Below are 186,506 nucleotides of genomic sequence, written 5' to 3' on the forward strand. Positions count from 1 at the left end.
GTTAGCTAAATCCTGTATAAACTGATGCAGCTCCTCTAATGTAAATTGACCTTGGTAGGCATGGATTTCATCTAATAGCTTCATCGTGGTCTCTATCTTCCCCTTTGTCCGTGGTCGTCCTGCGATACACGCTCTTACTTTAAAGCCAAAGTCTTTTGCGAACTGTTCAAATTTTGCATTCACTTTCCCTGGAGAATGTTCTGTTCTTGCTTCATCCATCACTGTTCTCATATTATCCGTAAGGAGTTCCGCAGGTACACCACCAAATGCTTCAAAAGCTTCCGTTAAAAAGGAAAATAGAGTGCTTTGAGATTTAGATATACTCATATGAAAGGTGCGTATTCTTGAGGTAGAAAGAATGAGTGCAGCTACATTTATCTCGACCTGCTCACCATCTTTTGTCTCATAAAGAATNTTTATGAAATAAGTACTTGTCCGTTTCTTTGCTGCTGTGATCCCTATCGCTGTTGCCAAGTGGGTTTTCCCCACTCCACTTGGCCCTAAGAAAACAATATTCTCATTCCTTTCTATAAACCGAAGGGTTAGAAAATCTAGAATCTGCTGCTGATTTACGGACGTTTGAAAGGTAAAATCAAAATCCTTTATTTCCTTTAAGTGCGGAAAACCTGCGACCTTTACCATTGACTGAATCATATTCTGCTCTCGTACATCGATTTCATAATTAGTGAGCTTGATTAACGTATCAATAAGCGATAGTTGATTCTGTACNGGATTATCAAAAGGGATCTTGCCATAAATGTCTGGAATGTAGGCCAAACGAAGAGACTTGCACTTACTTCTGAGATCGAAAGTCATGACATAGCCTCCTTAGTTCCGGCCAAATTATCATATTTGGACCATTCCACATCAAAAGGATTGGCTTGTGTTCCAAGCTTTTCTTCCTCTATTAGTTCATAAAAATTCAAGTTAATTCCCTTCATATCATGTGTAACAAGCAGAGCTGCCAAAGCCTTCAGACGTTCCTGACGAATGGACAAATTATCCACCATTAAGTAATTTCGAATCCTTCCTGGTAAATATTCATGATAACGCGAGTAGGGAAGTGCTCGGGGTTTCTGAATCCATCCCTTTACAATGGACTGCCAAGGCAAGGCCTTTCTTTTATTCATGTAAGGACGAAAGTCCTCGAGCAGAATTTCGCCATCTGGTGTTACCACTTTAAAGGAGTCCCAAGTGCATTGAATATATAGAATGCCATAGTTTGCTGCTTTAGGGACATGTACCAAAGTCTGATCAAGCCTTATTTCATTATACTTATTCACCTTAACCTGTTCTTCTTTGAAAACGGGATAATCTTGCTCAGGGAGGGCCAAAAGATGCTTGGACTCTTCCTCCCATAAATCTATTATTCTGACCTGTTTTTCATAATGAACGCGATCCCTGTCTTCTGCTAATCTCTTTTCCAGTTTCGATGTGAGATCATCAAAGTCTTTCATAACGGGGGCCTTGCTAAAGAAGTTGTAGCGGATATATCCCACCTTATTTTCAACATTCCCTTTTTCATGGCCGCTTCTGGGATTACACACTTGAACATCAAACCCATAATGGTTTTGAAATTGTATAAATGCATCTGTCAGTTGCGCCTCTTCCACCTTTGAACGGGTCTTCTTCACTGCCGGAGTCAAATTATCGATTCGGATTTTAAGAGGTACTCCTCCGGATTGACGAAAGAGCTCTTTTAATCCATGAAGGAAGCATTCTTGATTTTCTGACGGCAAAGGTACGGAAAATCCAGCATTGCTGTGAGGGTAGGACATCACCAAAGCTCTGATATCAACAAGCTCTCCATCTTGTACAGCCTCCATCACGCCGAAGTCAACTTGGGCTTCAGCTGGAGGATGAGTCAGCCTTTCAAAGCCCCGATCCTTTTCATCCTGATGGGTATTCTCCCAATCTTCGATAAAGTAACAGACTGTTCTATAGGACCCTTTGAACCCGTGATTTTGTAATTCCTCAAACAACTGTTTCTTAGTCCTACGGGACTTTTTCTTTAGTTTGGAATCCTCCGATAACCAATCAGTAACCATCTCCCCCCATTGACCTTCATACATCATTCCTTTCCTTTCTCGTATTTTTGATGCAGGTAGTTGATCTCCATCTGCGTATTTTTTGGCTGTTCGCCAGTTGATTTTTAGTGTCTGTTTTATTTTGTTTACTGATAATCCTTTTTCGTTTCGTAATTTCTTGATACAATTAATATCGGACATTGTTAGCATCCCTTCTAAACCTCCACTAAATTGATTCGACACCAATTACAGTAGAGGGAAATTTGGGGACTGGCAAGTCCTTTTTTTATGCCACTAAATAAAGTGCAGGACTCTGCAGTTTCTCCTTGCAAAGTTCTGCACTTTTATTTTGCAATAAACACCTCATGACTAGTATGTAAAATTGAAGCAAGGTTGTACATATTAATTCAAGCGTTAGTGTACATATTTAAAATAGCATTTCTATTTAGTTTGACTCAATGGTTCTTTACCTCTATCCCTATAAATCCTCTGTGCCTGCCGGCAAAGACTTTTGAGCCGAACTTGTACAATGCTGCATACTGGAAATTTAATATTATGTCTTTTATCTTTCCGAACAGCGCGGTGTTTTTTCAACTGGTTAGGCCGCCTTGGTATAGCAGCCGTTTTAGTTTTTTCTATTGTAGGTTTACTAAACAAAGGATTAAGGTACTCCATCCCTTCCCCCACTTCCCAGTTTTTTTTGATTACTTCATGGTCATTTTTCCACTTTTCCAGGTCTTACTAGATATATAGTGAGAATGGACAAGTTTAGAACCTACTTTTGAATACTTTTATTTTTTATCGTCAATACTCTTAATGAAAATTTATTTAAGGGGTGAGATCCATGCTGAAGAAAAAACAAAATGAAAAACAGCTAGTAAATAAAATTCAAAAAGCAACCAAGGATGCAAAGAAGGCTGGAGTTAAACTTGTTAGTGTTAAGATTAAATAGATTTATGACTAATATCCAGTACACATAAAAAAGACTCCTACTTGGTAAAGTAAAACAAGGAATGGAGTCTTTTTACTGTTATATTATAATTATAAGAATTTTCTCTTTTCTGGTACAAAAGATCAAGTTTAATATGTCCTTAAATTAGCAAATTATACATTTTTTAATGAGACTTTCAAATTCATTGTATCATGTTCAGCTAACCATCCGTTTCTCAAAGGCTTATTAAGCGAAGGATAAATTATATCTTTAGGATAGGTCCAAACAAACAATTTTTTGTATTTCCTTCATAATGTCGTCCCCTCTTCGTATGTAGCTTTACACTTGGTTTTTATTTTTGGTAACATTTTGACCAAGTACAATTTATGTTAATCGATGAGAGCCGTTTCGTTCATTATGAATATAGGGTAATTATCAACATCATTATTTAACAAAGATTATGAAAAATTAAATGCCCCTCTCATTTGAGAAGGGCATTTAATTTAATCTTCCCATACATCCTCCATAAGCGCTTCAATTTCTTTCCGGAGCTTCTTAGTTTCTTCCTTGAGTATTTTTACTTCGCTTCCAATAATGCTAACCACATCACCGGCAGAAGCACTTTTGGGGAAGATGTCTTTCGGAAAATCCTTTGTTTCCCCACCAGTTTCCACGACAACCATATTACCCTCAATCCGATCTATAATACCCTTCATAAAACCACCTCTATTTTGGAGTAAAAGCAGTCTGTGTTTTATAGGATTTTCCTTTATATGATGCTGATACATCCACCTTTACAGTAAATCCTTTTGCTGCTCGGCCTATTTTTACAGGTAGCTTTTTACCCACAGATCCTGAATATGTTGTATTTTTACTCTTATAACGAAACACGGCTTTATATTTTGTTCCGCTAGGTAATCCTTTAACAGTTAGATTAATAGTGGAGTATTGCTTAGGAGTTCTATTATCTAAACTAGCTGTTAATTTATAGGTTGCAGAAGTAGGTGCAGTAACTGTACCAGGAATGGCAGGTTTAGTATTAAATGCTAAGTTAGTTCCATTAGTTGATGCAATAATAGTACCTTGTTTATCCGTTCTAAAAACATTTACTTTACTTGATTTCAGTCGGTTTAACACATCAGAAGTTGGATGTCCGTAACTGTTTTTACCAACGCTAAGTACAGCATATTTAGGCTTTATGGTTTTTAAGAAAGCGGAGCTGGTAGACGTTTTCGCTCCATGATGGCCAATTTTAATCACATCAGCCGTTAATACTTGTTTTGATTTAATCATGTCATTTTCAGATGTAGTTTCTGCATCACCAGTAAATAAGAAAGCCTTTTTACCATAAGTTAAGCGTAAAACGGCACTCCAATTATTCAAATCACTATTACTATAGCTTCTAACTGAACCAACAAAATTAGCTGTAACACCTTTTAAAGGTATAGAAACACCTTTTGTTGCTGTTTTATTTTTTACACCTTCGTTTTTAACAGCAGTAAGGAAATCTTTATAAACCTGTGTAGTATGGCTAACTTTTGGAGCATAAACAGATTTAATTTTAAATGATTTAAGAATTTCATCCAATCCACCCATATGATCTGCGTCTGGATGAGTGGCAATCATAACCTCAATATCATTTACTTTTTGTTTTTTCAGATAAGCAACTACATCGTTTCCATCTCGGTTGCCGGCGTCAATTAGTATGTCATCTCCATTTGCTGTTTTTATGTAGATAGCATCACCTTGCCCAACATTAATAAAATGGACTTTTAATTCATTGGTTGCTGCAGCAGGCGTAATTGATACCGATGCCAATAATAACAATGAGATTAGTAAAGATTTAAGTATTTTCATTATTGCGCCTCCTATAGGTAATTTTACACAGGTATCCGAGATATTACTACCTTTTCAGGTAAAAGGTTCCTTTGAAATAGGTATTTCCCCTAATAATGATAGATGCAAATCAGTTCATTTTTGTTCAAACGTTATAAAGCTACATTTAGAGAATCTTCCCTGCTCTTTCTAAATATGTCTTTTCACAGGGAATACTTGCTGTTTATACAGCTTTTTCATACTATTGTAGTTGTAGAGTTTTAACCAAAAATTTGACCTGGAACATGATCATGTTCAAAAGCATACAGAAAGGAGCGCCCTCATGACGGAAACACCGACGGATGAAATGATAGAAAAACTCGTTTCTACCATATTGGGAGTCCTGGATGAAAAAGAGCTCACCCCTATCCTAAGAAAATATACGGAGGCGTCTCTTGAATCCTTGATCCCGTTTCTTTATGAAACTTATTATGAAGATAAAGATGAAAAAGAAGCCTATGCGGGCATAAAACGGAATTCATTTTTAAGGACTAAAAGGAGATGGGCTCGGACAGCCATTAGAAATCTAGAGAAACCATCGGCTCCTTATAAAGAACTAAAAGGAAAAGAAACATTTCTAAAAAATTACATTCAACAATTTGGGTTGGAACAATTTCGCATTGAATTCAATATGGATTCTTTAGAACAATACATGGAAAAGGCTAAAGAAGAGCTACTGGAGTGGGCAGAAAGCGAAGAAATGCCGACTTTCACTTATCCCTTTATACATGAGAAGACGAAAAAGCAAAGGAACAACGCAATCCAGATAGACTTGGCAATGATGATTGGCGATTTATTGATAAAGAATAAACTGTTTCTCAAACCGACTGTTTATCAATCGCCAAACTTCGCCATCACAACATCTTTTTTCGGCATTTCTCCTAGAGGAAAACTAGCGATTGACTCCAAGAATGTAAGTTTGAATGAGCCCGGTTCCGATCCCGGAAAGACTTATCATCCCACCATTCAGAGAAGCCGTTTTGCAACCAATTCAAACATCAGCTTGCTTGTTAGCAGTGATTTTGTCAATGACCTCAATAAAAAGGTCCCAGACTTGGACAACAAGGATTTTGAACTTTTCCTCGATGTACTGATGTTTCGAGATGCAAGCTTTCAAACGACAAGACGTATTCAGTTTCCTCTAAAAGAGCTTGTTAAGCGGGTGTATGATAGTGACAATGCAAAGAATTATCAAGCTACCATCGAACGGATATTAAAACTCGCAAACTACCGAGTAACAGAAGCAAATGAGCGTGGAGAGTATTTTGTTAAAGGGCTTTTCTCTTCCGTCCGGATTCAGGAAGACTCCAAAAGTGATAGTGGAGAACGGCTTGTAACCGCCTTTGTATCCGAGGATGTATATGATGACTTTTTACGGCAGCAGGTTGTTAACATATACAGTGATAAAGTAATGGAATTAAAAGGTCGTTTTTCTTACCACCTTGTTTTCGTTCTGCAGAAAGAGCGAATTATGGCCCACCAGATGAAAGAAACCAATCCGGTTAGACGAAGTTGGCTTGACTTCCGTTACGCCATTCGTTTTAATAAACGAACCAAAAAGGAAAATCTTGAAGAGTTTGAAAGAGCCTTGGATGAGATTAAAGAAAGAGAATTCGTCATCCAAGATTACTACCGTTCCGGTGAATATTTCTTTTTTACTTTTTATCCACTATCGGAATTGGAATTGAATGATTTTTCACTACATGAAAAAGTTATAGAATAAAAAAAGAGAGGGAAATTTCTCCTTGTTTCAATATCAGAAGCAGGGTCAAATGACGATATTCTAAGGGATTTTTATACTAGGTTAGGTAGTCAAAATTACATCGTAAATCCTCACCCGCAAACAAGCCCCGAGGAACTTATAAAAGTTAACTCAAAAGAGTGTTCCTTTTATTAGTTCCTCGGGGCTACACTTATTAACGAATTTTTTCATCTTACATTTAATCAAATCATCCTGTTGTAACAGCGAGTAATGTGTGGGTTAATTTTTTTAAGTTAACTTTTGCTTTACCATTACCCATCAAAGAAATTTCCTTACATCTAATAAAAATCTTGTAGACCTGATCTCTTGTAAATGTCAACACAAAAGTTGACCATGTCGCTCATGCAAAAGTTGACCACCCTCTTGTTATTTCGAATAGGTTTCTTTAAGACGATAACTTTCTCCGTTCATGGGAATAATGTGGGCCTTATGGGTCACTCGATCCAACAAGGCGGCGGTCATCTGTTCATCATGAAAAACTTCTACCCACCGGCTAAACTCCCGATTGCTTGTGATAATCATACTTCCTCTTTCATAACGAGAAGAAAAAAATTGAAACAATAATTCAGCTGCTCGTTGATGATAGGGGATATAGCCAAGTTCATCGATAATCGTGACATCTGCGGCCAACCATTGTTTCTCCAGTTGGAGGAGCCTTTTTTCGTCTTGGGCTTCCATTAGTTCATTCGATAGGCGGGCGGCTGTATAATACTTGACATTATAGCCTTGATTAATCGCCTCTTCGCCCAAAGCTATAGATAAATGGGACTTTCCAGTCCCCGAATTCCCAATAAAAATGACATTCCTTTTCTGCTGAATATATTCGCCTTGAAAGATGTCCAGAATGCGCCTTTTGGGCACATGTGGGGCCTCCTCAAATCGGAATGAGAGGAGGTCTTTATGTACCGGGAATTGCGCCTTTTTTCTGGCAGACTCTTTCTTCTTGATTTCCCGTTCAGCTACTTCAATCGACAATAGATGAAATAGAAATTCTTCATATGTGATTTGTTGCTCATTTGCTTCTCGTAAAAAAGCATCAACCTGGTCACGTATTGTCGGTAATCTTAGCCTTTTTAAATATTCATCCATTTGAAAACGGTGTGTATTCAGTGTATAAACCTTCCTTTCTGTAATAATTGATCATACGGGCTAAATGTGGGGGCCTTGACAGCGACAGCCTGTTCCATTTCATATTTGATTGGTGCTGGTTTAGCTGCTTCTGGCTGTGTCATAAGGTAAAGATAATGCTTTACGTTATCAGCTGTGAATAACTGTTCTTTTACACAACTTTCAACAGCCCGTTCTACCATCTCTATTAAGAATTCCCTATGAAGCTTCAATAGTTTAATAAACTCTTTTCCATGGCCATATCTTGAAAGGGTCCTCTTATAAAATTCTTGGTAAATTGGGGGAAGTTTTGCTCTTCTGACTGGGCGCGCATGCTGTATAGCCCTTGGTTTTCTCTCCAGTTCATCCAAATAATGATCCACTTCAAATACTTCTTGGAGTCTTTCATATGACCGTTCATGTTTGGCAACACAACTTCCGTCCAGCCATACCTCTACATAATCTACATATGCATATATGAGTGCTTCTTTTCTTCCGGCATATCTTGTTGGTACAGAATAGCTATTTGTTTCAAAATTCACAAGGGACAAGCTGTTAACACCAGCTTTTACCTTTCTTGCGCAGGGATGTGTACCGATAATTGGCAAAAGATATTCTTTCTCCTGCAGGAATCGATCCCCGACTCTTTCTTTCGTTTTTGGTACAAAGGTGTCCTCATAGGCATCGCATTGTTCCATTAAGTATTGATTTAGTTCCTGAATCTCACTTACCCGTGGAACAGGAACTAAAAATTGAGCTCGGGCTGTTTGAACCAGTTTCTCCACTTGTCCCTTTTCATTTCCTTTTGCCGGCGCACAAAATTGAGCATCAAAGAGGTAGTGTGATCGAAACTGAATGAAGGCTTCTTGTTCTTCGCGCTTGGTGCCTTCTAACACTTTCTTTACCGCTGTTTTCATATTGTCATAGACAATCGTTTTCGGCACACCACCGAAATAATCAAAGGCATCTGCGTGCCCCTGAAATAAAGCCTCCTGGCGCTGATGCGGAAACACTTTTACAAATATCTTTCGGCTATACAGAAGCCTCATACAGAAAAGCATTACTTTTCTTTCAATACCATTCAGAATGATGATGACTTCTCCCCAATCAAATTGGGCGAATTCACCAGGATCAAATTCCAACGGAATAGAGGAATTAGGGGCTTCCTTGAGCTGCTTGTATTGGCGTACGAAACGGCGGACAGTGGATTCTCCACCTTTAAAACCGTATTCTTTCTCCAAGCGTCTGAAGATTTGAGCAGCTGTATGACGCTGTTTTACTGGGGCTGTTTCGTCATCCATTAACCATTGGATAATGGTTGATTTAACGGGATCGATGACCGGATTGGCAGCTGGCTTTGAGCGTTGATAGGTTGGAATTTCATTCTGTTGTAATGCCTTGCGAATGGTTTGCCTTGATAGTTTGAGATCTTTTGATAATTGCCGAATAGATCGACCTTCTTTAAAGTGCAATTTTCTGATAAGCTCTATATTAGCCATCTTTAACATCCTTTTTTCCTCCCAAATCATGAAGTTCTCGACAAACTCTATGATAAGGGATTTGGTGTTAAGGGTGGTCAACTTTTTGATTAGCGAATTGTACTTTAGTGGTCAACTTTTATTTTAGCGTTTACACTTAGAGGGAGGTGTGTCCTGATGACCGATTTAAAGGCCATTTGTAAAACACTCCACCTTGCCCATATTATCGAAGAGTTTGAGGAAGTCCCTTTTGAAAGCAAAGAACAATTTTTACGTGATGTTCTATCAATTGAAGTCAATTCCAGACAAACCACCAAAATCGCTAGACTAATAAAAAAGGCTAAATTTAGAGAGCTTAAATGGCTTAGGGATTATGAATGGTCCGACCAGCTGCACTTGCCGGCGACTACCTCGAAAGAGGGAATCTGTGATCTTCGTTTTATAAAGGAAAAACAGAATCTACTACTTATGGGGACGCCAGGCACAGGAAAAACGCATCTAGGAACGGCTTTAGGTGTTAAGGCATGTGAACAGGGCTTTGAGGTCCGTTTCTTTAGGGTGGCTGATTTGGTGGGGCAATTAGAGGAAGCGATGAAAGAAGGTACCTTACAAAGATTAAAACGGCAGATTGAGAAGTGCGATTTGCTTATACTGGATGAATTGGGATATGTCCCTTTTCAAAAGCAAGGGTCGGAATTATTGTTTCACATTATTGCAGACTGTTACGAGCACAAGAGTGTGATTGTAACCTCAAATTTGGAATTTGGTCAGTGGAATCGGGTTTTTGGGGATAACCGTCTAACTTCAGCCCTTGTGGACAGATTGGTGCACCATGCACATGTCATCGCGTTCACAGGGGAAAGCTACCGATTGAAAAATGCCCTTTCCACCGTTAAAGCGAATGATGGGATTTAATGTGAAAAGTAAACTGCAAGCCTATGTAATTTTCGCTGCACTTTTCTGCACTTTTTGCTTGCAAAAAACATTCTTGCTCCTAATCGTTCGAATATCATCTCCGATGGCATAATTATAGGCTGCCTTTGATGCTTTTGGGTCGATGTTATTAACAGGATCAGCCTTTGTCATTCTTGTGTGCAAATATAAATCAAGTAGTTAGGTGCGGTAGTTTTTATATCTTTGTGACAGAACTAAACTAGTGCGTCTGCTTACCAACCTGTACTCTTAATTCAAACATGAACATTTATCTACCGCTGAAAATAAAGAACCTCGAAAGTCTTAAACTTATCGAGGCTCTAAAGTAACAAATCGGTACATTTACCTAGGATTTAGTCCAACGTCTAAAATATATTCATATAAATTTTCATACTTTGTTTCTTCAATTTTATTAATTTCATGGTCATAGAACATAACCCTTGAACCACAAACCCCTTTTTCAAGCGTAAACCCATAATAATCACCAGTTTCAATATCAGAAACAGCTAAAAAGGAATGTGTTTCTATAAGTCCTATTTGACTATTTAAGTTGACAATAAACCAATCACCAAGTTCATTTACTGAAAATATATTGGTAAGAGCGAAATAGCCACCCCCAAATTCTTTTACAAAGCATTTATATTCCTCGGGTAGGGAAAGAGATAATGCTTTTTCAACTTTCTCAATTTGACTATCATTACCTTTAGGTTCTGACTCCAATCCAAACCATATCGGTCTTTTGTTTCTGGTTTCATTAACAATTTCAAGAAAAATATTATAGTCCATTCCGTTCAACTCCAAAAAAGATTATTTATCGTAAATCCATTCAGGTAATATATCATCGGCACCTTGTTCCCTTGCTCTATACCACCAATGCAACTGTCTATCTGATTGACGCATTACAGGAGTAACACCTTGATTATATTTATTCTGGTGAAGCGCTGAATTATTTCTATGTTGCGAAGGAATTATCTCATGCTTTGCTCCACCTGGCATTTGTCCTCCATGATGTAAATCTGGTTTATTAAGTCCTCTTGGTGAATGCCCCAATAAACCTTGCTTTAAATCATTAATTGTCCATGGACCTTCAATTTGTACAGGAGCATCACCTGCATCATACCCTTTACCTGTTTGCAGGTTAGGAGTTTCAACATTACCCGTACCCTATGTTGTAATCTTAAAATCTATAAATAAAAAAACAACCTATCTAAAACTTTATTAAACTATTTCTTTCTCTTTTATTATCGGTAATTCATAGGCTATTTTATGCTTCATCATGCCATAAACAATGTTCACAAGCCTTCTCATTATGCACACCAATGCTTGTCCCTTTGTTTTACCTTCTTTTAGTTTTCGTTGGTAGTAAGCATGAAACACTGGGTTCCGTGGCAGTTTACTTCCTTTTGCTACTTGCACTTGTTGGACTGCGAGGTTGTAAAATAAAGCGTGCAGCGCCCGATTTCCCTGTTTGCTTTTTTGTTCCTTTCCTTTCCCACCAGACCCAAAGTAAACAGGCGCAATCCCCGCAAATCGTGCTAATTTGTTGGCATTAGGAAAACGTCTTACATCACCTACCTCCGCAATTAAAGCAGAAGCTGTTACGAGGTCAATGCCTGGCATGGAGTCTAGTTGAAAGTCTAGTAAGCTCATTAACTCTTTTAATTCTCTTTCCACCTTGCCTATTTCCTGCTTTCCAAACAAAATGTGGCGCACAATGCTTTCTACCACTATTACTAGCTTCAATATTTCATTCGCTTTTTTCACCGAACAAGTATTATGGCTCACTTCTAATAAGAAGGTGGTCAATTGTTTTATACTCACACCTTCCAAACAAGACGGTGATGGGTATCGTTCCCAAAATGCTAAAGCTGTTTTCCCATCCACCTCGGAGAAAAACTTCTTATAGCTAGGGTAATGGTGACTCAATTGAATATGCAGTTGATTCTTCAAAGCACCTTGCGCCTTCACCAATGCATTTCTTCTAGTGACCAATTGTTGTATCGACCAATATAAATCATGTGGTTTAGCGTCATGCAATTGGCTAAGTTGTCTTACCAATATTCTAGCCACACATTCCGCATCCCAGCTATCACTTTTTTGTACGGTCACATGGCTTTTTCGTTCAGCATAAGAAAGAGCTGGGTTAACCTCTTTTACAACTTGTCCATGGTCCGTTAGATATTGTGCCAGTGCTCGACCGTAACCGCCCACATCTTCTAAACCAAATACAGGTGTCAACCCTTCTTCTGTCAGTTTATCAATATCTAGTAAAAATGTTGAGAAAGCGGACGGTTTATTTTCAAACTTTATTTCTTCTAGTTTTTCCTGCCAACAATTAATAATCACTGCCACATGGTGCTGTTTATGTAAGTCTACACCCACATAAACATGTTTCTGCTTTTCATGCATGGCTCATCCTCCTATTCAGTTGTCAATGATTGAATGAAAATGCCGGCAACCTTAGTTCGAGCGTTCACCTTCTGGTGCGCATTGGTACGAAAGCCTATCCATTTTCATCGTTACATAGTAATTTATAAGAAAATGAGTCCTTTTTTTAAGTAACCTATTAAATTATTGCTTCATGTTTCCCTTTTGCTTGTATTTTTCCATATTTATATATCCCTTGATAAAAACTCTCTCTGTCTAAAATTCTTTTCACTTGTACTTTCGTAAATGCTTTCCCTTGCGTAGTTTGATAGCCTTCTTTATTCAATGCTTCTGCCAACCTAGACAATGACCATTTCTTATATTTTTGTTTAAGTTGAAATAATCTTTTTACTACTTCTGCATGCCCGTTATGTATTTTTAGTTCTTTTTCACCCTTTTGTTTGGTATAGCTGTTTATGGCATCATAAAAATGTAGGTTATGGCATTTAATTTGTGCAGGCCCCGAGGGGACTGCACAAATTAAAAAAAGCCACTTGTCAACATTCCAAAATACACATACACTTCCTGTTGGGTACAAAACGTGCAGGAGGTATTAAGGAGATGTTGGCTGTGGCCGAGATTAAGTATATCAGACATGAAGTTAACAATAAAGGTTGCGGATATGCAAATGTAGCTAAAAGAATGGGGAAAGATCCAAGGACAATTAAGAAGTATGCGAACTTGGAAGATTTCAACGAAAAGCCTAAAAAGAAACAGACAAGAACAGCACCTGTATTAGATCCAGTGAAAGCCATACTAGATGAATGGATTAGGGAGGATCTGAAAAAGAAAAAGAAGTTTCGTAAAACAGCCAAGAGAATGTGGGAACTATTGAAAGATCATCATGGATTTAAAGGATCCGACCGAACGGTCAGGGATTATGTTTCCACAAGAAAAAAAGACTTCCTTAACGAGACGGATGAGGCTGCTCTTCCACTCAAATCCATTCCAGGAACCGCCCAAGTGGATTTTGGTGAAGCTCCATTTATCTATGGAGGAGAAGAAATTGTATTACCGTTCCTAGTAATGTCCTTCCCTTCCAGTAACGGCTTTTATTTTCAGGCTTTCCCATCCCAAAATAAGGAGTGTTTCCTTGAGGGGATGAAAAGAGTATTTCACCATATGGGTGGAGTACCCAAGGCTATTAGGTTTGATAACCTTACTCCTGCCGTTAAGAAAGTTTTGCCAAATGGTGAAAGGCAACTAACGGACGAGTTCCAGAACTTCGTCCTTCACTACGGTTTCGAGTGTGAATTCTGCAATCCTAATAGTGGAAATGAAAAGGGCCATGTGGAAGCAATGGTCAAGTATATCAGAAATAATTTCCTCCTCCCAGGACTTCATGTCATCAACCTGGACGAGCTAAATAAGGAATTATGGGCTATGGCAGAGAAAGACCGTGATAGGAAGCATTACCAGAAGGAGAAGATGATTTCAGAACTCTTTGAAGAGGATAAGTCCGCCTTCCTCACATTACCGTCTAAAGAGTACGAGTGTGTCAGGTATGAAACCCTGAAAGCTGATAAGTATGGGTATATCAAGTTGGATCTTAATCTGTACTCCACTTCTCCCCGATATGCGCAAAGCAAGGTACTGGTGAAAATTTCATATGACAAGGTGGATATCTTGAATGATAATCACCAGCTTGTCGTCCGTCATTCCCGGCTTTATGGCCAGTATAGAAAGTCCATGAAATGGCAGCCTTATCTGAACTTGATGGCCAAACGGCCTACGGCACTTAAATATACAGGATTTTATGATCAACTTCCGGAAGAATGGAAGAACTATTTTGAAGCATGTACAGTGGCAGAAAAGCCGGAGGCACTGAAACTATTATCAACGATCTTAAAGGACCATGATTTCGTCATGATTACTAAAGCACTGGTCATGGCCTCTGAACGTGGGCATCCCTCCGTGGATGCGATTAAACAAGTATTCTATCAACTTATTAATGGACGAGGAATCCGAAGTGACATAAAGCCGAGGTCGTCTTTGCCTCAACTACCAGATGCGACACGAGGGCTAGGACATTATGACAGGCTCCATAAAGGAGTGGAATCATAATGAACGACCTAATTAAGTCTTATGCAAAACGACTGAAGTTGAGCTGGATCAAGGAGCATTTTGATGAAGTGGAAGCTACAAGTAATCAAGAATATCTACTTAAGCTTTTTGAAGCTGAAATCCAGCAGCGTGAGGAGCGCAGGATGAATCTCCTTTTAACACAAGCTACACTCCCAAAAGTGAAAGGAAAGCCGTTTGATTGGGGTGAAGTCCAGGTTCCAGCAGGATTGACAAAGGAATCCCTATTAAATGGAGAGTTCATGGAAAGACAAGAGAATGCGATATTTTACGGAGGGGTAGGTGTTGGAAAGACCTATCTAGCGACCTTAATTGGTTTGAATGCCATACATAGGTTTGGTAAAACAGTTAAGTTCTACACAGTGGCAGGGTTAGTAAACCGGCTTCTAGAAGCAAATGAAAAGGGTACTTTGCCGAAATTGTTCAAGCAAATAGAAAAGCTGGATTTATTAATCCTTGATGAACTGGGGTATATTCCACTGCACAAGCAAGGTGGAGAACTATTATTCCAAATTATTTCAATGTGTTATGAGTCCAAGAGTATTATTATTACGACCAATCTTCAGTTCGGTCAGTGGAACCACGTCTTTGGAGATCCAATATTAACGGAAGCAGTCATTGACCGACTGATCCATCACTCTCATCTGGTGGTATTTAATGGCGATAGTCATCGCTATAAGGAGTCATTATTACAAAATTAGAAAACGGTTGGCAGGTGGCTACATTTTTAACTGCCGTTTCATACATTTTTTGCTTGCCAAATACATTCCTTCATCTCTAAGAATATGTATCAATTTAAAACCCTGTTCTTCACAGTATGCTCTAATTTCTTCTTCTTGATATTTCAAGCTATATCCATCTCTTCCCTACACTTGAGTTGAGACTCGTATATACCCAACAACGTTCAACTTTTCACCCTCCCGTTACATAAATTGTAATTTTTGTAACGCTTTTTAAACGAATAGCGAGTATTATACGACCGTCTCTAGGAAGTATACAACCCAATTTTTGTCTGCCGTGTTTCGAAACTAGTAACCTTCTTATGTAACCTACCTTTTATCGCCACGAGCTTTGTCATTGTCGTTAGTTTGTTAGCCAATCCATGTCATAACTACCCCTACCTTATAAAATTTCATCTCGCCTAATTATCGTACTTTTCTTACTATCCAAGTATTAAAACGATACTCCATGATGGTACTACCTTCATGAGCTATGAATTTCAGTAAAGCAACATTCATGTTATCCCAAGCATAAATGTCTCATTAAAAAACGAAAAACACCTGTTACCTAATAGGCAATCAAGCGCTTTATGGTTAGCTATATAAAATACTTCATTAGATTAAAATGCCATCTCGCATAATTATATGGAAATTCTTTATATACAAAATATCAATAGAGATAGGGGGAGGTGACTAACCTCCGTCCCTCTCACACCACCGTACGTACGGTTCCGTATACGGCGGTTCCAGTTATGTCTGACGCTGTATGTCATATCTTGCAGAAATACTTTTTAGCCCTAGGGAAAGCCAGTAGGCTTTCCCTAGGGTTCTATGAAGAATTGGGCTCTTGGATATTCTCCAATAGGCTTTCCTCGTATTTCCCCATTCGTAAGCTTTTCCTCTTGGTACACCCAGTTCGATGAGTTTCCTGACTTTGGTTCGAGGAAGTTTCCATTCCTTCCACCTAATCATTCGCAGTCTTCGATTTAGCCAGCCTTCTAGGCTAACAATTACTGACCGGGTATCAGCCAGGTGGTAATAATTGACCCACCCTACTAGATATTCATTTAGGATATGAATCCTTGTCTCCATAGAGATTGAACTTCGCCTGCTGGTCAATTTCCTTGCTTTATCCTTAAACCGTTTAATTGCTTGAGGTGATATTCTTACCTTCGGTTTTAGGTTGCTTGTGAAACTGAAGCCGAGAAATTTTCTCTTCCACGGTCGGTCTACGGCACTTTTCTCCTTGTTCACCTTCAGCTTAAGCTTCCCCTCTATAAAATGAGTCATTGCTCTCATTACTCTTTCTCCAGCCCTTTTGGATTTCACATAGATGTTGCAATCATCCGCATACCTGACAAACCTGTGTCCTCTGCGCTCTAATTCCTTATCCAGTTCATCCAGGACTATATTGGACAGGAGGGGGCTTAATGGTCCTCCTTGCGGAGTGCCTTCCTGGTTCGGACTGAGAAGTCCGCCTTCCATAACACCCGCGGTTAGGAATCGTCGAATCAAACGGAGTAAGGATTTATCCTCTATTCTCCCGGCTAATTTACTCATTAACCTGTCGTGGTTAACCTTATCGAAGAACTTTTCGAGGTCAATGTCTACCACCCATCTATATCCTTCTTCCATGTAGCTTTGCGCTAGTTTGACTGCCTGGTGCGCCCGCCTGTTCGGCCGGAACCCAAAACTACTTTCAGAAAAGCCTGGGTCGTACATTCTGGTAAGCACCTGGGTTATTGCCTGTTGAATGAAACGGTCCGTCACGGTCGGGATTCCTAATTTCCTTTTCCCTTTGCCGTCTGGTTTCGGGATTTCGACTCGACGGACGGGGGAAGGGACATAGGTTCCCTCGGCAAGGGATTTGCGCAGTTCGCTCCAGTTATCCACGATATGTGCGCGCAGAGCGGTGACGGGCATTCCGTCCACTCCATGCTTTCCCTTGTTCTTTTCTACTCTTTTAATCGCATGAAGTAGATTTTCCCGTGACAGGATTCGTTCCATTAACATTGATATAACCTCCTGCGTAAATAGGGTTTCTGTTTGTGTTCTTCCATTCTCCACCCTGTCCTATTGACCCCCATGGATTCACCATTTCTTTCAATAGACAGGTTTCTCTGTTTTCTGTTTCATTGAATGGCAAGATTCGCCTAGCCCCTATTTTCCATAACTGGTTCAGCCCTTCCTTATCCTCTTAAGCGGACAAGTACTATGGCTTCTGCTGACGCCTGCCGTTCAACCTACCCTCACGGATAGGCTTACCGCATGAGTACGGCATTCCGACAGGTTCTCCCCGGGTAAGAGTACAGACTTTCCTTCCACGTCTCCGCCTCATTTACTCTGTGGCACCTTCGGCAGTAAGGGTTTTGTCTTGTTAAGCAGACTCACCCAATGCCACCTAGCCTTATATGAGGTTCGTGTTCCTCGGAGCGGAAGTTTGCCGCCGACTTCCTTCAGATATAAGGGTCACCCCTTACACCCTTGTCTTGAGCTACAGCTACTACTGCCTTCACTGTTCAGGACTTTCACCTTAGAGCCTGCACCCATGCCGGGCACACTTATACAAACTCTTGATGGTACAACCATCAAGAGTTTTTGATTTTCAGCAATCTCATTTATAATTTCTTTCTATTTATCTATCTTAATAATCTTCTTCCCATGCTTTTTTTGCATCCAACAACCTTTGTGATAAAAACTCATAAAAATCCTTTGCTGTATTGTAGTCATCAAGTCCCCCTGGTCTATTCCACGCTATTACCGGGCACTCATTATTCTCCATTTCACTGATATATAGACAATAAGCATATTCTCCAGCATCTTCAATAACTACTAAATCCTTGTCCATGCCTAAATCTCTATATCTCTTTGTATTAACAACAACAGGAGCTCTATTTGACTTAGCCACTCCTAAAATATCAACTCCAAATAACCCACCAGAACCATAGGTAGTTAAAAACCACTTATAACTTTCTGGTAATTCCACCCCTAGCTCATTTTGGATTGAATTAATTTGACTTTCATCTACTCCACCTGTAAAGTCATCTGATTCCTTATGTTCATTAATAAAGTTTATTAATTCCTCTTTATCCAATCAAGGTTCCTCCTTTTACAATTCACTTTTATCTATTTGCTTAGCTCTCCATCTCCAATATTTACTTCTAAAGTTGTCATATTGCTTTTTTAATACAGGGTCATTTCTAAAGCTCCCACCATTCTCCACCAAACCATGCAAAATTTTATTATATTCATCATGCATACTTGCAGGAATTTCTACCATTGATCCTGGCTCTCTTTGGATTAAATGATGAAGCTCTATAACCGTTCCATCTTTCCAAATTGGTGCTCTTCCTTTTTTCATTAATTGAAAATTTGTCATGCCAGTATCAGGATCGATTCTCTTATAATCGATATCAATTCTTTGAAAAACCCGTCTGCTAATATCTCTTTCTTCTCCATTAACCTTTGTTGTTCCAGTATATTCAACAGATTTATAGTTTTTATACTCTTTACCCTTACCACTCCCCTCATCCCGATCCACAACCTTCGCAAACTGCGAAAACTGGTCATTGATGATTTTGGTTTTGAGGCCGTAGGTGGTGATGTTGTTGAAGCCGGTGGAGACGACTTGCTTTTCGATGCCGACTGGGATCTTCAAGCCTCCAAGGGCACGGCCGACTTGGGCTAGTTCACTTCTGCCTCTGGAAAGAGCACCTTGGACAAACTTGTTGCTGAACGGTGCCTTTACGGCTTTGGTGAATTGGCTGGCGGCACTGCTGATTTGAACTGAGACACGGTTTTTGAATCCCGAAAATGCTTTGTTTCCGCCGATGAGATTATCTATATTTGCTTTTATATTACCAGAAAAGCCCTTTGTTTTTGAAGCGGGAACCTTGCCGGCGACCTTCGCGACCTTTCCGAGTTTCCCGACAACCCCCGCGACAGGGATAAATGATGGCGCTGCAGCACCTGCCAGGTAGGCAATGCCTTCTTTTTCATAGGTGTCGGAGAACGATTGACCAATGGACTCTAGCACACCGAGCGGATCGTCGAGGGCACTCGCAGCGGCATTTGCATATTTATTAATCGTCGTATTTGCTTCTTTTTTCAGGAAATCAGGTTCTATTGGATCTGGGATTTGGGAAGAAGCCGCAATGACAATGCCATCTTTGGCTAGGACAAGGATGCCGCCGACGAGACCAGCCAGCCCTTTGAATAATCCACCAAAAAATCCGGATATATCATCCCAAGTATCTTCCCATGCATCTCCCATGCATTCCCAAAAGGTTGTATACTTATTTTTCACGCTTTGAGCTTTATGGCTAAAAGATTCGTCTGTTTCTTCAAATCGAACGACCTTCGTTTCATGGATGCGATGCAATTCATCGACTTTTCCATCAAGTCGCGCCTTTGTGGCCATCACCTTTGAGCGGATGCCATCCATCTTCCATTTATTGCTTCTGCTCTTTTCCTTTTCTTCATCGGTTAAGCCTACACTAAAAGATAGAGACGAAGCAAAAATAGCCGCTTCTATTTGTTTTATATTGGTCCAAATGGAGAGTTCAATATGTTTAATGTTAGCGGCAATATCATTCCGGTCTACCCGCATCATCGCATTTCTTGACAGTGGGGCAATATGGGCAGTTGTCCGCTGCACGTAGTTTTCAAACAGGTTGGTGAGATCCTTCACCTGCTTGCGATAGTGCTTGATATCCCGCTTGATTTTTCGCACCTGGTCTTCCCATGCCTCGATACTTTCCCCCTCGTTCAGGGAAATGAAAGCATTGATTTTTTCAAGGGAGGCTTCCATCTTGTCCAGCGCGTTTTTATAAGTGTGAAGCTGTTCGATAATGTTGTCGAGAATGCCATAATTGATCTGCAGGTCGCGCTTCATTTCGCTCCCCCCTTGATTTTACTGCTGATTTGCTCATCTGTTTCCTTCATCTGCTTGACGAGCATGACGCCGGCATCATGGATCGCGTCTAGGTGCTCGAGCAGCTTCGTGCTGCTGTCGTCGTTCATATTATCAAGCAGATCATCCACTGCATCGACGAAGTCAGAATGAAAGCTTTTCAGCTGACTCCGTGTTCCTGAGCGGAAATTGGTTGTATAGCTCTTGAAATCTGAAATGGCATGATCCAGCGAACGCAATGCCGACTCTAGTTCACTAAGATTCAATTTAATTTGTTTGCCCGCCAACTTTGCCTACACCCCTTTGCTTCCCTGCTTCTTATTCAAACTACCTTCACTTAAAATGCACTGCCATTATTTCCCCAATTAAATCATTGATTTCATTGGCCATTTCTCCTATGACCTCCCGCATCTCTTCCTTTGCATCGGCATTCTCAAAATCCATTTCTCTGTAATTTTCCCAGATGGACTCTCGGATGTCCTTCAGTTGTCCAATAATATTGTTCCTGGTCTTTTGACAGACATGGTAACTATAATACGCCATCAATGCTCACCCGCTTCCACTTTGGTTTTTTCCTCGGAATCGGAATGTTCGTCTTGTTTCGCTTGGAGCTTCGCCATGTCTTCCTGCGAGAACTCGATGGACTTCAAGCCTCTGTCCACGATCATTTCTTTTTTCATCAGCAGTTCAAAGGATGTTTCCATTTCGTCTCGGTAGCCTTCATGGATGACGCTGCGGATTAGCGGGCTGGTGAAATGGATAACCCGGTCCTTCTTCATTTCGCCAAGCGGGTATATTACCCCGGCGTATGGAAAATAAGAACGATAGCCTTTTGGGGCGACGCAGCGGGCAGTGATAACCACCTTCACCGCTGATTCACTGGACGGATCTGGCTGGAAGTAGCGCGGATCGAGTTCGACTACGGAACCAAGAGGCAAAAAGGGCCGCATGATTTCCGTGCAGCTTGCCAAATAATCGGCGAACAGCTCGCGCTCGAGTGCAAACTCTTTGCCAAGGAAGGAAACGGAATGCAGTCCAGCACCGCTCCGGTAAAAAATATCGACATTCTGGCTGAACAGCTCAAGACTTTCCATGTCTTGGCGGAACGCTTCGAGCAGATTTTCAAAAACGTTCCAATCATCAAGGAACATGCCGGTGAACTCCTTGATCACCGGCCAGTACTCCAAAGGCACCTCTTTATCAGATTGATATAAAATACTATGGACCCTTTCCATCGCCATTGCTTTTAGTTGTTGTTGATGCTTTTCGCTCATCTTTATCCCCACTCTTTTCCTATAAATATAGCTGTCTGCCTAATAAATTGTTAGTTCATTCCAGTTTATTTTACGAAGCTACGGGACTAGTATTCAAGTATGTCAGGGTAATATTGGGAAAAATGAGAAAAAGGACCCAAACATGGATCCTTTTTTTGCGCTTTCTAGGCTATTTTGTTCATATAATAGGAATCAGTATTTAAAGGTTGCAATCGACTCTTTCAGCTCTTCCGCCATTTTTGAAAGTTCGTTGGCAGCGGAAGTGATTTCCTCCATCGAAGTTGCTTCCAATTTCCTCCTTGAAAGGAACCAGAACATCCTTCGTCAAACCGCCTTCACTGATCTTCACAGCATTATACTTAAGCATTACATTCGGCTTCATGATGAAAGGATGATGAAAAAGACAAGCACTCCGCCAAAAAAATGCAGATGAAATGACCCTCATTGTCTTTTTAAGAATAGGACGGGCTTCTCCAGCAGCGCAGTACTACCATGCTTTGTTGGCATCATTTTTACTAATAAATTAGCTTAGAGTGATTAAAACAAAATCACGGTTGATTCTTACACAAATAATTTGTCCACGTCGGAAAGACCCGACAGAAACTTTGCTTACCCCAAAATAAAGAAAAACCCTTGATAAACAAGGGTTAATCATTCGTTATCCAATACTGCCTTCCATCTCGAACTTGATTAAGCGGTTCATTTCGACTGCGTATTCCATAGGCAGTTCTTTTGTAAATGGCTCGATGAAGCCCATGACGATCATTTCAGTAGCTTCTTCTTCGGAGATGCCGCGGCTCATCAAGTAGAATAGCTGTTCTTCCGAAACCTTGGACACCTTCGCTTCGTGCTCGAGGGAAATGTTATCGTTCAGGATTTCGTTGTATGGAATCGTATCGGAAGTCGATTTGTTATCCATGATAAGCGTATCGCACTCGATGTTTGCCCGAGCCCCGTCCGCCTTGCGACCAAAGTGGACAATACCACGGTATGTGACTTTACCGCCTTGCTTAGAGATTGACTTCGAGACGATTGTTGATGAAGTGTTTGGAGCAAGGTGAATCATTTTTGCCCCGGCATCCTGGTGCTGTCCTTTACCTGCAAGTGCGATGGAAAGGGTCATGCCCCTTGCGCCTTCGCCTTTTAGAATGACAGCAGGGTATTTCATCGTCAGCTTAGAGCCGATATTGCCATCGATCCATTCCATTGTCGCGTTCGCTTCGCAAACTGCGCGCTTCGTAACAAGATTATATACATTGTTCGCCCAGTTTTGAATCGTTGTGTAGCGGCAATACGCATCCTTCTTGATGATGATTTCTACAACCGCACTGTGCAGCGAGTTAGTCGTATACACAGGAGCAGTACATCCTTCAACATAATGGACATGCGCGCCTTCATCAACGATGATCAGCGTACGCTCGAACTGTCCCATATTTTCCGAGTTGATACGGAAATATGCCTGTAACGGAGTATCCACTTTTACGCCTTTAGGAACGTAGATGAAAGATCCGCCAGACCACACAGCAGAGTTAAGCGCCGCGAATTTATTGTCAGTTGGAGGGATTACTTTTGCCCAGTGCTCGCGGAAAATATCTTCGTTCTCTCTTAGCGCTGAATCGGTATCTTTGAATACGATTCCGAGCGCTTCAAGATCTTCCTTCATGTTATGATAAACAACTTCTGACTCATACTGTGCGGAAACACCTGCAAGATATTTCTGCTCAGCTTCCGGAATACCGAGCTTATCAAAAGTACGTTTAATTTCTTCCGGTACTTCATCCCAAGATTTCTCTGACTTCTCGGAAGGCTTAACATAATAAGTGATTTCATCAAAGTTCAGAGAAGCAAGGTCACCGCCCCATTGAGGCATTGGCATATTATAAAAATGCTCCAACGACTTCAGTCGGAAATCAAGCATCCATTGCGGCTCTTCCTTCATCTTTGAAATCTCTTCTACAATTTCACGTGTCAAACCGCGTTTTGAACGGAAAATCGATACATCTTTATCGGAAAATCCGTATTTATAATCACCGATCTCTGGCATCTTTTTAGCCATCGTCGAATTCCTCCATTTCTGCGAAAAGAACCCATTATCAAGGGCGCTATTTCGTTACTGTCCGAAACATTACTCTTCGGACTCTTCCTCCTTCAAGCCCTTCTCCATGGCTTTCCAAGCAAGGGTAGCGCATTTAATCCGTGCAGGAAACTTTGCAACACCTTGAAGCGCTTCGATATCGCCTAGGTCTATATCTTCCTCGTCGTAGTCATTCCCTAGCATCATACTAGAAAAAATATCAGCAAGCTTTAATGCCTCTTCAATTTTTTTCCCTTTGACAGCTTGGGTCATCATCGAAGCAGAGGACATCGATATCGAGCAGCCTTCCCCTTCGAACCGCGCATCTGTCACCACTTCGCCTTCCACATTCATGGTAAGCTGAATTCGGTCGCCGCAAGTAGGATTGTTCATATTGATTGTCAAGCTGCCGTCTTCAAGAACTCCTTTGTTGCGCGGGTTCTTGTAATGATCCATGATCACCTGACGGTACAATGTATCCAAATGATTAGAAGACATCGCTGAAATACTCCTTTGTTTTGACAAGGCCCTCTACCAGCCTGTCAATGTCTGCTTCTGTATTATAGAGATAGAAGCTCGCACGTGCTGTTGCAGAAGCATTCAACACTTTCATCAGCGGCTGGGCACAATGATGTCCTGCCCTTACAGCAATTCCCTCTGCATCAAGAACAGTTGCGGCATCATGCGGATGGACATCGCCGAGATTGAAAGTCACAAGGCCCGCCCTTTTTGCCGGATCCTGCGGTCCATATATAGTCATACCTTCAATTCCCGACATTCTTTCAAGCGCATATGCTACAAGCTTGTGCTCGTGAGCTTCGATGTTATCGAGTCCTATTTCATCAAGAAAGTCGATTGCTGCACCAAGTCCAATGGCACCGGCGATAATTGGTGTTCCTGCTTCGAATTTCCACGGAAGCTCTTTCCACGTAGAATCCTGCAAACCAACAAAGTCAATCATTTCTCCGCCGAACTCAATCGGTTCCATTTTCTCCAAAAAGCTTTTCTTTCCGTATAATACCCCAATTCCAGTCGGACCGCACATTTTATGACCAGAAAAAGCAAAGAAATCACAATCCAAATCCTGGACATCAATTTTCATATGCGGAGCACTCTGAGCACCATCTACTACCATGACTGCTCCATTTTCATGAGCGATGCGGGCAATTTCTTTGATTGGATTCATCACGCCAAGCACATTGGATACTTGCATGATGGAAACAACCTTCGTTTTTGGTGTTACCGTTTTCCTGACATCATCAAGCGAAATGGTTCCGTCCTCTTGCAGCGGAACATACTTCAGCACGGCGCCAGTAGCTTTTGCAGCCTGCTGCCAAGGAATGATATTGCTGTGGTGCTCCATGTAAGAGATCACAATTTCATCGTCTTCGGACAGATTGGCAAGCGCATAGCTGACAGCAACAGTATTTATTGCCGTTGTTGTTCCTCTTGTAAAAATAATTTCCTGCATGGACTTTGCATTGATGAATTTTCGGACTTTTTCCCTTGCTCCTTCATATCCATCGGTAGCCCTTGTGCCAAGCGTATGAACACCTCTATGAACATTGGAGTTATACTCTCTATAATAACGATCAAGTGCTTCAATTACCTGGATAGGCTTTTGTGATGTTGCAGCACTATCCAGATAAACAAGCGGGTTGCCGTTCACTTCCTGATCCAGAATAGGAAACTGCTTACGGATGTTGAGGATATCCATTACTTAACTTTCCTTTCAATAACCTCGACCAATTGCTTTTTAACTCCCTCAACCGGAAGTGCATTTACAACTGGTGCGAGGAAGCCGTGAATGACAAGCCTCTCCGCTTCTTCCTGAGAGATGCCGCGGCTCATTAAATAGTAAAGCTGGTTAGGATCCACACGGCCAACTGAAGCAGCGTGGCCTGCAGTAACATCATCTTCATCAATCAAAAGGATTGGATTTGCGTCGCCGCGCGCTTTTTCACTTAGCATCAAAACGCGTGATTCCTGCTCTGCATTGGATTTCGATGCTCCATGCTCTATCTTTCCGATACCATTAAAGATAGTCGTTGCACTTTCTTTCACAACGCCATGCTTCAGAATATAACCTTCAGAGTGCTTTCCAAAATGAGTGATCTTAGTCGTAAAGTTCTGCACTTGATCGCCATGTCCGACAACAACTATTTTTGTATCTCCGTATGAGCCGTCGCCTTCAAGGATTGTAACATTCTCTGAAATGGTGTTTCCATCGTTCATCTGGCCGAGTGCCCACTCAATTTTAGCATCCCGTCCGGCAATACCTTTACGGTTCACATAGACAGTTGTGCCTTTTGCAAGATTATCAACAGCGCCATATTGAATCTTTGAGTTTGTGCCGGCAATGACCTCAGATACAATATTCACCTGGCTGTTTGCATTGTCAACAGTAGAAATATAGTTTTCCACATAAACAACGCTGCTGTTATCCTCTGTCGCTACAATAACATGGTTGAACAAATTTGCTTCCGCATCGTCATGAAGAAAAATCGTTTGGACCGGCTCCTCGACAATTACGTTCTTCGGTACATAAAGAAATACTCCGCCATTAACAAAGGCAGCATGCAGCGCTGCAAGCTTATTTTCATCTGCTTTAACAGCTTTTTGCATGAAGTATTTTTCAAGCAAATCGCTGTGCTCTCTTGCAGCTGTATATATATCGGTAAAAATGACGCCTTTTTCCTGAAGCTCCGCAGAGACTTGCAAGTAAGCAGGCTTATTGTTCCGTTGGATATAAAGGCTGTTAGTTTTCTCAGCGCTCAAAAGAGATTGAACCTCTTCTGGAAGCTGATCAAGGCTTTCAAATGTTTCACTTGCAACTACAAGCTTGCTGAAATTTGTAAAGTTCCATTTATCAATCTTTGTTTTATCCGGTCTTGGCATTGGAAGCGTATCAGCTTTTTCAAGCGATTGTACGCGGAGTTTTGTCAGCCATTCCGGTTCGCCCATCTCCTTGGAGAAGGAAGTGATGTATTCCTGGTCAAACGGCAGTTTCGTTTCCGTAGTCATCTTGATCCTCCTAACGCTTACGCTTCTTGCCCTACTGTTTCGTCTTCGATTCCAAGTTCTTGTTTAATCCAGTCATAGCCTTCCGCTTCGAGACGCTGTGCAAGCTCTGGTCCGCCAGACTTGACAACGCGTCCCTGCATCATAACATGGACATGATCTGGTGTGATGTAGTTTAGCAGGCGCTGATAGTGTGTGATAATCAAGCAGCCAAACTCTTCTCCACGCATTTCATTGATACCTTTAGATACAACTTTCAGTGCATCGATATCAAGACCTGAGTCAATTTCATCAAGGATGGCGATTTTTGGCTCAATCATCATCAATTGAAGGATTTCGTTGCGTTTCTTTTCTCCACCCGAGAAACCTTCATTGAGATAGCGCTGTGCCATATCTTGGTCCATTTCAAGGAATTCCATTTTCTCATCCATTTTACGGATGAACTTCATTAGGGAAATTTCCTTGCCTTCTTCGCGTCTGCTATTAATAGCGGAACGAAGGAAATCTGCATTTGTAACACCGTTAATCTCGCTAGGGTACTGCATTCCAAGAAATAGACCTGCACGTGCTCTTTCGTCTACTTCCATTTCTAATACGTTTTCTCCGTCTAGCGTAATGGAACCTTTTGTCACGACATACTTCGGATGCCCCATGATTGCAGAAGAAAGCGTTGATTTTCCTGTTCCATTCGGCCCCATGATGGCATGAAATTCGCCGCCTTTGATTTCAAGGTTAACGCCTTTCAATATTTCCTTGCCTTCAATCTCAACGTGAAGGTCCTTAATTGATAATACAGATCCAGCCATATTCATTCCCTCCGTTATTAAAAAAAGAAATTATCCCTGAAAAAATGGGAAATGTTCTATTCTCATTCTATTCTCATTACAATCTTATAACAAATGAAAAGTGTTCGCAACTGTTTAAAATGAGAGTTGAAAAGAATCGTGATTTTGTCGCAGAGTGACTTTGCTAACTCTTCCTATTAATAAAAAGAAGAAACCAGTGCTTTCACACTGGTTTATCTATCTTATCCTAATCACGAATGGAGCTTACGGTCTATATCTGCCACCATTCGTTGGCTTTGAATGTAATCCCTCTCGCGTCTTCTTTCCACTCTCATCCTGGCCTCGTGCTTCTGACAGTATACTTCATAGCAAATACCGTGAGCTCCATGCATGGCCTTTTCCATTTCCGCTGTATAGTTCAGCTGTAACGGACTAATAGTGAATCATCCCTTCATGGTTACGCTTTTGTAGCGCGTTTTTTATGACTTCTTTATGTTAACACTTTTTCTATACCCTCTACAAAACCATAAAAACAGCCAATAATTGGCTATGAAGGGATGAAGCTTCATGTGTGCTTTAAAACCATTGCCGTTCGCCATAATCTGCGTTATTCTTCCCGTTTCCTGCTTTAGTGAGTTCCTTTTAAGTCGCTGACAGCCTCTTGGATTAGCGTAACCGCCTGGCTCATTGCCGCTCCGCCTCCTAGGGCAGCCGCAACTCCGACTGTTTCTAAAATTTGCTCTTCCGATGCGCCGTTATCAAGGCATCCTTTCACATGATAAATGATACAATATTCATCCTGCGCATGAAGAGAAATTCCAAGCGCAATCAGATGCTTGTCTCTAATGCTGACGCTCCCTTCCTTGAAGCACGCCTCGGTAAAAGCATTATAATGACGAGCAATTTCCGGCATTTTCGCTGTAAATAATCCAAGTCCTTGCTTATAGTCATGTAAAGCGCCTTCGGTACCATTATCATAATCGAATTCCTGTCCCATTCTTTACCCACTCCAATCATTGGTTCATTAAGAATAGTATGCTCGAACGGAAGGAGGAATATTACTAAGCCCATCGAAAAAGCCCTTAAGGATAGGCGTTGGATTTTATTGGAGCGGTTGATTTCCACTCCAGGATACTTATTAAATCATTAAATTGGACTTAACTATTCAACGTCCAAATTCCTATCCTCGATTTATGGTCAACATAAAAAGAACTATTAAAAACTGCTAGGAATACAATGAGGAAAAAGAGGACAAAAAAAGGTTCAATTCCAAAATACGGAATTGAACCGACTTATCATTTTAAGCATTAAAGAAAATTTAATAACCGGCAGATTCTAGAGTAGTCCCTTCTTTCTATTATTCAGAAACAGGAACAACTGCACCTTCATACTTTTCTAAAATGAAATCTTGAATTTCCTTTGAATGCAGCACTTCGATCAACGCTTTTATTTCCTTACGATCTTTGTCTCCTTTTCTGACGGCTACAATATTAACGTATGGAGAATCTTTTTCCTCGATTGCGATTGAATCCTTCAGCGGATTCAATTTTGCATCAATTGCATAGTTGGAGTTGATCAGCACTGCGTCGCCTTCACCATTATTGAAGATTTGCGGCAGCAACGGCGCTTCATATTCTGTATCGAACTTCAGGTTCTTCGGATTATCTTTGATATCTTTTATTGTTGCTTTTGTCTTGTCCACGCCGTCTTTCAGCGTGATTAGTTTTTCCTTCTCTAACAGGCTGAGCATCCTGCCATGGTCCGCCACAGAACTGCTCATAATGATGTGTCCGCCTTTCGGAAGATCGCTTAGTTTTTTATACTTTTTAGAATAGATTCCGATTGGTTCAATATGGATTCCACCAGCGATTTCAAAATCATACTTATGCTCTGCCATTTGCTGTTTGAGGTATGGGATATGCTGAAAATAGTTAGCATCCAATTTCTCTGATTTTAACGCCTGGTTTGGAACAACATAATCTTGAAACTTTTCGATTTGCAGCTCAATTCCTTTTTTCTCGAGCAGCGGCTTTGCTTCTTCAAGAATTTCCGCATGAGGCACATTTGATGCACCGACAACAAGTTTCTTGCTGTCTTTGTTATCTTCGCCTTTAGATCCACAAGCAGCAAGTGCAAGTGTTAATGCAATCGTCAATACAATACCAAACCATTTCTTCATCAATAACTCCCCTTTAACGTTTGTCTAGTTTTGTTGTGATATAGTCTCCAATAAACTGAATAGTAAAGACAATAATCAATATGATAATGGTTGCCACAAGAGTCACGTCACCCTGGCTGCGCTGGAATCCTTCAAGGTATGCAAGGTTTCCAAGACCCCCAGCCCCAATGACACCAGCCATTGCTGTATAGCTGACTAGCGCAATTGCTGTAACCGTAATGCCTGAAACAAGTGCAGGCATAGACTCTGGCAGCAGCACTTTCCAAATGATCGTTGGTGTTTTTGCTCCCATTGACTTAGCCGCTTCAATCACACCTTTGTCTATTTCCCTAAGCCCGATTTCTACCATTCTGGCATAGAACGGAGCAGCACCAATGATTAGCGCAGGCAACGCTGCATTCTCGCCAATCATCGTATCCATAATCAGCATCGTAAACGGAATAAGTAGAACAATGAGAATAATGAAAGGAATAGACCTGAAAATATTAACAAAAGCGCTTATAATAAAATTGATCGGCTTATTTTCCCATATATTTCCTTTAGCAGTAAGAAAAAGTAGCAGACCAAGCACGGTACCTAGGATAAAGGTTGCTACAACCGAGATAGCACTCATATAAAGCGTTTCAAGGGTAGCTTCCCACATTTCTTCCCAGACGACATTTGGTATTAATTCAGCCATGACTGATCACCTCCACTCCAACTTCTTGCTCTTTGATGAAGGTGAGAGCATTTGTTACATCCGGTTCTTCTCCATCAAGATGAATAAAAAGTGTTCCATAGGAACCGTTCTGCGTTTGAGATATTTTTCCCTGCAGGATATTTACCGTTAATGGAAACTTCCTGATCAGATTTGTAATCAACGGCTGTTCTGCACCTTCCCCGACAAACGTCAGCTGAATTACCTGACCTCTCGGGTAGTTTGCAAGCAAGTGGCCGATCGTTTCTTTTGTCTCTTCCGGCTCGGTCACCTGTTGAACAAATCTTTTGGTAACAGGCTTTTCCGGATTTTTGAAGACATGGAGCACAGGGCCTCTTTCCACAATCGCTCCGCCTTCCATAACAGCAACCCGATGACAAATTTTCCTAATAACATGCATTTCATGCGTGATCAACACTATTGTCAAACGTAATCTCTCATTAATATCAACAAGGAGATCGAGGATTGAGTCCGTTGTTTGAGGATCAAGTGCTGATGTAGCTTCATCACAAAGCAATACTTTCGGGTTATTTGCCAAGGCTCTTGCAATGCCGACCCTTTGTTTTTGACCGCCGCTGAGCTGAGAAGGATAAGCACCTTCTCGTCCATCAAGACCGACAAGGCTGATCAATTCTTTTACCCTTGAATCTCTCTCCTTCTTTGGAACTCCGGCTATCTCTAACGGAAAAGCAATGTTATCGGCAACCGTTCTAGACCATAGCAGGTTAAAATGCTGGAAAATCATCGATATTTCTTGCCTGGCTTTCCGAAGTTCTGCTCCCTTGATTCGAGAAACTTCCCTTCCTGCGACCGTGATACTTCCTTCTGTTGGTATCTCTAAGCCGTTCAGCATCCGGATGAGCGTGCTTTTACCAGCACCACTATATCCAATGACACCGAATATTTCTCCTTCTTTTATCTCAAGGTCGACTCTGTCAACTGCTTTAACTTCTCCTTGTCTGGAAGAATATACTTTCCTGACATTCTTTATTGATATCAAAAGATTCACCCTCTCTTGTTCCGCTATCTTCGCAAAATGATTCTTTTGTAAAATAATAAAGCCTTTCTGCATATGAGCAGAAAGGCATAAATCCAAGAAACCTTTCTCTCATCTTTCAAAGCAATCGCTTTGTGTGAATTGGCACCATTTCAATAAGTGAAAGCTTATTGACGGTTGCCGGGCTTCATCGGGCACATCCCTCCACCTCTCTTGATAAGAGCAATCTATTCGGCTGTTCATTTTTAACGTTGTGCGGTTAATTACGAGAGTGATTTTATCATGCTTGGAAAAGCAGTGTCAAGAAGAAATGTCGGTTGCGGCACTTCCAGTTTCCACCGCTTTCTCGATTGCCTGCGCTAGGTCTTCCAACAAATCTTCGATATTTTCAATTCCAACCGAGAGCCTGATTAAGTCTTCAGGTACACCTGCTGATGCGAGCCCTTCTTTATCCAGCTGCTGGTGAGTCGTGCTGGCAGGGTGAATAATCAGGCTTTTAGCATCCCCCACATTAGCCACATGGGACCAGAGCTTAACAGAGTCAATCAGCACTGCCCCAGCTTCTCTGCCGCCCTTAATACCGAAAACAACTACAGCGCCTGCTCCCCTTGGCAAGTACTTTTCTGCCAAACTGTGGTCAGGATGATTTTCAAGACCTGGGTGCGACACCCATGAGACAGCAGGATGTTCTTCAAGAAACGACGTCAGCTTCTTTGTATTGGAAATATGTTCTTTCATACGGACATGCAGAGTTTCAAGTCCAAGGGTGAATTGAAAAGCATTTTGCGGACTTAGTGATGCCCCGATATCTCTCAAAAGCTGAACGCGAGCTTTAACAATATAAGCAGCAGCGCCAATCGCTTCGCTGTAGACGATATCATGATAGCTGGAATCAGGCGTTGTGAATCCAGGGAACTTTGGTGAGTTCCACTCGAATATTCCGCCGTCAACAATGATTCCGCCAAGAGTGGTGCCATTTCCAAGCAGCCACTTGGTAGCAGAGTGAATCACAATATCAGCTCCATGCTCAATAGGACGGCAAAGGTAAGGAGTTGCAAAGGTATTATCGACAATGAGCGGGACTCCTGATTCATGGGCAATGTCTGCTACCTTTTCAATATCGAGCACCCTGAGGCTTGGATTGCCAATCGTTTCCGCATAGACTGCTTTTGTTTTTTCCGTTATCGCCTTCCGGAAGTTCTCAGGATCGGTCGGATCGACTAACTTTACCTTCACACCATACTTCGGAAGGGTTACGGCGAATAAATTATACGTTCCTCCATAGAGGTTGGAAGCTGCAACGATTTCATCACCTGCATGAGCGATATTTAAAATCGCTAGCGTAATTGCTGCCATTCCGCTCGATACTGCTAGTGCTCCCACACCTCCCTCTAAGAGGGCAACCCTCTCTTCAAAAACGGATACTGTCGGGTTGTGTATCCGGCTATAGATGTATCCTGGTTCCTCCAATGCGAACAGCTTTGCAGCATGGTCTGTACTCTTGAATTCATATGCATTGCTAGCATAAATAGGAACTGCCCTGGCGCCTGTTGCCAGATCAGGAGCTAGCCCCCCATGCACCCCTAATGTCTCAATCCTCAATTGTCTTTGTTCTGCCATGTCATCATCTCTTCCCAAAGTTTTTTTAGTCTCCTGCAGGAAGAAGAAATGAAAAAACCCTCTTCCTAAGAAGAGGGTGGTTCGTCATCTCTCCTTATCTTCCAGAGCGCGCTTGCTCTGATGGAATTAGCACCGTGTTAGCTAACCGGTTGCCGGGCTTCGCAGGGCCATGTCCCTCCGCCTCTCTTGATAAGAATATTCAGTTTTTAAGTTAAGAGAATCATATCATGATGGATAAGGTCAGTCAAATAATATTTTTCACTTTTCTCATAACTTGGTTAAAAACAGTATCGACTCTGCGAGAAGGTAGGAACGCAATTTCCCACTCGCTTCAAGAAGCTGCCAAAACGGCTTCCATCCTTTAAAGCTTTTCGACAATTACTTCAGCTCACAGCATTTTATGACTTTTCCCGGGAAATAATGTCTTAATTTCACTCTTTTACGCTACCAAAAATTTTTTTCACTTCTTCATACAAGTAAGGGACTGATTGAAAAGCGTATATCTTCTCTTCAAGGTTTCCGTTTTTCAGAAGGATCAAGCATGGTACACTTTCAATGCCGAACTGTTTCGCCAGTTCGTGGGTAAAATTCAGATCCGTTTTTCCGGATGGAATTTCAGGGAACATTGTAACTGTTATATCCAGCATGTTTCCCGCTACCCGGCATGTTCCACAAAGAGGAGTGTAAAAGTAAAGAATCCCGTCACTCCGGGATTGAAGCAAATCAAGGATTTTTTCTTTTGACCATTCTTCCATTTCGTTCATCCTTTTTCCAGGAACTGTGTATGCACATCAATATTCGCGCCGAGAAGGACTGTTGCTAGATGCTTCTCTGGGGCAGTTGCTACTTCCCTGTACATCCTGTCGATATACAAGTGGTTTGCTTCAGGAAATTCCCGCTTGAATTGTTTGCGAAGCTTTTCCCCTGATTCATCTGCGTCAACAAGAATATATACATCTTTATCGAACAGATTTTCAATTAGTTCATCGAGCTTTGAAACGCCAATTGTTCCATTAGTGCAAATAATTTCTACAGGCTCCTTTAAGATGACTTGAACCTTTTTCCGATCGGAGGATCCCTCCACAATTAGCACTTTTTCTAGTTCGTCCATCATTTTTACCACCGCCAGAATTGTCATACTAACAATATACTTTGTCGCTGTTTTTTTGTTTGTGCTGTTAACACTGTTGTTAACTCTATTGTTACTTTTTTCAAAGAATTTTGCAAAGATAATGTTCGACTTTCAGTATAGAAAAAAAGCGGGGAAATCCCGCTTTTAACACCAGCCACCTTCGTCACAGTCTGTGTACCTAGGCTGTGGTGATGACGGCACGGAAATACGCTGGTAAACCTTTTCACCATTCATTTCAAAATGGTTCTGCAGAGAAATGCCCGGTTGCGCAGGAAAAGGAATCTCTCCGACCTTTTCCTTTTCTAAATAAAGCACAATACGGCCACTTTCAAGCTTTCCAATCAATCTATCCGTCACATCCAGCTTTGTTCGCTCTAACGTCATCTTTAACACCCTTCTCCTTGTTGGATTGTTGGATGTAGTTTGCCCAATATCCTTAAAGAGAATTGACGACAAAATTAGGAAGCCATCCTATAAGGGGTTTCTCCTCTTTATTAAAATTTTTCGAAAAAAAAGCGCATCTGGAACCGATGATACATCCAATTTTTCTCCTGCTGAATACTGCTCTCCTTCGGATTTCTACGGTATAGCCAAAATCTAAACGGCAAACAATTTTTTCTTAACGCAATCGAAAATCCCCTATCGCCACATACAAAAGAAAAGACCGCAAACAAACTCAAATGCTGTTTGTCTGCAGTCTAAGGCGCTTCTCTTTATTCTTTTGTCATTTCGTCATATTGCTCTGCTGTCATCAGCTTGTCCAACTCACTTGCATCAGACAGTTCAATCACTACCATCCATGCTTTTTCGTATGGAGATTCATTCACGTATTCCGGATTATCGCCTAGATCTTCGTTTACTTCAACAACTGTACCGGAGACTGGAGCGTATAACTCGGATACAGTCTTAACAGATTCTACACTTCCGAATGGCTCGTCCGCCGTGACAGTATCGCCAACTTCTGGAAGCTCAACGAATACGATGTCTCCCAGCTCAGATTGTGCAAATTCAGTAATACCTACGCGTACTTTTTCCCCTTCTGTCTTGACCCATTCGTGTTCCTCGGAATAACGTAACTCTGCTGGTGTACTCATCAAAAAATCCCTCCACTTTTAGTTTAATCCATCCTTGAATGGAATGTTCCCCTGTTTAAGATAACCACGCTTTAACATAGTCTTCTTCCTTGAAACCTACTGTCACTTTTTGGCCGTCTGTTAATATCGGACGCTTAATCAGCATCCCATCGGAAGCTAAAATATCAAGAAGCTCCGATTCAGAGGCGGTTTTAACCTTATCCTTCATTCCAAGCTCACGGTATTTCTGCCCGCTTGTATTGAAGAATTTTTTCAGTTCAAGGCCGCTTTTATGATACAGATCCTCAAGCTCGGATCTCGAAGGCGGACTTTCCACAATATGTACTTCATTGTAAGCTATTTCATTTGCATCGAGCCACTTTTTTGCATTGCGGCATGTACCACACTTCGGATACCAATAGAATGTCAATCCCATACAATCACCACCCTGAACACCCTTTTTTATGGTCATTCCCTATAACGGATATTATCACACTCCGTCATTATAATTCTAACATTCCGCGTGCAGATTTTTCAAAGTCTTTTTCAATCCCGGATACTCCGTCTGACTTACCTGTTCTAATGAGAAATCAATAAAGAGGCATTTTTAGACAATTGCTGTTGAATGCCTCTTTATTAAGCGTTACCGATCCTTCTATTAAACGATGAACCTTTCGCTTTCGATTAACTTGTCTGCTGCTTCACGCTTTTTCGCGATAACGTTCACCGGCGTAAAGCGAGTGAATTTCCGGAGAGCGGAAGTCAGCATCCTTAATGTATCACCTTGCTCTGTTGCAACAAGCGTTTCTTTTGCGTCTTTTTCGATATCGCCAAATGCTTCTTGGCAGAAAATTTGAGTATACAATAGTTTTTGTTTATTCTTTTCAAGTCCAGTTTTTTGGATTGCTTTCTCTGTCCGCAGCACGACAGATTCCATGGCGTAGGCATTTGAAACCATGTCGGCGATATTCACAAGGATTTCCTGTTCCTTGTCAAGCGCCTTGCCGAATTTCTGCGCCGCTAAGCCGGTTGCAAGGAGGGCGATTTTCTTAGCATTTTTCACAAGATATTTCTCTTGTGCTAGCGGCTCATCTCCTGGCTCTTCTGGCATCATCATCAAGAGCTCTTCTTGCAGCGCCTGCGCTTTTTGGAAAAGCGGCAGTTCGTTCTTCAACGCTTTTCTCAAATAAGTGCCTGACACAAGGAGACGGTTGATTTCGTTCGTTCCTTCAAAAATTCGATTGATTCGGGAATCACGGTAAGCCCGCTCGATTTCATACTCTTGCATGAATCCATATCCACCATGAAGCTGGACGCCTTCATCCACAACATGATCGAGTACTTCGGTTGCGAAGAATTTATTTAAGGAACATTCAATCGCATACTCCGCAATGGAGTCGGCAACAGCTTTTCCGTTGTTTACCTCTTCCTCGCTAAGCCTGTTCATTCTTTCCTCAAACATTCCAACAGTCCTATAGACAGAGCTTTCAGAAGCATAAATTTTCGAAGCCATTGTTCCAAGTTTTTCTTTTGTCAAGTTGAACTGAGAAATTGGAGTCTCGAATTGCTGTCGCTGGTTGGCATATTTTACTGTAAGGCCAAATGCATGCTTTGCTCCTCCGACAACGCCAACTCCCAGTTTATAGCGGCCAATATTTAAAATATTGAAAGCGATGACATGCCCTTTTCCAGCGACACCAAGAAGGTTTGCGACAGGAACTTCAGCGTCTTCGAGAATCAGCGTTCTTGTGGAGGAACTCTTTATTCCCATTTTCTTTTCTTCTGCACCTGTGAAGACTCCTGGGAAATCGCGTTCCACGATAAAAGCAGAGAACTGTTGTCCGTCTATTTTTGCGTAGACAACAAACACATCTGCAAATCCAGCGTTCGTAATCCATTGCTTTTCACCGTTCAGGATATAGTGAGTCCCTTCTTTGTTAAGCTTGGCAGTCGTCTTGGCGCCGAGAGCGTCTGATCCGGATCCAGGCTCTGTCAATGCATATGCTGCAAGCTTTTCCCCTGTAGCAAGCAGTGGAAGATACTTTTGCTTTTGATCTTCGTTTCCGAAAAGTACGATTGGCAGAGACCCGATACCAACATGCGCTCCATGGGTGATGCCAAAGCCGCCTGCTTTAGACATTTTTTCCGCAATCAATGCGGAACTGATTTTGTCTAAGCTTAGGCCACCGTATTGCTCAGGCACATCAGCTCTAAGCAGTCCCAATTCTCCAGCTTTTTTCAATAGCTTGACGGAACGTTGGAATTCATGATTTTCAAGGTGTTCGATTTCTGGGAGAACTTCATTCTCCACAAAGTTTTCCGCTGTTTTAGCGATCATCTTTTGCTCATCACTATAATCCTCCGGTGTAAAAATCGCATCGCATGCTACATCTTCTATAATAAAACTGCCGCCCTTCACAAGCTTATCTGTCTGATTTGCCATTATCTCTTCCTCCCTATCATTATCGTAAGCTCTCATTTATAGAAGTTCGAATACGCCGGCTGCTCCCATCCCTCCGCCAATGCACATTGTCACGATTCCAAATTGCTCGTTCCTTCGTTTCATTTCATGGATAAGGGAAAGCGTAAGCTTAGTTCCTGTACAGCCAAGCGGATGACCAAGCGCGATTGCTCCGCCATTTACATTTACTTTTTCTTCATCGAGCCCTAGTTCACGAATAACTTGAATCGATTGGGAGGCAAAAGCCTCGTTTAGTTCGATCAACCCAATATCAGAAAGTTCTAGGCCGGCGAGCTTCAGTGCTTTAGGGATGGCAACAACTGGACCAACTCCCATGATTTCAGGCGGCACCCCGCCGAGCGCGAACGAGCGAAACTTTGCCAAAGGCTTGAAGCCAAGGGAATCTGCCTTTTCCCTATCCATAACCATCACCGCGGCTGCCCCGTCGCTAGTCTGTGAAGAGTTTCCTGCTGTGACTGTTCCTGTTGCAGAAAACGCCGGGCGCAGCTTTGACAATACCTCGACAGTCGTTCCAGGACGAACACCTTCATCCTGGAAAAATACTTCTGTTTGTTCAAAAGGTTTGTTATCCTTCCCAACAAGAGTTCTGCTAACTTCCACACTAACAATCTCGTCTGTAAATTTCCCTTCAGCAATTGCTTTGGCAGCACGCTGGTGGCTCCTTACAGCGAAAGCATCCTGATCTTCACGGGAAATCCCGTATTTCTTTGCGACTTCCTCCGCTGTATGCCCCATCCCCATATAGTACTGGGGAGCTGTTTCTGCAAGCTTTGCATTTGGTCGTACGACATGACCCATCATTGGCACCATACTCATGGATTCAGCTCCACCTGCGATGATAGTATCACTGTGTCCAATCATGATTCTTTCCGCTGCATAAGCAATGGTCTGGAGCCCAGAAGAACAATATCTGTTCACAGTAACTGCTGGTACTTCATAAGAAATTCCTGCAAGCGCTCCGATATTGCGAGCCATGTTGAGACCCTGTTCCGCTTCCGGCATTGCACAGCCAATAATCAGATCATCAATATTCCCTTCGTAACCTCCTGCCCGCTTCAAGGTCTCCTTTACAGCGACTGCCCCAAGGTCATCCGGGCGGACAGTCGCCAGCGATCCTTTCTTTGCTTTTCCCACCGGCGTTCTAGCACCTGCAACGATCACCGCATCTCTCATCTTTATTCCCTCACTTCCAATGTTTATCTTTTATTCAAGAGCAGTCCAGATTCTAGCATCAGTTGCGCAGCGGCTTCCCGTTCAAGAGCATATGCTGCATCCGCTGCTGCGATTTCGGCTCTGCTACAAGGCTCAGGAATGCTTCCCTTTCCAGGTTAAGCAAATATTCTTCGTCTACAAGCGTGCCGTATGGTACCTTCCCACCGCTAATAACATACGCTAGCTTGCGGGCAATTTTCAGATCATACTCGGAAATGTACCCCGAAAGATGCATCGTTTGCGCAGCAAGGAGAAGCGTGGCATACCCTGGTTCACCTGTTACCGGAATTTTTTTCTTCATTGGAGCAGCATACCCTTTTTCATAAAGGGTGAGTACTGCCTGCTTCGCATCGTAAATTAAATGGTCGCCGTTCACACTGATTCCATCGGCTTTCGCTAGAAAGTTATTCTCTCTCGCCTCTTCTCCTGATGTAGATACCTTCGCCATTGCAATCGTCTCAAACACTTTGATCGCAACCTTTTGCAAATCAAATTCCACTCCATTTGGCATTCCTGCAAGGTGTCTAGTGTATAATTCCTTGTTGCCACCGCCACCGGGAATCAATCCGACACCAGCTTCTACAAGACCCATATACGTTTCCATTGATGCCTGGATATGCGCTGCAGGCAGACAAACTTCCGCTCCTCCGCCAAGCGTCATGCCGAACGGTGCAGCCACTACAGGTTTGGGACAATATTTAAGCTTCATCATCGCCTGCTGGAAGTGGCGGACTACAAGGTCAATTTCAAAAATATTATCGTCTTGCGCTTCCATCAGAATCATCGCAAGGTTTGCGCCTACACAGAAGTTTTTTCCTTGGTTGCCGATTATGAGACCTTTAAAATTCTTCTCCACTTCCTCAACAGCAAAGTTGATCATCTGAGTGATATCCATTCCAATCGCATTGTTTTGGGAATGGAATTCGAGAAGGGCAACACCATCACCGAGGTCAATCAGGCTTGCACCGCTATTCTTCTTGATAACGCCGTGCTTCTTTTTCCATTGTTTTAAGTCGATATTCTTCGGGTTATTCTCAATCGGTGTATAAGAACCTTCGTGATAAAAAGATTGCTCCTCGTTATTTTCTTGGTAAAAAGAAGGGAACCCGTCTTCCAGCATGTCTTTCACCCAATCTGGAACTGTTATCCCTTCTTTTTCCATCCTCCGAACCGATTTCTCCACTCCAATGGCATCCCACAATTCGAATGGCCCCATGTCCCAGCTGAAGCCCCACTTCATTGCTCTATCAATGCTTTCGATATCGTCGGCAATCATTCCAAGCAAACTAGCGGAATAGGTCAGGAGCGGATGGAATATATTCCAAAGTAGTTCGCCCGCACGGTCGTTTGCATAAACAATTGTTTTCAGCATGTTGGCTGTCCCTTTTTCCTGCTTGCTTGCTTCAACGGATGGAGCCTTCAATTTTTTGCGCGGAACATATTCGAGTGTTCTGGGGTCAAGCTCGAGGATTTCCTTTTCTTTCTTCAAGAAAAAGCCTTGTCCCGACTTGCTTCCAAGCCAGCCTTTTTCCAGCATCGCCTTCATGAATGCAGGTACTTGGAAAACCTCTTTCTCGGTACCTTCTACTTGCTCGAATACATTGTTGGCAACATGGGCGAATGTATCAAGCCCAACTATATCAAGGGTTCGGAAAGTTGCGCTCTTTGGACGGCCGATCAGCGGACCGGTGATGGAATCGACTTCTCCGATGCTATATCCACCCTTCAGCATTTCCCTTACAGTGACCAACAGGCCGTATGTACCAATCCTGTTGCCGATAAAGTTTGGTGTATCCTTTGCTTCAACGACACCTTTCCCAAGACGGTCTTCCCCAAATACTTTCATGAAAGAAAGCACTTCGGGATTCGTATCTTTCGTAGGGATGACCTCCAGGAGTTTAAGGTAGCGCGGCGGATTAAAGAAGTGTGTCCCTAGGAAATGCTTGCGGAAATCTTCTGATCTGCCTTCTGCCATGCTATTAACGGATATTCCTGAAGTATTTGAGCTGACAATACTGCCAATTTTCCGGTGCTTGTCAACGCTTTCAAAAACTTTCTTTTTCACTTCAAGGTTTTCAACTACAACTTCGATGATCCAATCGGCTTCTCCTAACATGCTGATATCATCTTCAAGATTTCCTGCTTGGATCAACGAAAGATTTTTCTTCGATGTGAGCGGTGCAGGCTTTTGTTTCAAGATCCTGGCAATTGCTCCTTCAGCAAAGCGATTGCGAACTTTTTTATCGTGCAGTGAAAGGCCTTTTGCACTTTCTTCCTCTGTCAACTCGCGTGGTACGATGTCCAATAGCATTGTCGGAATACCTATGTTTGCTAAGTGAGCAGCAATTCCTGATCCCATGACTCCAGATCCCAATACAGCGGCTCTTTGAATTTGACGCATATTCTCTCCCCCTTGACCTTCATCTTTGAATGAATACTCATTCATTTTTACACTAAAAAAATATATGCACGTATGGAATGTGTTTAATACTAATACTATAAAATATTTAGAAATTTCATGCAATAATTTTGAACAGAAGTTTTTAAATTTTTAGAAATTTATTCCCACTGATGTTTTGGGCAACATAAAATTGGAGGTGATAGAAATGGCAAGGATGAAGAAAGACCCATCAAAACGAGGTGTAAGCGCAGCAAGCGTGAAAGGGAATGCAGGCCCCTCCGACAATCAGCCGGACATTAATAAAGTCAACAGCCAAAACAGTCAATATAAAAAGTAAAAAAAGAGAGAAGTCTGAGCACCTCTACCATATTCAGTGGAGGTGCATCAGTCCCATTCCGATATATTTAAAACAGCAACGGGAATCAAAAACACTAAAAAACTTCAAAAAATGATTACAACTCTCCATTTCTCACAGGAAAACGAATTATAATGACAAGAGTTTGGGTCCCAAAATAGAATCTCGTTGCTAGACATGAGTTTTCTGCCTCCATTTTTTAACTTCAAAACAAAAAGCCAGGAACACCGCCCTAGCTTTCACTCTATTTCTTGAACATTCCTTTTAGCACAAATGCAACGTTTGCCGGGCGCTCTGCCAATCGGCGCATAAAGTAACCATACCAGTCTGTTCCATACGGCACGTACACGCGCATCGTGTAGCCCTCTTGTACCAATTCCTTTTGACGTTCAGGCATTATTCCAAACAGCATTTGGAATTCGAACTGACTATTCGGGATATTATGCTGTTTAACCAGTTGTTTCGTATAGTTAATAATCGCATCATCATGGCTCGCTACAGCTGTGTAGTTTCCATTAAGAAGATGCATTTTAATAATTTTTTTCAGGTTCTCGTCTACATCTTTCTTTTCAGGGAATGCTACTTCCGGAGATTCCTTATAAGCCCCTTTTACAAGACGAAGGTTCGGTGAATAGGCATTCAGATCGGCAATATCCTTTTCCGTACGGTAAAGATATGCCTGAATCACGGTTCCGATATTGTCGTACTCGGACCTTAGCAGCTTAAAAATTTCGATTGTCTTGGCGCATCGTGAATAATCTTCCATATCGATTGTAACGAAAACGCCATTATCCTTTGCTGCCTCAAGAATGCGACGCATGTTTCTCATTACAAGCTCGTCTGAAATATCTAGTCCCATGGAAGTCATTTTTAAGCTGAGCTGGGATTTCAATTTTTCCCGGCCTATCGCCTTGATTGCTTCAATAGACTGGTCAGCCATTTCATTCGCTTCTGCTTCATTATCAACAAACTCACCCAGGTAGTCGATTGTCACAACAAGACCTTTTGAATTGAGTTCCTTGATAACCCTTACTGCCTGTTCGATCGTCTCCCCTGCCACAAATCGTCCAGCGCCGAATTTTAGACCATATTTTTTAGCAAGCTTCGTAAGTGACCTGTTTTTCGACAGGAATAGGAAAAAGTCTTTCATTAATTTCTCCATAATTGTATTTCTCCCCCTTGAAAACGATTACATAGTGTTAATTATTTTTTCTCTCTTTTATGTAAATTCAGGCTTTATGATTATTTTATCACTTTTCAGTTTTTTTGAATATTATTTTTGTAGAAAAATGTCCATATTGTCGAATTTGGTTTTGAATAGTCTCTGGAGTTCGTGGAAACCTAGAAAAGACAAAGTATATGAGGAGGGAAAAAATGCAGCAGCAAAACATGAACAATGAAGGACAAATGATCATGCAGCAGCCGCCAAAAGTCATTTCAGTCAAAGATTCTCTATATTTGACTGACATGCTGTCTTGGAATCTTTTGGCGATGAAAAAAGCACATTTTTTTGCAGGACAATGTCAGGATTCCGATATTCAGCTTGAATTGGAAAGATGCGGAGAAATGCATCAGCGCCATTATGAAAGAATTCTCTCGCATTTAGGAAGCGGGAGCAGCCAAAATCAAGCAGGAATGCAGTAGAGGAGGAAGCAAAATATGCCCCAGAATCAACAAAAGATTCAAAACCCTGAAACAAAGGTAGAAAAGAATCCGCAAATGAATGACCGCGACTTCATTAACGACGTGCTTACAACGGAAAAGTATATGACAGGCGCCTATTCGACAACGCTCAATGAGCTAAGCCATGATAGCTTATACCAGGACATCACATCCATCTTTAATGAAACCCAGGATGCCCAGCGCAGCCTTTATAATCTAATGTTCAAAAAAGGCTGGTACAGCATTGAAGCAGCTGATGGCCAAAAGCTCCAGCAGTCCCACCAGCAATTCCAAGGATACACATCACAGTTTCCCTATGACGGCCGACTTCAATAATAAAAAAAAGGAAAGAGCAGAGGAACTTCTCCCCTGCTCTTCCTTTTTATGCCCCTTTTGAGAACATGTATTTTTTATGGTGATAGCGTATCGAAAAGATGAGCCCCATTGCCAGCATTCCTCCCATAAGCGAACTTCCTCCGTAGCTGATGAAAGGAAGCGGTATACCTGTGATTGGTAAAAGTCCAATTGTCATCCCGACATTCTGGAACACATGGAAAGTAATCATGCTAATAATGCCTACACAAATATAAGTATAATAGTCATTCTTTGCTTGAATCGCAATTTTCGTAATATGGTAAATCAATAGAAAGAACAAACTGATGACGACACTCGCCCCGACAAAGCCAAATTCCTCACCAATGACACTGAAAATAAAGTCGGTGTGACCTTCTGGGATAACTACTTCCCGACCGAACAGGCCTTTTCCGGAAGTCTGTCCAGAGCCAATGGCAAGCAGTGACTTCACCAGTTGAAAGCCAGTGCTGCTTTGGTTATTCCAAGGATCAATCCATGAATATATCCGGTTTAACTTGTACTGTTCGACGCCGACATATTTTTCAAGAATATCCGGCCTTGCGATAACGAGATAGAATATTCCTGAAACGAGGGCAGCACCCGAACCGAAAATAGGAAGCAGTATTTTCCACGATATCCCTGCAATGAAAATCATCCCAAGCATGATCGAAATGATTACAAGTGATGTCCCAAGGTCTTCCTTAATAACAAGCAGGAGCGGCAGCCCTGTGACAAACCCAATCTTAATCAGAAGCCAAAAATCGGACCGGATAGTCTTTAGTGGGTTTTTTTGATGGTGTTCAAGTATAACTCTTGCAAGTGCAAGAATGATGAACACTTTTGTGAACTCTGATGGCTGAAGGGAAAAGCCTGGCAACCTGAACCACGCCTTTGCTCCATTTATTCTCGGGGCAATGCTTTCGGGCGCAATAATCAATAATGCCAGCAAAAAGACGCCGAAAGCGTATGCGTACCATGTCAATCTTTTCAGTTGATCAGAGTCAAGCCTGATGACAAATGCAATGATCCCGCAGCCTATCGCATAATAGATTACTTGTCTTAAAGCGAAATTTCCGCTGTACTGGCCCTGTGCGCTATAGATGGTGATACAGCTTGTCAAAAACATTAAAAACAATATGAGAACAAGGCCGTAATCGACCCTTGATGAGTTATTTTTATAAGAAGTCATGGATATTCCCCTTTTAATAAAGAAACCTGTACAATAATCCATTATATTTTTTTTTTCAATAAATCACAACTTCTTCCCCTCTAATTGGTGATTATTTCATCGAAGCAGGTCTGACTTCAAGTTTGTCTCATAAAATAAGAAATGACAATCATCATATAACTTGTTAAAATCCAAATTGCACCAAAATATCACTAAAAGGGTAGTGTTAATATGCTGACAAAAATAGAAGCCTTCATTCTTGGAATTATTCAAGGACTGACGGAATTCCTCCCGATCAGCAGTACAGGGCACCTTTATCTCGGCAGAAACCTGTTCGGGCTTCAGGAAGCCGGCTTGCTGCTTGATACAATGCTCCATGTAGGGACATTATTAGCAGTGCTCGTGTTCTATAAACACGAATTCATTCGACTCTTGAAAAACCCCTTTGGAAAACTAACCTTTCTGCTGGTCATCGGGACGCTTCCAGCAGTAGCAGCTGGCCTCCTTTTCAAGGACTTCTTTGATGAGATATCGAAAACTGGTGCAACGATTGGCTGGGAGTTCCTAATCACAGGTACGTTCCTTTGGTTTGCCGACTCGATTAAAAATGGCCGAAAAAAAATGGATGACATTACATACGGAGATGCATTGTTCATCGGGACCTTCCAGGCAGCCGCGATAATGCCTGCAATTTCGCGATCGGGAATGACGATTGTAGCTGCGCTTTGGAGAAGACTGGACAGGGAAACTGCAGCATATTTCTCCTTCCTTTTATCCACGCCAGCCATCGTGGGAGCAATTGTGCTTCAATTGAAAGACCTTTTTGAAGGAGGGTCAGAAACGATTTCTCTGTCTGCACTCCTTGTTGGCATCATATCCTCTGCCTTCTTCGGCTATATTGCCGTCAAGTGGATGATTGGTTACTTAAAGAATCACTCGCTGAAGCCTTTCGCCATTTATGTATGGATTCTCGGGATTGCAGTCCTAGCCTTTCAATTTGCAGGGAAATTTTAACGGAGGTAAATAAAGGAAAAATATATAGGAAAGCCGGTCTAATTCCATGTTTGGAATTAGACCGGCTTTTTAACGTCCTAAGAATTTAACAGCTGTTTCCGCCTCGCAAAACAATGCTGTCATGCTTCTCTTCATACTCGAGAACGAGTCCTTTCGTTTCTTCCAGAATGGCACTATCTATTGCCACATGAATTTCGTTGACCACCGATACATGATCCTCTTCTTCCGGCCCATCCAGAGCCAGTCCAATCTGTGGACCGCCTCAGCCAAAGCCTGCAAAATACAATCTTATTCCTTCGGCGTTCTGTTGCTGAAGGATATCTTGCAGAATATCTCTTGCTCTATCCGTGATATCCATCCTCTCTTCCTTTCCTCATTTTTTTCTAGTTTACCACGAAGAACTGCCAGAAATACAGCATACTGCATAGAGTATTACTTTTTGTCAAAAATGTGAACTTCGTATTGCTTAACACAACAAAACATAATGAAAAATGATGAAAATCATAGAAAAGCGAAGGGATTTCCTTTATTTTAGATAAGTACTCATTAAGAAAAGGGGTTGAAATGCTTGCAAAAATCCGCCTATACGCCGGATGAAATCGCCTCATTGTTCAAAATTGCGAAAAATACAGTCTATGAACTAATCAAAAGAGGAGAACTTCAGGCATTCAAGGTTGGGAATAAAATGAGAATTTCGCAAGAGGAAGTAGAACGCTATATGGCTGCAATGCGGACTGCTCCGGCCAAAAAAGCCCGATCACATAGCAACCTTCCTTCTCTAGCATTTACCCTTCAGCTTGCCGGCAGCCACGATTTCCTTGTGGAAAAGCTTGTGAGCTACGTTGCGGAAGAAAATGCGTGCATCACTTTAAGCCCTTCCTATATTGGAAGCCTTGAAGGACTGATGATGCTTTATCGCGGTGCTGCCGATATTGCTGCGGTCCACCTGCTTGATCCAAGTTCACAGGAGTACAATCTCCCCTTCATCCGACAGTTGTTCATCCACGAGAAAATTACTGTCATCAGGCTGGCTTCAAGGAAACAAGGATTAATCGTTCCAAAGGTGAATCGAAAGAACATTGTTAATTTCCATGATCTTACTCGAAACAATGTGACGTTTGTAAACCGACAAAAAGGTTCAGGAACAAGATTTCTTTTTGACTCTTTCCTTTCCACGTCCGGCATCTCACCTAAGGAGATACGCGGGTATGGCAAGGAGGAGTGGAACCATCTGTCTGCAGCTTCCCATATATGCTCAGGGCAGGCTGATGTTACATTTGGCGCCTCCTTTGCTGCAAGCAGACTAGATCTTGGCTTCATTCCAATGGCGACAGAGCAATTTGACCTTGTATTCCGCTGGACTAGCGAGAATGAAACGGCACTAATGCACCTTTTAGACCTCTTGCAGGTTACCACCTTCAAGGAGCATGCCCTTGCATGCGATGGATACGATGCAGCGAAGCTTGGCGAAATTATTTATCAATCTTTTTAATTGGAGGAAATTATTCGATGAAGAAACTATGGAGCTTACTGCTTATCATTTCTGTCATACTCTCCGCCTGCTCCGGTGGAAGCACAGGCATTAAAAAAGAAGAGAACAATGCTGCAAAAATAGAAAAATCCGATCTCATCCTTGCGACAACAACAAGTACCCAGGATAGCGGGCTACTAGATGTATTAATACCGCAATTTGAAAAGAAGCATCCTTTTAACGTTAAGACAATCGCTGTCGGAACTGGACAAGCACTAGAAATGGGAACAAAAGGAGAAGCGGACGTCCTTCTTGTGCACGCTCCTGAAGCTGAAAAGAAAATCGTCGAAAGCGGCGACGCAGTCAACCGCCAAAAAGTGATGTACAATGATTTTATTATCGTCGGACCTAAGAAGGACCCAGCAGGCATTCAAGATTTACAAGCAAAAGCAGCTTTCCAAAAGCTTGTTGAGTCCAATGCTCCATTTGTTTCTCGCGGAGATGATTCTGGAACGCATAAAAAAGAGCTAGAACTTTGGAAAAGCAGCGGCCTTGATGTTAAGCAGAAGAAAAATTATCTCTCAACAGGACAAGGTATGGGAGGCACCCTTCAGGTTGCTGCAGAGAAGGAAGGCTACACACTTACAGATAGGGCAACTTTCCTTGCCCAGCAAGATAGTCTCGGCGATTTGACCATCCTATCAGAGGGTGACGAGAGCCTATTGAACATTTATCATGTCATGCAGGTGAACCCAGACCAGCATAAAAAAGTGAATAGTGACGGAGCAAAAGCGTTTGTTTACTTCATGACAGACAAAGAAACGAAAGTAACAATTTCTCAATTTGGCAAGGACAAGTACGGACAGGCGCTTTTCTTCCTGTTTGAAAAATAAACGAAAGAGCCTGGTGGATGATGGATTTACTATTAGATGGTCTGGAAAAAGCACTGAAAATGATTTTGGAATGGGACCCGGAAATAATAGAAATTACGTTCAGAACACTAAAGGTCTGTACCACTGCCATTCTTGTTAGCACGCTTCTTGGTGTGCCTGCAGGAGTCTTTCTTGGTTTAGCACATTTCCCTGGGCGAAAATTTCTTTTAACGCTTGTCAACATCGGAATGGGACTTCCGCCCGTTGTCGCAGGTTTGTGGATTACCATTTTTCTCTGGCGTTCGGGGCCATTAGGCGACTTGTCCCTCCTGTATACTCCAACTGCCATCATTCTTGCACAAATCCTTGTATCTTTTCCAATCATCGCAGGGCTTACAGCTTCTGCCTTTGGACAGATAGATGAAAAGCTGGTTTTGCAGTTACGGGCGCTTGGAGCGACAAAAGTTCAGTTATTGATGATCCTGATGAAAGACGCTAGGCTTGCACTGCTTGCAGCTATCATCGCTGGTTTCGGCAGAGTGATCGCAGAGGTTGGGGCAGCAATGATGGTCGGAGGCAATATTAGCGGGGAAACAAGAATACTCACAACAACGATTGTAATGGAAGTATCAAAAGGAAATTTCGATACCGCTTTGGCTCTCTCTTTTATCCTGATGACGCTTGCATTTCTTGTCACATTCTGCCTCACCTATCTTCAGCAGCGAAGGAGGAGACCATGATTACCTTAAAAGACGTTCTTGTCCGAAAAAATGGAAAGCCAGTTCTGCGAGTGTCTGAATTTACGCTTGCTCAAGGAAAAATATGCGGAATCATGGGACGAAACGGAGCGGGCAAAAGTACGCTTTTAAAAACGATGGCACTCTTGGAGCGCCCTGCACAGGGAAGCATTACCTTTATGGAGGAACCAATCAAAGAGTCCAGCCTTTTGAAAATCCGCAGGCAGTTTTCTGTTGCCTTACAGCAAACATGTCTCCTTGATGGCAGCGTCTTTTACAATGTTTCCCTCGGTTTAAGGCTTCGAAAAGTATCAAAAAAAGAACTGAAAGAAAAAACGATGTACTGGCTCGAAATGTTTCACATCTCCCATCTCGCAAAGAAAAATGCGCTCCTGCTTTCCGGCGGAGAAGCACAGCGCGTGAACCTCGCAAGGGCGATGGTGATCGAACCAAAGCTTCTCTTCCTGGATGAACCATTTTCCTCCCTTGATTTTCCGACGAAATCAAGGCTGACGAAGGAACTGAAGGACATTCTTAACAAAACGAAAACGACTGCGATGCTTATAAGCCACGACTACATGGAAATCAAATATATGACTGACTGCCTTGCCATTCTCGATAGCGGTGAAATAATTCAATTCGGAGAAACGGCAGATGTGCTGAACAGTCCAAACAAGGCCGCCTCCGCTTTTCTTGGAGAATGGAATTAACTATAAATAGAGGACATCCCAAAAGGTGAATTATTTCACCTTTTGAGACGTCCTCTATATTTATGTTTAGAATTTAAATGTAAACTGATTTTAAAATAAGTTGACATAAAATCAAATTTTCTATTATTCTGTACATATAACTATTCGATTAAACAAGGAGACAACGCCTATGAAGAAGAAATTCATTACATTAGACTTAACGCTTGCAGCAATGTTCGTGGCATTGATGGCAATTGGGGCAAACATCACATCTTTCGCGCCATTCATGAAAATAGGAGAGGTGCCTATTACCTTGCAAACTTTCTTTGCAGTCCTTGCCGGATTGATTCTCGGACCCCGCTTGGGAGCAGTAGCAATGACTGTTTATGCCTTTGTCGGTCTTGCCGGAATGCCTGTCTTCGCCCGATTTGGCTCAGGACTTTCCACCATCGTATCACCAACTTTCGGATTTATTCTATCCTTCATTTTAACAGCCTTTATTGCAGGTATAATAGTTGAAAAACATCGTTCTTTCTCTTCGTTTATTATCGCGTCCCTCGCAGGGCTTGCAGCCAACTATCTTTTCGGGACAAACTGGATGTATTTTGCAATGAAAACTTGGGCGGGAGCACCGGATGTTTTCAGCTATGGTATCGCTTGGGGTTGGATGGCATTTCCACTCGTGAAGGATATCATCATTTGTGTTTTTGCCGGAGTGTTTGCACACCGCCTCGAAAAGTCCTTACTTTCTAAGGGAAGCTTCAAACATTTAAAGAGAACAGTATAATAGATGGACCGGCTGCTGTGTGAGCGTGCCGGTCTTTTCATTTTTTTCAAAGTCATTTTTTGAACTCTTCGCTGGTTGATTTGCACGGCTAACAAAGGGAATATGACATCCACCACAAATATCTATTACATTCGCAAATATTTTTACAATCATCATTTCAGCCCCTTTTTTATCGTGGAATACCAATTAACATTTGTAATAAGGTTCCTGCTATGTTACCTTCTAATATGGAAACAGAAGTTCCAATCCATAGTATAAGTTTTGGTAATTTAATATATAGGTTGACAATTTGACTGAATATTATTATTCTTTTAATTAGTTAATCTCAATACTGAAAATCAATGAAGAGAACAATGCCCTTATGAAAGCTGATCCCCAGAGAACCGGTAATTGCTGAAAGCCGGTGTTCAGTGCATAGAGGCTATCATCTCCGAGATGCCGGGCAGAATAACAGTAAGCCTTGGCCGGAATTTCCTCCGTTAGCGGGAACACGTATGATGGTACGTTGATGAGCACTGCGCACCGCGCGGTATCAGGGTAAAACGAAATCATTCTCGTCCCGTAAAAGGGGGGCGGGTTTTTTGTTGCCTTAAGGCTTGCAGAGTAATCCTGCTAAAATAACCCCTCATTGACCATCTGCCTTCATCATTATTTTACTTTGGGAAGGAGTCTTTATTAGAAAGATGGAAAATTACAGAAAGAAAGACACATTATTTATTGGGCTTATGCTATTCGCTTTGTTTTTTGGAGCAGGTAACCTGATCTTTCCTCCGTTTCTCGGAATCATGGCAGGCGATAATTTCTGGCCAGCTATAATCGGGTTTGTCTTAACAGGTGTTGGATTGCCGCTTATCACGGTTGTCGCTATTGCAGGAGTGAAAGATGGCGTCCAAGAAATGGGGCAGAGAGTCCATCCCGTTTTCGCCATTGTTTTTACAGTAATGGTTTATCTGGCAATCGGACCATTTTTTGGTATACCACGTGGAGCGAACGTTGCATATGAGATGTCGCTAAAGCCATTGCTTGGGCAATCTGATGGTCCGCTCTACCTATGGGCATTCTCGTTTGTCTTCTTTGCCCTTGTCTTTTGGGTTTGCCTAAACCCTTCCAAGCTTGTAGACAGAATTGGTACAGTGTTGACGCCAATCATGCTGATCGCAATTGCGCTTCTCGTCATTGTCAGTCTGTTTAAGCTTGGCAGTGGTACTGGCGAAATTGCCGAAAAATTCGCATCATCTCCAGTCACCACAGGTTTCCTTGAAGGATACTTAACAATGGATACAATCGCCGCACTAGCATTTGGGATTATTGTCATCACAGCCATCAAGCAAAAACAAGTGACGGATAGGAAAATCATTACTCGACTAACACTTAAAGCTGGCTTGATTGCAGGTTTAGGATTAACACTTGTATACGTATCACTTGGTCTGCTTGGAACGAAGATGGCAGGTGCAGGTACCTTTGAAAACGGCGGACAGCTCCTTACAGTAGCTGCTAAAACAGTGTTCGGCTATCCTGGCATGATTCTTCTGGGCATTATCGTAACACTTGCATGTTTCACTACATGTGTTGGACTTGTTTCCGCAACAGCACAGTATTTTGCTACTATAATGCCAAAAGTTCCTTATAAAACTTTTACAACGATCGTTACGCTTGTTAGCTTCTTGTTTGCCAACCTAGGACTTACACAGATTATTTCGATCTCTGTTCCAGTGCTCGTAACAATCTATCCTGTCACGATTGTCCTGATTGTCCTTTCCCTGCTGCATCCGTTGTTTGGCGGGGGGCGTTCCGTGTATGTGGGGGCTATCTTCCTGGCACTCTTAATCAGCATCGCTGATGGCCTGAAGGCAATGGGAATCCGAATTCATGAACTTGAATCTCTTCTCGGAAATCTTCCACTTTATGCTGAAGGGATGGGCTGGCTCGTTCCGGCACTTATTGGTGCCATTGTCGGCTTTGTCGCAGACAAACTTATCTTCTCTAGACTCGAAAGGCGCCAGCCAGCTGCTGACAATTAAAGAATATTTACACAAAAAAGACTGCGGATTTCCGGAGTCTTTTTTCATTGAAATAGCCCATTGGATAAGGGTTTCACGCACCCATTTAATGGGTATAATTTGACTCTGTTTTACATAAAAAGAAAATTTCCACTTATTTTTCTAGAATAGTAGTAGTATAATATAACTTATATTTTAAAGGAGGATACTTTATGACAGACAACATGAAAGAGAAGATTGTGCAAAGTGTTCCCCAGAGAGGCTTTTTCGGCCATCCTAAGGGACTCTTTACACTGTTTTTCACAGAGTTTTGGGAACGTTTCTCTTATTACGGAATGAGGGCAATCCTCATCTATTATATGTATTATGAATTATCCCAAGGCGGTCTCGGACTTGATGAAACAGTCGCAAACTCCATTTTTGCTATATATGGCTCCCTTGTCTATATGTCCGGAATCATCGGCGGCTGGGTTGCCGACAGGCTGCTCGGAACGTCACGGACAGTGTTCTACGGCGGGGTCTTCATTATGCTCGGCCACATTGTTCTCGCTATGCCTGCAGGCCTTACTGCATTGTTCTTTTCTATGGGCTTGATCGTCATCGGTACCGGTCTCCTTAAACCGAATATTTCTGCCATTGTTGGTGATATGTATAGCCCAGAAGACCAACGCCGCGACTCAGGGTTCAGCATTTATTATATGGGTATCAACATGGGGTCATTTCTTGCACCGTTAATTGTCGGAACAATCGGGCAAAAGTATAATTTCCATCTTGGATTCGGCATAGCTGCAATCGGAATGCTGCTTGGACTTATCGTCTTCATTCTGACAAAGAAGAAAAACCTTGGACTTGCAGGCACTTATGTACCAAATCCACTGCCAAAAGAAGATCGTAAAAAAGCGTTTGGCAGAATTGGCGCTGTTATCCTTATTGTTGGAATTCTCGGAGCTGTATCAATTTACACAGGAATTTTAACCATTAATAGGTTCATCCTACTCGTCAGTATCCTTGGGATTGTCATTCCAGTCCTTTATTTCATATTCATGTATCGCAGCCCAAAAACAAACGATACAGAACGTTCCAGACTGATTGCCTATATCCCACTTTTTATCGCCGCAATGATGTTCTGGGCTATTCAAGAGCAAGGTTCTAACATACTTGCAACCTATGCGGACAAGCGTACCCAGTTGAATTTTGCTGGTTTTGAAATCGCACCGTCTCTATTCCAGTCATTGAATCCACTTTTCATCATTATGTTTGCACCAGTTTTTGCATGGCTTTGGACTAAGCTTGGCAGCCGCCAGCCTTCCACACCTAAGAAATTTGCAGCTGGTTTGATTTTTGCAGGGCTTTCCTTCATTGTGATGATGATTCCTGCGTATGTAAACGGAACAGAAACACTTGTTAACCCACTATGGCTAGTATTGAGCTTCTTCCTGGTCGTTATGGGGGAACTCCTTCTGTCACCAGTAGGCTTGTCTGCAACTACTAAACTGGCACCTGCTGCATTCTCCGCACAGACAATGAGTCTATGGTTCCTGACAAGTGCTTCCGCTCAGGCAATCAACGCGCAAGTAGTTCGATTCTATACGAAAGACACAGAAATCTTTTACTTTGGAATCATCGGTGGAATATCCATTTTACTAGGATTCCTGCTCTTCGCCCTGTCACCTAAAATTCAAAAGCTGATGAAGGGTGTCAACTAAATACGGAATTCAACCAAACCGCCAGCACCCTATTATAAGGGCTGGCGGTTTTTTGTGTAAAGAAACCCATCACCGGTGTTCTTAATGTCTCCCTTTCGAAAGACCGTGTTTCCCCTATACCAAATATGTTTAAGTGGTATAAAAGACCCTCATAATCTCACTAAATTAATCCAAATGATCCATTACAGCAATATTTATTACCATGATATAGTAATTGAGGATATCATAGTAAAATAGTGGCGGATCAATTGACGGTTTTTTTAAGATCTCTCAAGTGAAAGGTTTGAGAAAATTGAACACGTTGAATACAACTGGTGTATTATTCATCATTATCTTTTTGATTTTATTTTTTTCGTCTTCATTGGACAACATGAATGTTTACTTAGGATTCACCATTTCTTTAATACTTGGGATTGGTAGTTTACTAATTGGCTTACTATCAAAGAAGAGAAAAGGTCCTAGTTCTCTGTATATCATTTTCATTGTTTTCGGCATTTTAACAATTGCTTTTACAATCTTTGTGTACTTACTTCCCGAAGCAGGATATCCACCGCTTATTCAATTTTTTATTAGTAATCACTAAAGGCTAAAACATATACCGGTATGAATTGTTTTTTGATTGGAGCCGGTACCAAAATTGGCGCAACAATCGGAAGTGTGGGTGGACCAATAGGGATAGTGGCTGGAGGAGCAATTGGAGGTTTAATTGGGGCTGTAATAAGCACAAAAGCAGGAGATAAAATTAAAGACATTGGAGGATCCATCGGGAAGAAGATTGGAAACACCGGAAGTAAGATTAAAAACTCTATAAGCAAATGGTTTAAATAACAAATAATTTTTATTTACAGGAGAAGGAATAATTAATGGAATCCATACTGTCAACTTTTGAAATTATTATAATAATGCTGATGGGCACACAAGCAGTTTATAGCTTTTCGCTATTTCTTTTAGGCGATTTTTATCTAAAATATTATGAATATGGTACATTCTCTCCGCCTGAAAACGCAATTCAAAAAATGGTTAATATTGGGATGGATCTCCTTATGGGGGTTGCAATTTATTTTTATAAAAAACAACAAAAATATTCTTGGCCAATCCGAAAATTGCTTCAATTAATCACCCCTTTTGTTATGAGTATTGTTTTCTTCGTTATCTTCCAGCTTACTTCAATGTTTCTTCGGATGGTCTTTCTTTAAATTTGTTTGTATCTCTTTGTGTATTTCCTAATGCATGGAGAGGAATCGCGGAGTCTTCCTTTCTGCAAAAGCAGATAAATTTAAAGATATTGAAGGATCCATAGGGAACAAAGTTGGAAAATCTATTTGTAAGTGGTTTAAGTATATTTTTTTGCAGGAGAATTAATTAAAAATGGAATCAATACTATCAACTTTTGAAGTAATTCTAATGACACTGATGGGCACACAAGCAGTTTTCAGCTTTACTCTATTCCTATTAGGAGATTTTCATCTAAAATATTATGAATATGGTACATTCTCTCCACCTGAAAACACAATTCAAAAAGTAATTAATATTTGTATGAATCTCTTTATGGGAGTTGCAGTCTATTTTTATAAAAAACAACAAAAATATTCTTGGCCAATCCGTAAATTGCTTCAATTAATAACCTTTTTTACTATGGGTATTGCTTTTATGATCATCTATCATTATATTTCAAAGTTCCTTCGAATAGTCCTTCTTTAAATTAGTTTGTATCTTTGTGGATTTCCTTATGTAAGTAGTGTAATCACGGAGTCTTCTTTTCTGCATTAGCATAGAAAACTGCAATACCAATGGTCTTAATGCCTCCCTGCTGAAAGGCTTCATTCCCACTATACTAAAGTTGATTAAATAGTATAAAGGACCCCTTAATTCCCACCAAATTAATCCAAATGGTCCATTACAGCATGATTAATTACCATGATATAGTAATTAAAGGTGATTTTACTCGTATGTTGTAGAGAATGTTCCATATAAAAAGTATGATCTTTCAATCAAGAGGTGATTAATGTGGATTCAATTGCAAATTGTAATGCTTTAATTAACAAATATAAAGAGCAGCTTAGAGAACTGGAAAGGTGCAGGGGACGTTTGTATGGAATACTAACAGATTTAGAGATTCAAAGAAATCTAATTAGTAAACCTGAACTATCCTCTAATACTTGGAGTGGTCTAAAAGCCCATAAGTTTGATGATAAGCGAAGGGAACGTTTGATAAATAGTTATGATGATTTAATTAATGACCAATTTTTCTATGTTTTAGAAACTATTGATCGAGAAATGACAAGAATAAATGGTGAAATCACTATGGTTACACAACAAAAAAGTTCCTTAGAAAAAGAATTAAAACAACGAAAATGAGGGATTTCTTATGATAAAACTGAATTACAATAAAGTTGAAGAAATACTCACTAATATACAAACGGCTTCAAGTGAGTTAAAGCTAAAATTACCAGCGGCTAATAGTGGCAATAGCAATTTAATTACCATTTCACGTATTAATAATTTAAATACACAAATCAATAACATAATGGAAAGATATAAAAAACTTGTTTCTCAAAATGTTAATGATACAAGATTAGCGTTAGATAAATTGCGAGAAGCTGACAAGGAGCTTGCAGCTAAAATTGCAAAATCTTTGAGTTAGGAGGGAGTAATTTGAAAACTATAGATTCGGGAGAAGTCCGTGGGCATTTCAAGATAGTTAAAGAAAAAATTAAGACTGAGGTTACTAAAACAGAAGAGCTCCAAAAAAGCATCAGTGCTTTAAATAGTTCAAGAGCTATCTTTATGGGAAAAACCGCTGATTCCATTTTTTCATTTTATCAAGAGTGCCATTTACCTTTTCTACAATATTTCAAAAGCTTTTCCGATGACTATTTACAGACTATGGAAAATATTAAAGATGCCCTGGAATACGTCGAGGATGAAAAGGAAAGCCACTGCTATATTGATCAATCATTTTTAGAGAATAACATAAAGCCTCCTCTAAAAAAAATAAAAGAATACACTATAGATTCAGTCTCTGAAGCAAATAATTACATCAACTCAGTGGATTTTGTACGCTGCCATATTCGTTGGCAGTGTTTTTTGTTGTTTTAGGAAAAAATTGTGGCGGTACAATTTTAGAAAATCATGCGACAATAGATTAATGTTAATCATTCCCTGGCGGGAGGAGGGGCAAAAAGGGCACGAAGAGACAGCGTTCCTTCAGCCTAATTTAGCCAAAACCATGACTAGGATAAAGTATCTTGGTAGAACAATCAGAGAATATTTAAGATATTATCAGGATGTACCACCTCCTTGCGATGAGAACTGTCCTGATTGTAATAGAAAATTATATAAGCATGGCCGGTACTATCGTATGGTTATCACAGGGAAAAAGGCAAGAAGGATTCCGATCTACCGATGGTATTGTTCTGCTTGTGGAAAGACTTTTTCATTATTGCCAGATTTTCTCTTCCGCTACCAAATCCATAGTGGGCAACTTTTACAAAGAGCCTGGCTTTTGCGGTATGTAAAAGGTCGAAGCTATTCTTTTATTCAAACGTACTTCTCGCAAAATGTTTTAGGGGGAGTAAGCTACAAAACTGTTAAACGATGGGATCGGCTTTGGAAGGGCCCGCTCAAGTCTCTTGTCCAATTCCTTCTTTCTTCAACAGTTGAAATTAAGCCATTTGCATTTGAATTTCAAAAAATTAAGCACTTAACAGTGGAACAACTTCTATTATTCCTTCTCCCGTTGGCATGGGAAATTTCTCATCCTACCACCCCCTATCCTTCCTGTGGTTACTTCCAATGGATAAATCAGTTAAGAGAAAAAATATAAACCACTCCATCCTTTATTCCCCATCCCACTCTCCGCCTACTTTCTTTCCGAATCCTGTTTCTCCCCCCTTCGGGGTATAATCCTCCTAAAATATGTATTTAAAACGAACGTTCCCACAGAATTTGGGCTCTCCCTTTTCATTGGTTCCTGTTATTTAATGAAACTTGTAGAAGTTGATTAAAAAGAGGGAGAGTTTTATATGGACGAAAAGCTTAGAAATGACATTGCCTTATACCGCTTTGGTTTGATCGCTGAAATTGTCACCAGAGAGCTCCCAAAAGGAGAACAAGCACAACGGCTTCGTAGCATCGCAGAGGCTGAACATATGAATCCATATGGAGAGATGCAAAAGGTCGGCATCCGTACGCTGGAAAGGTATCTGCAGCTTTATCGCAAGGGAGGGTTTGAGGCATTGAAGCCGGTGAAACGAGGCGGATATGCACCAAGGTCTATCTCAAAAGAGATACTGGAAAAGGCCATTCAATTGAAAAAGGAACGCCCAGAGAGATCGATCGAACAAATTATCCGCATGATGGAGTTGGCAGCCATTATGCCAAGGGGAAGCATATCCGAAAGCACCCTCTCCAAACAGTTTAGGAAAGCAGGTATAACGAAAAAACGGCTACAACAAACACCTGTAGGCAACCAGTTTCGCCGCTTTGAATTTCCGTATCGCAATGCCTGTTGGCAAGGGGATGTCCAACATACTTTGTATCTTCCGGATCCCAAGGATTCAAATAAGAAGCGAGTGGCCAAGTTGTTTGCATTCATTGACGATTATAGCCGATTCATTGTGCATGGGCAGTTTTACTTTGACGAAAAAGGTGCGCAACTGGAAGACTGCTTCTTTAAAGCCATCTTAACTAATGGAAAGCCTGAACAAATCTATGTGGATAACGGATCCATTTATCGCGCAAAGGCGTTGGAGACAACCTGCGCAAAGCTCGGGATAAAACTGTCCCACTCTACTCCAAGACGTCCACAAGGGCGCGGGAAAATTGAGCGTTTTTTCCGATTCGTAGATACGTCCTTCAAGCCTGAGGCTTATGATCTGATCGAATCAGGAAGGATTCAATCCATTGAACAATTAAATCGGTATTTCCACATTTGGAAAGAATCCATTTATCATGAAAGAACACATGGGGAAACGAAGCAAGCGCCGAAACACCGCTGGGAAGAGTGTGAGCAACCTACGGTCTCCATCTCCTTTCAGGAACTAAAGAACGCCTTCTTTTGGGAAGAAGAGCGAAAAGTGGACAAGACAGGCTGCATCTCTTTTCAGGGAAATAAATACGAAGTGGATTCCCGATTGGTCGGTGAAATGATTACTCTCCGTTTCGATCCTAATGACCTGGAATCAATCGAAGTATGGTTTGACGGACAACAGTTTGAAAATGCAATTCCTTTAAAACTTGCCCGTCCAAGACATGAAAAGGTAGCTTCTGAAACCTCAAATAGAGCTGAAGAAGAATCTGGCCTCAACTTTTTGGATTTAACAGAACCCGACCATGAAAAGAAACAAAAGGAAAAGCGAGGGTCATTAAGCTATCAAACTCTTATAGGGGGAAAAGAAGAATGATTGCAAAACATTTTGGATGGAAGCACACTCCATTTCAAAAGGACATTCCTACTAGACACTTATTCATGGCAAAACAATATAAAGAGCTGCAGGCACGGCTGACATTTATGATTCAGCAGCGTTCATTCGGTCTGATTACCGGGGAAGTCGGCGCTGGAAAATCAACCGCCATCAGGTCACTGAAAGAACGATTGGAAGCAAATCAGCATGTTTTTCTTTATTTATCTGACTCAGCTTTAAAACCCCGCGATTTTTATCGAGAAATGCTTCTCCAGGTAGGAATAGAACCCAAATTTCTGGCGAGTGATCTCAAACGACAATTTAAAACAGCCCTCCTAGACATCTATGAAAACAAAAAGAAAACGCCCGTCGTAGTGATTGACGAAGCGCATTTATTGTCATCATCGATGTTACAGGAAATCAGATTCCTAACAAATTTTCAAATTGATTCCCTGTCACCTTTGGCCCTTATTTTGGTTGGACAGCCCGAATTAAGGGACAAGCTCCGTCTAAGAAGCCTGGAAGCCATTTCTCAAAGGATCAATACCCGCTTCCACCTTGATGGGATGAGTTTCGAAGAAATGATAGAATACATCAAACATCAATTGGAGGTGGCAGGAGAAAGCCGCCAGGTTTTCACGGATTCATCATTAAAATTAATCTTTAAGGAAACTCGAGGCATTCCGCGCTTAACGAACCGTTTATGTACGGAATGCCTGTTAGACGCAGTTTCCAGGAAGCAGGAACTGGTAGACGAAAACTCGGTAGAGCGAGTCATAGATGACTACCGGTTTTAGGACCTGAAAAGGTCCTTTTTCTGTTTAGAGAATAATATAAATTTGAAATGAATTCAATGGAACTTTAAACCATATAATGCCAACGAATTTGACTTAACTAAAAAGGAAACGAAAGTGACGGTGGCGAAAATAGTCTGTTGCCGTCATTGTCGTTTCCGAAATAAACGCCATTAAAAATGGCTCTTAACAGGATTTCACATGGCTACCAAAGTTAGAAGAAGAAGGTTTTGTCAACACAGTAGACAATGCAGAAAAATACGTTGATGAGACAATAGAAGCTCTAGTAAATTTTGATAATGCACAAGCAAAAGAAGTAGAATTCCTTGAAAATAAACTAGAATTGCTTAATAATTATATGGATAAGTTGGAATCCATGTTCGGCAAAGGAAGCTCCGCCATTTCAAATTACAATGGTAAAAAGTTAAAGCAATCCGATGCCTATAAAAATTTAAAAGATACACTTAAAGCAGATAAATCATTTGATATTGCCAATACTATTGGTGAGCCTTTCGATTTCACTAATGGGAGAATTATGCAATACGGAGACTTCGCTCTCATTAGCTTCCATGGAGCTCGTACATATTGGGCAGCTCGTAAAGCAAAGGGAATGAAAATAACTTATCATGGAGGTGAGCCAACACTTTGGAAAAAGTATAAAGGCGAGTATAAATTCTCCGTTGGTGCACCGGAGGCTTGGACTGCAAAAGGAGGACATAGTGCAGAACTCGCCACAAAGTTTCGCGAAAAGTTGAAGTCTACCAGATTTATTGATAAACCATTTAAAAAGTTGTACTCCACCTATAATGACGCAGGGAGTTATATAAAACATCAATTCGGCTTTCCAAAAAATCAAAGTAACTATATTGACGGTAAAAAGTTTAAAGCTGACTATATAAATAAAGTCAAATTCGGTACAAAAGAAGTGGTTGAAACAGCAGCAAAAGCTAAAGGATTTACTAAAGTTGCAGAGCGTGTTCCAGGAGTAGGAAACACTATTACTGTAGTTGCTAATCTTACCGAATTTGTTAAACCAGAGAATAAAAATAAATCCAAATATGAAAAATTCGGTAGGTTTTTAGCTGGTACTGCTACAGATTTTGCCTTAATTGGAGCTGGCACGAAAATTGGAGCCACAATAGGAAGTGTTGGAGGGCCAATAGGTATAGTGATTGGAGGAGCAGCAGGCGGTTTAATTGGAGCTGGAATAAGTACTTTCGGAGGAGATAAAATTAAAGACTTTGGAGGATCCATAGGGAAGAAAGTTGGAAAATCTATTAGTAAGTGGTTTAAATAAATATTTTTCTCACAGGAGAACTGATTAAAAATGGAATCAATACTGTCAACTTTTGAATTTATCCTAATGATATTGATGGGGATACAAGCAATCTTTAGCTTTTTACTATTCCTTTTAGGTGACTTTTACCTTAATTGGTATGAAACAGGTGTGGTAAAACCTCCTGAAAGCTGGTTGGATAAAGTCTTTAATTTAATTATGGATTCAACAATGATAATAGCAATCTATTTTTATAAAAAACAACAAAAATACCCTTGGCCAATCCGAAAATTGCTTCAATTAATCACCCCTTTTATTATGAGTATTGCTTTTATTTTTATCTACCACTATATCTCAAAGTTCCTTCGGATGCTCTTTCTTTAAATTTACTTGTATTAAGTTAGGGAAAAATACAGAATAAAGGTGATTATAATGAACTTTTTAATGACTTGTACCACTGAGGAACTTGCACTGTTTGTATCTCTTTGTGGGTTTCCAGGAGAAGGTAGAGGGATTGCGGAGTCTTCTTTTGGGAGAAAAAGCGGGAAAGAATGGGATGCAATTATTGAGACAACGATTCATCAGTTGATGGTGAAGGATTTATGGGATGAGGAAAAAGCGGAAAACGATGAGGTTCCGTTTCCAGAAGATTTGCAAAAGTTTATTATTCAATTCACAAAATCTAATTGGATAGTCCGGTGTTCTGACTTCCCTCGAGAAAGCGTGCTAATGATCCATCACTTAGAAGGCGAAGAGTGGACTGCTCAAATTATTCATAAAGATATCGTCCATGAATTCTACCTCTTAAAAACTAGTGAAATTCCTTCCTTTATTCAAGAGTATTACTCCTTCCCTATATTTGAAGGAGAAACGAAAGAATTCTTCTTAACAGAAAAAGGCTTTAATGTCCTAAGTGATCAAAATAAGCTACATAAAGTTAGAAAAATGAGCAATTTTACAGCTGAAGAAGAGGAAGCTTTTAATTATTTTATGGAAGATTTAGGACAATATAATTGGTCTCTATTTAATATAGCGTTTTTCCATATTCCTAATCTGGAATCAGATCCATATATGCAAAACATCTTCTTCTTCCTCCCTTCTAACAAAGGTATGTGGCTTGTCGAGTATAGCGATGACACGGAGAAATCTGTTCGTGTCCGGCTTGAGCCTTTTTCTGAGTGGAAAGCTACTATTGAAGGAGTACAAACAGTAGCGGAACAAGTTACTAGTTAAGTGGATAAAATCAATAAAAAAACGCACCTAGCCGGGTGCGTTTTTTGTTGTTCTACTCTACATCATATCCTTGATCGTCAATTGTTTCTTTCACTTTTTCTACTGTTACTTGTTCAGGGTTGTAGTCTACAGTTACTTTTCCGCCTTCGAGATCTACTTTAACGGTTTGGACGCCTACAAGTTCACCTACGCTGCTTTCTACTGCTTTAACACAATGTCCGCATGACATTCCTTTTACATTGAGTGTTACTGTTTCCATTGATAATGCCTCCCTTGTTTATTTTTTCATGAGTTTTTGGATCGTGACGAGGAGCTCATCGATGGCTTCCCTGTCACCTTCTTCAATCCGCTCGACGATACACGTTTTCATGTGGCCTTCGAGCAGAAGCTTCGCCACGCTGTTGAGGGCAGCTTGGGTTGCGGAGATCTGTGTAATGACGTCATCGCAGTAAGTATCTTTTTCGATTAAGCCTTTGATTCCGCGAATCTGCCCTTCAATCCTGTTCAGCCTTGTCACAAGGTTTTTCTTTGTGCTTTCTGAGTGATGGCTTTTCCTTCCCGGCGTAGGATTACAATGGCTCTCGCATTCTGTATCCTTCGCCGTCTTCTCTATTTCAGGAACTTCCACGCTCCACCCCTCCCTTTTCCACTATTTTAATATACCCCTGTATCGTATGCAAAGACACTTCATTTAACGGTTTAGTTTGACGCGCTGCAGGCGAAGGGCATTGAGAACGACGGAGACAGAACTGAAGGCCATCGCAGCACCGGCAAGCCATGGCGCCAAAAATCCTAGTGCCGCAATTGGGATGCCTAAGGTGTTATAGGCGAATGCCCAGAAAAGATTCTGCCTAATATTGCGGATCGTTTTCCTGCTCATGAGGATGCTGTCAGCAATGCTGTTGAGGTCGCCGCGCATGAGCGTAATATCCGCTGCTTCCATCGCGACGTCTGTGCCCGTACCGATTGCCATGCCAATATCTGCAACAGCAAGTGCGGGTGCGTCGTTGATTCCATCGCCAACCATTGCGACCTTTTTCCCTTGAGACTGAAGCTTTTTGATTTCCTCGGCCTTACCTTCTGGGAGTACCTCAGCTATCGCATAGTCAATACCAGTCTCGGCGGCGATGCTGTTTGCGGTTCGCTTGTTGTCACCAGTGATCATGATGACCTCAAGCCCCATCTCTTTTAACCGCCGAATTGCTGAAGCTGAAGTTTCTTTCACTGTATCCGCTACCGCGACCATACCAGCATAAACACCGTCCACCGCTGCGAGCATTGCTGTTTTCCCGTTATCCTCAAGCTGCTCCATTTGCTGCAGTACCGAATCAATGGCAATTCCTTCTGCAAGCATCATTTTCCTTGTGCCGACAAGCACGGAATGCCCTTCCACCGAAGCCTTAATTCCGTATCCGGGCACTGCCGTGAAATTTTCCGGCTCAGTCAGTTCCACACCTTTATCCTTTACACCTGCAACAATCGCCTGTGCAAGCGGGTGCTCCGATTGCCTTTCCGCAGAACCTACTAAACGAAGGAATTCTTTTTCGTCCAATCCGGATGGCAGGATATGTGTCAACACTGGCTTCCCGTTTGTCACAGTGCCTGTTTTGTCGAGCACAATCGTATCGATTTCATGCGTCAGCTCAAGATGCTCTCCGCCTTTAAAAAGAATGCCATATTCAGCAGCACGGCCGGAGCCCGCCATGATCGAGGTTGGCGTTGCCAGCCCTAACGCACAAGGACAGGCAATAACAAGCACCGCAATCATTTTCTCTAGAGCTTCTGGGAAGTCTCCAGGACTCGCAACAAAATACCAAATCAGGAAGGTGACTGCAGCAATACCAACAACGATTGGAACGAATACTCCAGAAATTTTATCCGCGAGGCGTTGAATCGGTGCTTTCGAGCCCTGTGCGTCCTCCACTACTTTGATAATTTGTGCTAGCGCCGTTTCCTTTCCGACCTTTGTCGCCTCTACTTTTAAAAATCCGTTCTTGTTTACTGTTGCACCAATGACCGTATCGCCAGCCGCTTTGTCCACCGGTAAGCTCTCACCTGTCAGCATCGATTCATCGAGAGCAGATTGCCCCTCGATGACAATACCGTCAACCGGCACTTTTTCACCCGGCTTGATATAAAGGACATCTCCCACTGCCACTTCCTCGAGGGGAATAGTCATTTCCTCGCCATCCCGCAGCACTGTCGCTGTCTTCGCCTGGAGGCCCATCAGTTTTTTGATCGCTTCTGATGACCTTCCTTTCGCTCTTGCTTCAAACAGTTTTCCAAGCAGAATCAATGTGATAAGAACCGCGCTTGTTTCAAAATAAAGCTCTGTCATATGCGCATGCTCGCCGATGCTTACGACCGAAAGATACAAACTGTAAAAATAGGCTGCAGAAGTTCCAAGCGCGACTAGCACATCCATGTTAGCGCTGCCGTTTTTTAATGCCTTGTAGGCACCAACGTAAAACTGCCTTCCAATGATGAATTGAACAGGTGTCGCCAATGCAAGCTGAAACCATGGGTTCATGAAAATCTCTGGGACGTAGATAAAACCAGTGAATGAAAAGTGGCCAGCCATTGCCCAAAGAAGCGGCAGGGAAAGCAGCAGTGAGGCAAAAAATTTAGTTTTCTGCTTTTCAATCTCCTGCTCTCTGTGGTCCTTTTCCCCTTCTCCACTTTCTCGTTTCACTTTAGCGCTATATCCTAACTTCTCGATTTTTGCGATGATGTCCGAAACTCCAAGCTGTGAAGGATTATACTCAACGCTAGCTGTTTCGAGCGCAAGATTGACGGTCGCCTTTTTTACCCCATCAAGCTTATTAAGGCTTTTTTCAATTCTTGCCGAACAGGCGGCACAGGTCATCCCCGTTATCTCCAGCTCCGCTTTTTCCGTTAGAACGCCGTAGCCAAGGTCAATGATTTTCTTTTCAAAATCAGTACTTCTTGCCTTGTCAGGATTATACTGAACGGTTGCATTTTCGAGCGCCAGGTTAACGGAAGCATCTTCGACTCCCTCTAGCTTTTTCAAACTTTTCTCGATTCTTGCTGAACAGGCTGCACACGTCATGCCTGTTATCGGAAGCTGCACTTCCTTGATTGCCCGTACCTTTTCCCCGGAAGCCATAAAAATTCACTCCTTTTTGTCTGTTATTTTTAATATTATACTATACCCCAGTACAGTATATGTCAATCAGATTCAATCGCGATTATTTTTTGGATATCATGGGGAATACTGGGGTATAGGGAAAGTAATCTACTTACTAGGAGGTACGATATGAAGGCAGTTACGTATCAGGGTGCAAGAGATATTCAAGTTAAAAATGTGGAAGCTCCTAAGATTGAAAAAAACGATGATATCATTGTCCGCATTACCTCCACAGCAATATGCGGTTCAGATCTCCACATCTATCTTGGCTCAATGCCTACCCGCCCAGGATTTGTCATTGGCCATGAGCCGATGGGAATCGTCGAAGAAGTCGGACCGGAAGTGACAAAAGTGAAAAAAGGTGACAGGATTGTCCTTCCTTTCAATGTATCGTGCGGCAAGTGTTTTTACTGCCAACACGAAATGGAAAGCCAATGTGATAACTCGAATCCAAATTCTCTAAAAGATACTGGCGGATACTTAGGCTATACGGAGCAATACGGAAATTATCCTGGAGGACAAGCGGAGTATCTGCGCGTTCCTTATGGCAATTTCATGCCTTTCGTCATTCCTGAATCGTGCGAGCTAGAAGACGAAGCGCTCTTGTTCATGTCAGATGTGCTGCCGACAGCCTACTGGAGTGTGGAAAACTCAGGATTGAAACCAGGCGATACCGCCATTATCCTTGGCTCTGGTCCCGTTGGATTGATCGCGCAAAAATTCGCATGGATGAAGGGTGCAAAGCGTGTCATTGCGGTCGATAATCTTGACTACCGATTGAAGCACGCGAAAAAGATGAACAATGCGGAAATATATAATTTTGAAAACCATAGCGATCCAGGTAAATACTTAAGAGAAGTGACCCATGGTGGCGCGGACGTTGTCATCGACTGCGTCGGTATGGACGGAGAAAAATCAGCTGCGGAAAAGGTCGGACAAAAGCTGAAACTGCAAGGCGGAACGTTGAGCGCCATCCAAATTGCGAAAGATGCTGTGCGAAAGTTTGGCACCATTCAGCTAACTGGTGTGTATGGCTCTATTTATAATATGTTCCCTCTCGGTAATATCTTTGAACGAAACATCACCTTGAAAACAGGACAGGCACCTGTCATTCATTACATGCCAAAGCTGTTCGAAATGATTACATCAGGGGACATTGATCCAACCGAGATTATCACCCATAAAGTACCGCTCGGGCAGGCAAGCGAAGCATATAAAATATTCAACGACCATGAAGACGATGTGATTAAGGTGGTTTTGAAGCCTTAATACGCCGAATCTGGTATGCGTGCTCCTATAAAGTACTAAAGCACCTTTCATCGTTACAGAGAAAATCAAAGAAGAAGGGACAGTTCTAAATAGAGGACTGTCCCTTTTATCGACTAATATCGACGCTAAACTTATATCGATCTGCCCGGTACACAGATTTTGCTAGTTCGATTGGTGTTCCATCCTTCAGCTTTGACGTCCGCTCAATCAACAGAACAGGCGATCCTTCCGGGATTTGCAGGTAGTCTGCTTCCATGTCATTCGCGGTCGATGCTTCAATCGTCTGACGCGCACTGCCAATTGGTGAAGAAAGGTGCTCATCGATATAAAGATAAATCGATTGCGTTGCAGCCTCCTCCGTCAACCCTTGAAGGAGTTTGGCCGGAAGATAGGTTGTCTCATACGCCATAGGAGTACCTTCAGCCATGCGGACACGTTTGATTTCAAACACTTCGTCATGCACTATCATTTCAAGCTGCGATGCAATATAAAGATTAGCAGGCACTTTCTGAAAATCAACCACTTCGCTCCATGTGCGCACCCCTCTTCCTTGCATATCCTCCGTAAAGCTCGTTAACCCTAAAAGCTGTTTTTCGATTTTCCGCTCTGCAACAAAGGTGCCTTTTCCCTGTTGCCTGTAGAGCATTCCGTTCTGGACGAGGTTGCTGATTGCCTGCCTTACCGTCATTCTGCTGATGCCATGCAGCTCGGAATATTCCCGCTCGGAGGGCAGCGCATCACCTGGCTGCAGTTCATTATTTTCCATTTGCTTCTTAATTAATTCTTCTAGCTGATAATAAATCGGAACTGGAGAGGATTTATCTATCACGCCATTCCCTCCTCTATCACACCTACCATTGCTTCTTCATCTGCAATAATCGTTACATTAGGATGCAGTTGAAGTACAGAAGCAGGGAAATCCTCCGTTACTTTCCCTAGGAGTAACCTTTTGACCGCTTCGCTCTTGGCTCCTCCGGAAGCAAGGAGCAGTATTTCCCGGCTTTTCATTATGGAAGCAATCCCCATAGTGATTGCCTGAGTCGGAACTTCCTCCATTGAGCTGAAAAATCTTGCATTCGCTTCACGCGTTGACGGAGCAAGGTCGATAATATGCGTCCTGCTCCCAAAAGGAGTCCCAGGCTCATTGAATCCAATATGTCCATTGCTCCCGATTCCAAGAAGCTGCAAATCAATGCCGCCTAATTTTTCAATCAGATTTTCGTACCGTTTGCATTCTTGCTGCAAGCTTCCTGTCAAGCCATGAGGAACGTGGGTTTGTTCTATCCTTATATCAATGCTGTTGAATAGCGCTTCATTCATATAATGCCGATAGCTGTTAGGATCTTCTGGAGAAAGGCCAATATACTCATCAAGGTTAACGGTTGATACACCCTTATAGGAAGTCCCGTTCACCTTATGATCCTCAATCAGTTCCTTGTAAGTCCCTGTCGGTGTTCCCCCTGTAGCAAGCCCCAATGTTATATGGGGATTTTTTTTCAATTTTTTCAGTATGAAATTAGCTGCTTCCCTGCTCATATCCTCGTAGTTTTTCACTTTTACGATATTCATTCAGAACCCTCCCTGCAAAAAGCTAATCTTCCTCTGCAATACGTTCTTGATACTGCCATATCGCTGTCCAAAATGACAATATCGGCATCTTTTCCAGCCTTTAGGCTCCCTTTTCGGTCAAACACATCAAGCTGTCTTGCAGGGTTTTCTGCGCTCATTTTTACCGCATCCTCCATGGAACAGCCTGTGAATTTTATGATGTTTCTAAATGCAGCATCAAGCGTCAAGACACTTCCCGCCAGTGTTCCTTCCTCCAAGAGAGCTTTACCATCTGCAACAAACACCTTTTGCCCTCCAAGCTCGTATTCCCCATCCGGCAGGAACTTCGCCCGCATGGCATCAGAAATAAGAATCATTCTATCTGAAGTGATTTGCCGATATGATACTTTGACCATTTCCGGAATAACATGAATACCGTCACAAATGAGCTCAACCTTCAGCCCTTCCTGTAAATAGGCGGCTCCGACAACGCCAGGCTCTCTGTGATGCAGCCCACGCATCTGGTTGAAAAGGTGGGTAACATGAGACACACCAGCATCGACCGCTTCTCTCACTCCTTTAAAAGTTGCATCAGAATGCCCAACGGATGCGATAATGCCCTTCTCTTTTAAAAAGCGGACAAGCTCCTCGCCGCCAGGCTGTTCTGGGGCAATTGTAACAAGGCGGATTGTATTTCGTGACTCCTCGATCCATTTCTTGAATAAATGAAGATCAGGATCTATGATATGTTCGAGAGGCTGTGCCCCCGCCTTACCCGGGTTGATAAACGGCCCTTCAAGGTGGATTCCTAAAACCTCGGCATCACCATATTGCTGTTTTTCCCTAATATAATTCCCCGACACATTCAACGCTTTAGATAAAGATTCTATGCTTTGAGTAATGGTCGTCGCAAGAAAGCTTGTTGTTCCTTCCTGCGGCAAGCTGGAAGCAATATTTTTCATTGCCTCATCACAGCTGTCCATCGTATCTGCGCCATTGGCCCCGTGAATGTGAAGGTCAATAAATCCAGGAATTACTTTCGAGCCCTCAGGAAGTACCTCTACGAGAGAATATGCAGATTGCGGAAAATCTACAAGCTTGTCCATTGGTCCGACAGCAGCGATTTTGCCATCCTTAATAAAAATAAAACCTTTATCGAAAGTTTGGTCTTCAGCATAAATTTCTGCATTTTTCAGCAGTATTGTACTGGAGTTATCCATTACGTCCACTCCTTTGATTTTTCTCCCACTATTATAACATGCAGTTGTCTATACCACTAGACATCTATTTTAATTTTTCTTGTATATACTCCTATAATTTGTACAAAATCAGTTAAATAACATGAATTGATTTTTATTACATTCCACAAAAATCTTGCCAGTCCACCCTCTACCATGTTATAGTTGCAAAGCGATGAGCTGAGTTGTGTAAGTCGACGGACACTCCTTTTTGGAAATGCACGATGTGGCGTGCAGTCCGTCGCCTCAATACGCGAAAGACACCTTCCTCGGAAGGTGTCTTTTTTATGTTTAGGGACCACATGAAGATGCCCCTCCGTTCGTTATATATGCTTTTCCTACGCATACCTTTTGAAGAGCCGCCAGTCGAGTCAGCTAATAAATATACCGGAGAGAAACGATGTTGAATATTACAGGTTCCACTTTGTTGCAACAAGTGTTGTTGAGGTATAATAGATGGTGTCATATCAGCGACACTTTTGCCTTTTTCTAGAAAAGTGTTGAACATCTCCTTTTTTCATATTAATATTTTTCTGTAGATAAACTTGAAAGAGAGTGGACATAATGGGTCGTAAATGGAACAATATCAAGGATAAGAAAGCTTCAAAAGACGCGAACACTAGCCGAATTTACGCCAAGTTTGGGCGCGAAATTTATGTGGCTGCAAAACAAGGCGAGCCAGATCCCGAACTGAATCAGAATTTGCGCGTCGTGCTAGAGCGTGCCAAGACATACAATGTGCCTAGAGCAATCATTGATCGCGCAATTGAAAAAGCGAAGGGCGGAGCGGAAGAACTTTACGATGAGCTGCGCTATGAAGGCTTCGGGCCAAACGGATCGATGGTCATTGTGGATGCACTCACAAACAACGTGAACCGCACTGCCTCCGACGTACGCGCAGCATTCGGCAAGAATGGCGGAAACATGGGTGTGAGCGGCTCTGTTGCCTACATGTTTGATGCTACTGCCGTATTCGGCATTGAAGGAAAAACAGCGGATGAGGTTCTCGAATTGCTGATGGGAGCGGATGTAGACGTTCGCGACATCATTGAAGAAGATGAGTCCGTTATCGTATATGCCGAGCCTGATCAATTCCATGCGGTACAGGAAGCATTCAAGAATGCCGGAATTACCGATTTTACTGTTGCCGAATTGACCATGCTTGCACAGAACGATGTCGAGCTCCCAGAAGAAGCAAAAGCGAAGTTTGAAAAATTGATCGACGCCCTCGAGGACCTTGAAGACGTGCGCCAGGTTTACCACAACGTAGACCTCGGAGAATAAATAAAAAAAGCGGCACACTGCAATTGCAGTGTGCCGTTTTTTATGGAATACATTATAAAAAGCTGGCATCGACAATACCGCTAGTATCATTCCTAAAAAAATTGTTCCGATGTTCCTAAGTCAAATAAAAATGAACCATTACCAAGAGAAAATTTACTCCTACTCGGGCAAGCATCATCCTCATGACAAGCACCATCCCATTCATATAGTATGGCCTTCCATCGTTACAAAACCACTATACAACACAAATGTAAAGCTGATATTAAGTGCGAGTGAAGGAGCAGCAAACTTTTGCTTAGTTTGTGAAGAGATGCTGATTCCTGTTGATAACTTCCAGCCGGCCCACTCCATGAGGACGTTTAATTGATTTCTGGCTGAAGTTGGTTGATAACCTAGCGGAGAGCACCCGCAATATCCTGTCCCAACGCTGTTTGGTTGATTTCTAACTGAAGTTGGTTGATTTCTTGAGTAGTTTGGTTGATTTTCTGGACAAGTTGGTTGATAACTCTTCAGGTGTGAGCGATTTTTCCGAAATCCTGGTTGATAACCTAGCGGAGGGCACCCTCCCGATCCCTCCACAATGCCGTTTGGTTGATTTCTACCTGAAGTTGGTTGATTTCTGGAGTAGTTTGGTTGATTTTCTGGACAAGTTGGTTGATAACTCTTCAGGCATGAGCGATTTTTCCGAAAACCTGGTTGATAACCTTGTGTAGATCACCCGCAATATGCTGTCACAACGCCGTTTGGTTTATTTCTATCTGAAGTTGGTTGATTTCTAGAGTGGTTTGGTTGATTTTCTGAACAAGTTGGTTGATAACTCTACCAGCGTGAGCGATTTTTCCCGCAAACTTGTTGATAACCCACCCCAAATTCAACCATTAGCCCATTTAGTTGAACTCTATATAAGTTTGTTAATAACTCTCACAGCGTGAGCAATCTCATCAAATAACATTGTTGATTTTCTCCTCCAAAACACCATTCCTTACGAGCTCCCAAGAAAAATTCACACTCCGTTCAACTTTTCCCGCAACACTAGGGAGGAACAAAGCTGCTATAAAAAGAAATATTGATAAAAAGCCGAAAGGAGCATACCCAAATTGATTGTAAAAGAACGAGAAATCCCATTAAGGCTTCGAAAACTTGAATCTCTAGGCAGATGTCTCCATCGATCCCATCCTGCCAGGCAGCCAATTTTAGAAGAGTATAAACGAAGAAAGTCAGGCTATAGAGGAGAATTGGCTTTCGATAGATACCTAGATACATATCTCAGTGAGGATTATTATGTTTTGCGAAACCTTCGCCTTCCTGTACGGGACTCTTTTTTTCAAATTGACACCCTCATTCTTTCTCCCGCCTTCCTACTCATCGCCGAAATCAAAAATCATAGCGGAAGTATCACCTTAGACTCAAAATTCAATCAAATGACCCACACTTTTCAAGAGAACGAAACGGTTATTTTCAATGATCCTTTACTCCAAGCAAAGCTCCAGGCATCCCTGCTCGACGATTGGTTAGAAAACCACGCTAAACTATCCATTCCTATCGATTACCTTGTTGTATTCACCAATCCTTCCGTCCATATTGATACTCCTACACCTGCTTATTACTACAAAGTCTGCAGGATGAATTCTTTTCTCGAAAAACTAGCCTCCGTAAAAAAACACTTCCCAAAACCCATCGTCACGCCAAAAGAGTTAAAACGGTTAGCAAAACTCCTGACTAAAAACCATAATCCTGAAGACAACATTAACATCCTTGAAGATTTTAATTTAACAAGAGCCGACATTCATACTGGCGTGCAATGCCCTGCATGCAGTAATTTTACGGTAAAAAGAGTCTCCGGGTATTGGCGTTGCAGCAGCTGTCTAAAAAAATCCAGGGAAGCTCACATTCAGGCGATTGACGATTATTTTCTCCTCATTGATTGCAGCATCTCAAATAGGACACTGTGCGACATCCTTTGCCTCTCCCCTTCCACTGCGCGAAGACTTATCACTACCCTCCATCTTCACGCAGTGGGGAGCTATCGTGGAAGACATTATACCAAATAGTAAAAAGCCAAAACGTATTCCAACGTCCCGGTCCTACAGTCTTCCAATGTCAACACGATGCGGCATTCTTCTCGCCTTTTTCCAGCTGTTCGAAAACCTCGCTGATATCTGCAAGCTTCACTGTGTGCACCAACGTTTTCACCTTGCTTCCGCCGCGAAGTCCCGCGCTTCTTAGAGATCCTTGCAAGTACAGACAATGGATCCGAAAGCTTTCCTTCCGTGTTGCTGACACATAATGAGTCAGCTCTCATAAATGGATAGACCATGATATTAATTGTGTTATTACTATAAATATAGGAAAATCCATTTGCCACTAACAATACCAGTTATGAGTCAGCTTCTATAAATGGATAGACCATGATATTAATTGTGTTTTTACTATAAATATAGGAATATCCACGCAAAAAAAGCAGGCCAACTGTGTAGCACAGCAGGCCTGCTTCCATTTTATTGGGCTCCTTTTTTCAGCATAGACAGCAGGAGAGACGTTTGGGCAGTCATACTTTGTTTTGCCGCTTTTGAAACGTTCCCTGGCTTAACGTGCATTTCAACCTTGAATTTTTCTAAGAAGTTGATCGCAATCCTTGTGTTCCCTTTACTATATTGATGTTCAGCCTGATGAAGGGTGTTAGTCAGCTTGGATGCGACAGGACCGCTTACTTCACCAGACTTCTTATAGTTTTCAAGAGAATGATCAAGACCGGCCAACACGTCATTCACCGATTTGAAAATTCCTGTCCCTTCATCAAAGTAGTACGTTTTTCCTTCGATGATGACAAAGCCTGTTGCCATTACACCTTTCTCTGGATGGAAGTAGTAGGAGTTCCCTTCAATTTCCGTCCAGCCTTCCGCTCTAGCTCCGTCAAAAGCAGGGTTGAGATAGTATTTTTTACCGTCAAGCTCAAGCCAGCCGAATTGCCTTACACCAGCATCGCTGTAGTAATACCACTCACCATTATGTTCTACCCAGCCGGTATATTGAGGAGGCTCTTCGCCTGTCAGAATTCTTCCTTCAACCTTAGGTGAAACAGGACTGTTTTTGCTGAGGTAGGAAGAAATCACTTCATAATCTACAACGTAGAGTTCCTTGATCCGCCCTTCATCCTTGGCTTTTTTGAAGACGGAGAATCCATCGCCACCATCTGCGACAAATGCGTTTGTTGCAACATGATAATGCTTAGCTTGATCAATCGGCGCATAGCCATCTTCCGTTTTCACTTCCACTTTCCACACCCGGTTGTATGCAGGTTTGGATGGGTCATAGCTGAACTTTAATCCTGATACGTGCATGAACTTACCTTGAGCACGTTCTACTTCACTCACGCTATGTTCAAGCGCCTGCCAAATTTCTTCTCCTGTCAAATCAAGAGTAACAAGTTGGTTTGCAAAAGGCATGACTGTCAGCACTTGGCCGAGTGAGACATCGCCTGCTGGAATTGAAGCACGGATGCCGCCGCCGTTTTGCATCCCAATCTTCGTCGGCACCGATTCATTCGCTTTTTCGACCATTGCATCTGCAATCATGTTTCCAAGATTTGTTTCCTTCGTCCTAATATCGCCGCGCTCGCCGTTCAGGAAAACATTGCTATTACCGACAACCTTGCTCTTCAATTCATCAAGCGGTGCTTTCAACTCATTGATGCGAGCTTTTGCAGCAGGATCTTCAGCGAATTTAGAGAGATCAAGAAGTTTGCCGTCCGAGAGAGTGACAACACCCTCTTCGTTGAAAGTCACGTCAACAACTCCCAAGTACTTCAGATACTCGTTTGCTTGGACGATTACTGTCGGTTCCGCTTTTTCCACTAGAACCGGCTTCTCGAGCTTTGTATGCGTATGCCCGCCGACAATGATGTCAATACCATCTACTTGTCCTGCGAGCTCTTTATCGCTACTATAACCGAGATGGGAGAGCGCAACAATCTTATCGACACCTTGTTCTTCCAATTTTCTTACTGTCTCTTTCGCCTTGTCCGCTGCATTTTCAAAAACAATATCTTTTGAAGGGCTTGCAAGGAAGGTAGTGTCTTCCGTCGTCAATCCGAAGATACCTACTTTTTCCCCATCAATGTTTTTCACAACAGCAGGGTAAACTTTCCCGCCTTCCGCACTCTCAGCAATCGTTTTATCAAAAAGTGGTCCCAGTACAGGGTCCTTGGTGATATTAACGTTTGCACTCACCATCGGGAACTTCATCTTGCTGATAAAATTGGATAGCACTTGGGAATCCTTATCGAATTCATGGTTTCCGAACGTCATTGCGTCATAGCCAAGACCGTTCAAAAACTCAAGATCAGCCATGCCTTCGTATTGATTGAAGTAAAGCGTTCCGGAGAACACATCTCCTGCATCGAGCAGCAGCGAGTTTGGCTTAGCTGCTCTCGTCTCATTGACTGCTGTCACAAGTTTAGGATATTGCTCTACGTTCGCATGGCTGTCATTTGTGTGCATGACAGAAAGCGTAAACGGCCCTTCATTAAAATCAAGCTGTGCGAGTACAGGGTCATGATCACTGACGCGTCCATGAGCCTCCATGAACGGAGAGTTGATATGAACGATATCTACTTCCGCTTTTTCAGAAAGGTTCTTTGAAACTAGCAGGTGGTCAAGTACTTGGGAGTTGCCCTGATAGTTATAAGTGAATCTTTCAGGAACAGGGACTTTTTCCACAAGATTATCAAGATCATCACCTTTCAGTGCATGTAGCGGGTTGGAAAACTCAAAGTCATTCAAGTCACCAAGAACGACGATATTCGCTTCCTCATTTTTCCGCAGGACATCATCGACGAATCCGTTCACTGTTTTCGCGATTTCCATGCGCTGTGCTTCACTGCCAAGCAGCGGCGGCTGGTTTTTGCCAAAAATCGGCTGATCGCCACCCTTAGAGTTGAAATGGTTAGCGATAACGATGACTTCTTCGCCGTTGAATTCAAACTCTGCTGCAAGCGGCTTGCGGCTGCTTGAAAAAGCTGGGTTTGAAGGCTCAATTCGTCCAGGATTCAATGTCAGTGAGCCGTTTTCATAGCCTACCGCCTGTGTCGCAGTACCTTTCATTCCATCTGCAAGCTTTACGCGCTCAGGATTATAAATAAACCCAACGCGGATATTGCCATTTGGGGCACCGCCATCTTTGTTGTTTTCCGGAGCGATATCAGTCCAATCATATGCGGGACCGCCATTCGCCTTAATCGCCTCAACTAAAGCTTCATAGTTTTTCGATGCATCTGTTTCACCTGTTCCTGTGCCGTTGTTATCCTGGACTTCGACGAGGCCGAGGATATCCGGAGCGTTCAGGTTATTCACAATCGACTCCGCAATCTTATTCGTTTTCTCTGCATTTGCAGCTGTATAGTTCTCCATATTGTACGTTGCGACTGTCAGCTTGTCGGTATTTTTTTTAACGGTTGTTACTTCCCGCTTGTAGCTGCTTTCAGACAATGGCGGAAGAGCTGCCTCATCTGTCAGCACCTTAAAGTTTTGAAAAGAATAGCTTAGAACACCGGTCACAGTACCTTCAAAAACATCGCCTGTTTTAGCAACAAAGTCTCTGTTGCCAAAAAGAAGATGCAATCGTTCAGGATTGAAATTATCCTTCGTGATGGAAATTCCGCCCGGAGTTGTATAAGGTTTCCCTGCTTCGCGCCCAGTAATGACAGGCACTTCTCCATACTTCTGCGGGCCAACTGCTGTTGGATTCTCAACTCCAACCCGCATTCCTTCAAGGCTTTCGTAAAAATCAATAGCATCCTGTTCCGGATCGAATTGGGAGAACTGGTCGTTATCAATTACTGAAGACGGCGGGTTGACATCCTTTCCAATCACTACAGGCTTTGGAAGAGGAAGCCCTGTCTCCAATATAGTGACAGCACCGTTTTGCGCATTGATTTCCGTCACAGCAAGGTCTGTCTTTAATTTATCGCTGTAACCATCGAGTACCCACTCTTTCACCTGGCCGGTTACCGTTACCTTGTCACCAGCTTTCAAGTTATGCGCCGGCTTGTACACAAGAATGCCTTCAGACGTTTTAGGATTCTCATCAGGTGTTACGCTTTGCATATAAAAATTGTTTGCATCCTGCGTCCTTGTAACAATTCCCTCGACATCCTTCACGTTCTGGCCTTCGTAAGGGGATGCGTGGTTTTGCCCTTGGATATCATGGATTTTCAGACCTTCCGTCCCTGCCGGCGGCGGAGTCTCGCGATCATTGCTTCCATCTCCGAAGCTTACCGCTGTCGGCGTCTTGAGACCCGGTACACCAAAATAAGCTGTCAGTGTACCAGTCACAGTAACGACTATACCAATGTTGGACGGGTTGGTCTTCAGGCCAAATTGAGACCGGAAAGAGGACGGAAGCTGGACAGGGAGAATTTTAGACTTGTCCCTTTCATCAGGGCTATCCGCGATTGCAAAATTCGTATCTTCATTGAATGGTTGCGAGAATTTGTAAGTAGGTCCGCTAGTCGTATAGGCAACGATATAGCCTTTTACCGTCGCATTCCCATTATTGTTGGCAATTGCCTGCGCTACCGTAATCGGCTCCGCTGCCGCAGCGGACGGTGTGAACGGAAGGAAACAATTCATCAAAACCACCAGGATTGCTGCTACAATAAAAATCGGATTCTTCCTAGGATTCACTCTCTTCTCCTCCTATGTAATAGTATAGGTTTTAAGGCACGATCTCATTTCCGAATCATCTGTTACAATAGACCTAGAAAACCCAGGACTTAAGAAACATAATAACGAATAGAATTACGGAGATTTGTTCTTTTTAAAGAACGTTCGACCAACAAACTTCCAAGGATTCTTGTATCCAACCCCCTCCTTCAAAAATCGTTGCTATTTGACAAAAAAGCTTACAACTCCATTTTAAGTTATTTAGAAAAATCATTCTACTAATTTACAAATTTATTAGACTACTTTCATAAAGATTGACCACTCCATTGCAGTATTGTCGTCTAATGGTGGGTAATCTCCTAGAAATTGTTTTCCTCCCCTCTTTACCAAACATCCGTTCTTGCTTTATCATATAGAAAAAAGGATTGTCCATTGGAAAGACAAAAAAGCCGCCGCTCCTGCTTACGGATGCGGCAGCCCTGCTTATACAACAGCAGCTCCTTCTTTTTGGAACCATTGAATTTTCTCTCTTAATCTAACGACTTCTCCAACAATAATGATGGCAGGATGAGTAATGCCGGACTGCTGCACTTCTTCCTCAATTGTGGAAAGAACTCCTGTCACAACCTGCTGTTTTTCCATTGTCCCCCACTGAATTACCGCTGCAGGCGTAGCGGCATTTTTTCCATGTCCAATGAGTTCCTTGCATATATACGAGAGATTTGAAATCCCCATATAAAATGCGATTGTGTCACTTCCTTTTGCTAATGAATCCCATTGAATCCCATCCATGCCTCTTTCCTTTTTGCCATGGCCTGTGACAATCGTAAAGGTTGTCGCATGATCTCGATGCGTTACAGGTATGCCTGCATATGCCGGCGCCGCAATGCCAGATGTGACACCTGGAACGATTTCAAATGGAATTCCATGCGCTGCAAGCACCTCTGCTTCTTCCCCTCCCCTGCCAAAAACACATGGGTCTCCGCCTTTTAACCGGGTAACCGTTTTACCGGATAATGCTTTCTCAACAAGAAGGTCATGAATTTCCTCCTGAATTAAAGCGTGACGCCCTGGGAGCTTGCCGACATAGACAAGCTCCGCACCTTCCTTCGCATAGCCGAGAAGTTCTGTATTAATTAGCCTATCATAGGCGATTACATCCGCGCGTTTGATGCAATCCAATCCGTAGACGGTGATTAGTCTGATGTCGCCGGGCCCGGCACCAACAAGATAAACAGTCCCTTTTTCCATTAATCGTTCATGCTCCTTCCATTGAGCAATCTTTCAAAAAGCAAATCTCTCTCTCTCATCATTCCATCCTTTGTCAGCGAGTAAAACCGCTCATCCAATAGAATCGACAACTTTGTTTTCCTTGAATCTGAGTCACGCTCAATCTCAAGGATTTTCCGTCTTGCTTCATACAAAAACTCGACGTATGCTCCATAGGCCTCCTCATACATCGTTCCCAGTTCCCGAATGATTTTTTTCGAAAGACTAGGGCTAGCTCCTGATGTCGATACAGCAAGTTGGAGTCGTCCCCTATTTAACACTGAGGGCACGATGAAATCACCCGCTTTCGCTTCGCCACTCATGCATAAGAGCTGATCCTTCCGGCACGCACTTAATACTTTTCTGTTTACTTCCATGCTATCCGTACAGGCAAACACTAGAAAAGCATGTACTATATCCTCACCTGAAAATGTCTTCTGATGCCAACAAATCTTCCCGGCCTTTGACCATTCCTTAATCACAGTCGTTGCTTCCGGACTGATGACGAGAATCTTTGCGCCCGCCTCTAACAGCCAGGAAATTTTTCTTTCCGCGACTTGCCCTCCGCCGACCACCGCAACATTTCGTTCTTGGAGGTTTAACATTACCGGATAGTACATGAAAACTCCTTGCACTTAGAAATCCAATTATCCACTGACTCCAAGCATGATCCAAAGTGAAAATGTATGTAGCCTGCAACGAGGTTCGCTTTCATAAAACCATCTGATTTCGAACCGCGCCTCCCTGAAGCGGTGTAGGCAGGGGAAGGGAGGGCATCACTATGAAAATTCGAGTAGTGAAACTCATGCCCTCTTGCTGTAACACCTTCTGGTAAAAGGAAGTTCCCCGGCTCGCCCTTGATTTCCCTGTATCCTAGTGCTGCAAGCTTTTTACCCATCACAATTTTCCCAGGAATAATGCCAGCCATTTGATAAACAGCGCCGTCTGTCGTTTCAATCGAGTCCGTTAAATACATGAATCCTCCGCACTCCGCAAGCGTCGGGAGACCTTTTTCAACCGCTTCCTTCACCGACTGCAATACTTTTCTATCCCCGCTCAGCTCTCTTGCGAACTCCTCGGGAAAGCCGCCGCCAAGATAGAGCCCTTCCACATCTACAGGAACCGCCTCGCCTGCCAGCGGTGAAAAATAAACCAATTCAGCACCTCTACTCTCGAGCAGTTCGAGGTTCTCCTGATAATAAAAATTGAAAGCGGCGTCTTTTGCAACCGCAATTCTGACAGAAGGGGAAACGTTTTTTTCAAAATGCCGCATCTTTTCAACAATGAGATCAGGTGCAGTACCAGCAATCTCAATAAGTTTATCCAGATCAATACATTCCTCGGCAAGATTCCCAAGACGCTCAAAAAATGGATCAAGTTCGCCGCGTTCAATGGAAGGAATGAGACCCAGATGCCGTTCCGGTATTTCTATTCCTTTTTCCCTTGCGAAATAGCCGAGAACAGGAATATCACACTCTTGCTCGATTGCAGCTTTCACTATTCGATAATGTCCTGTACTTCCCACATTGTTCGCTATCACTCCAGCAACACGAACTTCTGTATCGAATGTTTGGAAACCCTTCACGATCGCTGCCGCACTTCTTGCCATGCTTGCACAATTAACTACAAGGATGACAGGCGATCCTGTAATCATGCTAATATGCGCAGTGCTCCCTTCATTGGAAAGCGGGTCTTTTCCATCGTAGAAGCCCATTACACCTTCAATGATTGAAATATCCGCTCCGCAACTTCCATGTACGAATGTTCTTTTGACCATTTGCTCTGAGAGCATCCAACTATCCAGATTTCGAGATATTCTGCCTGTTACCGCTGTGTGATAGGATGGATCAATATAGTCAGGGCCGCATTTGAATCCCTGAATAATAAGCCCCCTTTTCTTCAGTGCAGACATAAGTCCCAACGTGAGTGTCGTCTTTCCGACCCCGCTGCCCGTTCCTGCAATAACTAGTCTTTTCCGCATTGCCTTCACTCCATATTTTCCGGCAAGCCATCCTTTGCCAAAGCAACAGATATTGTGACATTGCCAGATTTCTTTTTCACAACTGCAAGACTCTTTGCCCTGCTGTACAACAATGCTGCGGGCTCGCTTACACCGTGTGCACCAGTATATTTAAATACCGTTTTAGACGGCTGCTCTATCTTGACGCTGTTCAGTTCTGCAGGAGTATAGCAATGAAAGGCCCATCCATGCTTTGAAACAACCTCCAGCAATCCTTGCTCATCTTTTTTCAAATCGATAGTTGCCACCGCTTTTACACTTTTAAGAGAAAACTGCAGTTCTTCCAGCGTTTCTTCAATGACCGATATTATTTCTTCTGCCTCTGTCCCCCTGTTGCAGCCTATGCCTAACACGATGACTTTTGGCCTGTACAACACTCCGTTTTCAAGGATGCGTTCCTCCTCAAGCGTGAGTTTCCTATGCGTGACAACTAAGGCAGCGTCAGGCTTAGCAGCAATAGCGTCGGCAATGCTATCATATTTTTTTATGTTGCTTGGCAGGGGCCTATCATGGTGCCACCACTCTTTCTCCCCCGACTCCTGGATAAAAGCAACCTGTTCCTCATTGACGACAGATGCGCTAACAGGAGTCAGCTTTTCAGCGGATTCCCACACCCAGCCAAAACGTTTGCCCAACAAATCTACTGGGATCGTTTTTTGCACATCGGAAGCTGTCGTGATGACGGGATGGGCACCAATTAGCGAGGCCACTTCAACAGCAAGTTCATTCGCTCCGCCTAGGTGTCCTGATAGAACACTGATGGCATATTGCCCTTTATCATCAAGGACAACAATACCTGGATCCGTTTTTTTATCTTTTAAGATTGGCGCAATCATCCTGACTACCGCACCAAGGGAAATAATCAGGATGATTCCCCTGTAGGAACGAAATAGAGCAGGGAGAAGGTGGCGAACACTGCCGCTGAACATCGTAATTCCTTTTCCCGCTTCATCCCCCTGTTCGAATTTTTCCATATAATATACATCGCTGCCTGAAAAAACCCGATGAAGCTTTCGTGCAAGCACCGTCCCATGCTTCGTAATGGCAACGATCGCATAGTCTTCTCGAACGTTGATTTTCGGCTGTATCCATTCTTCAAGAAAAAGCTTCATTTTGGTGCTCCTCTTCTAAAGCCATGGGTGAATTCCTTATCGTAAAGCTTAGACCGGTAATTCTTTTCGTAAATCTGTTCATCGAGTGCCCACCCTGCAAGGATCATTGCTTGTTTTCTGATTCCATTCTTTCGCATATCCTCATCCAGGTTTTTAAGAGTGCTGCGGACGACCTTCTGATCCGGCCATGTCGCTTTATACACTACTGCCACTGGTGTTTCCTCACTCCAGCCTGCATTGAGAAATTCACGGACTACCTTTTTCGTAAGGGTTGCACTTAAAAACAAGGCAACAGTACAGCCATGACTCGCCAGGTCTTTCAGCTTCTCCCCATCCGGTACTGGTGTCCGGCCTTCCGCTCTTGTCAGGATGACAGTCTGGGTCAGGTCAGGAACTGTCAGCTCCGCTCCAACCGCAGCAGCAGATGCAAATACCGAGCTGACTCCTGGAATGATTTCGACTTCCACTCCCGCTTCTCTCAGCAGTGCAATTTGTTCCAGAATCGCTCCATACACTGCTGGATCGCCAGTATGGACTCGGACAACCTTTTTTCCTTCATGGCATCTGGCAGCCATTAATTCCACCATCTCTTCTAGATGCATTCCAGCAGTCTTTACAATTTCCGCTCCACTTTTCGCTTCTGCTATCAATTCATCGCTTACAAGTGAATCTGCATAAAGTACCACTTCTGCTTCTTGCAGCCGCTTAAGGCCTCGTACGGTAATCAGATCCGGGGCACCTGGTCCTGCTCCAATAATCGTTACTTTCATCATTTTCTCACCACCATTAACGTGAGATATTCCAGCTCTGCGCGGTCCAATTCTTCGAGCTTCCAAATAACTTCTTCACCTGACGTTACTTTTGTAACAACAGAAGCTTTTTCGGACAAACCTAACTCCCGGAGAACCTTGAGCATCATATCCATTACCTTGGCTACTTTAATGAATACAACACAGTCATTATCCATAAGCACCTTTTTCATTTTTTCATAATCATCCTGTGCCGGAATGATGGCAACGTGATCATCACCTTCAGCAAGAGGAATTCCAAGTCTGGACGCTGCTCCATTTACGGAAGAAATACCTGGGATTGTTACAATCGGCACTTCCGGATGAAGCTCCTGCATCAGCTTCATCATATGTATGAAAGTGCTGTATAGCATTGGATCCCCCTCCGTGACGAAAGCGACATCTTTGCCTTCCTTCAGCTTCTGCCATACTGCTTCGACCGTTGCTAGCCATTCCCGCTCAAGGATTGCCTCGTCTTTCGTCATGGGAAAAACGAGGCCGAGCATTTCTTTTTCCGTCTGGTTTATGTAAACATCAATGATTTGCTGTGCATAGCTCTTACTGCCCTTCCGCTTTTTGGGATATGCAATCACCGGAGACTCTTTCAGCATGCGGAATGCTTTCACGGTAATCAACTCCGGATCCCCTGGTCCCACACCAAGCCCGAACAATGTTCCTGTCATCTACTGTTTCTCCTTTCGTCTTGCGGCGATAATATAGACCGGATTCAACGCTTCAAATCTTGTAAGTTTCAAAATCGGCTTACTGCGCGATATTTGGGCAAGCGTAACTGAAACTTGGAATCCATTCTTCTTCAAAGCTTCCATCGCAGCTGACAGAGATTCTACCGTTACAACATTCAGTACTATTCTTCCGTCAGGTTTTAATCTCCTACAGCAGACTTCCAATATTTCTTCCATACCACCTGCCGTCCCGCCGATAAAAATCGCGTCCGGGTCCGGAAAATCCGTTAAGCCTTCAGGGGCCTTGCCATGAATTACTGTTAAATCAGCCCGGAACTTCTTCATATTCTCGAGACAGTTTTCAATATCTTTCTCATTTTTCTCAATCGCATAAACGGCGCCTTCTTTCGCGAGCTTTGCAGCCTCAATCGCAACAGAGCCTGTGCATGTACCGATATCCCAAACAATGCTATCGATTTGAATTCCAAGCTCACCTATACAAAGATTTCTGATTTCCTTTTTGGTAATCAGCCCTTTATCAGGCTTTCGTTGGGAGAATTCCTCGTCCTCGATTCCGCTCGACCATACCGGGGCTTTTCCCGTCTTTTTCAGAATAACGATATTGAGCGGCGAAAAATCAGTGCTCTCCATTTCATCCAAGCTATACCAGCCTGTCCGCTCCGCTTCTCCCCCGAGATTTTCCGCAACAAATGCCTTGTACTCCGTCATATCAAACGCCTTCAAGTAGGTTGCCAGTCTTTGAGGGCTATTTTTGCTATCTGTAAGGACCGCCACTTTTTGACGGCCGTCTATCCGCTGGGCAAGTCCTTTCATGCTGCGCCCGTGGATACTGGTAAAGTAAGCATCGTGCCATGATTCCTTCACTCTTGCAAAGGCTAGTTGAATAGAGCTTATATAAGGATAGATTTCAAGATTTAATTTATTGGCTAAAAAACCCCCAATTCCATAGAACAAAGGGTCTCCAGAAGCAAGTACCACTATTCTCTTATCTTCTTTCTCCAGTCTTTCCGCAAGCTTCATCACACCGCTCTTGATGATGACTTTTTCTCCTTGATAATCCGGAAAGCAGGCAAGCTGTCTTTCGCCGCCAACTAAAACGTCGCTCTCTGCAATCATTTTTTCATACAGAGGAAGAAGGTCAGCTCTTCCTGACTCGCCTATTCCAATCATTTTCACAGCTTGTTTCATCGTATTCCGCCTTTCCAAGCAATGTTCCCTTCAGAGTATACAAGCTTGTCTCTATTGCAATCCCCCCGTTTACTTCCTGCATTCCTGAACGGCAGCAGCTTTCACATAGCTTTTCAAAAAAAGCGGGGAACATCGCCATTATTTCCCCGACCTGTGAAGCAGTATTCGCCTGCCGGATTTCTTCGGCTGTACTACTTGAACAGCCTGCCGACAGCGCGATTTCCGCAAGAAACTCGAAGTCGACAGGAGCGCTTTTCGAGTGGACCATCATGACGCCTTGGGCAAACTTTGAAAACTTCCCCATCATTCCAACTGCTGACACTTTTTTCATCCCTGCCCGCTTGCACTGTTTCAATGTGAACCCTACAAAGTCCCCCATTTCGATGAACGCCTCTTCTTTCAGGGAGGGGTATTGGAGCATCGCATATTTTTCGCTCCTCCCGCCAGTTGTGATGACTACATGTTCACAGCCTGCCAGCTTTGCTACGTTAATGGCCGAGACAATGCTAGCTTTGTACGCAGAGGTGGAAAACGGAATGACAGTCCCTCTTGTCCCGAGGATGGATATTCCGCCAAGAATGCCAAGACGGCCATTTAAGGTCTTTTTTGCAATTTCCTCACCGTCCGGTACAGAAATGATAATCTTAATTCCTTTTTCGATTTGAAACTGCTTGAGGACCCCGTCTGCTGCGTCCATAATCATTTTTCTCGGGACAGGGTTAATCGCAGCTTCTCCGACAGCTACTGGCAGACCAGGTTTCGTCACACGCCCTACCCCAATTCCGCCGTCCAAAGTAATTCCTTCCTCTCCGTTCCAGAATACCTCTGAACAGATTAAGGCCTTGTGTGTTGCATCAGGGTCATCCCCTGCATCCTTTATCGTTCCTGCTTTTGCACTGTTCTCGCCAACAATGCACTCCTCCATGGAAAAAGTGGCGAAGGAACCGACAGGCAATAATATGGTAGCTTCAAGCTGCTCCTCCCTTGTAATCAAAGCAGTCAGCGCAGCTTTAGTCGCTGCAGCAGCACAAGCGCCAGTCGTAAATCCAGGCCTTAGTTTTTTATCCGTTTTAGCCGACATGATGTACTCACTTCCGGTCTGCCAATAATGAAATAGCGTTAAGAGCAGCAACTGTTACTGTGCTTCCGCCTTTCCTTCCGACATTCGTAATAAAAGGGATATCAAGCTTTGCAAGCTCCTCTTTCGATTCAGGCGCCGAGACGAATCCGACTGGAAGTCCGATGACAAGCGCAGGGTTCGCTTCTCCTTCCTTAATTAGGCGAATGAGCTCGAGCAGGGCAGTCGGAGCATTTCCAATTGCAAAAATACCGCCGTTAGCCTCTCGGATCGCTTTGCGCATGGAAATAATGGCTCTTGTTGTCTCCAGGCGCTTTGCTTCTTGCACGACGTCACTATCCGAAATATACACGCGGATATCTCCGCCGTATTTTTCAATTCTTTGCTTGCTGATGCCAACCTGGACCATCTGAACATCCGCAATGACTGGCTTGCCGCTCTGGATTGCACGAATTCCAGCTGATACAGCATCAGGGTGGAAAATCATGCTCTTTCCAAGTTCAAAATCAGCAGATGCGTGGATCACGCGGCGGACAACAGGGTATTGTTCTTCCGTAAATCCGTGCTCTCCCACTTCTTCATCGATCATTTCAAAGCTTTTCGTTTCGATCATTTCCGGATGAACCGTGACTGGTTTAAATTCCGTTTTAAAGTCCAATGCCTTTCCTCCTTTTATCAATAGAAACTGTATTTTTCAAGTGAGTGATGACTTCCCTGAAACTAGAGTACTTTAAGCCATAATCAATATTGGGCCGCTTGATAAGGATAGTTTCAATTCCAAGCTCCCTTGCTGCTTCCAATTTTTCACGAACAGATCCTTGCTTACCGCTTTCCTTTGTGACCATTGTTGTAACGCCATATTGCTGATAAAGCGCTTTGTCGAATTCCTTAGAGAATGGGCCTTGGATCATGACAATATCCTTTTGTGGAAAGCCAAGACTTGCACATTTTTCAAGATTATCCATTCGGGGAAGCATCCGGGCAATTACTCGGACACCTTCCACACCTAGAAGCTTCTTGCTGAAAATCTCAAGTGTCTTGCTTCCGGTTGTCAGCATGATGACTCCCTTCCTCTGATACGCAGCATCGGCTGCCTCCTCATAGGAAGTAACGACCGTCAGCCTTTCATCCGCGAAGCTCTCAGACTCTCGCTCGTAACGTATATAAGGGATGTTGCACAGTGTTGCAGCTTCCATTGCATTCTTGCTGGCCATTTCAGCAAAAGGGTGACTTGCATCAACGATTGCCTTAAATCCTTTGTCTGAAATAAGTTCCACGAATCCATTGCTGTCATGCCTTCCTGCAATGGTGGAAAGACCATGCTTCCTTAACTCTTCAGCAGCATTTTCCGTTACTACTGTTGCTACTAAGTCGTATCCCGTCTGCTTGATTTCAATTGCCAGCGCCCTTGCATCACTCGTACCGGCAAGGAAAAGAATCATGCTTTTCCCGCCTCCTCTGGAATTGCCGTTTCATGAATGTGAGACTCATGATGGTCATGATGATGATGGTGATCATGATGGTGATCATGATGATGGTGATGATCGATATGATCCATCGCCATGATTCTGAACTGGCATGTGTCACAATTCATTTTCACTTCTCCCTGCAGAGCCTCCTCTATCCTGTCGGCAATGATGGTTTGCAGCCGTTCATGGAACCCGAAATATCCTGCAAGCTTAAAATGATGGTCCGGGTACTTTTGCTGCAGTTCTTCGACCATTCTCTCTAATCGCTTTATTAGGATTCCTGTAAAAAGGAAATAAGGAAGGATGACGATGTTTTTCGCACCCAATTTGATGCAGCGTTCTATCCCTTCATCAACAAGCGGGCTGGTGACCCCCATGAATGCGGGCTCAACCAGCTTGTAATCCGTCTTTTCCCAGAAAAGGCGGGAGATTTTGTATAACTCACTGTTCGCATCAGGATCGCTTCCGCCCCTTCCCAAAAACAAAACAGCGGTATCATTGCCTTGTTTTTCGGGGTTTTCCCCGATTTCTCTAATACGAGAAAGACAAATTTCAATGGTTTCTTCATGAATGCCGATCGGTCTTCCGTATGTAAAGTTGATATACGGATATCGCTCCTTCCCTTCATCAATGGCAGCAGGGATATGGATTTTGGAGTGCCCAGCAGGAAGAAGCATGATTGGAATCACATAAATATGGTTAGCTCCTTTTGCCGCGCATGTTTCAATCCCTTGGATGATTGTCGGTGATTCGAATTCCAAAAAGCATGTTTCAATCAGAATATCTTTCTTGATATGTTGTTTTAAATCTTCAATAAATCTTCTAACCTGATTATTTCCTTCCGGATCACGACTTCCATGGCCAACAAGCAATATTGCTTTCTTCATCATTACCTCCATTGATTATTCTCCACAAGGCGCAGGCTCAAGCTGTATGACTGGTGCATAGTCACGGTGCTGAAAGCCATAAACTTCCCCTGCCCTTTTGAAATATTTATAGAAGCGCTCATTTGGGTGTGCATTTTGTTTGTATTCGTCTACAATTTTTGCAATCATGTCGACCACCTCATCTGGCTCTATTCCTTCCGCAACTGGCTGTCCTGAATGAGCTGTCCTGCCAACCGTTTTTGCACCAAGGAAAAGATCGAATTTTCCTTTGCGAAATACAAGTCCGATATCCTCGTGTACAGCACCATAACATGCCATACCGCAGCCATTGAACCCGATTTTCAGTTCCTTTGGCACTGCCATTCCAGAGATGCGTTCTTGAATTCCCTCGGCATAAGGAATAGCATCTTTCTTATCACCATCGCAAAAATCGCAAGCCTTTAACTGGACAACATCTCCCACAGGATGAAGAAGAAGGCCCGCTTCAAGAAGAAGTCTTGTCGTCTCGTTCATATCTACGCCCGGAAGCTTCACAAGCAAATGATGATGCGGAGTATATTCAATCGTTCCCGTTTCCCCGGCAAGCTCTGCTAACAAAAGCAGCTGTTGAGGTGTAAACTTCTTTTCGGCAACCCCAGGGCTGACTGCTAATTCAAAAACCATTTCCATACCGGGTGGCTGGATTCTTTCGGCAGTCTTTTTCCCATCAATTGCTGCAATTGCCTCCATTGCCAACTGCTGCAGGCTGTTATCAACCTTTTCCTTTTTCCCTTCGTGCAGCGCCCATGGCTCGTTTTCAGGACGAAGACGTTCATGAGGACGCAGTCTTTGCTGCTCTTGACCCAACGTATATTTCCGTTGGTATCCCCTCGGAGTGATCATGATGTCACCGTGCAGGAATGTAGAAGAGTTTCCGATAATGACTGTTGTCAGCATGCCGATTTCATGTTCCAGCATTTTTTCAAGTGTTGTAATGACGACTTTTTCACTATTGCGATAGGCGCTTTTTACAAGTCCTACTGGAGTTTCGGAGTCCCGATATTGAAGCAATATTCTTTGAGCCTCGGCGATTTGCCTTGTCCTTCTGCCGCTTTTCGGGTTATAGAGCGCAATGACAAAATCCGCCTCCCCCGCAGCTTCCAGTCTCTTTTCAATAAGTGGCCAAGGTGTCAAATGATCACTAAGGCTTATCGTGCACGCATCGTGCATAACAGGGGCTCCCAGCAGCGAGGCGCATGATTGGATGGCAGAGATTCCTGGAATGACTTCCACTTCTACTCCTTCGTTCGATCTCCACCCTTTCTCCGCAAGAACTTCGTATATAAGGCCAGCCATGCCGTAAACCCCCGCATCACCGCTGGAAATAACCGCTACCTTTCTTCCCTGCTCCGCATAGCGGACTGCTGCCTGCGCTCTCGTTACTTCCTCTGACATCCCGGTGCTCACAACTTTCTGATCTGTCATCAGTTCTCTTATCAAGTCAACATAAGTTTTGTAGCCGATGATGGTATCGCTTTCCTTGATTGCATCCTTTGCCCTTTTAGTAATGTGTTCAGCGCTTCCTGGTCCAAAGCCAACGATAAGCAATTTGCCTGCCAATTAAATTCCTCCTCCTACCAGCTCGGCAATCATGGCCGAACCGAGTATGATACTGTATAAACCGGTAACAGATCCTAAAGCAATAAATATTTGCCGCTTAAGCCTTGACTTCATGAAACCCCAGGAAATAAGAAACGTCATAAGAATAGTCGATATCAGAAGACCAACAACAAACAATACCAACTGCGCAGTTGCAGCTGCAATGCTGTCGAAGCCGCCAGCACTTGTAATCGCAGCAATCTGTGTTGGGCTTTCGACACCGATGCCGTGGATTACTCCAATGAGAAAAGCACCGATGATGCCAATCTTAAGTGGAGAAATCTTCTTCCTCCCCGAAAAACCAAATCTTTTCGCAATGCTTGTCAGTCCATCGTACATCATCGTGAATCGGCCTTTTGGTTCAAAGCTGTTCCGATTTTTGAAGATAGAATAAATAATGAAGCCTCCCAGGAGTAACAGTGTAATCGCGACAAGCATTTCGATAGAGTTTTGAGCGCCTTTCGGCAGCCTCGCCCCTACAAATAGCGTGAGAAGCCCAATGAGGAACACGATCAATCCGTGACCCAGCGCATACATGATACCAAGAGAAATTTGCCTGCTTTTATTCCCCTCGCTTCCAACCATATCTGCAATAGCTGCCACATGGTCACTGTCCATTCCATGCCGCGCTCCAATAAGAATAGCCAAAAAGGCGAATGACAATATTTCCATGTTTTTAGCACCCTGCCTTTACTGGTTTGTTTTTCCCCTGCTCCGACTCGCCGCTTACCTTGATAAAAGAATCTCCTTCAAATGCATATAGGACAGACTCAGGCAGCAGTTCCGCTTCTTCATGAATGCTCTGGACAAGCTTTCTGCCAAGCTCTGGTGACATCGCCTTGTACCAATTTCCTTCAGGGTATTGGATAACAATGCAGGCATCCTTGCAACGTCCATTGCACCTTGTCCTTGTCGTATGTACGGATGGATCAAGCTGAAGCTTGCTTATTTCATCACGAATTGCTGCCGTTACTTCCTCTCCTCCTTTTCTCATACAGCTCGAACCATTGCAGATGAGAATATGGCTCTTTGTGTCGGATAGATTCCAAGTCGTCATGTTTCCCTCTCCTTTTTAAAAAAATAAAAAGCGCTCCCAACCGATGGATGGAAGCGTTAAAAAAGGACAACTCTCCGGCAATTAAAAAACGCCAAAAAAATTGTACTTCTGCTGCCTATGACCCGTAGGAGTGAAGAAGAATAGCATTGGCAGGTCTCCTGACTTAGGTTCATTGCATTGCTGCGTCTTCCCGGAATATCCAGTGACATGCTGCAGCAAAACTCCCCTTTACAGTGGCGGGACCATGCCGGATTTTCACCGGACTTCCCTTTTAAGCGCAGCAAATGATTGCTGCACACCTATGCTATGGTAATATTCTCTTTTAAAAAACGAAGAAGCCCTGACCTTCATTAGGCCAGGGCATGACAGTTCATTCCAGCGGAATCACCGCAGAGCGTACTATCATCCTTCCCTCCGAAGAAATGAAAGAAATTGTTTAAAAGCAGGTCTCCTGGCTTTTGCTTCGTCCTACTATTGCCCCCTTACCGGTATGTTCGGCGAGTATTTCGGCAATTTCGTCAGCAATTACAGTAGCGGGGGCTGCACCGGAGTTTAACCGGTTTCCCTATTATCCCGGTATTCTATCAACCGGGCACTCTTAAACTCTTATTTACTTATTATCATTTAACTGAAAAATCCTAATTTATACAAGTATTGATTTTATCAATATTGTATGTTATCAAAATATAGCTGAAAATGTCGATTGACAGGGAATTTCCCAATCACTGGTCTGCTCGGTCTGCGGGAAACGTTACGTACACCTTTGCTTCTTTTCCAAGTGGTGTTCTACCCTTTGTTGTCCCTTATTTGAGATGAATAGAATTTTTGCATAAAAAAGGGACTATTTGAGAATTTTTCATAAAAGCATTTGTTCACAATCTTTTTTCCTTGGCATAATTGTAGCCACCCTCGTACAAACTAACCTTTCCAGATTCAATCCAGTATATTTTCTGGAATAACTTATTGAGAAAATAGCGATCATGGGAAACCGCTAGAATAGTGCCATTATAATCATCGAGCGCTTCCTCCAGCACTTCCCTTGATTCAATGTCAAGGTGGTTCGTCGGCTCATCGAGTATCAGCACATTGATATCCTGGTACATCAGCTGAGCTAACCGCAGCCTCATCCGCTCTCCCCCGCTCAGCTTGGAGACCTTCCGATAGACAGTATGGCCATAAAATAAGAATCTTGCGAGGATCTGCCTTGCCTCTCCTTCTGTCACGATTACTTCATTGCGAAAAGCTTCTATTACTGTTTCATGTTCCTCTTGTGAAAAAAGATGCTGTGACAAATAGCCAATCTTCACATTGCTCCCTACTTTTACTTCTCCGCTATCTGGCTGTAATTGGCGAAGGATCATCTTCAGCAAAGTGGATTTTCCCGTGCCATTCTCCCCAACGATTGCTGCACGCTGCTGGAAAGTCAAATGGAGATGAACATTTTGAAACAGCTGCTTTCCCTCAAATTTTTTCGATACATCTTTCAGAAAAATGACGTCTCTTCCGCTTCGATCGGAGGCAGACATCTCGAGGTTCATTTTCTTTCGGTTCAATGCTGGACGATTCAATTTTTCCATTCTCTCCAATGCTCTTTCCATATTCCTAGCGCGCTTATGGAGCCCCTCATTTGGAGGGTTCGCTCTGTTAGCCCATTCCCTCAAACGCTTGATAGCTTCTTTCATTTTCTTTATCTTCTTTTGCTGCTCTTCGTAGGCGTGAAACTCCCTCAACAGTCGTTCTTCCTTCTCCTTCACAAATCCCGAGTAGTTGGTGTTATAACAATGACATTCGCCATCCTCCAAATCAATGATTCTTGTTGCTACTTCATCGAGAAAATAACGGTCATGCGAAATGACAATGACGGTCCCGGGGTATTCCTTCAGAAAGCCCCCCAGCCATTCGACTGCCAGTAAGTCTAAATGGTTCGTCGGCTCATCCAACAGCAAAAAATCGGGATTTTTTAAAAGGTTTAATGCTAAGCATATCTTTGTCTTTTCGCCGCCGCTCAATATGGAGAACTGTTTTGCCAATAAATCTTCAATGTTCAAGCCTTTCGCAATTTTTTTGATATTCGCTTCCGTTTCATATCCGCCATTATAAATAAAAAACTCTTGGAGACTTCCGTATTCATCCATTAACTTCTGAAGCCTTTCTTCATTCTTTTCCAAGCCCATCTCGGCTTCCAGCTTTCTCATTTTATCTTCCACTTGCTGGAGCTCGGTGAAAGCTGTTTTCAGTACGTCGTTTGCCGTTAAAGCATCATTAAAATTTGGGATTTGCGCCAGATATCCTATTTTGCAATTCTTCTTCCAGGAAATTTGTCCGCCATCTGGTGCTTCTTCTCCTGCCAATAATCGAAGAAGCGTCGTCTTGCCGCTGCCATTCCGGCCAACGAGGCCAACGCGCTCTTTCTCCATAATTTCAAATGATATATTTTCAAAAATAATGCTTCCGCCATACATCTTTTTTAGCGAGTTTACACTGCATGCAATCATGTCTAGTCCTCCTTAAAATATAAAAAAGCCAAAGGGAATACAGCACTCCCTTTGGCTTTTGATACTAACGGATGGCATAAAAAAAGAAGAGCATGAAAAGCTCCTCTTCACCGTCCATATATATTGTGGGTAAGAGATGTTTTCACCGTTTTAGATTTGCTATGAAGTTGTTAAAAAAGGGCACACGTATCCCGTTAACAACTGCAACAGCAAATTTCGCACGGCAAAAATACAGAAAATCATTCCAATAGCCGCACGCTAAAACAGGTTGATGAAACATCCTTCCCACCTCCGTTCTTCAATAGATTACTTTATATTTTATAGAACCCTGCTTTATTTTTCAAGTATTTTGAATGTTTATATCATTTCTCTGAAGTCAATGCTCATCCACACCACCTATAATTTCCTCTTTATCTTATAAATTAGTTCTATAACAAATTCACTTCTTCACAATTTATAATAAGGATGGCGCCAGACACTACACTATGATAAAGGCAGGTCTAACGGCATGAATCAATTTGGAACAGTATCAAGCACGAAAAAGGCTGCGAGCATCGCTCTTGCACTGACATTATTGGTACCAGGACTCGCCGGCTGCAATTCGGCAACTGCGTCTAAGAAACAGGAACCGGAAAAAGTGGAGAAGGTGGCAACGAAAACAGCCGCGGCAACGGAGAATAAAGCTTTGCCTAATGTGAAGATACTTGCAACTGGTGGAACGATTGCCGGGGCAGCGAAGTCTGAGTCTGAAACAACAGGCTACAAAGCGGGTGTCGTCGGAGTAGATCAGCTTGTGGAAGCTGTTCCCGAACTAAAGGACCTTGCTAATATAAGTGGAGAACAAGTATGTAAGATTGACAGTTCTGCCATGACAAATGAGATTCTGTTGAAGCTAGCGAAGGAAGTGGACAAGCAGCTTAAAGATCCAGGTGTTGATGGAATTGTCATTACTCACGGTACTGATACGCTTGAAGAAACAGCCTATTTCCTAAATCTAGTCATTAAAAGTGAAAAGCCTGTCGTAGTAGTTGGCTCGATGAGACCATCAACTGCTCTAAGCGCGGACGGTCCATTGAACCTATATAACGCTGTCGCAATTGCGGCCAGCAAGGAGTCCAAAGGGAAAGGCGTTCTCGTAGCATTAAATGATAAAATTGGATCGGCCCGCGATACAACAAAAACCAATACAACGAGGGTTGATACATTTGGCTCACAGGACTTTGGCTATCTCGGCCTTGTCCAAGGCGGAAAGCCATACTTCTATAATCTATCCGCAAGAAAACACACTACCAATACAGAGTTTAATGTAAACGACATAAAAGAACTGCCGCGCGTGGACATTGTCTATGCGCATGGAAACGACAGCAGATCCATGGTCGATGCTGCAGTAGAGGCAGGAGCGAAAGCAATCATCCATGCTGGTACTGGCAACGGAAGCGTCTATCCTGAAACTCTTGAAGGGCTAATCGATGCCCAGAAAAAAGGCATTGTGATTGTCCGCGATTCGAAGGTTGGCAGCGGGATGGTCACGCACGAAGACATCGATGACAAGAACCACTTCGTCTCTTCTGACACGCTGAATCCTGTCAAAGCAAGAGTGCTAACGATGATCGCCCTATCCAAAACAAGCGACCCAGCTAAGATTCAGGAAATGTTCAACCAATACTAAAATAAAATGCTAGGGCAAAAGTATTTGCCCTGGCATTTTCATTTTAAAAACTGTGAAACTAGCTGTCACTTAAAAGCTTACAGCCCAAGCTCCAAACTGAAATAGCTTATACTTTTTATTAAAATGTATCCTTTTACACTACTTTTCTCATCTTCCATAGAAAATACAAAACGGGAGAAATTAATATCGCAGAAGCAGCAATACCTCCGTTAACCGAGGTATAAAGTGCAATCATTCCTACAAGAGGGCCTCCCGCAACCTGCCCAAACGCATCCAGCTGCCCAAACATTGAAAGTGCAGTAGCCCTACCTTGTGATTGTAACCGCTCATTTGTCATCACGCTCACCAAAGGATAATTAACTGTCCGAAGCGAGGCAATTGTCCAATATAATAATACTGCTATCATGAAGTTATCAGTATATGCGAAAATCAGCATCGCAACGGATAACATACCATTTAGCACGAATAAAATGGTTGCAAAGCCTGTTTTCACATACACTTCCACAACTTTCAGCATAGCTAAATTTAATAGAAATGCGACCGCATAAAAAGCTCCAAACCAGTAAACGGTGTCTTCCTCCGCCAAGCTGTAGCCTTCAATGAAATGTGCTCCCCATAACCGATCGAAACCTTCACTAGCAAGCCCCCATAATAATGTGATAACTGCAATTCCAACCAGTACTGAATTCCCTTTTATTTGAGATAAGCCACCCTTAATTGCCAGCGACATCTGCTGAAGATTAGAAGTATCTTCACGAGCAATAGTGACGAATTTCGTTTCAGGCATAGTCCAATGTGTAAGAATTGCTAATACCACTAAAAATCCGCCAGCAATTATAATCGTCCATTGTACTGAAAAAATCGCAGCTATAAGCACACTGACAATAATTCCGGTAAATCTGCCTAGCGAATTATATTGTGCCCCTTTAAGGAATACTTGGTCTAGTTCTTTATTCTCTAGCTCGTCCGCAACCCATGCCTGTTCTGCACCACTTATAAATGTCCACCCTATTCCCCACAGGGCTGCAGCGGCAGCGATTGCCCAAAAATCCGGAACAATCCCTTCTAATAAATGAGCCGCTCCTAAAACAAATGTACCGATGACCAATGACTTTTTTCTCCCAAAATAGTCGGCCACCAATCCTGTTGGCGTTTCAAATATTAATATCGAGAGTTCCATAATGGTCCCAACCAAAACAAGCTGTAAAGGATTTAGCCCTGCCTGAGAAACGTAATAAATTGCATTCAGAGTGAACACCATTTGGATGATGAACTCACGTGAACTAGTTATACCATAGTATAGATTTTTAATACTCAATTCATTGCCCTCCGATTTTTTTAGAGATTCCAATGCGGAACTCAAACCGGAGAATAAGTTTTTATCACTAGATTGCCAACATACCCTCCGATTTGGTTGTGAAAGCAATTGTTGTGACTGTCATATTCATCTCTCCTTTTTTCTTATTAAGTTTATTATAATCTATATTTTTGAATTATCCCATTATTATGGATATTATCAGGGTTTCATTTTGCAAAAGAAAGACTATCAAAAAAATCGAGAAAAGGAGATATGTTTGCTCCTTTTAAATGAACAAGGGATATTTTCATATTCCAGTGAAATCCAGGGCGGAGCGAAATCGCAGAAAGCTCCCCGCTCTCAAGTTCCTTTTTCACACAGTGTTTCGGCAAAAAGCTGATGCCAACTCCGTTCTTTACAAATGCCTTCGCCGCTTCCATGCTATCCACTTCCATTGCAATCATCGGCTCAACAAACTCGGATTGAAATAACTTCTTTATAACAAGCAAATCCATGGAATCATATCCAAAGTAAATAATAGGATAGCGAGCGGCTTCTCTTATGGTCACCGTTCTTCCTGAAAGAGGGTGACCGGATGAGACCACTGGTACAATAGGGTCCTCTTTCAAGAGATGACACTCTATTTCGGGATGAGCGATAGAGCGTATAATAGCAAAATCCACTTCCTTATTCAGCAACTTGTTTAGTATGTCTTTGGAATGTCCCGTCTTCATTTGGATGTGGACTTTCGGAAATTCACGAATAAACTTGGGGAAGAATTCTGGCACTAAACAGGTGGCAATGGAAGTAGCGCATCCTATCCTGACAGTCTGATGCTCCATTGCCGGCTGCTCCATCCTTGATTTCGCTTCTTGAAAGGAAAGCAGGATATTTTGTGCATACGGCAAGAACTCCTTCCCCTTTTCCGTCAAGGTAATCGACTTTCCTTCCCGATAGAACAGCTTTGTATTCATTTGAGTCTCCAGTGTATGGATCCGTGCCGTCACGGACGGCTGTGTCAGAAACAAAGCCTCCGCCGCTTTATTAAAGCTCCCGAAATGGACAGCATATACAAACGCCTCCAGGTTGTGCAGATTCATCCCGCACCCCTCACTCTCCTTCAATATCACTCCTAATTTTAGACTACTGCTGAAGACTTGCCCTCGTTCTTTTTTCCTAATGTAAAACTAAAAATTGTTCCCATTGAACCTGAGTCGCAGCAACAGTCTATCGAAAGCGACTTTGAAAGATCCTTAACAACCTTCATTCCTAAACCAGGATACTCTCTTCCAGGGTCAAACCCTTTCCCATCATCTCTCAAGACAATCGCACCATTTGTGATCGTAATTTCCATAGAACTGGATGCCGAATGTCTCAATGTGTTTTGAAGAATGTTATCAAACAGCCTCTGGAGCCAAAGACTGCTGCTTAACCAAATCATTTTATCTCCAACATGATTTACCCTCAAACTTATCCCGTTTAGATGGTATAGATATTCCCATTTCCTCACCATAGAATAAAAAAAGTCTACCATGTCTACTTCTTCCTTAAGAATGTAAGAGGAGTCGAGGGAATCAGTCGCTTCGAGCCTAACTTCATTTGTCAGGTCGGCAATATACTGGATCTGTTGGTAAAGCGGCTGAAAGGATTGAGAGGGACGGCTGCTTTCCATATAAAAGAGCTGCAGCCTTAGAGCAGTTAGCGGAGTATTGATGTCATGCCTTAATTTATTTAAGTATTCTTTCTGCATTCCCTCCCGCTGTGTTAATTCTATTTCTCTGTAGGCTGTTCTTTCAATCAGAAGATTAACTGCGCTAGTGAGTTCCCCGATTTCATCAAGGGTGCCAACATCGAGCTTATCTGGAACTTTTTCACTAGCAGCCAAATTTCTGATCGTTTGGTTTAATGTATCAATCTTCCCAAGCAACGATGTTATTGATTGTGAAAAGACATATGCTATAAGGAAAAAGGAAAGAAAGAAAAGAACCAACATGATTGGATAGGCAAAAGATTGATAGAATGGCAAATCATATCCTTTTACATTCCGCGAGACAAGTTTATAAATTCCTAACATCAGAAAGTTAATCAACAGGCAGATAAACGGCACACTAAAAGTGACCACAATTAACATTAGCTGAAACTTCTTCTTTAATTTCATTTTTTTATATAGGTATTCATTCGATACCCTTCTCCATAAATATTTTCAATGATATCTCCCCGAATATCGTCTATCTTCGTCCGAATCTTTTTCATATGGACATTCAGGATATTAGGATTTCGATCCTCAAACTGCCAAAGGTATTGAAAAAAATGTTCTTTTGTCAAAATTTGATCATGATTGTCATAAAGATAAAAGAACATTTTCCTTTCAATTGGCGTCAGAGCCACTTCGTTATTAAATGAATCGATAAAAATTCTTTTTGTGTCCCGATTAATATGCAGATGTTTAATGCTGATTAAATTTCCATACCTATTATTTAATAGCTTTTGTAGTCTTAATAGAAGTTCACGAGGATCAAATGGTTTTACAAGGTAATCTTCTCCAATGGTAAGTCCGTCAAGCCTTGAGTCAATATCACTTCGTGCAGAGAGAAAAATGATAGGAACATTCAGCCCGGTCTTATTTATTTCACTGGCAATCTTTAAACCGTCATCCCCTGGAAGCATAATATCCATAATAATGATGTCTACCTCCATTACAAAACGGTGCACATCTCGTCCATCTTTACACCAGTGAACGCTATACCCTTCCCGTTCAAGAATCTTTTTCAATAATTCGCCTATCATCAAATCATCTTCCACGATTAAAATGGTGTACCCTTTCATCTTTCATCCTTCCGATCTCTATGCCCATAAATGAACTCTTCACTAAGTTGGTAGATTTCATCAGGAGCATATAAATAGATTGAGTGCTTTCCTTTTACTCTTTTCACATCAGATTTTTTAAGTTTGCTTGCAAATTCTTTATAATGCTTATTTTTTCGAATAATCCCTTCCGACTTTTGATTTTCCTTTGTATAGGCAGATAAGAAGAGAATTGGCGTATTATAGGGCGCAGGCAAACTAATTGAAGCACTTGCATTTTCAGAAGCTTGTAAGATTTCCTGCTCTATATCATCATTAAATGCCTTTTGATAAGAAAGCGCCTTAAAAACTCCCTTCTCCTTTTCGGATAGAAAAGAACCCTCTATAACCTTAGGGTCATAAGTAGCGTTAGGTGAAAGCCTTTGCATTCCTAATTTCGAAAGTATATTCAGACCCTTTATCATTAGAATATCACCGGAATCGAGCGGGTTCTCTGCATACTCACTTGGCAGACCAACATCCATTGCAATAATACCTTTCACTTCATCCGGATACTTCTGGGCCCAATATATTGCCTCAAGACCAGATATAGAGTGCGGTACAAGGATATATGGTGGCTTATTCCCGCTTTTTCTCAGCGCCTGCCTTGTCTGCTTAAGAATGGTATCAATATCTCTTTCATCATGAAATACATCACTGAATCCATAGCCAGCTCTCTCAACAACGGCAATTTTATGCTCTTTTGAAAATCTTGTGTATAATCCCTTCATTTCGTATACGGGAGCAGTTATACCTGCCCCTGGCATAAATACGAAGGTGTCTTTTCCTTCACCTTCATTGTATACATGAATCTCTTTATTTCCTACCTCTACCAGCGTTCCACTATGGTTGAGCAGCTCCGCCTCCAGATTTAACTTATACTGATGATAAATGTATGTAATAACCACACCAATAACAAGAAATGCTCCAAAGATAGCCGCCGCTCTTTTTATATTTCTCAAACCTTTTTTCATTTTCCTTTTCTCCCCCTCCCCCTATAAAAATAGGATAGAAGGAAAAAATAAATTTCTTCTAAATTTCACTTAATTTTTTCAATCAATAACAGTAGTAATATGCAAACTTAGCGATAATAAAAGAAGGCTCGAAAAAATCGAACCTTCTTTGTGGGTTACATTGTAATCTGTTCTTCCTTCTTACCAAAAATGAGCGAATCGATGGATAATAGCTTGCTTCCGTTGATGACAAGAAAAATGGCGATTGCAAATAATGCAAGATCGAGCTCATAACCTGCTGCTTCTCCATTACCGAGCAGCCCGGCAGAGAGTTTTACCTTCAGCGTCGCTCCAAGCATTAGCAATGCGAACAGCCCGGAAACAGCTTTCGTTCCAAGTCCAAGGATGAGAGCAATCCCTCCGATGAGTTCTACACCTGCAACCGCATATGCCATGGGCCCTGGTAAACCAATGCTATCAAACCAGCCAGCGATGTTTTCAATACCTCCCTGGAACTTTGCAAGACCATGAAAGAAAAAAATGATTCCTAATGTTACTCTTAATACTAATGCTCCGATTTCTGTTTTAAACATATTGTCCTCCAGTTTTTGGTTTAATTTAAGTTATCTCGAATCAATGCAAGATACGGATGGCTGCAGCACCCTTTCTCCACCTCACCTCCTAAATTATTTCAAAACAAAATATGTGTATTTGTAATATCTTGAATACAGGATAATCTCAAATGGTTATTTTTGTGATGTCAAGTAAAAGCTATTGGTACATTAAAATAGGTCAATATTAAATAAAACCCTCGATCACTTTTTTAGAGTGACCGAGGGTTAAAAAGTCTACAAAGACAGACCGTTATAAAACCTATCATAAATATCTTAACATAACCGTACATACGCATGATCAAAGAGGATTGGATTTATTTCCTCCCTCCTACTCGACTGTCATATGTATTCAATTTACTGAGTAATGGTACCTCTAGATACTTGTAAATATTGCCCATTGGTAATGTTTACAGTGAATCGACCATTAATGTTTTCATTATTAACAATTTCATTTTTCCCAACAGGCCCAGTCAATACTGCAACGTATCCTTCTCCCATACTCTCAATAGTATATTGCCCAGGTTGTATATCTACCCCTACTTTGTACCAACCAGAGTCTTTGAAGTCCTTAAGATTATTTACCATTTCGTATATTTCCTTTGCACTACTTACCCCTAACTCTTTAAATGCATCATAACTTACTAAAACACCATCGGTTTGGATATTTCCAGCTCCATGTACATATACATATCCGAAACTATCAAAATTTTCGTTATCGATAATATTTCCTGATAAATCTTCTTCCCCGTAATATTTCCCGCTCCCGTCAAATGAAATAAATGCATATTCACCTAGTGGTATATCGCCCTTAACGTATGAACCTGCGTCGAATGCTTTCTTTTTATCAAAAAGACCACTTAATTTTTCAATCATTTCTTGTTGGGGAGTTTTTATTTCAGGCTTTTTAACAACTTTCTCTGCCTTAGTCTGTTCTTTTTTATCGGAAGTAGAGTTTTTGCTTTTTTGTTCACTTTGCTTTGTTACTGTTGAGTCGGCTCTTTCCGAAATGTCCGAATCAAATGAAAGGGCTGCAAAAAATAATACAACAGCTCCTCCTGCGCAAAGTAACATTTTTTTCGCCTTTCCGTTTTTCTTGACTCCAAAGATAACTGCTAAAACAAGAAAAACAAGTAATCCTAATAAACTTAACAAGCCAACGAACATCCACATTCCAATATCCCCCTCTATTATTATCTAAATTTAGATTAACAAAAAAGGTAAAGAATGTATATATAATAGTTAATTTTTCCTGTGTCAAAATACTGAATATCAACCAAATCATTAACAATTTTAGTAAAATAACTTAAAACATCCTTAATTACGATACCAGCTAGCTGCGGCTTGAACTTCCCCAGCAGTTAATGAATGTCCTTTATTTTCCCAATGGAGTTGTACATTCGCATTTGCGTTTTTTAATAATGACTGCAGTTCTTCTGATTCCATTGGTGAGCAAATAGGATCGTTTTTTCCAGCAGCAATAAATACAGAAGTGCCTGTTAAATCTGGAAGCTCCACTCCTCTTCTCGGCACCATTGGATGGTGTAGAATCGCTCCTTTCACTGCACTTTTATAATGAAACAGTAAGCTCGCTGCTATATTCGCTCCATTCGAGTAGCCGACTGCGACAATATTACCTCGGTCAAAGGCATACTGTTCTGCTGCAGAGTCAAGAAACTCATGTAATTCCTTTGTTCGGAGTACAAGGTTCTCTTCGTCAAAAACACCTTCTGCCAAACGCCTGAAAAACCGCGGCATTCCGTGCTCCAGTTCATTTCCGCGTACACTTAACACGGAAGCTTCTTCATCAATTACCTCTGCTAGAGGAAGTAAATCTAATTCATTCCCTCCTGTGCCATGGAGCAACAATAAAGTTGGTTTCGTTTTATCTTTTCCCTGATTAAATATGTGTTTCATCATTTAACTCCCGCACTTCTAATGGTATTAGCCTTCGTTCTATCCGACCTCTATATTGTTCATACTGTTGCGGCAGCATTAATTTCTCTCCCATGGTCTCTTGCAATTCATCATGGGCAAATCCAGGAGGATCGGTAGCAATTTCAAACAAAATTTCCCCATGCTCCCTAAAGTAAATGGCATTAAAATAATTTCGATCTGTTACAGCTGTGACACCATATCCGTTTTCTGAAACATGCTGTTGCCATTCTAATTGATCCTCATCATCACTTGCCCGCCATGCAATGTGATGCACAGTTCCCACACTCATTTTTCCAATTCCAACTGGGGTTAATTTTAGATCGATTACATTTCCAATATCTCCTGAAGAACGGTATCGGTTGAGATCTCCTTCTCTACCTACAAATTCAAGGCCCATTACATTTTCCAGCAATTCAGCTGTTTTATTTGGCTGTGCCGAATAGAGGGTTGCTCCGCCAAATCCTTTGATTGCAACTTTAGGAGTTACATCGCCGAAGGACCACTCGTTTATTTCGCCTTCTTCTCTTTCCACCATTTCTAAATGAAGCCCATGCGGATCATCAAATTTCAAATACTGCTCACCAAAACGCTCATTCTTTGTAAATTTAATATGGAATTTTTCCAGTCGCTGCTCCCAAAACTTCATCGCACCCTTAGGAACCACATAAGAGGTTACCCCTACCTGGCCATCACCAATTCTTCCTTTGTAGGCATCAGGCCAAGGAAAAAAAGTGATGATCGTTCCAGGTTTCCCACCTTTATTACCGAAATACAAATGGTACGTACCTGGATCATCGAAATTTACAGTTTGTTTAACCATTCGCAGACCCAAAACCCCAGCATAGAAATCTATGTTTTCCTGCGGATGTCCTACGATTGCTGTTATATGATGAATACCCATCGTTTTTTTACCCATGCTTTGTTCCTCCTGTTCGTTAGAGAAGTTTAGAATAAAAACGCATCTATCGAATATTTTCCAGGTCCGATTAGAGCAATGCCTATCGCTACTGCAATCAGAGTCAAGTTAAATTCATATCCATTTGATGTCGCCCATAAACCATTTGGAGCGTGTACCTTAACAATTGCCATGATCATAACGCCTGCAATCACTATTCCTGCAAGTGGCGTTAATAACCCTAAAGCAAACAGAATTCCTCCCGATAGTTCCGCTAAGCCAGCAAGGAGAGCCATTGTCACTCCGGGTTTCATTCCCATAGACTCAAACCAGCCACCAGTTCCTTTCAATCCATAACCACCGAACCAACCAAACAGTTTTTGAGCTCCGTGACCAATGAACAAAATACCAATTACCATACGAATGATTAATACTCCAAGATCCATCATTATTATTTCCTCCTAAATTTTATTTTATCTCGGATTCGAGATATCTTGTTAAAAAAAAATAATTCCTTCATAAAACACAGCGAATCATTTTATCTTTAATTAAAGAATATTGAATTCGAGATAATATTATTACTAATTTTACTTTTTGTCAATAACTTTTTCTTCTCCTTTACATTACGACAATTTCTATCCATTTAATTGTATGTATTTCACAAGTAAAAATTGAGCCACTAAGGCTGAATATTTTCTAACCACTCTTTTGTATCTAATATTCGATAAGATGGTCCAATCATATCTACCATGTATGCTCTATGAGTGAGTCTGTCGGTTAGAGCTACTGTTAATACTGGATTATAGAATACTGTAACTGCTAGACTAAAGTGAACAGTTTTTGCTAGATAAGAATGAACACTTTTCATCCCAAATAACCTCAGTTACGCTATGATGATATTTTTAACATAGTGTTTGATGGAGGTATGGAAAGGTGGAAAAATTAGCAATGTATTTAGAAGTAAATCAACTTAGGGAAAGAGGTTTTAAGATAGCAGCAATTTCCAAGAAATTAGGAATATCGAGAAATACAGTTTATCGATATTTGGATATGTCATTCAATGAGGCAACAGATTGGGTCTCTACCTTGAAGACTAGAAGTAAAAAATTAGATCCCTATCGGGATATAATTCTAATCTGGCTAAAGGAGCATCCAGATCTCTCTTCAGCACAAATTGAAGATTGGTTGAAGGAAAAGGTACCGACAATCAAGGTTGGTAGCAGCACTTTAAGAAGTTATGTTAGTGAATTGAGGGATACTTACCATATACCAAAAGTGATTCGTATACGTGATCATGAAGCTGTAGAAGAACTCCCGATGGGGATGCAGGTGCAGGTGGACTGGGGAGAAACGAAAGTTAAAACATCTCTGAACAGTGAAGTTAAACTATACTTTATCTCGTTTGTTCTTTCGCATTCTAGATATAAATATGTTGAATGGCAAGATAGACTGTTTACCACAAGAGACACTATCCGATGCCATGAAAGTACCTTCCATTACTTTGGAGAATGCCAGAAGAAATCGTATATGACCAAGACCACTTAATTACAGTGAGCGAAAATGCTGGGGATATCATTTTTACAGGAGACTTTCAGGCATATAAACAGGAACGAAGTTTCAGGGTTTACCTGTGTCGGAAATCAGACCCTCAAACTAAAGGGAAAATTGAAAATGTAGTCAAATTTGTCAAAGGAAGCTTTGCCAAGAACAGAGTATTCTTTAACTTGGAAAGCTGGAATGAGAAATGTCTTGCCTGGCTAGAAAGGACAGGCAATCAAATTGTACATAATACTACAAAAAAAAGACCGGCAGAAGTGCACGCCCTGGAAAAGCAACACTTAAGACCAGTCTCCTCACTGCTCTCTTTCGAGAGCGACCTAAGTAACAGTATAACAAGAGCGGTCCATAAGGACAATGTCATTAAATACAAATCAAACCGATACTCCCTGCCGCTAGGAACATACCGACCCAGGGGAAATAATACAGTTTATGTTGAAGTAAGAGAAAGCGAACTGATTATCAGAGCAACTTCAAAAGGTGAAATTCTTGCCCGTCATCGGTTAGCTCTTGGAAAAGGAGAATTAATCAAGAACCGAAACCATGGAAGAGACCGTTCAAAAGGGCTCGACGCTTTCAAAGAAACAGTTATACGGCAATTGTCCAATCCTGAAGAAGCAAAGCAATTCATCCATGAGGTTGGCGTAAAACATCCAAGGTATATGAGAGACCAACTTTAAATTATCCAACATACGATTAGCCAATATAGACATGGCATTGATGAAGCCATTACCAAGTGCATTAGAGATCATCGTTGGAGTGCTAATGATCTTTGTGACATCGCTCAACACTTTCATAGATTAACAGAAAACGAATTATCCCCAACCCCTTCATTGCAAGAAATAAAGATAGTTACCCCCGCAATAAAAGCCACTGCACAAACAAGAGATCTTACTACTTATGTAGAGATTATGGGAGGGCTCAAAAAATGACAGGAACAGTTCAGCATCTTCAAGAAAACCTCCGCCATCTTCGGATGGCGGAAACAGCAAATGAGTTACCCACATTACTACGCAATGCAGAAAAACATTCGTGGACATATCTTGAATTTGTACAAGAAATACTATCCTTTGAATTGAAGCGACGGGAGGAGAAAAACAGAGAAAAGAGGTTGAGAAAGGCCAAATTTCCTTATTATAAGACACTCAATGAATTCAAAATTGCGGAACAGCAATCTTTAAGCACCCGTCAAATCGAGCAGCTTAAAGAGCTAACTTGGCTTGAACAGTAATACAACATGATCCTTCTAGGTCCACCAGGAGTTGGCAAAACTCATATTGCGATTGGGCTAACAAAACGGATATAAAGTCTCCTTTTATAGCATGGGAGAACTAATAAATATCCTCAAATCCCAGGAGTACCTGCGTAAATCCCAGCTCCAGCTTAAAGCTATAAAAGAAGCAGACCTAATCATCATTGATGACCTCATGTATATGGCAATGGATCAACGGGAGGCCAATTTATTCTTTCACTTAATCAATGACCTATATGAACGAAGTTCAATCATCCTTACATCTAACAAAGGGCCTGAAGAATGGGGAGAATTGATGGGAGACAAAGGAATAACAACCGCTATTTTGGACCGGTTGCTTCATAAAGTTGAAGTCATTCATTTAAACGGGGAAAGTTATAGAATTAAAAATAGAAAAACAATTTTTGACGCAAAAAGTGTTCAAACTTAATGAGCAAAAAGTGTTCAAAACTACTTGACGGTTACATGGTGTTGACTCTAAAAAATCATCTCTTAGCCATCCTTCAAATTCATAATGTAAATACTTTACCTTTCCTGATATACCCTCTGTTGCAATATCGTCTTCTGTTCCATAAATGGTATATTCACCATGACCACCTGATACTTCTGGTTCTAAAAAATATAATATCATAAGTTACTCCCCCTCCCACATATTTACCTTTTCACTGGTGGATTAAAATTCTCACCATATTTCTTATCTAACTCTATCATATAATTTATTACTTCTTCTTTTGTAGGATTTGGATTATTTCTATAAAATCTATTCCAATCCCTTCTTCCGAAATCTTTATTGATTTTGATTGATACAAGTTGCATTGTTTTAACATCATTTAATTCATGCCAAGTATATTTTTTATCTTCTCGCCAATCGGCTATATCTTCTGCTGTCCATTTTTGATCAGGTGTACTCCACTTCTTAGCCAATACTTCATCTGCAGTCGAAAAATTTGATTTTCTATCATTGTTTCTTTAGTAAAAAGCAAAAGCGCCTGTTGCCATTAAACGACAACAAGCGCTAAAGAATTATTAACATCAATACAACAAAGCTGCAGCTTTTGAAAAAATTAATTACTCATATAAATTCTCAATTTCCGCAAACCAAAAACTTCCTTTTGCCATACACTTATAGTCAATTCGCTCAAACTCTTCTCTTAACCAGTTTATCACAAATTCCGGAATGTCATTATCAATATAGGCATCCTCACCATTAACCTCTATTGCCTTATCAATCATTTTTGAATATGCTAATAAGCACTCGACAAACTGCGGTAAAGAGGAGTTAATAAATACCTCTTTATAATTATCACCATTATTAAGAAACACTATATTTTCTAGGTTCTCAATTATGCATATCGGATCACCAGAACCTGTGGAACCTAAAAACCAATATTCCTGAAAATCTTCCGGCATATTTAACGCCTTGGTAACTCGGCTTAAAATTGCTTGCGACGAGGTAAACTCTAAATATGGTGGAGGAGTTTCAGGTAAGCCCCCAATTGACAAAAATCTCTTAACTTCATCTGAAAAAAGCGCACCCTCCAAATCTTGATCATTAAATTTAATTAATGGTCCATCCTTAACAACATCCCATTTATCATTAAATTCCTCTGGTAATATCATCTTCTCACCTTCTTAATTTTTAATGAAAGTTTCAAGTCTGTTTGCTATTTCATCATCTATCCCAGTAATTCCCCAATCTTTTTCAATATTGTGGATACCTCCATATCCAGGATGCAAACTCTTAGGCAATGCTACTGCTTGACCACCTTCTCCAATATGGTGATGTCTCATTGGATCTTTCAAATACTCATTATACTGAGGAAAATGCTTTACAAATTGTTCATCTACTATTGGAACTCTACCTCTCTTTATCAAAGCAGTGTTATCTATACTCCAAAACTCTGGATTACTTTTTAGTAATGTATTAAAGAACTTTTTAGCATTTCTTTCCCATCCCGCAGCATTAGTTCCTGAGTTGGATTTCCCCTTAAAGTTCATCTCAACAACAAGTCTGGGATCTATTAAATAATTTCCATCATAGTTCGTAAGGTCTCTACCTTTATATCCTCTAATGCTATCATATTTGCCGTCATTACTCCATTTGGGAGTAGTAAAATCCCTCCCTTTATCTTCTGCCTTTGCCTTACCCCCACCCTCAACCCGATCCACAACCTTCGCAAACTGCGAAAACTGGTCGTTGATGGTTTTGGTTTTGAGGCCGTAGATGGTGATGTTGTTGAAGCCTGTAGAGACGACTTGCTTCTCGATACCTACAGGAATCTTCAAGCCTCCAAGGGCACGGCCTACTTGTGCTAGTTCGCTTCTGGCTTTGGAAAGGGCACCTTGGACAAATTTATTGCTGAATGGTGCCTTTACGGCCTTTGTAAATTGACTTGTTGCACTACTAATTTGGCCTGAGACACGGTTCTTGAGGCCTTCGAATGCCTTGTTACCACCGAAAAGATTATCTATATTTGCTTTTATATTACCAGAAAAGCCCTTCGTTTTTGAAGCAGGAACCTTGCCGGCGACCTTTGCGACCTTTCCGAGTTTCCCGACAACCCCCGCGACAGGGATAAATGATGGGGCTGCATTACCTACCAGGTAGGCAATACCTTCTTTTTCATACGTGTCGGAGAACGATTGTCCGATGGCCTCAAATACGCCTTCCGGATCTTTGATTGCCTGCATGGCCGCACTTGCATACTTATCAATCGTGGCATCTGCTTCTTTTTTCAAGAAATCAGGTTCAATTGGATCTGGGATTTGGGAAGAAGCCGCAATGACAATGCCATCTTTGACTAGGATAAGGATACCGCCAATGAGACCAACCAGCCCTTTGAAAATCCCCTTCAACAATCCGCCTAAAACTTCTCCGGTTACTTCAAGTACGTCTCCAACTCCTTCCCAGAAGTTTGTATACTTATTTTTGAGATTGGCTGCTTTATCGCTAAAAGCATCATCCGTATTCTCAAATTCAATGACCTTCGTTTTATGAATTCGGTACAATTCATCCATTTTGTTATGAAAACGAGTCTGGGAAAACAGTATCCTTGAGCGAATTCTATCCAGCTTTAACTCATTGCTTTTACTCTTTGCCTTATCTTCATCAGTTGGATTATCGATTATTGCGGCTAAGAAGGAAGGAGACCGGTAAGTAGCCATAAGCGCATCTTGCATATTCATTACGATAGAGTCTCTGATTTGATCAAGGTTATAGGCAATATCATTCCGGTCTACCCGCATCATCGCATTCCTAGAAAGCGGGGATATATAGGCAGTTGTTCGCTCCACATAATTTTCAAACAGATTAGTAAGATCTTTTATTTGCTTGCGGTAGTTTTTGATTTCCCGCTTGATTTTTCGCACCTGGTCTTCCCATGCCTCGACACTTTCCCCCTCGTTCAGGGAAATGAAAGCATTGATTTTTTCAAGGGAGGCTTCCATCTTGTCCAGCGCATTTTTATAGGTGTGAAGCTGTTCGATAATGTTGTCAAGAATGCCATAATTGATCTGCAGGTCGCGCTTCATTTCGCTCCCCCCTTGATTTTACTGCTGATTTTCTCGTCCGTTTCCTTCATCTGCTTTATGAGCATAACACCGGCATCATTACCCCGGCGTATGGAAAATAAGAATGGTAGCTTTCTGGGGCGACGTAGCGGGCGGTGATGACCACCTTCACCGCTGATTCAATGGACGGATCTGGTTGAAAGTAGCGCGGATCGAGTTCGACTACGGAACCAAGAGGCAAAAAGGGCCGCATGATTTCCGTGCAGCTTGCCAAATAATCCGCGAACAGCTCGCGCTCGAGCGCAAACTCCTTGCCAAGGAAGGAAACGGAATGTATACCAGCACCGCTCCGGTAAAAAATATCAACATCCTGACTGAAGAGCTCCAAACTATCCATGTCCTGACGAAACGCCTCAAGCAGATTTTCAAAAACACTCAAATCATCGAGGAACATGCTGGTGAACTCCTTGATTACCGGCCAGTACTCCAAAGGCACTTCTTTATCTGATTCGTATAAAATGTGATGGACCCTTTCCATTGCCATTGCTTTTAGTTGTTGTTGATGCTTTTCGCTCATCTTCATCCCCACTCTTTTCCTATAAATATAGCTGCCTGCCTAATAAATTGTTAGTTCATTCCAGTTTATTTTACGAAGCTAGGGTACTAGTATTCAAGTATGACAGGGTAATATTGGGAAAAATAAGAAAAAGGACCCATTAACAGTCCTCACTTTCTTGATTTCTAATCTGATGTATTTATGTATATTAACTCATCACTCCAGGATTATAGCATCCATAAATAGTCAAGGCAGGCTTTAAATAAAGCCCAATTCCCTCCAACAAATAAATCTCCTTTTTGCTAGGACATTCTTAGTAAAATAGAACGAAAATTTCAAAAATCTGCAAGGTCAATATATTGGCCTTGATTATATACCTAGCTTTTAGCAATACTTAATACAAACAATCGAAGGGGGAAACTTCATGGATGAACCGTTATATCTGAATCTACTTAAAAATAGAATGAAGGAGCTAGGAATTACTGATGAAGAGCTCGCCGGAAAGACTAATTTATCTATTTCAACAATAAAGTACTTTAAATCCGATCCTCAATGGAACATCAGATTAGACAGTTTAATAAAGATATTAATCGCAACAAAAACTCCATTTCACGAGATGATAAAGATGCCAAATTACATACAATATCAGATTGAATTGGCTAGTAAGGAGTTGCTCAAAAAAGAATTGCACAAAAATCCTAGTTCGAGTAAAATCCCCTATTTCACAAAAGAAAACACTCATTTACTACAAAGCCTATTTAAACAAGCTGAGATCCCTGTCACTATAAACCCCTATAATTTTTTAAAAAGTATAAACTTATCAACAGTGCAATCCGGAGTTCCGATAGTATTACACATGAATTTGGCAGTATATCCAGACACAAAATCATGTATAACTATCCTAAATAGTTTTATTGCAGTAAATACTTACTACAATAATCTTGAAACAGTAATGGTAGATTGCATTGATATTATAGAAAGATTTATCTCAGAGATGGGAATTAAGAAGCTTCAATATATTAGTTTATGAAGAGGAAAATGAATTTTCTGACATAGAAACACCTACAGAGGACTGTATAAATTTCGCAGAGTGAAATTGGCAAATAGCTTTAATATATCTAGGAAGGCCATCACTGCATTGTTAGAGTTGATTTTCGATTAGTTTTTTGATTCGGCTGTTTGTCTGTTTCAAGACATCTTGAAGAAGTTCAATCAACTACTGAAGCGCGACAGCCCAATCCGTTCAAGGTACAGCCAGTTTCAAAAGTAGCAAACCATTCGCTTTCTTGTTACGGTTACGAACTTAGACCATCTTAACAGTAACCCCACTAGCTATGACGGTGTGTAAGTGGGCTCCCACATTACTCTACTCGGCTTTCTATTCATTGATGACCTTTTTTCATTCCTTTGAAGCTCCCATCAATATCTTCTGAACAATAAGAGCCTATCGTTGGCGATCCGATTGATCAGTTCCTTTTATGATATATAAGGAATCGTTCATGTCATTCTGTGCAGTAACAACACACTTGTCTGAGAATGTATTTATAACCCATTATCAGATATAAATTACAGTAGTTTTTTCAAATGGCTAACTTTACCCATATGTCATTACGCCTTACAGCAAATCAAACAATTTTTAACAATCTTCCATTATTTTTTTATAGTTTTTGTTATTGACAATTGATCTTTTCATAATTTAGACTATATCTTAATCGAAAGACATACTATATTTTTATGTTATTTCAAATATACCTTCTGGGAAAGACGGGCTAATACCGCTCGCGTATAAGACACGAGTACTGAATATTCCACTAGTCGCTGTAGTTAATGGCTCCTCGAATAGTTCTTGTACTCTTATGATTAGTTGCAAATTCACATTCGATAAACGCGCAACCATAGATATGCGCATAAGAGAATAACAATGATACTGTTAGCAACAGCTGTCAGTTCTTGTTTGTATGGCACTAGATGCCGTTTCTTATGGGATATCTGTTGGGTTGCTTTTTTTATTTTAAAAAAGGCTATTTATCTTAGGAGGAGGACATTTATATGAAAATCGAGTTAGGCATGCCGGATATGGAAGATACAATTAAAGTAATTGTTCTAGGATCTGTTAAACAAGCTATGCAACAATTCCAAGAACAACTTAATGCAAAGGAACGGATGACACTAAAGGAAGGCGCGCAGTATGCGGGAGTAAGTATAAATACATTTAAGAAATTCATGCTGGAAGGTCTTAAAGTGAGCAGACCTGGTTCTGCTAGCGTTCAATTGGTTTCCCATAAGACCGCTTCTTAGAATCACGAAGTTACTAAGATACAAATAGTCTTTTAAAAATTATGAGGTAAGATGGAAGTAGATTTACATAAGCACATAAGACTACCCCTGTACTCTATTATGTTTATGTGAATCTCTTCCTTAAAATCTTGCCCCCGCAAGCTGACAGGAGGAAAACTTAATGACAAAGAAAAAAACCACATCAATTGAGAGCTATAAATTAAAAAATGGAAAGAAGCTTTACCGATTTAAAGTATATCTTGGCATTGATCCATTAACAGGCAAAGAAATAAGAACAACAAGGAGCAAGTATAAAACTAAGAAAGAAGCTGAACTCGCTTTAGCTAGAATTAAATTGGAGATTGCTAATGGAACATTCAAGAAACAACGAGCAGAAACGTATAAGGATGTGTATGATTTATGAATTAAACAATATGAACAAAGTGTAGAGGAGAGTACGTTTGTAAAAACAACAGGGATATTCCGTAATCACATTTTACCCGCCCTAGGATTATACAAAATTGAAAAAATGAATATTGACGTGTGTCAACGTCATGTAAATGAATGGGCTATCAAATTAAAAAAAGCACGCATCGTCAAATCTTACGCTGCTGGAGTGTTGGATTTTGCAATTAAACACGGATACCTTTGTGGTAATAATCCTTTTAACCTAGTCGATATCTCAAAACGAAAAAAGCGATTGGCAACTGTTGTTGATAAGAAGTCTAGTAACTACTATACAAAAGAACAATTAAGGTATTTTTTAGAGTGTTTAAAGCAAGAAAATGATTATAAGCGATTTACTTTCTTTCATCTATTGGCTCATACTGGAATTCGTAAAGGCGAAGCATTTGCTTTAACATGGGATGATGTAGACTTCAAAAATAAAGAACTTCTCATTACAAAAGCAATCTCACGTGGAAAACAAGGTAGATTGTACATTAAATTACCAAAAACCGGTGATGTACGTACGATTAAAATGTATGAAGAAACGATGGATGTATTATCTAATTGGGAAAAAAACAAAAAGAAGAACTCTTAATTTCTGGTTATAACTCGTTACAACCAGAACAACTTATCTTTAGTAATAAAAATAACGATTACATTCAGCCATCAAAAACGAGCCAATGGATCTCAAAACTTCAAAATAAATATAGTATTCCTAAAGTATCTACTCATGGATTACGTCATACGCATTGTACTCTTCTTTTCGAAGCAGGAGCAACAATTAAGGAAGTACAAGATCGTTTAGGCCAATTCAGATGCACGAACAACTTTGAATATCTACGCTCAGGTTTCAAAAAATGCAAAAGAAGAAGCTGTGTTAAAATACGGCAACTATCAAAATTTTTAACTACGATTTTAACTACGACTAGGTGATAACGAGTGACATTATATGAGGAGAATAAAGACGGAAATCCTTGATTAACAAGGCACAAAACAACAAAAAAACCACCAATACAATATGTATGGTGGAGACGGTGGGAGTCGAACCCACGTCCAGAAGCATCGGCACTTAAGCTTCTACGAGTGTAGTCGACATATTTGCGATTCGCTGATCCTTATGCCTGTCGACAGGCGTCCGGCCAGCTAGTCTGGTTGTTCTCTTCCTTCATCCTCAGACGGTGGAATCCGGCGTAGCCCACTAAGTTTGAGTCCGCTACCCTACCACATGGGCGATGGAGGGGCGAACCGCTATAGGCCTATTAGGCAGCTAGAGCGAAAGAGTTTTGTTGTTTGCCAGTTATAGGCTTTGACGTTTTAACGAGGCCGATCCCCTCGACTCGCAACCTAAGCTCGAACTACCCCTGTCGAATCCGTAACGTCCCCGTATAGTATAAACAGGCGTTAGGAGACCCGGTGTCCGGGCTAAGCTGTTTGTCACTGCTGTGACATTTATTATTATAACATATTGGCATTGGTTTTCAACTGGTAACCCTTGCCGTGGTACATACAACCTGCTGCTACATTTTTTGACGGTCGCGGAAAGCACGCTCGATATCGCGTTTTGCTTCTTTCTTTTTCAAGTCTTCGCGCTTGTCATAGTTCTTTTTCCCTTTTGCAAGACCTAACAGGATTTTTGCAAAGCCATTTTTCAGGTAAAGCTTGAGTGGAACGAGCGCGTAGCCTGTTTCCTTTGTTTCCCCGATAAGCTTGCTGATCTCCCGGTTGTGGAGAAGGAGCTTCCTTGTCCTAAGCGGATCATGGTTGTATCGGTTACCTTGCTCGTATGGACTAATATGCATGCTGTACAGCCATACTTCTCCATTCTGAATGCGGGCATAAGAATCCTTCAAATTGACCCTGCCTGCGCGAATCGCTTTGATTTCCGTACCCTGCAGGACGATCCCCGATTCGTATGTGTCTTCAATGAAATAATCATGGTAGGCTTTTTTGTTTTGGGCGATTGTCTTTCCTGCGCCTTTTGGCATTGTATCTCCCCTACTTTCTCTCTACTGTTTCTCTATTCTAGCAAAAATGGCCGCAGGGATAAAGCGGTGTGTTAATTGAAATGCGCTTTAACGCACTGCCGTAGTGGGGGACAGGCACCCTTTACCGAGGTAAAGGGTGCCTGTCCCCCACTGGTTTAGTGTGTTAAAGGATCAGCGTTTTTTACGCTTTGCCTTTGGGGCGTTTTCGAAAAACTTCTTGTTCCGCCCTTTTCCTGCTTTCCCTTTTCCTGGTCCCTTCTCCTTAGAAGAATCGCTTCCGTTTCGTCCTTCTTTTCGGCGCGGCTTCTTTTCTTTACTTCCAGTCTTGAAGACTTTCGGCACTGCAGGACGATCCCTGCGCGTCCCTTTCATGCCGACGATTTCAAAATCGATGGAACGCTCGTCTTTGTTGACATTGATGACACGGACAGTGATTTCATCTCCAATTCGGAACACATTGCCAGTCCGCTCGCCAATCATCGCAAAATGGCGCTCATCATAGCGGTAATAGTCATCCGTCATGTAGCTGACATGGATCAGACCTTCAATTGTATTTGGCAGCTCAACAAACATTCCAAAGTTCGTCACCGAGCTAATGATACCGTCATACTCCTCGCCAATCTTGTCTTCCATATACTCAGCTTTCTTCAGCTCGTCCGTCTCTCTTTCCGCTTCCACAGCCCTTCGTTCCATATCGGAAGAATGCTTCGCGAGTTCAGGCAGCATGCTGTTCCACTTTTCCCTTGTCGCATTATCAAGCTTTCCTTCAATAAGGTATGTTCGGATCAGCCTGTGCACAATCAAGTCAGGGTAGCGGCGAATCGGTGACGTGAAATGCGTATAATATTCTGTTGAAAGCCCGAAATGCCCGAGGCTCTCTTCAAAATATTTCGCCTGCTGCATTGAACGAAGCATCACAGTTGAGACAACCATTTCCTCTGGCTTTCCTTGTACCTCTTCGACAATTTCCTGTAGTGCACGAGGATGAACAGAATTAGCTGTCCCCTTCACGATATAGCCAAAGTTCGTGATAAATTCAAAGAAACGGCGGAGCTTATCTTCCTTCGGATCTTCGTGAATCCGATAGATGAACGGTACATCCATCCAATGGAAATGCTCTGCAACCGTCTCATTTGCTGCAAGCATGAACTCTTCGATAAGACGCTCCGCAACAGAACGCTCCCGAAGCTCGACATCTGAAGGCTTTCCATTCTCATCCACAATCACTTTCGATTCTTTGAAATCGAAATCAATGGCTCCGCGCTTCATCCGTTTATCCCGAAGAATCGCAGCAAGCTCTTCCATCATCTCAAACATTGGAACAAGCGCCTCGTATCTTGAGCGCAGCGCTTCATCCTTATCAACAAGGATCTTGTTTACATCATGATAGGTCATTCGTTCCGTCGTCTTGATCACACTTTGATAAATTTCATGGTCGACTACTTCTCCATCAGGCGAAATCTCCATCGAGCAGCTAAGCGTCAGCCTGTCGACCTTCGGGTTCAATGAACAAATCCCATTTGAGAGACGATGCGGAATCATGGGGATTACACGGTCAACTAGATACACGCTTGTTGCACGATCAGCTGCTTCGACATCGATGGGAGTGCCTTCACGAACATAGTACGTCACATCGGCAATATGAACACCGAGCTTATAATTGCCGTTCTCAAGCTTTGTTACCGTAACAGCGTCATCAAGGTCTTTTGCATCTGCTCCATCAATGGTAACAATCGTTTCCTTGCGCAAGTCCCGACGGTTCGCCAGTTCACTTTCATCGATGCTGTCAGGTGTAGCATTCGCTTGTTCCATCACTTCCCCAGGAAACTCCTGCGGAAGGCCATGCTTATGGATGACCGAAAGAATATCTACGCCCGGATCATTCTTGTGCCCAAGGATCGCGACAACTTCACCCTCAGCACTCTTCTTTCCATCAGGGTAGGATGTCAGCTTCACAACAACCTTATGCCCTTCCACAGCGCCGGCAGAAGACTCTTTCGGAATAAAGATATCACTTGTTAGTTTCTTATCGTCCGGGATGACAAACCCAAAATGGCGGCTTTCAGTGTATGTACCGACAATCTGCTGAACACCCCGCTCAAGAATACGGATAACGGTCCCTTCCCTGCGCTGTCCGCCTGATTCAGATGAAACGCGTGCAAGCACGATATCTCCATGCATCGCATTGTTTGTTTCATTTGGCGGGATAAAAATATCATCTAATCCGGGCTCTTCCGGAATAACGAAAGCGAATCCCTTCGCATGGCCTGTAAGTTTTCCACGAACAAGGTTCATCTTTTCCGGGAGACCGTACCGGTTGCTTCTTGTCCTGACCACTAGCCCCTTTTCTTCCATTACTACTAGGGCTTTCACAAAATCCTTGAAGTCAGCAGAATCATGAATCTCAAGCGCCTGCTCCAATTCCTGCACTGTCAATGGTTTATACGCTTCATCCTTCATATAATGAAGCAGCCGGTCGACATGCTGCTTAATGCTCTCTTCCATTACAATCCCTCCCTTTCACTAGATGAAAGCGAGGCTTTTTTAAAAACATAGCCCCGCTGCATCAACCTTCTTATTCTTTCCAATTTAACATTTCTAAAAACTCGTAAACATCCTCATGGAGCTGATCTCTTTCCGGTCCGAAAGTGATGGCATGACCAGATTCCTCATACCACTTGATTTCCTTCTGGATCGACTCCACTTCATCGTAAATAATGTTGGCGCTGTCCGGATTAATCATATGGTCTTCTTTTGCTTGAATGACGAGTGTTGGTGAATACACCCTATCAACATGACTGCGCACATCCGCAATCAATTCCTGAAGCGCTTTTAATGTTTTCATTGGCGTTTTTTTGAAATTTTCCATCTCCAGCTCGATGACATCTGTCGGCTTTCCTTCGAGCCGCTTGTATTCCCGGGCATATTCCAGCACACCCTCATACATCGTTTCCACACTTTTTATATACATTGGTGCGCACATCGTTACTATACCCTTAACCCGCTCAGAAAACCCAAGCTTAAGCGAAAAAACGCCGCCAAGCGAGAGGCCGACTACCGCAATTTCGTCATAGCCTTCATTTTTTAAATACTGATAGGCTTCCATCACATCATGCCACCAGTCTTCCGGCCCTGCTAGGACTAGCTCCTCAGGGTCAACTCCATGTCCTTTATAGACTGGCGCGTGGCATGTGTATCCTTTGCCCTGTAAAAAGCGGCCTAGCATTCTGACATCCGCAGAATTCCCTGTAAATCCGTGAAGCAGCAACACCGCCCGGCTGCCTCCTTTAAATGTGAACGGTTTTGGAACCAGTTTTCTCATTTCCATAACTCCTTGCTTTATATGTATTCTTTATCCTTAAATATTTACCCTTCTCATACATTTTTATCAAACCCTTCTGCAACATGCCAGAAAAAAGCTCCCATTATAAAAAACCCGACTTCAAGCTGAAGCCGGGTCCAATGACTTTCTCTAGCATTACAGTTTTAAATAAGTGACAGCAATTGTGAGGACAAAGAACAAGACAGATAAAACCACAGTGATTCTGTGGAGAATTAAGTCAACTCCCCTGGCCTTCTGTTTGCCGAACAGCTGCTCCGCTCCGCCGGAAATAGCCCCTGAAAGGCCTGTACTGCGGCTAGATTGAAGCAAGACAACAACAATAAGGGAAATGCAGACAATAACGAGCAATGTTACAAGAAAGATATGCATGAGTACACCTCCTGAAAAACCTGCAACTAACAGTATTTTTAATTTATCATAATTTCCCGTCCCATACAATAGCTGTGTTAATGCTCCTGTTCGCTCTAACCAAATAAACCGCCCAGCACGTCTGCTGAGCGGTTCAAATGAAGTGAGATTATTTTTTCAAGTTGTAGAAAGACTTGATGCCATTGTATTGCGCAGTTTCGCCAAGCTGGTCTTCGATGCGAAGAAGCTGGTTGTATTTCGCTACGCGGTCTGTACGGGATGGAGCACCTGTCTTGATTTGACCAGCATTTGTTGCAACAGCGATGTCAGCGATTGTGCTGTCCTCTGTTTCACCGGAACGGTGGGAGATAACAGCAGTGTAGCCTGCACGCTTCGCCATTTCAATTGCATCAAATGTTTCAGTAAGCGTCCCGATTTGGTTCACTTTGATCAGGATGGAGTTGCCAACGCCCTGCTCAATGCCTTGTGCCAATTTCTTAGTGTTTGTAACAAACAAGTCATCACCAACAAGCTGAACTTTTTTGCCAAGGCGTTCTGTAAGAAGCTTGTGGCCTTCCCAGTCATTTTCGTCTAGACCGTCTTCAATGGAGATGATTGGGTACTTAGAAGCCATCTCTTCATACCAGTCAACCATTTCAGCGGATGTTTTCACAACACCTTCGCCAGCAAGATGGTATTTACCGTCTTCTTTGTTGTAGAACTCAGAAGAAGCAGCATCCATTGCAAGCTTTACTTCTTCGCCTGGCTTGTAGCCTGCTTTTTCGATTGCAGTCACGATTGTTTGAAGAGCTTCTTCGTTAGAGCCAAGGTTTGGAGCAAATCCGCCCTCGTCGCCAACAGCAGTGTTAAGGCCTTTTTCTTTTAGAACGCTCTTCAGGCTGTGGAAGATTTCCGCACCCATGCGAAGCGCTTCGCGGAAGTTTTCCGCACCTACAGGCATAACCATGAATTCTTGAATGTCAACGTTATTGTCCGCATGCTCGCCGCCGTTAACGATGTTCATCATTGGAACAGGAAGCTGCTTTGAGTTGAATCCGCCAAGGTATTGGTACAAAGGAACATCAAGGTAGTCTGCAGCTGCATGCGCAACAGCCATTGATACACCAAGGATTGCGTTGGCGCCAAGCTTGCCTTTGTTCTCTGTTCCGTCCAACTCGATCAACGCTTTGTCAACGCCTACTTGGTCAAGAACGCTGTACTCTTCGCCAACAAGGAATGGAGCGATGACTTCGTTCACGTTCTTAACGGCTGTTAATACACCTTTGCCAAGGTAGCGGCTTTTGTCGCCATCGCGAAGCTCTACAGCTTCGTATTCACCAGTGGAAGCACCGCTTGGAACAAGAGCGCGGCCAAAAGCGCCAGACTCAGTGAAAACTTCTACTTCGACAGTTGGATTCCCGCGGGAATCAAGTACTTCGCGTGCGTAAACATCTGTAATAAATGGCATTAAAATCTCTCCTTAGTGTAGGGTTTTATTTTTTAATAATGGATGTTCCTGTCATTTCTGCAGGTTGCTCCAAATTCAATAATTCAAGCATCGTTGGCGCAAGGTCTCCAAGAATGCCGTCTTCTCTCAGTTCAATGCCTTCTTTTGTCACGATCACAGGGACAGGGTTTGTCGTATGGGCAGTCATCGGCATTCCTTCAAGCGTCAATACTTCATCGGCATTTCCGTGGTCCGCTGTAATAATCGCTGTACCGCCTTTTGATACGATGAGATCCACAATTTTGCCCAGGCACTCGTCCACTGTCTCAACCGCTTTGATGGTTGGTTCAAGCATTCCTGAGTGTCCAACCATGTCCGGGTTGGCGAAATTGAGGATAATCGCATCATGCTTGTCAGCTTCAATTTCTGCTAGAAGTGCATCCGTTACTTCATATGCGCTCATTTCAGGCTGAAGGTCATATGTTGCAACCTTCGGAGAATTGATTAGGATGCGTGTTTCACCAGGAAACTCCTGTTCACGCCCTCCGCTCATAAAGAAAGTAACATGAGGATATTTTTCCGTTTCGGCAATTCGAAGCTGTGTCATATTGTTCTGCGAAATCACTTCACCAAGTGTATTATCAAGGTTAACCGTCTCAAATGCAACATATCCATCTACTGTTTCACTGAAGTGTGTCAGACAGACGAAGAACAAGTTCTCAGGGTGCTTAGGACCGCGGTCAAATGACCGGAAGTCTTTGTTCGTGAACGTGTTCGAAATCTGGATGGCACGATCCGGACGGAAGTTGTAAAAAATAACAGCATCGTCATCTTGGACGGTAGCAACAGGTGAACCATCTGGCTTTACTAATACTGACGGAATGACAAACTCGTCAAAGATACCATGAGCATAGTTGTCTTCAACAAGCTCCATTGGATTCGAATAAGTTGGACCTTCGCCATAAACCATTGCACGATACGACTTCTCCACCCGATCCCAGCGTTTATCACGGTCCATAGAATAGTATCGACCAGAAATCGTCGCAAATTCTCCAACGCCGATTTCACTCATTTTTTCCAGCGTTTCTTTAATATATTTAGGAGCCGTCTTCGGACCGACATCGCGTCCGTCAAGAAATCCATGGACGTAAACTTTTTCAAGCCCTTCACTTGCCGCTAGCTTCAGCAATGCAAACATGTGGTTAATATGACTATGGACACCGCCATCAGACAGCAAGCCGAACAAGTGAAGCGCTGTGCCTTTTTCCTTCGCGTGACGGATTGCTTTAAGGAAGGTTTCATTTTTTTCAAATTCACCTTCACGAATAGAAATGTTCACACGTGTCAGGCTTTGATATACAATCCGGCCAGCACCAATATTTAAGTGCCCAACTTCAGAATTGCCCATCTGGCCTTCCGGAAGTCCGACAGCTTCCCCGCATGCTGTAAGCTCTGCATGAGGATATGCATGCCAATATCGATCAAAATTCGGCTTTTTCGCTTGGGAGACAGCATTACCATATTGTTCTCCACGGCATCCAAAGCCATCAAGAATGATTAATGCAGTTGGTGACGTTTTACTCATTGATTCCTGCCTCCAGTAAATGAAGGAAAGATGATGTTTCAAGGCTTGCTCCACCAACAAGCGCCCCATCAATATCAGGCTGCGCCATGTATTCCTTGATATTTCCTGGCTTTACGCTGCCACCGTACTGGATGCGGACACTGTCAGCTGCTTCTTTGGAAAAATGCTCTGCAACGACTTTGCGGATGACAGCGCAAACCACATTCGCGTCTTCTGCAGTAGAAGACTTTCCTGTGCCAATTGCCCAAATAGGCTCATAAGCGATAACGGTTTGCTTCACTTGCTCCTCCGTTATACCTTGAAGCGCCTTTTGAATCTGGCCGGCAACAAATTCGTTTGTCTCACCGTTCTCACGCTGTTCAAGTGTTTCACCGCAGCATACAATCGGAGTTAACCCGTATTGGAATGCAGCAAGTGTCTTTTTATTGACTGTTTCGTCTGTTTCGTTGAACATTTCGCGGCGTTCAGAGTGGCCAATGATTACATATTTTACACCGATATCTTGAAGAGCTTTCGGACTGATTTCGCCAGTGAATGCTCCGCTTTCCTCGAAATGCATGTTTTGCGCGCCAATTTCGATATCATGGTCCTTTGCAATTTCAGCAAGCTGTCCAAGGAACAATGCTGGAGAGCATACAACTGATTCTACTTCATCCTTTGATGGAACAAGACTTTTTACCTCTTCCAAAAAACTAGTCGCTTCGGAAAGCGTTTTGAACATTTTCCAGTTACCTGCGATTATTGGTTTTCTCATGATGACACTTCCTTTCGACTTACTGCTGATTAAGCGTATCCCGAAAGGTTCGGAATGGGCTTCCGTAAGCTTCGGAATCACTTGCGAAACATAGTAATTTTACTTATCGTTCAAAGCAACAACACCTGGAAGGTCTTTTCCTTCCATAAACTCAAGGGATGCCCCGCCGCCTGTAGAAATATGACTCATCTTTTCTGCTAAGTGGAACTTCTCAACTGCTGCAGCTGAATCGCCGCCACCGATGACAGAATATGTATCCGTGCTATCTGCCAGAGCATTAGCAACAGCTTTTGTACCTTCTGCAAATTTATCCATTTCAAACACGCCCATAGGACCATTCCAAATGACAAGCTTGGAATTCATGATAACATCTCGGTAAATTTCCGAAGTCTTTGGCCCGATGTCCAGCGCTTGCCAATCAGCAGGTATTTCTTTAATGGAAACCACTTTTGTATTTGCAGCTTCGGAAAATTCATCAGCAACAATTGCATCGACAGGCATGTAGAAGTTTACGCCTTTTTCCGTCGCTTTTTCAATGAATGATTTAGCAAGGCTAATCTTATCTTCTTCTAAAAGAGATTTTCCAATTTCATGCCCTTGTGCTTTAACAAAAGTATAAGCAAGTCCGCCGCCAATAATGAGGTTATCTACTTTTTCAAGCAGGTTCTCAATCACACCGATTTTGTCCTTTACTTTCGCTCCGCCAATGATTGCAGTGAATGGGCGCTCAGGGTTGGATAATGCTTTGCCGAGCACTTCAAGCTCTTTTTCCATCAGGAAGCCGGATACAGCAGGGATATGCTTTGCAATTCCTTCTGTTGACGCATGCGCACGGTGAGCTGCACCGAAAGCATCGTTGACATACAGGTCAGCAAGCGCTGCGAATTCTTTCGCAAGCTCTGGATCGTTCTTTTCCTCACCAGGATAAAAACGAACATTTTCAAGCAAGAGGATATCGCCATCGTTCATTTGAGCAATCTCCGCTTTGACCGCTTCTCCGTAAGCCTCGTTTGTTTTCTTCACATCTTTTCCAAGCAGTTCGGACAGGCGCTTTGATACCGCTGTAAGCCGCATTTCTTCCACCACTTGGCCTTTTGGCCGCCCAAGATGGCTTGCTAAGATTACTTTCGCTCCTTTTCCTGCCAGGTACTCAATTGTTGGAAGCGCAGCACGAATCCTTGTTTCATCCGTTACCTGTCCGTCCTTCATCGGTACGTTGAAATCTACTCGGCAAAATACACGTTTTCCTTGCACATCAACATCTTTGATCGATTTTTTATTCAAGGCATGTCCTCCTCTAAAATGGTGATTACAAGTAAAAGAAAAAGGGGAGTGGGGAATGGTCCCCGCTCCCCTTTTCATACCATTACATTATAGCTGTTAACCGCTACTTAATCCAACATTTTCCCCAATTGTGAAGAGCGGTGGGCTTTTGGTATTACAGGCCTTTGCCAGCGATGTAGTCAACGAGATCAACAACGCGGTGAGAATAGCCGCTTTCGTTGTCATACCAAGAGATTACTTTAACCATATTTCCTTCCATAACCATTGTGGAAAGCGCATCGATAGTAGAAGAGTATGGGTTGCCATTGTAGTCTCTTGAAACAAGCGGAAGTTCGCTGTATCCAAGAATACCTTTTAATTCGCCTTCAGAAGCTTCTTTCAAGGCGCTGTTAAGCTCTTCAACTGTTACATCTTTATCAAGCTCTGCAACTAGGTCAACCAACGATACGTTTGGAGTTGGGACACGCATTGCGCCACCGTTCAATTTGCCTTTCAATTCAGGCAATACAAGGGAAACTGCTTTTGCAGCACCAGTTGTTGTCGGAATGATGCTCTCAGCAGCAGCACGAGCACGGCGGTAGTCTTTGTGCGGCAAGTCAAGGATTTGCTGGTCATTTGTGTAGGAGTGAATAGTTGTCATCATACCGCGTTTGATGCCAAACTTGTCATTCAATACCTTTGCAAATGGAGCAAGGCAGTTTGTTGTACAAGAAGCGTTAGAGATTACATGGTGGTTTGCTGCATCATACTTGTCATGGTTTACGCCCATTACGATTGTGATGTCTTCATCGGAAGCTGGAGCAGAGATGATAACCTTCTTCGCACCTGCTTCAAGGTGTTTCGCAGCGTCTGCACGCTTTGTGAAACGGCCAGTTGATTCAACAACCACTTCTACGCCAAGGTCTCCCCAGCCAAGCTGCGCTGGATCTCTTTCTGCTAGAACTTTAACGCGTTTTCCTGCAACTACTAGAGAGTCGCCATCCACTGTCACGTCCTCTTCAAGCGTACCGTGTACAGAGTCATATTTTAAAAGGTGTGCAAGCATTTTTGCATCTGTCAAATCGTTTACTGCAACTAACTCGATGTTAGGGTTTTTAAGCGCTGCGCGGAAAACCACACGTCCGATACGTCCAAATCCGTTAATACCAACTTTTACTGCCATGTTTTTTCCTCCTTTAATTCGTGCATCATTCATTATGATTATATTTAATGGGAAGCTTGCGCTACCCTTGTACCAAATTTCTTGCTGCTCCTTCGTCCGTAAAAAGAACGGTCGATGCTGGAGCCTGCTTCATGTATGCGCTTATTGCTTTCGCTTTCGATGAACCACCCGCGACGGCATACACATGCTCAATGGATTGGAGGTCGGCTAACTGAAGGCCAATTGTCTGTACTTTGTGGACGATTTCGCCAGCCTCATCAAAGTAATAGCCAAAAGCCTCTGCAACTCCTTTACCCTCCATAATCTTTTCCATGTCTGCCTTTTCTGTTTTCCGGCGCTCCGCCATTGTGATAGCATCTCCAATTCCATGAAGAACCATTCCTGCGGATTTGATGAGACCGAGCACTTCATTCACATACGGTTCTTTGGTAAAGGATTCGTAAATGCTGCTGCTCACCTGGTCCGGCACATAAAAAACCCGATGCTTGGATCCCGTTTTGTCCGCCATGTTTGCACATATGTTGTTGGCTTGGTTCTTCACATCTTCGCCAACGCCACCTCTTGCAGGAACAAATAGGAGATTCTTTTCTCCAAGATCCTTAGGAAGCATTTCCGCAACAGCAGCCATTGTCGATCCGCCTGTCACCGCAATGGTATCATTTCCCTTCAGCGCTTCTCTCATGCAAACTGCACATGCGCTGCCAAGCTCGCTCTTTACCCAAGGAGATTTATCGCTATCGCCAGGGACAACCACGACTTTCCTAATTCCCATTTTCTTTTGGAGCTGCTCTTCTAATTTGCTAATACCCGTTATATCGCGCATTATGCTTTCTAGACCATCAAGGATATCATTTCCTTCTTCGGTTAAGCTCATTCCTTGTGAAGAAACAATTATGAGGTCCTGCTCCTTAAGAAATTCTGTTTCACTGCGGAGCACCCGCTCTGTAAGGCCGAGGCTTGTGGAAAGGCTCCTTCTTCCTACAGGCTGCATCACTTTTATGTATTGTAGAATCTGGAACCGTTTTTGCATAATCTCAACCAAATCGGGTACCATTCTTTTTTGAATATCAAGAATTGATTTCATGATGATATTCTCCTTTTTCAATGGGACGTCCGTTTTCATGGTCACATAATGTCCCGGTTAGACATATTATGTCCCACTTGATGTAAAAAAAATCACCCTTGCTACAAATTTTATTCTAGCAGGAGTGCAAAAGTAATTCAACCGATATAATCAATGTTTTTTTCTGAAAACGCTTTAATCATGGCGTTTTTGTCAACAATGCCCCAAGCTATCTCTTCCCCGTTCAATACAACAACAGGAATGGTAATTCCATACTGCTCTACAAGGTCATCATCATTGTCAATATCGACTTCTACAATGGAAAAATCCCACTGCTCTTGAAGGCTTTGGAGCATTTCTTTCGCATCGCTGCACAAGTGGCACTTTTCCCTCATATAAAGTGTTACTGCACCTTTCATCAAACCACACCCTGTATCTTCTATTATTTTCTACTCGAACCGTTTCCTTTTGGAAGAGGACGCGATACCAAGCTGTTCTCTGTATTTAGCAACGGTTCGCCTTGATAGCACAATGCCATCTTGATCCTTCAATAATCGGACGATTTCCTGATCTGAAAGCGGGCTTTTCTTGTCTTCCTCTTTAATCAGCCTGCCGATTCCTGCTTTTGCCTGACGAGAAGAAGTATTCTCTTGCTCCGTTGTTTGGATGGAACTGGAGAAGAAATATTTCAATTCAAAAGTTCCTGCAGGTGTTTGCATATATTTTTCTCTTACTGCCCTGCTGACAGTCGATTCGTGGATCTCCAATTCATCTGCTACTTCCTTCATTGTCATTGGCTGCAGACAAGTCGGTCCTTTAAAAAAGAAATCATGCTGCTTTTCAACAATCTTTAAAGAAACACGCATCAATGTCTCGTTCCGCTGCTCAAGGCTCTTTAAAATCCACTGATAATCATGCTGCTTTGTTTGCAGGAACTTTGAAACTTCCTGATCTCCGTGCGCTGCCATACTTTCAAAATAGTCTTTGTTGAACGTCAGCTTCGGCATCGTGCCATTAAACAGTCCGACTGTCAAGGAACCATCCTCAAATCTGACGACAACGTCCGGCACGACATATGCAGCCTTCCCGCCCCCGAAAGCCGCACCCGGCCTCGGATTAAGACGCTGTACATAATCGAAGACTTTCTGGATTTGCTTCAAATCCGTTTTCATTAACTTCGCCAGCGTCTTCCACTTCTTCTCGGCAAAAAGCAGAAAATGTTCTTTGATGATAATCCTGGCCAGTTCATTTTCCGGACAACAAGGCAATCGTTCCAGTTGAAGAAGCAGACACTCCTGCAGCCCGCGCGCACCGATCCCAACCGGCTCCATCCCTTGGAGAATGGAAAGGCAATGCTCCGCCTCTTCTTCGCTAATTCCAAACCGATGGCAGATTTCAGTACCATCCACGCCCAAGTAACCGTTTTCATCTATAGATTCAATAAATGCTTTTATTATTTTTCTCTCTTCTGGAGTAACAGTAAGTAAATTCAATTGAAAAATCAGATGGTCCTGCAGCGTATCAGACGTCTCACCAATCTGCTCAATCCAATTCTTCTGATCGCGCCCTCCAGAACCCGCCGCGCTCGTCTTCCTTTCCAAGCCGAGCCTCGGATCCACTGTTTTCACGTTTTGGTAATCTACCTGGAGCAGGGGATTTTCCAACATTTTATCCTCCAAAAAAGCGGCAAGCTCCTGGGCAGAATACTGCAAAAGCGCAATGGCCTGTGAAAGCTCCTGCGTCATCGCAAGCTTTAACGTCTGCTTTTGCCACAACCCTGCTTTTAAATCCATGCCAATCCCCTCCTGTTCCCATTTTACATGAAAACGGGACTTAGAGGAATGGTAACAATTTTACAAGTTCACATTTTTGTCACAAATTTTACACTAGACCTGTTGATTTCCTTTGGCAAACCATGATCATACAAAATCTTGTTTTTAAAGCAGTGGAAAATGAATGAAAAAAAACCGTCGTCGTTTGTGATGGCGGTTCCTGTGGTTTTGATAGGAGAATGAATTAAATCCACTTAGCAAACCAAGCAACGCTGATTTGAAAGTTGAACAATGGCCGTGAAAATATTGATGAAGGTAGGAAAAAGCAGAAAGAGGGGCGAGGCATTCATCAATGAATCAGATTTTAAACATTTGTTATACCTTATAACAGACAAGTTTTCCGCATCCTTTTCTATTGCAGATTTCACAAGATAACGTAAATGATGCTCATTAGATTCTTTTGAATGAACCCTCAATTATTTCCCTCCCTCTATTCTATGTTGAGTTAACCTGCAAACTAAGTTATAAAGAGGCGAAGCCCCTATTGTGAGGCTAAGCGTCCTTTAAATCTAAAATTCCTCTCTCGTGAAGACAAGAAAAATAGATAATAAAATAAGGAAGGCTTCCCATAATAGAGACATTAAAAGAAGCAAATCGCCACCTTCCTCACTAAAGTTTGCTCTATTTATATTAAGCGCAAGGATAATTGTAAATAAAATTAGATTACTCTTCCAAAAAAATGAAAACCCTCTTCTAAATGAAAACTTTTTTTGTTCTTCTTTTGAATGGATTATCTTTTTCTTTTCGTTATGTATACTGCCTTGCAATATTTCTTTCGTTATTTTCTGCACAACTGATAAATAGGTCGGGACAGTATTACTTGTTAAAATGATTTGATCGTCCTTTATCCCTTCATAATTAATGTGCCAGATAAAGCTCTCTGAAGGGACAAATAACATTACATGGTTTTCTTCCATATCATATTTATCAATTCTTCTTTTTTTAAAGATAATCTTGGAAACCTGTTGGTGATTTCTTTTAAAGTCAAGTAAAAAATGGCGAATTTGCACTTCGAAACTTTCATCTTCTATCATTTCATCCAAAACCGATGGTTCTATTCCATGGATTAAATCATATATATCACTGGTTAGCCCGATATTTATCTTCATGGGATCAACCTGATTGCTGGTATCCCACCCGTAAAATCCCCTTAAGATTGAACTTAACTCCTTGAATCCATGCTTAGAAAACTCAAAAGAGTCACCCTCTATCCGCTCGGCTATTATATTGGATTTACTATCTGGAAAAATAAGAAGCGTTTTTTCTCCATTCTCAAACCTGGCCATGCTGCTAGTACTTAACACTGAGTTTAATATTTCTTTTAACGGCTCCGAAATCTCTATCCCGTTTGATTTCCTCTTCATCTGATCAATTTCTTTTATAGAAAAACCGCTTTCAATTGCAAATTCCCTCGCCCTTTTGGTTAATCCTAAATCCATCAGAGTATCTATAAAGATTTGTGAAGACACATTTATTTTTTTGGTATCTTTCATATTCTTTTTCCTCCAGCATGTAAAAAATTTAAGCTACATTAATTGAAAACGCCCAGCAAGCTGAAACCCGTCGCAACCAGGAAGATAAAGAAAAACGCAGCAACTAATTTGTTTAATATAAATGGAAGTCTACTTAGTACAGTTTGAACATAATAATTTATCCCCGATGTAGTAATAGCAATATATTTAAAACAATAACTTAGAATATTTTTAGGTTCTTCAAAAACATTCACTTCATATAAAGTAATTACCAATGTCTGAACAAAAATAGAAAAGAACGCAAAAATAGCGTTAGCCGCTATCATTAATGCTATAAAGGAGCTTGGAATCGGAATATCTATTCCCGTAAGAAATAATGAGAATAGTACCCAAAGGCCATTAGCAAGGAAAAATCCAATAAAATTTTTCATATTTTAATAATTACCTTTCCATTAATGGTGTCGTGTTAGCAAGAGCAATTATGAATCATCATCTTCTGTAAAGAAATCTATCCCATCAATTGTTAATTGCACATATCCAGGTATATATAATGCGGGTCCTTCCTGTTCCTCACAAGTTTTTAGAGCTGCTTTTGCCGCTTCTGGATGAGTAATTGGTATATATGTTGTTCGCTCCGAAGTAACAAATGCGGAATCTATTTCGTTATATGAATCATTAGTTAATAAATGCGCTGTTCCTGTTTCCATATTGGATACATAAGCTGTAAATTTAATACTCATATTCTATCCAACTTTCTTTTTCACCTGTTGTTCTGATAATAGCTGCCCCGCCCACACTGTCAGGACTCAAAACAATTTATTGTACATCAGCTACTAAGCTCCCAAAATGCTTACCATCAAATTCTACAACAAATTTCCACAGTCCCTTTTCTGGTAAGTTGATCGTTGAAGGGATATGGTGACTAGCTCCATTATTAGGTGCTAATGCTGTTGCATCAGTACTCAAAATCACCACTTCTTCCTTTGACTTTTGATTTATAGCTGTAATTTTTAATGACTTTTCAAACTCTTTTTTATCTATCCAGAAATGCCACATGTATTTTTGACTGCTATTATGAATCAATGGACCGTATTCCCCATAGCCAAATCTCCCATTATCACCCATTCTAAATACACGTTCAGATTCATTGCCCTCTTCATCCCTATATGGCATCCTCAACGCAGCACTTTCTCTCCAATTATCAGCCGTCACTTTTTCATCCGATGTTTTCATATTAGCATTTTTTGTTGGGTACAACCCATTAGCAGGATTGCAATAAAGAATAATAAGAAACCGTTTTCTTCATCTTTTACTCCTTTCTAACCGTATTAAGTTCTCCAACATTTATTTATATTCTAGGGGGTGTTTCCAAAGTCCTCCATTTCTTGTTATTCATTGCGTGTTATTCACGAATGAAAAGCAACCAAACAAAAAAGCCCCTACGCTTGTATAAAACTCATACAAACATAGGAACTCATTGATTTTAATGACGCCCTCGTCAGGACTCGAACCCGAATTTCAAGAACCGGAATCTTGCGTGCTATCCGTTGCACCACTCGCGGGCTCTTTCGGCATCTATTCGCAATCCTGAAACGGCTATAATTGTATTAACGAATAATTACTACGCGCTACTACGCCAAACCTAAACGTTATCCAAATAATAGCTAATATAGCTGTACTTGTCAACGCTAAAAAAATGCGGAGAGAGGCAGCGGAAACTTTACTCGATAACCTCCACCGCCAAAATATCCGCAAACTTAATATGTATAAGCGCCCCGCCTGACGACTTCATTCGGACTTCCTTCCGAATAGGGTCGAGGTAATGAATGCGCCCTTTTTCTTCGTAGGTAAATCCGTCTGACCATTTCGAAATAGCTACCGGAAAGTTAAACTCCATCGCATAACATATCCGGCTTTCTAGTTCTTCGATTTCATATTCGTCAAGTATCGGCTTTGGTTGGCGCAGTTCGTCGCGCTCTAGTTCTCGCAGCATTGCCCGTTGTTCTGGCATATAAGCCGCTGGCAGCCATTTGATTATGCCGCGGTCGTTAATAGACATATCCGGTCATCTCCTTACGTATATCATAACCGAATGTACGTTCGATAATCCATAGAAAAAAAATAACCCCGGCATAGAGCCGAGGCTTTTAATAATTTCCGCCCGTTCTCGATTGAATAAACAGCCGCGAAATAACTTGCGCATTGATTCGGGCCAAGCCGTTAGGTGTTAATTCTACAGTGTGCCAAGCGCCGCGTCTTACTTTGCCATCGCTGTCTTTAGCCAAAAAAGGGATCAAGTCGATATTATCACCACTGGTCGCCGTTCCTGGTACTGCCCTTCCGTCAACTTTAATCGTTACTTGGCTAGGAAGCGTATCGTGCTCATACACGCCATACAACAAGTCATGCCCATGCCCGGGTATTTCAACATTGTGGCTATGTGCCGCTATTGTAACGCTGTGACTGTGCGCTGGAAGGGTAACGCTATGGCTGTGGTTTGCAACCGTTACACTGTGGCTGTGTGGTGCTATTGTAACGCTGTGGTTGTGCCCTGGAATGGACAGCATGTGCAAGTGATAACCGTAGTTATCGTTAGGATCCCCGACCGAGTTTTCTGGAACGCCAGTCAGGATTTCCATAAATTTGGATGTTGATGATGTCGCAGTAGTGCCTCCGCCGGCGCTGGATGAAACCGTTGTGCCTCCTCCACTGCTTGACGATACAACCGAGCCGCCGCCGCTACTTGACGAAACCGTTGTGCCTCCGCCGCTTGAACTTGTCGCAGTCTTGGCCGCTGTACTTATAGCCGCCTTACTATATGCGCGGAAATTCGTCGTCTCGAACGTTAGTAGTAGCTGATTGACGCGCACCAAGTCGTCTGGAAGGTAAAAACGGATGACCGCGGGGTAATCGGCATCTGCGTTATCATTGTAAGAATATGCGAGCAAATTCGTCGCTCCTTGCGAATAAACCTCATTGACTTCTTGACGCCTTTGTATATCTGCCGCCGTGCCGCCCATGTCTTCGGTTTTATTAGCGATGTCCAGTTCAATATCGTCAGGCGCTCCGGCTATATCGCCCTTCTTTTCGCTGACAATCCTCGCTTCAATAACGCCGAAATCCGGGTCGATTATGCGGACAACCTTTCCGACTTTCAATTGGTCAATGCTAACGCCAGTCAACACGGATAAGTCAACCGCCTTGACGCGATACGAGATTTTCGGCACGCTCCATTCTTTTAATAACGCCTGCGCGCTGGCCTTCATTTCCCCAGGTCTTGTATAGCGTCTGTCAACCCATACGTAAGGCAGCACGCCATACTTTTGAATAGATGTAGCGTCCTCGAGATACGGAATGTCGCCGTTCACCTTTTCGATGGTCAATTGATTTACACCCTCGCCTGAACCTAACGGATAGATGCGATTGACAATGTTGGTTGGGTCGACGGTGCGCTCAATGATCGCTAGGTTCTTTCCATAGCGGAGTTCGCAAGTCGCTTCGCTTTCCGGCACGACTAGATTCAGCGTCCACGGGTATGACGTTGTGTCAAACGTCCATTGATAAGGAACGTCAAACGGCTCGGCGATGGAGAAGAGCGGCGCAAGCAGGCCGCTTTCGTTCTCCCAGCTGTACGAAAAATATCGCTTGAAGTCGCAATGCCCCAGGCGCCAATGTTTTACCGTTTGCTTTTCGAGCAAAAACTGTATAACCTCGGATGTCGGCAAGTTGGTCGTTTCATGATAGCGAAACAGAACGTTATCCATTAACGTTGAAAGCACGTGATCGCATTCGTATAAAACTTCGTCCTCGCTCTCGTCTTTAGTCGTTTGTGACGGCGCTATGCGGTATAAGCCGATATACTCGCCAGTCATGTCGTCTGTGACTTCGACAAAGTTAAGCGGCTTACATTCGGCGTTCTTCGGGTCGCTTAGCGGTAAACAAAAAGAAACGCCCCAAATTTCGTTGAGACGTTTCTCGTAAGATATTTTATACGCGTTTTCGAGGATGACGACAGGCTGGCGCTGCTTGTTGAGTATCTTAATCAAGGCGCCGCACCTCGATATTTCTCGGCTTGTTTCGCATGGCTGTTTTGCTAAGCGTTGCCAGGTCGTCGGTGTAGACCGTTGCTGGCTTGCCGCTTAGATGCCGATATACCCGGCACCTTGCCTCGTGCTTGTTAGCGGCGCGAAATTCTGTAACGTTTCCATCCTGGTCGGTTAGCTTGGCGATAGCATAGCGAAATCTCCGCGCCAAGAATGTTAGCGTGTATATCATTCCAATTCCCTCCTTAAAATAAAAAGGAGCCGCCGGTTATGGCAGCTCGAATAGTCGTTACGCAAATGCCAAGTTTGCGATAAGGTCTTTTTCCAAGGTGTATTTGTCGATATAGAACTGTTTAAGCGCTGCGGTAAGCGTATAGCCGGCCGGAAGCTTAACCGTTACGACAGCACCAGTCTGCCCGTTGTGTATCATTGATTCGATTAAGCGTTTCATTGCTGCGTCAATTTCGTCCGCAAGGATGCCGTCACGGTGCAAGCCGGTTTCTAGCGATTGATTGAAGCCCGCGCGTGTGATGGTCGAATTAAATGCGTTTCCTGCTGACCGGAAGTCGCTCTTTGGATATGTCGTTTTTCGGATTTGAATTGTCGTGTTCATCATTAAATCCCCCTAGTATCTTCGTTAATTTGTTTAACTTCTAAAAATTGTTTGGCTTAAAGCCAATTTATTGGTCGTATGGCTAACATCTGCGGTGAATTTCTGCGTAAACCATCAAGCGCTTCATCGCCATCGCCTACCACTTCCTAACTACTCTAACCGTGTTATAATCCACGGCAACGGTATTCGGCAACGATTCCGCAGCCTTGACACCTAGTAAGTCCATATTGCGGATGTCTTGAAGTTCGGAATAAATCCCGGATAGACGAGGCTTCGGGTTCCTTTCCGTCCATAAAGCCGCTTCAATCTTACGCTCTAAATCAGCGGTAACCCTTCCGATTTGGCTCTGCATCGCAATCTTCTGCGAATCGGTCAGCCGACTTAGTTCCGCTTGCATGTTACCGATTACTTCCCGGATAGCATCGGCGCCGACCGCCTGCGCAATCTGCATAGCGTAACGTCCGACCGCTTGCTCGGCGGTTGCTCTATCGCGCTCGGATACCGGAATATACGCCTGCGCCGCTTTTGTTTTCGCGCTTTCGATTGCTTGCTTGCGGAACTCCTTCCAATCGGCTTCAGCGGCGAGACTTTCCGCCTCGAATTCCTCGCGAATTTTCTTTAATTCATAATCTCTGACCTCCGGAATTTTCAAGTACGGGTTATCGGAATTTTTTATCGCTTCTTCGGCTTTCTTGAATTTATTGAATGCCGCTTTTGCGCGTTGGTGGTGCTGGTCATATTCTCCTAGCGATACCTCGACCGCTTGACCGCTGGCTTTTAATTGCTCGGCTGCCACGCCGTCAATATCAACGATAGTGTGCTGGTTATGGTTTTCATACGGTTTAAATAGGAATAGATTCATAGTTATTACCTCCAAGGATTCCAGATAGATTTTTTTTGCTTGCCGTGATGATAAGGGTCTACGCCCTTTGAATGGCCTTTTGGCTTAACGTCCTGTTTCAAATTCTCTATACTTGCGGCGATCTCTTCGTCAGTTGAGCCTGTTACAAACTGATAATATTTTGTTGATTGCTCGATACTGTAACCGGCAAGAACTAGCGCATTCTGCTTTTTCATCGTATCTATCTTCTTTAACAGCTCTGCCTCTTCCGCTCTTGATTCTTCAAGTTTTGCTTTGTAGTCGATTTCACCCTCATTTGGTGGTACTTCCTCTTTGGCTAGGCTTCTTTCTTCTTGAATTTTCTTTCGCTCTCTTTCAAGGCTTTCAGCAATAATCTTGTTGAGTTCCTCTTGAGTAAACAACTTTTCTCCCATTTTTCATCCGTCCCCTTTTCGTTTATATTTTCGCTATGATACTTTCCTTGCGTTCTAATGCGTCTATTGCAAGCTTCCGGCAATCAAAACTAATACCGGCAACATGACTTACGGTTACTTTTTTTTCCAAAACTTCAAGCGGACGGGTAAACTGACCGGCGCGCTTGAAGTTTTGTAGCTTTGATCGGAAGCGAACGACATTTGAATCGGCTTCCTGAAGCAACTCGGGCATCGCCGCTTTTAAGCATTCGTTTAAAGATTGAAACTTGCCAGCCGGATAATATAGCGACGCCACTTTGACCAGCGTAAATTCTGGATGGTCGAGCAGGCGAAACTCCGCTCCCACTCCGTATTGGTCATCGAGCGATAAAACTACCATGTCGATTCGCATCTTACACCGCCTTTCTTTTCGGCTTCCACTTGCTATCCATTACAAGGCGGGGCAGTAGCTGCTCGATTCTGCGATCCGATAAATGGCAGCTGTAGAGGAATTGGCGTTGCTGGCCGTTTTCCTCGACGTCAACTATGACCGGCAGATTCCCGCGCCGAGTAATTTGAAACTGATACGCAGGCATTTTCCGACACCTCCCTATAAAATGTGTGTAACGAGCAGATTTTTGTTGATTTCGCCTTGTTTTAGGCGTCTTAAAACGTTCCGAATACTATCGCAAGGGTCAAAGCTTAAAAGCCCTTAAAACGCCTAATTTTCGTTATAATCTGCAATCAAACATTCGCTCGGCTGGGCGCCTTTGTTCGATTGGAATTCGGAACTGGACACCGATTAGCCGACCGTTTTTAAAATAGTCCGCCATTATCGGCCAGTCAGATTTATAACGTTTGATTCTTCGTATTAGGTTGCGGTCTTCTGTGTAGCCGCCAAGCCAGCCCGTTTCCATTCTCCAAAGGTCGTTCTTCACGTTGTAAAATCCTCGAGAACTTCCTCGATGGTTACGCCGCGACGACCTGCCATCTTTTGAATGACATCGACCACTTCGTCATACTCTCGCCATTGCAGTAAGCCCTTGCTACTTTTGCTTAAATTGCATGGCTTACATGAAACACAAATGTTAGAAAGCGTATTGGGGCCATTTTTCGCCAAACTCACGATATGTTCCATTTGATAATCATCCGTTACTTTGCCACAGTAGCTACATTCACCGTCTGCCATTGCAAATGTGAAAATAACATCCATTAGCGTTAAATCGTCTTTAACCTTATAGCCGTTGCGCTTGATTGTCTTGCGGCTAGTTGCGAGAGCCTGGGCAGCTTTGCCTCGAAGCGTTTTACCGTAGCGACTCATTCGGTCTCTTGCGGTTTCTCGTTCACAGGAAATACAATAATAACGACTTTCAGTATAAAATTCCGCTGGCTCTTTTTCCTGCTCGCAACGTGTACAAGTGCGTTTCTCGATTTTCTCTTTCACTTGACATCCACTCCTTTTGACAGTAAAATAAAATGGGTTATCTATAACTTAAATTTTTCATAAAAAGAAAAAAAGTCTGGCGGCAACTCGTTTTCAATACGAAGCATTTTTGCTCGCACATAGTCAGACATTTCCCTTTGATCGTTTTCAATGGCGCAAATGGTCGAAGCAGCAACCCCGATTCTCTTTGAAAACTTATCCATTGATTCGCCCAAATAGTATCTAATTGCCCTCGATTTCATTCCGTTCATGTCGTTTCTCCCTCCTTTATTCCGTTTGTCCCCTAAAAAATACCAGCCTGTCAAGGCCTTCCTACTAATACCTTTTTGTCGCCAGTTAAAATAAATCTCTATCGTCGCCATGATAGTCTACATGTTTGTTAGATTTCTTTCGATTACCATCGCCCATTTGATTCCGACTTGTTTCTACGTAATCCATTAACGCTATACCTGAAGGTCTTTCAAATTTCCATCCAATCTTAATCATCGAATATTCATGAATCCAAAACGGGTACTCTAACCACCAGATATAGTCGTCCATTAATTTGTGCTTTTTAGGCTTCGTATCCAACAAAGCAGCATCCGCCCGTTGTTGACGTTTTTGCAGCGATTTAATACCGGTTTTACATTCATCAGAACATGTCCGCTTTGTATTGCGTAAACTATTATCTCTCCAATAATAGCCGCAATGCCCACACCGTTTCACGCGTTTATCGGACGGATCATGTAACTCACCTCGAAGTAATGCAGGCGCTAATACCGCAGCTTCCTCTCGCTTGAATCCGGCCAAGAATTCAGCGGCAAATTCGACGGCTCCGGCTCCGGGGTTTCTGTACCTCGTTTTATCTGTCATTTGAATCGCTCCCATGTTTTAAATACCCTACCCCTCAAAATGATGGGTAGCTGTCTTTTTATTTTGTTATTAAGTTCTTTGACCAACAAAGGTATATAAGCAATTAACGTTGTAGCGACTTATGCAATAAGGCGCAATGTATCTTTTTATCGGTATATTTATTTCGGTATATTTCTTTAACCCATCAAAACGACGTGTAGATACCCCTCAAAATGATGAGTATATACCCCTCAAAATGATGAGTAGGAACTAAAGCCATCCGTCTAAATCTAATTCTCGACAGTCATCTTCAGGCGGTGCTATAATCTCAATAGATACTTTTTCTTCAGCCTTGACGTTTGCAGCGTCAGGTTTTTTATTTTTCAGACGTGCTTTACTGGTTTCCTCGCGTGATTTAATATAATCCCGCCGTTTTTCGTAATGCTCCTCGACTTCTGGAAACTTCGCAATCAATTCCTCGATAGTTGCTACTGGCTTTTTGATGAAATAAACGTTGTTTTGCGCCACACTTGAACGCTTTTTCTCGATTAAATCTAACTGAATAAGAACTTTAATGCAACGTTCCACAGTCGCTTCACCCAAGCCGGAGTCAGCGGAAAGTTGCCATAGAGTAGGGAACGCATAACCGTAGTTCGGATTCCAATAGTCAAACAGTAATTCATAAATTAGCCTTACATTTCCGTTAAACTTGGGGTGCTGCGTATAAACTCGTTTTAAGCTCGTTAATCCTGGCGAATAATACTCTTCAATTTTAAAAGGATATTTTTTATCTGCTCCCATATTTGAACCCTCCATTTTATTTTTCTTCCAAAAACGATTGGCAACGGTCAACATATTCTGCGCCAAACGACTCTCGGAATCTTTTATTCACACGATCACTAATATTTTTCTTGTTTCTTTCAATCAAACAGACTAGCGTTTTGCTGATTCCTAACAGATTCGCAACCTCCTGCTGCGTCAAACCTTGTGATTGCCTGATAAACTTAAATAATTTTGCGTTCATTTTTGTCCTCCTATTTAAACTTTGTTTACTCCCACTGTAAAAAATAAGAGAACACTGAACCCGTGGGAGCGGGCAGTTTCAGCGTTCCTACTAATACCTTTTTGTCGCCAGTTAAAAATCCCCGCTTAAATTAATACCACCGAAATAGCAAAACTGCGCAGTAAAAATTAATCTATACATTCCGTATGACGCATGACCTCTCGTTTTACATCACTTTTTCGGGCATAAAACGCTATTTGTAACGAAAATGTAATGTAAAACCGCCATCCAACCGGACAGCGGCATTCATTTACGCCTCGAGCGCCATTAGCACCTCGCCAATATCGCCACTTACATTTAATTGACCGCGGATTTCAGCGCTTTTGCGCATCGCCTTTTCGTGCTGATCCTCGACCGTCTCCATTTGTTGACGCAGCATGTGATAAACCGGACTCAATCGCGCCAGTTCATCCTTTACAATGCGGCGGGATTGCAACGTTTCTTTTAACTTAAGCGCGTAGTCATGGCCAGATATGGCGTCAATGTCGTTCTTTTCAATGTCGTGGTATATTGCCGATACTTTGCGATCAAGAAGCGACTGCAGACCGTTCAAGCGGTTATAGTACGCTTTTACTTCCTCACTAAGCGAAACAAGTTGCGAAAAATAGTCGTGCATCCTAAAATCCTCCATTGGTTGCGTATTTTCTTATGAAATCGAGCAGCGATCCGTTTTCGATTAGTTCGTAGTCAATCTCTGCATCCTCCGCAATCATTAGCTGAAACATCGGCGCCGACGCGCGGTCGACTATAACGTGTTCTTGGCCGGCAGCAACCGGCGGTATAGTCAGAAAGTTTAGTTCGCCATAACTGTTTTCGATTAACACTGAATCCGCAATCAGCGGCAGGCGCTCGGTTATTTCGCCGAAGTCCGGGTCATCACTAGCAATGAATGTAGCGTTAATTAAGCGCATATGAAGCCTCCTGTTCCTGGGTCTCTCGTCATTTCCGATTCCTCCCTTCCGTTAGTCGAGCGTTCAGCGCCCGCTTGTAAGCCGTTAGGCGGCCATGACGATAACGGTTGCGGCGGCTTCCTGGGCGCCCGTATTCGGCAACCTTGCGTGTATAGTAGGCGATTCGAGCAACGTTTTTCATCGCCCAGCACCTCCCATAATTAAGTCGATAACAAACCCAGGATTGTCCTGCGACAAATCTTCGGCGCCTTCTTCGACGATTACAGCATTTTCGTGACCATCCAGCGGCTTTGCTTCGAAAAATGCTATCAGACCGTTATTATCGCATTGGAGCACGATGCCCCTATCTTCATACAGGACGCCAAGTTCTGCAAATTCCCAATCAATTTCTCCATCATATTTTCGATAGACAGTGACTCGTTTCATATTCTTCGGCCCCTCCTTGATTAAATCGAGCAACATATCCGGTCTGCCGTTTAAGTAATTGGTATCATTAACGTCAAGATTCACGACTACCTTACTCGGATCCTTCGTTTGCTGACATTCATAAAGCCGCGTCCCATCGTTATCGGATACGAGTACCTTATCGCCGACAAGGACACCTTTTTCGTTTTCGGAATCGAAGCTTTTCCCCTCGAACACGTACATAGCTGTTACTTTTTCCATATTAATTCCCTCCGATTGAGTTAATTTGATTCATGATTCTGCGCTGTAGGCTTTTCGGTGCGATAAAGTAAGCTGCGGTAAAGACTGCGATTGTTACGGCCATGATTACGGTAAAAAACACGGCTCCCATTTTCTCACCTCTCATAATTCCGTTATTTCGTAATCCGTATATTAATAATAATTCCGTTATTTCGTAATGTCAACAAAAATAATTCCGTAATTGCGAAATTTATTTTGGCATTATATAATTACGATAATAAGACTAGGATGTGGTTAAATGGTTGAGATTAAATTGAGGATAAATGAATTGCTAAAAGAGAAGGGCATGAGCCAGAAAGAACTAGCGGAGAAAACCGGCATTAGACCAGCTGCCATTAGTGAGATATGCAATAATCAGCGGAAATCAATAAACAAAGAACACCTAGCGAAGATTATTGAAACATTAAACATAAGCGATTCAAATGAGATATTCGTATTAGAAAACGCCAAGCAATAGCGCCTGGCGTCTTTTTTATGTTGTTGTCGGGATGGTGTGCGGTTGGTCGCGCTGTTCTGCTGGTAGGGTTGCTATTTCATAGAGCGCTTTAATTCCAAGGTTTCGGTGTCCCGAGGCACCGAGTTCCTCCGCCACTTTTATAAACTTGTTGGCATGATTCCTAGAAATCTCAATTTCTTCGTTACACCAACGCTCCCAGTCGCGATAGCTTTCAAAACCGTAATTTTTCGGATTATCTCGTACTCCTCTTAACCTTCTGCTGATTTCGAATATTGCGTTTCCTGCGATTTGTTTGTACGAATTGATTTCCGTTTTTTACCCCCGAGTTATTAAAATTTTGCGGAAATTTTTTGTGTCATATAGAAAATATTGGAAGTGAAGTGTTTTCATGATGCGCGCTACTCGATACCACCTGGGCGAGGTCGCCGCGCTACCATACCCGCCCCCCTATAACGAAAAAAGAGCCGGCACTATTTCGCCGACTGCTTTCTCTTCGCTCTTATTAACGTTGACTTGCTTATGCCGGTCATGTCCTCGACCTGCTTATACGAATAGGACGCGAGCAACCCAAGCGCATGCTCTACTTGCTTCCTCGAATACTTCGCCGGCCTACCCTCTCGGAAGTCATCACGCTGCTTAGCTATCGCCTTGCCCTCCTGCGTTCTCTCAACGATCATATCGCGCTCGAACTCTGCGAATGCAAAGAAGATATTACGGATTAGCTTCGACGCTGGCCGATTATCCATAACGCCCATGTTCAGTATGTTGACACGGACACCCTTGTCGATTAGTTCCCGCACCAATTCGCTGCCTTGCGTGGCACTCCTGGCTATGCGATCCAGCTTCGTTACGACCAATGTATCACCCTCGCCTAGCACGGCCAGCAGCGCCTGTAACTGCGGTCGATCCTTTTGTGTGCCGGTAAACTTCTCCGAATATATCTCGGTGCATCCTTCCGCCTTCAGCGCTTGTATTTGCGCCTCTAAATCTTGCCCTGCCGTTGATACCCGCGCATATCCATATATCGTCATATTGACCGCCTCTTTCCGTTCTCATTTATGGCGATAAGTTACGACACCGCCTGATACCTTTATTCTAGCGGAAGCCTAAACCGGTGTCAATACTTTTAAGTTATGGCGCTTTGACCCCCGTGAGTTTGGCGAGTGCCTTCCGGTCGAGGCGGCGCGGCTGATGTTTGCGCCAATGCTTCCGGTCATTACGCAATCTAACGCTACATATAGACGATAACACCGTATTCCTTCTATATAAACGCTATATATTGATTCAACGGTAGGGTAACGCCAATATCGGCAATAATCGGAACCCCGAAAACGTTCGGAGGGTCACGCGGACAAGGCATGCGGCTGGTAGAATCGCGGCGTATAGTCCGATACAGTCCGACCGTATGGCGCCTCTCTATCCGCTTTCCCTCTATTGTCTGTTCGCATTATTTACTAATCGGACATACTCGAACGCCTAAAACGCGCGATATTGTAACGTTATGTAAACCAGCGGCAGCCATTCCGTTCGTGTTCCTTCATACAGTGCGTACAATATTCGCTTTTCTTACATTAGTTCGCTAATCACTTGCGCATATAAGCGGTCTAGCAGGCGGTCAAGTGTACCGTGAAAGTATCCGGCAATGTTGCGTAATCTCTTCCGTTTAGTCGCCATAAACGCTATTCTGACCGCATCTAAGCCAGCGCCAAGTAATTCCTCTTCGGTATGGCACTCGCGTATGTATGAAGTTTGGGCGAGATAGATTCCGTATAGTTTGTTGGTCAGGCGGTCATCCTTAACGAATGATCCGACCGTTTTCTTGAATCGTACATAAGGCGTCATAATCGTAGAAGCATATCCGCTAGGATACGTAATATCTTTAGAGTTATTTTGTTTAATAGAATTATAAGGTTCGTTCTCACTTTTCGGCTGCTCAACGCTTGCGGGCGCTGGCTCGGCGGCTTCCTCACGCCTGGACACTTGCGCCTGGACATGCGGCAGTATTTGCATGATATTGGCGCCTTGCCCTCCGGTTACTTTTCGCATCGTAACCACCTTCCGAACGATTCGCAACGCTACAAGGCGACTGATGGCGCGTCGGACTGTCTTCTCGCTCATTCCGATCATAGATGCAATCGTTGCCGCCTTCAAGTGAGCGACGCCAGGATACTTAACGGCATGGCGAGATATGACCGTCAAAACCCTGCGAGCGGTTTCGGATAGGTCATAACGGTTGGCCGTAAGGTGGGCGCTGGTCGCTTCGTTGAGCGCCTGTTTCGATTCGAATGTTTGATAGTTTGCGAGATATGATAAGTTCATTTTTCCGGCTCCTTTTGGAGCGCTTGCCCAGCCGTAGCTTACCGAAAAATGGCGCACTTAAATAAATGTTGCGAGCACGCTTTTTTTCTGATAAACTGAAAACAGATGATTGTTTCGGTGGGCGTTTGACTATTTGTGGTAGTCGGCGCTCTATTTTTTTGTTTACATGTTTTCGAATCCTTGCTCGATTGCGTCCTCCAAGTCTTTTCCGTATATCTGGACATAGCGCTTCAATATCTCAAGCGATTGATGTCCGGTTAATCGTTGAAGGACAAAGATATTCGTTCCTGCTTCGATCTTTAATCGGCAGAATGTCCTTCTAAACGCATGCGGATTTACTGCAACCTCTTTATTTACGCCGGTCTTCTCCCCGTACTCTTTTATCCGTAGCTGAACTAATCGCTGGTTTACCGGCTCATCTTCAACGGTAATAAACAGCGCATCAGTATGCAGAACGCCGCGCTCTTGCATATAAGCTTTTAAGACGGCTTTCAGACGTTCTGTAAGCGGTATCCTGCGTGCGTAGCGGTTTTTGGTATACTGGACGTTTATTGCGCCTTTCTCGTCGAATGAGACGTTCTGAACGCGCAGATTTACTAATTCCGTGAGTCTTATTCCGGTATGGGCTAACGTCAGCATCATCGCTAAATCCCTTAATCCCGCAAAAGTGGTCACGTCTGGCGCGTCGAGCAACATCTTAAGTTGCCGCTTTGTAAACGTGGCGCCTATTTCGTGTCGTTGCTTTAATTGCTCGATCCCGTCGAAAGGATTCGCGGCGATAAAGTCTCTATCCTTACAAAAGTTAAAGAACGTGCGGCCGGCTCGTATTCTTGTATTGATCGTACTTACGGCTCGTCCAAGTTCTAATTGATGGGCGATAAATCCTTCGATGTCTGATTGTCGAAGCTTCCTAACGTCCGACAATGGCGATTTGATTGCGTCCAGACTCCGACCAACTTGCTTCAGTTCTTTGTCGTAAAGCTTTATCGTGTCGGCAGCGAGCCCTCTTATCGTGCAATTCTTCAAAAATTCGGAGACGGCTTCGAAAAAACTTACGGCTATTAATTTGGTATCGTTTGGTTTTTCGCGCGACTGTTGCGCTATTGTAGTGGTGACGGTTGTTCGTCTTTTAATGCGGAAAACCTCCCCGTAGAAAATTAACGGAAGGCTTGTACGTAGGGGGTACGTGTTACTTTTCGTGTTACTAAACGGAGGAAAATATCCCAGAAAATAAAAAACGCCCCTACGCTTAAACATGCGTAGAGGCATCGTAAACTTTAACGTTATACAATTACGGTGACGCCCTCGTCAGGACTCGAACCCGAATTTCAAGAACCGGAATCTTGCGTGCTATCCGTTGCACCACGAGGGCATATATTATTATATTGGAAAAGCTGGTTGGTGTTACGCTTATCTATTATAGGGTATATCCTTATGTAATGCAAGCCGTTTTTCGTTTAAAAAGTTTGATGATGGGTAAGATGGAAGGGTAAGGCAGGGTTTCGGAGGGAACTGTCGAAACTTTCTCTTGAAGGACAACATCGATTTGTTTGACCTTTATTGACCATCGGTGTATCATTAACAGTACATAGATTTCCTGGCGAAAGCCAGAGCTTATGATTAAAGGAGGAACACAAAATATGAACTTGATTCCTACAGTCATTGAACAGACAAACAGGGGCGAACGTGCCTACGATATTTATTCCCGCCTGCTGAAAGACCGCATCATCATGCTTGGCAGCGCCATTGATGACAATGTGGCAAACTCGATTGTCGCACAGCTTCTTTTCCTAGAAGCGGAAAATCCCGAGAAGGATATATCCATCTACATCAACAGCCCTGGCGGCAGCATTACAGCTGGTATGGCAATCTACGATACGATGCAGTTCATCAAGCCGAATGTACAGACAATCTGCATTGGTATGGCTGCATCCATGGGAGCATTCCTGCTTGCAGCCGGTACAAAAGGGAAGCGCTATGCCCTTCCAAACGCAGAAGTCATGATTCATCAGCCGCTCGGCGGAGCACAAGGTCAAGCAACGGAAATAGAAATTGCTGCAAAACGCATCCTTTTCCTACGCGACAAGCTGAACGATATCCTTGCAGAGCGCACTGGTCAGCCTCTTGAAGTGATCCAGCGCGATACTGAGCGTGATAACTTCATGACTGCTGAGCGTGCAAAAGAATACGGTCTAGTTGACCATATCGTCAATCGCAATCCAAACGAACCAACAAGCAAATAAATGTGAGAAGACTCGCCCTCGACGGGCGAGTCTTTTTGGTGCATACATTAGTCTTCTTTTTCTACATATGAAGCCAGGGCAGAGAGCGCTTCCGCTTCGTCCCTGCCTTCTGCGATCAGTTTCACGGTAGAGCCTGTTCCTACCGCAAGGCTCATAAGACCCATGATGCTTTTCGCATTCACCTTTTTCCCGTCCTTTTCAAGGAAAATTTCCGATGAAAACCGGTTCGCCTCCTGGACGAACAGTGCCGCCGGACGTGCCTGCAAGCCGGTCTTCAATTTTACTTGAACCTGTTTTTCTACCATCTTTCCTTCCCCCTCGGCTATTCATCATTATATTCGGGCACAGGCTCTCGATGTATGTACATTGTTCCCGTTATTAGAAGAACACGTATTCCCCATCTGCCTGGTACACTTCCAACTTACTGTTTTGCCATATCTCCTGCCCGGAGCTTCTCTGCAATTTCATCAATTTTTCTCAGGCGGTGGTTGATGCCAGACTTGCTGATGGAACCGCCTGACATCATTTCCCCAAGCTCTTTCAGCGTGACATCCTGGTACGTAATGCGTAGCTCAGCAATTTCCCGAAGCTTATCGGGAAGGACGTGAAGCCCTACCGTATCACGAATATAGCGAATGTTCTCGACCTGACGAAGTGCAGCGCCGATTGTCTTGTTCAAGTTCGCTGTTTCGCAGTTCACGAGCCGGTTCACAGAATTCCTCATATCCCGCACGATTCTGATATCCTCAAACCTTAACAGCGCATTATGAGCGCCGACAATGTTCAGGAATTCAGTGATCTTTTCAGCTTCTTTCAAATAGGTGATAAACCCTTTCTTCCGTTCAAGCGTTTTGCTGTTTAAATCAAATTTATTCATTAACTCGCAAAGAGATTCATTATGCTCTTGATATAGCGAGGAAATTTCAAGGTGATAGGAGGAGGTTTCAGGATTGTTGACCGACCCGCCTGCTAGAAAAGCACCGCGTAAATAAGAACGCTTACAACACTTCTTTTTGATTAAATTCGCGGAAATATTGTGAATAAACGCAAAACCCTCTTCAAGGATTTGCAAATCTTCCAGTATAGCCCTGGCCGAATCCTTCAGCCGAACAATATAAACATTATTCTTTTTCAGCCGCATTTTTTTCCTGACGAGCAGTTCCACTTGCACATCATAGTTTTTTTTAATCAGCGTATAGATCCTGCGGGCAATGGCTGCGTTTTCGGTTTGGACATCCACGACAAGCTCCCGGCTTGAAAACGACAGCGACCCATTCATGCGAATCAGCGCGGACATCTCCGCCTTGCTGCAGCAGCCTTTCACATCAAGATTGGTCAATTCCTTCTTGGTCTCCGAAGCGAAAGACATTGTACTTTCCCCCTTATGAAGCAATCGCGCCCCCATTGCAGGGACGCTCCGTTATTTGCGGCATCCGCATCATTTCCCGTTAGGCTAAACCTCTAAAAGGGAAATGAGCATTCTCGCAACTTTATTGGTGTCATGGCGAATAACACCATCCGTCTGAATGACAATCTCATCTTCCAATATATCAATCCCCATATGCAAAAGACGTTCTCGGTCAAAACGCACAGGCTGTGCCAGCTCTTCCTTGTAGCGCAGCTCAATATCCTCAGGGATAGGTTCGTTATTGACAAGAATCGCATCGAGAAAGGAGCAGTCCATATGTTCATAAATCGCCTGAACATGGTCACTTGCAGTAAAATCAAGCGTTTCTCCTGCCTGGGTCATCAAATTGCATATATACACCTTTTTCGCTTTCGCCTCGCAAACTTCCTTGCCAAGTCTTTCGACAAGAAGATTAGGCAATATGCTAGTAAAAAGACTTCCAGGTCCGATTACAATCAAGTCGGCCGCCCTTATTTCATCGACCGTTTCTGGCAGCGGCTGCACTCCCTCCGGACTGAGGAATACTCGCTTGATTTTTTTCCCGGAGTAGGGAATCTTGCTTTCTCCGCTTACAATCGTTCCATCTTCCATTTCTGCATTCAATATAACGCTTCGGTTGGCAGCAGGGAGCACTTTTCCTTTCACATTCAGCACCCTGCTCATTTCCTGAATGGCATGGGAGAAGTTCCCCGTAATAGAAGTCATCGCAGCAAGGATGAGGTTACCGAGCGAATGGCCGGAAAGTTCATTCGAGGTGGAAAAGCGGTGCTGGAACATTTCTTCAACCAATGGCTCGACATCCGAAAGTGCCGCGAGTACATTTCTAATATCTCCCGGCGGCGGGATGGATAAATCAGCCCGAAGCCGGCCAGAACTTCCGCCATCGTCCGCCACTGTGACGATAGCGGTAATATCAATAGGATACTGCTTCAGGCCGCGAAGCAATACCGGCAGTCCCGTTCCACCGCCGATAATAACGACCCTTGGCAGGCTGCCTTTTCTCATGAGGAATGTGCCTTTCTCTTATCGATATCTCGGTGAGACACCCTTGTTTTATAATCGTTTTCAAAATGATGCGCAATGTGCTCCGCGAGCGCAACGGAACGATGCTGGCCGCCGGTACAGCCGATGGCGATGACAAGCTGGGCCTTCCCTTCCCGTTTGTAATGCGGCAGCATGAAAGCAAGCAAATCTGTTACTTTTTCGAGGAATTTATGCGTCTCATTCCATTTCAGCACATAAGTGCTCACTTCCTCATCAAGTCCTGTCTTCGGCCGCATATGATCGATATAGTGCGGGTTTGGCAAAAAGCGCACATCAAAGACAAGATCTGCATCGATTGGAAGGCCGTGTTTGAAGCCAAAGGACATGACATTCACGGTAAAAGTTGTCCTTCCGTCCGCTGCAAAGTCTTCCAGAATTTTTTCGCGCAATTCTTTTGGCTTGATGTTAGAGGTATTATAAATGATTTGCGCTCTGCCCTTCAGTTCTTCCAGTAGTTCACGCTCCAGCTTGATTCCTTCAAGCGGAAGGCCAGATGGAGCAAGCGGATGGAAGCGCCTTGTTTCTTTATACCGTCGGACAAGCGCTGCATCATCCGCATCAAGGAACAATATTTTCGGCGTTACCCATGATGTTTCTCCTAGATCATCAAGCGCACGGAAGAGGGAATCGAAAAACTCCCTTCCACGCAGGTCCATCACAAGCGCCACCTTGTTCATCTTGTTGCCGGATTCCTTCATTAATTCCAGGAATTTCGGGAGCAAGGTTGGCGGCAAATTATCGACGCAGAAAAAACCAAGATCTTCGAAGCTTTGGATGGCAACAGTTTTCCCCGCTCCTGACATTCCTGTTATAATGACAATCTGCGTATCATTCGTAGAGCCGGTCGTCATATTTTTCCCCCAATTCTTCGGTTTCTATAATTGATAGAATGTTTTATGTTAATTCGGATCAAGCCTGTAATTGATCAGCTTAAAATCTGGCGTATAGGTAAATGCGCCGTAGATAATCCCTTTTCCCTGAACCATATAGTCGAGGATATGGTAATCACCCGCAGCCATGGGCAAATTCTTAATTTCACTAACATCATGCCACTGAAGCGTGCCTTCGTCCGATGTTTCAAGATGGACACCAGTTGATTCTGTAGCAAAGAATGTGAACATCATCCATTCGGATACAACTGTATCCCCATCTTTGATGACAAATGTAAAAATCCCTTTAATCTTAGGATTCAGCAAATAAATTCCTGTCTCTTCACGATATTCTCGTATGCATGAATCCTTCACTGTCTCTCCAGGCTCCATCTTGCCGCCCGGTGCTACCCACCAGCCTCTTCTGGGCTTTTGCAGCAAAAGTACTTTATTATCCCTGATCAATAAACAATTGGTTACGCGCTGCATAGCATTCACCTTCAAATAAAGAATGGACAATCATATCATTCTTTTCATTATACTATTTTTAGAAAGCACTCTCAATGAAATGAAAAGTGATATTTTTGTAAAGGTTGGGAAATAAAAGACCCTTGTTATAGTCATATCTCCGCTTCTGTACCATAAAAAAAGAGCACAGGAGAACCTGTGCTGATAAAGGGTATATTTTCAAAAGGGGGTCAATTTCTATTCCTATTATACCCGCCGATTATTTCGCTACTGTTACAGAAGAATTAATATAGCATTACTTTTCGCAGCTTAGGCTTGCCCTTTTAGCTCTTCCTTCAGCTCTTCGACGTAGTGCTGGGCATTTTGAGCGGCAATGCTGCCGTCACCTGTTGCTGTTACAATCTGACGAAGTGTTTTTTCACGGATATCTCCTGCGGCAAAGATGCCGGGAACCTTTGTTTCCATGATTTCATTTGTTTCAATGTATCCATTGCTGTTTGTAATCCCAAGGCTTTCAAACGGCTTTGTCAATGGAACCATGCCGATATAGATGAACACACCATCTGTCTTGAATTCCATCTCCTGGCCATCTTTCGTGGAAACAAGCGTAACACTGCCGACCTTGCCGTCTTTCTCATTGATTTCCTTCACTGTATGGCTCCAGATAAAATCAATTTTCTCATTGTTGAACGCACGGTCTTGAAGAATTTTTTGTGCCCGAAGTTCATCGCGGCGGTGAACAATCGTTACTTTTGAAGCGAAGCGAGTCAAGTAGACACCCTCTTCGACAGCAGAGTCTCCTCCGCCAATTACTACAAGTTCTTTCCCTTTAAAGAACGCGCCATCGCAGACAGCACAATAAGAAACACCGCGGCCCCCCAGTTCCTTTTCACCAGGTACGCCGATTTTCTTATATTCTGCTCCAGCGGACAGAATCACAGCCCTTGCCTTGTATTCTTTCGAACCAGCAATCACTGTTTTGTATTCCCTGCCATCGATGATTTCTTTTACATCGCCGTATGCATATTCCGCCCCGAATTTCTTCGCATGGTCGAACATTTTTGTTGAAAGTTCCGGTCCAAGAATATGATCGAAGCCAGGATAGTTTTCAACCTCTTCCGTGTTAGCCATTTGGCCGCCCGGGACGCCGCGCTCAATCATAAGCGTTGTCAGATTTGCCCTTGATGTATACACAGCTGCCGTCATTCCTGCCGGCCCTGCACCAATGATGATGACATCATAAATTTTTTCTTCAGCCATAGGTATAACCTCCTATTTCCCTTCCATTGAACGGATACCGTTTTTAGTATTTCCTTGCTATTCCTATCCTATAAAAATAAAGGCCCGTACGTCCAAGAATGTGCTCGGAAAAACGTACGGGACATATGCTAGCTAAGCAGGCCAGTCACCATTTTGACATATTTACTTAAAGTAGATACGGAGATATCGTATTGGGCTGCAGTTTCCTGCCTTGTTGCCTTGAATTCGCGAAATTGCGCCCATACATAGTCAATTGCCGCCGCCCAGGCTTTGTTATTTTTCAAGCTGTAGCCTTCTTGGAGGGCTCCCTGGAAAACAGCAAACCAGATGATATAAATGCCTGCGCACTCATAATTGATAGGCTGATGGAATCTATACAAATGCATGGCAGTATCATGAGCGCGAAGCACTACTTCCATTTCCTTCTCGCGGAGGCCCGACTCGATAAACTCCAGATAGAGCTTTTCCATGTCAGATAGCTTGCCGCTAATATTCTCTTCTTTCAGCACTTGCTCTTTTTGATCAGAAAGAGCTGTCAAAAACAAGGCGAGAAGCCGTTCTTCCATGTTATCACTCTGGAACCTTGTGATAATGGAGGATATTTGCGTGTCAAGCTGCTTGCCATGGTTGCGTTCACTCCATGGCTCATGCCCTACCCTTTCAGGACTTTCCACAAGCACTTTCTTCCAATAGTGTCTCGACGCCTGCTCCCTGCCTGTATGATACGCGGAGCAGGATAACCAGTAATAAAACGCACCGTCGCCTTCATGACCAAACCGCTGAAGCCGCTTAAGCCATTTGTATCCATGCTCCCATTCTCCGATAAGCGAAAAAGTAGCTCCCAGCTTGAACTGCTGTTCTCCTGTCAGCGGGTGAATTTTCGCAAGCACTTCTGTTAGCCTGGCAACTTCCTCATCCATTCTGTTATAGTATGCAAACACAAGCTGATTGCAAAGTGCATGCAGGTTCCCCGGGTTCAGTTCGAGCACTTCTTCAAGAATCCCTGCTGCCTTATCGGTTTCCCCAAGGTAAAAATATGCGAGGGCAAGGTTATTATAAGCGGACCAGTACTCAGGAAAGTCACGTACCAACGCTTCAAATACCTCGACAGCCTTCATAAATTCGCCATCTTCAAGCAGCTGTCTTGCTTCTTCCTGCTTCATGATGAGCTCATCATCTTCAAACAGTTCCTCATCAAGATTCTCTGCCTCCACCGTGATCACTTCTAGCAAATCTTCGGCATCTGCCGCGAACTCACCTTCCGGATCTTTCTTTAAATAGAGGTTGACTTGATGATATGCATCTTTAAATAAGCCCAAATGAGCGTAATTGTTGGCTAAAAAGTAATGACATTCTGCCATTTCTTCGTCATATTCTTCAAGGATCAGCTGCAAGAGACGAATCGACTGCTGGTGCTCGCCCATTTCTGATTGGACAATTGCCAGCTGGCATACGATCATCGGTTCTCCCGGCTCCAGCTCCATCGCACGGGAAAAATACTTGTACGCCCGCTGCAAATCCCGTCGATTGTATGCCCTGATTCCTTTGGCATAGTAATACTCGCCATTAGGAACAAATGACAGTACTTGCCCAGTTTGTTTGATTGCTTTAAAGTTTTTTCCCATCGAATCCTCCAAAAATGGTTATTAACTAATATATTATATCACATAGAGATGTTTTCGGAGAAGAGGGGAAGACGTTTTGCCTTTTCCTAAATTCCCCTTTTTTTAGGTTTCCCTAGTATTTTCGATCGTCTCAGAGTTGAACTTTTGAATTCCAGCGGGATTTAACTTTCACCCTGCCTTTCAGCACTGTTTTCCTGAGTGGAATTATCCCTTTGCAGCGCAGTGTAAAGCCACTCTATGTTCACGACAAATACGCCGATGCAAAAGAAAACGGCTAGAAAAAAATCTGAAAACCGATAGGAAGTTGATTCAGCAAACATTATTACGATTAGAAATGTAAGCAGAACAGCAAGAATTCCGACGCAGCAAAAAGCAGCCATGACGTATTTCATCATCCGGACTCCAAGCACATAGAGAAGGAGCGGAATGACATAGAGAGCAAGAGTGATTCCAAAGAATGCGACCATCCCTTCCGCGCTCTGAGGGTTTTGCTGCAGCGGGGATAAAAATGCTGCAGCCACAAGACATAAAAACAACATAGCTGAACACAACGTAATCAATACCAATTTTCTTTTTTCTCCTGATCGCATGCTTCCTTAGCCTCCTATGGAATATGGTGACATTCTGATTATGTAGCTTGGGATATAGTTCGGGTTTGGTGTTTCAGTATTACTATATTATGGATGCAGAGATAAGTTCACCAAAGATATTTTTTCCACAATATGTATTTTTGCTAGAATCAATCTAATGCGAATATCGTTTCTTTTCAGCCTGATCGGGTAAAATAGGAAATAGATTGGAAGGAGGCATCAATATGGAAAATAGTTCAGAAAAGAGGTTTATCCCAGTCACTTCCATTGCTAGCGGAAAGCTGCAGTCAGCCTCGGCAGATGTTCACTATTTCACCGTCCAGATTGTCAACGTCTGTTTTATCGGGGTTCCCGGAGAAGGAAACGATTGGGTACTAATAGATGCTGGGATGCCGCGGTCAAAAGAAAAAGTTGCAGAGGAAGCGGAAGCTTTGTTCGGAAAGAATAACCCTCCGAAAGCCATCCTGTTGACACACGGTCATTTTGATCATGTCGGGGCACTTAGAGAGCTTGCGGAAGAATGGCAGGTTGAGGTTTATGCGCATGAAAGGGAGCTTCCATTCCTGACGGGTGCTGACGATTATCCGGAGCCTGACCCAACAGTGGACGGGGGACTTCTTGCAAAGAGTGCAGCTATCTATCCGAATGAGGGAATTGATCTCGGAGCAAGAGTACATCCTCTCCCCATGGATGGGAGCGTTCCACATCTCGCTGATTGGAAATGGTTCCATACACCAGGGCACACACAAGGGCACGTTTCTTTTTTTCGGGAATCAGACCGGATGCTTATTGCCGGTGATGCATTTGTGACAGTCAAGCAAGAATCACTCTATAAGGTCGTCACACAGAAGAAAGAGATCAGCGGGCCACCGAGATATTTGACTACCAATTGGGAGGCAGCAAGATCCTCTGTGGAGCTTTTACAGCGGCTTCAACCGAATATCGCTGTTACAGGACATGGAAAGTCGATGGCAGGAAAAGAATTAACGGAAGGATTGCAAATGCTCGTAAAGGAATTCGCTGCGATTGCCGTTCCAGAGCATGGAAGGTATTTGAATAAGCAGAAGGATCAATAATCATTATGTAAGCATAATATACATGGTAAAGTGTGCTATCCCAAATTGATATCCTGCAGATTATTTTAAAATAGCAAAAACGGCAGGCACCTCAGAGCGGTGCCTGCCGTTTTTCGCTGAATATTATGCGACCATTTCGTCGCGTTCTCTTTCGGACATTGGTTTGAATTCGCCTTCCCACTTGGAGATAACAATTGCTCCAAGGGAGTTGCCGACAACGTTAACTGCTGTTCTAGCCATATCAAGGATGCGGTCGATTCCAGCGATGAAAGCAAGTCCTTCAACTGGAATACCAACAGTGCCAAGCGTCGCAAGAAGGACGACGAAAGATACACCTGGTACGCCTGCAATTCCTTTAGATGTAACCATTAGAACAAGAACAAGAGAAAACTCCTCTACAAGCGTCAAGTCGATACCGTACATTTGAGCAATAAAGATGGCTGCAATCGCCTGATAGAGGGTGGAACCATCAAGGTTGAAGGAGTAACCTGTCGGAATAACGAAAGATGTAATCGCTTTCGGACATCCGTACTTCTCCATTTTCTCCATGATTTTTGGCAGTACTGTTTCAGAACTTGCAGTCGAGTATGCGAGGATCAACTCATCCTTCAAGAAGTTCAGAAGGTGGAAAATGTTCACGCCAGCCATTCTTGCAACTATTCCAAGTACCACAACGATGAAGAACGCCATTGTTAAGTACACAGTGATAACAAGCTTCCCGAGCGGAATAAGTGATGCAATTCCAAATTTGGATACGGTTACACCAATCAATGCAAAAACACCAAACGGTGCAAATTTCATAATCTGGTTTGTCATATAGAACATAGTGTCAGCTGTTCCCTGGAAGAACGCCAGCACGGGTTTCCCTTTTTCTCCAACAGCCATTACTCCAAGACCGAATAGAACAGAGAAGAAAATGATAGCCAGCATATCGCCTTGTGCCATGGAATTGATAATATTCGTTGGTACAATATTGACGATTGTATCAGCAAATCCGTGACTTTCCACTTTTTCAGCTGTTTCTACATAGCTGTTGATATCCGTTTTCTCAAGAGAACTCATGTTCACGCCTGTTCCTGGATGAAAGATATTTGCAACTAAGATTCCGAGAACAATCGCAACAGTTGTAATTATTTCAAAATATATAATAGTTTTCCCGCCGAGACGGCCGAGTTTCTTTGTATCACCAACGCTAGCAACTCCAAGAATGATAGAGGAGATAACAATTGGAACGACAATCATTTTTATTAATCTTAAAAATATATCTCCGACAGGCTGTAAATAGGAACCAATCTGCGAGTTTCCATAAAATAAGGCACCAACAATGATACCGAGCACTAAACCGATTAGAATCTGCCAAGCAAGTCCAATTCTTTTCATACGATACCTCCCTATATTTTTCATAATACTAGAAAAATATATTATAAGATTTATTAAAAGACAAGAAAATGACATCAAGATTAATTATTGATAATCTTCCTATTTTTAATTATTTTCAAATAATAAAACCCCTCTATCAATAAAATAGAGGGGTCATGCATTTTTCTGACTATCGATTACTGCCATAAATGGAATCATTCTTCCATCTTGCTTCTAACTCTTCTTTCGTATAAATGACCCTCATAGGGTTTCCCCCCACAAAGGAACCTGAAGGCACATCTTTGTGGACAAGCGTACCTGCAGAAACGATACTATCATCGCCAATGGTAATGCCGGGAAGGATGGTCGTATTAGCGCCAATCATCACTCGATCGCCAATGACCACTTCGCCAAGCCTGTATTCCTTGATGAGATATTCATGGGCAAGGATGGTCGTGTTATAACCGATGACCGTGTTTTTGCCAACACTGATTTTCTCCGGGAACATGACATCCAGCATGACCATCAGGGCGAAAGATGTTTGCTCGCCGACTTTCATGCGTAAAAAAGTTCTGTACAGCCAATTTTTCATTCCAAGAAAAGGCGTGTACCGAGCCGTTTGGATGACGAGGAAATTTTTTACTACCTTGAGGAAGGGGACTGTTTTATACACATGCCAAAGGGAATTTGCCCCTTCAACAGGATATCGTTTTGTCCTGCGCATCTTTAAACTCCGACAATCGGCAAAAGGTCTGGCATGCGTTCAAGCATGAAATCAGGTTTGTATGCTGCAAGATGCTCTCTCCCTTTAGCCGTCCAGGCAACACCAGCGGTTTTTGTGCCGGCATTCTTTCCAGCAAGGATGTCATGATGGTTATCGCCTACCATTATGGCACTCTCAGCATCAGCATTCAGAAGACTTAAAGCCTTCAGTACAGGCTCAGGATCAGGCTTCGCCTTTTCCACATGATCGATGGCTACGATTACCGGGAAGAAAGCATCAAGCTTTGTCAGCTTTAATCCCTTATGAACGACATCTGAAAGTTTTGTCGTAACAATCGCAAGCTTTTTCCGGTTTTCATGAAGAATTCGGACAGACTCGTAAACTCCTTCAAATTCCTTTACGAGGAAATCGTGCTGCTCCAAATTATATTTTCGATAGACGCTGATCATTTCATCACAGCGCCCAGGATTAATCTTTTCAAACGTTTCTTTCAGAGAGGGTCCCATAAACGGAAGAACCTCTTCCCGTCCGTACTGCCCAGGATAGTATTGTTCCAGTGTATGCAGAAAAGAGGAAATAATCAGTTCGTTTGTATCAATTAAAGTACCATCCAAGTCGAATAAAACTGTATCGATGCTATTGCTCATAGTAAGCTTCCTTTCTTTTTGCTACTTCAGCCCGTTTCCAGAAAAATGCGACCGCCACCGTTAAAAACACTGCGACTCCGAGCCGGATTAGAAGCAGCGGGATGACTGGTATGCCAAGCGGTACAAATATTAACGTGTCTTCCACAACTGCGTGGCAGGCGACAAGAAAAATGAACGCAATCGTAGCATCCTTTTTGCTTACACCATCTTCCCTAACCGCTTGGATCATCACGCCTGCGCCCATCGCAAGACCAAAAAGCAATCCGGCAGCCATCGTCGTTGAGGCATTTGCCTCCATGCCAAGCGCCTTCGTTGCAGGAGAAATCCACCCTGAAAAAACATCAAGCCATTTCAAGTCCTTCAGTATCTGGATACCTACCATGAGTGGAATGACAATGATGGCAAGCTGGAATACCCCTATCCCAGCCTTTTCCAAACCATTCAGCAAAATCGAAACCCATCCTTCGGTGATTTCTTCTTTCGCAGGAATGAGCCCGTATTTCGCCATTTCTTCCCCGCCTTGCCAGACGAGGTTGATGACGACCGCAGAAAGAAGGGCTAGCCCAATTCTGACAAGAAGAACTATCCACAGCTTGACGCCAACTTTCAGTGCGACGCCTGTCTCGATAAACAGGTTATGCGAAAAACTCAGCATCACTGCGATAATAAATACTTCCTTTACCGTCATGTCCAGAGACAATACCGCTCCAATTGCCGCATACAGGTTTAGAAAGTTTCCGAGCACGAGCGGAATTGCTGCATCTCCCGATAATCCAAGGAAACCCATCAGCGGCTCTATCGCTGTGATAACCCATGGCAAAAAAGGAGTGTGCTGCAAAATTGAAACGATCAGCGTGACAGGGAAGATGATTTTCCCCAGTGTCCACGTTGTCTGCAAGCCAACAATGAATCCTTTTTTCAACGTTGAAACCATAAAGCATCCTCCCTCCCTGAATATTTATTCTTTTTCCGATTCACTATCATGATAGCGCACTTGAGAATACCCTTTCATTCTCCGGTAAATCCATAGCACGATTGATACAGCAATAAGGACCGCGGATATCGTCTGTGCCATTCGTAAATAATCCGTTAGCATAAGACTGTCCGTCCGCAAACCTTCGATGAAAAAGCGGCCGACAGAGTACCAGATAATGTAGGTGAGAAAAAGCTCCCCTCTGCCAAGATTGACTCTGCGCAAAGAGATAAGAAGGACAAAACCCAGCATATCCCAAACTGATTCATATAAGAAGGTTGGGTGGTAATATGCGCCATTTATGTACATCTGATTTATGATGAAATCAGGAAGATGGAGATTTTCTAGGAAGCTGCGCGCCACTTCATCGCCGTATGCCTCCTGGTTCATAAAATTGCCCCATCGCCCAATTGCCTGGCCAAGGATAATGCTCGGTGCGGCAATATCAGCAAGCTTCCAAAACGATAATCCTTTATTTTTTGCATAAATATACGCAGTCACAACTGAACCTATGAGGGCACCATGAATGGCAATACCTCCGTTCCATATCTTGGGGACTTCTCCAAGATTCTGTCCATAGTAATCCCATTGAAAAATGACATAGTAAATTCTGGCGCAAATGATTGCGATTGGAACAGCCCAAAGCAAAAGATCAGGGAAGACTTCTTTGTCGAGTCCCCTTCGCTCACTCTCCCTGACCGCAAGCCACAACGCTAACACGATACCTGCACCAATAATGAGTCCATACCAATGGACGGTAATCGGTCCCAATGAAAAAGCCACTGGATCGAGCGGTACAATATTCTCTTCCATGCTATTCCTCCCTCTCCCTGTAAAATCTCTATATCAACGAAGAACTTAACGGTCTTCTTGGCCACCATCCATAATGGCTGTCGAAAGCCGACTCGTGAATTGTTCCGCTGCATTCATTCCCATTCGTTTGAGGCGGAAATTCATTGCAGCTACTTCAATAATGACAGCAAGGTTTCTTCCCGGTCTGACCGGAACGGTGAGCTTTGTGATATCTGTATCAATAATCTTCATCGTTTCTTCGTCAAGGCCCAGACGATCATATGTCTTTGCCTGATCCCAGAGCTCAAGGTGGATGACGAGCGAAATACGTTTATGCGTGCGGACGGAGCCAGCTCCAAAAAGGGTCATGACATTGATAATGCCAAGTCCCCGAATCTCAAGCAAATGCTCGATCAGCTCTGGCGATGTACCCACAAGGGTATCCTGGTCTTCCTGGCGGATTTCCACACAGTCATCTGCCACAAGACGGTGTCCCCGCTTCACAAGCTCGAGTGCGGTTTCGCTCTTTCCTACACCGCTCTTCCCTGTTATGAGAACACCGACCCCATATATATCAATAAGCACACCATGAACAGCAGTAGTCGGTGCCAGCTTGCTTTCCAGGAAACTAGTCAAATGCCCTGAAAGCCTCGTCGTCTTAAGATTCGACCTCAACACAGGAACAGACTCGCGTTCCGACGCCTCTACGAGTTCCTCTGGTACTTCCATGCCGCGGGAAATAATAATTCCAGGTGTAATATCAGTACATAGCCTTTCCATTCGTGACTTTCGGTCAGCCTCGTCCAGCTTTTCGAAAAAAGAGAGTTCTGTTTTTCCTATAAGCTGCAGCCTTTCCGCAGGGTAGTATTCAAAATATCCAGCCATTTCGATACCAGGGCGTGAAATATCCGTTGTCGTAATTGGCCTATTAATGCCTTCTTCACCGCTGACAAGTTCCAGATTAAATTTTTCGATGATGTCTTTTGTACGGACCTTTACCAAGAAAGCCTCTCCTTTCATCCTCAATGCGTGCAATACTTTTTATTTTAGCATCTTTTTGTTGAGAACAAAACGTGACCGCCTTCTTTTTTACCATTTTTGCCAGCACCCCTTTATAATGAAATTAAAACAGGAGAGGGGAAGGACAGATGCCTGGAAAATTTCAGCTAGATAAGGAAACAAAAGAACTGTTCGCGGGAGAGATTCAGCAATACTTTTTAACGGAGAGAGGAGAAGAATTAGGGAATCTTGCTGCCCTGCTGATTTTGGAATTTTTCACTGAAAAGCTTGCCACACACTTTTATAATCTAGGTGTTGCCGATGCCGGAAAGTTCATTTCCGATAAACTGGACGATCTTTACAGTCTGGAAAAATAATCTCATTGGTATGTCCTTTTAAACGAAAACTCTATATCTAATAGATAGAAGAAGTTTTTTAAAGGAGGACACAGATATGAAAATAGTGTTGGATGCAGGCCACGGCTACGCTACTCCCGGGAAGCGGAGTCCTGACGGAATGCGTGAGTACGAGTTTAACAGAGCTGTTGCAGAGTATACTCGAAAACTACTGGTGAGCTATGAGGACGTTACAGTCACTTTCGCTCATTCTGACGAACGGGACATCCCGCTTGCGGAACGAACGCGGAAAGCGAATTTGCAGCGTGCAGACCTTTATGTATCTATTCATGCCAATGCTTTCAGCTCAGGATGGAGCGAGCCTGGGGGAATCGAGACATACGTTTATTTAAGGAAGCCCCCAGTTGCCTATGCGTTAGCTCAAAAGATCCAGCGAAATGCAGTGGCAACAACAGGTCTTCGCAATCGAGGCGTCAAAACAGCGGACTTCCATGTTTTGAGAGAAACAATGATGGATGCAGTCCTAATCGAAGCAGGATTCATGACCAATAGGGAAGAAAGCCAGCTCCTCCTCTCAGAAACGTATCGGCGGATAATCGCTAAGGCCATTGCTTCAGCCACCGCCGAACAATATCGCTTAAAGAAAAAAAATGCTAGAAAATATTAGCTCCGATTTCGCTATTTTCCCGCCGGATCTATTTTAATTGCAGTATTCAGGCTTGCTCTCCACACTCGATTCTGCCCTCAAACCCTAAAAAATTGTAATTTTGATTTGTTTTTGGGGGAGGAATGGACAGTTTTCGGTAGGTTGGGATGACTTTTTGAAATAAATTGCTTGTGTAACCGATTACACCAAGGCATACGCCTTGGTGGACTGCTTCTGGAATGAGGTTATCTACGGTAACGGTTCATTTATCTACGGTAATCGCTATAGTATCTACAGTCAATTCTATTTATTTTCCATATGTTGCTGAAATTGAATTTGTACTAAAATCGAAGATAAAAAAAGTAAAAACAGCTCCAGCAGCTTTTGGCCGGATCTGTTTTTTACTTTTCCTGTTTGAGCACCGTACTCTGGAGAATAAGATTGACGAGCACCATGATCACAGCGGTCATCAATGCCATCCCAAACCCCTGCACTTCAAAAGCTGCCCCCATCACTTCATCTGTAATAAGAATGGTGATAGCATTGATGACGAACAAGAACAATCCAAGGGTCAAAATAGTTACTGGAAGTGTCAGTAAAATCAGGATTGGCCTGACGAGCACATTGAGAATTGAGAGCACTAAGCTGGCTCCCAAAGCAGCTCCAAAGCTTTCCATGTAAAATGCTTCCCCAAAATATCCAGAGATTGCTGTAAATAATATTGCATTAATAACGATTCCTAGAAGCCATTTCATCATTTTTCACCTCTGTCTTCGGAAACAGGAGCAGCAGCTAGTTTGCTTCTTTCCCCTCATTTCTATTCAGCGTAATGGCTCCCGTTTTTGATTCTGCGCAGATTCGCAGAGAGGCCGGAGCATCATCAGCAGGTTCGAAACGCATCGTTTTTTGGATCATATCCGATTTATCCTCCACGACGCGCACATTCTCGAAATTCACCTTGAAGTTGCCAAGATTAGATTTTAGTGTTCCAGCTGCCGCAACGGCAGGTACTGTAAGCTCTACTCTTCCTGTTGAAGATTTTGCTTCAATGTTTTCGCAATCATCATTTTCCACCCTACAGTCAATCTGGCCGTTAAAGGATTGCAAATCAACATAGCGGAAAGAACCGAGCACCGTAATAGCACCGTTGATCGTTTCTGCCTCTAGATTGTGTATGCTGCTGTTATATACCTTGAGATGGCCATTTGCCGTTTCGCTTTCAAGCTTGCGACATTGAAGGTTATCAAATGAGATTTTTCCATTGGCAGTCTTCGCTCTAAAATCCCGCGTCGAAAGGCTGCTGCCTTCAATTCCACCGTTAAAAAGCCTGATGCGGATACTGTCATAGTCTTCCCTTGGGACGTACAGTTCAGCAGTAACCTTCATCCACTTTTGCTGTACGGCAAAGCGAAGCCTTTGGCCTTCAATGGCAAATACGGCATCTTCCAGTAGTTTGCGGCGCGCTTCCTCTTCTGTTTCTACACGATATACTTTCACGCTGCATTCGATGCGGACATCTCGGCGATCCCATGGAACAAGGCGGACGCTGCCGTTAGCGATATCTATGTCGATTTTATTAATATAAGTATCGTTCTGCTGAAAAATATGTTCAATTTCTACAGCGTGCCCAAAATTCAGATCAAGGTCAAGGTCCTTAATTTTCTTAAAAGTAGTATCGACAAAATCGAACACCTTATCCTGAATCGACCGAAAAGTCTCTCCAAAACCTTCTTCTTTTTTCTTTTCTGCCCTACTGCTGCTCTCTTCTTCCTGCACGACAGCAGACAGCTCTTTCTTGATTTCCTCCTGCTTTTCCTCCATGCTCTCGGTTGTTTTCTCAAGCTGCTCCAATAGGAATAACGCTTCATTCACCGACAGCTTGCCGTCCTCCACCATCTTCAGGATGCGCTTCCGTTCTTCCTTCATTTCGCTTCATCCCCTTCAACATTATAATTGCTACACCAATATATACGATGATAGTTGGAAGAAGTTTCATTCTTCCTAAGCAAACAAGGCTCCCTTCTTCCGGAAGCCTTGTTTTCCCTTAAATAGTGCTAGTCTCACGTTCTTCTACCAGCTTTTCCATTCTGAGACGATCACGCTCAAGGATAGGCTTCAAGTACTTTCCTGTATAAGAGCCTGGTGTTTCTGCCACTTTTTCTGGTGTTCCTGCAGCAATGATCGTACCACCGCGGTCACCGCCTTCTGGACCAAGGTCGATAATATGATCTGCAGCTTTAATTACATCTAGATTATGCTCGATCACAAGGACGGTATCCCCATTTTCAACAAGACGCTGCAGGACGGTTAGGAGGCGCGAAATATCATCGACGTGCAAACCTGTCGTCGGCTCATCGAGGATATATAACGACCGTCCATTTGAGCGACGATGAAGCTCTGACGCAAGCTTAACACGCTGAGCCTCCCCGCCTGATAGAGTTGTCGCAGGCTGGCCAAGCGTGATATATCCTAAACCGACATCCCAGATTGTTTGCAGCTTCCGCTTGATTTTCGGGATATTTTCAAAGAACTCAAGCGCATTTTCGACAGTCATATCAAGAATGTCAGAAATATTTTTTCCTTTATAAAGTACTTCGAGCGTTTCACGATTATAACGCTTTCCGTGGCATACCTCGCATGGCACATATACGTCAGGGAGGAAATGCATTTCAATCTTGATGATTCCGTCGCCACGGCAAGCTTCACAGCGTCCGCCTTTCACATTGAAGCTAAACCGGCCTTTTTTATAGCCACGCACTTTTGCTTCATTTGTTGAAGCAAACACATCCCTGATATCATCAAAAACGCCCGTATAGGTTGCAGGATTGGAACGCGGAGTCCTTCCGATTGGGGACTGGTCAATATCGATGACCTTTTCGAGCTGTTCCACTCCCTTGATTTCACGGAATTCTCCCGGCTTGCTTTTTGCTTTATGAAGCTTCATCGCAAGAGCCTTGTGGAGAATATCATTGATCAAAGTACTTTTTCCAGATCCAGAAACACCTGTAACAGCGACAAACATTCCGAGCGGCAGCTTCAAATGGACGTTTCGAAGATTGTTCTCCTTCGCTCCTTTGACTTCAATCAAGCGGCCATCAGACTTTCTCCGTTCAACCGGAAGCGGGATGAACTTTTTGCCGGACAAGTACTGCCCTGTAAGCGATGCAGGGTCGTTCATCACTTCATCAGGCGTTCCCGCCGAAACGATTTCTCCTCCATGGACACCCGCTCCAGGGCCGACATCGATCAGATAGTCTGCTGCAAGCATCGTATCTTCATCATGCTCTACGACAATGAGGGTGTTTCCAATGTCACGCATGTTCTTCAACGTGCCGATCAGCCTGTCATTATCCCGCTGATGAAGTCCAATGGATGGTTCATCAAGAATATACAGAACCCCTGTCAGCCTTGAACCGATTTGGGTTGCAAGCCTGATTCGCTGTGCCTCTCCACCCGAAAGGGTTCCAGCAGCACGGTTGAGCGTCAAATAATCCAGCCCTACATTAATTAGGAACCCGAGTCGCTCTTTTATTTCACGGAATATCAAGTTGGCAATCTTCATTTCTTTTTCCGAAAGCTCCAGCGTTGAAAAGAAGTCATACGCCTCTTCAATGGATAGGGCCGTCACTTCTCCGATGTTCCTGCCAGATATGAGGACAGACAAACTCTCTAACTTCAGCCGCTTACCTTTACATGTTGGACAGGCCTGCTCAGCCATATACTTTTCCATTTGCTCCCTGATATAATCAGAGCTTGTTTCCTTGTATCTCCGCTCAATATTCCTAAGAACACCTTCAAATACAATATAATTTTCCCTTACTTGCCCAAAATCGTTCTCGTAGCGGAAGTAAATGCGTTCATTCCCTGATCCGTGCAGGATCTTGTCCAGCTGGCTGGCTGGCAAGTCCCTAACCGGTGTATCCATGCTGATTCCATAATGCTGACAGACCGCAGCCAAAAGTGAAGGGTAATATTGGGATGATGTCGGTTCCCATGGCGCAATCGCATGCTGATTCAATGATAAATCTTTATTCGGAATGACAAGGTCCACATCCACTTCAAGCTTTGCACCGAGACCATCGCATTCCGGACATGCTCCATAAGGACTGTTGAAGGAAAACATCCGCGGTTCAAGCTCTCCGATGGAAAAGCCGCAAATGGGACATGCGTGATTCTCGCTGAACATTAGCTCTTCCTGGCCGATGACATCAATGAGAACTTTTCCTTCCCCAAGCCGAAGCGCGCTTTCTAAGGAATCTGCCAGTCGGGCTGAAATTCCTTCCTTGACAACAATCCTGTCGATGACAACTTCTATGCTGTGCTTCTTATTTTTTTCCAGTTCAATTTCGTCGCCGAGATCCCGCATCTCTCCATCGATACGAACACGGACATAGCCCTGTTTCTTCACATCTTCCAAAACCTTCGCGTGCGTCCCTTTCCTGCCGGAGATCATTGGGGCAAGCACTTGCAGCTTTGTCTTTTCAGGGTATTCCATAATTCGATCCACCATCTGCTCGATCGTTTGAGATGAAATTTCAATATCGTGGTTAGGACAGACAGGGCGTCCGACCCTTGCGAATAGCAGCCTTAAATAATCATAGATTTCCGTTACGGTTCCAACTGTGGAACGTGGATTCCTGCTCGTTGTCTTCTGATCAATCGAAATGGCAGGAGAAAGTCCTTCAATCGCATCCACATCCGGCTTGTCCATCTGTCCAAGAAACTGGCGCGCATAGGCGGACAGCGATTCTACATAGCGCCGCTGCCCCTCTGCGTATATAGTGTCAAATGCCAGAGAGGACTTTCCTGAACCGGAAAGCCCTGTCAAAACGACAAGCTTATCTCTCGGAATGGTGACATCGATATTTTTCAAATTATGGGCTCTGGCGCCTTTTACTATGAGTTTATCCATCGCCATGTATACGTCATCCTTCCGCTTTTAGCTCTAGTATCAAATCACGCAGCTCTGCAGCTCTTTCGAAATTGAGCGCCTTCGCTGCCTCTTTCATTTCTGTTTCCATATTGGCAATTACATTCTCGCGATCCTTCTTCGAAAGCTTCTTCATGCCTTCCGCAGGACTGTAAGATTCCTGCTCTTCCGCAGCATAAGTAGCCTTGATAACATCGCGGATTTCCTTCTGGATCGTCTGCGGTGTAACTCCATGTTTCGCATTGTAGGATTCCTGAATTATCCTCCGCCGTTTTGTTTCAGAAATGGCTAATTCCATAGAGTTGGTCATTCTGTCCGCATACATGATGACGTGGCCAGAGGCGTTCCGGGCAGCGCGGCCGATCGTCTGGATCAATGAGCGTTCAGAGCGGAGGAAACCTTCCTTATCGGCATCGAGGATGGCGACAAGCGATACTTCCGGTATATCGAGACCTTCCCTTAGTAGGTTAATCCCTACAAGCACATCGTATTTCCCAAGTCTAAGCTCACGAATGATTTCGATTCGCTCCAGCGTCTTCACTTCTGAATGAAGATATTGCACTTTAATACCGATTTCCTTCAAGTAATCTGTCAAGTCTTCAGACATTTTTTTCGTTAATGTTGTAATGAGGACCCGCTCATTCTTTTTAATCCTGTCTTGGATTTCGCCAATCAAGTCATCGATTTGGCCCTGAATTGGCCGAACGTCAATGGTTGGGTCAAGGAGCCCGGTAGGCCGAATAATCTGTTCCACCATTTCTGGCGTATGTTCTAATTCATACGGGCCTGGTGTTGCCGATACATAGACAATTTGACTGACATGCTCTTCAAATTCCTTAAATGTGAGCGGACGGTTATCCATGGCAGACGGCAAGCGGAAACCATGATCAACAAGCACCTGTTTCCGTGCCTGGTCACCATTAAACATTCCCCTTATTTGCGGCAGCGTAACATGAGACTCATCTATCACAATTAAAAAATCTTCAGGGAAATAGTCAAGTAGCGTGTAAGGCGTCGATCCGGGCGGCCTTAAGGTAAGATGCCGCGAATAGTTCTCGATTCCTGAGCAAAAGCCCATTTCCCTCATCATTTCCAGATCATATCTTGTCCGTTGCTCAAGACGCTGCGCTTCAAGCAGCTTCTCATCCGCCCGAAGCACTTCCAAGCGTTCCTCAAGCTCCTTTTCAATATTTTCGATGGCGATTTTTAATTTTTCTTCACGAGTGACGAAGTGGGAAGCTGGAAAAATTGCAACATGGTCCCGTTCACCGATGATTTCGCCTGTCAAGGCATCGACTTCCCGAATCCGGTCAATTTCATCGCCGAAAAACTCTACCCTCATGCAATGCTCGTCACGGGATACCGGGAATATTTCTACAACATCTCCCCGCACACGGAAAGTTCCACGCTGGAAGTCAATATCATTCCGTTCATACTGTACATCGACAAGACGGCGAAGAAGCTGGTTTCGCTCTATCTCCATCCCTGTTCTGAGCGACACAACAAGATCACGGTATTCTTCAGGAGAACCGAGACCATAGATGCAGCTGACACTTGCGATGATGATGACATCCTTCCGCTCAAAAAGGGAAGATGTCGCAGAGTGGCGCAGCTTGTCAATTTCATCATTGATGCTAGCATCTTTCTCTATGAAAGTATCCGTCTGAGGCACATAAGCTTCCGGCTGGTAATAATCATAATAGCTGACAAAGTACTCAACAGCATTGTTCGGGAAAAACTCCTTGAACTCGCTGTACAGCTGGCCGGCAAGCGTCTTGTTATGCGCGATGATAAGGGTAGGCTTGTTCACTTCCTTAATCACGTTCGAAATTGTAAATGTCTTTCCTGTCCCTGTCGCACCAAGGAGCGTCTGGTGCCGCTTTTTTTCCTTGATTCCCTGGACAATCTTTCTGATCGCTTCAGGCTGGTCACCCTGCGGGGAATACTTTGAAACCAATTCAAACTGATCCTTCACAGTAAAGCCTCCCATCGGAAAATTCCTTCTATATAAAAGAGCCCCGTGTTACAAGTCCGGGGTCATTCTGTCCGTTTTTCCTGCTACAAACATTCTACCACAAAGGGGCGATTGCTAACCAACAAAAAGCAAACAAACGTTCTAGATAAAATTCGACTTTCTTTGCAGTCTCCATACAAAAAGCCCGCCGCACCTAACTAAAGGCACTGCAGGCAGAAATCACTTTTTATTACGAAACCGTGCTGTCATCCTGTTGGAAAAATAAAAACCTAGCGTCAAGGAAAAAGCATCGATGACGATGAGCCACCACGAATCCGTATATCCTTTGTAAACAGAGGCTGCAATCAGACCGACTGTGAGCACAAGCCCAATGACTTGGTTATAGGCGACTCTTGTGAAGAAAACAACGAGCAGCCCTGGCAAAAAGAGTGCTGAAAAATATTTTAAGACCATTGAAGCTGACACCTCACCCGGACACTGTCCACAAGATTAAATGCTACCCCTTAGAATAGCCTTTTTCCGGAAAGATGACAAGGATGATGCCTGGCGGTTTTTCTATCGCTTGCGTTAAGCTTTTCCATGTCCAAAGCTGCCTGCACATTATCTCGACAACCGCATGACTCTGTCACACAATCTAGCAACAAGCTTTTCCTCATGGCTGACAACAACGATGCCCATCTCTCTCTGTTTCTGAGCATTTAAGACAGCATTCCAAATTTGCGCTTGAGTGATGGCATCAAGCATCGTTGTCATTTCATCTGCAATTAAAAACCTTGTTCCTTTCCCTAGCGCTCTTGCAACACAAAAGCGCTGCAGCTCACCGCCTGATAATTCGCCAGGGAAGTGTGAAAGCCACTCACTCTGGATGCCAAGAGCTTCAAGGATGCTATCCTCCACCTCTGCCTCCTTGAGCACCTTGCGCATTCTCCACCGTGGGTTGAGTGCTTTTTCAGGATGCTGGAACACTAGCTGAACAGGTTGGTATCCTTTTCTTGTAATCGGTTTTCCGCCAAGCAGCACCCTACCCTCAGCAGGTTTTACATACCCAGCCAGAATTCGGCACAATGTCGTTTTTCCCGAGCCGCTTGGGCCAAGAAGGCCTACCACTTCACCTGGAGAAAGTGTAAAATCGACCTCTCGAAACAGCCATGGATAGCATCCGTATCGATAGGATAATTTCTTCGCCTCAAGTTGCATGGATGCACCTCACTCTCCCATTCCGTAATTCCCTCATTTCCGGAAAGGCTGCGCTGCATGCTGCCGCTGCTTTTTTACAGCGCGCCGCAAAAAGGCAGCCGGAAGGCAATTTATCCGGCTGAGGCTGCGACCCTGGAATCGGCTCAAAACCATTTTCGGGAAGCGCTCGCCATAACGCTTTGCTGAACGGATGCCGCAGATCTTCTCCATCGCCCCGGAAATTCTCGATAGAGGCAATTTCTACCGTCGTCCCCGCGTAAAATACAGCGATCTTATCAGCAATCTTTAAGGCTGCTCCAATATCGTGTGTAATGAGCAGAACACCACAGCCGTTATCCGCAAACTCCCGCAAATGTTGCAGAGCCTCTGCAACATACTGTTCATCCAGTCCTGGTGTCGGCTCATCCGCAATTATCACTTTTGCCCCGCTCACCATCGCTGAAGCAAGAAGCACCCGTCTCGCCATCCCTCCGGAAAGCTGGAACGGATATAGTTTTTCCACTTTTTCTTCAAGGTGATAACGCTTGAACACTTCTTTCTGAAGGTCGGATGCATTCCCGGCGGTTACAGAAGTCCGGACGTGAGAACCTGCTCGCATCAGCGGATCCAGCGAATTGACGGATTGCGGAATGATTGCAATTTCTCTGCCGCGCAATGCTTTTTGCCTTGCGAGAGTCAAAGTTTCACCGCGAAATAACATGATGCCGTCAATGGTTGCATTAGGAGGCAAAATGCCGAGAATAGCTTGGGCGAGCAAGCTTTTTCCCGACCCGCTTGCACCGACCACTGCCACAATTTCTCCCTCGTCCACCGCAATACTTAAACTTGAAATCACCTTGCTTTTGACAGAGCGAAACATTTTATATTGATTGAATGAAACAGATAAATTTTCCACTTCAAGAATGGCCATAAATTATCCCCTTACCTAGCATCATGTGCGCTTGATGGACGGATAAATTGCCGCAGATTCCCGCCGATCGCAGCGAACGCCCGAACAGCAAAGAGGAGGCATAGCCCTGGGAAAAAGGCAAGCCACCACAAGCCAGACGAAAGATATTTCATCGACTCTGAAAGGATGATGCCAATCGCCGGCTGATGCGGCGACAATCCTAATCCTAAGAACGTAACGGAAGCTTCATGAAGGATTGCATGCGGAAACATAAGCAAAAAACCAACAGCCAGCTGCGGAAGGATATGCGGGAAAATATGATTCATTGCAATCCACCAGCCAGGCTTGCCCAATCTCCTCGATACTTGAACATAATCCGCCGAACGTATCGCCATGATTTCCGCGCGAATGATACGAGCTAAGCTTGGCCAATGCGTTAAGGCAGTGCCTGCTATTATGCCCTTTGCTCCGCCTCCCAATGAAAAAGAAATCAGAAGAAGCATGACGAGATGGGGCACGCTGAGAAAAAGGTCGGTACTCCAGGAAACAACAGCATCCGCAACTTTTCCCATTGTCGCAGCAACCATCCCAAGAACAGCCGCAATCATCGTGCTGCAGAACGCCCCCAAAAGGCCAACCCCCATGCTTAGCGTAAGTCCCATCATCGTCCTTGTAAACATATCCCTGCCAAGCCAGTCCGTACCGAAGAGATGCTCGAGGGTAGGCGGAGCATTACGAATTTCCAGGTGTGTCACAATATTTCCCTTATCCAGGGTTAGTCCTAAAATGACGACACCACCAAGAAAGAGTATAGAAAAAATAGTCATCCCCAATGCCCGCAGCCTTTTATTTTTCAAAACGTTCATGTTCGCCATTCCTCCCTCATACGCGGATCAACTAAGTGATGGAGGATATCACCGATAAGATTACCAATAAAAACGAACACCGTGCTAAAAAGCACAAGTCCCAACAATAGTGGAACATCCCCTTTTAGGCCGGCCTCAACGGTCGCCTGTCCAAGCCCCGGATACGAAAAAACTTGTTCGGCAAGCACCGCTCCGCCGAACAGTTCGCTAAAGGAAGCGAACTGCAGCATCAGGGCTGGAGCCAGGATGTTACGCAGCCCATGCTTCCAAAACAACTCAAAACCGCTTTCGCCCCTGGCTCTTGCGAAGGTGATATATTCACTCTTAAGGACATCGATCAGCTTCTGGCGAGTGTGCAGGGCAATATTACCGACTCCAACAATACTGAGCGTCAACGCGGGAAGCGCCAAATGCTGAAGCTGTTCGCCAAGCGTAATTTCCTCTGCTAGTTTTCCTGCTGGAACGCCGAGCCCAACAGGAAACCAGCCGAGCCAGACCGAGAAAACCATTAGAACCAATAGGCCCATCCAAAATGTCGGGGTAGACGCAAGTGTATAGCAGTACCACTTGATCACATGGTCTGTGAACGCACCTTTGTTCATCGCTGCAAGAGAGCCTAGTACAAATCCGATCATACCCGATAAAAACCACGCCGTTAGCATCAGAATAATCGAATTTTGGAATCGTTCCGCGATGAAAATTGCAACTGGTTCGCGGTATATCATCGATGTACCCATATCACCGGAAAGCAAGGAACCTGCCCAACGGGTATACTGTAGCATAACTGGTTCATCCAATCCCCAATACTTCGCAATCTGCTCTCGCTGCTCATGGCTGACGTTGGCCATATCGGCCCCGATGTATGCCTGCACCGGGTCAAGGGGCGAATTCTTCACAAGCAAAAAAGATAGGAAACTAATGGCTAAAAGAAGCGTTGCCATCCTGATCGTTTTTTTCATCAGATAGATTACCAGCATTTTGCTTCTTCCCAACTTACTCAGCCCATTTCCACTCTTCAATATTGTAAGTCAGCGGCCAGCCATGAGTATGCGGCTGAATTCTTTGTTTCCCAATGTCCAATCCTTCTTTTACAAGATAAAGATGATCAATGTTCACAAGCCAGGCCCATGGTGCATCGCCTCTGCCGCTCAAACCTGTCTTTCCATCCCATTGGGCTTTTTTCCAATATTCCATCGACTGATTGACATCTGTCGAAAGAAGTGCCTTTTCAAGATAAGCATCCACCGTTTCATTTATGTAATAGCCCGTATTGTTGTAATCAATCCCTGCATATTTGCTGCTGTATAGATTGTACATTTCATGAGGATCATGGCTGCCCCAGCCTAGCAAAACAGCGTTCGAGTACATTTTCTTTTCAATCTTATTCCAGCTTGCTCCCTCGATCTCCATTGCAATGCCGAGCGGCTTGATGCTGTCACTGACTGCAATGGCAAGAGATTGCCTGATGCCATCATCAGCAGGATAGTAAAGGGAAAACTGTGCTTTTTGCGAGCCTTTTTCGAGAATGCCATCGCCGTCGCGGTCTTTCCAGCCTGCATTCTTTAACATAGCTTTTGCCCCGGAAGCATCTCCGTCTTTAGTAACAGTCTCCGGATTCCACCATGGCAGGTTATCTGCCGAAGTATATGCCTTTGTTCCGTGTCCTTCAAGGACGCCGTCAATGAGGGCTTGCCGGTTAACGCCTCTATTGATTGCATGGCGGATAGCTGGATCTGCTGTAACATCATTTCCCGCAGGCAGGCCGGAAGGCGTTTTGCTTCCTGCCGGGATGCATGGAAACATAATACCGCGGTTATCGACTGATTTTACTACTTTAAGCTTCATGTCTGGCACTGACTGTTTGCTGAAGGAAGCGGGAATAGCAGCGACATCGATTTCCCCAGCCTTCGCTGCAGCAAAGGTTGCATCCTCGCTTAAAAATAAAAATGTCAGCTTTTTAAAAAAAGGCTTCTTCCCATAATACTCAGGATTCGCTTTCACAATGAGCTGCTGCCCGTTATCATACTGAACAAGCTCATACGGTCCCGATCCGATTGGCTTCTTGCTGTAGTCTTTTCCATATGCGTGCTTCGGTACGATACCTGTGACGATCAAGGAATGGATAAAAGTAGATTGAGGTTTCTTGAGAGTGAACACCACTTTCCTATTGTCCTTTGTTTCGATTTCATCGAGGATTTGAAGGTCGACCACTGAACCTTTTTTCTTAGCCGTTTCAAATGTAAATTGGACATCCTCTGCTGTGAGAGGCTTCCCATCGGAAAAAAGGACATCATCACGAATGATGACAGTCCAAATCTTCCCGTCATCGCTCACACTGTAATCTGTTGCGATGTCATTAATGATATTTAAATTATTATCTCTTTTTAGCAATGTACTTTGGAACAGCGGTGAGCCATAACGGCCCCAGCCTGTGGCCGGGTCAAAGCCCGCATCCGGTTCCCCTTCAATCGAAAGAACCAGTTCATCCTTCTTGCGCTCCGCCTTACTGGCTGATCCAGGTTTATCACTGCCGCAGCCCGAAAGCGCCATGGTAAAAAACATTAAAATAGCAGCAAGGCTGGCAAAATATTTTGATCTCATACGAAGACTCCTCTACACTGTTCCACAGGTGGTGCTGTAAACTTTCCGTAATCCAAACATTTCAGGCAGATAAGCTTGTTGCTTCACTTCTATCGCACTCCCGCGAAAAAATTTACCAATATTAATTGATTGCCATCCTTTCCATTTTAGGCCTAGGGAATTTAACCAACAAGAGAAATGCCAGTTGAAATTCCAACAAAACAGTGAACAGTGTAAACTTCATGTTTTTTGCTGCAGTTGGTCCGCATCGTGCGGAGTGCATGAATAAGATGGGAGCCGTTATCGCTTCATTTAATGCTATTGAACAAACATTTTTTCAGTCTTAATCACTTGAATGGCGACATGAGAAAAAAATAACTATAATAGAAAGAAGCAAATAAATAGAAAAGAGGAAACAAAATGGAAAGAGAAACCAAAATGTGTTCAGCATCAAAAGTAATCAAAACAAGCAGGGTTTTACCCCTTGATACAAATAACCACGGTACGCTATTCGGGGGAAAGCTCATGAGCATGATCGATGATGTTGCGTCGATTTCGGCATCCCGCCATGCAAGATGCGAGGTTGTTACAGCATCGACCGATTCTGTCGATTTTCTAATTCCGATACAAAAGGATCATTCAGTTTGCCTGGAATCTTTTGTTTCATGGGTCGGTACTTCGTCGATGGAAGTATTCGTTAAAGTTATCTCAGAGGATCTCACGACGGGGGAAAGAGCCCTTGCAGCAACTTCATTCTTAACGTTCGTCGCTCTTTCGAAAGAAGGAAATCCTATCTCCATTCCCAAGGTAGTTCCTCATACACAGGAGGAAATAATGCTTCACGAAAGCGCGGCAGAGAGAGCAGAAAACAGGAAGAAGAGAAGACAGCACAGCAAAGAGCTCGCAAAGAAAATAGATGTAAGCCTTCCATGGTAAGGGAAAATCATTCTCCAATTAAAAAAGCGTCAATTTCTATTAATAGAAATTGGCGGCTTTTTTTGCTTTTCCTTTAACGTGATGCTTTGGGTGGTTGGCACGCTTCACATTTACGCTGGTGATTATTTTTAAATTTTGTAAAGGTTTTTTCAAATTTGCTCCCACAAGCACATTGGAATTGGAGCTTTTGCGAAAAGCCATGATACTCCGTTGACAGCAGCTTGCTTTCAGAATTCTTCTCAACAAAGTCTTTAATCTTCTCGATTGTCCATCGTTTATTCAAACTCTTGCACCCCCATTTTTATCACTAGGCGGAGGCTCTTAATAGCATCCGTTCCATTGAATCGCAAGTGCTTCATTATAACATGAGCTCGGACAAGTGAACAAATTGTCCTGCCAAATAAGCATGTATGCAATGATAAATGATTTTCTAAATGCAAAATGACGCATCCAATGGGCATACGTCATTTTGCGTTCAAATGATTAGAATAATAGCGAATTCTTAGGTGGTTCAACAAACTAACCTATTTTAATAAAGTACTGCCTAAAATTGGTTCTTCCTTATTTGTCGCCAGGGGCAGGCTGATCGACACCTTTCACATGGTGCCTGTGTCCATCATTTTCGCTTGTATAAAAGTCATAGTAATGAACATGCATTCCATTCCCTACTGGTATCGCAGGTCCTGAATATGCCTTATAATGGTGGTTATGGCCATTTTCAAAGACAACATACCCTTCCGTATAATGGATATGCCCTTGGTCTTGTGTCCGTATAGGCGGCGAGGTGACATCAAGGCATTGGTGGACATGCCCACCTTCGACTGATGTGTAATCTACAGACCCATGATTATGATGCGGAACGAAGCCTTTTACAAAATCGTCCTTGCTTATTTTAGCCATAGAGGTCCCCCCTAAAGTGACTTCAAATTGCTCCCCTCAGTGCCCATTTCTTCCACTTTCTTTTTGTTTAATCTATCCTCTAGAACATGAATCATATACAAGAAATGGTCTGCCTCTCGAACGACATGATCTGCCAGCAACGGATTGATTACATTCCGAATTTGACAAGAACGTATGAGATCAAGGCCTGCCTTTTTGAACGCGCGCAGTTCCGTTGTGGCACTTTCACTGTCTTTATTCATTTTTCCAATAATCGGGTACGTTGGTTGTTTATGATATAACATTGATTCCACATCTCTTGCCTGATTGAGAAGTACTTCAAAATCATCACCGAATTTTCGCGCTGTATTGACAAGATTCCTTTCCGATTGATCTAGCAAGGATGCGATAAACCTTGAATGCTCCATCATGATCTTCAGCCAGAAAACATTTTCATTGATGATTGCATCTTGAATAGGATCAAGGATTCCTTGATTGAACTTTGTTAACGTCCTCATAAAATATTCCGCTTCACGTGCAATATGATCTACCAGCAACGGGAAATTGAATCCTGTCACTTTGCAATTGATGATCAGAATCAGGAGGTTCCTTTTGAAATTCCTGAACCCGTGAACCAATTCGATACTTTCCTCATTTAATTTCCTTACTAAGGATACATTGTTTGGAACCTGATAAGCCTTTATCTCCTGCTGTTCAAAATAATAATGAAATCTGTCTGTCTGTTGGATAAGATGTTTATCATTTCGATTGAATCCCTCCCCTAAAAACATTGCATGTTCTTTCATGATTCTGAGCCAAAATCGATTTTCAGTCAGGGACCGCTCTACAAAAACTTGTTCAGTAAGAGACTCAGGCTTTGCTGCAAACGACTCCGGTGAAACTAACATTGCATTGAATTGATCCTCACTAACATGGCCAGGCAATTGCGGTTGATTTTTCATTTATTCCCCTCCCGGGCTGCTGCTTCTTTACATTCATATTGATTAAAAGAAAAAAATATGTGTGCGGACTTTCATTTATATTCCAACATATCAGGCAACAGGAAATTGACATCCCCAGGGAGCGGAATGAAAAAAAGGAGAGAAAACCCTATTGGTTTCCTTCTCCCTTCGTTTGTGCAAATTTATCATATAATTAAAAAGACAATAGGAGTAACGATGACCAGTGTGAGAATCACACGTTCTATCCAAATGATAATAAGTGTAGGGATGGATAATGGAATTTCCGTTGATACGATGCATGGAACAAGTGCGGAGAAAAAAATGATGCCAGATACTGACACAACTGCAATAACAATTTTTACTTCCAGTACAGCCTCTGTCACCATAAGCGCAGGAAGAAACATTTCAGCAATGCTAAGCGCGCTGGCTTTCGCAACAAGCATAGGCTCAGGGAGCTGCAGCGCTTTAGTAAATGGATAGAAGATATAGCCAATCCAATCGAATACCGGAGTATATTCCGCGAGGACAAGTCCCAGCAACCCAATGGATAAAATCGATGGCAAGATCGCCATCGCCATGTGAAGACCATCTTTTAAATTGAGCCAAATATTATCCTTTAGCTTCGGGCTCGACTTCACCGTTTCTTTTGCTTCATTCCAAGCTGCTGCGAAGAGGTTCCCCTTAATGCCTACTTCCGGCTGTGGAGTGGAGCCTTCATAATATTCTTCTTTTATTTTAGACAACGGCCAAATCCTTACTGTGATCGCAGTGACAAGAAATGTTACAAAGAAAGTGAGCCAGAAATAAGTATTCCACATTTCCATTAAGCCGAGAGTTTTAGCGACGATGACCATAAAGGTCGCGGAAACAGTAGAGAACCCAGTCGCAATTATACTTGCTTCCTTTGCATTATATTTTCCCTCTTTGTAAATTCGGTTCGTAATCAAGAGGCCCACTGAATAACTCCCAACAAAAGATGCGACTGCATCAATGGCGGAGCGGCCCGGAGTTTTCCAAATGGGGCGCATGATCGGACGAGTCAACACTCCTATAAACTCCAACAAGCCATATCCAACAAGGAGCGAAAGAAAAACCGCACCCACGGGAACAAGCAGCCCTACAGGTGTCACGAGTTTGTCGAATAGAAAAGGTCCCATATCCGGACGGAACAGCCATGCGGGGCCAAAGTTAAAAACTATCATCACTCCGACTGCCAAACCTATTAATTTGAATATTGAGAAAATTATATCAACACTTGATTTCTTCCATGATCCTGAAAGAAAAGGATACAGTGCACCAGCGGCAATTATCATCAGAGCATAATAGGGAATTGCCGGGCCAGCAGCATTTTGGATAAGCGAGACAAGATGATCAAGCGGAATGGATTTCTTTTCTCCAATCGTGATCGGTACAAAAAAGATAAAGCCGCCAAAGAAACTGTAAAGGAAGAACTTCCACATGGAAGGCTGTTTTCTTACTTCAATGCCGCTTTCAAACACTTGCTTTGTTTCCATTAACATCATCCTTTCTGCATTTTTTCAAAAAGTGGAGAGGGGCGGCTATGCAGCCGCCCTCCTTTATCGTACCTTAACGCCTTTTTTCCATACTGAATTAACATGGTTGACTCCAAATAAGTATTGAAGCTCTCGATAATCCTTCACGTTCCAAAGAACGATATCTGCCTGCTTTCCTTCCTCAAGGGAGCCGACAAGGTGTTCCCGATTGATTGCACAGGCTGCGTTGTAGGTTGCCGCCGTTAATGCTTCGGCAGGTGTCAGCCTCATCGCGATGCACGCGAGATTCATGACAAGCGGCATCGATGTTGTCGGGGAGGAACCTGGATTGCAGTCTGTTGAAATCGCAACAGGTACTCCCGCATCAATCATTTGCCTTCCTCTCGCTGCAGATTCCCTCAGATAGAGCGCGGTTGCAGGCAGGAGGCATGCAATCGTTCCCGAATCTGCCATCGCCTTAATTCCTTCATCGGATGCTTTTAGCAAGTGCTCGGCAGAAATTGCTCCTACCTGTGCTGCGAGCTCTGCTCCTCCGTATGATTCTATTTCATCTGCGTGGATTTTCGGCGTCAGACCAAGCTTTTTTCCTGCTTCCAGTATGCGCTTTGACTGTTCAGGGGTAAAAACACCCTTCTCACAAAATACATCATTGAATTCGGCAAGCTCTTCCTGTACCACAAGCGGAAGCATTTCCTCGATAAGATAATCAACAAATGCGTCTTCCCGGCCTTTGTACTCTAGCGGGACAGCATGGGCGCCCATGAAAGTAGGAACAAGATCGACAGGATGTGCTTCCTGCAGTTTTTTCATGACCCGAAGCTGCTTCAATTCCGTCTCCAAGTCCATCCCGTAGCCGCTTTTTCCTTCAACGGTTGTAACACCATGCTTCAAGAACGAGTCAAGGCGAGCAGAAGTTTGTTCCATTAGTTCTTCTTCTGTTGCTTCTCTTGTCATTCTGGCAGTGGCATGGATACCGCCGCCTGCATTCATGATTTCCATATAGGTAGCGCCTTCAAGCCTCATTTCAAATTCACGTGCTCTGCTGCCGCCATATACAACATGCGTATGCGGGTCAACAAGTCCCGGGGTGACAAGGCGGCCGGAAGCATCAATCACTTCCGCCTCCTCTAGCCTGTCAGCAAATTTCTTCGCAATATCCGCAGTTGTCCCGACTGCTGCAATTTTTCCATCCTCGATCCAAAGGCTGCCATCTTCAATTAATCCTAATTGCGATGCAGCTTCTTTGGAACGTGGTCCTTTTCCCTCATAAGCCATTGTTGCAAGCTGTGCCGCATGTCTAATTAGAATAGGTTTATTCATTAGCAGCTCGCCCCTTTATCGAGCATTGGGATGCGGATGCCTTTCTCTCTCGCTGTCTTTTTCGCAAGCTCGTAGCCTGCATCAGCATGGCGTACAACACCCATGCCAGGATCTGTTGTCAGCACACGCTCAATTCGAGCCTCTGCTTCTTTCGTTCCGTCCGCGACAATAACGACACCGGAGTGCTGGGAATAACCCATTCCAACGCCGCCTCCATGGTGAAGGGAAACCCATGTTGCTCCGCCGACAGCATTCACAAGCGCATTGAGGATCGGCCAGTCAGAAACAGCGTCAGATCCATCCATCATCGCTTCTGTTTCGCGGTTTGGTGATGCAACGGAACCGGAATCAAGATGATCGCGGCCGATGACGATTGGCGCTTTCAGCTCCCCGCTTGCCACCATATCATTTAAGATTTTTCCGAAGCGGGCACGCTCCCCGTATCCTAGCCAGCAAATTCGGCTTGGCAAGCCTTGGAACTGAATTTTTTCCCGAGCCATACGGATCCAGTTGCAAAGGTGCTCATTATCGCTGAATTCGCGCAGTATCGCTTCATCTGTTTTATAAATATCCTCAGGATCCCCTGACAGCGCTGCCCAGCGAAACGGGCCTTTGCCTTCGCAAAACTGCGGGCGGATATACGCAGGGACAAATCCCGGGAAGCTGAATGCGTCTTCCACTCCCTCATCTTTCGCTACCTGGCGGATATTGTTGCCGTAATCAAATGTAACAGCACCCTTTTCCATCATTTCAAGCATGGCTTTTACATGCGTTGCCATTGCAGCTTTGGATTTTTTCACATAGTCTTCAGGGCTGGACTGTCTGAGCGCTGCTGCTTCCTCGAGTGAGAAACCAATCGGAATATAGCCGTTCAACGGATCATGGGCAGAAGTTTGGTCTGTTAATACATCCGGGATAAAGCCTTTTGCGATCATTTCAGGTAGAATTTCAGCTGCGTTTCCGAGCAAACCGATTGACAGAGCCTTTCCTTCCCTCTTCGCTTCTTGTGCCATCTCAATCGCTTTTTCAAGAGAGTCTGTTTTGACATCTGTATATCTCGTTTCAATTCTTCGGTCAATTCTTGTTTCATCCACTTCGATTCCGATGCAGACACCGCCATTCATCGTAACGGCGAGCGGCTGAGCCCCACCCATACCGCCAAGGCCTGCTGTTACGGTAATCGTTCCTCTCAATGTGCCGCCATAATGCTGCTTGGCCAGCTCCGCAAACGTTTCATATGTGCCTTGGACGATTCCTTGCGATCCGATATAAATCCAGCTTCCCGCTGTCATCTGTCCGTACATCATCAAGCCTTTTTGGTCGAGCTCATGGAATTTCTCCCAATTTGCAAACGCAGGCACAAGGTTCGAATTTGCAATAAGAACGCGCGGTGCATCAGTATGAGTCTTGAAAATCACTACTGGCTTCCCAGACTGCACGAGCAGCGTCTCGTTGTCTTCCAAGTTTTTGATGCTTTCCACAATTGCATCAAAACACTCCCAATTCCGTGCCGCTTTTCCAATTCCGCCGTATACAACCAAGTCTTCCGGACGCTCGGCAACATCAGGATCAAGATTGTTCATCAGCATGCGAAGGACCGCTTCCTGCTGCCAACCTTTTGTATGTAGTTCCGTACCTCTATAGCGAATGACTTTCTGTTCAGCTGTAGTTTTCATATCGTGGCCTCCTAAGAATGTTCTATTTGTTTTTATTCTACATCTTCATGAAAGCGCTTCTTATTATAAAAAGTTCTTTATTTTAATATTATTCAGATAACTTATTGGTGAATGATTGTTATTTTTATAATCTGTTTCATTTTTTATAAAAATTGTACATTTTATTGCTTTGTCTGTAAGAAAAAGGTGTTTGATGGACAAGTTTTTTAAATTTAGCGTTGAAATAAGACTGATGCGTATAGCCAGTCAAGCGTGAAATCTCCTCTAAAGGCAAATCGGTTTCCGCCAAAAGCCTCTTCGCTTCCCGAATCCGAACCTCGTGCAGCATCTCCCGGAAAGATGTGTCCGATTCCGCGGTGAACCGTCTGCTGAGCGTGCTTTTATTCATCCCAAGTGCCTCTGCGCAATCCGCGAGCGTCCATTGCGGATTGCTGTAATGAGTACGAATGAGTTCCTGAACTTTTTCCGTTATGCTTGTCGATTGATGCTGCTCCGCATGGAAAAATAAACGCGAAAGGAATGGCAGCAAGCTGTTCAAAATTTGATAAATGACAGGCTTCTGGATAATCTCCTTGAATACATGATAATAATCTGATTCGAGGGAGGCCTCCTCTAATTGATGCGATTTCATATACCTTCTCACTTGGGCGAGAACACTTGTCAAACGGATTCGGATGATTTCCGGATCCGGATATGGCGGGCTGCACATCAAAAACTCGCGCTCGATCCAGTCACGGATTGCCTTCTCATCCCGATTCGCAAGCATTCCTATCCACTCTTGCTGTTCCGCAGGCGTTAGCAGCGGATCCGTTTCCACCGTTTCCTCCTGATCACAACCGACAAGAAAAGTATCATAGCCGGAGAAAAAAATTTGCTTCGTCATTTTCTTTACCTGCTGATAGCTGTCTTTTATCGAAGCGTGAGGATTTGCCCGATAAGTGACAATAGCCAATGGGTCATCGCTCCGCTCTTTCCATAGCGACATAAAAGAGCGGTATTCCTCCTGGAAATCAATCGAATCATCGCTCTCCTGCACGCAGAGGATGAAGTTGGTCAGCACGAATACTTTCGTTTTTAATGTAAATGAAAAACGATGTAAAGCCTCGTATATTAAAGAAAGCGTCTCCGGATTTGGCGTTAGAAAAGCCGTCATCGTTACAGGCTTCTTTGCTTTATTTTCATTGATGAACAGCTCGGTATAATCTATCTCAAGAGCGTTTGCTTCGATAGAGAAACCTTTGCTATCCTGCTGGCGATTGCGAAGCTGATAGCGAATTTGCTGAATGGATTTCACGAGTTCAACGGAAGAAAATGGCCTAAATAACACATCCTCCGCCTTATACCGAAGTGCCCGGTATGCAGTCTGGAATATCCTTTCCGATGACAGTCCAAGCCATGGGATGCGCGTACGCTTGAGCAAATCGAGCACACTGTCTCCTTCGCTGTTCCAGCCGTCCATATTCAAGATTGCAAGCGCCGGCTGGTGCGCAGTAAGCCCCTGCTCAAACTCCTCCATTCTCCTGCAAGGGAGAATAGTGATTCCAGTCAAATGAGATTCCAGCACCCAACGGACTCCCTGTTCTTCCAGTTCATCCTTTGCCAGTAAAAGAATATCCATCTCCTGCTCCTTTATAGTTTTTTCTTTATTTTAACAGATTATTTATTAGCAGACAGATAGGATGGGTGGATTGCTTCGCTTTACATATTCACCCTTATATAGCAGGCGACGCCTGGCTACTTGTTAGATTTCCAAATCGAACCTTAAATAGTTCCTACCGCCTAGCTACTGTAGATAAATTGCTGATTACCGTTGATAAATCGTGGTTTACCGTAGATAAATTGCCGTTTACCGTAGATAAATTGCCGTTTACCGTAGATATCCTATTTTGGGGAGGGTGCAACCTGAGTGTGTAACCGGTTCCCGAAACCAGACTGCTCAAAAAATCGCCTTCTATCATCGAAAATACTTCTGTTTCACCGTAAAAACCAATTAAAATGACAATTTTTAATGGGGTTGCGGGTGATTAAGGTTATGCGGTACGGCGCGATTCCCAAATCGAACCTTAAATGGTTCCTACCGCCTAGCTACTGTAGATAAATTGCTCATTACCGTTGATAAATCGTGGTTTACCGTAGATATCCTATTTTGGGGAGGGTGCAACTTGAGTGTGTAATCGGTTCCCGAAACCAGACTGCTCAAAAAATCGCCTTCTATCATCGAAAATACTTCTGTTTCACCGTAAAAACCAATTAAAATGACAATTTTTAAGGGGTTTGCGGGTGATTAAGGTTATGCGGTACGGCGCGATTTCCAAATAGAACCTTAAATGGTTCCTACCGCCTAGCTACTGTAGATAAAGTGCTGATTACCGTTGATAAATCGTGGTTTACCGTAGATAAATCGGCATTTACCGTAGATAAATTGCCGTTTACCGTTGATAACCTGTTTTAGGAGGGGCAATCTGAGTGTGTAATCGGTCCCACACCACCTTATTCTCCCTCCATTCTAACTTTTAAGCTCTATTGCTCTGTTTTTCACTCCTAATCTTATAAAATAGTAATTTTCTCTCGTTTTTCAGGTATACCATCAAATGTTATGCCCTTTCTTCTTTAACGAAACGCATCCGTTGGCTTATTTAACTAACGTAAACAGTTGAACTCTAAGTTCATTTGATTTTACAAACCTTGAGAAAGACGAATCATATCCCTGCACTTTATGCCATTTTCAAAGATTTCTTCTTGGTAATTTTTAACGAAAAAGTCTTTAGCAATTCCTGTTATCCGGAATCCACATTTTTGATAAAGCGCAAGTTGTCCTATGCTTGAGTTTCCAGTGCCAACCTCAATCCTTTTATATCCTCTATCTTTCGCTGTTTGGATGGCATGAAACACCAATATTTTACCTATGCCTTTACCGTGATGCTTTTCTGCTACTGCAATGTTCACAAGCTCCACTGTTTCATGTTCTTTTGGAACTAATACATAGACTCCAATCACTTGAAGATTACTTTCTGCAATGTAGCATTCTCCCTCTTCTAAATATCCCTCAACCATCTTTCGCGAAGGGTCAGCTAATAATAACAACTCCCACGGCGGTGTTTCCTTTTTAGTTAGCAATCTAATATTCATACTGGTTCTCCCTTATTAAATCTCCCCAAGTGCCGCCATTACTTTTTCCAGCCGGACGATATACAAATACTTTGCACCAGGTAATTGGCAAACTCGATTTCCTTTTCAACAACGCTCACGTTTCCAGACAAGTTCCAATCACCCAGACCTATATCGATGATTTCTACTTATCCTTTTATACAGGATTTTATCCTACCGTATATTTAATGCAAACATCTAATTCTCAATCGAAGCAAAACAAAGGGCTTTTCATCCATTTTGCTTCAGGCACAGGTATAATTGGCCAAGTCAACCCGGCTTCCTATGCATCAGCAAAAGAAGCAATCCGCGGCCTTACAAGCACAGTTTTCAGACAGACCATCATGGTAGTTGGCGGTTTCATTAAGTGACATAAGCAAACTTTTTATAACCGGCCTGGTATGGTCGGTTTTTTATTTTTTTTCAAAAACAGGTGATTGTCCTAGGTCAAATAACCAAGCATGTTAGGTGCCTGACAATAGTATATAGAGAAGTTCATTATAAGGAGAGATGGAATTGGAAAAAAGAGAATTCTGGGAAAATATGCTGTGGGGATCGAATCAAAGAAGAGCCATGCATGAGGTAGAATCAGAAAGCATGCATGAGTCTTCCGATTATCTTCCATTGCGTTCAAGTCATGATGGTCATTCTAATAGGGGAAGAGTTAACGCAGCACTGTGCCAGGAGCTTGCCGACATCATTGGAGGAATGGTTATAGCCACAAAACCAGCCTGTGTCGTACAGCGTCTCCGAAATATTGATGCTACGATTAAGGGACGCACAACTCAATCACCATTAGCCCTCCCATTTGCTCTTTCTGTTGAAAACAACAGGCTTAACCTTGGAGAAACAGTCATCCTGCAAGCTGAAATCAATCCATTTTTATCAGCCTTAAGAAGAAGAGGCCTTGCAGTGACTGCCGTCCATAACCACTGGCTATTTGATAAGCCTCGCCTGATGTATATGCACTGGGAAAACGTTGGAGATCCAGTAGAATTTGCACGGAAGAGTATTGAAGCAGCACGAGAAGCAGATCTCTTCTAAATTTGACTGCCCTTTGTGAAGGAGTATCACAAAGGGCAGTTAGTTTTTAAAGCATGGGTTAGCGGTTGATGCGAGTTAAAGTGTTTTTCACTCAACTCGATTAAAAGAATTAATATTGAACAACAATGGACCGTTCACGCAGATATCTTCATTCCTAGTGCACTTAACCAAGGTAAAATTCCCTATATAAATTGCATACATAAGTTTTCTGAATTCACTATTTCACAATAAATCCAATCAAAATGACAGTTTTTCAGGGTTTGGAGTCGGTTGCATTATCGATCACATAGCCTAAACAGATGTGGCATGAAGATTGCGTTTACAGATTAAAGATAGATTGGAAAATGCAAGGAGACTACTGTAGATATTTTAGTGTTTACCGTAGATAAATTGCCATTTACCGTAGATAAATCGATGATTACCGTAGATACCCTGTTTGGAGGCATATATTTCTCCACTGTGGAACCGGTTACAGAGACGAGATTCTCCACTTATTACTAACTTTTTAGCTAAGAAGTTTCTTATTTATCTTCAAAATCATCGTTTTCTATTAAAACTAGTAATTTTCTTGCTTACATCCGCATTTTCCTACTTAAATTTGCCCCACCACCTCCCTGCTAAAGGAAAAAAGCCCCCCAGTGGCGAGCCACTGGGAAGCTACTATTTCAACTGCATTGTTGTAATGCATGTATTATCACCTTTAAACGTTGAAAGCTCTCCTTCGAACGCTTTTCCGTCCTGCTGGATGTTCACGGTAAATTCCTCGTCGCGAGGCAGCCACACATCAATGAAGCCATTTTCCTCTGATTCAAGCTTCTTATCTACAACAACGTCGCCATCTTTGTCTTTAATCAACACGTCAAATTCTTTATCCACCAGTTCTCCTTGACAACCTGTCAAGCTATGATTCGTTCATGGATGGGTTTCGTGGACGTATGGAGCGATGGAAACAAAAAATTCATCCTTTGGAAGGCTGTATACCTTTCTATCTTTGCCGTCTTCCACAATCAATTGCTCTGAAGTGATAGAGGCGGAATCGGCTGTTTTCTTGCCGACACTGTAATCATGCACAAGCTGTTTGACATCTTTTGGGCTGTTTTCCTGTGATGCCTGGTCAGAATCAGCACCACCGCACGCTGCGAGCATAAAGGAAGCAGCTGCAGCAATTCCAAGAGCTTTCCATTTCAATTGGCGTGCACCACCTTGTCCATTTTTCTTGTAAAATACCTGCGAAAAAATTATACCATCCCAACCCCTGAAATGGAGGCGAATTCGACAATTTCAGAAAAAATGGCAGGGAATTAACCAATGTCAGCGTATTTATTAAACCCCAAAATGTGTTATTGGCTATTACTTTTAATGTTTGGTCATATATTACCTCTTCCTCAATTAAACCATATGCAAATGCTTCTCTTATCTGGTATGTATATATTTTAGGACCTTTATTGGTTACACTTAAACTTTGAAAGTGCGTTTATTACCTTTTTGATACATATTATTTTTATGACTTATTTTTTGTTTTGTTTCGTTGGCATATGAATGAGAAAAAGTGATGCTGACGAATGTTGGGTCATAACAAACGAGAAGAAATATTGCTTGATTGTATACCTTCCCCACTACTACAATTTTTGGTAGAGCGAGACTAATAAAACTATAGTAGTGAAACTACCTGCTGCAAGCAGTGCTATCATTTTACCTGTATTTTTTTCTTTATCTTTTGACTCACGTATAGATTCTCGGGAAACCATGACCCATATACCCATTGACACGAACGTTAAAATAAAAAGCATGGTTGGATTCACCTAATCCACCTCCAAATATTGTAAATACTTACATTATAACATCAAATTGATCAATCTGCCGTAAGCTTACTTGGAATTGGTAAATATATAGAAAGTTAATCACCAGCAATTCCCTTGGCTAACAATAACAAAAATACAACGACCAAGACTCCTCCATTTAATAAAACTCCTAGTGATTCCTTCCGTAATAATAGTCCAATCCCATCAGTAGCACGTCCCTAATAGTATTGAACAACATCTTCTCTTACGACTCCTGTTCTGTCATCCGAATCAGCACTATAAAAAGTTGCAAATACGGGAAAAATTTACTTTGTTTATTCAGTGTAAATGATAATAGAGATAGGGGGAGGTGACTAACCTCCGTCCCTCTCACACCACCGTACGTACGGTTCCGTATACGGCGGTTCCAGTT

At 43.0% G+C, this 186,506-nt stretch carries 186 protein-coding genes, 1 tRNA gene, 1 other RNA gene, 8 pseudogenes and 4 riboswitches; of the genes and pseudogenes, 45 read left to right on the plus strand and 151 right to left on the minus strand.

The features are described from left to right. The 4 genes and pseudogenes from BQ5796_RS18850 to BQ5796_RS13170 form a co-directional block, all read right to left on the minus strand. A partial coding sequence (locus BQ5796_RS18850; RefSeq protein WP_428839303.1) for an ATP-binding protein occupies positions 1-816 on the minus strand: 816 nt, incomplete at its 3' end. Next, entirely contained in the window at positions 813-2,228 is a 1,416-nt protein-coding gene (istA, locus tag BQ5796_RS13155) for an IS21 family transposase (protein WP_346190295.1), read from the minus strand. The genes BQ5796_RS18850 and istA (BQ5796_RS13155), both read right to left, overlap by 4 nt. 1,233 nt (positions 2,229-3,461) lie before the next feature. Next, complete coding sequence (locus tag BQ5796_RS13165; protein WP_071460630.1) at positions 3,462-3,674, minus strand: DUF3006 domain-containing protein; 213 nt, start codon at positions 3,672-3,674, stop codon at positions 3,462-3,464. Between the two features lie 316 nt (positions 3,675-3,990). After that, positions 3,991-4,815, minus strand: a pseudogene (locus BQ5796_RS13170) (ComEC/Rec2 family competence protein); the annotation flags it as partial. 301 nt (positions 4,816-5,116) lie between these two features. On the opposite strand from BQ5796_RS13170, the gene BQ5796_RS13175 reads away from it, so the two are divergent. Then, entirely contained in the window at positions 5,117-6,556 is a 1,440-nt protein-coding gene (locus BQ5796_RS13175; RefSeq protein WP_071460632.1) for a hypothetical protein, read from the plus strand. A gap of 405 nt (positions 6,557-6,961) precedes the next feature. On the opposite strand, the gene istB (BQ5796_RS13180) is transcribed toward BQ5796_RS13175, so the two are convergent. Then, entirely contained in the window at positions 6,962-7,684 is a 723-nt protein-coding gene (gene istB, locus BQ5796_RS13180) for an IS21-like element helper ATPase IstB (RefSeq protein WP_071460633.1), read from the minus strand. Positions 7,685-7,701: 17 nt separating this feature from the next. Beyond that, positions 7,702-9,210 carry an IS21 family transposase gene (istA, locus tag BQ5796_RS13185; protein WP_071460634.1) on the minus strand — a complete coding sequence of 503 codons (1,509 nt, stop codon included), beginning with the start codon at positions 9,208-9,210 and terminating at the stop codon, positions 7,702-7,704. Positions 9,211-9,357: 147 nt separating this feature from the next. Here istA (BQ5796_RS13185) and istB (BQ5796_RS13190) point away from each other — a divergent pair, with 147 nt between their 5' ends. Continuing rightward, complete coding sequence (gene istB / locus BQ5796_RS13190; RefSeq protein ID WP_071460635.1) at positions 9,358-10,095, plus strand: IS21-like element helper ATPase IstB; 738 nt, start codon at positions 9,358-9,360, stop codon at positions 10,093-10,095. Positions 10,096-10,455: 360 nt separating this feature from the next. Here istB (BQ5796_RS13190) and BQ5796_RS13195 read toward each other — a convergent pair whose 3' ends face one another. From BQ5796_RS13195 to BQ5796_RS13210, 4 genes and pseudogenes are all read right to left on the minus strand, one after another. Next, positions 10,456-10,899 (minus strand): SMI1/KNR4 family protein, encoded by a 444-nt coding sequence (locus BQ5796_RS13195; protein ID WP_071460636.1) that lies wholly within the window; start codon positions 10,897-10,899, stop codon positions 10,456-10,458. A 21-nt stretch (positions 10,900-10,920) separates the two neighbouring features. Beyond that, positions 10,921-11,109, minus strand: coding sequence for a hypothetical protein (locus tag BQ5796_RS18295; protein WP_071460637.1), 189 nt, complete (start codon positions 11,107-11,109; stop codon positions 10,921-10,923). Positions 11,110-11,331: 222 nt separating this feature from the next. Then, positions 11,332-12,522 carry an IS110 family RNA-guided transposase gene (locus BQ5796_RS13205; RefSeq protein ID WP_071460638.1) on the minus strand — a complete coding sequence of 397 codons (1,191 nt, stop codon included), beginning with the start codon at positions 12,520-12,522 and terminating at the stop codon, positions 11,332-11,334. Between the two features lie 157 nt (positions 12,523-12,679). After that, a pseudogene (locus BQ5796_RS13210) lies at positions 12,680-12,949 on the minus strand (recombinase family protein); the annotation flags it as partial. Between the two features lie 152 nt (positions 12,950-13,101). Here BQ5796_RS13210 and istA (BQ5796_RS13215) point away from each other — a divergent pair. Both istA (BQ5796_RS13215) and istB (BQ5796_RS13220) read left to right on the plus strand, forming a co-directional pair. Continuing rightward, entirely contained in the window at positions 13,102-14,604 is a 1,503-nt protein-coding gene (istA, locus tag BQ5796_RS13215) for an IS21 family transposase (protein WP_071460640.1), read from the plus strand. After that, entirely contained in the window at positions 14,604-15,323 is a 720-nt protein-coding gene (gene istB / locus BQ5796_RS13220; protein ID WP_071460641.1) for an IS21-like element helper ATPase IstB, read from the plus strand. The genes istA (BQ5796_RS13215) and istB (BQ5796_RS13220) overlap by 1 nt, the downstream gene beginning before the upstream one ends. Positions 15,324-15,386: 63 nt before the next feature. Here istB (BQ5796_RS13220) and BQ5796_RS18460 read toward each other — a convergent pair. From BQ5796_RS18460 to BQ5796_RS13345, 26 genes and pseudogenes are all read right to left on the minus strand, one after another. Further along, positions 15,387-15,530 (minus strand): annotated as a pseudogene (locus tag BQ5796_RS18460) (recombinase family protein); the annotation flags it as partial. Positions 15,531-16,091: 561 nt separating this feature from the next. Further along, positions 16,092-17,354: a group II intron reverse transcriptase/maturase gene (gene ltrA / locus BQ5796_RS13225; protein WP_071460642.1), complete on the minus strand. Its 1,263-nt coding sequence runs from the start codon at positions 17,352-17,354 to the stop codon at positions 16,092-16,094. 631 nt (positions 17,355-17,985) lie between these two features. Then, positions 17,986-18,435, minus strand: a complete 450-nt coding sequence (locus tag BQ5796_RS13230; protein WP_071460643.1) for an SMI1/KNR4 family protein — start codon at positions 18,433-18,435, stop codon at positions 17,986-17,988. A gap of 15 nt (positions 18,436-18,450) precedes the next feature. Then, positions 18,451-20,235 (minus strand): HNH/ENDO VII family nuclease, encoded by a 1,785-nt coding sequence (locus BQ5796_RS18465; RefSeq protein ID WP_234969345.1) that lies wholly within the window; start codon positions 20,233-20,235, stop codon positions 18,451-18,453. Further along, a complete protein-coding gene (locus BQ5796_RS13240; protein WP_071460644.1) occupies positions 20,232-20,540 on the minus strand; it encodes a hypothetical protein in 309 nt (102 codons plus the stop codon). Before BQ5796_RS13240 ends, BQ5796_RS18465 begins: the two co-directional genes overlap by 4 nt. Before the next feature lie 46 nt (positions 20,541-20,586). Then, on the minus strand, positions 20,587-20,796 hold the full coding sequence (locus BQ5796_RS13245) for a hypothetical protein (protein WP_071460594.1): 210 nt from the start codon (positions 20,794-20,796) through the stop codon (positions 20,587-20,589). Next, the gene (locus BQ5796_RS13250) at positions 20,796-21,527 is read right to left on the minus strand and encodes a DUF4176 domain-containing protein (protein WP_071460645.1); all 732 of its coding nucleotides are present in this window, start codon (positions 21,525-21,527) and stop codon (positions 20,796-20,798) included. The genes BQ5796_RS13245 and BQ5796_RS13250 overlap by 1 nt, the downstream gene beginning before the upstream one ends. A gap of 658 nt (positions 21,528-22,185) precedes the next feature. After that, the gene (gene sufB, locus BQ5796_RS13260) at positions 22,186-23,583 is read right to left on the minus strand and encodes a Fe-S cluster assembly protein SufB (RefSeq protein WP_071460647.1); all 1,398 of its coding nucleotides are present in this window, start codon (positions 23,581-23,583) and stop codon (positions 22,186-22,188) included. A gap of 69 nt (positions 23,584-23,652) precedes the next feature. After that, the gene (sufU, locus tag BQ5796_RS13265) at positions 23,653-24,099 is read right to left on the minus strand and encodes a Fe-S cluster assembly sulfur transfer protein SufU (protein ID WP_071460648.1); all 447 of its coding nucleotides are present in this window, start codon (positions 24,097-24,099) and stop codon (positions 23,653-23,655) included. Beyond that, positions 24,089-25,318, minus strand: a complete 1,230-nt coding sequence (locus BQ5796_RS13270) for a cysteine desulfurase (protein WP_071460649.1) — start codon at positions 25,316-25,318, stop codon at positions 24,089-24,091. Before BQ5796_RS13270 ends, sufU begins: the two co-directional genes overlap by 11 nt. Beyond that, entirely contained in the window at positions 25,318-26,625 is a 1,308-nt protein-coding gene (sufD, locus tag BQ5796_RS13275) for a Fe-S cluster assembly protein SufD (protein ID WP_071460650.1), read from the minus strand. The genes BQ5796_RS13270 and sufD overlap by 1 nt, the downstream gene beginning before the upstream one ends. A gap of 17 nt (positions 26,626-26,642) precedes the next feature. Beyond that, complete coding sequence (gene sufC, locus BQ5796_RS13280; protein WP_071460651.1) at positions 26,643-27,428, minus strand: Fe-S cluster assembly ATPase SufC; 786 nt, start codon at positions 27,426-27,428, stop codon at positions 26,643-26,645. 230 nt (positions 27,429-27,658) lie between these two features. Beyond that, positions 27,659-27,811, minus strand: a complete 153-nt coding sequence (locus tag BQ5796_RS18905) for a YuzK family famiily protein (RefSeq protein ID WP_487246421.1) — start codon at positions 27,809-27,811, stop codon at positions 27,659-27,661. Between the two features lie 224 nt (positions 27,812-28,035). Then, positions 28,036-28,404, minus strand: a complete 369-nt coding sequence (locus BQ5796_RS13285; RefSeq protein ID WP_071460652.1) for a carboxymuconolactone decarboxylase family protein — start codon at positions 28,402-28,404, stop codon at positions 28,036-28,038. 360 nt (positions 28,405-28,764) lie between these two features. Continuing rightward, complete coding sequence (locus tag BQ5796_RS13290; protein ID WP_071460653.1) at positions 28,765-29,586, minus strand: MetQ/NlpA family ABC transporter substrate-binding protein; 822 nt, start codon at positions 29,584-29,586, stop codon at positions 28,765-28,767. Between the two features lie 13 nt (positions 29,587-29,599). Then, positions 29,600-30,265, minus strand: a complete 666-nt coding sequence (locus BQ5796_RS13295) for a methionine ABC transporter permease (protein WP_071460654.1) — start codon at positions 30,263-30,265, stop codon at positions 29,600-29,602. After that, positions 30,258-31,283, minus strand: a complete 1,026-nt coding sequence (locus BQ5796_RS13300; protein WP_071461303.1) for a methionine ABC transporter ATP-binding protein — start codon at positions 31,281-31,283, stop codon at positions 30,258-30,260. The genes BQ5796_RS13295 and BQ5796_RS13300 overlap by 8 nt, the downstream gene beginning before the upstream one ends. A 105-nt stretch (positions 31,284-31,388) precedes the next feature. Beyond that, a riboswitch (SAM riboswitch) is annotated at positions 31,389-31,503 on the minus strand. A 77-nt stretch (positions 31,504-31,580) separates the two neighbouring features. Beyond that, the gene (locus BQ5796_RS13305) at positions 31,581-32,900 is read right to left on the minus strand and encodes an O-acetylhomoserine aminocarboxypropyltransferase/cysteine synthase family protein (protein ID WP_200792885.1); all 1,320 of its coding nucleotides are present in this window, start codon (positions 32,898-32,900) and stop codon (positions 31,581-31,583) included. Positions 32,901-32,991: 91 nt separating this feature from the next. Beyond that, a riboswitch (SAM riboswitch) is annotated at positions 32,992-33,096 on the minus strand. Between the two features lie 235 nt (positions 33,097-33,331). After that, a complete protein-coding gene (locus tag BQ5796_RS13310; RefSeq protein ID WP_071460655.1) occupies positions 33,332-33,655 on the minus strand; it encodes a thioredoxin family protein in 324 nt (107 codons plus the stop codon). Between the two features lie 5 nt (positions 33,656-33,660). Beyond that, the gene (locus BQ5796_RS13315; RefSeq protein WP_071460656.1) at positions 33,661-34,014 is read right to left on the minus strand and encodes a toprim domain-containing protein; all 354 of its coding nucleotides are present in this window, start codon (positions 34,012-34,014) and stop codon (positions 33,661-33,663) included. 162 nt (positions 34,015-34,176) lie between these two features. Then, positions 34,177-34,416 carry a YusG family protein gene (locus BQ5796_RS13320; RefSeq protein WP_071460657.1) on the minus strand — a complete coding sequence of 80 codons (240 nt, stop codon included), beginning with the start codon at positions 34,414-34,416 and terminating at the stop codon, positions 34,177-34,179. Between the two features lie 329 nt (positions 34,417-34,745). Further along, complete coding sequence (gcvH, locus tag BQ5796_RS13325) at positions 34,746-35,126, minus strand: glycine cleavage system protein GcvH (RefSeq protein WP_071460658.1); 381 nt, start codon at positions 35,124-35,126, stop codon at positions 34,746-34,748. Between the two features lie 55 nt (positions 35,127-35,181). After that, entirely contained in the window at positions 35,182-35,541 is a 360-nt protein-coding gene (locus BQ5796_RS13330) for an arsenate reductase family protein (RefSeq protein WP_071460659.1), read from the minus strand. 222 nt (positions 35,542-35,763) lie between these two features. Beyond that, positions 35,764-37,548, minus strand: a complete 1,785-nt coding sequence (locus BQ5796_RS13335; protein ID WP_071460660.1) for an acyl-CoA dehydrogenase family protein — start codon at positions 37,546-37,548, stop codon at positions 35,764-35,766. A 36-nt stretch (positions 37,549-37,584) separates the two neighbouring features. After that, complete coding sequence (locus tag BQ5796_RS13340) at positions 37,585-38,760, minus strand: acetyl-CoA C-acetyltransferase (RefSeq protein ID WP_071460661.1); 1,176 nt, start codon at positions 38,758-38,760, stop codon at positions 37,585-37,587. A gap of 58 nt (positions 38,761-38,818) precedes the next feature. Beyond that, positions 38,819-41,200 (minus strand): 3-hydroxyacyl-CoA dehydrogenase/enoyl-CoA hydratase family protein, encoded by a 2,382-nt coding sequence (locus BQ5796_RS13345; protein WP_071460662.1) that lies wholly within the window; start codon positions 41,198-41,200, stop codon positions 38,819-38,821. Positions 41,201-41,405: 205 nt separating this feature from the next. Between BQ5796_RS13345 and BQ5796_RS17455 the strand changes: the two genes are divergently transcribed. After that, positions 41,406-41,537: a YuzL family protein gene (locus BQ5796_RS17455; protein ID WP_074033968.1), complete on the plus strand. Its 132-nt coding sequence runs from the start codon at positions 41,406-41,408 to the stop codon at positions 41,535-41,537. A 262-nt stretch (positions 41,538-41,799) separates the two neighbouring features. Here BQ5796_RS17455 and BQ5796_RS13350 read toward each other — a convergent pair whose 3' ends face one another. After that, a complete protein-coding gene (locus tag BQ5796_RS13350; protein WP_071460663.1) occupies positions 41,800-42,717 on the minus strand; it encodes a proline dehydrogenase family protein in 918 nt (305 codons plus the stop codon). A 212-nt stretch (positions 42,718-42,929) separates the two neighbouring features. On the opposite strand from BQ5796_RS13350, the gene BQ5796_RS13355 reads away from it, so the two are divergent. Together BQ5796_RS13355 and BQ5796_RS13360 are read left to right on the plus strand one after the other, a co-directional pair. Continuing rightward, complete coding sequence (locus tag BQ5796_RS13355) at positions 42,930-43,199, plus strand: hypothetical protein (RefSeq protein ID WP_071460664.1); 270 nt, start codon at positions 42,930-42,932, stop codon at positions 43,197-43,199. A 15-nt stretch (positions 43,200-43,214) separates the two neighbouring features. Then, positions 43,215-43,553: a spore coat protein gene (locus tag BQ5796_RS13360; RefSeq protein ID WP_071460665.1), complete on the plus strand. Its 339-nt coding sequence runs from the start codon at positions 43,215-43,217 to the stop codon at positions 43,551-43,553. 46 nt (positions 43,554-43,599) lie between these two features. On the opposite strand, the gene BQ5796_RS13365 is transcribed toward BQ5796_RS13360, so the two are convergent. Next, complete coding sequence (locus BQ5796_RS13365) at positions 43,600-44,760, minus strand: FtsW/RodA/SpoVE family cell cycle protein (RefSeq protein ID WP_071460666.1); 1,161 nt, start codon at positions 44,758-44,760, stop codon at positions 43,600-43,602. Positions 44,761-44,973: 213 nt separating this feature from the next. Here BQ5796_RS13365 and BQ5796_RS13370 point away from each other — a divergent pair, with 213 nt between their 5' ends. From BQ5796_RS13370 to BQ5796_RS13465, 18 genes and pseudogenes are all read left to right on the plus strand, one after another. Then, positions 44,974-45,753 (plus strand): undecaprenyl-diphosphate phosphatase, encoded by a 780-nt coding sequence (locus BQ5796_RS13370; RefSeq protein WP_097678030.1) that lies wholly within the window; start codon positions 44,974-44,976, stop codon positions 45,751-45,753. Between the two features lie 568 nt (positions 45,754-46,321). Continuing rightward, a complete protein-coding gene (locus tag BQ5796_RS13375; RefSeq protein ID WP_071460668.1) occupies positions 46,322-47,245 on the plus strand; it encodes a substrate-binding domain-containing protein in 924 nt (307 codons plus the stop codon). 17 nt (positions 47,246-47,262) lie between these two features. Further along, on the plus strand, positions 47,263-48,117 hold the full coding sequence (locus BQ5796_RS13380) for an ABC transporter substrate-binding protein (protein WP_071460669.1): 855 nt from the start codon (positions 47,263-47,265) through the stop codon (positions 48,115-48,117). 17 nt (positions 48,118-48,134) lie between these two features. Then, positions 48,135-48,836, plus strand: a complete 702-nt coding sequence (locus BQ5796_RS13385; protein ID WP_346190296.1) for an ABC transporter permease — start codon at positions 48,135-48,137, stop codon at positions 48,834-48,836. Then, positions 48,833-49,543: an ABC transporter ATP-binding protein gene (locus tag BQ5796_RS13390; RefSeq protein ID WP_071460670.1), complete on the plus strand. Its 711-nt coding sequence runs from the start codon at positions 48,833-48,835 to the stop codon at positions 49,541-49,543. Before BQ5796_RS13385 ends, BQ5796_RS13390 begins: the two co-directional genes overlap by 4 nt. Before the next feature lie 169 nt (positions 49,544-49,712). After that, complete coding sequence (locus BQ5796_RS13395; protein WP_071460671.1) at positions 49,713-50,309, plus strand: biotin transporter BioY; 597 nt, start codon at positions 49,713-49,715, stop codon at positions 50,307-50,309. Positions 50,310-50,992: 683 nt separating this feature from the next. Continuing rightward, complete coding sequence (gene brnQ / locus BQ5796_RS13400; protein WP_071460672.1) at positions 50,993-52,330, plus strand: branched-chain amino acid transport system II carrier protein; 1,338 nt, start codon at positions 50,993-50,995, stop codon at positions 52,328-52,330. 191 nt (positions 52,331-52,521) lie between these two features. After that, positions 52,522-54,015 (plus strand): peptide MFS transporter, encoded by a 1,494-nt coding sequence (locus BQ5796_RS13405; protein ID WP_071460673.1) that lies wholly within the window; start codon positions 52,522-52,524, stop codon positions 54,013-54,015. Positions 54,016-54,630: 615 nt separating this feature from the next. Next, entirely contained in the window at positions 54,631-54,843 is a 213-nt protein-coding gene (locus tag BQ5796_RS13410) for a hypothetical protein (protein WP_071460674.1), read from the plus strand. Positions 54,844-54,878: 35 nt separating this feature from the next. Next, the gene (locus tag BQ5796_RS13415) at positions 54,879-55,211 is read left to right on the plus strand and encodes a hypothetical protein (protein ID WP_071460675.1); all 333 of its coding nucleotides are present in this window, start codon (positions 54,879-54,881) and stop codon (positions 55,209-55,211) included. A gap of 811 nt (positions 55,212-56,022) precedes the next feature. Then, positions 56,023-56,373, plus strand: coding sequence for a YwqH-like family protein (locus tag BQ5796_RS13425; RefSeq protein ID WP_071460677.1), 351 nt, complete (start codon positions 56,023-56,025; stop codon positions 56,371-56,373). A 10-nt stretch (positions 56,374-56,383) separates the two neighbouring features. Beyond that, the gene (locus BQ5796_RS13430) at positions 56,384-56,659 is read left to right on the plus strand and encodes a DUF5344 family protein (RefSeq protein WP_071460678.1); all 276 of its coding nucleotides are present in this window, start codon (positions 56,384-56,386) and stop codon (positions 56,657-56,659) included. A gap of 11 nt (positions 56,660-56,670) precedes the next feature. Next, positions 56,671-57,114 (plus strand): T7SS effector LXG polymorphic toxin, encoded by a 444-nt coding sequence (locus tag BQ5796_RS13435; protein ID WP_071460679.1) that lies wholly within the window; start codon positions 56,671-56,673, stop codon positions 57,112-57,114. Positions 57,115-57,163: 49 nt separating this feature from the next. Next, entirely contained in the window at positions 57,164-57,841 is a 678-nt protein-coding gene (locus BQ5796_RS13440; RefSeq protein ID WP_071460680.1) for a DUF6431 domain-containing protein, read from the plus strand. 199 nt (positions 57,842-58,040) lie between these two features. Next, positions 58,041-59,420, plus strand: coding sequence for a DDE-type integrase/transposase/recombinase (locus BQ5796_RS13445; protein ID WP_071460681.1), 1,380 nt, complete (start codon positions 58,041-58,043; stop codon positions 59,418-59,420). Then, positions 59,417-60,217 carry an ExeA family protein gene (locus tag BQ5796_RS13450; protein WP_071460621.1) on the plus strand — a complete coding sequence of 267 codons (801 nt, stop codon included), beginning with the start codon at positions 59,417-59,419 and terminating at the stop codon, positions 60,215-60,217. Before BQ5796_RS13445 ends, BQ5796_RS13450 begins: the two co-directional genes overlap by 4 nt. Before the next feature lie 202 nt (positions 60,218-60,419). Continuing rightward, a pseudogene (locus BQ5796_RS13455) lies at positions 60,420-61,511 on the plus strand (T7SS effector LXG polymorphic toxin); the annotation flags it as partial. Between the two features lie 411 nt (positions 61,512-61,922). Then, positions 61,923-62,723 (plus strand): hypothetical protein, encoded by an 801-nt coding sequence (locus BQ5796_RS13465; protein ID WP_071460684.1) that lies wholly within the window; start codon positions 61,923-61,925, stop codon positions 62,721-62,723. 52 nt (positions 62,724-62,775) lie between these two features. Here the strand turns inward: BQ5796_RS13465 and copZ are convergent, their stop codons facing one another. The 3 genes from copZ to BQ5796_RS13480 form a co-directional block, all read right to left on the minus strand. Continuing rightward, complete coding sequence (gene copZ / locus BQ5796_RS13470) at positions 62,776-62,982, minus strand: copper chaperone CopZ (RefSeq protein WP_071460685.1); 207 nt, start codon at positions 62,980-62,982, stop codon at positions 62,776-62,778. An 18-nt stretch (positions 62,983-63,000) separates the two neighbouring features. Further along, the gene (locus BQ5796_RS13475; RefSeq protein WP_071461306.1) at positions 63,001-63,336 is read right to left on the minus strand and encodes a metal-sensitive transcriptional regulator; all 336 of its coding nucleotides are present in this window, start codon (positions 63,334-63,336) and stop codon (positions 63,001-63,003) included. 78 nt (positions 63,337-63,414) lie between these two features. After that, positions 63,415-65,850: a heavy metal translocating P-type ATPase gene (locus tag BQ5796_RS13480; RefSeq protein ID WP_071460686.1), complete on the minus strand. Its 2,436-nt coding sequence runs from the start codon at positions 65,848-65,850 to the stop codon at positions 63,415-63,417. A gap of 150 nt (positions 65,851-66,000) precedes the next feature. On the opposite strand from BQ5796_RS13480, the gene BQ5796_RS13485 reads away from it, so the two are divergent. Continuing rightward, complete coding sequence (locus tag BQ5796_RS13485; RefSeq protein WP_071460687.1) at positions 66,001-67,140, plus strand: zinc-dependent alcohol dehydrogenase; 1,140 nt, start codon at positions 66,001-66,003, stop codon at positions 67,138-67,140. Between the two features lie 106 nt (positions 67,141-67,246). Here BQ5796_RS13485 and BQ5796_RS13490 read toward each other — a convergent pair whose 3' ends face one another. Genes BQ5796_RS13490 through nagA form a run of 3 tightly spaced genes read right to left on the minus strand, consistent with a single transcriptional unit; the run spans position 67,247 to position 69,908 of the window. Then, positions 67,247-67,969, minus strand: coding sequence for a GntR family transcriptional regulator (locus tag BQ5796_RS13490; protein ID WP_071460688.1), 723 nt, complete (start codon positions 67,967-67,969; stop codon positions 67,247-67,249). Continuing rightward, positions 67,966-68,709, minus strand: a complete 744-nt coding sequence (gene nagB, locus BQ5796_RS13495; protein ID WP_071460689.1) for a glucosamine-6-phosphate deaminase — start codon at positions 68,707-68,709, stop codon at positions 67,966-67,968. The genes BQ5796_RS13490 and nagB overlap by 4 nt, the downstream gene beginning before the upstream one ends. Next, positions 68,706-69,908, minus strand: coding sequence for an N-acetylglucosamine-6-phosphate deacetylase (nagA, locus tag BQ5796_RS13500; RefSeq protein WP_071460690.1), 1,203 nt, complete (start codon positions 69,906-69,908; stop codon positions 68,706-68,708). The genes nagB and nagA overlap by 4 nt, the downstream gene beginning before the upstream one ends. Positions 69,909-70,490: 582 nt before the next feature. Between nagA and BQ5796_RS13505 the strand changes: the two genes are divergently transcribed. The 3 genes from BQ5796_RS13505 (at position 70,491) to BQ5796_RS13515 (ending at position 73,261) form a co-directional block, all read left to right on the plus strand. Beyond that, positions 70,491-71,210 carry a YebC/PmpR family DNA-binding transcriptional regulator gene (locus BQ5796_RS13505; protein ID WP_071460691.1) on the plus strand — a complete coding sequence of 240 codons (720 nt, stop codon included), beginning with the start codon at positions 70,491-70,493 and terminating at the stop codon, positions 71,208-71,210. A 464-nt stretch (positions 71,211-71,674) separates the two neighbouring features. Further along, complete coding sequence (locus BQ5796_RS13510; RefSeq protein WP_141769939.1) at positions 71,675-71,923, plus strand: hypothetical protein; 249 nt, start codon at positions 71,675-71,677, stop codon at positions 71,921-71,923. Between the two features lie 384 nt (positions 71,924-72,307). Next, positions 72,308-73,261 (plus strand): NERD domain-containing protein, encoded by a 954-nt coding sequence (locus BQ5796_RS13515; protein WP_071460693.1) that lies wholly within the window; start codon positions 72,308-72,310, stop codon positions 73,259-73,261. Between the two features lie 49 nt (positions 73,262-73,310). On the opposite strand, the gene BQ5796_RS18470 is transcribed toward BQ5796_RS13515, so the two are convergent. From BQ5796_RS18470 to BQ5796_RS18695, 18 genes are all read right to left on the minus strand, one after another. Then, positions 73,311-73,493 carry a hypothetical protein gene (locus tag BQ5796_RS18470; RefSeq protein WP_071460694.1) on the minus strand — a complete coding sequence of 61 codons (183 nt, stop codon included), beginning with the start codon at positions 73,491-73,493 and terminating at the stop codon, positions 73,311-73,313. A 215-nt stretch (positions 73,494-73,708) separates the two neighbouring features. Then, positions 73,709-77,893, minus strand: a complete 4,185-nt coding sequence (locus tag BQ5796_RS13525; protein ID WP_071460695.1) for a 5'-nucleotidase C-terminal domain-containing protein — start codon at positions 77,891-77,893, stop codon at positions 73,709-73,711. Between the two features lie 462 nt (positions 77,894-78,355). Next, positions 78,356-79,123 carry a uroporphyrinogen-III C-methyltransferase gene (cobA, locus tag BQ5796_RS13530; RefSeq protein ID WP_071460696.1) on the minus strand — a complete coding sequence of 256 codons (768 nt, stop codon included), beginning with the start codon at positions 79,121-79,123 and terminating at the stop codon, positions 78,356-78,358. Next, complete coding sequence (locus BQ5796_RS13535; protein ID WP_071460697.1) at positions 79,123-79,761, minus strand: precorrin-2 dehydrogenase/sirohydrochlorin ferrochelatase family protein; 639 nt, start codon at positions 79,759-79,761, stop codon at positions 79,123-79,125. Before BQ5796_RS13535 ends, cobA begins: the two co-directional genes overlap by 1 nt. After that, on the minus strand, positions 79,746-81,122 hold the full coding sequence (locus BQ5796_RS13540; protein ID WP_071460698.1) for a cobyrinic acid a,c-diamide synthase CobB: 1,377 nt from the start codon (positions 81,120-81,122) through the stop codon (positions 79,746-79,748). The genes BQ5796_RS13535 and BQ5796_RS13540 overlap by 16 nt, the downstream gene beginning before the upstream one ends. Before the next feature lie 5 nt (positions 81,123-81,127). Then, complete coding sequence (locus BQ5796_RS13545) at positions 81,128-82,273, minus strand: cobalt-precorrin 5A hydrolase (protein ID WP_071460699.1); 1,146 nt, start codon at positions 82,271-82,273, stop codon at positions 81,128-81,130. Next, positions 82,270-83,043 carry a precorrin-4 C(11)-methyltransferase gene (gene cobM / locus BQ5796_RS13550; RefSeq protein WP_071461307.1) on the minus strand — a complete coding sequence of 258 codons (774 nt, stop codon included), beginning with the start codon at positions 83,041-83,043 and terminating at the stop codon, positions 82,270-82,272. Before cobM ends, BQ5796_RS13545 begins: the two co-directional genes overlap by 4 nt. Beyond that, on the minus strand, positions 83,043-83,744 hold the full coding sequence (gene cobI, locus BQ5796_RS13555; RefSeq protein WP_071460700.1) for a precorrin-2 C(20)-methyltransferase: 702 nt from the start codon (positions 83,742-83,744) through the stop codon (positions 83,043-83,045). The genes cobM and cobI overlap by 1 nt, the downstream gene beginning before the upstream one ends. Then, positions 83,745-84,953 (minus strand): bifunctional cobalt-precorrin-7 (C(5))-methyltransferase/cobalt-precorrin-6B (C(15))-methyltransferase, encoded by a 1,209-nt coding sequence (locus tag BQ5796_RS13560; RefSeq protein WP_071460701.1) that lies wholly within the window; start codon positions 84,951-84,953, stop codon positions 83,745-83,747. It abuts the gene before it with no gap. Then, complete coding sequence (locus BQ5796_RS13565; protein ID WP_071460702.1) at positions 84,904-86,034, minus strand: cobalt-precorrin-5B (C(1))-methyltransferase; 1,131 nt, start codon at positions 86,032-86,034, stop codon at positions 84,904-84,906. The genes BQ5796_RS13560 and BQ5796_RS13565 overlap by 50 nt, the downstream gene beginning before the upstream one ends. A 7-nt stretch (positions 86,035-86,041) precedes the next feature. After that, the gene (locus BQ5796_RS13570) at positions 86,042-86,689 is read right to left on the minus strand and encodes a precorrin-8X methylmutase (protein WP_071460703.1); all 648 of its coding nucleotides are present in this window, start codon (positions 86,687-86,689) and stop codon (positions 86,042-86,044) included. After that, a complete protein-coding gene (gene cobK, locus BQ5796_RS13575) occupies positions 86,679-87,473 on the minus strand; it encodes a precorrin-6A reductase (RefSeq protein WP_071460704.1) in 795 nt (264 codons plus the stop codon). Before cobK ends, BQ5796_RS13570 begins: the two co-directional genes overlap by 11 nt. Beyond that, positions 87,470-88,399 carry a sirohydrochlorin chelatase gene (locus tag BQ5796_RS13580; RefSeq protein WP_071460705.1) on the minus strand — a complete coding sequence of 310 codons (930 nt, stop codon included), beginning with the start codon at positions 88,397-88,399 and terminating at the stop codon, positions 87,470-87,472. The genes cobK and BQ5796_RS13580 overlap by 4 nt, the downstream gene beginning before the upstream one ends. Positions 88,400-88,402: 3 nt before the next feature. Further along, on the minus strand, positions 88,403-89,986 hold the full coding sequence (cobJ, locus tag BQ5796_RS13585) for a precorrin-3B C(17)-methyltransferase (protein ID WP_071460706.1): 1,584 nt from the start codon (positions 89,984-89,986) through the stop codon (positions 88,403-88,405). After that, the gene (locus BQ5796_RS18300; RefSeq protein WP_071460707.1) at positions 89,987-90,697 is read right to left on the minus strand and encodes a HoxN/HupN/NixA family nickel/cobalt transporter; all 711 of its coding nucleotides are present in this window, start codon (positions 90,695-90,697) and stop codon (positions 89,987-89,989) included. 4 nt (positions 90,698-90,701) lie between these two features. Continuing rightward, positions 90,702-91,082 carry a (2Fe-2S) ferredoxin domain-containing protein gene (locus BQ5796_RS13595; protein WP_071460708.1) on the minus strand — a complete coding sequence of 127 codons (381 nt, stop codon included), beginning with the start codon at positions 91,080-91,082 and terminating at the stop codon, positions 90,702-90,704. 131 nt (positions 91,083-91,213) lie between these two features. Continuing rightward, a riboswitch (cobalamin riboswitch) is annotated at positions 91,214-91,400 on the minus strand. 106 nt (positions 91,401-91,506) lie between these two features. Next, positions 91,507-91,697: riboswitch (cobalamin riboswitch) on the minus strand. A gap of 257 nt (positions 91,698-91,954) precedes the next feature. After that, positions 91,955-93,577, minus strand: coding sequence for a ribosomal protection-like ABC-F family protein (gene abc-f, locus BQ5796_RS13600; protein ID WP_083413123.1), 1,623 nt, complete (start codon positions 93,575-93,577; stop codon positions 91,955-91,957). 142 nt (positions 93,578-93,719) lie between these two features. Then, on the minus strand, positions 93,720-93,857 hold the full coding sequence (locus BQ5796_RS18695; protein ID WP_282956863.1) for an RAxF-45 family protein: 138 nt from the start codon (positions 93,855-93,857) through the stop codon (positions 93,720-93,722). Positions 93,858-94,085: 228 nt separating this feature from the next. Between BQ5796_RS18695 and BQ5796_RS13605 the strand changes: the two genes are divergently transcribed. Then, complete coding sequence (locus BQ5796_RS13605; protein ID WP_071460709.1) at positions 94,086-95,246, plus strand: type II asparaginase; 1,161 nt, start codon at positions 94,086-94,088, stop codon at positions 95,244-95,246. A gap of 133 nt (positions 95,247-95,379) precedes the next feature. Here BQ5796_RS13605 and BQ5796_RS13610 read toward each other — a convergent pair whose 3' ends face one another. The 10 genes from BQ5796_RS13610 to BQ5796_RS13655 form a co-directional block, all read right to left on the minus strand. Next, the gene (locus BQ5796_RS13610; protein WP_071460710.1) at positions 95,380-96,564 is read right to left on the minus strand and encodes an MFS transporter; all 1,185 of its coding nucleotides are present in this window, start codon (positions 96,562-96,564) and stop codon (positions 95,380-95,382) included. A gap of 206 nt (positions 96,565-96,770) precedes the next feature. Then, entirely contained in the window at positions 96,771-97,643 is an 873-nt protein-coding gene (locus tag BQ5796_RS13615) for a LysR family transcriptional regulator (RefSeq protein WP_071460711.1), read from the minus strand. 38 nt (positions 97,644-97,681) lie between these two features. Continuing rightward, the gene (locus tag BQ5796_RS13620) at positions 97,682-98,701 is read right to left on the minus strand and encodes a sensor histidine kinase (protein ID WP_071460712.1); all 1,020 of its coding nucleotides are present in this window, start codon (positions 98,699-98,701) and stop codon (positions 97,682-97,684) included. Beyond that, entirely contained in the window at positions 98,698-99,369 is a 672-nt protein-coding gene (locus BQ5796_RS13625) for a response regulator transcription factor (RefSeq protein WP_071460713.1), read from the minus strand. Before BQ5796_RS13625 ends, BQ5796_RS13620 begins: the two co-directional genes overlap by 4 nt. After that, on the minus strand, positions 99,366-100,361 hold the full coding sequence (locus tag BQ5796_RS13630) for an alpha/beta hydrolase (protein WP_071460714.1): 996 nt from the start codon (positions 100,359-100,361) through the stop codon (positions 99,366-99,368). The genes BQ5796_RS13625 and BQ5796_RS13630 overlap by 4 nt, the downstream gene beginning before the upstream one ends. 155 nt (positions 100,362-100,516) lie before the next feature. Continuing rightward, positions 100,517-100,933 carry a DoxX family protein gene (locus tag BQ5796_RS13635; RefSeq protein ID WP_071460715.1) on the minus strand — a complete coding sequence of 139 codons (417 nt, stop codon included), beginning with the start codon at positions 100,931-100,933 and terminating at the stop codon, positions 100,517-100,519. A 375-nt stretch (positions 100,934-101,308) separates the two neighbouring features. Then, a complete protein-coding gene (locus BQ5796_RS13640; RefSeq protein WP_071460716.1) occupies positions 101,309-102,124 on the minus strand; it encodes an Rv1352/Rv1906c domain-containing protein in 816 nt (271 codons plus the stop codon). A 144-nt stretch (positions 102,125-102,268) separates the two neighbouring features. Then, positions 102,269-102,871 carry an alpha/beta hydrolase gene (locus BQ5796_RS13645; protein WP_074033974.1) on the minus strand — a complete coding sequence of 201 codons (603 nt, stop codon included), beginning with the start codon at positions 102,869-102,871 and terminating at the stop codon, positions 102,269-102,271. Next, entirely contained in the window at positions 102,852-103,805 is a 954-nt protein-coding gene (locus tag BQ5796_RS13650; RefSeq protein ID WP_071460718.1) for a ring-cleaving dioxygenase, read from the minus strand. Before BQ5796_RS13650 ends, BQ5796_RS13645 begins: the two co-directional genes overlap by 20 nt. A 29-nt stretch (positions 103,806-103,834) precedes the next feature. Continuing rightward, complete coding sequence (locus tag BQ5796_RS13655) at positions 103,835-104,233, minus strand: DoxX family protein (RefSeq protein ID WP_071460719.1); 399 nt, start codon at positions 104,231-104,233, stop codon at positions 103,835-103,837. Between the two features lie 499 nt (positions 104,234-104,732). Here BQ5796_RS13655 and istA (BQ5796_RS13660) point away from each other — a divergent pair. Then, positions 104,733-106,273 (plus strand): annotated as a pseudogene (gene istA / locus BQ5796_RS13660) (IS21 family transposase). Next, positions 106,270-107,023: pseudogene (istB, locus tag BQ5796_RS13665) on the plus strand (IS21-like element helper ATPase IstB). Before istA (BQ5796_RS13660) ends, istB (BQ5796_RS13665) begins: the two co-directional pseudogenes overlap by 4 nt. Here istB (BQ5796_RS13665) and BQ5796_RS17470 read toward each other — a convergent pair. From BQ5796_RS17470 to BQ5796_RS13685, 5 genes and pseudogenes are all read right to left on the minus strand, one after another. Further along, a complete protein-coding gene (locus tag BQ5796_RS17470) occupies positions 106,955-107,224 on the minus strand; it encodes a hypothetical protein (RefSeq protein WP_074033976.1) in 270 nt (89 codons plus the stop codon). The pseudogene istB (BQ5796_RS13665) and the gene BQ5796_RS17470 sit on opposite strands and share 69 nt — an antisense overlap. Positions 107,225-107,247: 23 nt before the next feature. Continuing rightward, positions 107,248-107,523, minus strand: a pseudogene (locus BQ5796_RS18855) (HNH endonuclease); the annotation flags it as partial. Between the two features lie 138 nt (positions 107,524-107,661). Beyond that, the gene (locus BQ5796_RS13675) at positions 107,662-108,213 is read right to left on the minus strand and encodes an SUKH-4 family immunity protein (protein ID WP_071460721.1); all 552 of its coding nucleotides are present in this window, start codon (positions 108,211-108,213) and stop codon (positions 107,662-107,664) included. 12 nt (positions 108,214-108,225) lie between these two features. Then, a complete protein-coding gene (locus BQ5796_RS18485; protein ID WP_234969346.1) occupies positions 108,226-110,124 on the minus strand; it encodes a hypothetical protein in 1,899 nt (632 codons plus the stop codon). A gap of 55 nt (positions 110,125-110,179) precedes the next feature. Beyond that, positions 110,180-110,680 (minus strand): DUF4176 domain-containing protein, encoded by a 501-nt coding sequence (locus BQ5796_RS13685; RefSeq protein ID WP_141769940.1) that lies wholly within the window; start codon positions 110,678-110,680, stop codon positions 110,180-110,182. Positions 110,681-111,083: 403 nt separating this feature from the next. On the opposite strand from BQ5796_RS13685, the gene BQ5796_RS13690 reads away from it, so the two are divergent. Then, positions 111,084-111,689, plus strand: coding sequence for a helix-turn-helix domain-containing protein (locus BQ5796_RS13690; RefSeq protein ID WP_071460723.1), 606 nt, complete (start codon positions 111,084-111,086; stop codon positions 111,687-111,689). 52 nt (positions 111,690-111,741) lie between these two features. Here the strand turns inward: BQ5796_RS13690 and BQ5796_RS18860 are convergent. Next, a pseudogene (locus BQ5796_RS18860) lies at positions 111,742-111,899 on the minus strand (IS4 family transposase); the annotation flags it as partial. Between the two features lie 809 nt (positions 111,900-112,708). On the opposite strand from BQ5796_RS18860, the gene BQ5796_RS13695 reads away from it, so the two are divergent. The 4 genes from BQ5796_RS13695 (at position 112,709) to BQ5796_RS18705 (ending at position 114,316) form a co-directional block, all read left to right on the plus strand. After that, the gene (locus BQ5796_RS13695; protein WP_071460724.1) at positions 112,709-112,957 is read left to right on the plus strand and encodes a hypothetical protein; all 249 of its coding nucleotides are present in this window, start codon (positions 112,709-112,711) and stop codon (positions 112,955-112,957) included. 160 nt (positions 112,958-113,117) lie between these two features. Then, positions 113,118-113,360 (plus strand): Arm DNA-binding domain-containing protein, encoded by a 243-nt coding sequence (locus BQ5796_RS18490; protein WP_234969347.1) that lies wholly within the window; start codon positions 113,118-113,120, stop codon positions 113,358-113,360. 105 nt (positions 113,361-113,465) lie between these two features. Then, entirely contained in the window at positions 113,466-113,978 is a 513-nt protein-coding gene (locus tag BQ5796_RS18700; protein ID WP_428839304.1) for a site-specific integrase, read from the plus strand. Continuing rightward, a complete protein-coding gene (locus tag BQ5796_RS18705; protein WP_282956865.1) occupies positions 113,948-114,316 on the plus strand; it encodes a tyrosine-type recombinase/integrase in 369 nt (122 codons plus the stop codon). Before BQ5796_RS18700 ends, BQ5796_RS18705 begins: the two co-directional genes overlap by 31 nt. Positions 114,317-114,406: 90 nt before the next feature. Here BQ5796_RS18705 and ssrA read toward each other — a convergent pair. From ssrA to BQ5796_RS18710, 34 genes are all read right to left on the minus strand, one after another. Beyond that, positions 114,407-114,766: a transfer-messenger RNA gene (gene ssrA, locus BQ5796_RS13705) on the minus strand. A 134-nt stretch (positions 114,767-114,900) separates the two neighbouring features. Then, positions 114,901-115,368 carry an SsrA-binding protein SmpB gene (gene smpB, locus BQ5796_RS13710; protein ID WP_071460725.1) on the minus strand — a complete coding sequence of 156 codons (468 nt, stop codon included), beginning with the start codon at positions 115,366-115,368 and terminating at the stop codon, positions 114,901-114,903. 171 nt (positions 115,369-115,539) lie between these two features. Continuing rightward, positions 115,540-117,873: a ribonuclease R gene (gene rnr, locus BQ5796_RS13715; RefSeq protein WP_071460726.1), complete on the minus strand. Its 2,334-nt coding sequence runs from the start codon at positions 117,871-117,873 to the stop codon at positions 115,540-115,542. Positions 117,874-117,943: 70 nt separating this feature from the next. Next, complete coding sequence (locus BQ5796_RS13720; RefSeq protein ID WP_071460727.1) at positions 117,944-118,690, minus strand: alpha/beta hydrolase; 747 nt, start codon at positions 118,688-118,690, stop codon at positions 117,944-117,946. Between the two features lie 156 nt (positions 118,691-118,846). Then, positions 118,847-119,080, minus strand: a complete 234-nt coding sequence (gene secG / locus BQ5796_RS13725; RefSeq protein ID WP_071460728.1) for a preprotein translocase subunit SecG — start codon at positions 119,078-119,080, stop codon at positions 118,847-118,849. A gap of 148 nt (positions 119,081-119,228) precedes the next feature. Beyond that, positions 119,229-120,527 carry a phosphopyruvate hydratase gene (gene eno, locus BQ5796_RS13730; protein ID WP_071460729.1) on the minus strand — a complete coding sequence of 433 codons (1,299 nt, stop codon included), beginning with the start codon at positions 120,525-120,527 and terminating at the stop codon, positions 119,229-119,231. A gap of 25 nt (positions 120,528-120,552) precedes the next feature. Continuing rightward, complete coding sequence (gene gpmI, locus BQ5796_RS13735; protein WP_071460730.1) at positions 120,553-122,091, minus strand: 2,3-bisphosphoglycerate-independent phosphoglycerate mutase; 1,539 nt, start codon at positions 122,089-122,091, stop codon at positions 120,553-120,555. Further along, positions 122,084-122,845 carry a triose-phosphate isomerase gene (gene tpiA / locus BQ5796_RS13740; RefSeq protein WP_071460731.1) on the minus strand — a complete coding sequence of 254 codons (762 nt, stop codon included), beginning with the start codon at positions 122,843-122,845 and terminating at the stop codon, positions 122,084-122,086. The genes gpmI and tpiA overlap by 8 nt, the downstream gene beginning before the upstream one ends. A 99-nt stretch (positions 122,846-122,944) precedes the next feature. Next, entirely contained in the window at positions 122,945-124,129 is a 1,185-nt protein-coding gene (locus BQ5796_RS13745) for a phosphoglycerate kinase (RefSeq protein ID WP_071460732.1), read from the minus strand. Positions 124,130-124,283: 154 nt separating this feature from the next. Further along, positions 124,284-125,291 carry a type I glyceraldehyde-3-phosphate dehydrogenase gene (gene gap, locus BQ5796_RS13750; RefSeq protein ID WP_071460733.1) on the minus strand — a complete coding sequence of 336 codons (1,008 nt, stop codon included), beginning with the start codon at positions 125,289-125,291 and terminating at the stop codon, positions 124,284-124,286. Between the two features lie 61 nt (positions 125,292-125,352). Next, positions 125,353-126,375, minus strand: coding sequence for a sugar-binding transcriptional regulator (locus BQ5796_RS13755; RefSeq protein WP_071460734.1), 1,023 nt, complete (start codon positions 126,373-126,375; stop codon positions 125,353-125,355). A gap of 137 nt (positions 126,376-126,512) precedes the next feature. Then, positions 126,513-126,773, minus strand: a complete 261-nt coding sequence (locus BQ5796_RS13760) for a glutaredoxin family protein (protein WP_071460735.1) — start codon at positions 126,771-126,773, stop codon at positions 126,513-126,515. A gap of 30 nt (positions 126,774-126,803) precedes the next feature. Then, the gene (gene rpoN / locus BQ5796_RS13765; protein ID WP_071460736.1) at positions 126,804-128,147 is read right to left on the minus strand and encodes an RNA polymerase factor sigma-54; all 1,344 of its coding nucleotides are present in this window, start codon (positions 128,145-128,147) and stop codon (positions 126,804-126,806) included. A gap of 548 nt (positions 128,148-128,695) precedes the next feature. Continuing rightward, on the minus strand, positions 128,696-129,679 hold the full coding sequence (locus tag BQ5796_RS13775; RefSeq protein WP_071460738.1) for a hypothetical protein: 984 nt from the start codon (positions 129,677-129,679) through the stop codon (positions 128,696-128,698). A 38-nt stretch (positions 129,680-129,717) separates the two neighbouring features. Next, positions 129,718-130,089, minus strand: a complete 372-nt coding sequence (locus BQ5796_RS13780) for a hypothetical protein (RefSeq protein WP_071460739.1) — start codon at positions 130,087-130,089, stop codon at positions 129,718-129,720. Positions 130,090-130,137: 48 nt separating this feature from the next. Continuing rightward, positions 130,138-130,398 (minus strand): hypothetical protein, encoded by a 261-nt coding sequence (locus tag BQ5796_RS13785; protein ID WP_071460740.1) that lies wholly within the window; start codon positions 130,396-130,398, stop codon positions 130,138-130,140. A gap of 76 nt (positions 130,399-130,474) precedes the next feature. Beyond that, entirely contained in the window at positions 130,475-130,891 is a 417-nt protein-coding gene (locus BQ5796_RS13790; protein ID WP_071460741.1) for a hypothetical protein, read from the minus strand. Between the two features lie 487 nt (positions 130,892-131,378). Then, positions 131,379-131,717, minus strand: a complete 339-nt coding sequence (locus tag BQ5796_RS13800; protein WP_071460742.1) for a YolD-like family protein — start codon at positions 131,715-131,717, stop codon at positions 131,379-131,381. A gap of 88 nt (positions 131,718-131,805) precedes the next feature. After that, complete coding sequence (locus BQ5796_RS13805; RefSeq protein ID WP_071460743.1) at positions 131,806-133,704, minus strand: phage tail spike protein; 1,899 nt, start codon at positions 133,702-133,704, stop codon at positions 131,806-131,808. Further along, a complete protein-coding gene (locus BQ5796_RS13810) occupies positions 133,697-133,933 on the minus strand; it encodes a hypothetical protein (RefSeq protein ID WP_071460744.1) in 237 nt (78 codons plus the stop codon). The genes BQ5796_RS13805 and BQ5796_RS13810 overlap by 8 nt, the downstream gene beginning before the upstream one ends. Before the next feature lie 57 nt (positions 133,934-133,990). Further along, positions 133,991-134,317: a hypothetical protein gene (locus BQ5796_RS13815; RefSeq protein WP_141769941.1), complete on the minus strand. Its 327-nt coding sequence runs from the start codon at positions 134,315-134,317 to the stop codon at positions 133,991-133,993. Positions 134,318-134,450: 133 nt separating this feature from the next. Beyond that, a complete protein-coding gene (locus BQ5796_RS13820) occupies positions 134,451-135,176 on the minus strand; it encodes a hypothetical protein (protein ID WP_071460746.1) in 726 nt (241 codons plus the stop codon). Between the two features lie 5 nt (positions 135,177-135,181). Beyond that, positions 135,182-135,589 carry a hypothetical protein gene (locus BQ5796_RS13825; RefSeq protein WP_071460747.1) on the minus strand — a complete coding sequence of 136 codons (408 nt, stop codon included), beginning with the start codon at positions 135,587-135,589 and terminating at the stop codon, positions 135,182-135,184. 22 nt (positions 135,590-135,611) lie between these two features. Beyond that, complete coding sequence (locus BQ5796_RS13830; protein ID WP_071460748.1) at positions 135,612-135,980, minus strand: hypothetical protein; 369 nt, start codon at positions 135,978-135,980, stop codon at positions 135,612-135,614. 319 nt (positions 135,981-136,299) lie between these two features. Beyond that, positions 136,300-136,506, minus strand: coding sequence for a hypothetical protein (locus BQ5796_RS13840; protein ID WP_234969348.1), 207 nt, complete (start codon positions 136,504-136,506; stop codon positions 136,300-136,302). Further along, on the minus strand, positions 136,503-136,889 hold the full coding sequence (locus BQ5796_RS13845; protein WP_141769942.1) for an HNH endonuclease: 387 nt from the start codon (positions 136,887-136,889) through the stop codon (positions 136,503-136,505). The genes BQ5796_RS13840 and BQ5796_RS13845 overlap by 4 nt, the downstream gene beginning before the upstream one ends. 164 nt (positions 136,890-137,053) lie before the next feature. Further along, positions 137,054-137,263: a helix-turn-helix domain-containing protein gene (locus BQ5796_RS13850; RefSeq protein ID WP_071460751.1), complete on the minus strand. Its 210-nt coding sequence runs from the start codon at positions 137,261-137,263 to the stop codon at positions 137,054-137,056. An 85-nt stretch (positions 137,264-137,348) separates the two neighbouring features. Continuing rightward, positions 137,349-137,864 (minus strand): hypothetical protein, encoded by a 516-nt coding sequence (locus BQ5796_RS13855; RefSeq protein ID WP_083413124.1) that lies wholly within the window; start codon positions 137,862-137,864, stop codon positions 137,349-137,351. Positions 137,865-138,113: 249 nt separating this feature from the next. Next, positions 138,114-138,644, minus strand: a complete 531-nt coding sequence (locus BQ5796_RS13860) for a helix-turn-helix domain-containing protein (RefSeq protein WP_071460753.1) — start codon at positions 138,642-138,644, stop codon at positions 138,114-138,116. Between the two features lie 16 nt (positions 138,645-138,660). Further along, on the minus strand, positions 138,661-138,867 hold the full coding sequence (locus BQ5796_RS13865) for a helix-turn-helix domain-containing protein (protein WP_071460754.1): 207 nt from the start codon (positions 138,865-138,867) through the stop codon (positions 138,661-138,663). 289 nt (positions 138,868-139,156) lie between these two features. Then, positions 139,157-139,522, minus strand: a complete 366-nt coding sequence (locus tag BQ5796_RS13870) for a hypothetical protein (protein WP_071460755.1) — start codon at positions 139,520-139,522, stop codon at positions 139,157-139,159. Position 139,523: 1 nt separating this feature from the next. After that, positions 139,524-139,817: a hypothetical protein gene (locus BQ5796_RS13875; RefSeq protein ID WP_071460756.1), complete on the minus strand. Its 294-nt coding sequence runs from the start codon at positions 139,815-139,817 to the stop codon at positions 139,524-139,526. A gap of 177 nt (positions 139,818-139,994) precedes the next feature. Continuing rightward, the gene (locus tag BQ5796_RS13880) at positions 139,995-140,483 is read right to left on the minus strand and encodes a hypothetical protein (RefSeq protein WP_071460757.1); all 489 of its coding nucleotides are present in this window, start codon (positions 140,481-140,483) and stop codon (positions 139,995-139,997) included. Position 140,484: 1 nt separating this feature from the next. Then, positions 140,485-140,613, minus strand: a complete 129-nt coding sequence (locus tag BQ5796_RS18710; protein ID WP_282956866.1) for a hypothetical protein — start codon at positions 140,611-140,613, stop codon at positions 140,485-140,487. A gap of 147 nt (positions 140,614-140,760) precedes the next feature. Between BQ5796_RS18710 and BQ5796_RS13885 the strand changes: the two genes are divergently transcribed. Continuing rightward, a complete protein-coding gene (locus BQ5796_RS13885; protein ID WP_071460758.1) occupies positions 140,761-140,979 on the plus strand; it encodes a helix-turn-helix domain-containing protein in 219 nt (72 codons plus the stop codon). Between the two features lie 15 nt (positions 140,980-140,994). Here BQ5796_RS13885 and BQ5796_RS18865 read toward each other — a convergent pair whose 3' ends face one another. The 5 genes from BQ5796_RS18865 to BQ5796_RS13905 all read right to left on the minus strand — a co-directional run bounded on the left by BQ5796_RS18865 (position 140,995) and on the right by BQ5796_RS13905 (position 144,670). Next, on the minus strand, positions 140,995-141,285 hold the full coding sequence (locus tag BQ5796_RS18865) for a DUF3102 domain-containing protein (protein ID WP_141769955.1): 291 nt from the start codon (positions 141,283-141,285) through the stop codon (positions 140,995-140,997). 164 nt (positions 141,286-141,449) lie between these two features. Further along, positions 141,450-142,010: a recombinase family protein gene (locus BQ5796_RS13890; RefSeq protein WP_071460759.1), complete on the minus strand. Its 561-nt coding sequence runs from the start codon at positions 142,008-142,010 to the stop codon at positions 141,450-141,452. A gap of 535 nt (positions 142,011-142,545) precedes the next feature. After that, positions 142,546-143,298 carry a helix-turn-helix domain-containing protein gene (locus tag BQ5796_RS13895; RefSeq protein ID WP_071460760.1) on the minus strand — a complete coding sequence of 251 codons (753 nt, stop codon included), beginning with the start codon at positions 143,296-143,298 and terminating at the stop codon, positions 142,546-142,548. Between the two features lie 162 nt (positions 143,299-143,460). After that, entirely contained in the window at positions 143,461-144,567 is a 1,107-nt protein-coding gene (locus tag BQ5796_RS18715) for a tyrosine-type recombinase/integrase (protein ID WP_083413125.1), read from the minus strand. Between the two features lie 31 nt (positions 144,568-144,598). Then, positions 144,599-144,670: transfer RNA gene (locus BQ5796_RS13905), tRNA-Arg, on the minus strand. A gap of 268 nt (positions 144,671-144,938) precedes the next feature. Between BQ5796_RS13905 and clpP the strand changes: the two genes are divergently transcribed. Continuing rightward, on the plus strand, positions 144,939-145,541 hold the full coding sequence (gene clpP / locus BQ5796_RS13910; protein WP_071460762.1) for an ATP-dependent Clp endopeptidase proteolytic subunit ClpP: 603 nt from the start codon (positions 144,939-144,941) through the stop codon (positions 145,539-145,541). A gap of 47 nt (positions 145,542-145,588) precedes the next feature. Here clpP and BQ5796_RS13915 read toward each other — a convergent pair whose 3' ends face one another. From BQ5796_RS13915 to BQ5796_RS13950, 8 genes are all read right to left on the minus strand, one after another. After that, positions 145,589-145,846, minus strand: coding sequence for an HPr family phosphocarrier protein (locus tag BQ5796_RS13915; RefSeq protein WP_071460763.1), 258 nt, complete (start codon positions 145,844-145,846; stop codon positions 145,589-145,591). Between the two features lie 116 nt (positions 145,847-145,962). Then, positions 145,963-146,910, minus strand: a complete 948-nt coding sequence (gene whiA / locus BQ5796_RS13920) for a DNA-binding protein WhiA (RefSeq protein WP_071460764.1) — start codon at positions 146,908-146,910, stop codon at positions 145,963-145,965. An 84-nt stretch (positions 146,911-146,994) separates the two neighbouring features. Next, positions 146,995-147,954, minus strand: coding sequence for a gluconeogenesis factor YvcK family protein (locus tag BQ5796_RS13925; protein ID WP_071460765.1), 960 nt, complete (start codon positions 147,952-147,954; stop codon positions 146,995-146,997). Then, the gene (gene rapZ / locus BQ5796_RS13930; protein ID WP_071460766.1) at positions 147,951-148,844 is read right to left on the minus strand and encodes an RNase adapter RapZ; all 894 of its coding nucleotides are present in this window, start codon (positions 148,842-148,844) and stop codon (positions 147,951-147,953) included. The genes BQ5796_RS13925 and rapZ overlap by 4 nt, the downstream gene beginning before the upstream one ends. A 48-nt stretch (positions 148,845-148,892) precedes the next feature. Next, positions 148,893-149,351, minus strand: a complete 459-nt coding sequence (locus tag BQ5796_RS13935) for an NUDIX hydrolase (RefSeq protein ID WP_071460767.1) — start codon at positions 149,349-149,351, stop codon at positions 148,893-148,895. A gap of 288 nt (positions 149,352-149,639) precedes the next feature. Further along, positions 149,640-150,590 (minus strand): thioredoxin-disulfide reductase, encoded by a 951-nt coding sequence (gene trxB, locus BQ5796_RS13940; RefSeq protein ID WP_071460768.1) that lies wholly within the window; start codon positions 150,588-150,590, stop codon positions 149,640-149,642. A gap of 128 nt (positions 150,591-150,718) precedes the next feature. After that, on the minus strand, positions 150,719-152,215 hold the full coding sequence (locus BQ5796_RS13945) for a tetratricopeptide repeat protein (protein ID WP_071460769.1): 1,497 nt from the start codon (positions 152,213-152,215) through the stop codon (positions 150,719-150,721). A 161-nt stretch (positions 152,216-152,376) separates the two neighbouring features. Continuing rightward, positions 152,377-152,805, minus strand: coding sequence for a DUF5391 family protein (locus tag BQ5796_RS13950; RefSeq protein WP_071460770.1), 429 nt, complete (start codon positions 152,803-152,805; stop codon positions 152,377-152,379). A 224-nt stretch (positions 152,806-153,029) separates the two neighbouring features. Here BQ5796_RS13950 and BQ5796_RS13955 point away from each other — a divergent pair, with 224 nt between their 5' ends. After that, entirely contained in the window at positions 153,030-153,881 is an 852-nt protein-coding gene (locus tag BQ5796_RS13955; protein ID WP_071460771.1) for an MBL fold metallo-hydrolase, read from the plus strand. A gap of 123 nt (positions 153,882-154,004) precedes the next feature. On the opposite strand, the gene BQ5796_RS13960 is transcribed toward BQ5796_RS13955, so the two are convergent. The 6 genes from BQ5796_RS13960 to hprK form a co-directional block, all read right to left on the minus strand. Then, positions 154,005-155,261, minus strand: coding sequence for a cation:dicarboxylate symporter family transporter (locus BQ5796_RS13960; RefSeq protein ID WP_071460772.1), 1,257 nt, complete (start codon positions 155,259-155,261; stop codon positions 154,005-154,007). 169 nt (positions 155,262-155,430) lie between these two features. Continuing rightward, positions 155,431-155,964, minus strand: coding sequence for an acyltransferase (locus tag BQ5796_RS13965; protein ID WP_071460773.1), 534 nt, complete (start codon positions 155,962-155,964; stop codon positions 155,431-155,433). A gap of 2 nt (positions 155,965-155,966) precedes the next feature. Continuing rightward, complete coding sequence (ppaX, locus tag BQ5796_RS13970) at positions 155,967-156,611, minus strand: pyrophosphatase PpaX (protein WP_071460774.1); 645 nt, start codon at positions 156,609-156,611, stop codon at positions 155,967-155,969. Next, positions 156,601-157,545, minus strand: a complete 945-nt coding sequence (locus BQ5796_RS13975; RefSeq protein ID WP_071460775.1) for a nucleoside recognition domain-containing protein — start codon at positions 157,543-157,545, stop codon at positions 156,601-156,603. The genes ppaX and BQ5796_RS13975 overlap by 11 nt, the downstream gene beginning before the upstream one ends. Positions 157,546-157,569: 24 nt before the next feature. Next, entirely contained in the window at positions 157,570-158,397 is an 828-nt protein-coding gene (gene lgt / locus BQ5796_RS13980; RefSeq protein WP_071460776.1) for a prolipoprotein diacylglyceryl transferase, read from the minus strand. 45 nt (positions 158,398-158,442) lie between these two features. Further along, positions 158,443-159,378 carry an HPr(Ser) kinase/phosphatase gene (hprK, locus tag BQ5796_RS13985; protein ID WP_071460777.1) on the minus strand — a complete coding sequence of 312 codons (936 nt, stop codon included), beginning with the start codon at positions 159,376-159,378 and terminating at the stop codon, positions 158,443-158,445. Positions 159,379-159,524: 146 nt separating this feature from the next. Between hprK and BQ5796_RS13990 the strand changes: the two genes are divergently transcribed. Together BQ5796_RS13990 and BQ5796_RS13995 are read left to right on the plus strand one after the other, a co-directional pair. Further along, a complete protein-coding gene (locus BQ5796_RS13990) occupies positions 159,525-159,752 on the plus strand; it encodes a DUF2164 domain-containing protein (RefSeq protein WP_071460778.1) in 228 nt (75 codons plus the stop codon). A 76-nt stretch (positions 159,753-159,828) separates the two neighbouring features. Next, on the plus strand, positions 159,829-160,398 hold the full coding sequence (locus BQ5796_RS13995; protein WP_071460779.1) for an N-acetylmuramoyl-L-alanine amidase: 570 nt from the start codon (positions 159,829-159,831) through the stop codon (positions 160,396-160,398). Between the two features lie 380 nt (positions 160,399-160,778). Here BQ5796_RS13995 and BQ5796_RS14000 read toward each other — a convergent pair whose 3' ends face one another. The 10 genes from BQ5796_RS14000 to BQ5796_RS14045 form a co-directional block, all read right to left on the minus strand. Continuing rightward, positions 160,779-161,132, minus strand: a complete 354-nt coding sequence (locus BQ5796_RS14000) for a phage holin family protein (protein ID WP_071460780.1) — start codon at positions 161,130-161,132, stop codon at positions 160,779-160,781. A 37-nt stretch (positions 161,133-161,169) separates the two neighbouring features. Further along, on the minus strand, positions 161,170-162,303 hold the full coding sequence (locus tag BQ5796_RS14005; RefSeq protein ID WP_071460781.1) for a DUF4097 family beta strand repeat-containing protein: 1,134 nt from the start codon (positions 162,301-162,303) through the stop codon (positions 161,170-161,172). A 118-nt stretch (positions 162,304-162,421) separates the two neighbouring features. Then, the gene (gene uvrA / locus BQ5796_RS14010; protein WP_071460782.1) at positions 162,422-165,295 is read right to left on the minus strand and encodes an excinuclease ABC subunit UvrA; all 2,874 of its coding nucleotides are present in this window, start codon (positions 165,293-165,295) and stop codon (positions 162,422-162,424) included. A gap of 7 nt (positions 165,296-165,302) precedes the next feature. Continuing rightward, on the minus strand, positions 165,303-167,282 hold the full coding sequence (uvrB, locus tag BQ5796_RS14015) for an excinuclease ABC subunit UvrB (protein WP_071461310.1): 1,980 nt from the start codon (positions 167,280-167,282) through the stop codon (positions 165,303-165,305). A gap of 219 nt (positions 167,283-167,501) precedes the next feature. Beyond that, positions 167,502-167,735 carry a CsbA family protein gene (locus tag BQ5796_RS14020; protein ID WP_071460783.1) on the minus strand — a complete coding sequence of 78 codons (234 nt, stop codon included), beginning with the start codon at positions 167,733-167,735 and terminating at the stop codon, positions 167,502-167,504. A 147-nt stretch (positions 167,736-167,882) separates the two neighbouring features. After that, a complete protein-coding gene (locus tag BQ5796_RS14025) occupies positions 167,883-168,479 on the minus strand; it encodes an ABC transporter ATP-binding protein (protein ID WP_071460784.1) in 597 nt (198 codons plus the stop codon). Continuing rightward, entirely contained in the window at positions 168,469-169,389 is a 921-nt protein-coding gene (locus BQ5796_RS14030; RefSeq protein WP_071460785.1) for an oligopeptide/dipeptide ABC transporter ATP-binding protein, read from the minus strand. Before BQ5796_RS14030 ends, BQ5796_RS14025 begins: the two co-directional genes overlap by 11 nt. Positions 169,390-169,400: 11 nt before the next feature. Continuing rightward, positions 169,401-170,234, minus strand: a complete 834-nt coding sequence (locus tag BQ5796_RS14035; RefSeq protein WP_234969349.1) for an ABC transporter permease — start codon at positions 170,232-170,234, stop codon at positions 169,401-169,403. Continuing rightward, positions 170,231-171,211, minus strand: a complete 981-nt coding sequence (locus BQ5796_RS14040) for an ABC transporter permease (RefSeq protein ID WP_071460787.1) — start codon at positions 171,209-171,211, stop codon at positions 170,231-170,233. The genes BQ5796_RS14035 and BQ5796_RS14040 overlap by 4 nt, the downstream gene beginning before the upstream one ends. A gap of 16 nt (positions 171,212-171,227) precedes the next feature. Then, the gene (locus tag BQ5796_RS14045) at positions 171,228-172,835 is read right to left on the minus strand and encodes an ABC transporter substrate-binding protein (protein WP_071460788.1); all 1,608 of its coding nucleotides are present in this window, start codon (positions 172,833-172,835) and stop codon (positions 171,228-171,230) included. A gap of 399 nt (positions 172,836-173,234) precedes the next feature. Here BQ5796_RS14045 and BQ5796_RS14050 point away from each other — a divergent pair, with 399 nt between their 5' ends. Next, positions 173,235-173,750: an acyl-CoA thioesterase gene (locus BQ5796_RS14050; protein WP_071460789.1), complete on the plus strand. Its 516-nt coding sequence runs from the start codon at positions 173,235-173,237 to the stop codon at positions 173,748-173,750. A 73-nt stretch (positions 173,751-173,823) separates the two neighbouring features. Here the strand turns inward: BQ5796_RS14050 and BQ5796_RS14055 are convergent, their stop codons facing one another. From BQ5796_RS14055 to BQ5796_RS14090, 8 genes are all read right to left on the minus strand, one after another. Continuing rightward, positions 173,824-174,033, minus strand: coding sequence for a hypothetical protein (locus BQ5796_RS14055; RefSeq protein ID WP_071460790.1), 210 nt, complete (start codon positions 174,031-174,033; stop codon positions 173,824-173,826). A 278-nt stretch (positions 174,034-174,311) separates the two neighbouring features. Continuing rightward, positions 174,312-174,650 (minus strand): YmaF family protein, encoded by a 339-nt coding sequence (locus BQ5796_RS14060; protein WP_071460791.1) that lies wholly within the window; start codon positions 174,648-174,650, stop codon positions 174,312-174,314. Positions 174,651-174,661: 11 nt separating this feature from the next. Further along, complete coding sequence (locus tag BQ5796_RS14065; protein WP_071460792.1) at positions 174,662-175,591, minus strand: DUF2935 domain-containing protein; 930 nt, start codon at positions 175,589-175,591, stop codon at positions 174,662-174,664. A 185-nt stretch (positions 175,592-175,776) separates the two neighbouring features. Further along, entirely contained in the window at positions 175,777-177,105 is a 1,329-nt protein-coding gene (locus BQ5796_RS14070) for a YjiH family protein (protein WP_071460793.1), read from the minus strand. Positions 177,106-177,168: 63 nt separating this feature from the next. Further along, positions 177,169-178,425: an imidazolonepropionase gene (gene hutI, locus BQ5796_RS14075; protein ID WP_071460794.1), complete on the minus strand. Its 1,257-nt coding sequence runs from the start codon at positions 178,423-178,425 to the stop codon at positions 177,169-177,171. Next, positions 178,425-180,101 (minus strand): urocanate hydratase, encoded by a 1,677-nt coding sequence (gene hutU, locus BQ5796_RS14080; RefSeq protein WP_071460795.1) that lies wholly within the window; start codon positions 180,099-180,101, stop codon positions 178,425-178,427. Before hutU ends, hutI begins: the two co-directional genes overlap by 1 nt. 136 nt (positions 180,102-180,237) lie before the next feature. Further along, the gene (locus BQ5796_RS14085) at positions 180,238-181,719 is read right to left on the minus strand and encodes a helix-turn-helix domain-containing protein (RefSeq protein WP_071460796.1); all 1,482 of its coding nucleotides are present in this window, start codon (positions 181,717-181,719) and stop codon (positions 180,238-180,240) included. 1,058 nt (positions 181,720-182,777) lie between these two features. Continuing rightward, on the minus strand, positions 182,778-183,230 hold the full coding sequence (locus tag BQ5796_RS14090) for a GNAT family N-acetyltransferase (RefSeq protein ID WP_071460797.1): 453 nt from the start codon (positions 183,228-183,230) through the stop codon (positions 182,778-182,780). A gap of 71 nt (positions 183,231-183,301) precedes the next feature. Between BQ5796_RS14090 and BQ5796_RS14095 the strand changes: the two genes are divergently transcribed. Continuing rightward, positions 183,302-183,619 carry an SDR family NAD(P)-dependent oxidoreductase gene (locus BQ5796_RS14095; RefSeq protein WP_071460798.1) on the plus strand — a complete coding sequence of 106 codons (318 nt, stop codon included), beginning with the start codon at positions 183,302-183,304 and terminating at the stop codon, positions 183,617-183,619. A gap of 145 nt (positions 183,620-183,764) precedes the next feature. Beyond that, positions 183,765-184,292, plus strand: coding sequence for a DUF1259 domain-containing protein (locus BQ5796_RS14100; RefSeq protein ID WP_346190297.1), 528 nt, complete (start codon positions 183,765-183,767; stop codon positions 184,290-184,292). 660 nt (positions 184,293-184,952) lie between these two features. On the opposite strand, the gene BQ5796_RS18605 is transcribed toward BQ5796_RS14100, so the two are convergent. Together BQ5796_RS18605 and BQ5796_RS14115 are read right to left on the minus strand one after the other, a co-directional pair. Further along, positions 184,953-185,438 (minus strand): CueP family metal-binding protein, encoded by a 486-nt coding sequence (locus BQ5796_RS18605; protein ID WP_200792920.1) that lies wholly within the window; start codon positions 185,436-185,438, stop codon positions 184,953-184,955. Between the two features lie 473 nt (positions 185,439-185,911). After that, on the minus strand, positions 185,912-186,094 hold the full coding sequence (locus tag BQ5796_RS14115; protein ID WP_071460800.1) for a hypothetical protein: 183 nt from the start codon (positions 186,092-186,094) through the stop codon (positions 185,912-185,914). Between the last annotated feature and the right edge of the window lie 412 nt (positions 186,095-186,506).

Origin of the sequence: Bacillus massilinigeriensis (assembly GCF_900111815.1) — a bacterium.
GTDB classification, from domain to species: domain Bacteria; phylum Bacillota; class Bacilli; order Bacillales; family Cytobacillaceae; genus Mesobacillus_C; species Mesobacillus_C mediterraneensis.

Bases quoted from the DNA above. Each gene is read 5' to 3' on its own strand.
- hutU (WP_071460795.1), bottom strand. From the start codon at position 180,101: ATGAAAACTACAGCTGAACAGAAAGTCATTCGCTATAGAGGTACGGAA.
- BQ5796_RS18300 (WP_071460707.1), bottom strand. From the start codon at position 90,697: ATGGAAATATTGTCATTCGCCTTTTTGGCTATTCTTATTGGAGCGCGG.
- BQ5796_RS13355 (WP_071460664.1), top strand. From the start codon at position 42,930: ATGCAGCAGCAAAACATGAACAATGAAGGACAAATGATCATGCAGCAG.
- ltrA (WP_071460642.1), bottom strand. From the start codon at position 17,354: ATGTTAATGGAACGAATCCTGTCACGGGAAAATCTACTTCATGCGATT.
- BQ5796_RS13305 (WP_200792885.1), bottom strand. From the start codon at position 32,900: ATGGCAGAACAAAGACAATTGAGGATTGAGACATTAGGGGTGCATGGG.
- BQ5796_RS13630 (WP_071460714.1), bottom strand. From the start codon at position 100,361: ATGAAAAAAGGTTTGAGAAATATAAAAAGAGCGGCGGCTATCTTTGGA.
- cobK (WP_071460704.1), bottom strand. From the start codon at position 87,473: ATGATTCTTTTCCTTGCCGGTACGAGTGATGCAAGGGCGCTGGCAATT.
- gpmI (WP_071460730.1), bottom strand. From the start codon at position 122,091: ATGAGTAAAACGTCACCAACTGCATTAATCATTCTTGATGGCTTTGGA.
- BQ5796_RS13330 (WP_071460659.1), bottom strand. From the start codon at position 35,541: ATGGGATTGACATTCTATTGGTATCCGAAGTGTGGTACATGCCGCAAT.
- BQ5796_RS17470 (WP_074033976.1), bottom strand. From the start codon at position 107,224: ATGATATTATATTTTTTAGAACCAGAAGTATCAGGTGGTCATGGTGAA.
- cobA (WP_071460696.1), bottom strand. From the start codon at position 79,123: ATGGAAAAAGGGACTGTTTATCTTGTTGGTGCCGGGCCCGGCGACATC.
- BQ5796_RS13650 (WP_071460718.1), bottom strand. From the start codon at position 103,805: ATGGGTAAAAAAACGATGGGTATTCATCATATAACAGCAATCGTAGGA.
- sufC (WP_071460651.1), bottom strand. From the start codon at position 27,428: ATGGCTGGATCTGTATTATCAATTAAGGACCTTCACGTTGAGATTGAA.
- BQ5796_RS13790 (WP_071460741.1), bottom strand. From the start codon at position 130,891: ATGAAAACATCGGATGAAAAAGTGACGGCTGATAATTGGAGAGAAAGT.
- BQ5796_RS13935 (WP_071460767.1), bottom strand. From the start codon at position 149,351: ATGCAGCGCGTAACCAATTGTTTATTGATCAGGGATAATAAAGTACTT.
- BQ5796_RS18905 (WP_487246421.1), bottom strand. From the start codon at position 27,811: ATGGAAAAGGCCATGCATGGAGCTCACGGTATTTGCTATGAAGTATAC.
- BQ5796_RS13175 (WP_071460632.1), top strand. From the start codon at position 5,117: ATGACGGAAACACCGACGGATGAAATGATAGAAAAACTCGTTTCTACC.
- BQ5796_RS18465 (WP_234969345.1), bottom strand. From the start codon at position 20,235: ATGAAGCGCGACCTGCAGATCAATTATGGCATTCTCGACAACATTATC.
- BQ5796_RS13195 (WP_071460636.1), bottom strand. From the start codon at position 10,899: ATGGACTATAATATTTTTCTTGAAATTGTTAATGAAACCAGAAACAAA.
- BQ5796_RS13820 (WP_071460746.1), bottom strand. From the start codon at position 135,176: ATGAATCTATTCCTATTTAAACCGTATGAAAACCATAACCAGCACACT.
- clpP (WP_071460762.1), top strand. From the start codon at position 144,939: ATGAACTTGATTCCTACAGTCATTGAACAGACAAACAGGGGCGAACGT.
- whiA (WP_071460764.1), bottom strand. From the start codon at position 146,910: ATGTCTTTCGCTTCGGAGACCAAGAAGGAATTGACCAATCTTGATGTG.
- BQ5796_RS13540 (WP_071460698.1), bottom strand. From the start codon at position 81,122: ATGCGGAAAAGACTAGTTATTGCAGGAACGGGCAGCGGGGTCGGAAAG.
- BQ5796_RS13605 (WP_071460709.1), top strand. From the start codon at position 94,086: ATGAATCAATTTGGAACAGTATCAAGCACGAAAAAGGCTGCGAGCATC.
- BQ5796_RS13915 (WP_071460763.1), bottom strand. From the start codon at position 145,846: ATGGTAGAAAAACAGGTTCAAGTAAAATTGAAGACCGGCTTGCAGGCA.
- BQ5796_RS13695 (WP_071460724.1), top strand. From the start codon at position 112,709: ATGAAAATCGAGTTAGGCATGCCGGATATGGAAGATACAATTAAAGTA.
- istA (WP_071460634.1), bottom strand. From the start codon at position 9,210: ATGTTAAAGATGGCTAATATAGAGCTTATCAGAAAATTGCACTTTAAA.
- BQ5796_RS13480 (WP_071460686.1), bottom strand. From the start codon at position 65,850: ATGGCTTCCGGGGAAAAGGTACGGGCAATCAAGGAAGTGCAGCTTCCG.
- BQ5796_RS13690 (WP_071460723.1), top strand. From the start codon at position 111,084: ATGGATGAACCGTTATATCTGAATCTACTTAAAAATAGAATGAAGGAG.
- ppaX (WP_071460774.1), bottom strand. From the start codon at position 156,611: ATGAGCAATAGCATCGATACAGTTTTATTCGACTTGGATGGTACTTTA.
- BQ5796_RS18710 (WP_282956866.1), bottom strand. From the start codon at position 140,613: ATGGGAGCCGTGTTTTTTACCGTAATCATGGCCGTAACAATCGCAGTC.
- BQ5796_RS13975 (WP_071460775.1), bottom strand. From the start codon at position 157,545: ATGGTTTCAACGTTGAAAAAAGGATTCATTGTTGGCTTGCAGACAACG.
- BQ5796_RS13855 (WP_083413124.1), bottom strand. From the start codon at position 137,864: ATGACAGATAAAACGAGGTACAGAAACCCCGGAGCCGGAGCCGTCGAA.
- nagB (WP_071460689.1), bottom strand. From the start codon at position 68,709: ATGAATATCGTAAAAGTGAAAAACTACGAGGATATGAGCAGGGAAGCA.
- BQ5796_RS13685 (WP_141769940.1), bottom strand. From the start codon at position 110,680: ATGAGCGAAAAGCATCAACAACAACTAAAAGCAATGGCAATGGAAAGG.
- sufD (WP_071460650.1), bottom strand. From the start codon at position 26,625: ATGACTACGGAAACGAAACTGCCGTTTGACCAGGAATACATCACTTCC.
- BQ5796_RS13635 (WP_071460715.1), bottom strand. From the start codon at position 100,933: ATGTTTAAAACAGAAATCGGAGCATTAGTATTAAGAGTAACATTAGGA.
- BQ5796_RS13350 (WP_071460663.1), bottom strand. From the start codon at position 42,717: ATGGAGAAATTAATGAAAGACTTTTTCCTATTCCTGTCGAAAAACAGG.
- rpoN (WP_071460736.1), bottom strand. From the start codon at position 128,147: ATGGATTTAAAAGCAGGGTTGTGGCAAAAGCAGACGTTAAAGCTTGCG.
- BQ5796_RS13830 (WP_071460748.1), bottom strand. From the start codon at position 135,980: ATGCGAATCGACATGGTAGTTTTATCGCTCGATGACCAATACGGAGTG.
- BQ5796_RS13675 (WP_071460721.1), bottom strand. From the start codon at position 108,213: ATGATATTACCAGAGGAATTTAATGATAAATGGGATGTTGTTAAGGAT.
- BQ5796_RS14060 (WP_071460791.1), bottom strand. From the start codon at position 174,650: ATGGCTAAAATAAGCAAGGACGATTTTGTAAAAGGCTTCGTTCCGCAT.
- eno (WP_071460729.1), bottom strand. From the start codon at position 120,527: ATGCCATTTATTACAGATGTTTACGCACGCGAAGTACTTGATTCCCGC.
- BQ5796_RS14005 (WP_071460781.1), bottom strand. From the start codon at position 162,303: ATGAAGGAAGAACGGAAGCGCATCCTGAAGATGGTGGAGGACGGCAAG.
- BQ5796_RS13405 (WP_071460673.1), top strand. From the start codon at position 52,522: ATGACAGACAACATGAAAGAGAAGATTGTGCAAAGTGTTCCCCAGAGA.
- BQ5796_RS18715 (WP_083413125.1), bottom strand. From the start codon at position 144,567: ATGCCTCTACGCATGTTTAAGCGTAGGGGCGTTTTTTATTTTCTGGGA.
- BQ5796_RS13345 (WP_071460662.1), bottom strand. From the start codon at position 41,200: ATGCGTCAAATTCAAAGAGCCGCTGTATTGGGATCTGGAGTCATGGGA.
- BQ5796_RS13310 (WP_071460655.1), bottom strand. From the start codon at position 33,655: ATGGAAGAATGGTCAAAAGAAAAAATCCTTGATTTGCTTCAATCCCGG.
- BQ5796_RS13780 (WP_071460739.1), bottom strand. From the start codon at position 130,089: ATGAAAAATTTTATTGGATTTTTCCTTGCTAATGGCCTTTGGGTACTA.
- BQ5796_RS13655 (WP_071460719.1), bottom strand. From the start codon at position 104,233: ATGATGGATCTTGGAGTATTAATCATTCGTATGGTAATTGGTATTTTG.
- BQ5796_RS13720 (WP_071460727.1), bottom strand. From the start codon at position 118,690: ATGAGAAAACTGGTTCCAAAACCGTTCACATTTAAAGGAGGCAGCCGG.
- istA (WP_071460640.1), top strand. From the start codon at position 13,102: ATGTTGGCTGTGGCCGAGATTAAGTATATCAGACATGAAGTTAACAAT.
- BQ5796_RS13205 (WP_071460638.1), bottom strand. From the start codon at position 12,522: ATGCATGAAAAGCAGAAACATGTTTATGTGGGTGTAGACTTACATAAA.
- BQ5796_RS13390 (WP_071460670.1), top strand. From the start codon at position 48,833: ATGATTACCTTAAAAGACGTTCTTGTCCGAAAAAATGGAAAGCCAGTT.
- BQ5796_RS14040 (WP_071460787.1), bottom strand. From the start codon at position 171,211: ATGCTGGTAATCTATCTGATGAAAAAAACGATCAGGATGGCAACGCTT.
- BQ5796_RS13565 (WP_071460702.1), bottom strand. From the start codon at position 86,034: ATGTCGGCTAAAACGGATAAAAAACTAAGGCCTGGATTTACGACTGGC.
- abc-f (WP_083413123.1), bottom strand. From the start codon at position 93,577: ATGATTGCATGCAGTGTAAACTCGCTAAAAAAGATGTATGGCGGAAGC.
- BQ5796_RS13960 (WP_071460772.1), bottom strand. From the start codon at position 155,261: ATGAAAAGAATTGGACTTGCTTGGCAGATTCTAATCGGTTTAGTGCTC.
- BQ5796_RS18700 (WP_428839304.1), top strand. From the start codon at position 113,466: ATGAATATTGACGTGTGTCAACGTCATGTAAATGAATGGGCTATCAAA.
- BQ5796_RS13430 (WP_071460678.1), top strand. From the start codon at position 56,384: ATGATAAAACTGAATTACAATAAAGTTGAAGAAATACTCACTAATATA.
- BQ5796_RS13955 (WP_071460771.1), top strand. From the start codon at position 153,030: ATGGAAAATAGTTCAGAAAAGAGGTTTATCCCAGTCACTTCCATTGCT.
- BQ5796_RS13815 (WP_141769941.1), bottom strand. From the start codon at position 134,317: ATGATGAACACGACAATTCAAATCCGAAAAACGACATATCCAAAGAGC.
- secG (WP_071460728.1), bottom strand. From the start codon at position 119,080: ATGCATATCTTTCTTGTAACATTGCTCGTTATTGTCTGCATTTCCCTT.
- BQ5796_RS13945 (WP_071460769.1), bottom strand. From the start codon at position 152,215: ATGGGAAAAAACTTTAAAGCAATCAAACAAACTGGGCAAGTACTGTCA.
- BQ5796_RS13340 (WP_071460661.1), bottom strand. From the start codon at position 38,760: ATGAGAGATGCGGTGATCGTTGCAGGTGCTAGAACGCCGGTGGGAAAA.
- BQ5796_RS13880 (WP_071460757.1), bottom strand. From the start codon at position 140,483: ATGGAAAAAGTAACAGCTATGTACGTGTTCGAGGGGAAAAGCTTCGAT.
- BQ5796_RS14065 (WP_071460792.1), bottom strand. From the start codon at position 175,591: ATGAAAAATCAACCGCAATTGCCTGGCCATGTTAGTGAGGATCAATTC.
- BQ5796_RS13450 (WP_071460621.1), top strand. From the start codon at position 59,417: ATGATTGCAAAACATTTTGGATGGAAGCACACTCCATTTCAAAAGGAC.
- BQ5796_RS13440 (WP_071460680.1), top strand. From the start codon at position 57,164: ATGTTAATCATTCCCTGGCGGGAGGAGGGGCAAAAAGGGCACGAAGAG.
- BQ5796_RS13250 (WP_071460645.1), bottom strand. From the start codon at position 21,527: ATGAGCGAAAAGCATCAACAACAACTAAAAGCAATGGCGATGGAAAGG.
- rnr (WP_071460726.1), bottom strand. From the start codon at position 117,873: ATGGAAGAGAGCATTAAGCAGCATGTCGACCGGCTGCTTCATTATATG.
- BQ5796_RS14045 (WP_071460788.1), bottom strand. From the start codon at position 172,835: ATGAGATCAAAATATTTTGCCAGCCTTGCTGCTATTTTAATGTTTTTT.
- BQ5796_RS13365 (WP_071460666.1), bottom strand. From the start codon at position 44,760: ATGACTTCTTATAAAAATAACTCATCAAGGGTCGATTACGGCCTTGTT.
- uvrA (WP_071460782.1), bottom strand. From the start codon at position 165,295: ATGGCGATGGATAAACTCATAGTAAAAGGCGCCAGAGCCCATAATTTG.
- sufB (WP_071460647.1), bottom strand. From the start codon at position 23,583: ATGGCTAAAAAGATGCCAGAGATCGGTGATTATAAATACGGATTTTCC.
- BQ5796_RS13845 (WP_141769942.1), bottom strand. From the start codon at position 136,889: ATGAGTCGCTACGGTAAAACGCTTCGAGGCAAAGCTGCCCAGGCTCTC.
- BQ5796_RS13965 (WP_071460773.1), bottom strand. From the start codon at position 155,964: ATGCGCAGGACAAAACGATATCCTGTTGAAGGGGCAAATTCCCTTTGG.
- BQ5796_RS13760 (WP_071460735.1), bottom strand. From the start codon at position 126,773: ATGAAAGGTGCAGTAACACTTTATATGAGGGAAAAGTGCCACTTGTGC.
- BQ5796_RS13320 (WP_071460657.1), bottom strand. From the start codon at position 34,416: ATGACGTTAGAGCGAACAAAGCTGGATGTGACGGATAGATTGATTGGA.
- BQ5796_RS13990 (WP_071460778.1), top strand. From the start codon at position 159,525: ATGCCTGGAAAATTTCAGCTAGATAAGGAAACAAAAGAACTGTTCGCG.
- gcvH (WP_071460658.1), bottom strand. From the start codon at position 35,126: ATGAGTACACCAGCAGAGTTACGTTATTCCGAGGAACACGAATGGGTC.
- BQ5796_RS13245 (WP_071460594.1), bottom strand. From the start codon at position 20,796: ATGGCGTATTATAGTTACCATGTCTGTCAAAAGACCAGGAACAATATT.
- nagA (WP_071460690.1), bottom strand. From the start codon at position 69,908: ATGGATAACTCCAGTACAATACTGCTGAAAAATGCAGAAATTTATGCT.
- BQ5796_RS14050 (WP_071460789.1), top strand. From the start codon at position 173,235: ATGGAAAGAGAAACCAAAATGTGTTCAGCATCAAAAGTAATCAAAACA.
- BQ5796_RS13895 (WP_071460760.1), bottom strand. From the start codon at position 143,298: ATGAACTTATCATATCTCGCAAACTATCAAACATTCGAATCGAAACAG.
- BQ5796_RS14035 (WP_234969349.1), bottom strand. From the start codon at position 170,234: ATGAACGTTTTGAAAAATAAAAGGCTGCGGGCATTGGGGATGACTATT.
- BQ5796_RS18695 (WP_282956863.1), bottom strand. From the start codon at position 93,857: ATGTTTCATCAACCTGTTTTAGCGTGCGGCTATTGGAATGATTTTCTG.
- BQ5796_RS13785 (WP_071460740.1), bottom strand. From the start codon at position 130,398: ATGAGTATTAAATTTACAGCTTATGTATCCAATATGGAAACAGGAACA.
- BQ5796_RS14085 (WP_071460796.1), bottom strand. From the start codon at position 181,719: ATGGATATTCTTTTACTGGCAAAGGATGAACTGGAAGAACAGGGAGTC.
- BQ5796_RS13505 (WP_071460691.1), top strand. From the start codon at position 70,491: ATGGGTCGTAAATGGAACAATATCAAGGATAAGAAAGCTTCAAAAGAC.
- BQ5796_RS13925 (WP_071460765.1), bottom strand. From the start codon at position 147,954: ATGAGAAAAGGCAGCCTGCCAAGGGTCGTTATTATCGGCGGTGGAACG.
- BQ5796_RS13950 (WP_071460770.1), bottom strand. From the start codon at position 152,805: ATGCGATCAGGAGAAAAAAGAAAATTGGTATTGATTACGTTGTGTTCA.
- BQ5796_RS13625 (WP_071460713.1), bottom strand. From the start codon at position 99,369: ATGAAAGGGTACACCATTTTAATCGTGGAAGATGATTTGATGATAGGC.
- BQ5796_RS13885 (WP_071460758.1), top strand. From the start codon at position 140,761: ATGGTTGAGATTAAATTGAGGATAAATGAATTGCTAAAAGAGAAGGGC.
- istB (WP_071460635.1), top strand. From the start codon at position 9,358: ATGACCGATTTAAAGGCCATTTGTAAAACACTCCACCTTGCCCATATT.
- BQ5796_RS13335 (WP_071460660.1), bottom strand. From the start codon at position 37,548: ATGGCAAATCAGACAGATAAGCTTGTGAAGGGCGGCAGTTTTATTATA.
- BQ5796_RS13875 (WP_071460756.1), bottom strand. From the start codon at position 139,817: ATGCGCTTAATTAACGCTACATTCATTGCTAGTGATGACCCGGACTTC.
- BQ5796_RS13865 (WP_071460754.1), bottom strand. From the start codon at position 138,867: ATGAACGCAAAATTATTTAAGTTTATCAGGCAATCACAAGGTTTGACG.
- BQ5796_RS13465 (WP_071460684.1), top strand. From the start codon at position 61,923: ATGAACTTTTTAATGACTTGTACCACTGAGGAACTTGCACTGTTTGTA.
- BQ5796_RS13485 (WP_071460687.1), top strand. From the start codon at position 66,001: ATGAAGGCAGTTACGTATCAGGGTGCAAGAGATATTCAAGTTAAAAAT.
- BQ5796_RS13890 (WP_071460759.1), bottom strand. From the start codon at position 142,010: ATGACGATATATGGATATGCGCGGGTATCAACGGCAGGGCAAGATTTA.
- BQ5796_RS13580 (WP_071460705.1), bottom strand. From the start codon at position 88,399: ATGGAGGTAATGATGAAGAAAGCAATATTGCTTGTTGGCCATGGAAGT.
- BQ5796_RS13290 (WP_071460653.1), bottom strand. From the start codon at position 29,586: ATGAAGAAATGGTTTGGTATTGTATTGACGATTGCATTAACACTTGCA.
- trxB (WP_071460768.1), bottom strand. From the start codon at position 150,590: ATGGCTGAAGAAAAAATTTATGATGTCATCATCATTGGTGCAGGGCCG.
- BQ5796_RS13850 (WP_071460751.1), bottom strand. From the start codon at position 137,263: ATGAACGGAATGAAATCGAGGGCAATTAGATACTATTTGGGCGAATCA.
- BQ5796_RS13415 (WP_071460675.1), top strand. From the start codon at position 54,879: ATGGAATCCATACTGTCAACTTTTGAAATTATTATAATAATGCTGATG.
- BQ5796_RS13295 (WP_071460654.1), bottom strand. From the start codon at position 30,265: ATGGCTGAATTAATACCAAATGTCGTCTGGGAAGAAATGTGGGAAGCT.
- BQ5796_RS13315 (WP_071460656.1), bottom strand. From the start codon at position 34,014: ATGATGGACGAACTAGAAAAAGTGCTAATTGTGGAGGGATCCTCCGAT.
- BQ5796_RS13535 (WP_071460697.1), bottom strand. From the start codon at position 79,761: ATGTACTATCCGGTAATGTTAAACCTCCAAGAACGAAATGTTGCGGTG.
- BQ5796_RS13445 (WP_071460681.1), top strand. From the start codon at position 58,041: ATGGACGAAAAGCTTAGAAATGACATTGCCTTATACCGCTTTGGTTTG.
- sufU (WP_071460648.1), bottom strand. From the start codon at position 24,099: ATGTCTTCTAATCATTTGGATACATTGTACCGTCAGGTGATCATGGAT.
- istA (WP_346190295.1), bottom strand. From the start codon at position 2,228: ATGTCCGATATTAATTGTATCAAGAAATTACGAAACGAAAAAGGATTA.
- rapZ (WP_071460766.1), bottom strand. From the start codon at position 148,844: ATGACGACCGGCTCTACGAATGATACGCAGATTGTCATTATAACAGGA.
- BQ5796_RS13800 (WP_071460742.1), bottom strand. From the start codon at position 131,717: ATGTCTATTAACGACCGCGGCATAATCAAATGGCTGCCAGCGGCTTAT.
- BQ5796_RS13860 (WP_071460753.1), bottom strand. From the start codon at position 138,644: ATGGGAGCAGATAAAAAATATCCTTTTAAAATTGAAGAGTATTATTCG.
- BQ5796_RS14090 (WP_071460797.1), bottom strand. From the start codon at position 183,230: ATGAATATTAGATTGCTAACTAAAAAGGAAACACCGCCGTGGGAGTTG.
- BQ5796_RS13995 (WP_071460779.1), top strand. From the start codon at position 159,829: ATGAAAATAGTGTTGGATGCAGGCCACGGCTACGCTACTCCCGGGAAG.
- BQ5796_RS14070 (WP_071460793.1), bottom strand. From the start codon at position 177,105: ATGGAAACAAAGCAAGTGTTTGAAAGCGGCATTGAAGTAAGAAAACAG.
- istB (WP_071460633.1), bottom strand. From the start codon at position 7,684: ATGGATGAATATTTAAAAAGGCTAAGATTACCGACAATACGTGACCAG.
- BQ5796_RS13870 (WP_071460755.1), bottom strand. From the start codon at position 139,522: ATGCACGACTATTTTTCGCAACTTGTTTCGCTTAGTGAGGAAGTAAAA.
- BQ5796_RS18490 (WP_234969347.1), top strand. From the start codon at position 113,118: ATGACAAAGAAAAAAACCACATCAATTGAGAGCTATAAATTAAAAAAT.
- BQ5796_RS14030 (WP_071460785.1), bottom strand. From the start codon at position 169,389: ATGGCCATTCTTGAAGTGGAAAATTTATCTGTTTCATTCAATCAATAT.
- BQ5796_RS13620 (WP_071460712.1), bottom strand. From the start codon at position 98,701: ATGAAATTAAAGAAGAAGTTTCAGCTAATGTTAATTGTGGTCACTTTT.
- BQ5796_RS13385 (WP_346190296.1), top strand. From the start codon at position 48,135: ATGATGGATTTACTATTAGATGGTCTGGAAAAAGCACTGAAAATGATT.
- smpB (WP_071460725.1), bottom strand. From the start codon at position 115,368: ATGCCAAAAGGCGCAGGAAAGACAATCGCCCAAAACAAAAAAGCCTAC.
- istB (WP_071460641.1), top strand. From the start codon at position 14,604: ATGAACGACCTAATTAAGTCTTATGCAAAACGACTGAAGTTGAGCTGG.
- BQ5796_RS14025 (WP_071460784.1), bottom strand. From the start codon at position 168,479: ATGCAACTTGAGGCGAAGAAATTATCCTATCGATACGGATGCTATCCA.
- lgt (WP_071460776.1), bottom strand. From the start codon at position 158,397: ATGGAAGAGAATATTGTACCGCTCGATCCAGTGGCTTTTTCATTGGGA.
- BQ5796_RS13380 (WP_071460669.1), top strand. From the start codon at position 47,263: ATGAAGAAACTATGGAGCTTACTGCTTATCATTTCTGTCATACTCTCC.
- BQ5796_RS13285 (WP_071460652.1), bottom strand. From the start codon at position 28,404: ATGGGACAGGAATTCGATTATGATAATGGTACCGAAGGCGCTTTACAT.
- hutI (WP_071460794.1), bottom strand. From the start codon at position 178,425: ATGAATAAACCTATTCTAATTAGACATGCGGCACAGCTTGCAACAATG.
- BQ5796_RS13640 (WP_071460716.1), bottom strand. From the start codon at position 102,124: ATGTGGATGTTCGTTGGCTTGTTAAGTTTATTAGGATTACTTGTTTTT.
- BQ5796_RS13360 (WP_071460665.1), top strand. From the start codon at position 43,215: ATGCCCCAGAATCAACAAAAGATTCAAAACCCTGAAACAAAGGTAGAA.
- BQ5796_RS13560 (WP_071460701.1), bottom strand. From the start codon at position 84,953: ATGAAACAAGCTGTGAAAATGATTGGAATAGGCGAGTCAGGAAGAGCT.
- tpiA (WP_071460731.1), bottom strand. From the start codon at position 122,845: ATGAGAAAACCAATAATCGCAGGTAACTGGAAAATGTTCAAAACGCTT.
- BQ5796_RS18295 (WP_071460637.1), bottom strand. From the start codon at position 11,109: ATGCCAGGTGGAGCAAAGCATGAGATAATTCCTTCGCAACATAGAAAT.
- BQ5796_RS17455 (WP_074033968.1), top strand. From the start codon at position 41,406: ATGGCAAGGATGAAGAAAGACCCATCAAAACGAGGTGTAAGCGCAGCA.
- BQ5796_RS13270 (WP_071460649.1), bottom strand. From the start codon at position 25,318: ATGGATATCCTCAACATCCGTAAGCAGTTTCCTATTCTGGATCAGGAA.
- BQ5796_RS14020 (WP_071460783.1), bottom strand. From the start codon at position 167,735: ATGGTCTTAAAATATTTTTCAGCACTCTTTTTGCCAGGGCTGCTCGTT.
- cobM (WP_071461307.1), bottom strand. From the start codon at position 83,043: ATGAAAGTAACGATTATTGGAGCAGGACCAGGTGCCCCGGATCTGATT.
- BQ5796_RS13810 (WP_071460744.1), bottom strand. From the start codon at position 133,933: ATGATATACACGCTAACATTCTTGGCGCGGAGATTTCGCTATGCTATC.
- BQ5796_RS13615 (WP_071460711.1), bottom strand. From the start codon at position 97,643: ATGAATCTGCACAACCTGGAGGCGTTTGTATATGCTGTCCATTTCGGG.
- copZ (WP_071460685.1), bottom strand. From the start codon at position 62,982: ATGGAAACAGTAACACTCAATGTAAAAGGAATGTCATGCGGACATTGT.
- BQ5796_RS14000 (WP_071460780.1), bottom strand. From the start codon at position 161,132: ATGAAATGGCTTCTAGGAATCGTTATTAATGCAATATTATTTACAGCA.
- brnQ (WP_071460672.1), top strand. From the start codon at position 50,993: ATGGAAAATTACAGAAAGAAAGACACATTATTTATTGGGCTTATGCTA.
- BQ5796_RS13775 (WP_071460738.1), bottom strand. From the start codon at position 129,679: ATGAAAGATACCAAAAAAATAAATGTGTCTTCACAAATCTTTATAGAT.
- BQ5796_RS13645 (WP_074033974.1), bottom strand. From the start codon at position 102,871: ATGATGAAACACATATTTAATCAGGGAAAAGATAAAACGAAACCAACT.
- BQ5796_RS13595 (WP_071460708.1), bottom strand. From the start codon at position 91,082: ATGACGACTTGGAATCTATCCGACACAAAGAGCCATATTCTCATCTGC.
- cobI (WP_071460700.1), bottom strand. From the start codon at position 83,744: ATGACAGGAACATTGTTCGGGCTTGGTGTGGGACCAGGGGATCCGGAG.
- BQ5796_RS13755 (WP_071460734.1), bottom strand. From the start codon at position 126,375: ATGAAATCAATTCTTGATATTCAAAAAAGAATGGTACCCGATTTGGTT.
- BQ5796_RS13825 (WP_071460747.1), bottom strand. From the start codon at position 135,589: ATGGGAGAAAAGTTGTTTACTCAAGAGGAACTCAACAAGATTATTGCT.
- BQ5796_RS13545 (WP_071460699.1), bottom strand. From the start codon at position 82,273: ATGAAGCTTTTTCTTGAAGAATGGATACAGCCGAAAATCAACGTTCGA.
- BQ5796_RS13165 (WP_071460630.1), bottom strand. From the start codon at position 3,674: ATGAAGGGTATTATAGATCGGATTGAGGGTAATATGGTTGTCGTGGAA.
- BQ5796_RS13395 (WP_071460671.1), top strand. From the start codon at position 49,713: ATGAAGAAGAAATTCATTACATTAGACTTAACGCTTGCAGCAATGTTC.
- BQ5796_RS18485 (WP_234969346.1), bottom strand. From the start codon at position 110,124: ATGAAGCGCGACCTGCAGATCAATTATGGCATTCTTGACAACATTATC.
- gap (WP_071460733.1), bottom strand. From the start codon at position 125,291: ATGGCAGTAAAAGTTGGTATTAACGGATTTGGACGTATCGGACGTGTG.